The sequence below is a fragment of the Nitrospirillum goiasense genome, assembly GCF_034427435.1.
GTDB lineage: Bacteria > Pseudomonadota > Alphaproteobacteria > Azospirillales > Azospirillaceae > Nitrospirillum.
In genome coordinates, this window is record NZ_JAXQNP010000002.1 from 1,791,926 (window position 1) to 2,022,611 (window position 230,686).

At 67.6% G+C, this 230,686-nt stretch carries 197 protein-coding genes, 1 tRNA gene and 1 pseudogene (1 of these 199 only partly in view); 109 read left to right on the forward strand and 90 right to left on the reverse strand.

Going from position 1 to position 230,686, the window contains the following annotated elements:
* The 6 genes from rpsK to ULB03_RS10910 all read left to right on the forward strand — a co-directional run.
* Positions 1–193, forward strand: the end of a protein-coding gene (gene rpsK / locus ULB03_RS10885) for a 30S ribosomal protein S11 (protein WP_004273656.1). Its footprint begins 206 nt before the window's first position; 193 of the gene's 399 nt are visible here — the last part of the coding sequence; its start codon lies off the left edge, out of view; its stop codon occupies positions 191–193.
* A 231-nt stretch (positions 194–424) separates the two neighbouring features.
* Positions 425–1,441: a DNA-directed RNA polymerase subunit alpha gene (locus ULB03_RS10890; RefSeq protein ID WP_322483134.1), complete on the forward strand. Its 1,017-nt coding sequence runs from the start codon at positions 425–427 to the stop codon at positions 1,439–1,441.
* 180 nt (positions 1,442–1,621) lie between these two features.
* Entirely contained in the window at positions 1,622–2,044 is a 423-nt protein-coding gene (rplQ, locus tag ULB03_RS10895) for a 50S ribosomal protein L17 (RefSeq protein ID WP_040848395.1), read from the forward strand.
* A gap of 156 nt (positions 2,045–2,200) precedes the next feature.
* Positions 2,201–3,790 carry an intermembrane phospholipid transport YdbH family protein gene (locus ULB03_RS10900; protein ID WP_322483135.1) on the forward strand — a complete coding sequence of 530 codons (1,590 nt, stop codon included), beginning with the start codon at positions 2,201–2,203 and terminating at the stop codon, positions 3,788–3,790.
* 134 nt (positions 3,791–3,924) lie between these two features.
* Positions 3,925–4,191, forward strand: a complete 267-nt coding sequence (locus tag ULB03_RS10905) for a hypothetical protein (protein ID WP_322483136.1) — start codon at positions 3,925–3,927, stop codon at positions 4,189–4,191.
* Positions 4,192–4,246: 55 nt separating this feature from the next.
* The gene (locus tag ULB03_RS10910) at positions 4,247–5,671 is read left to right on the forward strand and encodes a DegQ family serine endoprotease (protein WP_322483137.1); all 1,425 of its coding nucleotides are present in this window, start codon (positions 4,247–4,249) and stop codon (positions 5,669–5,671) included.
* A 33-nt stretch (positions 5,672–5,704) separates the two neighbouring features.
* Here ULB03_RS10910 and ULB03_RS10915 read toward each other — a convergent pair whose 3' ends face one another.
* Entirely contained in the window at positions 5,705–6,361 is a 657-nt protein-coding gene (locus ULB03_RS10915; protein ID WP_322483138.1) for a TlpA family protein disulfide reductase, read from the reverse strand.
* A 192-nt stretch (positions 6,362–6,553) separates the two neighbouring features.
* Here ULB03_RS10915 and ULB03_RS10920 point away from each other — a divergent pair, with 192 nt between their 5' ends.
* Both ULB03_RS10920 and ULB03_RS10925 read left to right on the forward strand, forming a co-directional pair.
* Positions 6,554–7,879, forward strand: a complete 1,326-nt coding sequence (locus ULB03_RS10920; RefSeq protein ID WP_322483139.1) for a replication-associated recombination protein A — start codon at positions 6,554–6,556, stop codon at positions 7,877–7,879.
* Between the two features lie 109 nt (positions 7,880–7,988).
* A complete protein-coding gene (locus ULB03_RS10925) occupies positions 7,989–8,987 on the forward strand; it encodes a proline iminopeptidase-family hydrolase (RefSeq protein ID WP_322483140.1) in 999 nt (332 codons plus the stop codon).
* A 40-nt stretch (positions 8,988–9,027) separates the two neighbouring features.
* Here the strand turns inward: ULB03_RS10925 and ULB03_RS10930 are convergent, their stop codons facing one another.
* Positions 9,028–11,145 (reverse strand): FUSC family protein, encoded by a 2,118-nt coding sequence (locus ULB03_RS10930; RefSeq protein ID WP_322483141.1) that lies wholly within the window; start codon positions 11,143–11,145, stop codon positions 9,028–9,030.
* Positions 11,146–11,333: 188 nt separating this feature from the next.
* Here ULB03_RS10930 and ULB03_RS10935 point away from each other — a divergent pair, with 188 nt between their 5' ends.
* Positions 11,334–11,735, forward strand: coding sequence for a hypothetical protein (locus ULB03_RS10935; protein WP_322483142.1), 402 nt, complete (start codon positions 11,334–11,336; stop codon positions 11,733–11,735).
* Positions 11,736–11,746: 11 nt separating this feature from the next.
* Positions 11,747–12,337: a hypothetical protein gene (locus ULB03_RS10940; RefSeq protein ID WP_322483143.1), complete on the forward strand. Its 591-nt coding sequence runs from the start codon at positions 11,747–11,749 to the stop codon at positions 12,335–12,337.
* 9 nt (positions 12,338–12,346) lie between these two features.
* On the opposite strand, the gene ULB03_RS10945 is transcribed toward ULB03_RS10940, so the two are convergent.
* Entirely contained in the window at positions 12,347–14,137 is a 1,791-nt protein-coding gene (locus tag ULB03_RS10945) for a tetratricopeptide repeat protein (protein ID WP_322483144.1), read from the reverse strand.
* Positions 14,138–14,224: 87 nt separating this feature from the next.
* Positions 14,225–15,454, reverse strand: coding sequence for a hypothetical protein (locus ULB03_RS10950; protein ID WP_322483145.1), 1,230 nt, complete (start codon positions 15,452–15,454; stop codon positions 14,225–14,227).
* A 403-nt stretch (positions 15,455–15,857) separates the two neighbouring features.
* Between ULB03_RS10950 and ULB03_RS10955 the strand changes: the two genes are divergently transcribed.
* Together ULB03_RS10955 and ULB03_RS10960 are read left to right on the forward strand one after the other, a co-directional pair.
* The gene (locus ULB03_RS10955; protein ID WP_322483146.1) at positions 15,858–16,667 is read left to right on the forward strand and encodes an OmpA/MotB family protein; all 810 of its coding nucleotides are present in this window, start codon (positions 15,858–15,860) and stop codon (positions 16,665–16,667) included.
* 80 nt (positions 16,668–16,747) lie between these two features.
* The gene (locus ULB03_RS10960) at positions 16,748–17,239 is read left to right on the forward strand and encodes a heme-degrading domain-containing protein (protein WP_322483147.1); all 492 of its coding nucleotides are present in this window, start codon (positions 16,748–16,750) and stop codon (positions 17,237–17,239) included.
* A 48-nt stretch (positions 17,240–17,287) separates the two neighbouring features.
* On the opposite strand, the gene ULB03_RS10965 is transcribed toward ULB03_RS10960, so the two are convergent.
* Positions 17,288–17,749, reverse strand: a complete 462-nt coding sequence (locus tag ULB03_RS10965; RefSeq protein WP_322483148.1) for a hypothetical protein — start codon at positions 17,747–17,749, stop codon at positions 17,288–17,290.
* Between the two features lie 207 nt (positions 17,750–17,956).
* Here ULB03_RS10965 and ULB03_RS10970 point away from each other — a divergent pair, with 207 nt between their 5' ends.
* The 6 genes from ULB03_RS10970 to ULB03_RS10995 all read left to right on the forward strand — a co-directional run bounded on the left by ULB03_RS10970 (position 17,957) and on the right by ULB03_RS10995 (position 22,195).
* Positions 17,957–18,976, forward strand: coding sequence for a hypothetical protein (locus tag ULB03_RS10970; protein WP_322483149.1), 1,020 nt, complete (start codon positions 17,957–17,959; stop codon positions 18,974–18,976).
* Positions 18,973–19,353: a fluoride efflux transporter CrcB gene (gene crcB, locus ULB03_RS10975; RefSeq protein ID WP_322483150.1), complete on the forward strand. Its 381-nt coding sequence runs from the start codon at positions 18,973–18,975 to the stop codon at positions 19,351–19,353. Before ULB03_RS10970 ends, crcB begins: the two co-directional genes overlap by 4 nt.
* Complete coding sequence (locus tag ULB03_RS10980; protein WP_322483151.1) at positions 19,350–20,363, forward strand: RluA family pseudouridine synthase; 1,014 nt, start codon at positions 19,350–19,352, stop codon at positions 20,361–20,363. The genes crcB and ULB03_RS10980 overlap by 4 nt, the downstream gene beginning before the upstream one ends.
* Before the next feature lie 15 nt (positions 20,364–20,378).
* Positions 20,379–21,074: an HAD-IA family hydrolase gene (locus ULB03_RS10985; RefSeq protein WP_322483152.1), complete on the forward strand. Its 696-nt coding sequence runs from the start codon at positions 20,379–20,381 to the stop codon at positions 21,072–21,074.
* A gap of 16 nt (positions 21,075–21,090) precedes the next feature.
* Complete coding sequence (locus ULB03_RS10990; protein ID WP_322483153.1) at positions 21,091–21,798, forward strand: ATP12 family chaperone protein; 708 nt, start codon at positions 21,091–21,093, stop codon at positions 21,796–21,798.
* 97 nt (positions 21,799–21,895) lie between these two features.
* Complete coding sequence (locus ULB03_RS10995; RefSeq protein WP_145729983.1) at positions 21,896–22,195, forward strand: SCP2 sterol-binding domain-containing protein; 300 nt, start codon at positions 21,896–21,898, stop codon at positions 22,193–22,195.
* Between the two features lie 55 nt (positions 22,196–22,250).
* Here ULB03_RS10995 and ULB03_RS11000 read toward each other — a convergent pair whose 3' ends face one another.
* Both ULB03_RS11000 and ULB03_RS11005 read right to left on the reverse strand, forming a co-directional pair.
* Entirely contained in the window at positions 22,251–23,780 is a 1,530-nt protein-coding gene (locus tag ULB03_RS11000) for an FAD-binding oxidoreductase (protein ID WP_322483154.1), read from the reverse strand.
* Positions 23,781–23,879: 99 nt separating this feature from the next.
* Positions 23,880–24,578, reverse strand: coding sequence for an NUDIX hydrolase (locus ULB03_RS11005; RefSeq protein ID WP_322483155.1), 699 nt, complete (start codon positions 24,576–24,578; stop codon positions 23,880–23,882).
* Between the two features lie 134 nt (positions 24,579–24,712).
* Here ULB03_RS11005 and ULB03_RS11010 point away from each other — a divergent pair, with 134 nt between their 5' ends.
* Both ULB03_RS11010 and ULB03_RS11015 read left to right on the forward strand, forming a co-directional pair.
* Positions 24,713–25,732 (forward strand): SPFH domain-containing protein, encoded by a 1,020-nt coding sequence (locus ULB03_RS11010; protein WP_322483156.1) that lies wholly within the window; start codon positions 24,713–24,715, stop codon positions 25,730–25,732.
* A 3-nt stretch (positions 25,733–25,735) separates the two neighbouring features.
* Positions 25,736–26,689: a diacylglycerol kinase catalytic domain-containing protein gene (locus tag ULB03_RS11015; protein ID WP_322483157.1), complete on the forward strand. Its 954-nt coding sequence runs from the start codon at positions 25,736–25,738 to the stop codon at positions 26,687–26,689.
* 2 nt (positions 26,690–26,691) lie between these two features.
* Here the strand turns inward: ULB03_RS11015 and ULB03_RS11020 are convergent, their stop codons facing one another.
* Both ULB03_RS11020 and lepB read right to left on the reverse strand, forming a co-directional pair.
* Positions 26,692–28,056: a tetratricopeptide repeat protein gene (locus ULB03_RS11020; RefSeq protein WP_322483158.1), complete on the reverse strand. Its 1,365-nt coding sequence runs from the start codon at positions 28,054–28,056 to the stop codon at positions 26,692–26,694.
* 40 nt (positions 28,057–28,096) lie between these two features.
* Entirely contained in the window at positions 28,097–28,852 is a 756-nt protein-coding gene (gene lepB / locus ULB03_RS11025) for a signal peptidase I (protein WP_322483159.1), read from the reverse strand.
* Positions 28,853–29,057: 205 nt separating this feature from the next.
* Between lepB and ULB03_RS11030 the strand changes: the two genes are divergently transcribed.
* Positions 29,058–29,375, forward strand: a complete 318-nt coding sequence (locus ULB03_RS11030; protein ID WP_322483160.1) for an acylphosphatase — start codon at positions 29,058–29,060, stop codon at positions 29,373–29,375.
* A gap of 178 nt (positions 29,376–29,553) precedes the next feature.
* On the opposite strand, the gene ctrA is transcribed toward ULB03_RS11030, so the two are convergent.
* Entirely contained in the window at positions 29,554–30,258 is a 705-nt protein-coding gene (ctrA, locus tag ULB03_RS11035) for a response regulator transcription factor CtrA (protein ID WP_145729990.1), read from the reverse strand.
* Between the two features lie 211 nt (positions 30,259–30,469).
* On the opposite strand from ctrA, the gene fliI reads away from it, so the two are divergent.
* From fliI to ULB03_RS11050, 3 genes are all read left to right on the forward strand, one after another.
* Positions 30,470–31,807, forward strand: a complete 1,338-nt coding sequence (gene fliI, locus ULB03_RS11040; RefSeq protein ID WP_322483161.1) for a flagellar protein export ATPase FliI — start codon at positions 30,470–30,472, stop codon at positions 31,805–31,807.
* Between the two features lie 16 nt (positions 31,808–31,823).
* Positions 31,824–32,261: a flagellar FliJ family protein gene (locus ULB03_RS11045; protein WP_322483162.1), complete on the forward strand. Its 438-nt coding sequence runs from the start codon at positions 31,824–31,826 to the stop codon at positions 32,259–32,261.
* Between the two features lie 125 nt (positions 32,262–32,386).
* Entirely contained in the window at positions 32,387–32,569 is a 183-nt protein-coding gene (locus ULB03_RS11050; protein WP_322483163.1) for a hypothetical protein, read from the forward strand.
* A 3-nt stretch (positions 32,570–32,572) separates the two neighbouring features.
* On the opposite strand, the gene ULB03_RS11055 is transcribed toward ULB03_RS11050, so the two are convergent.
* The 10 genes from ULB03_RS11055 to fliF all read right to left on the reverse strand — a co-directional run bounded on the left by ULB03_RS11055 (position 32,573) and on the right by fliF (position 46,056).
* On the reverse strand, positions 32,573–33,334 hold the full coding sequence (locus ULB03_RS11055) for an aldo/keto reductase (RefSeq protein ID WP_416211119.1): 762 nt from the start codon (positions 33,332–33,334) through the stop codon (positions 32,573–32,575).
* A gap of 155 nt (positions 33,335–33,489) precedes the next feature.
* Positions 33,490–36,270 (reverse strand): hypothetical protein, encoded by a 2,781-nt coding sequence (locus ULB03_RS11060; RefSeq protein ID WP_322483164.1) that lies wholly within the window; start codon positions 36,268–36,270, stop codon positions 33,490–33,492.
* A gap of 71 nt (positions 36,271–36,341) precedes the next feature.
* A complete protein-coding gene (locus ULB03_RS11065) occupies positions 36,342–37,157 on the reverse strand; it encodes a MinD/ParA family protein (protein WP_322483165.1) in 816 nt (271 codons plus the stop codon).
* Entirely contained in the window at positions 37,154–38,146 is a 993-nt protein-coding gene (locus ULB03_RS11070; protein ID WP_322483166.1) for a flagellar biosynthesis protein FlhF, read from the reverse strand. The genes ULB03_RS11065 and ULB03_RS11070 overlap by 4 nt, the downstream gene beginning before the upstream one ends.
* 470 nt (positions 38,147–38,616) lie before the next feature.
* Positions 38,617–40,773, reverse strand: coding sequence for a flagellar biosynthesis protein FlhA (flhA, locus tag ULB03_RS11075; RefSeq protein ID WP_322483167.1), 2,157 nt, complete (start codon positions 40,771–40,773; stop codon positions 38,617–38,619).
* Positions 40,774–40,811: 38 nt separating this feature from the next.
* A complete protein-coding gene (flbD, locus tag ULB03_RS11080) occupies positions 40,812–42,242 on the reverse strand; it encodes a sigma-54-dependent transcriptional regulator FlbD (RefSeq protein WP_322483168.1) in 1,431 nt (476 codons plus the stop codon).
* Between the two features lie 58 nt (positions 42,243–42,300).
* On the reverse strand, positions 42,301–43,236 hold the full coding sequence (locus ULB03_RS11085; protein WP_322483169.1) for a motility protein A: 936 nt from the start codon (positions 43,234–43,236) through the stop codon (positions 42,301–42,303).
* A gap of 29 nt (positions 43,237–43,265) precedes the next feature.
* Entirely contained in the window at positions 43,266–43,568 is a 303-nt protein-coding gene (gene fliN, locus ULB03_RS11090) for a flagellar motor switch protein FliN (RefSeq protein WP_004273939.1), read from the reverse strand.
* Between the two features lie 99 nt (positions 43,569–43,667).
* The gene (locus ULB03_RS11095; RefSeq protein WP_322483170.1) at positions 43,668–44,378 is read right to left on the reverse strand and encodes a FliH/SctL family protein; all 711 of its coding nucleotides are present in this window, start codon (positions 44,376–44,378) and stop codon (positions 43,668–43,670) included.
* Positions 44,379–44,394: 16 nt separating this feature from the next.
* Positions 44,395–46,056, reverse strand: coding sequence for a flagellar basal-body MS-ring/collar protein FliF (gene fliF / locus ULB03_RS11100; protein ID WP_322483171.1), 1,662 nt, complete (start codon positions 46,054–46,056; stop codon positions 44,395–44,397).
* A gap of 298 nt (positions 46,057–46,354) precedes the next feature.
* Here fliF and ULB03_RS11105 point away from each other — a divergent pair, with 298 nt between their 5' ends.
* Together ULB03_RS11105 and ULB03_RS11110 are read left to right on the forward strand one after the other, a co-directional pair.
* Positions 46,355–46,663, forward strand: coding sequence for an autorepressor SdpR family transcription factor (locus ULB03_RS11105; RefSeq protein ID WP_322483172.1), 309 nt, complete (start codon positions 46,355–46,357; stop codon positions 46,661–46,663).
* A gap of 19 nt (positions 46,664–46,682) precedes the next feature.
* A complete protein-coding gene (locus ULB03_RS11110; RefSeq protein ID WP_322483173.1) occupies positions 46,683–47,345 on the forward strand; it encodes an SdpI family protein in 663 nt (220 codons plus the stop codon).
* A gap of 3 nt (positions 47,346–47,348) precedes the next feature.
* Here the strand turns inward: ULB03_RS11110 and ULB03_RS11115 are convergent, their stop codons facing one another.
* Positions 47,349–47,780 carry an MAPEG family protein gene (locus ULB03_RS11115; RefSeq protein WP_322483174.1) on the reverse strand — a complete coding sequence of 144 codons (432 nt, stop codon included), beginning with the start codon at positions 47,778–47,780 and terminating at the stop codon, positions 47,349–47,351.
* Positions 47,781–48,077: 297 nt separating this feature from the next.
* Between ULB03_RS11115 and ULB03_RS27415 the strand changes: the two genes are divergently transcribed.
* On the forward strand, positions 48,078–48,383 hold the full coding sequence (locus ULB03_RS27415; protein ID WP_416211121.1) for a type II toxin-antitoxin system RelE/ParE family toxin: 306 nt from the start codon (positions 48,078–48,080) through the stop codon (positions 48,381–48,383).
* A 56-nt stretch (positions 48,384–48,439) separates the two neighbouring features.
* Here ULB03_RS27415 and ULB03_RS11120 read toward each other — a convergent pair whose 3' ends face one another.
* The gene (locus tag ULB03_RS11120) at positions 48,440–50,719 is read right to left on the reverse strand and encodes a TonB-dependent receptor (protein WP_322483175.1); all 2,280 of its coding nucleotides are present in this window, start codon (positions 50,717–50,719) and stop codon (positions 48,440–48,442) included.
* Positions 50,720–51,216: 497 nt separating this feature from the next.
* Between ULB03_RS11120 and ULB03_RS11125 the strand changes: the two genes are divergently transcribed.
* A complete protein-coding gene (locus ULB03_RS11125) occupies positions 51,217–52,380 on the forward strand; it encodes an efflux RND transporter periplasmic adaptor subunit (RefSeq protein ID WP_322483176.1) in 1,164 nt (387 codons plus the stop codon).
* The gene (locus tag ULB03_RS11130; RefSeq protein WP_322483177.1) at positions 52,377–55,520 is read left to right on the forward strand and encodes an efflux RND transporter permease subunit; all 3,144 of its coding nucleotides are present in this window, start codon (positions 52,377–52,379) and stop codon (positions 55,518–55,520) included. Before ULB03_RS11125 ends, ULB03_RS11130 begins: the two co-directional genes overlap by 4 nt.
* Before the next feature lie 30 nt (positions 55,521–55,550).
* Here the strand turns inward: ULB03_RS11130 and ULB03_RS11135 are convergent, their stop codons facing one another.
* Both ULB03_RS11135 and ULB03_RS11140 read right to left on the reverse strand, forming a co-directional pair.
* Positions 55,551–57,170, reverse strand: a complete 1,620-nt coding sequence (locus ULB03_RS11135; protein ID WP_322483178.1) for a methyl-accepting chemotaxis protein — start codon at positions 57,168–57,170, stop codon at positions 55,551–55,553.
* Positions 57,171–57,414: 244 nt separating this feature from the next.
* Positions 57,415–57,753, reverse strand: a complete 339-nt coding sequence (locus ULB03_RS11140) for a DUF1491 family protein (protein WP_322483179.1) — start codon at positions 57,751–57,753, stop codon at positions 57,415–57,417.
* A gap of 140 nt (positions 57,754–57,893) precedes the next feature.
* On the opposite strand from ULB03_RS11140, the gene surE reads away from it, so the two are divergent.
* Together surE and ULB03_RS11150 are read left to right on the forward strand one after the other, a co-directional pair.
* Entirely contained in the window at positions 57,894–58,661 is a 768-nt protein-coding gene (gene surE, locus ULB03_RS11145; RefSeq protein WP_322483180.1) for a 5'/3'-nucleotidase SurE, read from the forward strand.
* A 122-nt stretch (positions 58,662–58,783) separates the two neighbouring features.
* A complete protein-coding gene (locus ULB03_RS11150; RefSeq protein WP_322483181.1) occupies positions 58,784–58,978 on the forward strand; it encodes a hypothetical protein in 195 nt (64 codons plus the stop codon).
* Positions 58,979–59,007: 29 nt separating this feature from the next.
* Here ULB03_RS11150 and ULB03_RS11155 read toward each other — a convergent pair whose 3' ends face one another.
* Positions 59,008–60,642: a diguanylate cyclase gene (locus tag ULB03_RS11155; RefSeq protein ID WP_322483182.1), complete on the reverse strand. Its 1,635-nt coding sequence runs from the start codon at positions 60,640–60,642 to the stop codon at positions 59,008–59,010.
* The gene (locus ULB03_RS11160; protein WP_322483183.1) at positions 60,639–61,067 is read right to left on the reverse strand and encodes a response regulator; all 429 of its coding nucleotides are present in this window, start codon (positions 61,065–61,067) and stop codon (positions 60,639–60,641) included. The genes ULB03_RS11155 and ULB03_RS11160 overlap by 4 nt, the downstream gene beginning before the upstream one ends.
* 344 nt (positions 61,068–61,411) lie before the next feature.
* On the opposite strand from ULB03_RS11160, the gene fusA reads away from it, so the two are divergent.
* Positions 61,412–63,553 carry an elongation factor G gene (gene fusA / locus ULB03_RS11165; protein ID WP_322483184.1) on the forward strand — a complete coding sequence of 714 codons (2,142 nt, stop codon included), beginning with the start codon at positions 61,412–61,414 and terminating at the stop codon, positions 63,551–63,553.
* A 293-nt stretch (positions 63,554–63,846) separates the two neighbouring features.
* A pseudogene (locus tag ULB03_RS11170) lies at positions 63,847–64,559 on the forward strand (IS5 family transposase).
* A 13-nt stretch (positions 64,560–64,572) separates the two neighbouring features.
* On the opposite strand, the gene ULB03_RS11175 reads toward ULB03_RS11170, so the two are convergent.
* Entirely contained in the window at positions 64,573–72,807 is an 8,235-nt protein-coding gene (locus ULB03_RS11175; RefSeq protein ID WP_322483185.1) for a beta strand repeat-containing protein, read from the reverse strand.
* A gap of 518 nt (positions 72,808–73,325) precedes the next feature.
* Between ULB03_RS11175 and ULB03_RS11180 the strand changes: the two genes are divergently transcribed.
* The 4 genes from ULB03_RS11180 (at position 73,326) to ULB03_RS11195 (ending at position 77,365) form a co-directional block, all read left to right on the forward strand.
* Positions 73,326–75,059: a methyl-accepting chemotaxis protein gene (locus tag ULB03_RS11180; RefSeq protein ID WP_322483186.1), complete on the forward strand. Its 1,734-nt coding sequence runs from the start codon at positions 73,326–73,328 to the stop codon at positions 75,057–75,059.
* A 175-nt stretch (positions 75,060–75,234) separates the two neighbouring features.
* The gene (gene argC / locus ULB03_RS11185) at positions 75,235–76,293 is read left to right on the forward strand and encodes an N-acetyl-gamma-glutamyl-phosphate reductase (RefSeq protein ID WP_322483187.1); all 1,059 of its coding nucleotides are present in this window, start codon (positions 75,235–75,237) and stop codon (positions 76,291–76,293) included.
* Positions 76,294–76,411: 118 nt separating this feature from the next.
* Complete coding sequence (locus ULB03_RS11190) at positions 76,412–76,963, forward strand: gamma carbonic anhydrase family protein (RefSeq protein ID WP_322483188.1); 552 nt, start codon at positions 76,412–76,414, stop codon at positions 76,961–76,963.
* A gap of 159 nt (positions 76,964–77,122) precedes the next feature.
* Positions 77,123–77,365, forward strand: coding sequence for a hypothetical protein (locus ULB03_RS11195; protein ID WP_322483189.1), 243 nt, complete (start codon positions 77,123–77,125; stop codon positions 77,363–77,365).
* Positions 77,366–77,413: 48 nt separating this feature from the next.
* Here the strand turns inward: ULB03_RS11195 and ULB03_RS11200 are convergent, their stop codons facing one another.
* The 4 genes from ULB03_RS11200 to ULB03_RS11215 all read right to left on the reverse strand — a co-directional run bounded on the left by ULB03_RS11200 (position 77,414) and on the right by ULB03_RS11215 (position 81,980).
* Entirely contained in the window at positions 77,414–78,184 is a 771-nt protein-coding gene (locus ULB03_RS11200) for an Hpt domain-containing protein (protein ID WP_322483190.1), read from the reverse strand.
* Positions 78,185–78,328: 144 nt separating this feature from the next.
* A complete protein-coding gene (hemA, locus tag ULB03_RS11205) occupies positions 78,329–79,546 on the reverse strand; it encodes a 5-aminolevulinate synthase (RefSeq protein ID WP_322483191.1) in 1,218 nt (405 codons plus the stop codon).
* 394 nt (positions 79,547–79,940) lie between these two features.
* Positions 79,941–81,479, reverse strand: a complete 1,539-nt coding sequence (gene pdxR, locus ULB03_RS11210) for a MocR-like pyridoxine biosynthesis transcription factor PdxR (RefSeq protein ID WP_322483192.1) — start codon at positions 81,477–81,479, stop codon at positions 79,941–79,943.
* 234 nt (positions 81,480–81,713) lie between these two features.
* Positions 81,714–81,980, reverse strand: a complete 267-nt coding sequence (locus ULB03_RS11215; RefSeq protein ID WP_322483193.1) for a hypothetical protein — start codon at positions 81,978–81,980, stop codon at positions 81,714–81,716.
* Between the two features lie 329 nt (positions 81,981–82,309).
* Between ULB03_RS11215 and ULB03_RS11220 the strand changes: the two genes are divergently transcribed.
* From ULB03_RS11220 to ULB03_RS11235, 4 genes are all read left to right on the forward strand, one after another.
* Entirely contained in the window at positions 82,310–83,026 is a 717-nt protein-coding gene (locus ULB03_RS11220; RefSeq protein ID WP_322483194.1) for a response regulator, read from the forward strand.
* On the forward strand, positions 83,023–84,342 hold the full coding sequence (locus tag ULB03_RS11225) for an ATP-binding protein (RefSeq protein ID WP_322483195.1): 1,320 nt from the start codon (positions 83,023–83,025) through the stop codon (positions 84,340–84,342). Before ULB03_RS11220 ends, ULB03_RS11225 begins: the two co-directional genes overlap by 4 nt.
* 164 nt (positions 84,343–84,506) lie before the next feature.
* Positions 84,507–85,685 carry a M20 aminoacylase family protein gene (locus ULB03_RS11230; protein ID WP_322483196.1) on the forward strand — a complete coding sequence of 393 codons (1,179 nt, stop codon included), beginning with the start codon at positions 84,507–84,509 and terminating at the stop codon, positions 85,683–85,685.
* A 134-nt stretch (positions 85,686–85,819) separates the two neighbouring features.
* Positions 85,820–86,287 (forward strand): hypothetical protein, encoded by a 468-nt coding sequence (locus ULB03_RS11235; RefSeq protein ID WP_322483197.1) that lies wholly within the window; start codon positions 85,820–85,822, stop codon positions 86,285–86,287.
* Between the two features lie 113 nt (positions 86,288–86,400).
* On the opposite strand, the gene ULB03_RS11240 is transcribed toward ULB03_RS11235, so the two are convergent.
* Together ULB03_RS11240 and ULB03_RS11245 are read right to left on the reverse strand one after the other, a co-directional pair.
* Positions 86,401–88,377 (reverse strand): polysaccharide biosynthesis protein, encoded by a 1,977-nt coding sequence (locus tag ULB03_RS11240; RefSeq protein WP_416211123.1) that lies wholly within the window; start codon positions 88,375–88,377, stop codon positions 86,401–86,403.
* A gap of 374 nt (positions 88,378–88,751) precedes the next feature.
* The gene (locus ULB03_RS11245; RefSeq protein WP_322483199.1) at positions 88,752–89,105 is read right to left on the reverse strand and encodes a hypothetical protein; all 354 of its coding nucleotides are present in this window, start codon (positions 89,103–89,105) and stop codon (positions 88,752–88,754) included.
* Positions 89,106–89,432: 327 nt separating this feature from the next.
* Between ULB03_RS11245 and ULB03_RS11250 the strand changes: the two genes are divergently transcribed.
* Complete coding sequence (locus tag ULB03_RS11250) at positions 89,433–90,236, forward strand: BglII/BstYI family type II restriction endonuclease (RefSeq protein WP_322483200.1); 804 nt, start codon at positions 89,433–89,435, stop codon at positions 90,234–90,236.
* A 12-nt stretch (positions 90,237–90,248) separates the two neighbouring features.
* Here ULB03_RS11250 and ULB03_RS11255 read toward each other — a convergent pair whose 3' ends face one another.
* Positions 90,249–91,532 (reverse strand): NAD(P)/FAD-dependent oxidoreductase, encoded by a 1,284-nt coding sequence (locus ULB03_RS11255; RefSeq protein ID WP_322483201.1) that lies wholly within the window; start codon positions 91,530–91,532, stop codon positions 90,249–90,251.
* Position 91,533: 1 nt separating this feature from the next.
* Entirely contained in the window at positions 91,534–92,277 is a 744-nt protein-coding gene (locus ULB03_RS11260; protein WP_322483202.1) for a phosphatase PAP2 family protein, read from the reverse strand.
* A gap of 239 nt (positions 92,278–92,516) precedes the next feature.
* On the opposite strand from ULB03_RS11260, the gene ULB03_RS11265 reads away from it, so the two are divergent.
* Positions 92,517–93,857, forward strand: coding sequence for a glutamine synthetase family protein (locus ULB03_RS11265; RefSeq protein WP_322483203.1), 1,341 nt, complete (start codon positions 92,517–92,519; stop codon positions 93,855–93,857).
* Positions 93,858–93,875: 18 nt separating this feature from the next.
* Here ULB03_RS11265 and ULB03_RS11270 read toward each other — a convergent pair whose 3' ends face one another.
* Together ULB03_RS11270 and ULB03_RS11275 are read right to left on the reverse strand one after the other, a co-directional pair.
* Positions 93,876–95,561 carry a methyl-accepting chemotaxis protein gene (locus tag ULB03_RS11270; protein ID WP_322483204.1) on the reverse strand — a complete coding sequence of 562 codons (1,686 nt, stop codon included), beginning with the start codon at positions 95,559–95,561 and terminating at the stop codon, positions 93,876–93,878.
* A gap of 131 nt (positions 95,562–95,692) precedes the next feature.
* Entirely contained in the window at positions 95,693–96,178 is a 486-nt protein-coding gene (locus tag ULB03_RS11275; protein ID WP_322483205.1) for a GNAT family N-acetyltransferase, read from the reverse strand.
* A 293-nt stretch (positions 96,179–96,471) separates the two neighbouring features.
* Here ULB03_RS11275 and ULB03_RS11280 point away from each other — a divergent pair, with 293 nt between their 5' ends.
* From ULB03_RS11280 to ULB03_RS11315, 8 genes are all read left to right on the forward strand, one after another.
* The gene (locus ULB03_RS11280) at positions 96,472–96,753 is read left to right on the forward strand and encodes a hypothetical protein (protein WP_322483206.1); all 282 of its coding nucleotides are present in this window, start codon (positions 96,472–96,474) and stop codon (positions 96,751–96,753) included.
* A gap of 12 nt (positions 96,754–96,765) precedes the next feature.
* Positions 96,766–97,953: a glutathionylspermidine synthase family protein gene (locus ULB03_RS11285; protein ID WP_322483207.1), complete on the forward strand. Its 1,188-nt coding sequence runs from the start codon at positions 96,766–96,768 to the stop codon at positions 97,951–97,953.
* A gap of 168 nt (positions 97,954–98,121) precedes the next feature.
* The gene (locus ULB03_RS11290) at positions 98,122–99,945 is read left to right on the forward strand and encodes a monovalent cation:proton antiporter-2 (CPA2) family protein (RefSeq protein ID WP_322483208.1); all 1,824 of its coding nucleotides are present in this window, start codon (positions 98,122–98,124) and stop codon (positions 99,943–99,945) included.
* Positions 99,946–100,134: 189 nt separating this feature from the next.
* Complete coding sequence (locus ULB03_RS11295) at positions 100,135–101,217, forward strand: polyamine ABC transporter substrate-binding protein (RefSeq protein ID WP_322483209.1); 1,083 nt, start codon at positions 100,135–100,137, stop codon at positions 101,215–101,217.
* A 379-nt stretch (positions 101,218–101,596) separates the two neighbouring features.
* Entirely contained in the window at positions 101,597–102,724 is a 1,128-nt protein-coding gene (locus tag ULB03_RS11300; RefSeq protein WP_322483210.1) for an ABC transporter ATP-binding protein, read from the forward strand.
* A gap of 16 nt (positions 102,725–102,740) precedes the next feature.
* The gene (locus ULB03_RS11305; protein ID WP_322483211.1) at positions 102,741–103,742 is read left to right on the forward strand and encodes an ABC transporter permease subunit; all 1,002 of its coding nucleotides are present in this window, start codon (positions 102,741–102,743) and stop codon (positions 103,740–103,742) included.
* Positions 103,742–104,572 (forward strand): ABC transporter permease subunit, encoded by an 831-nt coding sequence (locus ULB03_RS11310; protein ID WP_322483212.1) that lies wholly within the window; start codon positions 103,742–103,744, stop codon positions 104,570–104,572. The genes ULB03_RS11305 and ULB03_RS11310 overlap by 1 nt, the downstream gene beginning before the upstream one ends.
* 194 nt (positions 104,573–104,766) lie before the next feature.
* Entirely contained in the window at positions 104,767–105,795 is a 1,029-nt protein-coding gene (locus ULB03_RS11315) for an agmatine deiminase family protein (protein ID WP_322483213.1), read from the forward strand.
* Between the two features lie 105 nt (positions 105,796–105,900).
* On the opposite strand, the gene ULB03_RS11320 is transcribed toward ULB03_RS11315, so the two are convergent.
* The gene (locus tag ULB03_RS11320; protein ID WP_322483214.1) at positions 105,901–107,553 is read right to left on the reverse strand and encodes a tyrosinase family protein; all 1,653 of its coding nucleotides are present in this window, start codon (positions 107,551–107,553) and stop codon (positions 105,901–105,903) included.
* Positions 107,554–107,888: 335 nt separating this feature from the next.
* Positions 107,889–108,224: a hypothetical protein gene (locus tag ULB03_RS11325; protein WP_322483215.1), complete on the reverse strand. Its 336-nt coding sequence runs from the start codon at positions 108,222–108,224 to the stop codon at positions 107,889–107,891.
* Between the two features lie 331 nt (positions 108,225–108,555).
* Here ULB03_RS11325 and ULB03_RS11330 point away from each other — a divergent pair, with 331 nt between their 5' ends.
* Positions 108,556–109,488 carry a bestrophin family protein gene (locus ULB03_RS11330; RefSeq protein ID WP_322483216.1) on the forward strand — a complete coding sequence of 311 codons (933 nt, stop codon included), beginning with the start codon at positions 108,556–108,558 and terminating at the stop codon, positions 109,486–109,488.
* A gap of 56 nt (positions 109,489–109,544) precedes the next feature.
* Here the strand turns inward: ULB03_RS11330 and ULB03_RS11335 are convergent, their stop codons facing one another.
* The 10 genes from ULB03_RS11335 to ULB03_RS11380 form a co-directional block, all read right to left on the reverse strand.
* On the reverse strand, positions 109,545–109,904 hold the full coding sequence (locus tag ULB03_RS11335; RefSeq protein WP_322483217.1) for a hypothetical protein: 360 nt from the start codon (positions 109,902–109,904) through the stop codon (positions 109,545–109,547).
* 145 nt (positions 109,905–110,049) lie between these two features.
* Positions 110,050–110,508: an SRPBCC family protein gene (locus ULB03_RS11340; RefSeq protein WP_322483218.1), complete on the reverse strand. Its 459-nt coding sequence runs from the start codon at positions 110,506–110,508 to the stop codon at positions 110,050–110,052.
* Positions 110,509–110,583: 75 nt separating this feature from the next.
* Positions 110,584–111,396, reverse strand: coding sequence for an anti-sigma factor family protein (locus ULB03_RS11345; protein WP_322483219.1), 813 nt, complete (start codon positions 111,394–111,396; stop codon positions 110,584–110,586).
* Complete coding sequence (locus ULB03_RS11350) at positions 111,393–111,974, reverse strand: sigma-70 family RNA polymerase sigma factor (RefSeq protein WP_322483220.1); 582 nt, start codon at positions 111,972–111,974, stop codon at positions 111,393–111,395. The genes ULB03_RS11345 and ULB03_RS11350 overlap by 4 nt, the downstream gene beginning before the upstream one ends.
* A gap of 32 nt (positions 111,975–112,006) precedes the next feature.
* Positions 112,007–112,546 (reverse strand): cytochrome b, encoded by a 540-nt coding sequence (locus ULB03_RS11355; protein WP_322483221.1) that lies wholly within the window; start codon positions 112,544–112,546, stop codon positions 112,007–112,009.
* Entirely contained in the window at positions 112,543–113,673 is a 1,131-nt protein-coding gene (locus ULB03_RS11360; protein ID WP_322483222.1) for a catalase family peroxidase, read from the reverse strand. The genes ULB03_RS11355 and ULB03_RS11360 overlap by 4 nt, the downstream gene beginning before the upstream one ends.
* A gap of 113 nt (positions 113,674–113,786) precedes the next feature.
* Entirely contained in the window at positions 113,787–115,766 is a 1,980-nt protein-coding gene (locus ULB03_RS11365) for a methyl-accepting chemotaxis protein (protein ID WP_322483223.1), read from the reverse strand.
* A gap of 315 nt (positions 115,767–116,081) precedes the next feature.
* Entirely contained in the window at positions 116,082–117,278 is a 1,197-nt protein-coding gene (locus ULB03_RS11370) for an MFS transporter (RefSeq protein ID WP_322483224.1), read from the reverse strand.
* Positions 117,279–117,468: 190 nt separating this feature from the next.
* A complete protein-coding gene (locus tag ULB03_RS11375) occupies positions 117,469–120,438 on the reverse strand; it encodes a TonB-dependent receptor (RefSeq protein ID WP_322483225.1) in 2,970 nt (989 codons plus the stop codon).
* 459 nt (positions 120,439–120,897) lie between these two features.
* Positions 120,898–121,533, reverse strand: coding sequence for an ATP-dependent Clp protease proteolytic subunit (locus ULB03_RS11380; protein ID WP_416211127.1), 636 nt, complete (start codon positions 121,531–121,533; stop codon positions 120,898–120,900).
* 256 nt (positions 121,534–121,789) lie between these two features.
* On the opposite strand from ULB03_RS11380, the gene ULB03_RS11385 reads away from it, so the two are divergent.
* Both ULB03_RS11385 and ULB03_RS11390 read left to right on the forward strand, forming a co-directional pair.
* On the forward strand, positions 121,790–122,596 hold the full coding sequence (locus tag ULB03_RS11385; protein ID WP_322483226.1) for an ABC transporter ATP-binding protein: 807 nt from the start codon (positions 121,790–121,792) through the stop codon (positions 122,594–122,596).
* On the forward strand, positions 122,593–123,372 hold the full coding sequence (locus ULB03_RS11390) for an ABC transporter permease (protein ID WP_322483227.1): 780 nt from the start codon (positions 122,593–122,595) through the stop codon (positions 123,370–123,372). The genes ULB03_RS11385 and ULB03_RS11390 overlap by 4 nt, the downstream gene beginning before the upstream one ends.
* Positions 123,373–123,451: 79 nt before the next feature.
* On the opposite strand, the gene ULB03_RS11395 is transcribed toward ULB03_RS11390, so the two are convergent.
* Positions 123,452–123,967: an adenine phosphoribosyltransferase gene (locus tag ULB03_RS11395; RefSeq protein WP_322483228.1), complete on the reverse strand. Its 516-nt coding sequence runs from the start codon at positions 123,965–123,967 to the stop codon at positions 123,452–123,454.
* 255 nt (positions 123,968–124,222) lie between these two features.
* Between ULB03_RS11395 and ULB03_RS11400 the strand changes: the two genes are divergently transcribed.
* The 7 genes from ULB03_RS11400 (at position 124,223) to bla (ending at position 130,999) form a co-directional block, all read left to right on the forward strand.
* Positions 124,223–125,362 carry an MlaE family lipid ABC transporter permease subunit gene (locus ULB03_RS11400; RefSeq protein ID WP_322483229.1) on the forward strand — a complete coding sequence of 380 codons (1,140 nt, stop codon included), beginning with the start codon at positions 124,223–124,225 and terminating at the stop codon, positions 125,360–125,362.
* 8 nt (positions 125,363–125,370) lie between these two features.
* Positions 125,371–126,168 carry an ABC transporter ATP-binding protein gene (locus tag ULB03_RS11405; protein WP_322483230.1) on the forward strand — a complete coding sequence of 266 codons (798 nt, stop codon included), beginning with the start codon at positions 125,371–125,373 and terminating at the stop codon, positions 126,166–126,168.
* A 20-nt stretch (positions 126,169–126,188) separates the two neighbouring features.
* The gene (locus tag ULB03_RS11410) at positions 126,189–127,157 is read left to right on the forward strand and encodes an MlaD family protein (protein WP_322483231.1); all 969 of its coding nucleotides are present in this window, start codon (positions 126,189–126,191) and stop codon (positions 127,155–127,157) included.
* Positions 127,154–127,837 carry an ABC-type transport auxiliary lipoprotein family protein gene (locus ULB03_RS11415; protein ID WP_322483232.1) on the forward strand — a complete coding sequence of 228 codons (684 nt, stop codon included), beginning with the start codon at positions 127,154–127,156 and terminating at the stop codon, positions 127,835–127,837. The genes ULB03_RS11410 and ULB03_RS11415 overlap by 4 nt, the downstream gene beginning before the upstream one ends.
* A 20-nt stretch (positions 127,838–127,857) precedes the next feature.
* On the forward strand, positions 127,858–128,637 hold the full coding sequence (locus ULB03_RS11420; protein ID WP_322483233.1) for a DUF6969 family protein: 780 nt from the start codon (positions 127,858–127,860) through the stop codon (positions 128,635–128,637).
* Between the two features lie 243 nt (positions 128,638–128,880).
* Positions 128,881–129,987, forward strand: a complete 1,107-nt coding sequence (spbR, locus tag ULB03_RS11425; RefSeq protein WP_322483234.1) for a SpbR family protein — start codon at positions 128,881–128,883, stop codon at positions 129,985–129,987.
* Positions 129,988–129,991: 4 nt separating this feature from the next.
* Complete coding sequence (gene bla / locus ULB03_RS11430; protein ID WP_322483235.1) at positions 129,992–130,999, forward strand: class A beta-lactamase; 1,008 nt, start codon at positions 129,992–129,994, stop codon at positions 130,997–130,999.
* A 70-nt stretch (positions 131,000–131,069) separates the two neighbouring features.
* Here bla and ULB03_RS11435 read toward each other — a convergent pair whose 3' ends face one another.
* Positions 131,070–131,723, reverse strand: coding sequence for a response regulator transcription factor (locus ULB03_RS11435; RefSeq protein WP_322483236.1), 654 nt, complete (start codon positions 131,721–131,723; stop codon positions 131,070–131,072).
* Complete coding sequence (locus tag ULB03_RS11440; RefSeq protein WP_322483237.1) at positions 131,720–132,826, reverse strand: sensor histidine kinase; 1,107 nt, start codon at positions 132,824–132,826, stop codon at positions 131,720–131,722. The genes ULB03_RS11435 and ULB03_RS11440 overlap by 4 nt, the downstream gene beginning before the upstream one ends.
* Positions 132,827–133,885: 1,059 nt before the next feature.
* Here ULB03_RS11440 and ULB03_RS11445 point away from each other — a divergent pair.
* Both ULB03_RS11445 and ULB03_RS11450 read left to right on the forward strand, forming a co-directional pair.
* Positions 133,886–136,069 (forward strand): NRAMP family divalent metal transporter, encoded by a 2,184-nt coding sequence (locus ULB03_RS11445; RefSeq protein WP_322483238.1) that lies wholly within the window; start codon positions 133,886–133,888, stop codon positions 136,067–136,069.
* Positions 136,056–138,419 carry a TonB-dependent receptor gene (locus ULB03_RS11450; protein WP_322483239.1) on the forward strand — a complete coding sequence of 788 codons (2,364 nt, stop codon included), beginning with the start codon at positions 136,056–136,058 and terminating at the stop codon, positions 138,417–138,419. Before ULB03_RS11445 ends, ULB03_RS11450 begins: the two co-directional genes overlap by 14 nt.
* 13 nt (positions 138,420–138,432) lie before the next feature.
* On the opposite strand, the gene hrpB is transcribed toward ULB03_RS11450, so the two are convergent.
* On the reverse strand, positions 138,433–140,940 hold the full coding sequence (hrpB, locus tag ULB03_RS11455; RefSeq protein WP_322483240.1) for an ATP-dependent helicase HrpB: 2,508 nt from the start codon (positions 140,938–140,940) through the stop codon (positions 138,433–138,435).
* Positions 140,941–140,996: 56 nt separating this feature from the next.
* On the reverse strand, positions 140,997–141,419 hold the full coding sequence (locus ULB03_RS11460; RefSeq protein WP_322483241.1) for a response regulator: 423 nt from the start codon (positions 141,417–141,419) through the stop codon (positions 140,997–140,999).
* A 333-nt stretch (positions 141,420–141,752) separates the two neighbouring features.
* Between ULB03_RS11460 and ULB03_RS11465 the strand changes: the two genes are divergently transcribed.
* Together ULB03_RS11465 and pssA are read left to right on the forward strand one after the other, a co-directional pair.
* The gene (locus ULB03_RS11465; protein WP_145730068.1) at positions 141,753–142,445 is read left to right on the forward strand and encodes a phosphatidylserine decarboxylase; all 693 of its coding nucleotides are present in this window, start codon (positions 141,753–141,755) and stop codon (positions 142,443–142,445) included.
* Complete coding sequence (gene pssA, locus ULB03_RS11470; protein WP_322483242.1) at positions 142,445–143,335, forward strand: CDP-diacylglycerol--serine O-phosphatidyltransferase; 891 nt, start codon at positions 142,445–142,447, stop codon at positions 143,333–143,335. Before ULB03_RS11465 ends, pssA begins: the two co-directional genes overlap by 1 nt.
* On the opposite strand, the gene ULB03_RS11475 is transcribed toward pssA, so the two are convergent.
* From ULB03_RS11475 to ULB03_RS11485, 3 genes are all read right to left on the reverse strand, one after another.
* Positions 143,336–144,157 (reverse strand): class I SAM-dependent methyltransferase, encoded by an 822-nt coding sequence (locus ULB03_RS11475; protein ID WP_322483243.1) that lies wholly within the window; start codon positions 144,155–144,157, stop codon positions 143,336–143,338. It lies immediately after the preceding gene.
* 11 nt (positions 144,158–144,168) lie between these two features.
* A complete protein-coding gene (locus ULB03_RS11480) occupies positions 144,169–144,486 on the reverse strand; it encodes a hypothetical protein (protein ID WP_322483244.1) in 318 nt (105 codons plus the stop codon).
* A 112-nt stretch (positions 144,487–144,598) separates the two neighbouring features.
* Positions 144,599–144,937, reverse strand: a complete 339-nt coding sequence (locus ULB03_RS11485; protein WP_145730072.1) for a hypothetical protein — start codon at positions 144,935–144,937, stop codon at positions 144,599–144,601.
* Positions 144,938–145,262: 325 nt separating this feature from the next.
* Here ULB03_RS11485 and ULB03_RS11490 point away from each other — a divergent pair, with 325 nt between their 5' ends.
* Both ULB03_RS11490 and ULB03_RS11495 read left to right on the forward strand, forming a co-directional pair.
* Entirely contained in the window at positions 145,263–145,865 is a 603-nt protein-coding gene (locus ULB03_RS11490; RefSeq protein ID WP_322483245.1) for a response regulator, read from the forward strand.
* A gap of 64 nt (positions 145,866–145,929) precedes the next feature.
* Positions 145,930–146,475: a hypothetical protein gene (locus ULB03_RS11495; RefSeq protein WP_322483246.1), complete on the forward strand. Its 546-nt coding sequence runs from the start codon at positions 145,930–145,932 to the stop codon at positions 146,473–146,475.
* A 70-nt stretch (positions 146,476–146,545) separates the two neighbouring features.
* On the opposite strand, the gene ULB03_RS11500 is transcribed toward ULB03_RS11495, so the two are convergent.
* Positions 146,546–148,978, reverse strand: a complete 2,433-nt coding sequence (locus ULB03_RS11500; protein ID WP_322483247.1) for a Tex family protein — start codon at positions 148,976–148,978, stop codon at positions 146,546–146,548.
* Positions 148,979–149,511: 533 nt separating this feature from the next.
* On the opposite strand from ULB03_RS11500, the gene ULB03_RS11505 reads away from it, so the two are divergent.
* The 4 genes from ULB03_RS11505 to ULB03_RS11520 all read left to right on the forward strand — a co-directional run bounded on the left by ULB03_RS11505 (position 149,512) and on the right by ULB03_RS11520 (position 154,444).
* On the forward strand, positions 149,512–150,168 hold the full coding sequence (locus tag ULB03_RS11505; RefSeq protein WP_322483248.1) for a tetratricopeptide repeat protein: 657 nt from the start codon (positions 149,512–149,514) through the stop codon (positions 150,166–150,168).
* The gene (locus ULB03_RS11510) at positions 150,165–151,592 is read left to right on the forward strand and encodes an outer membrane protein assembly factor BamB family protein (RefSeq protein WP_322483249.1); all 1,428 of its coding nucleotides are present in this window, start codon (positions 150,165–150,167) and stop codon (positions 151,590–151,592) included. Before ULB03_RS11505 ends, ULB03_RS11510 begins: the two co-directional genes overlap by 4 nt.
* Positions 151,593–151,604: 12 nt before the next feature.
* Positions 151,605–152,993 (forward strand): ribosome biogenesis GTPase Der, encoded by a 1,389-nt coding sequence (gene der, locus ULB03_RS11515; protein WP_322483250.1) that lies wholly within the window; start codon positions 151,605–151,607, stop codon positions 152,991–152,993.
* A 242-nt stretch (positions 152,994–153,235) separates the two neighbouring features.
* Entirely contained in the window at positions 153,236–154,444 is a 1,209-nt protein-coding gene (locus ULB03_RS11520) for a hypothetical protein (RefSeq protein WP_322483251.1), read from the forward strand.
* A 24-nt stretch (positions 154,445–154,468) separates the two neighbouring features.
* Here the strand turns inward: ULB03_RS11520 and sciP are convergent, their stop codons facing one another.
* The 6 genes from sciP to ULB03_RS11550 form a co-directional block, all read right to left on the reverse strand.
* On the reverse strand, positions 154,469–154,861 hold the full coding sequence (sciP, locus tag ULB03_RS11525) for a CtrA inhibitor SciP (RefSeq protein ID WP_463605631.1): 393 nt from the start codon (positions 154,859–154,861) through the stop codon (positions 154,469–154,471).
* Between the two features lie 118 nt (positions 154,862–154,979).
* Positions 154,980–155,693 (reverse strand): flagellar hook assembly protein FlgD, encoded by a 714-nt coding sequence (locus ULB03_RS11530; RefSeq protein WP_322483252.1) that lies wholly within the window; start codon positions 155,691–155,693, stop codon positions 154,980–154,982.
* 25 nt (positions 155,694–155,718) lie between these two features.
* Positions 155,719–157,821 carry a flagellar hook-length control protein FliK gene (locus tag ULB03_RS11535; protein ID WP_322483253.1) on the reverse strand — a complete coding sequence of 701 codons (2,103 nt, stop codon included), beginning with the start codon at positions 157,819–157,821 and terminating at the stop codon, positions 155,719–155,721.
* Between the two features lie 303 nt (positions 157,822–158,124).
* Entirely contained in the window at positions 158,125–158,622 is a 498-nt protein-coding gene (locus ULB03_RS11540; protein ID WP_322483254.1) for a hypothetical protein, read from the reverse strand.
* The gene (locus ULB03_RS11545) at positions 158,619–159,098 is read right to left on the reverse strand and encodes a rod-binding protein (protein ID WP_322483255.1); all 480 of its coding nucleotides are present in this window, start codon (positions 159,096–159,098) and stop codon (positions 158,619–158,621) included. Before ULB03_RS11545 ends, ULB03_RS11540 begins: the two co-directional genes overlap by 4 nt.
* On the reverse strand, positions 159,098–160,189 hold the full coding sequence (locus ULB03_RS11550) for a flagellar basal body P-ring protein FlgI (RefSeq protein WP_322483818.1): 1,092 nt from the start codon (positions 160,187–160,189) through the stop codon (positions 159,098–159,100). Before ULB03_RS11550 ends, ULB03_RS11545 begins: the two co-directional genes overlap by 1 nt.
* Before the next feature lie 432 nt (positions 160,190–160,621).
* On the opposite strand from ULB03_RS11550, the gene ULB03_RS11555 reads away from it, so the two are divergent.
* Together ULB03_RS11555 and dksA are read left to right on the forward strand one after the other, a co-directional pair.
* A complete protein-coding gene (locus ULB03_RS11555) occupies positions 160,622–161,044 on the forward strand; it encodes a flagellar assembly protein FliX (protein ID WP_322483256.1) in 423 nt (140 codons plus the stop codon).
* 277 nt (positions 161,045–161,321) lie between these two features.
* Positions 161,322–161,741, forward strand: coding sequence for an RNA polymerase-binding protein DksA (dksA, locus tag ULB03_RS11560; RefSeq protein WP_322483257.1), 420 nt, complete (start codon positions 161,322–161,324; stop codon positions 161,739–161,741).
* 39 nt (positions 161,742–161,780) lie between these two features.
* Here the strand turns inward: dksA and ULB03_RS11565 are convergent, their stop codons facing one another.
* Positions 161,781–162,776 (reverse strand): AraC family transcriptional regulator, encoded by a 996-nt coding sequence (locus ULB03_RS11565; protein WP_322483258.1) that lies wholly within the window; start codon positions 162,774–162,776, stop codon positions 161,781–161,783.
* A gap of 325 nt (positions 162,777–163,101) precedes the next feature.
* On the opposite strand from ULB03_RS11565, the gene ULB03_RS11570 reads away from it, so the two are divergent.
* Complete coding sequence (locus ULB03_RS11570; protein ID WP_322483259.1) at positions 163,102–163,539, forward strand: PAS domain-containing protein; 438 nt, start codon at positions 163,102–163,104, stop codon at positions 163,537–163,539.
* Positions 163,536–164,666, forward strand: coding sequence for a methyl-accepting chemotaxis protein (locus ULB03_RS11575; RefSeq protein ID WP_322483260.1), 1,131 nt, complete (start codon positions 163,536–163,538; stop codon positions 164,664–164,666). Before ULB03_RS11570 ends, ULB03_RS11575 begins: the two co-directional genes overlap by 4 nt.
* Positions 164,667–164,901: 235 nt before the next feature.
* Here the strand turns inward: ULB03_RS11575 and flgH are convergent, their stop codons facing one another.
* The 5 genes from flgH to ULB03_RS11600 form a co-directional block, all read right to left on the reverse strand.
* Entirely contained in the window at positions 164,902–165,657 is a 756-nt protein-coding gene (flgH, locus tag ULB03_RS11580) for a flagellar basal body L-ring protein FlgH (protein ID WP_044559264.1), read from the reverse strand.
* Positions 165,658–165,668: 11 nt separating this feature from the next.
* Positions 165,669–166,658 (reverse strand): flagellar basal body P-ring formation chaperone FlgA, encoded by a 990-nt coding sequence (flgA, locus tag ULB03_RS11585; RefSeq protein ID WP_322483261.1) that lies wholly within the window; start codon positions 166,656–166,658, stop codon positions 165,669–165,671.
* Between the two features lie 25 nt (positions 166,659–166,683).
* The gene (gene flgG, locus ULB03_RS11590; RefSeq protein WP_322483262.1) at positions 166,684–167,469 is read right to left on the reverse strand and encodes a flagellar basal-body rod protein FlgG; all 786 of its coding nucleotides are present in this window, start codon (positions 167,467–167,469) and stop codon (positions 166,684–166,686) included.
* A 37-nt stretch (positions 167,470–167,506) separates the two neighbouring features.
* Positions 167,507–168,226, reverse strand: coding sequence for a flagellar basal-body rod protein FlgF (gene flgF, locus ULB03_RS11595; RefSeq protein WP_322483263.1), 720 nt, complete (start codon positions 168,224–168,226; stop codon positions 167,507–167,509).
* A gap of 281 nt (positions 168,227–168,507) precedes the next feature.
* Complete coding sequence (locus ULB03_RS11600) at positions 168,508–168,984, reverse strand: peptidylprolyl isomerase (RefSeq protein ID WP_322483264.1); 477 nt, start codon at positions 168,982–168,984, stop codon at positions 168,508–168,510.
* A gap of 423 nt (positions 168,985–169,407) precedes the next feature.
* On the opposite strand from ULB03_RS11600, the gene ULB03_RS11605 reads away from it, so the two are divergent.
* On the forward strand, positions 169,408–170,739 hold the full coding sequence (locus ULB03_RS11605; protein WP_322483265.1) for a hypothetical protein: 1,332 nt from the start codon (positions 169,408–169,410) through the stop codon (positions 170,737–170,739).
* Between the two features lie 41 nt (positions 170,740–170,780).
* Entirely contained in the window at positions 170,781–171,893 is a 1,113-nt protein-coding gene (locus ULB03_RS11610) for an intermembrane phospholipid transport protein YdbH family protein (protein ID WP_322483266.1), read from the forward strand.
* A gap of 9 nt (positions 171,894–171,902) precedes the next feature.
* Here ULB03_RS11610 and ULB03_RS11615 read toward each other — a convergent pair whose 3' ends face one another.
* The 5 genes from ULB03_RS11615 to ULB03_RS11635 all read right to left on the reverse strand — a co-directional run bounded on the left by ULB03_RS11615 (position 171,903) and on the right by ULB03_RS11635 (position 177,928).
* On the reverse strand, positions 171,903–172,667 hold the full coding sequence (locus ULB03_RS11615) for a hypothetical protein (RefSeq protein ID WP_145730094.1): 765 nt from the start codon (positions 172,665–172,667) through the stop codon (positions 171,903–171,905).
* Positions 172,668–172,807: 140 nt separating this feature from the next.
* Positions 172,808–173,425 carry a glutathione peroxidase gene (locus ULB03_RS11620; RefSeq protein ID WP_322483267.1) on the reverse strand — a complete coding sequence of 206 codons (618 nt, stop codon included), beginning with the start codon at positions 173,423–173,425 and terminating at the stop codon, positions 172,808–172,810.
* 92 nt (positions 173,426–173,517) lie between these two features.
* Positions 173,518–175,821: an LPS-assembly protein LptD gene (locus tag ULB03_RS11625; protein WP_322483268.1), complete on the reverse strand. Its 2,304-nt coding sequence runs from the start codon at positions 175,819–175,821 to the stop codon at positions 173,518–173,520.
* Positions 175,822–176,048: 227 nt separating this feature from the next.
* Positions 176,049–176,291, reverse strand: coding sequence for an Lrp/AsnC ligand binding domain-containing protein (locus ULB03_RS11630; protein ID WP_322483269.1), 243 nt, complete (start codon positions 176,289–176,291; stop codon positions 176,049–176,051).
* 32 nt (positions 176,292–176,323) lie between these two features.
* On the reverse strand, positions 176,324–177,928 hold the full coding sequence (locus tag ULB03_RS11635; protein ID WP_322483270.1) for a DEAD/DEAH box helicase: 1,605 nt from the start codon (positions 177,926–177,928) through the stop codon (positions 176,324–176,326).
* Positions 177,929–178,471: 543 nt separating this feature from the next.
* Between ULB03_RS11635 and ULB03_RS11640 the strand changes: the two genes are divergently transcribed.
* Positions 178,472–178,627, forward strand: coding sequence for a hypothetical protein (locus ULB03_RS11640; protein ID WP_322483271.1), 156 nt, complete (start codon positions 178,472–178,474; stop codon positions 178,625–178,627).
* Between the two features lie 436 nt (positions 178,628–179,063).
* A complete protein-coding gene (locus ULB03_RS11645) occupies positions 179,064–181,139 on the forward strand; it encodes a beta strand repeat-containing protein (RefSeq protein ID WP_322483272.1) in 2,076 nt (691 codons plus the stop codon).
* 47 nt (positions 181,140–181,186) lie between these two features.
* Here the strand turns inward: ULB03_RS11645 and parE are convergent, their stop codons facing one another.
* Positions 181,187–183,175, reverse strand: a complete 1,989-nt coding sequence (gene parE, locus ULB03_RS11650; protein ID WP_322483273.1) for a DNA topoisomerase IV subunit B — start codon at positions 183,173–183,175, stop codon at positions 181,187–181,189.
* A 148-nt stretch (positions 183,176–183,323) separates the two neighbouring features.
* Between parE and ULB03_RS11655 the strand changes: the two genes are divergently transcribed.
* The gene (locus ULB03_RS11655) at positions 183,324–183,719 is read left to right on the forward strand and encodes an acyl-CoA thioesterase (RefSeq protein ID WP_322483274.1); all 396 of its coding nucleotides are present in this window, start codon (positions 183,324–183,326) and stop codon (positions 183,717–183,719) included.
* Positions 183,720–183,929: 210 nt separating this feature from the next.
* Here ULB03_RS11655 and ULB03_RS11660 read toward each other — a convergent pair whose 3' ends face one another.
* From ULB03_RS11660 to ULB03_RS11670, 3 genes are all read right to left on the reverse strand, one after another.
* On the reverse strand, positions 183,930–184,181 hold the full coding sequence (locus ULB03_RS11660) for a hypothetical protein (protein WP_145730101.1): 252 nt from the start codon (positions 184,179–184,181) through the stop codon (positions 183,930–183,932).
* Positions 184,182–184,457: 276 nt separating this feature from the next.
* Positions 184,458–184,886, reverse strand: a complete 429-nt coding sequence (locus ULB03_RS11665) for a response regulator (RefSeq protein WP_322483275.1) — start codon at positions 184,884–184,886, stop codon at positions 184,458–184,460.
* A gap of 234 nt (positions 184,887–185,120) precedes the next feature.
* Positions 185,121–187,853, reverse strand: coding sequence for a M1 family metallopeptidase (locus ULB03_RS11670; RefSeq protein WP_322483276.1), 2,733 nt, complete (start codon positions 187,851–187,853; stop codon positions 185,121–185,123).
* Between the two features lie 195 nt (positions 187,854–188,048).
* Between ULB03_RS11670 and ULB03_RS11675 the strand changes: the two genes are divergently transcribed.
* Together ULB03_RS11675 and ULB03_RS11680 are read left to right on the forward strand one after the other, a co-directional pair.
* Complete coding sequence (locus ULB03_RS11675) at positions 188,049–189,299, forward strand: YdcF family protein (RefSeq protein WP_322483277.1); 1,251 nt, start codon at positions 188,049–188,051, stop codon at positions 189,297–189,299.
* Positions 189,300–189,415: 116 nt separating this feature from the next.
* Positions 189,416–189,808, forward strand: a complete 393-nt coding sequence (locus ULB03_RS11680; protein WP_145751578.1) for a RidA family protein — start codon at positions 189,416–189,418, stop codon at positions 189,806–189,808.
* Positions 189,809–189,850: 42 nt separating this feature from the next.
* Here ULB03_RS11680 and ULB03_RS11685 read toward each other — a convergent pair whose 3' ends face one another.
* Both ULB03_RS11685 and ULB03_RS11690 read right to left on the reverse strand, forming a co-directional pair.
* Positions 189,851–190,126, reverse strand: coding sequence for a type II toxin-antitoxin system RelE/ParE family toxin (locus tag ULB03_RS11685; RefSeq protein ID WP_322483278.1), 276 nt, complete (start codon positions 190,124–190,126; stop codon positions 189,851–189,853).
* Positions 190,123–190,314 (reverse strand): hypothetical protein, encoded by a 192-nt coding sequence (locus ULB03_RS11690; protein WP_145751580.1) that lies wholly within the window; start codon positions 190,312–190,314, stop codon positions 190,123–190,125. Before ULB03_RS11690 ends, ULB03_RS11685 begins: the two co-directional genes overlap by 4 nt.
* Before the next feature lie 132 nt (positions 190,315–190,446).
* Between ULB03_RS11690 and ULB03_RS11695 the strand changes: the two genes are divergently transcribed.
* Positions 190,447–192,690 carry a molybdopterin-dependent oxidoreductase gene (locus ULB03_RS11695; protein ID WP_322483279.1) on the forward strand — a complete coding sequence of 748 codons (2,244 nt, stop codon included), beginning with the start codon at positions 190,447–190,449 and terminating at the stop codon, positions 192,688–192,690.
* Positions 192,691–192,723: 33 nt separating this feature from the next.
* Here ULB03_RS11695 and ULB03_RS11700 read toward each other — a convergent pair whose 3' ends face one another.
* Both ULB03_RS11700 and ULB03_RS11705 read right to left on the reverse strand, forming a co-directional pair.
* Positions 192,724–193,677, reverse strand: a complete 954-nt coding sequence (locus tag ULB03_RS11700; protein WP_322483280.1) for a hypothetical protein — start codon at positions 193,675–193,677, stop codon at positions 192,724–192,726.
* A gap of 18 nt (positions 193,678–193,695) precedes the next feature.
* Positions 193,696–194,079, reverse strand: a complete 384-nt coding sequence (locus ULB03_RS11705) for a thiol-disulfide oxidoreductase DCC family protein (protein WP_322483281.1) — start codon at positions 194,077–194,079, stop codon at positions 193,696–193,698.
* A gap of 143 nt (positions 194,080–194,222) precedes the next feature.
* Between ULB03_RS11705 and ULB03_RS11710 the strand changes: the two genes are divergently transcribed.
* The 5 genes from ULB03_RS11710 (at position 194,223) to ULB03_RS11730 (ending at position 199,282) form a co-directional block, all read left to right on the forward strand.
* Positions 194,223–194,849 carry a LysE family translocator gene (locus ULB03_RS11710; protein ID WP_322483282.1) on the forward strand — a complete coding sequence of 209 codons (627 nt, stop codon included), beginning with the start codon at positions 194,223–194,225 and terminating at the stop codon, positions 194,847–194,849.
* Positions 194,850–194,877: 28 nt separating this feature from the next.
* Positions 194,878–195,477, forward strand: a complete 600-nt coding sequence (locus ULB03_RS11715) for a hypothetical protein (protein ID WP_322483283.1) — start codon at positions 194,878–194,880, stop codon at positions 195,475–195,477.
* A gap of 191 nt (positions 195,478–195,668) precedes the next feature.
* Positions 195,669–197,810: a peptidyl-dipeptidase Dcp gene (gene dcp / locus ULB03_RS11720; protein WP_322483284.1), complete on the forward strand. Its 2,142-nt coding sequence runs from the start codon at positions 195,669–195,671 to the stop codon at positions 197,808–197,810.
* Positions 197,811–197,966: 156 nt separating this feature from the next.
* Positions 197,967–198,314 carry an ArsR/SmtB family transcription factor gene (locus ULB03_RS11725; protein ID WP_322483285.1) on the forward strand — a complete coding sequence of 116 codons (348 nt, stop codon included), beginning with the start codon at positions 197,967–197,969 and terminating at the stop codon, positions 198,312–198,314.
* Positions 198,311–199,282, forward strand: a complete 972-nt coding sequence (locus ULB03_RS11730) for an SRPBCC family protein (RefSeq protein ID WP_322483286.1) — start codon at positions 198,311–198,313, stop codon at positions 199,280–199,282. Before ULB03_RS11725 ends, ULB03_RS11730 begins: the two co-directional genes overlap by 4 nt.
* A gap of 15 nt (positions 199,283–199,297) precedes the next feature.
* Here the strand turns inward: ULB03_RS11730 and ULB03_RS11735 are convergent, their stop codons facing one another.
* Together ULB03_RS11735 and ULB03_RS11740 are read right to left on the reverse strand one after the other, a co-directional pair.
* On the reverse strand, positions 199,298–201,058 hold the full coding sequence (locus tag ULB03_RS11735; RefSeq protein ID WP_322483287.1) for a J domain-containing protein: 1,761 nt from the start codon (positions 201,056–201,058) through the stop codon (positions 199,298–199,300).
* A gap of 8 nt (positions 201,059–201,066) precedes the next feature.
* Complete coding sequence (locus ULB03_RS11740) at positions 201,067–202,767, reverse strand: Hsp70 family protein (RefSeq protein WP_322483288.1); 1,701 nt, start codon at positions 202,765–202,767, stop codon at positions 201,067–201,069.
* Positions 202,768–202,988: 221 nt separating this feature from the next.
* On the opposite strand from ULB03_RS11740, the gene glsA reads away from it, so the two are divergent.
* The 3 genes from glsA to ULB03_RS11755 all read left to right on the forward strand — a co-directional run bounded on the left by glsA (position 202,989) and on the right by ULB03_RS11755 (position 205,574).
* Positions 202,989–204,044, forward strand: coding sequence for a glutaminase A (gene glsA / locus ULB03_RS11745; protein WP_322483289.1), 1,056 nt, complete (start codon positions 202,989–202,991; stop codon positions 204,042–204,044).
* 112 nt (positions 204,045–204,156) lie between these two features.
* On the forward strand, positions 204,157–205,080 hold the full coding sequence (locus ULB03_RS11750; protein ID WP_322483290.1) for a hypothetical protein: 924 nt from the start codon (positions 204,157–204,159) through the stop codon (positions 205,078–205,080).
* On the forward strand, positions 205,077–205,574 hold the full coding sequence (locus ULB03_RS11755; RefSeq protein WP_322483291.1) for a hypothetical protein: 498 nt from the start codon (positions 205,077–205,079) through the stop codon (positions 205,572–205,574). The genes ULB03_RS11750 and ULB03_RS11755 overlap by 4 nt, the downstream gene beginning before the upstream one ends.
* Positions 205,575–205,657: 83 nt before the next feature.
* On the opposite strand, the gene ULB03_RS11760 is transcribed toward ULB03_RS11755, so the two are convergent.
* Complete coding sequence (locus ULB03_RS11760) at positions 205,658–207,508, reverse strand: DUF885 domain-containing protein (protein WP_322483292.1); 1,851 nt, start codon at positions 207,506–207,508, stop codon at positions 205,658–205,660.
* 296 nt (positions 207,509–207,804) lie between these two features.
* On the opposite strand from ULB03_RS11760, the gene ULB03_RS11765 reads away from it, so the two are divergent.
* A tRNA-Ser gene (locus ULB03_RS11765) sits at positions 207,805–207,894 on the forward strand.
* 16 nt (positions 207,895–207,910) lie between these two features.
* Here ULB03_RS11765 and ULB03_RS11770 read toward each other — a convergent pair.
* Positions 207,911–208,735, reverse strand: coding sequence for a helix-turn-helix transcriptional regulator (locus ULB03_RS11770; RefSeq protein ID WP_322483293.1), 825 nt, complete (start codon positions 208,733–208,735; stop codon positions 207,911–207,913).
* A 153-nt stretch (positions 208,736–208,888) separates the two neighbouring features.
* On the opposite strand from ULB03_RS11770, the gene ULB03_RS11775 reads away from it, so the two are divergent.
* Both ULB03_RS11775 and ULB03_RS11780 read left to right on the forward strand, forming a co-directional pair.
* Positions 208,889–209,785, forward strand: a complete 897-nt coding sequence (locus ULB03_RS11775) for an SDR family oxidoreductase (RefSeq protein ID WP_322483294.1) — start codon at positions 208,889–208,891, stop codon at positions 209,783–209,785.
* A gap of 163 nt (positions 209,786–209,948) precedes the next feature.
* A complete protein-coding gene (locus ULB03_RS11780) occupies positions 209,949–211,364 on the forward strand; it encodes a sensor histidine kinase (RefSeq protein ID WP_322483295.1) in 1,416 nt (471 codons plus the stop codon).
* Between the two features lie 34 nt (positions 211,365–211,398).
* On the opposite strand, the gene ULB03_RS11785 is transcribed toward ULB03_RS11780, so the two are convergent.
* Both ULB03_RS11785 and ULB03_RS11790 read right to left on the reverse strand, forming a co-directional pair.
* Positions 211,399–213,288 (reverse strand): hypothetical protein, encoded by a 1,890-nt coding sequence (locus tag ULB03_RS11785; protein WP_322483296.1) that lies wholly within the window; start codon positions 213,286–213,288, stop codon positions 211,399–211,401.
* Positions 213,289–213,402: 114 nt separating this feature from the next.
* On the reverse strand, positions 213,403–214,044 hold the full coding sequence (locus ULB03_RS11790; RefSeq protein WP_322483297.1) for a hypothetical protein: 642 nt from the start codon (positions 214,042–214,044) through the stop codon (positions 213,403–213,405).
* 297 nt (positions 214,045–214,341) lie between these two features.
* Between ULB03_RS11790 and rpsB the strand changes: the two genes are divergently transcribed.
* From rpsB to lpxB, 15 genes are all read left to right on the forward strand, one after another.
* Positions 214,342–215,121, forward strand: a complete 780-nt coding sequence (rpsB, locus tag ULB03_RS11795) for a 30S ribosomal protein S2 (protein ID WP_040843524.1) — start codon at positions 214,342–214,344, stop codon at positions 215,119–215,121.
* 322 nt (positions 215,122–215,443) lie between these two features.
* Positions 215,444–216,361: a translation elongation factor Ts gene (tsf, locus tag ULB03_RS11800; RefSeq protein WP_322483298.1), complete on the forward strand. Its 918-nt coding sequence runs from the start codon at positions 215,444–215,446 to the stop codon at positions 216,359–216,361.
* Between the two features lie 377 nt (positions 216,362–216,738).
* Positions 216,739–217,461 carry a UMP kinase gene (gene pyrH, locus ULB03_RS11805; RefSeq protein ID WP_322483299.1) on the forward strand — a complete coding sequence of 241 codons (723 nt, stop codon included), beginning with the start codon at positions 216,739–216,741 and terminating at the stop codon, positions 217,459–217,461.
* A 17-nt stretch (positions 217,462–217,478) separates the two neighbouring features.
* On the forward strand, positions 217,479–218,021 hold the full coding sequence (frr, locus tag ULB03_RS11810) for a ribosome recycling factor (protein WP_145730452.1): 543 nt from the start codon (positions 217,479–217,481) through the stop codon (positions 218,019–218,021).
* 55 nt (positions 218,022–218,076) lie between these two features.
* On the forward strand, positions 218,077–218,814 hold the full coding sequence (locus tag ULB03_RS11815; RefSeq protein WP_322483300.1) for an isoprenyl transferase: 738 nt from the start codon (positions 218,077–218,079) through the stop codon (positions 218,812–218,814).
* The gene (locus ULB03_RS11820) at positions 218,801–219,685 is read left to right on the forward strand and encodes a phosphatidate cytidylyltransferase (protein WP_322483301.1); all 885 of its coding nucleotides are present in this window, start codon (positions 218,801–218,803) and stop codon (positions 219,683–219,685) included. The genes ULB03_RS11815 and ULB03_RS11820 overlap by 14 nt, the downstream gene beginning before the upstream one ends.
* A complete protein-coding gene (locus ULB03_RS11825) occupies positions 219,676–220,905 on the forward strand; it encodes a 1-deoxy-D-xylulose-5-phosphate reductoisomerase (protein WP_322483302.1) in 1,230 nt (409 codons plus the stop codon). Before ULB03_RS11820 ends, ULB03_RS11825 begins: the two co-directional genes overlap by 10 nt.
* A gap of 204 nt (positions 220,906–221,109) precedes the next feature.
* Complete coding sequence (rseP, locus tag ULB03_RS11830) at positions 221,110–222,252, forward strand: RIP metalloprotease RseP (protein WP_322483303.1); 1,143 nt, start codon at positions 221,110–221,112, stop codon at positions 222,250–222,252.
* Positions 222,253–222,265: 13 nt separating this feature from the next.
* Complete coding sequence (gene bamA / locus ULB03_RS11835) at positions 222,266–224,596, forward strand: outer membrane protein assembly factor BamA (RefSeq protein WP_322483304.1); 2,331 nt, start codon at positions 222,266–222,268, stop codon at positions 224,594–224,596.
* Positions 224,597–224,613: 17 nt separating this feature from the next.
* The gene (locus ULB03_RS11840; protein WP_322483305.1) at positions 224,614–225,255 is read left to right on the forward strand and encodes an OmpH/Skp family outer membrane protein; all 642 of its coding nucleotides are present in this window, start codon (positions 224,614–224,616) and stop codon (positions 225,253–225,255) included.
* 73 nt (positions 225,256–225,328) lie between these two features.
* Complete coding sequence (gene lpxD, locus ULB03_RS11845) at positions 225,329–226,372, forward strand: UDP-3-O-(3-hydroxymyristoyl)glucosamine N-acyltransferase (RefSeq protein WP_322483306.1); 1,044 nt, start codon at positions 225,329–225,331, stop codon at positions 226,370–226,372.
* Complete coding sequence (fabZ, locus tag ULB03_RS11850; RefSeq protein WP_322483307.1) at positions 226,356–226,838, forward strand: 3-hydroxyacyl-ACP dehydratase FabZ; 483 nt, start codon at positions 226,356–226,358, stop codon at positions 226,836–226,838. The genes lpxD and fabZ overlap by 17 nt, the downstream gene beginning before the upstream one ends.
* Before the next feature lie 12 nt (positions 226,839–226,850).
* The gene (gene lpxA, locus ULB03_RS11855; RefSeq protein WP_322483308.1) at positions 226,851–227,651 is read left to right on the forward strand and encodes an acyl-ACP--UDP-N-acetylglucosamine O-acyltransferase; all 801 of its coding nucleotides are present in this window, start codon (positions 226,851–226,853) and stop codon (positions 227,649–227,651) included.
* Positions 227,636–228,481 (forward strand): LpxI family protein, encoded by an 846-nt coding sequence (locus ULB03_RS11860; protein WP_322483309.1) that lies wholly within the window; start codon positions 227,636–227,638, stop codon positions 228,479–228,481. The genes lpxA and ULB03_RS11860 overlap by 16 nt, the downstream gene beginning before the upstream one ends.
* Complete coding sequence (gene lpxB, locus ULB03_RS11865; RefSeq protein WP_322483310.1) at positions 228,478–229,671, forward strand: lipid-A-disaccharide synthase; 1,194 nt, start codon at positions 228,478–228,480, stop codon at positions 229,669–229,671. Before ULB03_RS11860 ends, lpxB begins: the two co-directional genes overlap by 4 nt.
* 30 nt (positions 229,672–229,701) lie before the next feature.
* On the opposite strand, the gene ULB03_RS11870 is transcribed toward lpxB, so the two are convergent.
* A complete protein-coding gene (locus ULB03_RS11870; RefSeq protein ID WP_322483311.1) occupies positions 229,702–230,625 on the reverse strand; it encodes a DMT family transporter in 924 nt (307 codons plus the stop codon).
* Positions 230,626–230,686 lie beyond the last annotated feature (61 nt).

The window sequence follows — 230,686 nt, forward strand, 5'->3', positions numbered from 1 at the left end:
TGCCGAAGACGCGGGCCGCAAGGCCCAGGAACACGGCATGCGCACCCTGGAAGTGGAAGTGAAGGGTCCGGGTTCGGGCCGTGAGTCCGCCCTGCGCGCCCTGCAGTCGGTCGGCTTCCAGATCACGTCCATCCGCGACGTGACGCCGATCCCGCACAACGGCGTTCGCCCGCCGAAGAAGCGCCGCGTCTGATCGTTCTACCGATTACGGAGGCGGCCCTTGCGGCCGCCTCCGGTCCAAACGCTTCCGCGTTTCCCCGCCGCCCCGGGACCGGTGTTCGCATGCCATCGCGATCGCCCATGCATGGGGGAGGTGGTCAGGTTCAGGACGGGGCGCCGGTCGCAAGGCCGGCGCCCTGATCCGCACCCGACAGCGGTGAAACCGGGTGTCGTGTCCTCCTGATGGCATTAGAGGCAACTACCCGTGATTCAGAAGAACTGGCAGACCCTGGAAAAGCCCAGCAAGCTCGACGTGAACGTCGGTGCCGATCCGCGCCGTGAGGCCACGATCATCGCCGGCCCGCTGGAGCGTGGCTTTGGCCTGACCCTGGGCAACGCCCTGCGCCGCGTCCTGCTGTCGTCCCTGCAGGGGGCGGCGGTCACCGCCATCCAGATCGATGGCGTCCTGCACGAATTCTCCTCCATCCCCGGCGTCCGCGAGGACGTGACCGACATCGTTCTGAACATCAAGAACATGGGTCTGAAGATGGAGGGCGAGGGCCCGAAGCGGCTGCGCCTGCGCGCCGAAGGCCCCAAGGAAGTCACCGCCGGCATGATCGAGGTGACGGGCGACATCGAAGTGATGGACCCGGACCTGGTGATCTGCACCCTGGACGCCGGCGCCCGCCTGAACATGGAACTGACGGTCGAGAAGGGCAAGGGCTACGTCCCCGCCAGCCAGAACCGTCCGGAAGACGCCCCCATCGGCCTGATCCCGATCGACGCCCTGTACAGCCCCATCCGCAAGGTGGCGTACAAGGTGGAGAACACCCGTCTGGGTCAGCGCACCGACTATGACAAGCTGTCGCTCTCGATCGAGACCAACGGCGCCGTGACGCCCGAGGATGCCGTGGCCATCGCCGCCCGCATCCTGCAGGACCAGCTGCAGCTGTTCATCAACTTCGAGGAGCCGCAGGCTGTCACCGCGTCGGAGAAGTCCGATGAGGTGCCGTTCAACAAGAACCTGCTGCGCAAGGTGGACGAGCTGGAACTGTCGGTCCGTTCGGCCAACTGCCTGAAGAACGACAACATCGTCTACATCGGCGACCTGGTGCAGAAGACGGAAGCGGAAATGCTCCGCACCCCGAACTTCGGCCGCAAGTCGCTGAACGAGATCAAGGAAGTGCTGTCCCAGATGGGGCTGCACCTCGGCATGGAAATCCCGAATTGGCCGCCCGAGAACATCGAGGACCTGGCCAAGCGTCTGGAAGAGCCGTACTGAGCTTGATTTGAGGTTCTCCGCATCCGGTTTCGGCCGGGTGCGGAGCACAGGGCATAGGGCCCACCCCCGTCGTACCGGCCGGCACCTCCAGGATGCGAATCCAAAGGGGGGCAAGGCGGGCGGTTCGGGGATCGTCATAGGTGTCGGCATCCGACACCCGGACATGAAAGGAGAAGCACCATGCGTCACGGCGTTTCCGGGCGTAAGTTCAGCAAGACCTCTACCCACCGTCTGGCCATGTTCTCCAACATGGCCAATGCCCTGATTAAGCACGAGCAGATCAAGACGACCCTGCCGAAGGCCAAGGACCTGCGGCCGATCGTCGAAAAGCTGATCACGCTGGGCAAGAAGGGCGGCCTCGCCAACCGTCGCCTGGCGTTCGCGGAACTGCGCGACAACGCCATGGTCGACAAGCTGTTCACCACCATCGCCGAGCGTTACAAGGACCGTCAGGGTGGCTACACCCGCGTCCTGAAGGCCGGCTTCCGCTACGGTGACATGGCCGCCATGGCCGTCATCGAGCTGGTGGACCGCGATGTCTCCGCCAAGGGCCAGGACAGCGGTCCGGTCCAGGTGACGGAGACCGAGGAAGAGGCGGCCTGAGGTCAGGCTGTTCGACTTCCGGACAAGTAGGGAAGGGGCGGATCCGCAAGGGTCCGCCTTTTTCTTTGGGCGGGCACGATCCCGCTGGCGCATGCCTCACGCTTTTGCAACCATGCCGCGGTTTCAAACAGGCATGGGGCGAGGCGGGCGATGCGGATGGGGAAGGTTCTGGGCGTTGCGGCGGGGGTCGCGATCCTGGCGGGGGCCGGCTACTGGGGTGCCGGTTATTACATGGGGCAGAAGGTCGTTCGCGAGCTGGATGCCGCCTTGGCCCAGATTCCGGAGGGGGTGAAGGTCACCCACGGGCCCGCCACCTTCTCGCTGGCCACCCAGACCCTGCATGTGGAAAACCTGGTCGTCGCCGGTGCCGCCCTGCGGGGTGAGGCGGCGGCCCTGGACATCCAGGGCCTGTCGATGCGTGCCCTGGCATCGGGCTTTCGCGCCGATGACGCGACCGCGACCGAACAGGATGTGGTATCGGTCGCTGACCACATCGCCATTCGCGACATGAAGGTGAGTGGCGAGGGCGTGGAGCAAACCATCGCCCTGTCGGAGATCGACCACGTCGGTTTCCGCCCGTGGGCCCTGCATCAGCCGGGCACCCCGACCTTGGACCAGGTGAAGGCCGCCTTTGCCGCGGTGTCCGACCGTCTGGCGACGGCCCCTCAAGCGCCGTTGTTGCCGTCGGAGATGAGCGGCCCGTTTCAAATCCTGGCGCAGGCCATGGCGGTCGGCCTGCTGGTGGTCGATTATGGCGACATCACGCAGACCGGAACCAGCGCCCGGATGAAGATGCCCGTTGTCGGGGCCGCCGGGGCTGTGGCCGGCCTTGAGCAGGTGGTGGCCGGCTATGATCGGGTGGTGTGGAAGGGCTTCCATGCCGGTGTGTATGGGCCCATGGAGGTGACCGGCCTGACGGAAACCTTTCCACAGGGCGAGGTCAAGGTGGCCAAGTCCACCTGGGCGGGCATGGACCTGCGCGCGCCGGCCCATGCCTTGCTGCGTGGTGAACCGCTGAGCGAGGCGATGTTCAACGGCGTTTCCGTGGGGGCCTTCTCCATGAACGGCCTGTCGGGCCAGGGCCCCAACGGCCATCCCCTCCAACTGGACAGCATGACGCTGGACCCCATGGTGGTGGCGGACGGCCACATTCCCGCCGGCGGCCTGGCGGTGCAGGGCCTGGTGATCGATACCGCCGGCCTGGGCGATCCGCAGGCGGCAGCGGTGACCAAGGCCATGGGCCTGACCAAGCTGACCGTGGGCATGGCGCTGCATTACAAATGGGACGTCAAGGGCAGCGCCATCACCCTCGAGCGCACCAGCGTCAAGGTGGATGAACTGGGGGAGCTGACCCTGGACGCCCAGTTCCACGGAACGGCGAGCAACCAGGACCTCGCGACCTTGCTTCAGTCGGCCCAACTGGACCAGGCGCGGCTGAGCTACGCCGACCATACGCTGGTCGACCGTCTGCTGCGGTTAAACGCCAGCCGGCAGGGCAAGACCGTCGACGCGACGCGCGACCAGGTGGTGGCGACCGTGCAGGCCAACGGCGCCGTGCTGGCCGCGTCCCCGCGAGGGGCGGCCCTGGTGAAGGCGGTGATCGCCCTGGTGCGCCAGTCGGGCACGCTGACCCTTAACGCCAAGCCGGCGGCGCCGGTAGCCCTGGTGCCGTTTTTCACCAGCGCCATGCCCGCGCCGTCGGTCGTTATCGACACGCTGGGCCTGGACGCGACCACGGCGCCCTGAGGAAGCCGTATAAGGGGAAAGCGCTGCGTCAGCGGCGCTTTTCCGCTCTCGACGGGCGGGGCCCGATCGCGCATCCTGCGGCCCGTCCGGACTCCGCGCGACGGGCGCGTGGAGGTGTCGGACAGGAGGAGGACGTGGTGCGTACTTTTGGGATCAAGGCGGCGGCCGGGGTGTTGGCGGGCGGCCTGGTTTTGCTGGGACTGTCGGGTTGCATGGCCCTGCCGTCACAGCGTGAAGGCAAGCTGGATAGCCACGCGGCGTGCGTCGCCCGCTGCAACCGCGACAATCAAGTGTGCGGCGACACCAAGGCCGGGCAGAGCGACCATACGCCCGAGCTGAACAACGGCATGTGCCAGCGCGATCTTAAATCGTGCCTGAACCGTTGCGGCGACCCGGGCTGAACCCTATTTCAGCGCAGAGCCACTTCGTTTCGACCAGACGTGAGAGTTTTTCCCCGTGACGCTTGAAACGCCGTTCCGTCGCCTGTCCTCCCGCTGCGCCCTGATCGCCGTCGCCGCCGGCTTGGCCCTGACGCCGCCGGCCCTGGCCCAGCAGGTGCCGCAAAGCCGGGAGCAGATCACGCTCAGCTACGCGCCGCTGGTGAAGCGGGCGGCGCCCGCGGTGGTCAACATCTACAGCCGCCGTGTGATCAAGCAGCGCGTCTCCCCCTTCATGGAAGACCCGTTCTTCCGCCAGTTCTTCGGCGACGCCTTTCGCGGCGTCCCGCGGGAGCGGGTGGAATCCTCCCTGGGGTCCGGCGTCATCGTCCGGCCCGACGGACTGATCGTCACCAACGACCACGTCATCAAGGACGCCGACCAGATCACCGTGGTGCTGGCCGACCGGCGGGAATTTCCCGCCAAGGTCATGAGCGCGGATGAGAAGGTGGACCTGGCGGTCCTGCGCATCGACACCAAGGGCGAGAAGCTGCCCACCCTGGAATTGGGCGACAGCGACAGCATCCAGGTGGGTGACCTGGTGCTGGCCATCGGTAACCCCTTCGGCGTCGGCCAGACGGTCACCAGCGGCATCGTCTCCGCCCTTGCCCGCACGGGTGTGGGCGTGTCGGACTTCAATTTCTTCATCCAGACCGATGCTGCCATCAACCCCGGCAACTCCGGTGGCGCGCTGATCACCATGGACGGCAAGCTGGCCGGCATCAATTCCGCCATCTATTCGCGCAGCGGCGGCTCCGTCGGCATCGGCTTCGCCATCCCGGCGGACATGGTGCGGTCCGTCGTCACGGCGGTGGAAAGCGGCGGCAAGCTGGTGCGGCCGTGGATGGGCGCCAGCGGCCAGCCGGTGACGCAGGAACTGGCCACCAACCTGGGCCTGCCCCGGCCCCAGGGTGTGCTGATCAACCAACTGAACCCCAAGGGCCCGCTGGAGCAGGCGGGGGTGAAGGTGGGCGACGTGGTCACGGCGGTGAACGGGCATCTGGTCGATGATCCGGAAAGCCTGCGCTATCGCATCGCGTTGCTGCCCGTCGGCGGCGATGCCACCCTAACCATTATCCGCAAGGGCGCCGAGACCAAGCTGCCGGTCAAGCTGATCGGCCCGCCGGAGGACCCGCCCCGCGACGAGACGGCGCTGGACGGCCGGCAGCCCTTCGCCGGCACCACCGTGGCCAACATCAACCCGGCGCTCGCCGAGGAGGTCGGCTACGCTGGCAGCTCCGATGGCGTCATCGTCCTAAAGGTGCAGCCGGGCACCACCGCCCAGGCCCTGGGCTTCCAGCCGGGCGACGTGGTGGTGAAGGTGAATGGCCAGCCCATCACCCGCGTGGCCGACCTGAAGCGCGTGGTGAACCAGCCCCAGCGCCGCTGGGACCTGGCTGTTCGCCGGGGTGACCAGGTGCTGACGCTCAGCGTCGGGGGCTGAGGGCCGTGGCGGCTGACGTGGTTTCCCGCCGCGTCAGCTCTGGCCGGCCCATTGCGTTAAGGTTCTGACCAGCAGGTCCACGTCATGCTGGTTTTGCGGCTCACCCGCTGGGGTCACCGGAACGGGATGGCGGTCGAAGCGTAAGCCCTCGCCATCCCTCCCCAGGAAGGTGCTCATGGGGAAGGCGGTGCCGATGGCCGGTTGTTCCGGCGGATTCATCGAGACGTCGGCATACAGCGCCTTTGAGGTGCCGGGGGGCAGGTCCAGCACCACCTGCCGCCAGGGCAGGTCATGCTCCTTCACATAGGCTTGGTCCTTCTCCCAGTCCCGTAGCCGGGAGACCAGGACGATCTCCAGCTTGTCGGCGCCCACCAGCTCCTGCACCTGACGCATCACGCGGAACTCCGCGACGCAGGGTGCGCACCAGTGGGCCCATTGGTTCACCCACACCACCTTGCCCTTCAGGCTATCGAAATGGAACGGCTGCCCGGCCGTGTCCTTGAAGGGGGCGGCGTGCAGGGCGGCGACATGGCGGGCCAACTCCGCCGGGTTGTCCGTACGCATGACCCGTTGAACCGCCGGCGGTGTGGGCGCCGTGGGGGCGCCGTCGCCGGCCATGGCCGCCCAGGGTAGGCAGGTGACCAATGCCAGGACCGTGCCCAGGATCAGCCGCATCGGCGTGTGGTTCATCGATCCGCCCCTGTCCATTGGGTCGGCTGGCAACCAGCCACCGACTTTGGTTTGTACGGGGAACGCTTATACAACCTGGCGCGGGTGCCACGGGAGTCCCTCTGTGAAATGGACGATGCCAAGGCGGGTCCCACTCTGGCATGGTGTTCTAGGGCCGGTGTTCCGGGTTTGTATCCTTGTGAGTAAGGCGTCATGGTGAAGAGCGGATCGGGTTCCCTGTTCGAGGCGGAGGCGCCGCGCCCGCTGGCCGACCGGCTGCGGCCGACCGCGCTGGACCAGGTGGTGGGGCAGGAGCATCTGCTGGGCCCCAAGGGCCCCATCGGCCGCATGGTGGCGGCCCATCGCTTGAGTTCCATGGTGCTGTGGGGGCCGCCGGGCTGTGGCAAGACCACCATCGCCCGCCTGCTGGCCCAGGCCACCACCCTGGCGTTCGAGCCCTTGTCCGCCGTCTTCTCCGGCGTGGCCGACCTGCGCAAGGTGTTCGAGGCGGCCAAGCAGCGCCGCCAGGCGGGCCAGGGCACCCTGTTGTTCATCGACGAAATCCATCGCTTCAACCGCTCGCAGCAGGACGGCTTTCTGCCCTATGTCGAGGATGGCACCGTCACCCTGGTGGGCGCCACGACGGAGAACCCGTCGTTCGAACTGAACGCCGCCTTGCTCTCCCGCGCCCAGGTCTTCGTCCTGAACCGGCTGGGGGAGGAGGCGCTGGAGAAGCTGATCGGCCGGGCGGAGGTGGAGGAGGGCCGCGCCCTGCCGCTGACCGAGGACGCCCGCGCCGCCCTGAAGGCCATGGCCGATGGCGACGGCCGCTATTTCCTGAACCTGGTGGAGGAAATCTACGCCGTGGTGCGCCCGGGTGAGGACCCGCTGGACACCAACGCCCTGACCGTGGCGGTGCAGCGGCGCATGCCCCTCTATGACAAGGCGCAAGAGGGGCACTACAACCTCATCAGCGCCCTGCATAAATCCCTGCGGGGGTCGGACACGGATGCCGCCCTCTACTGGTATTCCCGCATGCTGGCGGGGGGCGAGGACCCGCGCTACATCGCCCGCCGCCTGGTGCGCTTCGCCAGCGAGGATATCGGCATGGCCGACCCCCAGGCCCTGACCATCGCCCTGGCCGCCTGGGACGCGTATGAGCGCCTGGGCAGCCCTGAGGGGGAGTTGGCCATCGCCCAGTGCGTCATCTACCTGGGCACGGCGCCCAAATCCAACGCCGCCTACATGGCCATCAAGCAGGCGCAACGGGCCGCCAAGGAGACGGGCAGCCTGATGCCGCCCATGCACATCCTGAACGCGCCCACCCGCCTGATGAAGGATTTGGGTTACGGCAAGGGCTACAACTACGACCACGACACCGCCGATGGCTTCTCCGGCCAGAACTATTTTCCCGACGGCATGGCACGGCGGGAGTTCTATCAGCCGGTGGAGCGGGGCTTTGAGCGCGAGATCAAGAAGCGGCAGGACTACTGGGCCAAGCTGCGCCAGCGGGCCAGCGAGAGCGGCGGGGAAGGCTGAAACGTCCCCGGAGAGGTATTGCCCGGCATCGATCTTTTCTCGGCCGCAAACGCAAAACAGCTTGCGATAGGGTCCCGCCCTCCGTTTCAGTTCCCTTGACGAGGATTCCATGGATCGCAGGCAGTTTCTTTCCACCGCCGCCGTTCTCGCCGCGACGCCCGCCCTGACGCCGGCCCCAGCCGCCGCCGCGCCGGCGATGCCGCCGGCCGATCCCCTGAACCCGCCGGGCATCCGCGTGGCCGGCATCCGCATGATTCCGGTGGCGGGCGGCAAGTACAAGGTATGGACCAAGAAGATCGGCAGCGGCGCCGTTAAGGTGCTGTTGCTGCACGGCGGCCCCGGCTTCACCCATGAATACCTGGAGGCGATGGAGTCCTTCCTGCCCGGGGCCGGGATCGAGATGTATTATTATGACCAACTGGGGTCGAACAATTCCGACCAGCCCGATGACACCAGCCTCTGGACCCTGCCGCGCTTCGTGGAGGAGGTGGAGGAGGTCCGGCGGGGACTGGGCCTGGACCAGTTCGTGCTCTACGGCCATTCGTGGGGCGGCATCCTGGCCATCGACTACGCCCTGAAGTACCAGCAGCACCTGAAGGGCCTGGTCATTTCCAACATGGCGGCCGGCATCCAATCCTACCTGAAGCGCGTCAACGCCTTGCGCGGCCTCATGAAGCCCGAATCCCAGAAGCTGATCCGCGAGCTGGAGGCGAAGCAGGCCTACGACGACCCCGCCTACGAGAAGATCATGATGGAGGAGCTGTATCCCCAGATGATCTGCCGCCTGGACCCCTGGCCGGAGCCTGTCACCCGCGCCTTCCGCCACGCCAACCTCACCATCTACAACCAGATGCAGGGCAAGAGTGAGCTGGAGGTGACGGGCAACCTGAAGGATTGGGAGCGCTGGGATCAACTACCCCAGATCAAGGTCAAGACCCTGACCATCGGCGCCACGCATGACGAGATGGATCCGGAGGACATGAGGCGCATGGCCACGCTGATGCCCAACGCCCGGTCCGTCATCTGCCCCCAAGGCAGCCATCTGTGCATGTGGGATGACCAGGACTTCTACTTCAAGAACCTGATTCCCTTCCTCAAGAGCGTGTGACCGCTGTGGGCGGCCACCCTGCCAACAAGGGGGAAGGGGCTCAGGCCCGCGCCTTGGCGTCCGCCGCCATGGCGTGGGCGTAGGTCTTGGCCGCCTGCACCACATGCGTGACGGCGCGGGCGATGTCGTCCGGCGGCTCGCCCTCCCGCGCCAGGGCGCTGTCATCCGTGGTCACACCCCGCACCAGGGCACCCAGGCGGGCCGTGGCCGCCTCGCAATAGCCGATGCGGCGCGCGTCGGGCGGGCCGGGGATGGTGCGTTCGTCCAGCCAGGCGACGGTGGCGGCCCCGGCCAGGCGGCGCAGCGTCTCCAGCAGGGCGGCAGCCTCGTCCAGGTGGGCTTTGCGCCGGCGGCCCTCCAGCACCATGCGCTGGCGCGTCACCTCGGCGGCGGTGCTGGCCAGGCCGGCGGCCCGGCGGGCGGCGTCGATCTCGGCATAGGGCGTGTGGCCCGCCCACACCACCAGGGTGGCATAGCGCATGTTGGCCTCCACCGCCGCCGCCAGCTTGTGCGGGAAGCCCTTGGGCTCCCGCTCCGGCCACAGGATCAGGCAGCCCGCCAGGCCGATCAGGCTGCCCAGTGTGTTGTTGAAGGCGCGGGCCAGGGCGATGCCCTCGCCATGGGCGTTCAGGCCGGGGTGCAGCAGGTCCGCCACCAGCACGAACAGCGGCGTCAGGAAGGTGACGAACAGGCTGTAGCTGACCGACCGCAGGGCGATGGTGGCGGCGGCCAGGGGGAAGATGGCGGCCAGCAGCCACAGGGGCGTGGGCAGGGCCACGGCCAGGAAGGCCGCCGCCGCACCGCCGATGACGCTGCCGACCACGCGCTCCAGGGTGCGGGGCCAGGTGGTGGCCGCCTGCGGCTGCATCACCACCACCGCCGCCATGGTGGCCCAATAGGCGTAGGCGACGTCAAGATAGGCGGTGACGGCGTAGGTGGCGGTCACCACCAGGGCCACGCGCACGGCATGCCGCGCGATGGGGGAGGAGGGGGCCAGAGCCAGGCGCAGGGCGCGGGCCGGCGTCAGGCGGCGACGCGGTACCTCGTCATTTTCCGGCACGGTGGCCAGCGCGCCGTCATCCACCGGGGGCGCCCAGGCGCGGGTGAGGTCGGCCAGGGCCTGGGCGCAGACCTGCGCCACCCGGCCCACCAGGTCGTACGCCGGCCGGGCGACACGGTCCAGCACCTCCGCCTCATAGGCCACCAGGGTGCCGTCGGGGGCGGAGCGCAGGATCTGCCGGCCGGTGCGGATCAGCGCGGCGCGTAACTGGCGCAGGGGCAGGGTGTCGGCGTCGGTGGGCGCGCCTGCGGCGTGCGGCTCCAGGTCGTAGCCCAGCGCGATCAGGCCGGCGAAGATGCGTTCCCCCGCCTCGATGGCGGACAGCAAGGCGCGGCGGATGTCGCGCCCGGCCCCGCGCCCGGCGGAGAAACGGCCCACGGCGGCGCGCGCCCGCTCGATGGTATCGCGCACCGCGCGGCGATGCTCGGCGGCATGCGCCTTCCAGCGCGCATCCTGGGTGGCGCCGCTGCTGTGCAGGGCCAGCAGCTCGGCCGTCATGTCGCCCAGCTCGGTATAGATGGCGGCCACGGCGCGGCGGGCGGGGGCATAGGGGTGTATGGGCCACAGCACCAGGCACAGCGCCACGGCCCAGCCGCTGCCCAGCAGGAACACGCCCGACAGGCGCAGGGCATCCGCCGGCGGCATGGGATAGCCCACCGCCACCACGGCGACGCAGCAGGCCAGCACCCCCACCTGGGTGGCGGCCGGGCCATAGACGCGGCTGAGGCAGCAGATGGAGAGGGCGGCGAACAGGACGGCCGCCGCCCAGCCATGCCCCAGGGCCGCCACGGCGCTGATCGCCCCCGCCAACACCGTGCCGATCAGGGCGAAGCCGCCCATGGCCCGCAACCGCACGCCGAAGGGCCCACCGGGATCGGCCAGGCAGGCCCAGAAGGCGGCGAAGGCGGCCCACGACAGGATGGGCTGGTCCAGGTACAGCGCCAGCGTGACCATCAGCGCCACCGCCGTGGCGGCGCGCAGGCCCTCGGTGATGCCGATCTGCTCCGGCGTCAGCGCGAACGACCGCGCCTGCAGCCAGCGTGCAAGCCGGCCCAGCGGGGAGGAGCGGTCAGTGGGCACCGTGTGGGCGTGGGACATGGAAACTCAAATAGGCGAACGAAGGGTCCGGACAACGGTAGCCAAAGTCGTTCGCAGATGCAGCATTGGTGTGTGCAATGCGGTATTGCCATGCGGGCAGGTTGGCGCCCCAGGCGCCCGAAAAGTCTTGCGGGTCGATGGAACGGCGCCAGAATGAGCATCAACGGAACGAACGCTTGGGGGCGGGTGTGACCATTTGGAACCAGCGCGCGGTCAGGGCCGGCATCGCCCTGCTGTCCTATTTCATGGCCACCTTTTTCACCTTCCTGCCGGATGGTAATGGTGAGCATGGTTTGCAAAACCTGTTCTGGGGCTTGGTCTACGGTTTCGGCTGGCACGTGGCGGGAACGTTGACGCACTTCAGCCATGGCGCCGACATTTTTGGGTTCGTCATCTGGCCGCTCATCATTTGGGTGGTCGTATTCCTGACGACGGGCATTGGTTTCAACGCCTCACGCCCGCTGCGGCGTCGCGTGGTCTGGGCGGTGCTGGCGCTGTCGCTGTGCGTCGTCCTGCCCGGGAAAATGGCGTTTGCGCTTGGCTTCCAACGCCTGCCGACGTTCAACAACTTGGTGGCAGCGGCGTACTGATGGGCAGGCGCATGCTGCGTTGGCTGGTGCGTATCGCGGTGTGGCTGGGCCTGTCGCTGACCACCGCCGTCGTCATGTTGGTGCTGCTGTGGAAGGCGGCGGACCTGGACTACATCGCGGATGCTGATGACCACCTGCCGGAAAACGAGGCCCTGGTGGAAGGGTTGGCCGACGCTCTTGGGCATTTCGGTCGTGAGGGGCCAACTTACCTTTCTTATTATGGACGCATTTTTCCAGACGATCTCCTGGCGGCGTTGCGCAAACGGCGGCCGGAGGTGACTCTCCTGTCTTGTCCCCCAACGTCGAAGCGGGACCGGACATGTGCCATTGGATATCGCAATGCTTCGGACGACGGTGGGGGCCATATGGCGCTCATCGACGTAACGCGGGTGGAGATACCTCTCTGGCACCTCGCACAGATTCGCTATTCCTCCTACAACAGCGGAGGCGAACGGCTACTGCTCAAAGCTTTCAACAAATGGAGGATCATCCACCGCTGGGACATCCATGTGCTGGTGACGAGAATCTTGGATGAGGACGACGGCGAATCCTCTCCTGATGAGGCGCCGAAGCAGCTAAAGGTGCCAGGGAGCGGCCCCTAAGCCACCCGGTCAGCGGGCCGTTACCCTCTCCGCCAACGCCGCCTTGACCGCCGCCACCGGCGCCGACCAATCGCCCAGGCGGGTTTGCCGGAACAGGCGCAGGCTGGGATACCACGGGCTGCTGTCGCCGGTATCATGCCAGCGCCAGTCGGTGGTGGGGGACAGCAGCAGGAAGGCCGGCACGTTGAGCGCGCCGGCCAGGTGGATGCAGGCGCTGTCGGAGCCGATGACCAGGTCCAGCCCGGCCACCAGGGCGGCGGTGTCGGCCCAGTCGCGGATGGAGGCGGCGGCGTCGCGGATGCGGCCGGGCGGGATGGCCGGATCGGTCAGGGCGGCCTTGGCGGGCCCCATCTGCAGGCTGATGAACTCCACGTCCGGTACGTCCAGCAGGGGCAACAGGGGGGGCAGGCCGGGGGAGCGCCAGCGGTCGTCCGGGAATTCCGGATTGCCCTGCCAGAACAGGCCGACGCGCAGGCGGCCCCGTTTGGCGCCCAGCATTTGACCCCAGCGCAGCTTCCGGCCAGGGTCGGCCTTGATATAGGGCCCCGTCCAGGGCACGGCGGCGGGATCGGGGCAGAAGCGGCCGGGCAGGTCCATCATGGGCACCTGCGCATCCCACGGCGGCGGTGCAAGGGGGGCCGTGCCCGGCACGGAGGTCTGCGCATCCACCACCACGGCGCCATATCCCTGAGCCGCCACCAGCGGGGCCAGGCCGGCCGGCACCTCGATGGTCAGCCGGGCGCCGGCACTGGCCAGCAGGGGCAGGAAGCGCAGGCACATCAGCGTATCGCCCACCCCCTGTTCATGCCAAACCAGCAGGCGCAGCCCCGCCGGGGTTGCGCCGGCCCAGGCGGGCAGCTCCTGATGCCGGGGCGGCTTGGCGGCCGATGGCCAGCGCCAGTGATAGGACTCGAAGCCCTCGCGATACCGGCCCAGGCGCAGCAGGCACAGGGCCGCGCCGAAATTGACCACCGGGTCCTTGGGCGCCAGGCCCACCGCCGCCTGGAAGGCCTCCAGCGCCTCCTCCGTCCGGCCCAGCAGCCGCAACAGCACGCCCAGGTCGCGGTGGGGCAGCAGGACGTCCGGCCGCCGCCGCACCGCCTCCACCAATTGGGCCTCCGCTTCCTCGAAACGGGACAGGCTGGTCAGGGTGTTGGCCAGGGCGCAGCGGGGCAGGGGCGCGTCCGGTGCCACGCCCACGGCGCGGGTCAGCAGGCTGACCGCCTCCGCCGTGTCGCCGCCACGTCGCCGCAGCTCGCCCAAATTGTTCAGCGCCAGGATGTCGAAGGGATCGCGCGCCAGGATGTGCCGATACCAGGACTCCGCCTCGCCGGCGCGGCCCAGCCGCTCGCACAGGCGGGCCAGTTCCGTTACCAGGGGCAGGTCGTCCGGCGTCCGTTCCACGCAGGCGCGCAGGGCGTCGGCGGCGGCGGACAGGCGTTCCAGCCGGGCCAGCAGGCGGGCCATGTTGCGCAGCGCGTCAGGATGGTTGGGATTCAGGCGCAGGGCCTGGGTGTAGGCCGTCAGGGCCTCGTCCGCGCGGCCCAGCGTGTCCAGCACCTGGGCGTGGTTGGCGTGGTAATCCGCCACGCCCGGCTGCCGCGCGATGGCCCGCGCGATCAGCGCTTCAGCTTCCGCCGGCCGTCCCGCCTGGGCGGTGGCGACACCCATCAGGTGCAGGGCGTCCGGCTGCTCCGGCTCCTGCGCCAACAGCGAGGCGTACAGGGCGCTGGCATCCGCCAGGCGGCCCGCCCGGTGATGATCCAGCGCCACCGTCAGGACCTCCCCGACGGTGCGCATGCCTTTGGTCCTGGGTGCCTCGGGTGCCATGCCGCAGTGATACCCCCAAGGAAGGGGTTAGGCTAGCGCGGGCCTTGGTCCCGAAGGTCAGATCCGGGTCGGGCCGTCTCCCAGCAGTCCCCTTTCCATCCCTGCGTCAACCCCACCGCGGGTGAGGTGCAGCCAGCCCAGCATCCGGCCCCAGGGGCTGAGGCCGGAGGACGGCGTTTCCGATTCCGCCGCCGCCGCGTCATCCCCCGCCGGTCCGTCCTCCGGCGTTCCGGCCTTGGCCTCCGACGTCGCGGCGGGGGTGATCTGGGCCCGCATCTCCGCGAAGTCGGCGACGGCCTGCCCCTGCAGCATGCGCACGCCGGCCTCCAGCGCGCTGTGCACCACGGCCAGGCTGTCGCAATGGGTGAGGATGCAGCGCTCCGCCCCCAGCACGCGCAACGCATGGCGCAGGGCGGCCGCGGTGGGCACGTCGTGGGCGCGCAGCGGCGCGGCGGTTCCGTCCGGACCATTGGGCAGCGCCGGCATCAGGCGCAACAGCACGTCCTTGGGCAAGGGCAAGTCCGCCGCGCGATCCAGGGGCACATGGTCCAGCACCATCAGGCATTGCCGCAGGCGGCCGATTCGCAGCGCTTCCCCCACCGCGTCCGGCGCCACCAGCCACTCGGCGTAGGGCAGTTCGATGGCCAGGCGGGCGTGCCAATGGGCGGGCAACTCGTCCAGCAGCGCGGCGAAGGTTCCGTTGCGCACAGTGCCGGCATGAAGCTTCACGGCGATGGGCAGGCGGGAGGACGCGTCCTCATGCAACAGATGCCGCAGCATCCGCTGGTCCAGCACTTCGGTCACGCGGGCGTGCATCCACGGAACCCCGACGACGGTGACCTGGAACAGACGTTCCAAGGCCGCCAGATCCACCGTTTGCTCCAGCATGATCGGTTCCAGCGAGGCGGCGTCATCGCTGACGCGGTAGATGGGGTGGCGCCGCACCAGCGAGGATAAATCCGTGCCATGCAGCCCCCGTTCGATGCGTAACAGGGCCGCCAACTCATCGGTCGCGGGGGCGGGCGACAGCAACGAGCCCTCCCCCGTCAGGGTGCGCAGGCAGGCGACCAGGGCCTTCGCCTCCCGGGGGAGGTCGAACCAGTGGACGTCGACCTTCCCCTGGTGGGCGTCGGCGAAGACCGAGCGCACCCGGTCGACGGCGGCCAGCAGGGTCCCGGCGCTGCGTGTATCGCCGACAAGAAGCCAGCCGTAGGGGCCTATCCTATAAGTATTAATCCTAACGGCGTGGCCGGCCGGGATTGTGACAGCCTTTAGTTCGCTGTCCATGATCCTGTGAATAACGGGTTCACAGGCATCCGCGATGCCGGAAAGATCAAGCAGGGCGGCCCGGCGGGGCGCGCTGTTCTGTATAATACTGCCAATATCGTCTAGTATATTTGCTATTTTTCTGGCCATGACGGGCCTTCCCTGCGACAAGAATGGTGTCTGATTCTCATATTTGCGCCAGCGTTATTATATAATGCTTAAAATTCTCCTGGTTATGATTTGAATCAATCCGGATTTTTGAGAGATCATTAGCCTTGTGGGACTGACATCACCCTGACTGATCTTCCTGTCGGGATGTTGGCTCTTGATCGGGCGCCGGTTCAGGGGCGCCGGGCAGGTGCCTGAAATTCCCAGTAACCTGGTCCCACAGACAAGAATGACAGACTTTTGGCAGACCCAAGGGATGGCGGGCCCCAAGGCCGGCATGGCGCCGGCCGGTGCCCCCGCCAAACGTCCCGACCCCGCGAAGTTCACCACCTTGCCGCCCCCCGTCGAGGAGTCGGAGGAGTGGATCATCAGCTACATGGACATGGTCACCCTGCTGATGGTCGTGTTCCTGGGCATGGTGGCCATCCTGGGCGTCAAGAACCGGGCGCCCGATGCCGCCGCCCAGGTGGCCGCCACCAACGGGGCCACCAATCGGGCCACGGGGGGCGCCGCCCTGGCGCAAGGCCCCTCGCTGGACGGGGGGCCGATCGCCGCCCTTCCCACCATAGCGGTCACCGGGCTGCCGGTGCCGTCCGCGCCGGCACCGGCCGACGGGGAGGAGGAGGGGAACGGGGAGGTCTTGTCGCCGGCGGCGCGGGACCTGCTGAACCAGTTGGAGGCCGCCGGCCGCCCGGCGGGCCTGGATGTCATCCTCTCGGATCGCAAGCTGACCATCGCCATCAAGGACCGCATCCTTTTCGCCTCCGGCAAGGCCGATCTGGCGGCGCCGGGCCGCCAATTGCTGGGGGCGGTCGCCCACAGCCTGCGGGCCATGACCGGGGAGGTCACGGTCGAGGGACACACGGACGACGTGGCCATCTCCACGGCCCGATTCCCCACCAATTGGGAACTGTCCTCCGCACGGGCCACCGCCGTGGTGCGGGAATTGATCGCCGATGGGGTAGAGCCCGGACGGCTGCGTGCCGTGGGGTACGCCGACACCAAGCCGCTGGACCCGCACGACCGCGCCGCCAACCGCCGGGTCACCATCGTGGTGGAGCGCTGACGCGTCGCCGCCGCGCTGGGCCTCCCCCATCGAAGGCGCTACCGTGCGTCCCGACGACACCCGCACCGGAGAGCCCGCCCATGTCCCCCGACGACGATCTGCGCCTCATCGCCTTGCAGGAAGAACGCCTGGTGTTCACCCAGTTCGGGCAGGAAGAGGCGTGGGCCCTGGGCACGTGGTTGCGCCAAGCGGGGCTGGCGCGTGACGGGGTGCTGGTGGTGGATGTTTCGCTGCATCGTCAGCAGATGCTGCGCCTCACGGTGGGACCGGCCACGCCGGACCACGATGATTGGGTCCGGCGCAAGCGCAACACCGCGCTGCACTTCGCCCGCAGTTCCTACGCCATCGGCCTTGCCCTGGCGCAGCAGGGAACGACGCTGGAAGCCAAGAGCGGATTGCCCCACCGCGACTACGCCACCCATGGCGGGGCGGTGCCCCTGGTGGTCCAAGGGGCGGGGTGCATCGGCGCCTTGACCGTTTCGGGCCTGCCGCAGCGCGAGGACCACGCCCTGGCGATGGCGGCCCTGGCCCATGCCCAAGGGCGCGACATCAGCGACATCGCCCTGCCGTAAGGCACGGCCGCCCTAGGACGCGACGGGGGCCCCGCGCCTGACCTTGACTTAGCGGTCCAGGGTGATGGGGCCGTCGCGGGTGGTGCCGGTATTGGTTTCCGGTGACTTGGTCAAGTTGTCGCCCCGGCTGCGCTTTTCCTCGTGCTTGCCGTAGATTTTGTCCAGGCGCTCGAACTCCGCCTTATGGAAGGCCTCGACCTCGTCGCGGTTGCCGAACTGGGGCGCCGTGATGATGATGTCGTCGATGGGGCCGTCGGTGCGGGGCGGTTCCACCGCCTCCGGGTCCTTGGGCGGCGCCGCCACCTTGACCACCGAGGTCGGCAGGCCATTCTTGTCCAGGCCCGGCTTCGGGGCGTCCGGCTGCTGTGCGGCCGGCTGCCCCGCTGTGGCGGGTTGGGCGCTGGTCTGGGCCGACACGGCGGGGGCGGCGAGAACCGTCAGCGCAAGGGCGGCCGGGCCGAAGAGGGCATGCAGCGGGCGAATGGGGGAAGGCCAGGTACGGGCGAGCACGGGAAGAACTCCGCAGCGACGGTCATATAGCTTACCACGTGGGACCGTCCTGCCAACTGTTGCCTGACCGCTTCCCATGCGCGCATCCGTTGCAATCCGGACAGAGGTAGGCGCGACAGGGGGCTGGACAGGTGGGCCCCACGATGCGCGGCACGCCGTTGCCGGTGTATAATAGTAAGGCTGGTCAGGGGTTTGAGGGGAAAGACGGTGCCCGTCTTCGATGAATATATCGGTATCGATTGGACGGGGGCCTTACCCGCCCGGGGTATCGCCATCGCCTGGGTGCGCCCGGACGATGGCGTCGTGCGCCTGGTGCCTTCCCCCGGTCGGCACTGGACCCGGCGGGCCGCCATGGACTGGGTCGGCGACCGGCTGCTGCGACATCGCCAGATGGGCACCCGGGCCTTGGTGGGCATCGATTGTGGCTTCGCCCTGCCGTATGTCCCGGGCACGGGCTATCTCGATGGTCGCGCCGCTGGCGTTGATGACCTTTTCGCCCTCTGGGATTTGGTGGACATGGCCGCCGGGGCCGGCCCCGGCGCGGACGATTTCTGTGGCACCCCGGCGCTGGCCGATCCGCGCCTGGGTCCCAGCTTCTGGGTGGCGGGGCGCCGTCCCCCGCATTGGACCGACGCCGAGGGCGGTGGCAAGCGCCGGCTGGTGGAGTTGGTGGCCGCGCGCACCGGGATGGGCACGCCCGTTTCCGTCTTCAACCTGGCCTCCGCGTCCAAGCAGGTGGGCAAGGCCTCCCTGGCTGGCATGCGCGCCCTGCGCTATCTGAAGGATCGGATGGGGAAGGGGCTGGCGGTGTGGCCGGCCCAGGCCCCGTTGGCCACCGATGGTGGGGCGGCGTCGGTGGTGACGGAGATTTATCCCACCCTGTTCCGCCGCCGCGCCCATGGCCTGGCCAAGATCCGTGACTGGTCCGCCATGGCGGCGGCGCTGGCCCGGCTGGAGTGTGGCCTGGCGAGCCAGGATGGAACGGAGCAGGATGGGGGCAGCCATGCGGGCACGGCGGCACCACCAACCTTTGACGACCACGCGGGCGATGCCATGATCGCCGCCGCCGGCATGATGCGTTGGGCGGTGCGGGACGATGTCTGGGCGCCCAAGGGGCTGGACACCGGAACGGCGCGGCGTGAAGGATGGATTTTTGGCGTCACCGGCGATATGTCCGGCGATGTCGAGGCCGTCTTGCGCGATGGTCCCGCCGGGGGTGGAACATGATCCAGGTTATGGCCGTCGCCGTGGGCGGTGCCTTGGGCTCGGTCCTGCGGTATCTGTCGCAGATCTGGCTGGGGCGCCTGCTGGGGCTGGATTTCCCCTGGGGCACCCTGTTCGTGAACGTGCTGGGCTCGCTGGTCATGGGCGTGCTGGCGGAGTTGACGGCGCGGGTGTGGAGCCCGACGCCGGAACTGCGCACCTTCCTGGTGGTCGGGGTGCTGGGTGGCTTCACCACCTTCTCGTCCTTCTCGCTGGACATCGGCATGCTGGTGTCGCGGGACGACTGGATGGTGGCGATGTTGTATTTTATGGCGACGCTGGTGGTCGGCGTCGGTGGACTTTTCGTGGGCATGGCCCTGGTACGTGCGGTGGTGACATGAGTGAAGAGGGTGGCCGTAAGGTCGAGACGCGGACCGTGACCGCCGATGAGGCGGAGATGCGTCTGGATCGCTGGTTCAAGCGGCATTACCCGGCGCTGAGCCATATCCAGTTGGAAAAGCTGTTGCGCACCGGCCAGGTGCGGGTGGATGGCGGCCGTGTCAAGGGCGCCACCCGGCTGGAGGCCGGGCAGACCGTGCGCATTCCCCCCATGCCCGAGTTGGCGCCCCTGGCGCCGGGCGCCGTGACGCGCAAGGAGCGGCCGCTGCTGTCGGACAAGGAGGTGAAGGCGCTGCGCGACGCGGTGCTGTACCGCGACAGCGACGTCATCGTGCTGAACAAGCCCGCCGGCCTGGCGGTGCAGGGCGGCACCGGCCAGAACAAGCACCTGGACGCCATGCTGGACGTGCTGACCTTCGACGGGAAGGAACGGCCCAAGCTGGTCCACCGCCTGGACAAGGACACCAGCGGCTGCCTGGTGCTGGCGCGCAGCAGCTTCGCCGCCACCCGGCTGGCCGGCTATTTCCGCGGCAAGGACGCGCGCAAATATTACTGGGCCGTCACCGTGGGCGTTCCCAAGCAGCACCAGGGCAAGATCGACGCCGCCCTGGCCAAGGAGGCCGGCACGCGTGGCGAGCGCATGGCGGTGGATGAGGATGAGGGCGCCCGCGCCGTCACCCTGTACCAGGTCATCGAGAACGCGCACCGCCACGCCGCGTTCGTGGCCCTGTGGCCGCTGACGGGCCGCACCCACCAGCTGCGCGCCCACATGATGGCCATCGGCACGCCTATCCTGGGCGACGGCAAATATGCGGGGCAGGAGGCTTTCCTGCCCGGTGGCGCCGCCCTGTCGCGCCAACTGCACCTGCATGCCCGCCGCATTATCATTCCCAACCCGCGGGGCGGCAAACCCATCGACGTGTCGGCCCCCCTGCCGCCGCATATGGCGCAGACCTGGGATTATTTCGGTTTCGATATGAACGATGGCGACCCGTTCGCCAGCTACGCGTGATGCCGGGGCTGTCCCATGTCCGGTTTCAACCGCTTGGCCCTGTTCGATTGTGACGGCACGCTGGTGGACAGCCAGCATGCCATCATCGCCGCCATGGCCGCCGGCTTCGCCGCGCAGGGGCTGGCCCCGCCGCAGGACGAGGCGGTGCGCCGGCAAGTCGGACTGTCCCTGGACGTGGCCATCCTGGGCCTGCTGCCCGAGGGGGTGGGGCCGGGCGCCGTGGCCGGCATCGCCGCCGCCTACAAGGCCGCGTTCTTCGAGAACCGGGAGCGGGGCGGCGCGGTGGAACCGTTGTATCCCGGCCTGGTGCCGGCCCTGGACGCGCTGGAGGCGGCGGGCTTCCTGCTGGGCATCGCCACCGGCAAGTCCCATCGCGGCCTGGTGGCGACCCTGGAGCAGCACGGGCTGAGCGGGCGCTTCCTCACCTTGCAGACGGCGGATCGCGCCGCGGGCAAGCCGGCGCCGGACATGGCGCTGCGGGCCATGGCGGAGGCCGGCGCCGACCCCGCCACCACCGTGGTCATCGGCGACACCAGCTATGACATGATGATGGCGCGCGCCGCCGGCGCCGCCGCCCTGGGCGTGGCCTGGGGCTATCACGCCCCGAAAATCTGCTGGCGGCCGGTGCCGCCCGCGTTTGCCATGACTATGCCGAGGTTCCGGCGGCGGTGGCCGCGCTGGTCACGGTGTGAAGTTCTGGACGCGGTATGAAAATGGACCTGAACGAATGAAGCGCATTTACAAGACCGTGGCCGTGGTTCCGGCGGCGGCGGAGGGCAAGACCGGTTGGCAGGTGCGGCTGGACGCCCATCTCCTGAAGTCGCCGGCCAAGGCCGACCTGGTATTGCCGACGCAGGCGTTGGCGCAGGCCGTGGCCGCCGAATGGGATGCCCAGGGCGAAACGGTGGTGCCGGCCGGCATGCCCATGATGCAGCTGGCCTCCACCTGCGTAGACCGGGTGGGGCCGCAGCGCGCCACCATCCTGGACGGTGCCGCGGACTACGGCGGCACGGACCTGCTGTGCTATCGCGCGGCGGAGCCGGCCAAGCTGGCGGAACGGCAGGCCAAGGCCTGGCAGCCGCTGCTGGATTGGGCGGCGTTGCGCTATGACGCCCTGCTGCAGGTCACCACCGGCATCATGCACCGCGCCCAGGACCCGGCGGCCCTGAACGCCTTGAAGCGCGCGCTGGAGGACTTGGACGACTGGCAGTTGACCGGCGTGCAGAACGCCGTGGCCCTGACCGGGTCCCTGGTCCTGGGGCTGGCCCTGTTCGAGGGGCGCATCGACGCCGACCAGGCGTTCGACCTGGCGGAACTCGACGAGTCGTTCCAAATCGAGCTGTGGGGCGAGGATGATGAGGCCAAGGACCGGCGCCAGTCGTTGAAGGCCGACTTGGTTGCCAGTTTACGTTACCTGGACTTGCTGAAGGGCTGAGCGGCGCGGGGCGGAAAAAAGTGGAATTGGCCGGCCAACGGCCCCTTATATGCGGTGCAACACCCGTTCAGCACCGTATGCCAAGGAACCTGCCCCCATGACCTTCGATCAGCTTGAAGCCAAGATGCGCGCCTCGCTTTCCCAGTTCACCGGCCTGGGGGCCAAGGTGAAGTTCGACTTCGGCGCCGATGGGGCCCTGTTCCTGGACGCGACCAAGGTGCCCACCGTGTCGCGCGACCCGGTGGATGTGAACACCACGCTGAAGATCTCCCTGTCCGACTTCGTGAAGCTCAGCGAAGGCAAGCTCAGCCCCACCCTGGCCTTCACCTTCGGCAAGCTAAAGGTCCAGGGCGACATGGGTGTCGCCCTGAAGCTGGCCGGCATGCTGGACGACTGAGCGTACCTGTTTTTTCAGGCGGCGGCGCCCCTGTCGCCGCCGCCTGGTTTGCCGATCAGGCCGGTGTGATCGCCTGGGCGTAGGTGAACAGGCTCTTGGGATCGACGGCCTTCTTCACCTTTTGCAGACGCGCGTAGTTCTGCTGATAATAGGCTTGCTTCCAGTCCCCCAAGGATGGGTCGGGGAAGTTCTGGTAGGCGCCCAGCGCCTGGGTGCGCTTCAGCACGGTGGCATAGAACCCGTCCTGCCACGCCAGGGCCTCCTTGATCAGGGACTCCGGATCCGTGGGCTCCCACCAATTGACTTCGCTGGAGAACAGCCAGTCGAAGCCGCGATGCACGAAGGCAGTCGCCTCCGGCGCCGTGTCATTTATTGCCCCGCCGACCTGGAAGAACTTGAAGGCCGAGGCCATGCTGGTCCGGGGCATGGCGCGGGCGGATTCGATCATCGCCGTCAGCGTGTCCTCGGTCAGGGATCCCTGTTTCACGAATGTCGACTTTTCCCGGTAATAGTAGGGGAAGGTCGTCTCCGACAGGAAGTCCTGCGCCTGCCAATAGGGTTGATTGGCCTCAACCTTACGCTCGCTCGCCGATTGCCAAAGGTCGCCGAACAGCTTTTCCACCGCGGCTTGGTCAAAGTGGGCCTGGCCCAGCACGGAAACGGTCATCCCGTCGCCGGGGCCGGAGCAATTGGCGCCACGCGCGGGGACGGTCACGGAAATCTTGCTGCCAAAGCCTTTCGGGGCGTCCTGTAGGTTTTCCAGCAGGCTGTGAAGAACCGTTGCCAGGTTTGTATTCCAGGTCAGTTTGAACACCGTCACCGGCGTTTCGATCTTGAAGGTCTTCAGCGTGAAGCTGGTATTGATGCCGAAATTGCCGCCGCCGCCGCCCTGGCAGGCCCACAGCAGGTCGTCGCCCCCTTGGGCGGTGACTGTCCTTCCATCGGCGAGGATGAGATCGGTGCTTTCCAGCAGGTCCGAGCCGATGCCGTAAAGACGCATGTTGAAGCCGATGCCGCCGCCCAGCAGGAAGCCCGCGGCACCAACCCCGTCGCAGCGGCCGTGGGTGATGGTGCGGCCCAGCCGCTCCAAGCCCTTGTAGACCATGGAGTTGATGGAGCCGCCGGAAATCGTGACCAAGCCGGTTTTTTCGTCGACCTTGGTGATTCCGGTCAGGCGGGACAGGTCGATCAGCAAGCCCGTGGTGTTGGAATAGCCGGCATAATTGTGCCCGCCGGACCGTACGGCGAACGGCGTGCCCGTCTTTCGCGCCCAGCTCACGCAGGCGGCCACGTCATCGACCGAGTCACACCGGGCGATGCCCGACGGGCGTTTGATGAAGCGTAGGTTGTTCGGGCGGTAATAGTCGCCGAAGAACGGATCGCCCGGCATGACCAGAGCCCCCTTCAGCGCCCTGGCCAAGTCGGACCAGGCGCCTTTGGATGGACAATGCAGTTGCGCGTGCAGTTCCTCCCCTGGGGCGGCCAGCAATTGCTGCGCCTTGGCCGGTAGGCTGGCACCCACCGCCAATGCCCCGAACCCCTTCAGAATGGACCGCCGCGCCGTCGCCGTCTCGAATGCCCCCACCGCGCATCTCCCTTTAGCCGAGTGTTGTATGCCAACTGACTCCACTAAATGGGATGGTGGTGCAAGGGGGAATTTTTACCACCTTATGCGTACGGCCCGTCACAAGACGCGATCGAAAAAGGCGGTGGAGCGCGCTTCCTTCAACCGGTAAATCTGGGCCGGCCGGTTGCTGCCCCGGCGCATCTCGCCCGGCACCGGTTCCACGAAATCCACCTCCGCCATGCGCTTGCGGAAAGCGGACTTGTCCAGCCGCCGGCCCAGCACCCGCTCGTACACCGATTGCAGGTCGCTCAGGGTGAAGCGCTCCGGCAGCAGGTGCACGGGCAGGGTGGAGTATTCCACCTTGCGACGCACCCGTGCCAAGGCGTGGCCCAGCAACGCGCCGTGATCGAAGGCCAAATCCCCGGCTTCCGCCAGCACCGCCTCCACCGGCCGCCACGCCGCGTCGGCGGCGTTCCCGCCCCGGACGGCCGGCGCCTGGCCGGGGCCGATGAGGGCGACATAGGCGACGCTGAGGCTCCACCCCCGCGGGTCGCGGGTGGCGTTTCCCACCGTCTGCAACTGCTCGATATAGGGCGTCGCCACGCCGGTCTTCTCCCGCAGGATGCGGTGCGCGGCCGCGTCCAGGTCGGCGTCCTCATCCGTGTGGATCCAGCCGCCGGGCAGGGCCCAGGCGTCCAGGAAAGGGGCAGCCCCCCGGCGTATCAGCAACACCTCCAATCCCGTTTCGCCCAGGGCGAAGAGGATGAGGTCGACGGTGGCGATGGCGGGCGCGGCGGCGGTGTCCAGGATCTTCATGGCGGGATATTACCCTCTCCGCCACTTAGTGTCGATATCCAACTAACTTAGTTGACAATCGACACTAAGTGGCGCTTGCTATGGTCATCCGCGGCCGGCAGGGGCTGGCCGCACCGGCAGCAAGGACCGAGCCCATGTTTGGTTTCCGCTACATCAAGAGCGAACCCACCCAATACGTGATGCAGATGCGCGACGGCCGCGTGCGGCGTGAGGGGGCGGGGCTGGCCTTTTGGTATTTCGCGCCCTCCAGCTCGATCATGCTGGTGCCCACCGCCAGCGTGAACGAACCCTTCATCTTCCCCGAGGTCACCGCTGACTTTCAGGAGGTGACGGTGCAGGGCCAGATCACCTACCGCGTGGCGGAACCCAAGCGCACCGCGGCTTTGCTCAATTTCACCCTGAATCCGAAGGGCGTTTACGCCTCCGAGGACCCGCAGAAGCTGTCGCAGCGGCTGATCGACCAGGTGCAGGTGGCCATGCGCGCCGAGGTGCAGGCCCTGACCCTGACGGAGGTGCTGGCCGCCAGCGACGCGCTGGTTGCCAGCGTGGCCGCCTTGCTGCGCGCCAATGCCGCGTTGGAGGCTTTGGGCCTGGAAATCCTGGGCCTGTCGCTGCTGGCCGTGCGCCCCAAGCCGGAAACGGCCAAGGCGCTGGAGGCGGAGGCGCGCGAGGCCCTGCTGCGCCGCGCGGACGAGGCGATCTACAGCCGCCGCAACGCCGCCGTGGAACAGGAACGCCGCATCAAGGAAAACGAACTGTCGACCGAGATCGCGGTGGAGAACAAAAAGCGCGAAGTGCGCGAGGCGGAGATGGAGGCGCAGCGGGCCGTGCAGGAACGCCGCCTGCAAATCCAGCGGGAGGAGATGGCGGGCAAGATCGGCCTTGAACAGCAGAACCAGGATCTGGTGGCGCTGGCCACGGCCAATGCCAAGGCGGAGGCCGACGCCCGGGCCTACGGCCTGTCGGCCATGATGAACGCCTTCGGCGACGCCGACCCCAAGGTGCTACAGGCCTTGGCCTCGGTCGGGATGAAGCCTGGCCAACTGATGGCCCTGGCCTTCCGTGATCTGGCCGACAACGCCGCCAAGATCGGGCAGTTGAACGTCTCGCCCGACCTGCTGCGGGAAATGCTGCAACCGGCGGCGCGGGGGTGAGCCATGGCCGCTTCGGAAAGCCACAAGGCGGAGGATCGCAAGATCATCCTGGTGGTGCGCGACACCCGGCTGGATGAATTGATCGCCCGCTTCAACACCCTGCAACAGGCGCAGTTCTATATTGAGCATCTGGGGGCCGATTTCGGCGACTACCTGGCGGAGCGGGAGCAGTACCGCGCCGCCACGCGGCAGGTGGAGGAGGCGTTGCGCCGCTTCGGCCGGGTGCAGCGGCTGGATCGCCGCTATCTCAGCACCTTCCTGTTCGGCGCGGACGATGTGGTGGTGGTGCTGGGCCAGGACGGACTGGTGGCCAACACGCTGAAATACCTGGATGGCCAGCGCGTCGTCGGCGTGAACCCGGATGCCCGGCGCTGGGACGGGGTGTTGCTGCCCTTCCAGCCCAACGATCTACCCCGTGTGATGGGGGAGGAGATGCGGGCCGGCCGGCCGGTGAGGCATGTCACCATGGCCAAGGCGCAGTTGAACACCGGTGTCGCCCTCTATGCCGTCAACGACCTGTTCATCGGCCCGCGCAGCCACGCGTCGGCCCGCTATACCCTGACGGTGGGGCAGGCGACGGAGCGGCAGTCGTCCAGTGGCATCATCGTTTCCACCGGCATGGGGTCCACCGGATGGCTGAAAAGCCTGTACGCCGGCTGGGCTGGGGCGGCGGCGGCCCTGGGCGTGGCGCCGCCGGCAGGCGCGCTCAATGCCGCCTTCCCCTGGGACGCCGAACGCCTGCACTACTTCGTGCGAGAGCCGTTTCCCAGCCGCACCACGGGCGCCAGCCTGGTGGCGGGCCCCGTATCGGCGCAGGTGCCGCTGCAGGTGGTGTCGGAGATGGCGGACAACGGCGTCATCTTCAGCGACGGCATCGAGGCCGACTTCCTGGAATTCAACGCCGGCACCCACGCCACCATCGGCATTGCCGAGCGGCGCGGGCACCTGGTGGTCTAGATTTAGCGCTTCAGGCTCAGCCAGACATTGTGGCCGTCGTGGAAGACGTCGATGTCGACCGTTTCGCCGGCCATCAGATCCACGGGCCGGCGCGGCAGGTAGAGGCCCGGCTGCCAGCCCGAAGATTCGGTGGGGGACAGCGGGCTGTTCTCGAACTCCACCCCGTCCCATAGCTTCAGCCAGATCCATTGCAGCAGGCCGACGCACCGGCCATCCGCGGTCACCGGCAGCGACAGGTGCCCCCGCCAGTTCTGCCCTGGCTGCGGATCGGCCAGATCCACGGTCAGTGCCTGGAAGGGGTCGGACAGCGCCTTGAACGGTACCACGCGCTCCAGCCGGACGGAGCGGGGCGCCAGGCGGTTGAAGGCGTCAAGGTCGAAGCCGCACGCCTCCTCCACGAAGAAGGTGCGTTCCATCACCCGGCTTTCCGCCAGCAGGGCGCGCACCCCACCGCCCTGGGGGATGATACGGGCGCCGGGCGCCAGCAGCCGGTCCTTGGCGTCGCGCACCGCCGGCAGCACGCGCTCCGACAGCAGGTCGCTGGACAGGATTTCCGACACCAGCAGGTCGGCCGGGCGCGGCAGGTCGGTGCCCAGCGTCACGGCGGTGGAGGGCTTGGCGATGACGGTGACGCGGTCGGCATAGCCGTTGTTGGCGATGATGGTGCGCGCGGTCTCCGCGATCACCGGGTCGGCCTCGCAGGTGTAGACATGGGCGGCGCCGGCGCGGGCGGCCATCATGGCCAGCAGGCCGGAACCAGTGCCGATTTCCAGGACGATGTCGCCGGGGCGCACGGCGGCGGTGATGGCCGCCTCATAGGCCGCGTTGCGCTCGATATCGTTCATCATCGGCACATGCCAGCGCGGCGTCAGGGCGGTGCGCAGCTTGTTGAGCTGCAATTCCGCCTCGATGAAGTCCGGCTTCAGCTCCAGCGCCATCTCGCTGTGCGTCACCGCCTCGGCAAGGCGGCCCAGGTCGCGCAAGGCCGCCGCCAGATTGAAGCGGTTGATGGGGTCGTCCGGCTCCGCCGCCACCGCGCGGGCGAAACTCTCCGCCGCCTCGGTCGCGTGCCCCAGCTTTTGATGGCATAGGCCGATGTTGAAGTCCCGGCCCCGCCAGGTGGGGTCCAGGCTGACGGCCTTGCGGAAGGACTCCAACGCCTCCTTCCAAAGGCCCAGATGCTTGCGCACCGTGCCCAGGTTCCAATGCACGGCCGATGCCCGCGGCAGCAGGCGCGCCACCTCGCGGTACGCGGCCTCCGCCTCCGCCCAGCGACCCTGGTTCTGGTGCTCCACCCCCTGGGCGAACAGGTCTTCAGCGGGAACGGCGGGGGCTTTGGGGGCGGACGGCTTGGGGGGCTTGGCCATGGGGCAGGCAGTTCTTTCAGAGGGGGAGGGTAAAGACCGGTCAGGGCCGCAGGCTGCGGACGAAGCGGCTGGACCAGTCGCCGCCGGGGCAGGTCAGGGCGCTCTCGGCCTTGCAGAAATGGTTGGTGTAGGCGGTGAACTGGGCACGGGCAATGACCCGGTCCAGCGGCACGAAGCCCAGGTCGGGATAGGGGAAACGGCTGTCCTGGCTGTTGTCGCGGTTGTCGCCCATGAGGAAGACGCGGCCGGCGGGCACGGTGTACACCCCGGTGTTGTCGGCCGGGCCGTCGTCACCGCGCTGAAGGATGGCGTGACGGGCAAGCTGTCCATCGGTGGCCGGCAGGTCCTCCACATATTCCGTGACATGGACGACGTGGCCGTGATCGTCACGGTAGTCGTAGGCGCCGCTTTCATGACGGTCGACCATCTGGCCATTCAGCACCAGCCGGCCGTGCACCAGTTGCACCGTGTCCCCCGGCAGGCCGATGACCCGCTTCACCAGCGCGTCGGGCGCGCCTTCCGGCTTCAGCACCACGATGTCACCCCGCTGCGGCAGTTGGCCCAGCACGCGGCCGTCGGTGGTGGGGATGAAGCCCTCCGGCAGGGTGACATCAGGGGAATGGCGGCTGTAGCCGTAGGCATACTTGGCGGCGACGAAATGGTCGCCCACCGCCAGCGTCGGCAGCATGCTTTCGGAGGGGACGTAATAATTGCCGAAGGCGAACGCCCGGAAGGACAGGACGCAGACAGCCCAGATGAGGATGAACCGGCCCCAATCCAGTATCGCGCGCTGCATCGCTTCATTCCCTTCGGTTGAACCGCTTGGCCCGTCCCCTGGGGCCTTTCGCCGGCGATGATGCCGAAGGGCGGCGGGCCTTGTCCATGACGCCGTGTTCCATGGCGCCTGTGTCCAGACCGGGCCACGCCTGAAAGCGATTTCGCCTCGGGCTGATCTGCTCTATATCGCCGTCAGCGCTGTCACGCGCTGACGGAACCCGTCCATGGAACCCGCTATGGCCCAACCCAGCACCCCGCCCGCCGATCGCGTCGCCACCCATGTCATCCTGCACGGCCGGGTGCAGGGGGTGTTCTACCGCAATTGGACGGTGGAGCAGGCGCTGGAGCTTGGCCTGGATGGATGGGTTCGCAACCGGAACGATGGCACGGTGGAGGCGCTGTTCGCCGGCCCGTCGGCTGCCGTGGCGGATATGGTGTCCCGATGCCGCCAGGGACCAACCCACGCCGTGGTGACGGATGTCGTGACCACGCCGGGCACCGACCCCGGCGCCACCGGCTTCCACAAGCTGCCGACGGTTTAGAGCGGAACGCGATCAGGTGTAGTCACCTGATCGTGTAAATCCGCTCTATCATGAACAGGTTAAGAGCGAGATGCGATCAGACATGATCGCATCTCGCTCTAGGGCGCCCATAAACAAAAGGCCGCGCGTCCCCACGGGAACGCGCGGCCTTGATCGGTTCGATGCTTGTGACCGCCGTTCAGCTGGCGGCCTGCTGTTGCCGCGCCTCATTGGGGTCGCGCAGGACATAGCCGCGGCCCCAGACGGTTTCGATGTAGTTGCTGCCGTCCGTCGCCTGCGCCAGTTTTTTGCGCAGCTTGCAGACGAAGACGTCGATGATCTTCAGTTCCGGCTCATCCATGCCGCCGTAGAGATGGTTCAGGAACATCTCCTTGGTCAGCGTCGTGCCCTTGCGCAGGGACAGCAGCTCCAGGATGCCGTATTCCTTGCCCGTCAGGTGCAGGGGCTGACCCGCGACCTCGACCGAGCGAGTGTCGAGGTTCACGGTCAGCGCGCCGGTGCGGATGACGCTTTCCGAATGGCCCTTGCTGCGGCGGACGATGGCCTGCATACGGGCCAGCAGTTCGCGCTTGTCGAAGGGCTTGGTCAGATAGTCATCGGCGCCGAAGCCCAGGCCTTTCAGCTTGGCGTCCAGTTCCGTCAGGCCCGACAGGATCAGGATGGGCGTGGTCACGCGGGCCGAGCGGAGGCGCCGCAGCACCTCATACCCGTCGATGTCCGGCAGCATCAGATCCAGAATGATGATGTCGTAGTCATACAGCTTGCCGATCTCCAGGCCGTCTTCGCCAAGATCGGTTATGTCGACGATGAACCCTTCTGATTTGAGCATCAGTTGGATGCTCTTGGCCATCGACGGATCGTCTTCTACGACCAGCACTCTCATAGGCTTCTTCCTTGAAAGGGGTGTAGTCTCAAGGGAGCGGAAACATCCACTGCCGACTAGGTTAACAGATGCTGCGACATTATGCTACGCGAGTAAGCCTATCCTTTAGCTAACTCATCCGTTGTGAACGCAACCGGCGGATGTGCCCGCCCGTGCGGCCCAAGTATGCGGCTAAAGTGTTGTCTTTAAAGGGTTCAAGGGCTCGATGGCCATGATCTATGATCCCAGCGTCCTGATTCCGGAGATCGAGGCGCTGCCCCCCTTCAAGATTTTCGGGCGCGTCAGCTCGGTTCTGGGCATGCTGGTGGAGGTCGGCGGGGTGGAGCGCCGGCTGTCCATCGGCGGGCGGTGCCGAGTCATCTCCCGCGGCGGCCGCCCCGTGCCCTGCGAGGTGGTGGGCTTCCGCAACGGCAAGGCCCTGCTGCTGCCCTATGGCACGCTGGAGGACATCGGCCTGGGCTGCAGGGCGGAGGTGACGGAGGGCCAGCCCGAGATCCACCCCACCCCCGCCTGGCTGGGCCGGGTGATCAACGCCCTGGGCGAGCCGCTGGACGGCAAGGGCCCCCTGCCCATGGGGCCCGTGGGCAACCCCATCAAGGCGGCGCCCCCCCAGGCCAGCACGCGCAAGCGGGTGGGGGCGAAGATCGATTTGGGCGTGCGCTCCATCAACACCTTCCTGTCCTGCTGCCGGGGCCAGCGCATGGGCATCTTCGCCGGTTCCGGCGTGGGCAAGTCGGTGCTGATGTCCATGCTGGCGCGCTACACCGCGGCGTCCGTCACCGTCATCGGACTGATCGGCGAACGTGGCCGCGAGGTGCAGGAGTTCATCGAGGACGACCTGGGGGAGGAGGGCCTGGCCCGTAGCGTTGTGGTGGTGGCCACCAGCGACGAGCCGCCGCTGATGCGCCGCCAGGCGGCCTATATGACCTTCGCGGTGGCGGAGCATTTCCGCGACCAGGGCCAGGACGTGCTGTGCATGATGGACAGCGTCACCCGCTTCGCCATGGCCCAGCGCGAGATCGGCCTGTCCGCGGGTGAGCCGCCGACCACCAAGGGCTATCCCCCCACCGTGTTCGCCGAGCTGCCGCGCCTGCTGGAACGGGCGGGGCCGGGGGCCGGCGACGGCACCATCACCGGCCTGTTCACCGTGCTGGTGGACGGCGACGACCATAACGAACCCATCGCCGACGCGGTGCGCGGCATCCTGGACGGCCACATCGTCATGGAGCGCCGTATCGGCGAGCGCGGGCGCTATCCCGCCATCAACATCCTGCGCAGCGTGTCGCGCACCATGCCCGACTGCAACACGGATGAGGAGAACGCGCTGGTCACCGCCGCGCGCCGCCTGATGTCGTCCTACAGCGATATGGAGGAGATGATCCGCCTGGGCGCCTATCGCCGGGGCAGCGACCCCCAGGTGGACCGCGCCATCGAGCTGAACCCCCATATCGAGGGCTTCCTGCGCCAGGGCCGGCATGAGCGCAGCGACCTTGCCACCGGCTACGCCCAGTTGCAGGCCATCCTCAACGGCGCCCCGTGGCCGGTGTGAGACCGGCGGTTAAGCCATGAAAAGCCTGAAGACCCTGATCCGGTTGCACAAGAACGAGGTGGACGAGAAGCGTCGCCACCTGACCCAGCTGCGCGAACACGATGACCAACTCACCCTGCGCCGCCAGCAGTTCGAGGCGCAGGTGGAGATGGAGCGCCAACTGTCCGGCACCTCCGTCGACATGGCGGTGGCCTTCGCCAACTTCCTTCCCCAGATCAAGCTGCAGCGCAACGCCCTGGAACAGGCGCGCCAGCAATTGGCGATCGCCATCCACCGGGCGGAGGAGGACCTGGCCCAGGCCTTCCAGGAGCTGAAACGCTTCGAACTGGCGGAGGAGGAGCGCATCCGCAAGGAGAAGGCGGAACTGGCCCGTAAGGAGGCCATGATGCTGGACGAGATCGCCGCGCAGCGCCACCTGCGCCAGCAGGAAGAGGGCGGGACGGGGGAGGAGTAGGACGGCATGCGTACTCTCCGCGCGCTATTACTTCTGCCGCTGGCGCTGGCAGGCGCCGCCCAGGCCAAGCCCACCTCCACCTCAGCGACAAGGCCGCCACCCGCTGGTTCGCCAAGGCCAAGGAGGTGACCGAGCGTGCGTGGTGGGAGGAGCTGGACTGGACGCAATGCTTCGCCACAGGCGCGCTGACCACGGCGGATGGCAAGACTTACGTTTGGGACCTGGACCGCTCCGGCCGGGGGCAGGTCAAGATCTCCGACACCGTCTCGGTCTACCTGTCGGGGCCGGAGCTGCCCTTCGCCAAGTAGATCTCAATTGAAATCGTCGGGGTGGGGGCCCAGGCGGCCGCGCGGGTCGTCCAGGCCGGCGATGCGGGCCCTGTCGGCCTCATCCAGGCGGAAGTCGAACACGGCGATGTTCTCGCGGATGCGATGCGGGGTGGCCGATTTCGGGATGACGCCCAATCCAAGATCCAGGTGCCAGCGGATGATGATCTGGGCCACCGTCCGGTCATGCTTGCGCGCGATCTCCGTCAGCACGGGATGGTCCAGCAGCGTGCCTTGGCCCAGGGGGCTCCAGGACTGGGTGACGATGCCATGCGTCTCATGGAAGGCGCGCAGTTCGCGTTGCTGGAACCGGGGGTGCAATTCGATCTGGTTCACCGCGGGCACCACGCCCGTGTCGTCGATCAGCCGGGCCAACTGAGGGGCGGTGAAGTTCGACACGCCGATGGACCGGGCCTTGCCCGTCTTCCGCAAGGCGATCAGCGCCCGCCAGGTTTCGACGTAGCGACCCCGCGCCGGTGTCGGCCAGTGGATCAGGAATAGGTCCACGGCCGGCAGGCCCAGCCGTCCCAGGCTGTGGTCCAACGACAGCGCGGGCGCATCGCTGCCATGGCTGTCGTTCCACAGCTTGGTGGTGATGAAAATCCGGCTGATGGGGATGCCGGTGCTGCGCAATCCCCGGCCCACGCCGCCCTCGTTCCGGTAGATGGAGGCCGTGTCCACCAAGCGGTATCCCGCCTCCACCGCGTCGCCACCACCGGTGTGGCCTGGCTGTCCATCGTTTGCCATACGCCCAGGCCCAGTTGGGGCATGACGCGACCGTCGTTCAGGGTAAGGGTGGGCTGCTCGGCCATGGCGGGTTCCGCTTGCTGCACGCGCACGCTGATGCCAACCAAGATGGGACGCTGCGGGCCGCTGGCAAGGGTGGCCAGATCCGGGCCGTGTCAGATACGGGTGACGGGTTTGGCGCCGCTGGTGGGGGCCGCCTGGTCGACCCAACCGTGGGCGCCAGTCTGGAAGGCCAGTGCGCCGCTGTAGCCCACGGCCGCCAGGCTGTTGCTGTAGATGCCGTGCAGTTCCCGCGTCAGGCTGGTGGGCAGCAACTGGCGGGTGCGGATCACCAGGTCGAAGCGGCCGGTCCAGATCAGGCCGTCCAATTGCATGGGCCCCAGGCGCGACAGGGTCAGGTCGATCAGGAAGCGGCGCAGCGGCCGGTTGCGTTGGGCCCGGGCGGGCCCTTCCGCCTCTTCGCCCTCATCCTCGTTGATGGCGCGGACATGGACTTGCAGGCGGCCGACCTCGTCGCCGAAGGGCACGGCATAGGTGCGCCAGCCATCCTTGTTCGGTTCCGCCGCCTGGGTCGCGATGCTGTTGAAATCGTCGGACAGGCGGGCGGACAGGCGGGCGCGTCCGGCCTTGCCCAGGGTCGAGAGGGCCTCCGATCCCAGCCAGCCGCTGGCATCGCCGCCGCGCAGGGCCGCCAGGAAGACCACCAGCGTCTTGGTCAACTGCGGCGTGGGCCGGGGCAGCACGCTATCGATCAGGTGGTGCGCCAGGGCGGGGTCCGTGGCGGCGATGACGGCCAGCGCCTCGCGCAGGGCCGGCCAGTCGCGGCCCCGGGCCGGGTCGATGGCGGGAGGCACCGGGTCCAGTTCCGGCGCGGGCAGGGTGGCGGGGGCCAACTGCACCTTGGTGCCCACCGGCAGGTCCGACCGCGCCTGCAACAGAAGGGTGCCGCGCGGCGTCTCCACCACCGGCTGGCCGGCGCGCGTCAGGCCCACCACGGTCCCCGGGATGGCCGGGGCGACGCCCGGACGCGCCAGGGCGGGATCAAGCGGCGCCTCATCCATCACGGTTGCTGGCGCCAGGTCCGCCGTCCCGCCGGGCATTCCTTCCACCGCCATGCCCGGCCGCTGGATGGAGAGCAGGGTCAGGCTGATCGTCTGACCGGGATTGGCGGTGGTGGACGCCTGCACGGGCGCGGTATAGGCGCCGGCACCCAAGGGTGGGGTGGCTGGCAGAGGGGGTGCTGCCGCCTCCTGCGGGGACAGGGCGCCTGCCGGCAGGCTCATGGCCGGCGTCATGCCGCCGAGCCGCGCCGGGCCGGCTAATGGCGACGCGGTCATGCCGTCTACCACCGGAACGAGAGACGGCGTGAATTGGCCCGGTGATCCCACCAGGGGTCGCGTGCCGGACGGTTGGGGGCTGGGGACGCCGGTCCGATCCGGAGCAGCCGTCCCCAAGGGTGCCGGGGGACCGGGAACGGGTTGCCCTTGTCCCGGTAGGGGGGTGGCCGGAAGGGGGGAGAACGGGGTGGCGGTGCCGGAGGGTAGGCCGGTGCGCACGAAGCTGGGGCGGCTGCTCAGGAACACCCCGCCGCTGACGAACGGTGTCCCGCCGTCGGCCGGCGGGACCAGGGCGCCGGTTGGTGACGGCTGTGGGCTGGCCGCCTGGGGCCTGGACGATGGCTCCGGGCCGGAGGCGGGGGCGTCAAGATCGGGCAGGAAGCCCGGGGTTGCCAACGCCGCCAGCAGCGGGGATGCGGGCAGGCCACGCGGCGGCGGGCTGGGGAGCGCGTTGGGTGCCGTAGCCGTCGTGGCGTGGTCTTGGGTGGCGGGGCCTTGGGTAGCGGGGCCCTGGGGCGCTGGCATGACAGGCGCCGGCGCCGCGTCGCTGGCGGGTGCCCCTGAGGTCGGTGACGCGGTTGCCGGTGGCGGGACCAAGGGCGCCGCCGACGCCGCCGCCGATGATGGGCTCCCCAGCGCTGTCTCGGGTATTGATGCCGCGGGACTTGGCGGTGGGGCGGCGGGGGACGGCGGTGGCGCGATGTCAGGCAGCAGGTCGCCCAGCGACGGCGGATCGGCGGTGGCGGCCGGTGTGGCGGTAGGCGCGCCGCCGGTGGCCCGCGCGAACAGCAAATCCGCCAGGCTGCCCACCGTCCAGGGCGCGGGCAGAGGTCCACTGGTGGTCGTCGGCGCGTTTGGGGTGCCAGGGCTGTTGGCGGTCTGGGGCGTCGCGCCCGGCGGGCCGGCCTGTCCCGTCGTGTCACCGTCGGCCGTCGCCTGGGCGCCAGCCCCGGCCTGTGGCGTGGTGGGGCGGCCCTGGGGGGGCGCGGCTGGGCTGGGCTGCTGCTGTGACGGCGAATCGTCGGTGAGGTCGGGCTGGTCCCCCGTGTCGCCCTGGGCGCGCACGATCAGGCCCAACCCTTGCCCTTGGTTGATGTCGGAGGAGGGCGCCGGAACGCTGGAGGGGGCGGTGCCGCTGGTGGCCGGTGCCGGATTGAGCAGGACGGCGGCCAAGGTGGCCCCCACCTGCAACGGGGGCAGGGGGGAGGCTGCCAGGGTCGGGGCCGCTTGCGGCTGAGCCTGCGCGGACGTGCTGGCCGGGCTGGCGCCCTGAGCCGACTGGGCTGCCGACGGGGCCACCACCGTGGCGGTCGTGGCGGCGCCGGCGGTCTGGGCGGGAATTTGCAGGGTGACCGGTCGGTCGGTGGGCAGCGGCGCCTCGGTGCGGACCTGGATGTCGCCGGCGGCGGTGCGGACTGTCGCCTGATCGCCCTGCTGCTCCGTCACCATGCCGCTGACGGCCAGGGCGCGCGCGATACCCGTCAGCTTGTCCGGCAACTGGGTCACCGTCACCTGGCCCAGGACCGTGGCCGCGGCCCCGCCGCCGGTTCCGGCGGCCAGCGTCTGGGTCAGGACGGATGGAGTCTGGACGCCGCTCATGACGAGAGCCTCCGCCGCACGGGGCGTGTTCCCTGCCTGGACTGCCCCGTCCCGCCGCGGCCCACGCCGGGTCAGCCCCCCAGGTTCAGGCGGTTGGCCACCATCTCGATGTCGTGGGCGGCATCGGAGGTGGGGAAGCGCATGAACAGGGGCGACTGGTTGCGGATGGCCTCACGCACCTTGGCGTCGCGCCGGACGATGCCGCCCAGCTTGGGCGACATCTTCAGGTAGCGCTGGCAGACGGTCAGCAGCTTTTCATAGGTCCGTTCGCCCAGCGCCTTGCTGTCGGCCATGTTGATGACCACGCGCAGGTCGGCCATGGGGTTGGCCTGGTAGCTGAGCTTCAGGAAGGCGTAGGCGTCGGTGATGGAGGTGGGCTCGTCCGTCGTCACCACCAGGGTGGTGCCGGCGGGGCCGGAGAAGGTGCGGACCATGCGGTCGACACCGGCGCCCAGGTCGATGACCACCCAGTCATAGCTCTTGGCCACGTCCGCCAGCTCGGTGCGCAGCTGGGTCAGCCGCGCCGGCGGCAGGTTGGCCAAGCTGCCCGAGCCGGAGCGGCCGGCGATGATGTCGAAGCCGCCCTCGGGAAAGCGCTGGGCCGCCCCTTGCAGGGTCACCATGCCGTCGATCACCTGGCCCAGGTCGCGCTTGGGCATCAGGCCAAGCTGGATGTCCACGTTGGCCAGGCCCAAGTCGCCGTCGAACAGCAGGGTGCGCTTGCCGCTGCGCGCCAGGGCGTGGGCCAGGGTGACGGAGAAGAAGGTCTTGCCCACGCCGCCTTTGCCGCTGGCCACGGCCAGGATGTTCTGGCGCCGCAGGGGCATGACATTGTCGGCGGTGGCGAGGCCGGCCGGAGCGCCGGTCGGGGAGAGGAGGTCGTTCATGCGTGGGTCCCCGTTTGCTTGGCGCGGCGTTCGCTGGTTTCAGAGCCGGGCATCATCAGGCGGGCGAGCGATGTGGGTGAAAGGGGTGTCAGGCCTTCGGCCGCGCGCGGGCTGGCGCTGGCGTCGCAGAGGGCGAGGCCAGCCTCGTGCGCCGCGGTCAGCATGCTGCCCAGGCGGCGCGCCATGTCCAGGCGCGTGGTCAAGAGCCGGCGGGCGCCCAACGCGCGGAAGGCGCGGGCCATTTCCGCCGCCTCCACGGCGTCCATGCCGGCCGGCAGCACCAGCACGGGCTCGATGTCGGCGGCCACCAGGAAATCGCGCAGATCGTTCAGGTCGGCCTGGTTGTAGGGGTTGCGGCCGGCGCTATCGACCAGCACCTGCTCGGCCCCCCGCTGCACATCCAGCGCGTCGGCCAGGGCCAGGGGGTCCTCCACCGTCATCAGCCGCAGCTTCAGCACGCGGGTGAAGGCCGCCAGCTGGTCGATGCCGCCGGCGCGCACCGTGTCGGTGGAGATGACGCCCACCGGCCGGCCCTTCAGCGCGGCGCGGGCGCACAGCTTGGCGACGGTCAGCGTCTTGCCCGCACCCGGCGGGCCCACCAGCATCAGGGGCTTGGGGAAACGGCCCTCGGGCAGGGGCTGGAAGGTGAAGACGGACTCCAGGGCGGCGGCCAGCAGGGTCTGGGCGTCCTTGGCGTCGAAATCGGCGATGCTGTCCATCAGCCGCTGGTTCAGGTCGGCGGGCAGGCCATGGCGGAACAGGATGTCCGTCACCTGGTCGGCGGGATCAGGCGCCAGCGGGTTGGGATAGCGGTCGTTGATGGCGGGCATGCCGGGGCCGGGGATGGATTCCTCCACCGCCGCCGTCACCCGGACGCCGACACCCTCTTCCTCGCGCGTGGCGACGATGATGGCGTCATCCCCCAGCACCTCCCGCACGAGGCGCATCGCCTCGCCCATGGTCGGGGCGTGAAAGGACTTCAGCCGCATGATTGTCCTGCCCTAGGGGCCATATCCACTCCACCTCCCCACAGGGGCCCACCCCCGCGGGACCCTGCCACCGGAACCGCCGTGGCTGCACCCGCCGCCTGCGGCATCTGAAACCCCAACCTCAACCCGGCACCAACAGGGCCGAACGCTTCCCGGTTCGGCCATCCTGGCACGGCACCCCATCAGGGGCGCTGCGCCAGGTCATTTGCGCGTATGCGGGCATTAACCCGGCTTGTCTGCCGTCAAAAGGACAAATACGTCAAGGACCCAAGGATGGCATTTTATTCGGACCGTTGCATCAGCGATAAGGGCGTGCGGGCGCAGCTTCCGGCCCGCCGTGTCATTTACACCGCGCTTGCTTAATTTTGCGTTAGCCATGTTCGGCGACGCCCCCGCATCATCCGGGCGGAAGGCCGCTTCGTCCTACCGCCGCCCCGCTATTTCTACACCCCCAGCCGCCCCTGCGGCTCTTACACTTGTCCCAAGGTCTTGATCTTGGCCTTGGGGTGGATTTCGTTCTGCGACATGACGGCGGTGGCCGGGCGGAAGCGTTCGATGATGGACCGCACGAAGGGCCGGATGCCCGGGCTGGTCAGCATCACCGGCGATTCCCCCATCATGGCGTGGCGGTCATAGGTCTGGCGCACAGCGGTGATGAACTGCTGCAGGCGTGACGGCGCCATGGCCAAGTTGCGCTCATCCCCCTCGCCGACGACGGATTCGGCGAAGGCCTGCTCCCACTCCGGCGACAGGGTGATGAGGGGGATGTAGCCCTGGTCGTTGGTATGGCTGTCGGAAATCTGCCGCGCCAGGCGGGCGCGCACATGCTCGGTGATCTGGGTGATGTTGCGGGTGTAGCCCGTCGCCTCGGAAACGCCTTCCAGGATGGCCGGCAGGTCGCGGATGGAGATGCGCTCGCCCAGCAGGTTCTGCAGCACCCGCTGCAAGGCGCCGATGCCGATCTGCCCCGGGATGACGTCGGCCACCAGCTTCTGCTGTTCCTTGTTCAGCTCGTCCAGCAGCTTCTGGGTCTCGGCGTAGGACAGCAGGTCCGCCATGTTGTCGCGCACCACCTCTGTCAGGTGGGTGGTCAGCACCGTGGGCGGGTCCACCACCGTGAAGCCCTTGAACAGCGCCTCCTCGCGGTAGGCGGGTTCTATCCACATGGCGGGCAGGCCGAAGGTCGGCTCCGTCGTCACCTCGCCCGGCAACTGGATGGGTTCCCCGCGCGGGTCCATGCACAGCAGCATGTTGGGGCGCACGTCGCCCCGGCCGGCCTCGATCTCCTTGATGCGGATGACGTAGCTGTTGGGCGGCAGCTGCAAATTGTCCTGGATGCGCACGGCGGGCATGATGATGCCGATCTCGCTGGCCAATTGGCGGCGCAAGCCCTTGATCTGGTCGGTCAGGCGGTGGCCGGCGTCGGTGTTGATCAGCGATAGCAGGCCGTAGCCCAATTCCAGCCGAATGAGGTCGATGGCCAGGGCGGAGGAGATGGGCTCCTCCGGTGCCGGGGCGGGGGGACCGCCGGGGCCGCCCGGGGCGCCGGGCGCGCCGCCGGCCATGGCTTCCCCGCCGCCCATCTGATCGCCCCGCGCCTTGCGCAGCCGCGGCAGGTAATAGGCGCCGGCGAACAGGGCGATGGCCAGCGAGATGAAGGGCAGGAAGGGCAGGCCCGGCAGCAGGGCCAGGGCGCAGAGCAGGAAGGCGCTGAGGCCCATGGCCGAGGGGTAGAAGCTGAGCTGCCCGAACAACGCCTTGTCGGCCGAGCCCGACTGGCCTGACTTAGACACCATCAGGCCGGCGGCCAGCGAGACGATCAGCGCCGGGATCTGGCTGACCAGGCCGTCGCCGATGGTCAGCTGGGTGTAGGTGGCGCCGGCCTTCAGGAACGACATGTTCTTCTGGCCGACGCCGATGATCATGCCGACAACGACGTTGATGAAGGTGATGACCATGCCGGCCACGGCGTCGCCGCGCACGAACTTGGACGCACCGTCCATGGCGCCGAAGAACTGGCTTTCCTCTTCCAGCTCGCGGCGGCGCTTCTTGGCCTCGGCCTCGTCGATCAGGCCGGCCGACAGGTCGGCGTCGATGGCCATCTGCTTGCCGGGCATGCCGTCCAGGGTGAAGCGCGCCGCCACTTCGGCGATACGGCCGGAACCCTTGGTGATGACGGTGAAGTTCACCATCACCAGGATGGCGAACACCGTCACGCCGATGATGAAGTTGCCGCCCATGATGAAGCCGCCGAACGCCTGGATGACGTGGCCGGCGGCCTGGGTGCCTTCATGACCGTGCCCCAGGATCAGGCGGGTGGACGCCATGTTCAGCGCCAGGCGCAACATGGTGGACACCAGCAGGATGGTGGGGAAGGAGCTCATCTCCAGCGGCTTCTGGATGCTGAGCACCGTCATCAGGATCAGGACGGAGAAGGTGAAGGACACGGCCAGGCCGAAGTCCAGCAGGAAGGTGGGCAGCGGGATGACCAGCATGACCAGGATGGTCACGATGCCCAGCGCGAACAGAATCTCCGTCCGTTTCAGCAGCGCGGGACCGGCCGTCCGCGCGTTGCCGAACAGGGATTGCAGCATGTTGCCGCCGGAGGCCGCGGTCTGGTCAGCCATGGTCTCTCTTTCCGGTGTCCGTCAGGTCCCCGATCCCCTTAAATCGCCGCGCGGTCCAACTCACCGCCCGCCGGCGGCGGCACGGCCACGCCCTCGTCGCTGTACTGCTTCAGCTTGTTGCGCAGGGTGCGGATGGAAATGCCCAGGATGTTGGCGGCATGCGTGCGGTTGCCCAGGCAATGGCTGAGCGTGTCGATGATCAGGTCTCGCTCCACATCCGCCACGCTGCGGCCCACCAGCCCGGCGGTGCCGGACGCGCCGGGCTCCCCGGTGGGGCCGCCGGGCGCCGTATAGGCGGGTGTCGCCGCCGCCGTGGCGCGGGCGGCCACCGGGGCCACCGCGCCATAGCCCGGGCTGGCCGCCGCCGGCTCGGCGCCGGTCAGCAGGATGGCGTCGGGCCCGATTTCTGTGCCGCGCGACAGCAGCACGGCGCGGTGCATGGTGTTCTCCAGCTCACGCACGTTGCCGCGGAAGCGGTGGGCCTGCAGCATGGCCATGGCTTCCGGCCCCACGGTGCGCTCCGGCAGGCCGTTGGCCTCCGAATATTTGGAGGCGAAGTGCTGCGACAGGATGGCGATGTCGGCCGGGCGTTCGCGCAAGGGAGGCAGGATCAGGTTCACCACGTTCAGGCGGAAGAACAAATCCTCACGGAAGCGGCCGGCCCGCACCTCTTCCTCCAGCAGGCGGTTGGAGGTCGCCAGCACGCGGATGTCCACTTTCACCGGCTGGGTTCCGCCCACCCGGTCGATCTCCCGCTCCTGGATGGCGCGCAGCAGCTTGGCCTGCAGCCGGATGTCCATTTCCGAGATTTCGTCCAGCAGCAGCGTGCCGCCGTTGGCCTCCTCGAACTTGCCGACGCGCCGGGCCACGGCGCCGGTGAAGGCGCCCTTCTCATGGCCGAACAGCTCGGACTCCAGCAGGTTTTCCGGGATGGCGGCGCAGTTGACCGAGACGAACACGGCGTTGGCCCGGCGGCTCTTGCGGTGGATGTAGCGGGCCATCAGCTCCTTGCCGGTGCCGGACTCGCCGGTGATCAGCACGGAGGCGTCGCTGGGGGCGATCTGGTCTGCCAGGCGCAGCACGCTGCCCATGGACGGGTCGCGGCTGACGATGGCGTGGCTTTCCTCCGCCACCGCTTCCAGCACGGCGGCGATCAACTGCGCGTCCGGGGGCAGCGGGATGTATTCCTTGGCGCCGGCGCGGATGGCCTTGACCGCCGCTTGCGCGTCGGTCGCGACCCCGCAGGCCACCACCGGCACGGTGATGCGCTCGGTCTTCAGCGCCTCGATCAGCATGCCGACGTCCAGCTTGACGTCGATCATCACCAGATCGGCGCCCTGGCCGCTGCGCAGGGCGGTGAGCGCGCCGCCTATGCTGTCGGTGTGGGCGACCTTCGCGCCCTTCTGGAGCGCGATCTTGCCCGCCGCTGTGATGTAGCCTTCCAGCGTTCCTACGATCAGCAACCGCATCGCTCAAAACCCTTTCAAACCAGGACGCCCCGTCACGGGCGCGTCCGTCGTCCAACCGTCAGTCATAATGGCTCAGCCGCAGTTCGGGCGGCAGAACCGTGTTCATCATCATCTCCAGCCGGCGGGGGTTTTCCTGCCGCGCGATGGAGATGGCGCCCAGCATGAACAGCGTGTCCACGATGGTCTGGGCGTCGGTGTTCCGTTCCAGCTTTCCCGCCAGGGGCGCCAGGGCCATGTTGCCCACCAGCGCGCCGTAAAAGGTGGTCAGCAGCGATATCGCCATGGCCGGGCCGATGGCGGTGGGGTCCTGAAGGTTGCCCAGCATCTGCACCAGGCCCACCAGGGTGCCGATCAGGCCCATGGCCGGCGCCACTTCCGAGGCGCGGCGCAGCACGGCGGCGCCATGGCGGGAGCGGGCCTGCTGCGCCTCGATCTCCGTGCGCAGGATGCGCTCCACATCTTCCGCCGCGACACCGTCCACCACCAGCTCGATGGCGCGGGCCTGCAACGGCTCCACGCCCTTGTCCTTCAGCAGCGGCTGCAAGGTCAGCGGGCCGTTGCGGCGCGCCGCCTCCGCCATCTGCAGCACATAGCCGGAAACGTCGGCGATGTCCGCCACCGGCCGCATCAGCGCCCGGCCCAGTTGGCGGCGGCAAGCCCCCAGATCTTCGCGCGCGAAGGAGACGATGGTGACGGCGATGGTGCCGCCCACCACGATCATCAGCGACGGCACGTTAATGAAGGCGCGCGCGTGGCCGCCGAAGGCCAGGGCCGAGAACACCAGGGCGAAGCCCGCCACCAGCCCCAGCACCGTGGTGAGGTCCAGCCCATGGCGCACCCGCACCGGTTCCGGCAGGGGGGCCGCCGGTGCTTGGCCGCCGCTTCCCTTGGACGCCTCGTTCGCGGCCTCCGGCACGGGCGCGGCCGCGCGGGCGCCGGTTCCGGCGGTGGGGCCGGCGGCGCGCAAGGTCGGGGAAGGGGGACGGGTGCTCAAGGGGGACTCTCGCGTCTCGACTTAAATGATCAGGTGCGTTCGGACTTGATGATTTCCGTCATGGTCACGCCCAGGCGGTCTTCCACCACGACCACCTCGCCACGCGCCACCAGGCGGTTGTTGACATAGATGTCGATGGCCTCGCCCACCTTGCGGTCCAGTTCCACCACGGCGCCGCGACCCAGCTTCAGGAGCTGGCTCACCTGCATGGTGCACTTGCCCAACACGGCGGAGATCTGAACCGGGATGTCATAGACGGCCTCCAGGTCCTTCACGATCGGGGCGCCATCGGCGTCCATGCCCGCTTGGCCGTCGAAATCGTCCAGGCTCATCGCTTCCCTCGTTTCTCAGCGCCGGGGCGGGGCCCCAGTTGTGCATCCGATAACATGTCGCGCATCCCATAACATGTTGGCCTATCAGGGCCTATACGCTCATTCGGCCGCGTCGCGGCCATCCTCCAGCGGCCGGCCCAGATGGCCGGCGATGCGGTCGATCTCGGCCCACAGGGCGCTGACGTCGCGCTCGGCGCCGCCGTCCCCCCAGTCCGCCTTGCAGTCCAGTTCCCCGGCGCGGGGGTCGGCCACCACGGCGACGGAGCCGGCGAAGCCCTGGCGCGCGGCCATGTCCTCGATCTTCTCCTTGATCGGCGCCAGCCAGTTCTCATGCACCCGCACCAGCAGGCGCGGCTCATCCGACAACTCGGCCAGGAAGGCGCTCACCGTCGCCTCCACCTCCACCAGCCCCTGGCGCTTGACCATGGCGGGGAACAGCTTGCGCACGATGGCCAGCGCCATGCGCAGGGCGTTCTGCGAGCGCAAGGCCCGCCCCGCCGTTTCCGCCTGGATCAACTGGGCGACGCTGCCCTGCAACTGCGCCAGCACGTTGGCTAGCGCCAGCGCGGACTGGTCGGCGCCCGCCTGCATGCCCTCGGCATGGCCCTGGGCGTAGGCGGCCTCGCGCGCCATGCGCACCTGCTGCTGCAGGTCGGCCAGGCTGAAGGTCGGCTCCGGCGGCGGGGGCGGTGGCGGCGGGGGTTCCGGCGGCAGCTCCGGCTCGGGCGGCAGCTGTTCCTCCGGCACCTCGACGCGGCGGCCCTCGGGGTCGAAGGAGTTGTCGAACAGGAACCTGCGGATGTTGGTCATAAGCTCACGTCCGCGCTCAATTTTCCTGGTACAGCCAATTGCGGATGATGGACACGGCCTCTTCCGGATGCTTCTCGACGATCTCGCCCACCTTGCGCAGCGACGACGCGCGCACGCGGCCGTCGACGCGGTTGATGTCGATCATCTGTTCCAACTCCTCGTTGGCCTGTGCCGCCTCCAGCGCCAGCTCGCGGGCCAGGGCGCCGCCGCCGGGGCCGGCCAACTGCGGCACCCCGCCACTGTCGGACAGCAGGTCCGGCTCCTCATCCAGTTGCGGCGTGCGGTCCAGGGCACGGGCCACCAGCGGCCGGATGACCAGCAGGATGACCAGGATGGCGACGATGGCCAGCACGATGGTTTCGGCGATGCGGAACACATCCTGCTTGGGCAGGCCGAACAGCGTCTCTTCCTTGGCGTCCAGCTCGCCCTCGGGCGTGGCGAACTTCATGCTGACCACGTCCACCGTGTCCCCGCGCGAGCCGTCGTAGCCGATGGAGGAGCGCACCAGCGCCGCCAGCTTCTGCAGCTCGTCGTCGGTGCGCGGCTGGTACTGGGCCACACCCTTGTCGTCGGGCACGTAATTGCCGTCGACCAGCACGGCGACCGACAGGCGGCGCACCTGGCCGGCCTCGCGCTCGTGGACCTTCACGGTCTTGCTGATCTCGTAATTGATGCGCTCGCTGCTTTTGGTGGATTTGGAGCTGGAGGCGCCGTTGCTGGCGTTCTCCGCGTTGGCGGAGGGCAGGTTGTTGGCCACCGTGACCGGGTCCTGCCCCTCCTTGTTGATGTCTTCCGAGTTCTCGTTGTCGGTCTGGGTGGAGCGCACGACCTGGCTGTCGGGGTCGAAGGTTTCGCTGTTGGTGGTGATGCGGTCGAAATCCATGTCGACCGTCACCTCCGCCCGCACCTTGCCCATGCCCACGGTGCGGCCCACGATCTCCTCGACCTTGTCGGTCAGGCGCTGCTGATAGGCGAGGCGCTTTTCCTCCGCCGTCGCCATCATGGCTTCCTTGCTGTCGGAGCCCATGCCCCGGGCCAGCAGGTTGCCCTTGTCATCCACCACCGACACCATGTCGGGCTGCAGCCCCGGCACCGACGCGGCGATCAGGTGCTGGATGCTGGCGACCTGTTCCTTCTTCAACTGCTGGCCGGGGCGCAGGCGCAGGACGACGCTGGCCGTGGCCTTCTGCGTCTCGCGGCTGAACAGCTCACGCTTGGGCAGCACCAGATGGATGCGCGACTGCTGCACCGGGGCCAGGGTGTTCACCGTGCGCGACAGCTCCCCCTCCAGCGCGCGCAACTGCTGCACGGACTGCATGAAGCTGGTGGTGCCCAGGCTTTCGGCCTGGTTGAAGATTTCATAGCCGACGTTGCCGCCGGTGGGCAGGCCCTGCTGCGCCATCAGCATGCGGATGCGGCCCACCTGGTCGGCCGGCACCTCGATGCGCGTGCTGTCGGGGCTGACCTGATAGGGCACCTTCGGCTGCATCTGGTCCAACTGCTGCACGATGGCGCCGCCGTCGCTGGGCGACAGGTCGCTGTACAGCAGGGCCATGTTGGGCGACGAGCCGTTGAACAGCAGGAAGCCGAACAGGGCGATGATCAGCAAGGCGACGCCACCGATGGCGCCCAGCCGTACCGGCCCCAGATTACGCAGGGTCTGCAACAGGTTTTCCAAGGTCCGCTCCCGGCCGGCGGTCACCGAAAAGTCACAGCGGAGTCTATAGCGTCGACTCCACGTTTGCCAGGATTCTGGGAATGTTCAGGGGTTGAAATAGGGGGTGCTGGGCAAAAATTTCCTACATCCCCTAAAGTGTGTCATTTGCGTCACGCATTTTGCGATGAGGTCAGGTGTTGCACTTAACAAGAGCTACCTCCTTCGACGATTTTGCAAAATGCAATGACGGTAGGGTGGCTGCGGCGCGGGCGACATAAGGTGCTTGTGGCTATTTCGGTTATTTGCTAAATACCGATTCATGAATCGCGTCTTCAAAGCCCTCGCCGATCCCAGCCGCCGCCGCATCCTTCAGTTGCTGAGGGAAGGGCCGCTGTCGGCCGGCGACATCGCCCGCCATTTCGACCTGGCCAAGCCCACCCTGTCCGGCCATTTCGCCGTGCTGCGCGAGGCGGACCTGGTGGACCAGGAGCGCCAGGGCACCACCATCTATTACCGCCTGAACCTGTCGGTGCTGGAGGAGGCGCTGTCCGGTCTCATGGACAGCCTGGGTATCGGGCAGGGGGACGGGGCGGTCCGCGATATCCAGTTGGCCAAGCCGGGGAAATAGCGCCCGGGGGAGCAGCGTCATGTCCGCACGTTTCTATTGGATGGCGACGATTCAGATCCTGGTCGTCATGGCCCTGGCCAGCGTCTACGTACTGATCCGGGTGGGCCCCGACGCCCTCTTGCCGGTGCATTGGGGATCGGACGGCCAGGCCAACGGTTACGCCAAGTCGCCCTGGGCGCTGGCCCTGTCGCCGCTGCTGACCCTGGTCTTCGCGGTGGGGCTGCCGGCCTTGGCGCGCTTTACCCCGCGGGCCGCGAACCTGGAACGCTCCGGCACCGCCTGGCGCACCGCGCGCCTGTCGCTGACCGGCATGTTGGCGCTGACTCATTTCGTCATGGTGGGCCGCACTCTGGGCTATCCGGTGGATTTCACCCGGACCCAGCCGCTGATCTTCGGCGTCTTCATGATCCTGATGGGCAATGTGCTGGGCAAGCTCCGCCAGAACGATCTTCTCGGCATCCGCACCTGGTGGACGCGCGATGACGAATGGGTATGGGACCAGACGCACCGCTTTGGCGGCCGGCTGTTCGTGGCGGGTGGCTTCCTGCTGCTGGCCCTGGCCTTGTGGTTGCCGCCCTTCCATATGCGGGGCCCGGGGCTGACCATGGCGGTGCTGTTGCCCGTGGCCTTGGCGTCCGTCGTCCGTTCCTATTTCTACTGGCGGGTCCGTCCCAGCCGCTGAGCGTCAGGTGGGGAAGGCCAGCAGCGTCAGCCCCAGCCGCACCCACAGCGCCGTCAGCACGGCCATGGAGGCCATATAGACCGCCGCCCGGTGCAGGACGTTGTTGTAGCTCAGGTGGATCAGGCCTTGGACCACGCGCAGGGCGACATAGGCCCAGGCCAGCGCCTCATAAAGGTGGTCACCCTGGCGCAGCACCATCAACACCACGCAGATCACGTAGAACAGCGCCGGCACCTCCAGCAGGTTGCCATAGGCGCGCTGGGCCGTGGCGCACCCTTCGGTTTGCGTGCCGGCGGTGAAATTGCGGAAGTAGGAGAGGCGGACATTGCCGCGCTTCACCGCCCGCACCCGCACGATGAACAGCCGCAGCCCCACCAGCACCGTGAACAGGAACAGGGCGAGCATGGGGAAGAACAGGGCGATGCTGCTTGTCATGGCGTCCGTCATGGTTGGGAAGCGTCACGAAACAACTTAAGATATTTTACAGCGGGGAGAAGGGGCGCGGGGTGATGCCTGGATTTTCCCCCGTTGGGGGCTTATCCTTTCCCGTATGAATACCCCGCCCCGCCAGCACCCCGAAGAATGGGAACGCGACCTCGCCATTAGCGAGGAGGAGATCGCGCGCGGCGAAGGTGTGGCGCTTTCGGACGTCTTGCGGGATTTGCGCGAGAGTGCTGCCCGGATCCGCGCTAAGCAAGAACGCCCCAGTCATCGCTCGGTCGCGCGACGCTTGTGATCCGGTTATCGCCGCGCGCGGTGCGGCATATCACCAATCTTCGTGATCATTACGAGGCCTTGGGCCGTGATGCGGCCATTTTAAACTTGGCGAACGTATTGGAGGAAGCGGCCGCGCGCATCCAGGCGAATCCCGCCGATGGTTTGCCGGCTCCCCGACCATATCCGTTGCTGGCGAAGCACGGCCGATTGTGGCTCCGCGTCAAGGATTATTGGATCGTCTATACTACAGCCGCGCCTAGCTCCATCGTGGGTGTATTCTATGAGACGGCCAACATTCCTCAGCACCTCAGAGCGCCATGAAAAAGGGCCACCCGGTTTCCCGGATGGCCCGTTTTCACAACGTCTCGGTGGTCGGCTTAGAACCGCACCTTCACCGTGCCCAGGATTTGGCGCGGCGGCTGGGGGAAGGCGCCCAGCGGGCCGTTGTCGTCGGCTTCGATCAGGTTCACCTTGCGGTCGAACAGGTTGCGCACCGTCAGGCCCAGGTCCACCGTGTCCTGATGGGGCGGCGTCCACGTCCAGGTGGTGTTCCACAGGGCGTAGCCGCCGCTGATGCGGCTGTTCTGGCTGTCATAGGCGTAGTCGCCGAACATCTCCACCCACAGCTTGGCCGACAGCCCCCAGGCTGGGATGCCCTGGTTCAGGGCGATGCTGCCGGTGTGCCGGGGGATGCCCTGCACCCGCTTGCCGGTGAAGTCGCGCTGGATCAGGGTGTCGCTTTCCACGAAGCGGTCCTGCAGCCAGTAGGACTCGGTGTAGCCATAGGTGACGTCGGCCGACAGGTGGGGCACCAGCGCGTCCAGCCGGGCGCTGCCCGCCAGTTCAACACCCTGGGACAGCTGTTCGCCGGTGTTGAAGGTCTGGGGCACACCGTTGACCTCCACCACCTGTAGCAGGTCGTGGCGCTGCAGGCGATACACGGTGACGCTGCCCGACAGCAGGCCGCCGAAGGCGTCGCCCTTCACGCCGGCCTCCACATTGTCCGCCAGTTCCGGGTTCAGGCCGGTCTGGCGGGTGCGGAAGGACCACAGCGGCCCGAAGGCGGCCGAGAAGCCCTGGCCATAGGCGACGTAGGCGCTGACCTCCGGCGTCACCTTCCAGGTGACCGACGCCTTGGGGCTGAAATGCGCGTTGTCGTCATAGGCGGTGCCGCCCGGCGTGATGGTGCCGTTGGGGCCGCCGCTGGTGGTGTCGCCATAGACGACGTGCCGCTCGAAATAGTCGTAGCGCCCGCCCACGTCCAGGGTGACGGGCCCGAAGGTCCGGTCCACCTGCAGGTAGGCGGCGTAGGCGCGCTCGCGGCCATAGGCGTTCAGCTGGGTATCCGTCACCCATTCATCGGTGTCGATGTTCTGGCCGGTCAGGATGCTGCGCTGTTCACCGTAGTAGTAGGTGTTGTCCAGCTGGCCGGTCCAATGCTCGGTATGGTGGGCGCGCACCTGTTCCGCGCTGACGCCGCCCAGCACCTGCCAGGGCCCATGGGTCCAGGACAGTTGCTGCTCCCCGTACCCCGTGACCGTGTTGCCGTCGACGCGGAAACCGGTGAAGGTGACCGAGCCGGCGGTGGGGTCGTACTCGGTGGCGAAGCCTTGCAGGGCCGAGGTCAGGGCTTGGCGGATGTGCAGCTTGGTGGTGGCCACCAGGCCATCGGCCAGGTCCCGCTCATACGTCGCCGTGGCCGTGGCCATGCGCTTGTAGAAGCCGGCGTTGTCCTCGTTCCAGTTGGCCTCGCGGCCGCCCGGCAGGTTGATCAGCTCACCCCGGCTGTCCACCGGCAGTTCGCCGGCCAGCTGCTGGCGGGTGTCCACCCAGGTGGCGGTGACGGTCAGCCGGCCGGCATCGCCCATGTCCAGCTGGTGCTTCAGGAACAGGTTGGTCTCGTTGCGGCCGGTACGGTCGCGCCAGCCGTCGCCCCGCTCATGCCCCACGTCCAGCAGCAAGGCGCCACCCTTCACGGTCGGCGTCTGCAGCAGGGCGTCGCCGTGCAGCCAGCCGTCGCTGCCGGCCTGCAAGGTAACCTCACCCTTGGTCTCGTCGGTGACCTCGCGGGTCAGGTAGTTGATGGTGCCGCTGATGGCGCCCCGGCCGTAAAGGGCCGACATCGGGCCGCGCACCACGTCCACCCGGCCCACAGCACTGTAGGGCAGCTGTTCCAGGTCGACCTCGTCATCCCCGGTGACGTAGGGGATGCCGTCCATCATCACGACCAGCGTGTCGTTGTGCACCTTGCTGGGCACGCCGCGCAGGGTGATCGAGGTGTAGGTGCCCATGTCGTTCTTGGACACCAGCACGCCCGGCAGGTCCGTGATCTCGTCACCGATGAACAGCACACCCTTCTGTTCGAAGTCTTCGCGCGACACGGTGGACACGCTGGCGGGCACGTCGCGCAGGGTTTCGGCCCGGCGGGTGGCGGTGACGATGATCTGGTCCAGCGGGGACTGTGCGTCGTCCGTCGCCTGGGGGGCAGCCTGCGCCGCGGCGGGGGTCGACCCGCCGGTGGTATGTGGGTCGTCTGTATGTGGGCCGGTGGTATGGTCGGCGGTATAGGAGGACGAAACGTCTGCAGCCAGGGCGGCCGAAGCCGAGAGGACGGGCGAACCCGCCAGGATGGTGGACAGCAGCAACAGACGGCGCATCGTTTCAGAAGCCTCCTCAGGTCTTTGACAGTGGCAATGTTGAAAACGGCGCCGGTGTACCTTATTCGCCCCGGCCTGCGAAGGGACGAACGTGCGGCGGATGGAGATGGGCGGTATGCCGCGCCGCCGCCGGCCCCAACGGCAAGGTTTGGGGCCGCTGATCATGGGGAAACGGCCGCCGCTCTCACTTTAAGGGTAGTGCCAGGGAAGCGTGTATATCCTATAAGACTGCAAATTCGGTGATCTGCGGCATTATGCGCTCTTGGGCCCCCCTCCCATGATGCCGCGCCCCGTCGTGCTCGGCGCCATCCGCCCGTGTTCGGAGTTGTCCTTATGAATCGTCGCCTGGCGGTCGCCGCGGTTTCCCTGATCCTGGCCCTCGGCTATGGCGGCTATCGCCTGTGGGCCGTCAGGGCCGATGGCGCCGGGGGCGCGACGGCGTCCTCGAAGGCGACCGGCACCGTCTCGAAGAGTGCCCCCGGGGCGGTGACGCCCCGATGCCGGTGGCGACGGCGCGGGTGGTGCGGGGCCCCATGCCCGTGGATGTCCCGGCGGTGGGCACGGTGCAGCCTATCGCCACCGTCCAGGTGCGCGCCCGCATCGACAGCCAACTGATGGCCGCCAAGGTGGAGGAGGGGCAGGAGGTCAAGGCCGGCGACCTGTTGTTCCTGCTGGACCAGCGTCCGCCTAAGGCGGCCCTGATGCAGGCGGAGGCGAACTTGGCTCGCGACCAGGCCAACCTGGCCCAGGCGCGGTCGGACGCCCAGCGCACCGCCGGCCTATTCGCGCGGGGTGCCGTCTCGCTGCAACAGAACGAGCAGACCCAGGCCACGGCCAAGGCGCTGGAGGCGACGGTGCTGGCCGACCAGGCGGCGGTCGACCAGGCGCGCCTCACCCTGTCCTTCACCGAAATCCGCTCCCCCATCGACGGGGTGGTGGGCGCCATCCAGCTGCGTCCCGGCAATCTGGTGAAGGGCAGCGACAGCGGGTCCACCCTGACCACCCTGGTGCAGGTGGCGCCCATCAATGTCACCTTCACCGTGCCGGAACGGCATGTCACGGCGGTGCGCCAGGCCCTGCGCGGTGCCCGCCCATCCCCGGTTTCGGCTCCCTTGGTGTCCGCCCGGACCACCGATGGCCTGGTCAACGCCACCGGCCGGCTGGTCTTCGTTGACAACAGCGTGGACGCGCAGTCCGGCACCATCCAGCTCAAGGCCCTGTACGACAACAAGGACCGCGCCCTGTGGCCGGGCCAGTTCGTGGACGTGACCCTGCACCTGGGCATGGAGGCCGACGTGCTGTCCGTGCCGGCGGTGGCGGTTCAGCGCGGCCAGGCGGGCCCCTATGTCTTCGTCGTCAAGCCCGACGACACCGTGGAGATGCGCGCGGTGACCGTGGCCCGCTTCGCCCAGCAGGGGGCCGAGCAGGGGGCCGTGATCGCGTCCGGCGTCGACGCGGGTGAGCGGGTGGTGACCGAGGGGCAACTGCGCCTGGTTCCCGGCGCCAGAATCACGGAGCGGCCAGTCCAAGGGGGCGGTGTCCAAGGGGGCGGTGCTGAAGGCGGCGGGGTGGAGGCGGACGGCGCCAAGTCCAGCGCCGCCAGCCCCAGTGTCACCATCGGCGCCGGGGCCGCGCAAGTCAGCGGAAAGGCGCGGACGTGACTCTCTCCGAGCTTTGCATCCGCCGGCCGGTGATGACCGTCCTGCTGACGGCGGCCCTGATCTTCGGCGGACTGCTGGCGTATCGCTACCTGCCGGTGGCGGCCTTGCCGCGGGTGGATTTCCCCGTCATCAGCGTGTCGGCCAGCCTGCCGGGGGCCAGCCCCGATACCATGGCGTCATCGGTCGCCATCCAGCTGGAGCGTGAGTTCTCCACCATCGCCGGCATCGACAGCATCACCTCGACCAGCGTGCAGGGCAGCACCACCGTCACCATCCAGTTCGCGCTGGACCGCGATATCGACAGCGCCGCGCTGGACGTGCAGGCGGCCCTGTCGCGGGTGCAGCGCCGGCTACCCATCGAGATGACGACCCCGCCCAGCTACCGCAAGGTGAACCCGGCCGACCAGCCGGTGCTGCTGCTGGCCTTGAGCAGCTCGACCCTGCCCTTGAGCCGGGTGGACGAATACGCCGAAACCCTGCTGAGCCCGGCCCTGTCGACGTTGAGCGGCGTGGCGCAGGTGCAGGTCTGGGGGGCGCAGAAATTCGCGGTGCGCATCCGCCTGAACCCGGAGGCGCTGGCCGCCCGGGGCATCGGGGTGGATGAGGTGCAGAACGCCATCGCCGCCGCCAATTCCAGTTCGCCCGTGGGGGTGGTCGCTGGGGCCGCTCAGCAACTGATCCTGGAAACCAACACCCAGCTGTTCGACGCGCAAAGCTTTTCCCAACTGGTCATCGCCACCCGCAACGGCGCGCCGGTGCGCCTGGGCGATGTGGCCAGCGTCATCGATGGGGTGGAGAACGACAGGACCGCCAGTTGGTTCAACGGCACCCGCACCATCGTGCTGGCCATCCAGCGCCAGCCCGACGCCAACACGGTGGAGGTGGTGGACGCCGTGAAGCGGGTCATCCCCACCTTCAAGGCCAGCCTGCCGCCCTCCATCGCCATCAACGTGCTGATCGACCGCTCGCTGTCCATCCGGGCGGCGGTGGAGGATGTGCAGTTCACGCTGTTCCTGACCATCGGCCTGGTGGTCATGGTCATCTTCCTGTTCCTGCGCAAGGTCAGCGCCACGCTGATCCCCGGCATCGCCGTGCCCATCTCCCTCATCGGCGCCGCCGGCGCCATGAAGGCCTTCGGCTTTTCCATCGACAACATCTCGCTGTTGGCGCTGACCCTGTCGGTGGGCCTGGTGGTGGACGACGCCATCGTGATGCTGGAGAACATCGTCCGCTATATCGAGCAGGGGATGACCCCGTTCGAGGCGGCGCTGAAGGGCAGCCGGGAGATCGGCTTCACCATCGTCTCCATAACCCTGTCGCTGGTGGCGGTGTTCATTCCCATCTTCATGATGGGCGGCGTGGTCGGCCGGCTGTTCCATGAGTTCGCGGTGACGGTGACCCTGGCCATCGCGGCCTCGGCCATCACGTCGCTGACACTGACGCCGATGCTGTGCAGCCGCTTCATCAACCATGACCACCACGCCCCGCCCAACCGGTTCGAGCGGGTGACGGAAGCGGGGTTCCAGGCCTGGCTGCGGGGATATGATCGCACCCTGACCTGGTGCTTGGCCCACCGCCGCGTGGTGGTGGCGGTGTTCTTCGCCACCCTGGTGGGGACGGTCGTGCTGTTCCAGCAGGTGCAGAAGGGCTTTTTTCCCACCGAGGACAACGGCCAGATTTTCGCACAGACGGAAGGGCGGCAGGACATTTCCTTCGACGCCATGATCGCCCTGCAACAGCAGGCGGCGGCCGCGGTGGCCAAGAACCCCTATGTCGAGACCTTCATTTCCTCGGTCGGCGGCGGGGGCGGCGGCAACGCCACCAACACCGGCCGCATCTTCATGTCGCTGAAGGACCGCGCCCACCGTCCCGACATGGAGACGGTGATCCAGAGCCTGCGCCGCGACGTGGCCGGCATCGCCGGCATCAACGTCTTCTTCCAGCCGGTGCAGAACCTGAACGTCTCGGGCCGCCAGTCCAAGAGCCAGTACCAGTACACGCTGCAGGGCCTGGACCAGCCGCAGCTTTACCTGTGGTCGGACCGGCTGCTGCGGCGGATGGCGCAGATGCCCCAGTTGCAGGACGTGACCAGTGACTTGCAGCTATCCGGCCAGAACGCCTCCATCCATGTGGACCTGGACAAGGCCTACATGCTGGGCCTGACGGCGGAAAACCTGCGCTCCAGCCTCTACAGCGCCTTCGGCACGCGGCAGATCTCCACCATCTACACGCCGACCAACGATTATGAGGTGATCCTGGAACTGTCGCCGGAGGCGCAGAAGTCGGCCGACGTGCTGAACCGCGTCTATATCCGGTCGGACAGCGGCAAGCTGATCCCGCTGGGGGCCGTCGCCCGCGTCGACCGCACCTCGGGCCCGATCAGCGTGAACCACCAGGGCCAGTTGCCGGCCGTCACCCTGTCCTTCAACCTGGCGCCGGGCGTCTCGCTGGGCGCGGCCGTGACGGCCATCGAGGGCGTGCAGCGCGACATCGGCATGCCGGACAGCATCACCGGCAGCTTCCAGGGCACGGCGCAGGTGTTCCAGCAGGCGCTGGCCAACCAGGGCCTGCTGCTGCTGGCGGCGGTGGCGGTGATCTACATCGTGCTGGGCGTGCTGTATGAAAGCTTCATCCACCCGCTGACCATCCTGTCCGGCCTGCCCTCGGCGGCGGTGGGGGCGGTGGGGTCGCTCATGCTGTTCGGTTTCGACCTCAGCGTCATCGCCATCATCGGCGTGCTGATGCTGATCGGCATTGTGAAGAAGAACGCCATCATGATGATCGACTTCGCGCTGGAGGCCCGGCGCGACGGGGCGGCGCCGCGGGACGCCATTTACCGCGCCTGCCTGCTGCGCTTCCGCCCCATCATGATGACCACCATGGCGGCCCTCATGGGCACGCTGCCCATCGCGCTGGCCTCCGGCGCCAGCGCCGAACTGCGCCAACCCCTGGGCGTGGCCGTGGTGGGCGGCCTGGTGGTGTCACAGTTGCTGACGCTCTACATCACGCCGGTGCTGTACCTCTACATGGAGGATTTCAGCCGCTGGATCGACCGCCAGCTGCACCGCGGCAAGGCCCGCCGCGCCGCCCGCCGGCTGGTCCCGGCCAACACCGATGGGCAGGCCAGCGCGGCGGAGTAGCTGAGTCCGCCGCGCTGGCTCCCTGGCGGGTCAGGCGGCGCGAATGCCGCGCAGGAAGTTGTCCACGTCGCCGCGCATCCGCTCGGCATTCCGGGCGAGGTCGCTTGAGGCGGAGAGCAGCTTCTGCGCCACCGACCCCGTGGTCGCCGCCGCCTCGGTCAGGCCGCCGATGTTGGCGCTCATCTCCTGGGTCTCGCTGGCCGCCTCGGTGACGTTGCGGGCGATTTCCCGGGTGGCGGCGCCCTGTTCCTCGACCGCCGCCGCGATGCCGGACGAAATGGTGCGGATCTGGTCGATGACGCCGCTGACCGTGCGGATGGCGGCGACGGCCTGTGCCGTTTCCTGCTGGACGTCGGCGACCTGGGCGGTGATCTCCTCCGTGGCGCGGCCCGTCTGGGTGGCCAAGGTCTTCACCTCGCTGGCGACCACGGCGAAGCCCTTGCCGGCCTCGCCGGCGCGCGCCGCCTCGATGGTGGCGTTCAGGGCCAGGAGGTTGGTCTGGCTGGCGATCCCGGCCACCAGCTGAACCACTTCGCCGATCCGGCCCGCCGATTGCGACAGGCTCAGCATCATGGTGTTGATCTTGCCCGTCTGGTCCGCCGCCTCGACCGCGATGCGGGCGGCGTCCGCCACCTGGCGGCTGATCTCGCTGATGGACGCGTACAATTCCTCCGACGCGGCGGCCACCGTCTGCACGTTGGTGCTGGCCTGGCCGGCGGCGCTGGCGGCGTCACGGGCCTGGATGCTGGCCCGGTCGGCCACGTCGCTCATCGTCTCCGTCGTGTGGTGGATTTCGTTGGCCGCCTCCGCGCTGCGCTGGATCAGGCCCATCACGCTCTGCTGGAAGGTGTTGGCGATGGCCTCGCGCTCCGCCTTCAGCGCCTCGGCGGCGCGGCCGGCCGCCTCCCGCCGTTCCTGCTCCTTGCGGTCCAGTTCCATCAGGCTGTCGCGGAACACGGTCAGGGCCCGTGCCAGCTTGCCGATCTCGTCCCCGCGCGCGGCGTGGGTGATGGTGATGTTCCGGTCGCCGTCGGTCAGGCGCACCATGGCGTCGGTGATGGCCTCCAGCGGGTGCGTGATGGTGCGCACCAGGTAGAGCGACAGTCCCAGGATGGCCAGGCTCACCACCGCCAGGGCGATGCCGTAGGTCATCAGGCGGTGATGGAACACCGTGTCAATGTCGTCGATGTAGACCCCGGCGCCCACCAGCAGCTTCCACGGGGCGAAGGGGCGGATGGAGGCCAGCTTGGCCACGGGCGGGTCGCCCTGCTTGCGGGGAAAGGCGTAGGCCACGTCCCCGCCGCCGGCCCGCGCCGCCTCGGTGAACAACCGGATGAACGGGACGCCATTCGGGTCCTTGAGGTCGATCAGGTCCTTGCCTTCCATCTGCGGCTGGGGGCCGACGACCTGGGCGACGCCGGTATCGGTGTAGACGAAGATGTAATTGCCGTTGGCGAAACGGATGGCGCGGATGTCGGTCTTGGCGCGCTCCAACGCCTCCGCCTCGCTCAGTTTCCCGCTGGTCGACTGGTCGTGATAATAGGCCAGGAGGCTGGTTGCCGACTCGACCTGCCGCAGCATCTGCTCCTTGCGGCCTTCCAGCATCAGGGTGCGCTCATGGAAGGTGCTCAGGATGGCGATGATGATCATCGCGGCGACCGGTAATAGGACGGCCGCCAGGATTTTAACCCTGACGCTCACTGATCTTGGCATACCCCTCTCCCTTATGGATTGTTTTATAAAGGAGATTAGAGCCGCTTAGAGACCTTGTTCAAGGTTGTTGGATCAATATTTAAATAATAATATAAATATACGGGGCAGGAATACTGTCGGGATTTGTCTGGCCAGGGCAGGGCGGCCAAGCCCTATGCCTGTCCTCTTGGGCGCTATGGGGTCAGATCACCTTGCCCTCGAACGGATGGCCGCCGTCGCGGCTCTCCACCTCGATTACCCACAGGTCGGGGTCGCGCCGCGTGGCGCGCTCGATGAAGGCGTCGGCCTCGGATTCCGGCACCTGGGCGCCGCTCAGGCCGGGGAACCAGCCCAGCTTGCCGTCCATGTCGCGGCTCTGGGTGTAGACCTTGGCGCCCTGGAAGGGGATGACCACCTTCAGCAGGATCAGGCCGCTTTCCGCCTCGCCCTTGCGTAGGACATAGACGGGGATGCTGTCGGCGGCGCAGCGGCGCAGGTGCAGCTGGACCCAGAGGGCGGTGGACAGCCGGTCTTCGGGCATGGCCTTCAAGCTCCTGAAAAATCGAACGGAAAAAGCGTTCAAGCGGGCGGTGCGAACGACATTGCGGCTTGCCATCCACGCCCAGGCCCCGGAAGCTGCGCCGGTATCTATAGGGTCCCACCGTCCTTGAGGCCAGTCCCATGCCGCTTTCCTCCGCTTCGCCCCGCCGCCTGGGCCGCGTCCTGCTGACCAACGATGACGGCATCAACGCGCCGGGCCTGGCCCTGCTGGCCGAACTGGTGGCCGAGGTGGCGGACGAGGTCTGGGTGGTGGCGCCGGAAAAGGACCAGAGCGGCATGTCGCGCGCCGTCACCCTGACCGCCCCCTTGCGGGTGGAGGAGCGGGGCGCCCGCCGCTACGCCCTGACGGGCACGCCCAGCGACTGCGCCATCTTCGGCCTGCGCCACCTGTTGAAGGACGCCCCGCCGGACATCGTGCTGTCCGGCATCAACCGGGGCGCCAACGTGGGGGATGAGGTGCCGTATTCCGGCACCGTGGCGGCGGCGTTGACCGCGCGCCTGCTGGGCGTGCCCGCCATGGCCTTCAGCCTGGCCCTGACCAACAGGGCGCATGTGCGGTGGGATACGGCGCGGGCCCTGCTGCCCCGGGTGCTGGACCATGCGCTGGGCTTGCGGGTGGCCGCCAACGCCGTCCTGAACATCAATTTCCCCGACCTGGACGTGTCCGATGTCGGCGATATCGTGGTGACGCGGCAAAGCCGGGGCACGTTGGACCGCATCGATGTCGAGGCCCGTGCCGACCTGCGTGGCGGCACCTACCACTGGATGGCCTTCCGCCGGCACATGCCCATCCTGGGGCCGGATACCGACGCCGGGGCCCTGAAGCATGGCCTGGTGTCGATCACGCCCCTCGGCTTCGACATGACCGCCCCTGACGGCATAGCCTGATTGAGACCAGCCTGGCCCGCCCTTTGCTTTCGTATAAAGCGAGGGGGTCGGCGACCGGCCCCCAGGTTTCCCACCCGTCGTCGCGGACGGCCGGGAACCCAGGGCAACAAAGGGGTTTCGCCATGGCGGGCATGTCGCTGTTTCAGGGTAAGATTTGCCGGGTAGGCAGCCGCATGCTGCTGCTGGGCCTGGCGCTGGGCGGGTTGGCCGGCTGCGTGGTGGTGGATGCTGCCGGCACCGCCGTGGGCACGGCGGCCGACGTGGCCGGCACCGCGGTCAGCACCACGGCCAAGGTCGTGACGGCACCGGTGCGGTAAACAGCGGCCCGAACGCCGCGCCTGCCGTGTTATCCCAGTTCGATACGGTTCCGGCCGGCGTTCTTCGCCCGGTACAGGGCGGCGTCGGCCATCTGGTTCAGCGCCTTGGCGTCCCGCCCATCCTGAAAGCCGGCCACCCCGCCGGAGAATGTCACCTGGAACTGCGTGTCCCCATGAACATAGGGGATGTCGCTGAACTGCTGGCGTAGATAGTTCAGCCGCGCCACCGCGTCCTCGGGGGCCGTGTGGGGCATGATGACGGCGAACTCCTCGCCACCATAGCGGCCGATCATGTCGGTGCGGCGCAGCCGCTGGTGCAGCAGTCGTGACAACCCCTTGATGACGCGGTCGCCGGCGCCGTGGCCATGCCGGTCGTTCACCTTCTTGAAGTGATCGATATCCAGCATCGCGAACGACAGCGCCGTCCCGTCGCGCCGGGCGCGCGCCACCTCCGACGCCAGCAGATCCTGGATCATCAGGTGGTTGTACGCGCCGGTCAGGCCGTCGCGCACCATCAGCGCCTTCAACTGCCGGGCCCGCCGCGCGCGGGCCCGCACGGTTTCCGCCAGGTCGCCCAGGTCCACGGGCTTGGTCATGTAGGCGTCGATGCCGGTACGCACGGCGGAACGATAGGTCTCCGCGTCCAGGTCCGCCGTCAGGAACACGATGGGCAGGGCCAGCAGCCCGTCATATTGCCGCAAGACCGCCGCCAGCTCGAAGCCGGTGCATTGCGGCATGATCAGGTCGGTGACCACCAGGTCGGCGTTGTGATCGTAGATCGCCTCCATGGCTTGCATCGGGTCCGTCACCAGCCGGGTCTGCATGCCGGTCGACTGCAGGGCCATTTCGTAATAGGCGCCCAAGGTGACGTCGTCGTCCACGATCACGATGCGCAGGGGCTGGTCCGGATCGCGCTCCGTTAGGCGGTCCAGATGATCCACCAGCGCGTTGGCGTCGGGCGGCTTCACCACATAGGCGTCGCAGCCGGCCCGGGCTGCCGCCAGGCGGGCGGCGAAGCCTGTGGTTGACGACAACGCCACCGTCGGGATCTTGCGCCCCTTGGCATCCGCCATGAGGGCGGCGCCGGGGGGCAGGTCGTAGGGGTTCAGATCCAGAATCACTGCCTCCGGCGCCTCCGTGGCGGCGGCCAGGGCCTGGGCATCCGGGAAGACGGTCAAGGCATAACCGTAGGCGGCCAGGACATCGGCCAAGTCATCGCCGGACGCGCCCTCGGGCCGCACCATATGGACCGGACGCAAGGGGCTTTGGGTTGGAAGGTCTGGTGCCGCGGGCAGGGGGGTGGCGGGGGCGGCGGGTGTCGCGACCGTGGCCGCGTATTCTAGCCCCTGGAGGGCATCCCGCAGGGCGGTCGGGGGGATGGCTCCAGGCTCATTCAGCAATCGCTCCAGCGCGCGGGCGGCCACGCTCAGGTCCGGCAGGCCGAAGGTGGCGCCAGACCCGGCCAAGGAATGGCTGTGGCGCGCCAAGTCCGCGCGGGCGACGGCGTCCCCCGTCTCAACCCAGGTTTGCGCCGCCTGGTGGATCAACGCCAGGCGGTCCGGCAGGCCCGCCATGAAGTCCTGCCGGATTTTCTGCAACCGGGCGAGCAAGTCTTCGGGCATGGCCGGGGCGGGCGAGGCGTCGGGGCGGCTGTCCATGGTCATGGGTGGATCGTGGCGCCCCAAACGTCACGGACCCTGCCAGGCAGGGCCAGGGGATCGAACGGCTTGGCGATGACCCCCACGGCACCCAGCGCCTTGAACGCCGCCACCTCGGAGTCTTGCGTCATGGCGGTGACGAAGGCGACCGGCACCCCATCCAGGGTGGGCCGCGCCCGAATGGCGGCCAGGGTGGCCGGCCCGTCCATGCCCGGCATCACCGCGTCCAGCAGGATCAGTTGCGGCGTCCAGCCCTCCAGGCGGGCCTCCAGGATTTCCAGGGCTTGGCCGCCGGACTCGGCCAGCCGCACGTCGAGGCCGCCGACATGGCGCAAACTGAGTTCGACGATCGCCCGGATGTCAGGCTCATCATCGACATAAAGGACGCGGTTCAGTGTCTCGGCCATGGCGGGGTCCAAAGCATCGGTCAAGGGTAGTTCCCCCGCCGCACTAACGTGTTCACACCGTACCCGCAGGAACCTGCGCGTGCAAATGGAGTCCCGGGCCATTGGGGTGGTGCCAGCCGCCGTTGCGTGGTGGCGTGCCGGGGCCATGCGCCTGAATCTCCCCTGCTCACGGGTGACATGCCGCATGAGCCCTTGGAAAAGGTGGCGGAACGCGCTAGATATCCGCCCGCCCGGGAGGTAATGCGGCGTGCCGTCGGACCCCCCGGCTTTTTTCATGCGGGTCCTTGTCAGGGCCCGCGCTCGTTTTTGAACTTCCCCCGCGCCGGCTTCATTCTTTTGCACCGGACGTTGGACGACGGAGCCCTCTAATGCCCCGCAGCACACCGCTGGACGACATTCGCAACATCGGCATCATCGCCCACGTCGATGCCGGCAAGACGACGACCACTGAGCGCATCCTGTACTACACGGGTCGCAAGCACACGATCGTCGACATTCATGACACCAAGGACCTGAAGTCGTCGACCACGACCGACTATCTGGAACAGGAACAGAAGCGCGGCATCACCATTCAGTCCGCTGCCGTGTCCTGCTTCTGGAAGGACAAGAAGATCAACCTGATCGACACCCCAGGCCACGTGGACTTCACCATCGAGGTGAACCGCTCCCTGCGCGTGCTCGACGGCGCCGTGGTGGTGTTCGACGGCGTGGCCGGTGTGGAGCCCCAGACCGAGACCAACTGGCGCCTGGCGGACAACTACAACGTTCCGCGTATGTGCTACATCAACAAGATGGACCGTTCGGGCGCCAGCTTCAGCCGCTGCGTGGACATGATCCGCAAGCGCCTGGGCGCCACCCCGGCCGTCATCCAGCTGCCGCTGGGCTCGGAAGACAACTTCCAGGGCATGATCGACCTCGTCGAGATGAAGGCTTATGTCTGGTTCTCCGAGGAAAAGGACAGCCAGTGGGAAATCTGGGACATCACCGACGACCTGGCCGACAAGCTGAAGATCACCAACGCCTATGACCGTGAGCTGCTGAGCAAGGTCGCCGAGTACCGCGCCGAGCTGATCGACACCTGCCTGATGCAGGATGACGCGGCCATGGAGCAGTACCTGGAGTCCGGTGAAGAGCCGGCCCCCTCCGTGCTGAAGGAATGCCTGCGTCTCGGCACCCTGAAGGGCGACTTCACCCCCGTCCTGTGCGGTTCTTCGTACAAGAACAAGGGCGTGCAGCAGCTGCTGGACGCGGTCGTCGCCTTCCTGCCGTCGCCGACGGACGTCGAGGCCATCAAGACCGTGGACCCGGACGGCAACCCGAACGGCGAGCGCAAGTCGTCGGACGATGAGCCCTTCTCCGGCCTGGCCTTCAAGGTCATCAACGACAAGTACGGCTCGCTGACCTTCGTGCGCGTCTACTCGGGCGTCGTCGCCAAGGGCACTTCCCTGCTGAACACCACCCGCGGCAAGCGTGAGCGCATCGGCCGTATCGTGGAAATGTTCGCCAAGGAAGCGAACGACCTGGAAGAAGCCCGCGCGGGCGACATCGTGGCCTTCGTCTCGCTGGCCGAGACGGATACCGGTGACACCCTGTGCGACGCCACCGCCCCGGTGGTGCTGGAGCGCATGCGCTTCCCCGACCCCGTCATCAGCGTGTCGGTGGAGCCGAAGAACCGGGCCGACCAGGACAAGTTCGGCGCCGCCATCGGCAAGATGGTTCGCGCGGATCCGTCGCTGCGTCTGGAAACGGACCGCGACACCGGCCAGACCCTGCTGCGCGGCATGGGCGAGCTGCACCTGGAAGTGACGCTCGACCGTATGCGCACCGAGTTCGGCGTGGAAGGTGTGATGGGCCGTCCGCAGGTGGCCTATCGTGAGACGATCACCAAGACCATCGAATACACCTACACCCACAAGAAGCAGACCGGTGGTTCGGGCCAGTTCGCCGAAGTGAAGATCCGCTTCGAGCCGAAGGAACGCGGCGCCGGCTTCAGCTTCGTCGACAAGGTCGTCGGCGGCACCGTGCCGCGCGAATACATCCCGTCGGTGGGCAAGGGCCTGGAAGTCCAGAAGGAAGACGGCGTCTTGGCCGGCTACCCGACCGTGGACTTCGAAGCCACCCTGATCGACGGTAAGTACCACGAAGTGGACTCGAACGCCCTGACGTTCGAAATCGCCGCCAAGGCCTGCTTCCGCGAAGGCATCCGGACCGCCGGTCCGATCCTGCTGGAGCCGGTGATGAAGGTCGAAGTGGTGGTTCCGGACGACTACCTGGGTGACGTGATCGGCGACATCAACCGTCGTCGCGGCACGGTGCTGGGCCAGCTGGAGCGTGGCCACAACATCGCTGTCGAATCCCATGTGCCGCTGTCCGAAATGTTCGGTTACATCGGTCAGCTGCGTGGCATGACCTCGGGCCGTGGCTCCTACACCATGGAGTTCTCGCACTACGACCCGGTGCCGAAGAACGTGGCCGACGAAATCATCGCCAAGAGCGGCAAGGCCGCCTAAGCCTGATTTCAAAGGTACTTCAGTACAAGAGCGGCCGTCCCATCCGGGGCGGCCGTTTCTTTTTGGGGGTGGGCGTGGTGCCAGAATATGGCTCAGCCGCACCGCCAGCTCGGCCGCCCAGCCTCATATCGGAATCGAAATAATACCGGTCGGCCCCGGATTCAGCGCCCGATACCTGGCCTGGCGATGATGGCGCTTTAGGGCTTGTTGAGATTTATCTTCCATCCGTTGCTTGGTCGTGATTCAAGCTTCGGATGGAACGCTTTGTACTGACCGATGCCCAATGGGCGAAGATGGAACCGCATTGCCTTGGGAAGCCGAGTGATCCAGGGCGGAGCGGTAGCGACAATCGCCTTTTCATTGAGGCGGTGCTTTGGATAGCGCGGACGAGCAGCCCCTGGCGAGACCTTCCCGCCTCGTTCGGCAAGTGGAACACGATCTTCAAACGTTACCGTGACTGGGTCAAAGCTGATGTTTTCATTCGGCTTTTCGAGGCGTGCTCGGACGAGCCCGACATGGAATACGCCATGGTTGACGCCACCATCGTCAAAGTCCACCGGCATGGTCAGGGCGCAAAAGGGGGACTCAGAGCCAGGCCATAGGTCGCTCCAAGGGCGGCATGACCACCAAGATCCTGGCTCTTACGGATGCGCTCGGAAACCTGGTGCGTTTCGTCCTCCTGCCAGGCCATCGGTTTGACACTGTTGGTGTCGCCCCTTTGATCCAGGATTTGGAGTTCGGCGGATTGATCGGTGACAAAGCCTATGACTCTGCCACCATCATCGCCGATCTGGACGAGCGTGGCGCCAAGGTCGTCATCTCCCAGCATCCTCGCCGGGCAAGTCCACGCAAGATTGACGCCGAGATATATAAGTGGCGTCACCTCATCGAGAATTTCTTCTGCAAACTCAAAGAGTTCAAACGCATCGCCATGCGCTGCGACAAAACAGATCAGAGCTTCTCAGCCATGATCTATCTCGTCGCAGCCGTCATTCACTCCAGATGATTCTCAACAAGCCCTAGCTTGAGGCGCTCAGGACGCTTGCCAGCCAGGCGTTCATCTGGTCGGTCGTGAAGGCGGCGGCCTGGGCGCTGGTGACGGCCAGGGCCAGAGGCCGCCCCATGGTGGACAGTTGATCGGTGGTCAGCGCCTTGGCTTGGGCGGTGGTCAGCGCCGCCATCTGCGCCGTGGTGAATTCCCGAATGTCGTCGGTGGTCAGGGCGCTCACCTGGCTGGTGGTCAGGGCCTGCACTTGGCTGGACGACAGGCGCGCCACCTGGGCGCTGGTCAGCGCCGACAGGTTGTCGGTGGTCAGGCCCGCCAACTGGCTGGTGCTGAGCGCCGCCACCTGGTTGGTCCCCAGGCGCTGGACGGTATCGGTCGACAGGCCATCCAGCTGAGCCGTGCCCAGCGCTTGCACCTGCGCCGTGGTCAGGGCGCGCACGTCCACGGGAGGCAGGGCATTCAGCTGGTCGGAGGTGAGCGCCTGCACCTGGACGGTGGTCAACCTGGACACCTGGGCGCTGGTCAGGGTCGCCACGCTGTCGCTGTTCAACGCCGACAATTGCGCGGTGGTCAGGGCCGTTATCTGGGCGCTGCTCAGAATGCGCACGTCGGCGGTTGACAGGGCGTTCAACTGGGCCGTCGTCAGGGTTTGGATCTGGCTGGTGCTGAGGCCCGTGACTTGGGTCGTGGTCAAGGCACCCAGCTGATCGGTGGTCAGCGCGTTCAACTGGTCGCTGGTCAAGCCCACGAGCTGGCCGGTGGTGAAGGCCGCCAGGTTGGCCGTCCCCAGGTTGGCCAGCTGATCGGTGCCCAGGGCCCCGATTTGGGCCGATGTCAGGCTGCGGATGTCGGCGGTGGGCAGGGCCACCAGCTGATCGCTGGTCAGGGCCTGGATCTGAGCCGTACCCAGGGTGGAGACCTGGGCGCTGGTCAACGCCGCCACGCGGGCCGTGTCAAGCGCCGCCACCTGGGCGGTGGACAGGCTGGCCAACTGCGTCGTCGACAGGGCGCGGACGGCGGCCGTGGTGAGGGCGTTCAGCTGGTCGCTGCCCAACACCCCGACCTGATCGGTGGTGAGGCGCGCCACCTGGGCGGTGGTCAGGGCCGCCAGGCCATCGCTGCCCAGCCCGGCCACCTGGGCGGTGCGCAGCGCCGTGATCTGCGCCGTGGTCAGCGCGCGAACGTCCACCGTGGTCAGGGCGTTCAACTGATCGGTGGACAGCGCCTGGACCTGGCTGGTGGTCAGGCGGGTGACCTGGGCACTGGTGAGGGCGGCGACGTTGGCGGTGCCGACGCTTGCCACCTGGTCCGTTGACAGCGCCGTCACCTGGGCGCTGCTCAGGGCACGTACCGCCGTCGTCGTCAGCGCGTTCAGCTGGTCGCTGCCCAAGGCGCGCACCTGCGCGGTGCTGAGGCCCGCGGCCTGGTTCGTGGCCAGGGCACCCACGGCGTCGGTGGTGAGGGCGGCCACCTCATCGGTGCTGAACGTCGCCAGCTGGGCGGTGGACAGGGCGCGGATGTCGGCCGTCGAGAGCGCGTTCAGCTGACCACTGGTCAGCGCCTGGATTTGGGCGGTGCCCAGCTTAGACACCTGCAGCGTGCTGAGGCCCGGGATCTGGTCGGTGGTCAGGGCCGCCGCCTGGTTCGTCGTCAGGCCGGCCAACTGCGTGGTGGTCAGGGCGGCCACAGCGTCGGTGATCAGGGCGGCCACTTGGGCCGTGCTCAGCGCCCCCAACTGGGCGGAGGTGAATTCCCGGATATCAGCCGTGGTCAGGCTGTTCAACTGGTCGGTGGTTAGCGCCCTCAACTGGTCGCTGGACAGCTTCGAAACCTGGATGCTGCTCAGGGCCGATAGGTTGTCGGAGCCCAGCGTGGACAGTTGCGCGGTGGTCAGCGCCGCCACCTGCGCCGTGGTCAGCGCCCGAACGTCGACCGTCGACAGGGCGTTAAGCTGATCGCTGCCCAGCGCCTGGACTTGGTCGGTGCCCAGGCGGGCCACCTGGGCGCTGCTGAGCGCCCCGATGCTGTCGCTGCCCAGGCTGGAAAGCTGACTGGTGCTAAGCGCCTGCAACTGAGCGCTGGTCAGCGCCCGGATGTCCAGCGTGGTCAGGGCGTTCAACTGGTCGGTGCCCAGGACGCGAATCTGGTCGGTCGACAGCCTGGCGACCTGGCTGCTGCTCAGCGCCGCCACCGTGTCCGTACCCAGGCTGGCGACCTGGCTGGTGCCCAGCGCCAGCAACTGCGCCGACGTCAGGGCGCGCACGTCCGCGCTGTTCAGCGTGTTCAGCTGATCGGTGGTCAATGCCCGGGCCTGGTCGGTGCTGAGCTTGGACACCTGCAGCGTGCTGAGGGCTGACGTCTGGTCGGTGGTCAGGGTCGAAATCTGCGCCGTGGTCAGGCCGGCGATCTGCACGCTGGTGAGGGCCGCGACGTTGTCGGTGCTGAGGGCGGACAATCGGTCGGTGGTTAGCGCCGATAGCTGGGCGGAGGTGAACTCCCGCATATCCGCGGTGGTCAGGCCGTTCAGCTGGTCACTGGTCAGCGACACCACCTGGTCGGTGGACAGCTTGTTGATCTGGGCGCTGGTCAGGGCGGACAGGGTGGCGGCCGTCAGCGCCGACAACTGGTCGGTGCTCAGCGTCGCCACCTGGGCGGAGGTCAGGGCCCGCACGTCGACCGAGCCCAGCGCGTTCAACTGGTCGCTGCCCAGGGCCGCGACCTGCGCGGTGGTGAGCTTGGTGATCTGCACACTGGACAGGGCGGCGACGGTGTCACTGCTGAGGGTGGCCACCTGGGCGGTGGTCAGCGCCGCCAGTTGGGTGCTGGACAGGGCGCGGACGTCGGCCGTGGACAGCGCGCCCAACTGGTCGCTGTTGAGCGCCTGGATCTGGGTGGTGCTGAGCTTGGACACCTGCAGCGTGCTCAACACCGCCACCTGATCGGTGGTCAGGGCGGACGCCTGGCCCGTGGTCAGGCCGGCCAGCTGCGCGGTCGACAGGGCGGCGACGTTGGCCGTGCTCAAGCCCGACAGCTGGTCGGTGGTCAGCGCCGCCAGTTGGGTTGAGGTGAATTCCCGGATGTCGGCGGTGGTCAGCGCGTTCAACTGGTCGCTGCCGATCGCCTGTATCTGGGCGCTGGTCAGGCCGGCCACCTGGCCGCTGGTGAACGCCGACAGGTTATCGGACGTCAGGTTGGCCAACTGGTCGGTGGTCAGCGCCGATAGCTGGGCGGATGTGAACTCCCGCATATCGGCGGTGGTCAGGCTGTCCAGCTGGTCGGTGGTCAGGGCCTGGACCTGGCCGCTGGACAGCTTGGACACCTGGACGCTGCCGAGGGCCGACAGGTTGGTCGATCCCAATGTCGATACCTGCGCGGTGGTCAGCGCTGTGACCTGCGCCGTGGTCAGGGCGCGGATATCGGCGGTGCTGAGCGCGTTCAGTTGGTCGCTGCTCAGCGCCTGCACCTGATCGGTGGACAGGCGGCCCACCTGGGCGGTGCTGAGCGCCGCCACGGTGTCGCTGCCCAACGCGGCGACCTGGCCCGTGCTGAGCGCCGCCACCTGCGCGGTGGTGAGCGCCCGGATGTCGGTGCTGGTCAACGCGTTCAGCTGGTCGCTGCCCAGGGCCCGGATCTGATCGGTGGATAGCTTCGACACTTGCAGCGTTGTCAGGCTGGCCACCTGGTCGCTGGTCAGGGCCGTCAGTTGGGCCGAGGTCAGGCCGGCCAGTTCCGTCGTCGTCAGCGCGGAAACCGCGGCGGTGCTGAGGCCCGCGATCTGGTCTGTGGTCAGGGCTTGCACCTGGGTGGAGCTGAACTCCCGCATGTCGGCGGAGGTCAGCGCCCCCAACTGGTCCGTGGTCAGCACCCGCATCTGGGTGCTGGTCAGGCCGGCGACCTGGCCGCTGGTCAGCGCCGACAGGTTGTCGGACCCCAGGTTGGTCAACTGGTCCGTGGTCAGCGTCGCCAGCTGGGCGGAAGTGAACTCCCGCATGTCGGCGGTGGTCAGGGTGTTCAGCTGGTCCGACGTCAGGGCCTGGACCTGGGTGCCGGACAGCTTGCTGACCTGGGCGCTGGTCAGCGCCGACAGGGTGTTCGACGCCAGGGCCGACAATTGATCCGTCGTCAACGCCGCCACCTGGGTGGTGGTCAGGGCGCGGATGTCGGCGCTGCCCACCGCGTTCAACTGGTCGCTGGTCAGGGACCGCACCTGGTTGGTCGACAGGCGCGACACCTGTGCCGTGCTCAGGGCCGCGGTGTTGTCCGTGCTGAGCGTGGACAGTTGGTCCGTGGTCAGGGCCGCCACCTGGGCGCTGGTCAGGGCGCGGATATCAGCGGTGTTCAGGGCGTTCAGCTGGTCGCTGGTCAGCGCGGTCAACATGCCCGCCGACAGGCTGGCCACCTGGGCGGTGCTGAACGCCGCGATGGTGTCGCTGCTGAAGGAGGACAGCTGGCTGCTGGTCAGGACGGCCATCTGCGCCGTGGTCAGCACCCGGATGTCGGCGCTGGTGAGGGCGTTCAACTGATCGGTGCTGAGCGCCCGGAACTGGGCGGTGGACAGCCGGGCCACCTGCAAGGTGTTGAGCGCCCCCACCTGATCGGTGGTCAGCGCCGCCACCTGGGCGGTTCCCAGGCCCGCCACCTGCGCGGTCGTCAGGGCGGCGACGGCCTGGGTGCCCAGGCTGGAAACCTGGTCGGTGGTCAGCGCGGCCAACTGCGAGGAACTGAACTCGCGGATATCGGCGCTGCCCAGCGCGTTCAACTGGTCGCTGGTCAAGGACCGCAGTTGGGCAGTGCCCAGCCCGGCCACCTGGGCGCTGCTGAGGGCCGCCAGGTTGTCCGACCCCAGCGCGGACAGCTGGTCGGTGGTCAGCAGGGCGATCTGGGCCGAGGAGAACTCCCGCATGTCGGCGGTGGACAAGGCGTTCAGCTGGTCCGTGGTCAGGGACCGCAGTTGCCCGCTGGACAGGGCCAGGACCTGCGTGCTGCCCAGGGCCGACAGGTTGTCGCTGCTGAGGGTGGACAGCTGGTCGGTGGTCAGGGCCGCGACCTGCGCGGTGCTGAGCGCCCGCACATCGGCGGTGGAGAGGGCGCCCAACTGGTCGCTGTTCAGGGCACGCAGTTGGGCGCTGGTCAGGCGCGCCACCTGCGCCGTGGACAGGGCGCCCAAGGCGTCGGTGCCCAAGGTGGACACCTGCGCGGCGCCCAAGGCCGCGATTTGCGCGGTGGTCAGGGCACGGACATCGGCGGTGGACAGGGCGTTCAATTGGTCGCTGTTCAGGGCCCGCACCTGGGCGGTGGTGAGGGCCGCCACCTGGCTGGTGGCCAGGCCCGCGACCTGGTCGCTGGTGAGGGCCGTCACCTGAGCGGTGGACAGCCCCAGCAGCTGCGAGGTCGCCAGCGCGGACAGGCTGGCGGTGGTCAGGCCCGACAGCTGGTCGGTGGTCAGCTGGGCGATCTGGGTGGAGGTGAATTCACGCAGGTCCGCGCTACCCAAGGCGTTCAGCTGGTCGGTGGTCAGGGATTGCAGTTGACCGGCCGAGAGGCGGTTCACCTGGGTGCTGCTCAGGGCGGACAGGGCGCCGCTGGCCAGGGTAGACATCTGGTCCGTGGTCAGGACCGCCACCTGCGCCGTGGTCAGCGCGCGGATGTCGGTCGTGGACAGGGCGTTCAACTGGTCGCTGGACAGGGCGCGCACCTGGGCGCTGGTCAGGGCGGCCACCTGGGCGGTGCTGAACGCCGCCAGGCTGTCGGAGTCCAGCGCCGCCACCTGAGTGGTGGACAGGGCGGCGGTCAGCGCGGTCGCCAGCACGCGGACGTCGGCAGTGTTGAAGGCGTTGATCTGGTCGCTGGACAGGGCGCGCAGTTGTCCGCTGGAGAGGCCCAGCACCTGGCTGGTGGCCAGGGCGGCGACCTGGTCCGTGCCCAGCGCGCCCAGCTGGTCCGCCGTCAGGTTGGCGATTTGGGCCGAGGTCAGCGCCGCCAGGTTGGCGCTGCTGAGGCCGGTGATCTGGTCGGTGGTCAGCACCTTCACCTGGGCGGTGGTCAGGGCCCGGGCATCGCTCGTATCAAAGGCGTTGATCTGATCGCTGGACAGCGCCTTCAGCTGGCTGCTGGTCAGGCGGGAAACCTGGCTGCTGGTCAGGGCCGCCACGTTCGTGGTGGTCAGGTTGGATAGCTGATCCGTGCTCAACGCCGCCAGCTGTGTGGTGGTCAGCGCCGCGATGTCGGCGGTGGTGAACGCGTTCAGCTGGTCGCTGGTCAGGCCGCGAACCTGGGATGAGGCGAAGCCCGCCACCTGCTGGGTCGTCAGGCCGGCCATCTGGTCGGTGGTCAGCGCCGCCAGCTGGTTCGAGGTGAAGCCGTTCAGCTGCGTGGTGGTGAAGCCGGCGATGGCGTTGCCGCTCAGCGCCGACAGCTGGTCCGTGGTCAGCGCCCGCAATTGGGCGGAGGTGAGGGCGCGCACATCGGCGGAGGGCAGGGCGCCCAACTGGTCGGTGGTCAGGACCTTGATCTGCGCCGTCGTCAGCTGCGCCACCTGGGCCGAGGACAGGGCCGCCACGCTGGCCGTGGCCAGGTTGCCCACTTGGCCTGTGGTGAGGCCGGCGACCTGCGCGGTGGTCAGGGCCGCGATGTCGGCGGTGGCCAGCGCATTCAGCTGGTCGCTGGTCAATCCCCGGACCTGGGCGACCGCCAATTGCGCCACCTGGCTGGTGGTCAGCGCCGCCAGGCTGGCCGTGGCCAGATTGCCCAGCTGCGCCGTGGTCAGGACTTGCAGCTGGGCGACCGTCAGAGCCTGGACGTCCGCCGTGGTCAGGGCGTTGACCTGATCGGTGCTGAGCGCCCGAATCTGGGCGGAGGTGAGGCGCGACACTTGGGCCGTGGTCAGGGCGGCCAGGGCGTCCGTGTTCAGCGCCCGGATCTGCCCGGTTCCCAGGGACGTCAGCTGGGCGGTGGACAAGACCTGGACCTGGCTTGCGCCCAAGGCGCCAGCCTGTGCCGTGGACAGCTGCGACACCTGCGAGACGCTCAACGCCGACAGGCTGGCGGTGGCCAGGCCGGCCATCTGGTCAGTGGTCAGCGCGCCCAGTTGCGTTCCGGTCAGCAGGCGCAGATCGGCCGTGGACAGCGCGTTCACCTGGTCCGTGCCCAACACGCGGATCTGGGCCGCGGTCAGCAGCAGGGTTTGATTGGGGGTCATCGCCGCCACGGCGGCGGTGCCGAGCCCGCTGATCTGGTCGGTGGTCAGCTGTTGGACCTGCGTCGGGGCAAGTTCCTGAATGTCGGCGCTGGTCAGCCCGTTCAGCTGCGCCGTGGTCAGGGCCCGGATCTGGCCGCTGGTCAATCGCGTCACCTGGGCACTGGTCAGGGCCGACAGGTTGGCGACGCTCAGGCTGGCCACCTGGGCCGTCGACAGGCCGGCGATCTGCGCCGTGCCCAGCGCCCCGATGTCGGTGGTGCCCAGCGCGTTCAACTGCGCGCTGTCCAGCCCCCGCAACTGCACGACGGTCAGCGCGCCGACCTGGGACGGTGTCAGGCTGGCCACCTGACCGGTGGTCAAGGCGCTGATCTGCGCGGATGTCAGGCCGCTGACCTGTGACGGCAACAGCGACGACAAGTTGCGGGTGCTTAGCCCCGCCACCTGGTCGGTGGTGAGGGCCCCCAACTGCGTCGCGGAGAATTCGCGCATATCGGCGGTCGTCAGCGCGTTCAACTGGTCGGTGGTCAACGCCCGGACCTGGGCGGTGGTCAGCTGCGCCACCTGGTTGCTGCTGAGCGCCGACAGGTTGGCGGTGCTGAGGGCTGATAGTTGGGCTGCCGTCAGGCCACCCAGTTGGGCGGTGCTGACCGCCTGGATCTGGGTGGTCGACAGCGCGTTCAACTGGGCGGTGGTGAGATAGCCCACCTGGGCGCGGCTGAATTCGCGGATGGACGCGGTGGACAGGCCCGCCAGCTGGCCACTGGTGATGGCGTCCACCTGGTCGGCGGACAGCGCCTGGACCTGGTTGGATTTCAGCGCTTCGATATCCGCGGGGCTGAAGGCCGCGATGTCATCATCGCTGAAGGCCTGCAACTGCTGGGCGCTGAACACCATCTGGCTGACGGTGAAGGCTGCCACCTGGGTGGTGGAAAGGACAGCGATCTGGGCGGTGGTGAGGGCCGCGACGTCCTGGGTGGTTAGCGACTGGATATTCGCTGTCGTATAGGCCGCGATTTGCGACGGTGGGACAGAACCAATGGACGAAGCCATCACCTTCTCCGATCACATCTCTTTGAGATGCTTCATACTCGGCACCGCGACGCCTCTTTTAGGCGTGCCCGCAGCCACGCGGGCCGTTCATCCCCTGGCGTGGCCCTTATGGCGACGACAGAGGTACCTGAAGCGGGGCGTGGCCGCCCTCTTCTAAGGCGGCGGGAACCCCAGGGGTGTGCCAGTATTGGTCCGAAGCCGACTTACCCGATGTGCATACACAAAGCCACTTTAATTTGGATAAAAGCCAACCTCAAGGATCGTCTCGCAGACTTTCCTCAAGAACAGCGCTTTCGGTGATTTGGCTGTCCTGGTGACCATCGGTGTCAGGGCGTAATTCAAGTCTGGTTAATGCTGCGGCGCATTGCGCGTGGCGCATTGGGTCGTTGGTGACAATTTATTGGCGGGGTGGCTGCGGCCTAAACTTAAGTGTGGCGGCTGGCGGTTGAAGAAGCCCAGGTCCCGCGTATATAGCTGGCGTTCTATTACATACGGATAATTCAAGATGGGGCGCGGCGATGGCTTGGTTTGGTGACAGAACAATTAACCAGCGTCTTGGTGTTCTTGTAGCGGTTGCCATTCTGGCGGCCTTGAGCTTCATCATTATTGGCGCGGCGCAACAGCGGGCCCATCTATTTGAGGGGCGCCGCGACATGGTGCGGCATGCGGTCGGCGCCGTCCAAACCATCGTCGACGCCTATATCCAGCAGGAAAAGCAGGGCACCCTATCCCGCGCGGACGCCCAGGCCGCGGCGCTGGTGGCGCTGAAGGCCGTCCGGTTCGCCGGCGAGTATGTGTTCGTTACCGACACCAAGGGCGTCATGGTCATGCACCCGACCCAGCCGTCCCTGGACGGCAAGGACATGATCGATTTCAAGGATCCCGGCGGAACCTATCTTTTCCGGGACTTCGTGGCCATGGCCACCGGGCCGCAGGGGCGCGGCTTCGTCCCCTACAAATGGCCCCGCCCCGGCCAGACGGAACCGGTGGACAAGCTGTCGTATGTCAGCCTGGTGCCCGCCTGGGGCTGGGTCGTCGGCTCGGGCGTCTATCTCGACGATATCCAGGCGCAAGGCCGCGCTCTGGTCGTGCAGGGGGCCATCGAGGGCGGCGCGGCCCTGCTGGTCGTTGGGGCGCTGTCCTTGTTCATCGCCCGGGGGCTGTCGCGCGGGCTGGGCGATATGACGCGCACGATGCGCCAACTGGCCGAGGGGGACTTGACGGTCAGCGTCACGGGCACTGAGGCGCCTAACGAACTGGGTGAGATGGCCCGGGCGCTGCGGGTGTTCCGCGACAACGCCCAGGCCAACCGCCGGATGGAGGAAGAGCGCGCCGCGGCCCAGGAGGCCCGGCAACGTCGGCATGAGGCGCTGGAGGTTCTGGTGCGCGACTTCAAAGCCATGGTGTCCGGCAAGCTGCGCTCCGTCGCCGCCGCGGCGACGGAGTTGGAGGCGACCTCCGGCGGCCTGCGCCAACAGGCGGAAACCACCAGCGGCTTGGCGGTGACGGTGGCCAGCGGGGCCACCGCCGCCAACCAGAACGCCCAGACGGTGGCCGCCGCGACGGAGGAGCTGACCGTTTCCAGCGCGGAGATTGGTCGCCAGGTCGAACTCACGGCGTCTACCACAGCGCGGGCCGTGACGGAGGCGCGCAAGGCTGGCACCGTCATGGCGGAGCTTTCGGATGTCGCGGCAGGGGTGCAGACGGTGGTGCAACTCATCAACGACATCGCCGGCCAGACTAATCTGCTGGCGCTGAACGCCACCATCGAGGCCGCCCGCGCCGGCGAGGCGGGCAAGGGCTTCGCCGTGGTGGCGCATGAGGTGAAGTCGCTGGCTGGGCAGACGGCCAAGGCGACGGAGGATATCGCCAGCCGGGCCAGCGCGGTGCAGGCCGCCGCCGCCGATGCCGTCTCCATCATCACCTACATCACCGATGTCATCGAACAGATGGGCGGCAACGCCGCCACCATCGCGTCGGCCGTGACGCAGCAGGGGGCGGCCACCACGGAGATCAGCCGCAACGTGCAGGAGGCCGCGGCGCGCACGGCCGAGGTGGCGGCCAACATGGATACCGTGGGGGAAAGCGCCGACTTCACGCTCAGCGCCTCCAGCCAGTTGCTGTCCGCCGCGGGGGAATTGTCCGTCCAGGCGGAACAGCTGCAGACCGAGGTGGAGGAGTTCCTGACGGCGATGGAACATGCGGGGGAAAAGGGCGCGTCGACGCCCGCTCCTGTCTCGCGCTCCGCTTGACGGGGCGTCCCGGCGCGGGGGCGTGACGCTTTGACGTCAGGCGGGCGGACAATAACGCATGGCTGAGGGGACGATGTGTCCTTGGCCATCCGTGCCCCTTGGTTGCAGTATCGGCCGCGATTGATTATCTGGCCCTTATCCGGCACCCCCTTCCGCCTTTAGGAGAACGCATCCCATGTCCACCGCCCTGCGCGTCGCCATCCTCGGTGCATCCGGCTACACCGGCGCCGAACTGGTCCGCCTGCTGGTCCGTCACCCCGACGTCCGCCTGGTGGCCCTGACGGCGGAGCGACAGGCGGGCAAGCCCCTGGCCGAGGTCTTCCCCCACCTGGGCGGCCCCCTGGCGAATGGGTATGACCTGCCGGACCTGGTGAAGATCGACCAGGTGGATTGGGACGGTGTCGATTTCGTCTTCTGCGCCCTGCCGCACGGCACCACGCAGGACGTCATCGCCGGCCTGCCGTCGCGGCTGAAGGTGGTGGACCTGTCCGCCGACTTCCGCCTGCATGATGTGGAGACCTACGCCACCTGGTACGGCCACGCCCACAAGGCGCCGGACTTGCAGACGGAGGCGGTCTACGGCCTGGTGGAGGCCAACCGCGCCGCCGTGAAGGGCGCCCGCCTGGTGGCCAACCCCGGCTGCTACCCCACCGCCTCGCAGTTGCCGCTGCTGCCGCTGCTGCGCCAGGGCCTGATCCTGGCGGAGGACATCATCATCGACGCCAAGTCGGGCGTGTCCGGCGCCGGCCGCGACGCCAAGCAGGCCAACCTGTATGGCGAGGTGGCGGAGGGCGTGCATGCCTACGGCGTCGGCAGCCATCGCCATGCGCCGGAGATCGAGCAGGGCGTCAGCGAGGCCGCCGGCAAGCCGGTGGTGCTGAACTTCACCCCCCATCTGATGCCCATGAGCCGCGGCATCCATTCCAGCATCTACGTGAAGCTGGCGCCGGGCAAGACGCCCGACGATCTGCGCGCCGCCCTGGTGGACGCCTACAAGGGCGAGACCTTCGTGCGCGTGCTGCCCGCCGGCGTGGCGCCGCAGACCCGCCATGTGAAGGGCAGCAACCATTGCCTGATCGGCGTCTTCCCGGATCGTGTGCCTGGCCGCGCCATCCTGCTGTCGGTGATCGACAATCTGGTGAAAGGCGCCTCCGGCCAGGCCGTCCAGAACATGAACCTGATGATGGGCTATCCCGAGGATCGCGGCCTGGAACAGGCGCCGCTGTTCCCGTGATTTGGGGCCCGTGATCGGGTTCCCGTAAGCGGGCGACAGCCTTATGGTTAAAGGGCCTGGGTGTTAAGCGCTCGGGCCCTTTTTCATTCCGCTTTTCATTCTGCGCGTGGAGATGACCATGACCAATGTCAGCGAGGCCCTCACGACCGTGCGGCCCACGGTGCTGCCCTACAAGGGCGTGCTGCCCCGCATCCACGCCAGCGCCTTCCTGGCCAACGCCGTCGTCATCGGCGATGTGGAGATCGGGGAGGAGGCCAGCCTGTGGTACAATGTCGTGGTGCGCGGCGATGTGAACCAGATCCGCATCGGCAAGCGCACCAACATCCAGGACGGCACCACCGTCCACTGCACCCACCAGCGCTTCGCCACCGTGATCGGCGATGACGTGACGGTGGGCCACATGGCCCTGCTGCACGGCTGCGTCATTGAGGACGGCGCCTTCATCGGCATGAAGGCCTGCGTCATGGACGGCGCCGTGGTGGAAAGCGGCGCCATGGTGGCGGCCGGCGCGCTGGTCACGCCGGGCAAGCGGGTCAAGGCCGGGGAACTGTGGGGCGGCAGCCCGGCGCGCCTGCTGCGCCCGCTGACCGACCAGGACAAAGCCACGCTGCCCCTGACCGTCCCCCATTACGTCCGCCTCTCCCGGCAATACCTCGATGAGATCGGCTGAGTCGCGATGGGTTGCCGGAGGGGCTGATTTGAGTCATGGTCACGGGGATCACGCGTAGCATAATGGGAGGCACGCGGGCCATTCCGCGACGCGGGGCGCCTGTATCAAGGCTGAAATGATCCCGCAAGTGCGTCCATGTGACCTGGTGGAGGATACTCCATGACCAAGCCGTCACTTCGAACCATGCGTCGTTATCGCCTTTCCGCCGCCCGGCGGGCATCTGGTCTTTTGTCCAGGCTGCGCCGCTTGTCCCCGATGGAGGCCAGCGAACAGATCTTCCGTGCAGCCAGCGCCCTGGCTTTGGCGGAAGCGGTCTTCGGGGACAGGGGCAGGGCCCTGGCATGGCTGCGCCACACGGGTTACGCCTTGCGTGGCGTTCCCGAACGCCAGACGCGGCAGTAAGCCCTGATCACCTGGCAGCGGCCGGTATCCGGCGATCAGCCCCAGCGATCAGCCCAGGTTGAAGCGGGTGATGGCGGAGGCGATGTCGTCGCCGAAGCTGGGGCCCAGGCGCACCATGGCCACCTCGTCGGGCACGCCCTTCAGGCTGGTGGCGTCCAGGCTGGTCAGCAGGGCCATGGGCACCGTCTCGGTCAGCGAGATGGCCTTTAGCGCGCGGATCAGATCGACGCCACCCAGCCCGTCCATGACGGCGGAGGCGATGATCATGTCCGGGGGGACCCGCACCGCCACGGCCAGCGCCTCGATGGGGTCGACCAGGGTATTGACCTTGAAGCCGCAAGCGGCCAGTTCCGCCGCCACCCGGCGGGCCACGATCTTGTTGGGGCTGACCAGCATGATGTCGACATCGTGGATTTCCACGTCGGCGATGTCGAATTCGTACCGCGATGGCAAGGCGCGGATGACGGCGTTGGTGGCCGCCAAGTCGGGCGTGTCGTCGCGGTCGGCCGCCTCGGCGATGCGGTCGGCGAAGGTGTGAAGGTCGACGATCTGATTTTCCGTCAGATCCTTCAGGTTGGTCAGATAGGCTTCCAGGCGCTGGGCGATCAGGCTGACCAGCGGGAACCCGAAGGAGCTGCCCGCGCCGCGCAGGCTGTGGGAGTCGCGGCGGATGGCCAGCAGCCCGTCGGTGGAGGACATGCGGCCGAGCGAGACGGCCTTCAGCGTTTCGTACAGGGCTCCCAGGCGGTCGTGGACATCGTCCCGGAACTCGACCTTGAGCTGCTCCACAAGATCATCGAAATCAGTCTGCTCAACCATGGTGTCCCTCGAACCCGACACCAGGATCTCAGCCTGGGGCCGCGTCGAAGCGCAAGACGCGTCCCGTCGCGGCGCTTCGGTGCATTGGTATCGGTTGAATGAAAAAGGCCGCCCGGGCGGGCGGCCTTTGATCAGTGGGCGGCGTCACGCCGCTTTGCGCAGTTCCAGCCGGCTCCACACATCCAGCAGAGCGTCCACCAAGCGGGCCATGTGGTGGTCGTCATGGAAGGGCGTGGGCGTGATGCGCAACCGCTCCGTCCCGCGGGGAACGGTGGGGTAGTTGATGGGCTGGACGTAGATGTCGTGCTTGGTCAGCAGGTCATCGCTGGCCTGCTTGCACAGGCGCGGGTCGCCCACCAGCACCGGGACGATGTGGCTGACCGACGGCATGACCGGCAGCCCCGCCTCGCGCAGCAGGCGCTTCAGGGTGGCCGCCCGCTCCTGGTGCAGCGCGCGCAGTTCGTCATGCTCCTTCAGGTAGCGGACGGAGGCGGCGGCACCGGCGGCGATCACCGGGGCAATGGAGGTGGTGAAGATGAAGCTGGAGGCGAAGCTACGCACGCAGTCGACCAGGGCGGCCGAACCGGTGATGTAGCCGCCCATCAGGCCGAAGGCCTTGCCCAGCGTGCCCTCAATGACCGTCAGCCGGTCCAGCACGCCGTCACGCTCCGCCACGCCGGCGCCGCGGCGACCGTACATGCCCACGGCATGGACTTCGTCCAGGTAGGTCATGGCGCCATGCTTGTCGGCCACATCGCAGATTTCCGCGATGGGGGCGATGTCGCCATCCATGGAATAGACGCTCTCGAACGCGATCAGCTTGGGCCGGTCGGCCGGATAGCGGCTCAGCAACTGGTCCAGATGCTCCGGGTCGTTGTGCCGGAAGATGTGCTTGTCCGCGCCGCTGTGCCGGATGCCCTCGATCATGGAGGCATGGTTCAGCGCGTCGGAGAAGACGACGCAGTTGGGCAGCAGCTTGGGCAGCGTCGACAGCGACGCCTCGTTGGAGATGTAGCCCGAGGTGAACAGCAGCGCCGCCTCTTTGCGGTGCAGATCGGCCAGCTCCCGCTCCAGCAGCACGTGGTAGTGGTTCGTGCCGGAGATGTTGCGCGTGCCGCCGGCGCCGGCGCCGGACTTGGCCAGCGCCTCGCGCATGGCCGCCAGCACCACCGGGTTCTGGCCCTGGCCCAGATAGTCGTTGCTGCACCACACGGTCACGTCGCGCGGCGGCTCATCCGGGGAAGGGTAGTAGGAGGCTGTCGGGAACTCACCCACGCGGCGTTCCAGATCGGCGAAAACGCGGTAGCGGCCCTCACGGCGAAGGCCATCGATCTGGGAGCGGAAAAAGGCTTCGTAATCCATCTGTCCGATGGCTCCTTCGTGGAGCGGTCCTCTAATCCTAGAAGACCAGCGGCAAGCTACCGGTCGACACACAACCACCACCGACCGAGGGCATGACTGCCATAGTGGGCAGTAAAACCACCGCTGGCAAGTGCCGGCAGGCCGCGACCGAGCAGATGTACCATGCCAGTGGACCGAGGCCATCAGCTTTGATGTTGATCAATTCGGCGGGCAAATGGACCTTAACCCCGAAACCCTGGGGCTGAAAAGCCCGCATGCGCTGGACAAATTGCCCAAGCCATCCGTCTTTGGTGCAATGGCCGCATTGGGGCGGCAGGCCCGGGCCGGTCTGTGCGTGCCGGTGACCGCGCAACGATATTTCCCGCACGGGGCGGCGCCGCGTAATCAACGGGCGTCAATAGGCACAGGCGGCGCCCGCATGCGCGTCCAGCGTCTCCGCCAGGCGTTGGGCCGCCTTGAGGATCAGGGGGGGCGAAAAGGCGGCGTAGCCCAGCACCAGGCCCTGGGGGCAGTCGCGGCCGGCGTGGAAGCCGCTGAGCGGCGTCACATCGATGGACCGGGCACGGGCGGCGTCGCGTAGGGCCATGTCGGGCGCCAGCGCCATGGTGGGCGCCAGGGACGGGGTAACCAGGCGGGACGCGCCCGGCGCCGGCTTCAGCGCCAAGCCGTCCGCCAGGCGGGCGGCCATCTGCAGGCCGGCCGCCGCCGGCGTCAGGGTCAAGGCGCCCGCCCACAGGCGGCGGGCGGCATCGATCAGCGTCTCCCGCCGTTCCTGGTAAGTCAGCCGCGCCCGCCGCAGGTGGGAGGCCAGGTGCCCCTCGTCGATGAATTCCGCCAGCGCGCTCTGCTCCACCACGGGGGCGTGCAACTCGAACAGCGCACGCATCTCCAGCGCCCGGTCCAGCAGGTCCTCTGGCACGACCAGATAGGCGATGCGCAGCCCGGGATAGAGGATGCGCTCGAACCCGCCGACATGCAGGACGCGGCCGCCCCGGCCGGGGGCCCGGTCCAAGCTCATCAGCGTCGCCGGCGGACGGGTGTCGAAGGTGAAGCCACCGTCGCCGTCATCCTCGATGATGCGCGCGTCCACCCGGGCGGCCCAGTCCAGCAGCGCATGGCGGCGCTCCAGGCTCATCACCGTGCCCAGGGGCATCTGGCAATTGGCGGTGACCACGGCCAGCCGGGCGTCCGGCGCCAGGGCCGCGCCCTTGGCCGGATCCAGCCCGTCGGCGTCGGCGGGCACGGGCACGGGCGTCATGCCCAGGCGCCGCACCAGCGCCCGTGTCAACGGGCAACCCGGGTCTTCGGTCCACACCCGGTCGCCCGGGGCGGCGGCCAGGCCGACGGCCAGGTCCAGGGCGGCGGCACGGCCGGGTAGGATCAGAATCTGGTCGGGATGGCAGCGCAGGCCGCGGCTGGCCTCCAGAAAGCCGGCCAGGGCCACGCGCAGGGGGCGCCAGCCCGGGGCGCTGTCACGCTCCAGCGCGCGGGCCGACAGGGTGCGCCAGGACCGGCCCAGCACCCGCCGCCAGGCCTCGATGTCCAATTGGTCGCCGGCGGCGATGCCGGGGCGGAAGGGCAGGGTCGGCGAGGGCAGTGCCGCCTCCGTCGCCGTCGCCCCTTGGGGGCGTGGCGCCGGCGCGCGGCTCTCGGCCGGGGCGTAGTCGGGCGGCAGGTTTTCCACGACGAAGGTGCCGGAGCCGACACGGGATTCCAGGTAACCCTCGGCCGTCAGGCGCTCGATGGCGGCGACGGCGGTGTTGCGCGACAGGCCCATGTCCCGCGCCAGGGTGCGGGTGGAGGGCAGGCGCTCGCCCGGGGCGACGATGCCGGTGGCGATGGCGTGGCGCAGGCGTTCAAACAGGCGCTGTTGCAGGGAGCCGCCTTCACCGCCATCCGTCAGCGTGAGCAGGGGCCCGCGTCGGCTTTTCATGATGAGGCGTCTCCGAAGGTGGGAGGGCTGGGACGGCCGGGAAGGTGGGGCGAGGGTGAAACCGGCGGACGGTGCTTACGGGTCACCGTCCGCCGGGTGCGATCAGGGATGGCCACACGACCATCTGGCCATCCCGTTTCGAACCGGCATTGGGGAAGGGGCGCCACCGCCGCCGGTCTCGCATCGGTGCGGATTGCGCCAGGCGGCGCATCCGCGAACGCTGTTCATTCGGGCTTAGCGATCCATGACCTTGCCGCTGGCGGCATCGACGCGGAACGAGGTCACGGGGATGCCTTCGGCGGTGGCGACGGACACGGCGTAGTACGTGTCCTTGCGGGTGGCGTTGCCGACCCGCAGGTTGGCCTTGTCGTGGGCCTGCAGGTAGGACTGGACGGCCTTGCGGGCGTCGGAGCTGCTGACCGTGGCGTCGTCGGCGAAGGCCGGGGCCGCGGCACCCATCATCAGGGCGGTGGCGGTCAGGAAGGCGGCGAAGCGGTTCATGGTGGTTCTCCTCAAGGACGGTTTGGCGTGTGGGACGGGGTCTGCGTTGGGTGAAGATCAGCCCGCGCTTGGGCTCCCCAGCCCCAGGCTTCCTGTTGTTCGTTGACGGTCCCATCCCACCATGGGCCTGTTTCGCCGTGATTTCCGGCGGTGCCGCCGAATGAAACAGTGCGTAACCGCCCTTGCGGGCATTTACAGTGTCGTTACAACATCACCATCGGTCGCGACGGGGATTGCCGGTACAGTTGTCCATGCTTGGACAGGCCCCCCGGCGTCGCCGCGATTGCCATCGCCGGGGGCGGGTCCAGGGCCCGCATATGGGACGAGAGATGTCTGAGAACATTCATTTGCTGGTGGTCGACGACGACCGGGAAATCCGCGATCTGCTGACCCGTTACCTGACCCGCCACGGCTATCGCGTCACCGCCGCCCGCGACGGGCAGGAGATGCGCAAGTTCCTGGCCGACCGGAACATCGACCTGATCGTCCTGGACCTGATGCTGCCGGGCGAGGATGGGCTGGCCCTGTGCCGCGCCATCCGCGCCGAATCCGGCCCGCCGGTGGTCATGCTGTCCGCGATGGGGGAGGATGCCGACCGCATCCTGGGCCTGGAGATCGGTGCCGACGATTACCTGCCCAAGCCCTTCAATCCCCGCGAACTGGTGGCGCGCATCAAGGCCGTGCTGCGCCGGTCCCAAGGGGCGGCACCCGGCGGCGGTCCGGCCGCGGGGGCGTTCAGCTTCGCCGGCTACATGCTGGACCCGGCCCAGCGGCGTCTCAGCGCAGCCTCGGGGGAGGAGATCGCGCTGACCGCCGGTGAATATGAACTGCTGCTGGCCCTGGTGCAGAGGCCGCGCCGGGTGCTGTCGCGCGACGACCTGCTGGAAATCACGCGGGGCCGGGCCGCCGGACCTTTCGACCGGTCCATCGATGTGCAGATCAGCCGCCTGCGCCGCAAGATCGAAACCGATCCGGCCGATCCCGCCATCATCAAGACGGTGCGATCGGGCGGCTATATCTTCTCCGCCGAGGTGGGCACGCCATGAGGGCCCTGACCGACCGCATGTCGTATTCCATCTTCGCCGTGCTGGTCGGCGGCATCCTGTTGAGCCAGGCCATCGCCCTGGGCCTGTACCGGACGGACAGGGCGGAGGCGGTGGCCGCCGCCCAGAGCGGGCAATTGGCCGGATGCTTGGCCAGCATCGCCGGCGTGGTGGACCACCAGCCGGCGGACATCCGCGACAAGATGCTGGCCGGCCTGCGCGACGGCAATTTCAAGGTCAACGTCGGCGGCACCACGCAGGAGGTGTCGCTGGACGTCTATGAGAAGCCCAACGTCAGCTCCCCGGGCCCCCATCATACCGACATGATCGCCCTGCCGCCCTTCGGCACCATCACCACCCCCCCGCCGGAGCCGAAATACGTCATGGCCAGCCACCAGTTGGCCGACGGCAGCTGGCTGAACGTTCACATTCCGATGGCAGGGGCCGACGCCCTGTCGGAACCGGGTTTCCTGGCCTCCCTGGCCGGCAGCGCCGCCGTGGCCATTCTGCTGTCCGCCTGGGTGCTGGGCTTCACCACGCGGCCGCTGCGCCGCTTCGCCGCCGCGGCTGACCGGCTGGGCGTGGACATGAACGCCCCGTCCCTGGACGAAACCGGCCCGCGCGAGGTGCGGCTGGCCGCCGCGGCCTTCAACAAGATGCAACGCCGCCTGCGCGCCTTCGTGGAGGATCGCACGCGTATGCTGGCCGCCGTGTCGCATGACCTGCGCACGCCGCTGACCCGCATGCGCCTGCGGGCGGAGTTCGTGGACGATGATGGCGTGCGGGAGAAGATGCTGGAAGACCTGGGCGAGATGGAGTCGATGATCGGCGCCACCCTGGCCTTCGCCCGCGATGAAGCGGCGCAGGAGACGCTGGAGCCCCTGGACCTCAATCTGCTGCTGGCCCGCGCGGCGGAGGACTACCGCGACGCGGGCAAGCCCGTCGGCTTCAGCCCCGCGCCCGGGCCGGTGCGGGTGGTCGGCCGCCGCACCGCCCTGAAACGCGCCTTCACCAATGTGGTGGAGAACGCCCTCAAGTACGGCGTCAGCGCGGACGTGGCCGTGGCCGTGCAAGGGGAAACGGTGGCGGTTTTCGTCACCGATGAGGGGCCGGGAATTCCGGAGGAGGAGTGGGATAACGTCTTCCGCCCCTTCTACCGGCTGGAGGCGTCGCGCTCCCGCGACACCGGCGGCACCGGCCTGGGCCTTTCGGTCGCCAATGACGTGGTGCGGGCCCATGGCGGCGAAATCCGGCTTGAGAACAGGGAGGAAGGCGGGCTTCGGGTGATCCTGCACCTGCCGCTGGAAACTGCGTCGTAAGGCCCCGCCCAGCCTGCCCGGTGGGGAACCCCCTGGCGGGGACCCCCGTGCCGTGGCTATGATACGTTAATCAAGCCCGCGCGATCGACACCGCCCTGGTCTGGGGCGGTGTCGGCGCGTTTTCGTCCTTCGCTTCGCCTCGCGTGCGTCCCGGGAACCCGGTCATGGCCATTCAGAACCGCATCGCCGACTTCCATGCCGATATGACGGCCTGGCGGCACCACATCCACGAACATCCCGAAGTCGCGTTCGAAGAGACGCGGACCGCCGCTTTCGTGGCGGAGAAACTGACCGGCTTCGGGATCGAGGTTCACCAGGGCCTGGCCGGCACCGGCGTGGTGGGCGTGCTGAAGGGGGAGGGGCGCGACACCGGCAAGACCATCGGCCTGCGCGCCGACATGGACGCCCTGCCCATGCAGGAGGAGAACACCTTCGCCCACGCCTCCAAGGTGGCGGGCAAGATGCACGCCTGCGGCCATGACGGGCACACCACCATGCTGCTGGGGGCCGCGCGCTACCTGGCGGAAACCCGCAATTTCTCCGGCACCGTGAACTTCATCTTCCAGCCGGCGGAGGAGGGGGCCGGCGGCGGCAAGCGCATGGTGGAGGAGGGGCTGTTCGACCGCTTCCCCTGCGACCTGGTCTTCGGCATGCACAATTGGCCGGAACTGCCGCCGGGCAAGATGGGCGTGCGCCCGGGGCCGGTTATGGCCGGCGCCGACCGCTTCGAGATCACCATCCAGGGGCGCGGCGGCCATGCCGCCCAGCCGCACCTGGGCGTGGACCCCGTGGTGGTGGCGGCCCAACTGGTGGTGGCGGCGCAGACTTTGGTCAGCCGCACCATCTCCCCCGTCGAGTGCGGCGTGGTCAGCATCACCCGCATCCATGCCGGTACCGCCTACAACATCATTCCCAACGAGGTGAAGCTGGCCGGCACCGTGCGCGCCCTGACGCCTGAGATACGGCAGCAGTTGGAGGATGGCTTGCGCAACCTGGTGACCACTCTGCCGCCCGTCTTCGGCGCCACCGGTGAGCTGGTCTATCACCTGGGGTATCCACCGACCATCAACCATGCCGAGCCTTCGGCCATCGCGGCGGCCGTGGCGGCCAAGGTGGCGGGGCCGGAGAATGTGCTGAGCGACATGGGGCCCAGCATGGGGGCGGAGGACTTCGCCTACATGCTGAACGCCCGCCCCGGTTCCTATGTCTGGCTGGGCCAGGGCGGCAGCGCGCTGGGCTGCGCCCTGCACAATCCCCGTTACGACTTCAACGACGATGTTCTGCCGATGGGTGCCAGTTACTGGGCGACCCTGGTGGAAACCGTCCTGCCCCGGGTGGCATGATCCGCCCCCGGTTCATCCGCCGGGAGGGTTCCCGGAGCCAAACCTGCGCCCGATGCGACAGCCGGGCGGGGGTGACGCATCGTCATGGGCGGGCGCCTCTGCGCCGCCTTGCGGCCTTGGGGCTTGCCGTTGGGATGGGGATGGTCCTGAGCGGCTGCTCCAGCAGCATGGCCTGGTTGGGCGGGGAACCGCCGCCCAACGACAACCCCCTGCCAGCGGCCGTCTCACCCAGCCTGGTTGGCCGGGGGGAATGGCACGGCACCCTCAGCCGGGCGCAGAGCACGACCTATCTGGTGGCGCGCAACCAGGCTGAATGGCAGTCGCTGTGGGATCTGGTGGGGATGCGCGCACCCGGCACCCTTCCGGACCGCCTGATGGCCCTGGGGGTATTCGTCGGGTCCCGCAATTCTTCCGGGGCCGGGGTCGAGGTGGTCAACACCCGGGTGGAACACCGCGACGGCATGCGCGACCGGCTGGTGGTGGAGTATCACGAGTTCGACCAGTCCTCCCGCAACAGCGCCACCGGCAGCCTGACCAGCCCCTATGCCATCGTCCTGGTGGACTGGTCCGACGCGCCCGTGCGCTTCGCCCGAGTGCCGTAAGCAGCCGCGCGGGTTCCCGGCTCGCCCGCTCCAGCGGATGCGGCGCAAAGTAAAAGGCCCGGAACGGGATGTTCCGGGCCTTCGTCTTTCAGGCCTTCGTCTTTCAGGGCGTATCACGCCTGGTTAGGCAGCACGGTTTCCGAGGGCAGGGGAACCGGCTCCAGCTGGCTGTAGTCCGGAACGATATGGTGCAGCAAGGCCTGCAGGCGGACGGCGTCGGCGGTGGCGCAGGCGGCGTCCAGCTCGTCCAGCGAGCGGCGCAGGATGGCCAAGTCCACCGCACGCGGGGAAGCCACCAGCACGCCCTCGGCGGAGGTCTGCTCCGGCGGCTCGGCGGCGGCGAACATTTCCTCGTACAGCTTTTCGCCGGGACGCAGGCCGGTGAAGGTGATCTTGATGTCCTTGTCCGGACGCAGGCCGGCCAAGCGGATCATCTGGCGCGCCAGGTCCACGATCTTCACCGGCTGGCCCATGTCCAGCACGAAGATGCGGCCCCGGTCATCCCGGCCGGCGTTCATGCCGTAAGCGGAGGCCTGCAGCACCAGTTCCACCGCTTCGCGCACCGTCATGAAATACCGGCACACTTCCGGATGGGTCACGGTCAGCGGTCCGCCGGCGCGCAGCTGGCGGCTGAACAGCGGCACCACCGATCCGGTGGAGCCCAGCACGTTGCCGAAGCGCACGGTCATGAACCGGGTTTGCCAGCCCTTGCCCGCGCCGCTGGACGCGACGATGTCCAGGGCCTGGCAGTAGCACTCCGCGATGCGCTTCGTGGCGCCCATCACGTTGGTGGAGCGCACGGCCTTGTCGGTGGAGATCAGCACCATGGCGGCGGCCCCGGCGGCGATGGCCGCGTCGGCCACGTTGCGGGTGCCCATCACGTTGGTCAGCACGCCTTCAACCGGGTTCAGCTCCACCATCGGCACATGCTTCAGCGCGGCGGCGTGGAACACCAGTTCCGGCTTCTCCTCATGGAACACTTCCAGGATGCGGCTGCGGTCGCGCACATTGCCCAGCACGGCGCGGCAGTCCAGATCCGGGCAATTCTCCCGCATCTCCATCTCGATGGAGTAGAGGTTGAACTCGCTGTGATCCAGCAGGATCAGCCGGCGGGGCTTCAACTGGGCGATCTGGCGCGTCAGTTCCGAGCCGATGGTGCCACCGGCCCCCGTGACCAGCACGGTGCGGCCGGCCACCAGGCCGTCGATGGCGCCCTTGTCCAGCGCCACCTGCGGGCGGCCCAGCAGATCCTCGATGACGATGGGGCGCACGGTCATGGGCCCATCGTTCACGGCGTCACGGAAATCGGTCAGGTCGGGCAGGCGGGCCAGCACCAGGTTCAGCGCCTCGCACTTCTCCACCAGCGCGCCCAGGCGGGTGCCCGACAGGCGGGCGCGGGGACGGGTCAGGATCAGGCGGCGCGGGCACTGGCCGCCAGCGGCGAGGTCACCCACGACGGACGACAGCTCGGCCAGCCGGCCCAGCACCTTCACGCCATGGATTTCACGGCCGATGCGCCCGCCCTTGTCATCCAGGATGCCGACGACGCGATAGGCCGCGTCCCGGTCGGTGGCCATGGCGCGGATGAAAATCTCCGCCTCGTCACCGGCGCCGACCAGCAGCACCGGGATGCGGTCGCGGGCGTTGCTCTCAAGGATACCGGCCAGACGACGGTCCTTGGCCAAGCGGTAGAGCAGGCGCGGGCCCCCGAGCAGGACGACCAGCACGAACCAGTTGATGAGCGGGACGGAGCGCGGGAGGTCATCCAGACGCGTCACCAGGAACATCAGCAACAGGAACACGAGGATGCTGGTGGTGACGGCCCGGGCAATGGCCATGAGGTCGCGCAACGAAGCGTAGCGCCAGACCCCTGAATTCATGCCGAACAGTCGATAGGCCGCTGCGGCAATGACCGTGAACAGAATGACGCCCGGAACCAGTGCTTGGGTATAATGGACAATCCCATCCCCAACCCGCAGGTACAGCGAAACAATAAACGAAACCCCGGCAACCAAAATGTCATGAAAGTACGCAAGGAAGCGACGATCCAAAATAAGCGACGGCCCGAGGGTTTCTTTTAATTTGCGCATGGCTCCAGCCTGCGGTTGATTGTTTATGGGCGATTAACAGTAAGGGGCACGCCCCTGAAATCGCTAACCATGGAGTATATTTCTAAACGTCTGGCACGATCCTGACACCATCCGATATTCTGCTGCAAGTGCGAAAAAGGATTGGCCGGGCATAGACCTACTCCATTAGGCAGCCAATTCTTCACAGCGCGGGTGGGGCGGAACGGCACCTATATGGGCCGGCCCCCTCCCTTTTGCCGACGAGAGATGCAAGAACTTAAGGGGCAAAGTTGGCAAAATAATGAATTCATTAGGAATCTAAAGTGGCCAGGGGCGGGGAAAATAGGTCTTTCCGATTAGAAGGGAAGCGATAATCACAAGGGGCAGCCGCGCCATCATGAGCGTAGCCACGCAAAAAGCCCCTTGCTCCTCGGCTTTGCCGGCAGGGCTGCCTTTCCGCCAGCCCGCCGGGGGGCGGCCGCGGCCGTGGCGGTCTTGATGCCGGCATAGTCACGCTTGAACCGCTCCAGATCTTCCCGCAGGCCGAAACGAAAGGAGACATGCAAGACTTGGGACCGGCGGTTCAGGCCAGGATCCAGTTTTTCTTCCATGCCCAGGAACTCCACGGCCCAGCGTCCGCGAATATTGGCACGGATCCAATCCTCGGCCTTGTCCATGTCGCCGGCGGATTTCAATTGCAGTGTTGTCGTGAAATCCTGCTGTCCGGTCACGGTCGCCTCTTGGATCATTTCCTGTTCAACGGATCGGCGCGATCACAGTCGGGTCGTTTCGGCCGAATTTTGCAGCGCTGTCCGCGGCTGCCGAGTCGGCGGCGCACAGCCCCCACGGCCCGGACCTTAGTCGACCAGCCCGTCGGTCGACTACGCATCTCCCGGACAGCCGGCCGCCCTAAGCGGTATGATCAAAGGTGATAAATGCCTACAGGCGTACCCGCCGCGTCGATCGGCAGCGGCCTTTGGGCGCGGCGTCGCCACGGGTGTTCGATCCGGTATCGACAGGGGCCCGGGATCGGGTAGGGTCGCGCCCTCGATATCGCCAGCGGACGTTTCTTCCCAATGTTTCCGACCTTGCTAGAGCGCGGCTTCCAGGTGGAGTTCCTTTCCCACGCGCGGGCCATCCTGGGTGTCGATTTCCCCGACGCCATGGCCGAGCTGGACGCCGTCATCGGCGCGCTCTCCATCCCCGTCACCGAAATCGTGGGCTCTGGCGGTGGCGAGGCCAAGATCACCCAACGCCTAAGGCGGTCATTGGCTGAGCACGGCTGGGAAAAGGCGCACTTCACCATCGAGAAGCGGGTGAACGGCAAGCGCCGTGAATCCATCAGCCATGAGGTCGATCATGTGCGGGACGTTCCCGGCGTGGGCGTCATCGCGCTGGAGATCGAATGGAACAACAAGGACCCGTTCTTCGACCGCGACCTGGAGAACTTCAAGCGCCTGCATGCGGAGGGCGTCATTTCCGTCGGCGTCATCGTCACGCGCGGGCGCAGCCTGCAGGATGAGATGGTGCCCCTGGTGCGGCGCTTCGCCCAAAGCCGCGGCCTGACCTGTGACGCCGACGTGCTGGCCCTGGGCCTGCGGCCGACCACCCGCCAGCAGGACGACGTGGCCCGCCGCATGGCCGGCGGCGCGCCGTCCTTCGCCGAGGCCTGGGCCGCGTCCTTCTGCCAGGACAAGTACGGCGCCGCCACCACCCATTGGCGCAAGCTGGAGGACCGGGTGCATCGGGGCGTGGGCAACCCGTGCCCCCTGCTGCTGATCGGCATTCCGGCCAGCGTCGTCACCTTCGACGTGCCCCTGTCGGAAATGCCCAAGGCCCCGGTGCAGGAGCCGGTCGAGGCGGAACTGCCCTTTTTTTAAAGAGCGACAGTCTCAAACCATATCCCGCAGGCGATACCATAGACTGGCCAGCCGCAGCAGGGGCACGCGCCACGGCGGCCCCACGAAGGTCCGCTGCGGCAGCCGGGCGAAGACGTCATAGCGCTCGGCCTGGCCCATGATGGCCTCCGCCAGCACGCGGCCGCAGATGCCGGTCAGCGCCACGCCATGGCCGCTGTAGCCATGGGCGAAATAGGCGGTGGGTGACAGGCGGCCCAACTGGGGCAGGCGGCTGACCGTCATGCCCACGCTGCCATGCCAGAAATGGTCGATGCCCACCCCGGCCAATTGGGGAAAGCACTGTCGCAGGGCCCGTGCCAGCTTGGCTTGGGCGTCCGCCGTCGCGCGGTTGGCGAAATTGACGCCGCCGCCGAACAGCAGGCGATGGTCGGCGCTGCGGCGGAAATAGTGCAGCCCGACATGGGTGTCCGACACGGCGTGGTCGCCGGGCAGCAGGGCGGCCGCCCGTTCAGCCCCCAGGGGTTCCGTCGCCAGCATGTAGGTGACGATGGGCACCAGGGTGCGGGTCAAGGCCGGCGCCAAGGCGCCCAGATAGGCGTTGCCGGCCAGTGCCAGGAAGCGCGCCCGCACCCGGCCGCGCGGAGTGGTCAGCACAGGGGCGGCATCGGTGGTGATCGCCAGGGCGGGCGTGTTCTCATAGATCCGCGCGCCGGCCGCGCGCGCGGCGCGGGCCAGGCCCTGGGCGTAGGCCAGGGGGTGCAGATGGCCGCTGCCGCTGTCCTCAAGCCCGCTGTCATAGCGGGGGCTGGCCACCAGGGCGCGCAGGTCGTCACCCTCCACCAGGCGCAGGCGGCCATAGCCCACGTCCTGCGCGTCGCGCAGCTGCGCCAACAATCCGGCGCGATGGCGGGAGCGGGCGGCGGCGTTGATGTAGCCCCAGCGCAGGTCGCAGGCGATGGCGTGGCGCTCCACCCGCTGGACCAGCAGGGTCTTGGCCTCTTCCGCCAGATCCCAAAGGCGGCGCGCGTCCTCGGCGCCGCTGAGCCGGGCCACGGCGCTGATGGATTTGTTGTAGCCGCTGATGAGCTGTCCGCCGTTGCGGCCCGATGCCCCCCAGCCCACCCGTTCCGCCTCGACCACCGCCACGTCATAGCCGCGCTCCGCCAGGGTCAGCGCGGCGGAGAGGCCGGTGTAGCCGGCCCCGATGACACAGACGTCGCAGGCGGTGTCGCCGTCCAGCGCCGGCGCGGCGGGCCCCGGCGGGGAGGAGTGGACGTACCAGCTGTCGGGCCAGCTATCGGTTGGGGAAGGCATCATGTCAGCCGGGCAGCCAGCGGCACCACAGCCCCAGGGTGGTCCGGCGTCCGTAAAGGACGGCGTGCAGCAGCGCGCTGGTCAGCACCGCCAGCAGGCCGGCATACAGCACGTCGCTGAAGAAATGGCCGCCCATGCCGATGCGCAGCAGGCCGACGCCGGCCCCGACGCCCAAGCCGCCATAGAGCCACAGGCGCTGCCGCCGCCGGGCGGTGTAGGCGAAGCTGTGCAGGAAGAAGGCCAGCACCGCGTCCCCCGACACGAAGGAGCAGTTGCGCCCGCAATTGGCCTTGGGCGCCGGCAGCACCGGCGGGGTGTAGGGGGCCGCCCCGCCGAACTCCTCCACCTGGACGGGACGGGCGCGGTGCCAATGGTCCTTCAGCACCGCGTTGCCGATGAGCCCCGGCCCGATGGCCAGCGACAGCAGCAGGAAGCCCCAGGCGCGCACGTCGGCGCCCAGGAGTGTGGCGCGCCGGGGGGAGCGGCCCTGGGGCGATCGGCTGTGCCAGGCCGTCCAGGCGGTGCCCAGCACCAGGACGCCGGCCAGGACGCGGGCGCCAACCTGCACCGCCTCATGCAGCACGTTGGCGACCGGGTCCGTCCGCCAGGCGAAGCCGCCTTCCGGCGTCCAGAACCAGCCGGCGATGGTCAGGTCCGGCAGGGGGGAGATGGTCGCGTACGCCAGGAGCGCGGCCAGCAGGGCGAGCGCCAGGAAGCTGAGCGCCCGGAGGCCGGAAAAACGGATCATGGCGACGGGAGGTCCGGTTCGTTGAGGGGGCGTTGCCCTTGGCACATATCACCGGCGCGGGGGCGATGTCACCCCGGCATAGGCCGCAAGCGCTAGGGATGCGGCCCGCTTTGGCCGCTGCCGCGCCGCATTCCCGCCCCGATATCATGGGACCGTCCCCGCCGATTCCGTCCGGCCCGGGCCCGGTCCACCCCTCGTGGTTCCTCCCTGGCCGGCCCCATCATCGAGGTGCATGACCCATGGCTGTCCTGGAAGAATTCATCCGCGGCAATCGCATCACCGAAGTGGAATGCCTGGTCCCCGACCTGTCCGGCATCGCCCGGGGCAAGATCGTCCCGGCGGAGAAGTTCCTGCGCATCCTGCGCGACCGGGGCCTGCGCCTGCCCGAAAGCGTGTTCATCCAGACCGTGACGGGCGACACCCCGCCCAACAGCGTCACCAACCCGGAAAACTCCGACGTCTACATGCTGCCCGACCCGGGCAGCGTGCGTCTGGTCCCCTGGTACGAGGCGCCCACCGCCGCCGTCATCTGCGACTGCGTCTATGCCGATGGCGGCAGCGTGGACATCAGCCCGCGCTGGGTGCTGAAGCGCGTGCTGGAGCTTTATGCGGAACGGGGCTGGAAGCCCTTGGTGGCGCCGGAGCTGGAGTTCTTCCTGGTGGCGGTCAACAAGGACCCCGACTATCCGCTGATCCCGCCCGTCGGCCGCTCGGGCCGGCAGGAAAGCGGGCGCCAGGCCTTCGGCATCGACGCGGTCAACGAGTTCGACCCCATCTTCGAAGCGGTCTACGACTACTGCGAGAAGCAGGACATCGACGTCGACACCATGAGCCATGAGGCCGGCGCCGCCCAGATCGAGATCAACTTCAACCATGGCGACGCGCTGAGCCTGGCGGACCAGGTCTTCCTGTTCAAGCGCACGGTGCGGGAGGCCGCCATCCGCCACGGCATCTATGCCACCTTCATGGCCAAGCCCATGCAGAACGAACCGGGCAGCGCCATGCACATCCACCAGTCGCTGGTCGACGCCCAAACCGGGCGCAACCTGTTCGGCCGGCCCGATGGCGCCGACACGCCGCTGTTCATGAGCCACATCGCCGGCCTGCAGAAATACCTGCCCAGCGCCATGCCCCTGCTGGCGCCCAATGTGAACAGCTATCGCCGCCTGGTGCAGGGGTCGGACGCGCCCATCAACGTGCATTGGGGCCGGGACAACCGCACCACCGGCTTCCGCGTGCCACTGAGCCCGCCGGAGGCGCGGCGGGTGGAGAACCGCGTGGCCGGCGCCGACGCCAATCCCTATCTGGCCATCGCCGCCAGCCTGGCCTGCGGCTATCTGGGCATGGTGCAGGAACTGGAACCGACGGAGCCGGTAAAGGGCACGGCCCACCGCCTGGCCTTCACCTTGCCCCGCCACCAGGGCGACGCCCTGGCCAAGCTGAACGCCAGCCGCCCCTTGCGCGAGCTGTTCGGCGAACGCTTCGTTGCCTGCGTCACCGCCGTGAAGCAGGCTGAGGACGCCGCCTACCAGCAGGTGATCTCCAGCTGGGAGCGGGAGAACCTGCTGCTGAACGTGTGACGGCGTAGTTGGAGGGCCTCAGCGAATGTTGGCCAGGAAGGCGTGCACCTGGCCGCGCAGCCGCTCCGCCTCCGTTGACAACTCACCGGCAGCGTGGCGCACGGTGTGGGCGACCTCGCCGGTTTCGCTGACCGCCCGGCGGGCGGCGGCGACGTTGCCGGAAACCTGCTGCGTGCCGGTCGCGGCCTGCTGGACGTTACCGGCGATTTCCGCCGTGGCGGCGCCCTGTTCCTCCACCGCCGCCGCGACGGCGGCCGTGATCTCGTTCATGCGGTTCACGGTCTGGCCGATGCCGGCGATGGCGTCCACCGCCGTATCGGTCATGCCCTGGATTTCCGCGACCTTGGCCTGGATTTCCTCCGTCGCCTTGGCGGTCTGGGTCGCCAGGTTCTTCACCTCGCTGGCGACGACGGCGAAGCCCTTGCCGGCCTCGCCCGCCCGGGCGGCCTCGATGGTGGCGTTCAGGGCCAGCAGGTTGGTCTGGCCCGCGATGCCGGTGATCAGCGCCACGATGTCGCCCACCCGCGCGGCGGAGGCCGCCAGGTCGCTCATGGCGGTGCTGGTGCGGCCCACTTCCTCCACCGCGTCGGCGGCGATGGCCGACGATTGGCTGATCTGGCGCGCGATCTCGCTGATGGAGGCGCTCAACTGATCCGTGGCGGCGGCCACCGTGGCGACGTTGGCGCTGGTCTGCTCCGCGGCGGCGGCGGCCGACGTCGTCTGGCTTTCGGCCTGGGCGGCGGCCGTGGCCGCGGCGGTGGCGCCCGTGGCCATCTCCGTCGTGGCGGTGGCGATGCCGTTGACCACCTGCATCACGCTGCCTTCGAAGTCCTGGGCCAGGCGGGACAGCGCGGCCTTGCGCTCCCGCTCCGCCTCTTCCTTCATGCCTTCCTGCCGCTGGCGCAGGTGCACGGCGTCGGCGGAACGGTCGCGCAGCACCAGGATGGCCTGGGCCAGCGTCCCGATCTCATCCTTCAGGTCCACGGCCGGGACGGGGGTGGCCAGATCGCCATCGGCCATGCGGTTGGTGGCGTTGGCCAGACGGAACAACGGCCCGGTGATGCTGCGGCTCAGCCACAGCGCCAGGCCCAGGGTCAGCAGCGCCAGTGTCGCCACCAGGCCTGCCGTACGCTCCGTGCTGCTCCGGGCCGCCGCCTCCACATCGTCCAGGTAGATGCCCGACGACACCACCCACTGCCAGCGGGCCGTGCCCTTGGAGTAAGTCACCTTGCGGGCCGGCGGCGCGCCCACCTTGGGTGGCCAGACATAATAATTGAAGCCGCCGCCGGCCTTGGCGCGATCCAGCATTTCCTGGGCGTAATGGACGCCGTTGGCGTCGGTGGCGTCCAGGTTGCGCTTGCCCTCCGTCGCGGGGCCCTGGCCGTTCGCCAGGGTCATGCCGGTCAGGTCATGGATGATGGCGTAGTGGTTGCCGTCATAGCGGAAGCCCCGTACCACGTCGATAGCCAGGGCCTGGGCCTTGTCCTCGGCGATTTCCCCGGCCTGGGCCTTCTTTTCCAGCACCTCGATCATGCTCACCACCCCCTCGGTGGCGATGCGGGCGCGGGCCTGGCGTTCCTCCAGGATGGTGCGATTGGAATTGATCACCATGTACCCGCCCAGGGCCGCCAGCGTGAAGAAGGCCAGGGCGGGGACGACCAGGATGCGGCCGCTGATGCCGCGCAGCGATTTCAGGAAAGGCATGAAGCAAACCACCAGCCGGTAAGGGGTGCGGCAGGATGCCGCGCCGTTCTCGCGGGCAGGCTATACCCTGACTTTCGGCTGAGCGTGATCTGCTATATCGGCATCGCCGTTATTACTTAAGATGGAACAATTTAAAGTAATTTGACCATATAGACGGCGTCCTCGCCATAGCTGGACACGTCAACGGACGTTTCTTGTATGGCCGCAAAACCTTTCCGCGACCAGAACGCCGTGGAATTGTTGACCGACAGCAGGCGCATTTCGGTGAAGCCAGCGCCGCGGGCGTGCTCGGTCAGTATCGCCACCGCTGCATCCGCATGGCCTTGGCCGCGGGCGGCGGCGTCGATGGCGACATCGTGGAGGTAATAGATGTCAGCGTCCGCCGGCAGTCCGCCCAGCATGTGGTTCAGCTTGGGCACCCGGCCCCGGGCGTACGGATGGCTGAGGACATAGCCGCCGATGCCGCCGTCGGCCCGCGCCAGGGTCAGGCATCCGGTGGGATAGGCCGCCAGCTTGTCGGCCATGACCTCGAACGCTTCGAAGAAGTCGACATGGATGGCGCAGGCCAGGGTGAAGACGGACGGCAGGTCGGCCACCGTCATGGGACGCCAGAACATGGGGAACGGCACCATGGGCAGAGAGGGATGGGCCGGATGTGCCGCCACCGGGGCCGGGCCGTCAAGGGCGCAGCGTTCCCTCCCGGGTCGCGGGCATAACCTGTGTCTCGCACAATTATGCATGGACAGACATGTTATGGCGCCATTGGTGCAAAGATGCGGGCCGGCGCACCCTTCATCGCGCGGGGTTGCCCCGGCCGACTGGTTTCGGGCCAACGGGGTTTCGAACAGACGTTTTGACGTGAGCCGGCTGATGGGGGCACCCCGGTGCCAACCCTTTGGGAACCAAATCCATGAAACGCAGTCACCACATCACGTTGGCGGCCCTGGCCGCCGCGACGACGCTGTCGTTGGGCGGGTGTGATTCAAAGCATGATCAGGATTGCAAGGCGAACCAGAACCAGCAGCAGGCCGACTGCCGCTCCGGCGGCGGTGGCGGCGGCCATGGCACAAGCTACCTCTCCAGCTCCAAGTCCGGCGGCGTTGAAACCGGCGGCTTCGGGGAAAGCGCCGCCGCCCATGGCGGGGGCGGCGAGGGCGGGGGTGGACATGGCGGCGGCGGGGGTGGCGAGTAAGGGAGACCCATCATGGACCGTGTTTCCTGCACGCCCCGCCCCGATTGGACCCGGCGCATCGAAGCCCAGGGCCTGACCTACCATTCGCTGGGCTTGCCGCCCGGCGGCGGGGAGGAGGGGCTGTGGTGGGACGAGAGCGCCGCCTATGCCTTCACCGCGGCGGAGATCGACCATCTGGAGGCGGCCACCAACACCCTGCACCAGCTATGCCTCGAGGCGGTGGCGGCCATCGTGGCGACGCCCGCCCTGATGGATCGCTTCGGCCTCAGCCCCGCCTACCGCGCCTATGTCATCGACAGTTGGCGGCGGGGTGATCCCTCGCTTTACGGCCGCTTCGACCTGGCCTTCAACCCGGAGCGGGAGGAAGTGGCCCAGCCCAAGATGCTGGAATACAACGCCGACACGCCCACCACCCTCATCGAATCGGCGGTGGTGCAGTGGTTCTGGCTGCGCGACGTGACGCCCGACGCCGACCAGTTCAACTCCATCCATGAGCGGTTGATCGCGCGCTGGCGGGAAATCGGCCGGCGCCAGCCGCCCGGCGCCCTGGTCCACCTGTCGTCCTACGCCGACTATGAGGAGGAGTTGCGGACGGTGGAGTATCTGGTGGACACGGCGCGCCAGGCCGGCCTGAACGCCACCCATCTGCCCATCACCCAGGTGGGTTGGGACAAGGGCAAGAGGCGCTTCGTCGATGAGCAGCGCCGGCCGCTGCGCCTGTGGTTCAAGCTCTACCCCTGGGAATGGCTGGCGGTGGAGCGCTTCGGCGCCCACCTGCCGACAGCCGGTATGACGGTGGGGGGGCTGACGGTGGTGGAGCCGCCGTGGAAGATGCTGCTGTCGCACAAGGCCATCCTGACCGTGCTCTGGGACCTGTTCCCCGGCCATCCCAACCTGCTGCCCGCCGGCTTCTCCGCCGCGGCCGTGGGGCCGGACTGGATCGCCAAGCCCATGCAGGCGCGCGAGGGCGCCAACATCCGGCTGGTCCGCGACGGGCGGGAGGTGGCGCACACATCCGGTGGCTACGGGCAGGGGCCGCTGGTCTACCAGCGCGCCGTGGACCTGGCTCGCGACGATGGCCGGCATGTCGTGCTGGGCGCCTGGGTGGTGGGGGATGAGGCCGCCGGCCTGTGCGTGCGCGAGGATGCGGGCCCGATCATCACCGGCGCCTCACGCTTCCTGCCGCATTATTTCCGCTAGGGCATTCCCGCTGAGACATTCCCGCTGGGGCATTTCCCCTGGACAGCCGCGGGTGGGGCAACGGTGCCCGCCTTGCCCCGCCCGCGGCATCCTTGTTAGGGTCCGCCTCGGTATGGGGGCCAGCCGTTCGGGGTGGCATCCCCTTGGTGATATCTGGGGGGAACCCGCGTGACCGACACGTCGTCCGGCGTCGACCTGGTGCAGATCGTGGCGGTGCTGGGCGCCGGCGTGGTGGCGGCGCCACTGTTCAAGCGACTGGGCTTCGGCTCCATCCTGGGCTATCTGGCGGCGGGCCTCGCCATCGGTCCCTTCGGCTTCGGCGTCCTGGCCGATCCGGCCGCGGTGCTGCACTTCGCCGAACTGGGCGTCGTCATGTTCCTGTTTCTGATCGGGCTGGAGATGCGGCCAGCCAAGCTGTGGACCTTGCGGCGCCAGATCTTCGGCCTGGGCGTGGCTCAGGCGGCCGTCTGCGGTGCCCTCATGACCATCGCCGGCGTGGTCGCGGGCTTCCCGCCCGCGGTGGCCTTCGTCGCCGCCATGGGTTTCGCCCAATCCTCCACCGCCGCCATCATCCAGACGCTGGAGGAGAAGGGGGAGATATCGACCCCCTTTGGCCAACGCGCCATGTCCATCCTGCTGCTGGAGGATTTGTCGGTGGTGCCCCTGCTGGCCGTCGTGGCGCTGCTGGCGCCGGAGGCCAGCCACGATTTGCGCGGCAGCTGGGTGGGCGTGGCGGCGGCGGCCGCCGCCCTGGCCGTGGTCGTCGTGGCCGGACGCTGGGTGTTGAACCCGCTGTTCGGCCTGCTGGCCGGGTCGCGGGTGCGGGAGGCGATGACAGCGGCGGCGCTGGCCGTGGTGCTGGGCACGGCGCTGCTCATGGAAAGCTCGGGCCTGTCCATGGCCATGGGCGCCTTCCTGGCGGGCGTGCTGCTGTCCGGGTCCGGCTTCCGCCACCAGCTTGAGGCGGATATCGAGCCTTTCCGTGGCCTGCTGCTGGGCCTGTTCTTCATGGCTGTGGGCATGTCGCTGGATCTGTCGGTGGTTGTCGCGGAATGGCGCCTGGTGCTGCTGGTGCTGGCGGGCTGTGTCATCACCAAGGCGGCGGCCATCTATGCCGTGGCGCGGGTGTCCGGCGCCGATGGCCGGGAATCGCTTCAGCGCACCACCCTGTTCGCGCAAGGGGGCGAGTTCGCTTTCGTGCTCTACGGCGCCGGTGCCGCCGTGGGGGTGCTGGACGGGCAGGTCAACGCCGTCATGACCGCCACCGTCATCCTGTCCATGGTGCTGACGCCCATGACCGTGCGCGTGGTGTGGAGCCTGCTGCCCGAACCGGCGCCGGATACGGAGGGCTTGGCGCGGCCCGACGGGCTCAACGGCGCGGTACTGGTCATCGGCTTCGGCCGTTTCGGCCAGGTGGTCAGCCAGACGCTGCTGGCGCGCGGCCTGGACGTCACCATCATCGACACGGATGTGGAGATGATCCAGGCGGCCGCCGGCTTCGGCTTCCAGATCTATTACGGCGACGGCACCAATCTGGACGTGCTCCACGCTTCGGGCGCCGGCCGGGCGCGGGCGGTGGCGGTGTGCGTGGACGGCAAGGACGCCGCCAACAAGATCGTGGACCTGGTGAAGTCCAGCTTTCCCCACGCCGGCCTGCTGGTGCGCGCCTACGACCGCCGGCACACCCTGCACCTGATCGCGGCCGGCGTGGATCTGCAGGTGCGCGAAACCCTGGAATCGGCGCTGGCCTTCGGCCAGGGCGCGCTGGAGTTCCTGGGCTTGTCGGAGGAGGAGGCGCACGAGACGGTGGAGGAGGTGCGCCGGCGCGACCAGGAGCGCGTGGCCCTGGAACAGGCCAGCGGCAAGCTGAGCGGCTTCAACCAGTTCCGGCCCAAGGAGCCCAAGCCCACCCCCCTGTTCCAGGCCGGCAAGGAGGCGCGGCCGCTCACGCCTGAAACGCGCGAGATCGCGGCGCGCGGCACGCCGACCTGATGCCGGGGGCGTGTCGAAAGGTGCTTGTGTTTTCCGGGGCTTGCCCAAAGGGGCGGGCGGCGCGTGGCATGTAGTACAAATGGGCGACAGGCCACCCCCTCCGCTTGACAGGGCCGGCGCCATGGGGTGCAAATGCCCCCCGACCTGGGGTCTTATGGCCCGGCCGATTTTCCAAGAACGGGGAAGTGGATGAAAAAGAAGCTGGTGCCGCTGCTGGCGGGATTGGTGGCGGTGGTCGCAGGCGCCGCCTGGGCGCAGAGCAAGACGGTTCATGTCTATAACTGGACCGACTATATCGGCGAGACCACGCTGGCCGACTTCACCAAGGCCACCGGCATCCAGACCAAGTATGATGTCTACACCGACCTGGAAACCCTGGAAGCGAAGCTGCTGACGGGCAATTCCGGCTATGACGTCATCGTCCCCACGGCCCAGCCCACCCTGCGCAAGTTCATCCAGGCGCAGGCGGTGCAGAAGCTGGACAAGTCCAAGATTCCCAACCTGAAGAATCTGGACCCCGTCCTGATGTCCCGCCTGGCGGAGGTGGACCCGGGCAACGAATACGCCGCCATCTACCAGTGGGGCACCGTCGGCATCGGTTACAACCCGGACAAGGTGAAGGCCGCCCTGGGCACGGCCACCATCGACAGCTGGAAGCAGGTGTTCGATCCGGAGAACGCCAAGAAGCTGGCCAGTTGCGGCATCGTCGTGCTGGACAGCCCGGCCGATATCCTGCCGTCCGTCCTGAATTACCTGGGCCTGCCGCCCAGCAGTGAGAAGTCGGACGACGTGAAGAAGGCGGGGGAGCTGATGTCCAGCATCCGCCCCTACATCAAGACCTTCGTGCCCTCCGTCATTGATCCGCTGGCCAGCGGCGACGCCTGTGTCGCCATCGGCTATTCCGGCGACGTCCTGCAGGCGCAGGCCCGCTCCGGCGGCAAGGTCAAGATCGACTACGCCATTCCCAAGGAAGGCGCCCAGCTGTGGTTCGACACCCTGGCCATTCCGGCGGGGGCGCCGAACGTGGCCGAGGCCTACGCCTACATCAACTACATGCTGGACCCCAAGGTGATGGCCGGCATCAGCAACGCCGTCTCCTACGCCAATGCCGTGCCGGCCTCGCTGCCCTTGCTGAAGCCGGAAATCAAAGACAACCCGCGCATCTATCCGCCGAAGGAGGTGATGGACAAGCTGTTCACCATCAAGCAACTGGCGCAGCGCGCGGAGCAGGAACGCAACCGCACCTGGACCCGCATCAAGACCGGCCGCTAAACGGGTTTTTCCGGCACCGGGAGAGGAGGGGCGCCGCCTGCGGGCTGGCGCCCCTTTTCATGCCGGCGCCCCGGCCGGCGGCCCCCTCATTTAGGGGCAAATTTGCAGTTGCGAAAAAACGCGCGGCCCCGGGTCGCGGCCCCCATAGTTCCTGTGGACAGCGGGGGCGCACCCTGGCATTCAGCAAGTTCGGAACGCTTTTCCGGGCAAGCGGTTCCCAACCAGGAAGCGCCCATCGGACGTCCGCATCCGGCCCACTTCCAGCTTCGTGATCCGCCGCCTCATGTCCGACGCCCCCGACCCACGTCCCCGGCCGGCCGCTTCCGGTCCCGCCGCTTCTGGTCCCGTTGGCAAGCCCCCGGCCGCCAAAGGCCCCGCCATGAAGTTCGAGCCCTGGCACGATCCGGCGGCCAAGCCCTACATCCAGATCGAAAAGGTGACGAAGCGCTTCGGCGATTTCACCGCCGTGGACAATGTCAGCCTGTCGATCTACCGGGGGGAGTTCTTCTCGCTGCTGGGCGGGTCGGGGTCGGGCAAGACGACGCTGCTGCGCATGCTGGCCGGGTTCGAGCAGCCGACCGAGGGCCGCATCTTCATCGATGGCGTCGACATGGCGGGCATCCCGCCTTACGACCGCCCGGTCAACATGATGTTCCAGTCCTATGCCCTGTTCCCCCACATGACGGTGGAGAACAACGTGGCCTTCGGCCTGCGCCAGGACGGCGTGCCCAAAGATGAGATCCGCACCCGCGTGGCGGAGATGCTGGAACTGGTGAAGCTGACCCCCTTCGCCAAGCGCAAGCCGCACCAGCTGTCCGGCGGCCAGCGGCAGCGCGTGGCGCTCGCCCGCTCCCTGGTCAAGAAACCCAAGCTGCTGCTGCTGGACGAACCGCTGGGTGCCCTGGACAAGCGCCTGCGCGAACAGACGCAGTTCGAGCTGGTTAACATCCAGGAAAAGCTGGGCGTCACCTTCGTGGTCGTGACCCATGACCAGGAGGAGGCCATGACCATGTCCTCGCGCATCGCGGTCATGGACCACGGCCACATCGCCCAGGTCGGCACGCCCACCGAGATCTACGAATACCCCAACAGCCGCTTCACGGCGGAGTTCATCGGATCGGTGAACGTGTTCGAGGGCAACATCGTGGAGTCGGAGCCCGACCACTCCCTCATCCGCTCGGCGGAGGCCGGCTGCGACCTGTACGTCACCCATGCCGCCCACCTGGCGGCCGGCAGCCATTGCTGGGTCGCCATCCGGCCGGAGAAGGTCAGCATCACCAAGGACCGGCCGGCGGACGCCGACACGGGGCGCAACGTGACCCGCGGCGTGGTGCGCGAGATCGCCTATCTGGGCGACATCTCCATCTATCAGATCGACCTACCGTCCGGGAAACGCGTGCGGGCGACGGCGCCCAACGTCACCCGGCGGACCGAACTGCCCATCACCTGGGACGATGAGGTCTGGTTGTGCTGGCGTCCGTTCGCCGGCGTCGTCCTGACGGACTGAGGGAAGGGGAGCCGCCATGCCCGCGCAAGACCCGTCCCAGTCCTCCCCGGTTCCGGCCGGCACTTCCGCCGGCCTGCCCCCCGTGGCGCCGCGCACCCTCAAGGACCGCGTCCTGGGCGTCACCCGCCGCCTGGGCCTGACGGGCCGGGGCGGCGTCATCCTGGGCCCTTATGCCTGGCTGGTGCTGTTCTTCTTCATCCCCTTCCTGATCGTGCTCAAGATCAGCGTGGCGGAGCCGGCGGTGGGCATCCCGCCCTTCACCAAGCTGGTCGAATGGGTGGACGGCGGTCTGGACCTGCATATCCGTTTCAGCGGCTTCCAGGCGCTGTTCGATGACGACCTGTACCTGCTGGCCTACCTGAACTCGCTGAAGATCGCGTTCGTCTCCACGCTGTGCTGCCTGGTCATCGGCTATCCCATGGCCTATGCCATCGCCACCGCGCCGGAGAAGCGGCGCGGGCCGTTGCTGATGCTGATCATCCTGCCGTTCTGGACCAGCTTCCTCATCCGCGTGTACGCCTGGATGAGCATCCTCAAGGACGAGGGACTGCTGAACAACCTGCTGATGGGCCTGGGCATCATCCACGAGCCGCTGAAGATCCTGTACAGCGACCTCGCGGTTTACATCGGCATCACCTATTCCTACCTGCCCTTCATGATCCTGCCGCTGTACGCGACGCTGGAGAAGATGGACCTCACCCTGCTGGAGGCGGCGGCCGACCTGGGCGCCCGGCCGTGGAAGTCCTTCCTGACCATCACCCTGCCGCTGTCGCTGCCGGGCATCGTCGCCGGGTCGCTGCTGGTGTTCATCCCGGCGGTGGGTGAATTCGTCATCCCCTCGCTGCTGGGCGGGTCCGACACGCTGATGATCGGGCGGGAGCTGTGGAACCTGTTCTTCAACAGCCGTGACTGGCCGTCCGCCTCGGCGGTGGCCATCGCCCTGCTGGCCTTCCTGGTGGGCCCCATCATGATCTTCCAGCACTTCCAGGGCCGCGACCAGGACAAGGGGGCCGCGTGATGAAAAAGTCCCGTTTGCCGATGGTCCTGCTGGGCGTTGGGCTGGCCTTCCTGTACCTGCCCATCGTGCTGCTGGTGGTCTATTCCTTCAACGACAACCGCTCGCTCACCGTTTGGACGGGCTTTTCCCTGCGCTGGTATCATGAGCTGTTGGCCGACAGCCAGATGCTGGAGGCGGCGTGGCTGTCCTTGCGCATCGCTTTCGCCACCGCCTGCGGCGCCGTCGTGCTGGGCACCCTGGCGGGGCTGATGCTGGCGCGGTTCGGCGCGTTCCGCGGCCGGGCCCTGTTCGCCGGCATGATCTCCGCCCCCCTGGTCATGCCCGAGGTCATCATGGGCCTGGCCCTGCTGCTGCTGTTCGTCAGCGCGGAACAGCTGATCGGCTGGCCGGCGGGGCGCGGCGTGCTGACCATCGTCCTGGCCCACATCACCTTCACCATGTCCTTCGTGGCCGTGGTCATCCAGTCGCGCCTGGTCAGCATGGACGTCTCGCTGGAGGAGGCGGCGATGGATCTCGGCGCCCGCCCGGCCAAGGTGTTCTTCGTCATCACCCTGCCCATCATCGCGCCCGCCATCGTCTCCGGCTGGCTGCTGGCCTTCACCCTGTCGCTGGACGATCTGGTCATCACCAGCTTCGTCTCCGGCCCCGGCTCCACCACCTTGCCGATGATCGTGTTCTCGTCCATCCGCCTGGGGCTGAAGCCGGAAATCAACGCGCTGGCCACCATCGTGGTGGCGGTGGTGGCCACGGGCATCGCCCTGGCCGGCTTCCTGGAGGCCCGCCGCGCCCGCATCCGCGAGCGCGAGGAAAGCCAGGCGGGGCGGGTCTAGCCCCTAGAGCGGATCGCCCGAAGGTGGAATCCCCTTTGGGCGTGAAGCTGCTGGTGATCAGGCTCAGCGAGAGCCGTCTGCGTTCGATTTAACGCAGACGGCTTTAGCGCCGATTGCCAGCCCGCCATCCAGGCGGAATACTCTTCTTTCCTGACAGGCCGCCCCGCTCCGGGGCGGTGGCGGAGCGGAAGCCCATGACCTTCACCCCCGGTTCCCCCGCTGCGGCGGGTTTCGTCATGCCCGGCGAGTGGCATCCCCACGACCGTTGCTGGATGGCTTGGCCCAACCGGGCGGAGACCTTCCCCAACGGCCTGGATGCGGCGCGCCAGGCCTATGCCGCCGTGGCCAAGGCCATCGCGCAGTTCGAGCCGGTGACCATCGTGGCGCCCCCAGGGGAGGTGGCCGACGCCTCCATCCTGTGTTCCGGCGCGCCGGTCAGTGTCATCCCGGTGCCTCTGTCGGACAGCTGGCTGCGCGACAACGGCCCCAGCTTCGTCATCGACGGCAAGGGCGGCATCGGCGGCGTGGACTGGGACTTCAACGCCTGGGGCCGCAACTATGAGGATTTCCAGGCTGACACCCAGGTGGCGGCGGAAATCCTGAAGGGCTTGGGACTTCCCCGTTTCAAGGCGCCGCTGATCATGGAGGGCGGCTCCTTCCATGTGGATGGCGAGGGCACCCTGATCACCACCGAGGAATGCCTACTGAACCCCAACCGCAATCCCGGCCTGACGCGGGGCGAGATCGAGGGTCACCTGCGCGACTTCCTGGGCGTGCGCCAGATCATCTGGCTGGGCCGGGGCTATGAGCAGGATGAGACCGACGGCCATATCGATGAGATCGCCTGTTTCATCCGCCCCGGCTTGGTGCTGGCCATGACCACGGACGACCCGGACGATCCCAACTTCGATACCTTCCAGGACAATATCGAGCGGCTGTCCATGGCCACCGACGCCATGGGCCGTGAGCTGGACATCGTCACCCTGCGTACGCCGGCGCGCCAGGAACAGGATGGCGTGCGCCTAACCCTGTCCTACACCAACTTTTACCTGGCCAACGGCGGCGTGGTCCTGCCCGCCTTCGAGGACCCCATGGACGCGGAAGCCGCCAAGCTGTTCAGCCGCCTCTACCCCGATCGCCAGATCGTCCAGGTCCCGGCGCTGGACATCGTGCGCGGCGGCGGCGGCATCCACTGCATCACCCAGCAGCAGCCCAAGCCCTGAGTATCCGCAGCTTGGAGCAGGCATTGCTGCGAGTTGTTAAACGCCCCCCCAGCCGCTGTCCTGGCCGGGGGGCACACGCAACCCTGTTGGTGGTCAGGGTTGTGATCAGGATAGAAGCTGAACTGCGCTGATGGTCAGCAACGGCAGATCGTCTCCGTCCGGGGCGGCGCCGGCGGGAAGAATTGAGATGGTGATCTTCTCACCCGTCCATATTTTCTTGTTCTGCTGTTCGACCAGAATATCGAGAATGCTATAGGTGAAATCGGTGCTGCCGCCATGGCCGTCGTGATCATGGGCGCCGGTCTTCGGTGTGCCAACGATGCGGCTGCCGGCCTTGAACAGACTAATGGGGCCGACAAAGTAGGGGCCGACCACATCTGCCTGGTCCACTGAAGGAAGATTGATAAAGACATAGAGTGGCCCGTCCGGTCGGCGTTGCACTGTGACGCCCTTCAGGAGCAGGTTCGCCGGCAGCGCCTTACCCTTGGTGTCCGGAAGTTCGATGTAGGCGCCGGCGGCCGGCACAGCAACGTTGGCCGCTTCGCTAAGCAATACCTTGGTCTTGCCCCCTTCCACACTCTGCTCCTGCCGAGCAAGTCCAGGACCGGCGATGGGCGGTATTGGAGCCAGCTTGTCATAGGAATAGTATTTCTGGTAATCCAGCGCGCTCTGCGGGCCCACTGTAACCAACTTGCCATCGCCGCCGACAAAGCTGAACTGCTTCTGCAACCACTGTGCCTCATCGGGCCAGTTTTTTGTGCCCTTTCCCGGCGACGCGAAGTTGATCTTCTGTTGCCCGGCAGCCCCGTTCTGCCAGCTCGCCCACAAATGATCGATTTGACAATGATGGGCATAGAAGATGGGGTCTTGGGCGGCGGTCGGCACGTTGCCCATCAGCCCGCCCACGCCATCATGAACATTATCGTGAGGCTGGGTTTCCGTGCGCCCAGTATATCCGTAATCGTACCATTCGATCGCGGGCGGGAAGTGTAGCTGGCTGCCGGTGTCGGCCGGGTAATAACGCGGCGCGGTCAGGGAGGGGTTATAGTCCACCTGGGACCAGGCCATGTAGCCGCCCTCGTTCATCGGCTGGGTCTGTTGCTTAACCTTGGTTTCATTTGGATTGTGGAAACCCATGCCGCGGAGGCATTCGAACAGCGGGCTGTGCGAATGGCGAAATTCTTCCGGCAATTGCAGCGAGTTTCCATCGTTGCTTGCATAATCCCAGTAGGGGAGGGCAAAGCTGGAATCTTGCAGTACAGTCTGAATGATCTGCTCGAAATAATACATGTACCAACGATGCCAGGGCAGGAACCAGGGGCTGCCATGTGGGCACGTCGACCAGCAAGCCAGCGCTTGCTCCCGCCACTTTTTATGTTCCGGATTCTTGGGGTCGGAGCCGTAGAAGCTATTCACCCGGTCGATGAATTCTGGGGAACCGTTGGTCAGGCCGGGGGACTGGTCATCCAATCCGTTTATCGGGCAGGAATGGATATAGGCCTGGAAAGTCCAACTGGTGGGGGCTGGTGGGTAATTGTACTTCGGATCTTTCATGATCTTGACGGCGTGGGCATACTTCCGCAGCGCTTCTTTGCCTTCCTCCGAATAGACACTGTACCGCTTCAGCATCTGGCGAGGGTTTTCGGCAGCCCTGGAAGCGCCAAGGGTCGCAGTGCCCAGGGCAGCGGCGCCCAAGGCGGCGGCGCCGGTTTTCAAGACGAAGCGACGGCTGGTGGCGGGTAACAATGGATACGACATGGAGCAACTCCCGGATGAAAGACGTCCGGTGGTATGGTGCTTTAAATTGATCGGAAAGGCATCAGATCAAATCTGATTAGCAATATCTTGGAAAAAGCACCGATAAAGAGTAATCAACCTACGGTTATACGACCTTTAAGTGTTAATTCTTGTTAACCTTATCATGCCTGTCGTCCCCTGGGGCGCTATGTCGAAGGATCAGATCCTCCGCTCCCCCCCAGCGTCTGCTACGACTATTGGCGGTTGAGCGGCGCCGGTATCCACTGTATCCCCCAGCAGCCCCGCGCCCCTGATGATGGGGCGCGGTACCGTCCGGTCGGCTTGGGCGCCGCGGCTCAGTTGCTGCTGAGCTGGGCCTGGGCCAGGGCGCCGTTGAGGTTGGCGACGCAGCGGTCGAAGGCGGGGGAGCCTTCGGTCAGGCCGGCCTCGCTGCAGGCGGTCTGGCAGCGCTCCGCGTGCATCTTCTTGGTGGCGCTCAGGGTGTCTTTCAGGCTGGCGACGCAGGCGGCGTAGAGGCTGTCGTTGGGGCCGACGTGCAGGGCGTCCTGGCAGGCGCGGTCGATGGAGGGGTGGACGGTGACCGTTTGCACGGCGTCGGCGGCCAGGGCCGGCTGCGCGCCCAGGGTAAGCAGGGCGCACAGGGAGAGGAGGGCGGCGGATGATTTCAACATATCATGATCTCCTTGAAGGTCCGGTAAGGGGTTCATGCGCGGATATCGGCGGCGCACGCGGTCTGTGCACCCTTTGTATGGGTGGCGGCCTCGGCGGGATTGGACAGTCCTGCTGTTTCTTGAAAATTCACTGATGTTATTTCTGTGATTATTTGAATGGTCTTGCAGTATTTTCATATTCTTGTTGTCGCCAGGCCAGGCGGCGTCCTGACGGATGCCAGCCGCCTGTTTTTGCGTTTGGATTTGGCGGCGCCCCGGGCGCATGGTCCACAACGCCGCCGGCCCCTTTCAACCCACAAGGCCGATGGCCTTTGTTGAGGGAAGTGGCGCCATGATCGTCCGGGACCGGCCCGGCCTGCTGCGGCTGTTCTTCATCCTGCGCGGCTCCATCATCCTGCGCATCCTGCCGCAGGTGCTGGTGATCCTGGCGCTGTCCATGCTGGTGGTCTGGGTGCGGGGCAGCCATCCCGGCTGGGCGCCCGCCTTCAATGGCGCGCCCTTCGCCCTGCTGGGCATCGCGCTGTCGGTCTTCCTCGGCTTCCGCAACAACGCCTGCTATGACCGCTGGTGGGAGGCACGCAAGGATTGGGGGCAACTGCTCACCACCGTGCGCGACCTGGGCCGCCAGACCCTGATCCTGGAGAGGGACGGCCAAGGGGAGAGGGAGCCCCGGGCCGCGCGGCGCCAATTGCTGCGCCTGGCCATGGCCTTCGGCCATGCCTGCGTCTGCCATCTGCGGCCGGGCGGCGACCTGACCAAGCCCCGCCGCTTCCTGTCGGCCAGCCAGTTGGCGGGGTTCGAGGCGTCCCGCAATCGGCCGGATTATCTGCTGCGTCAGATGGGCCAGGTGCTGGCGGACCTGCTGGCGGGCGGGCACCTCAGCGACATCCAGTACGGAGTGCTGGATGGCACACTGGGCCGCCTGTCGGCCGTCCTGGCGGCGTGCGAGCGCATCCGCAACACGCCGGTGCCCTTCGCCTACACCCTGCTGTTGCACCGCACGGCCTACCTGTTCTGTTTCCTGCTGCCCTTCGGTTTCGCCGACGTGCTGCACTGGGGCACGCCGGTCATCACCGCCCTGGTGGCCTATACCTTCTTCGGCCTCGATGCCCTGGGGGATGAGTTGGAGGACCCGTTCGGGACCCAGGCCAACGCCCTGCCCATCGAGGCGCTGGCCGACACCATCGAGATCAACCTGCGCGAGGCGCTGGGGGAGACCGATCTGCCACCCCTGCCACAACCCAATCGGCATGTGCTGATGTGAGCATCGGCCCGCGCCCCGTCTTGGCGCGGGCCGATGGTGGCTTGGGCTCACCACCGTCAGTTGGGGGCCAGCCGGGCTTGGTCCAAGGCGCCCTCCAGCGAGGCGACGCACCGCGCGAAGTCGGCGCTGCCCGGTGCCGTTCCGACCTCGGCGCAGGCGCGGCCCGCGGGCATCGGGGACAGGTCGTGGAACGGCGCGGCGGTCGCGGCCTGGGTCAGGGTGGTGACGCAGGCGGCGTAATCGGTGTCATTGACCGTCAGGCCCAGGGTCTGCTGGCAGGCGTGCCGGACGGCGGTGCCGGCCAGGGTGGCCGCGATGGCCGGCGGTGCCGCGAAAGCCGACGGGGCCAGGGACAGGGTGCCTATCACGAGGGTGGCGGCGACTTTGCGCAACAGGGACAGATTCCGGATGATCATGGTCTGAGCTCCTTTATTTCGGCATTGGGGGAAGAATTTCTCGTCCCCGACTGGGGATGCCGATAAGACGCCAGCCATTGGGATTTATTCCCGTCATCTGATCTTTTTTTGGGGGCTTTGTGAAAGTTGTGGAAAGGGGGCCGCCTCAGTCCTGCGTGGGGCCGTCGACGTGGGCGCGAATATTATACGCCTGCACCGTCCACCCGCCCTCATTCATGCGCAGCGCTTCCACACGCCGGTTGTCGGGCAGGGTGTCGAAGCCGCTTTCCGTGATGGTCAGCAGGGTGCCGCCGTTCCGCTCCTCCAGCGTGAATTCCACCAGGGTCGGCGTCTCGCCGGAATAATCCTTTTCCGGATCCACGGCGTAGGGATGCCAGGTGAAGGAGAACAGGCGCGGTTCTTCCATCCGGACGACGGTGGCCCGCCACCGTACATGCTCATAGCCCGGACGGGTGATGAGGCCCGTGGCCTCCTGGCCGGGTACGAAGGGGCCGTCCAGCTTCACCCGGAACCAGGCGCCGAATTCCTCAGGATCGGTCAGCGCCCGCCAGACGCGGTCCACCGGCGCCTTCAGTTCGATGTGCTTGCGGATGTGATCGGTCATTTGGGGGGCGACCTCCTGGCCCAGCCCCTATAAGACTTGAGGCGGTGTTTGGTTCGCCGCCATGCCCGCGAAATCTCAAATCTTGGCGCGCAACTGCCGTCGGGCTTCGTCCGCCAGGGGGTGCAGCGCTTGCGGCGGAGCGTCGGCCACCAGGCTGTAACCCAGGCCGCTGTTGGCCCAGGTCACGCCGCCCACGGCGTCCTTCCGGTGCTCGGTCATGGGGGCGTCGCCGTCCAGCTTCATGGGACGGACCAGCATGGCGATGCGGTTGCCGGCGCTGTCGTCGTAAAAGAACATGGCGCCGGGCCCGTGCGGCGTGGCGACCAGCCGCCCGCCCATGAAGCGGTAGCCGGCGGCCGACAGGTCGGGCACGGCCACCTTGCGGTCCAGGCGCTGCGACACCCAGCGCAGCAACTGCTCCTGCTCGCTGGCGGTCATCTCCACCGGCCGCGCCGTGTCGGCGGCATAGACGCGATAATTGTCCATCGCCTCCTGCGTCAGCATGGCCACCGGGGTCATGGGCGCCTTGCCGGCGGTCATGCCGTGCATGGACCAGCCGCCAACCCCACCCACCAGCACCAGGGCGAGGGCGGCGGCCATGCTGCGCCAGGGGCCCGCCCCGGCAGCGGGAAGCCAGGACCGCGCCCGTTCATGCCGCCGCGCCTCGATGAGGTGGGCGAGGTTCAGCCGGTCCGGCACCGGTTCCTCCGCGATGGGCGCCAAGGCGGCGCGCAGGGCGGCGCGCTGGCCCGCGTACGCGGCCACCCGGTGGGCGGCCTCGGCGTGGGTGGACAGGTACGCCTCCACCTCCGCCTGCCGCCGCGCGTCCAGGGCGCCGTCGACGTAGGCGTGCAGATCCTCCTCGGTGATGGGGCGGCCGGCGGTCATTTCACTCTCCTGAAAAATCCAGCGCCCAACCGGGGGGCGCCAAATGGGGGGCGATGAATGGTGGCGCCGCTTTTCGTCGTCTCGGGGGTGGGCGTCCCCTCCATCTTCTGCGACAGCTTCTCCCGGGCGCGGGCCAGGCGGGACATGACGGTGCCGATGGGAATGTCCAGCACCCGCGCCGCCTCGGCATAAGTCAGATCCTCGACCGACACCAGCAACAGCACGCTGCGCTGCTCTTCCGGCAAGGTGTGGAGCGCCCGCATCACGTCGGCATGGTGCAGGGCGTCCTCCTGCGTCGCGGGACTAGCGATCATGGCCTCGTCGATCCCGTCCTCCAGCGTGACGTGGCTGCCCCGCCGGCGGTTCTGGCGCATATGGCTGACGGCCAGATTGTGCAGGATGCTGAACAGCCAGGTGCGGGCGTCGCCGTCCGCCCGGCGCTGGTGCCAGCGGCTCACGGCCCGTTCCAGGCAGTCCTGCACCAGGTCGTCCGCCGTGGCGTGGTTCTTCACCAGCGCCCGTGCATACCGGCGCAACGCCGGTATCAGCGGCTCGACCAGCAGCATCATGTCCTTCATGGCCATCGCCCTCGGAGTCCAGGTTCCCGCTGTCAGCGCCGGGTGCGCCAGGCCGCCATGCTCTGGAACACGCCGTCCTTGAACAGCAGGCCATGCATCAAGGCGGCGGACAAGTGGGCGATCACCGTGAGGAACAAGGTGTACGCCAGATAGGTGTGCAGGTGGCGCAAGGTGGCGTACAGCGCCCGGTCAGGCGACAGCAGCGGCGGCAGGTGCAGCGTTCCCCAGACGGTGATGGGATACCCGCCGGCCGACAGCATGGACCAACCCACCAGCGGCAGGGCGATCATCAGGGCGTACAGCAGCAGGTGCGACAGATGGGCGATGGCCTTCTGCGGGCCGGGCATGTCCGCTGGCAGCGGCGGGGGCCGGTGGGTGGCGCGCACGGCCAGGCGGACCAGCACCAGCACCAGCAGCGTGGCGCCCACGGATTTGTGCAGCGGCACCAGCCAGTTGTGGCTGGTCCCCACGGTGGCGACCATGGCCACGCCGATGAACAGCATGGCGACGATCAGGGCGGCCATGATCCAGTGCAGCAGGCGGGCGGGCCCGCTGAAGGTGGTCGACGTCATTGCGCGGACTCCTTGGGGGCGGACTGGCCGGGGGTGGGGGCGGGAAAAGCCGTGTCGTTGGCCAGGGCGCTGGGGGCCGCCGGCTCACCCGTGCGGCGGGTGTAGCCCACGGCATAGACGGAAGAGCGCGCGGCCAGCAGCGGGTCGTCGGAGGGTGCCACCCCAGCCGGCAGGATGGTGGGGTCGAAGTTCACGTCGCGGCAGGGGCCGTCATCCTCCGTCACCGCACGGTCGATGGTCAGGGTGCCGACCTCCACCCGCTGACGGTCGTCCGGCCAGGCCTTGGTGGCGTCATCGGTGGGGTCGCCGGGGTTGGGCAGGAGGATGGACAGGTGCCAGACCAGCGGCCCGTGCGCCAGCCGCCCCGCCACCTCGTCGAACAGGAAGTCGCGCGGCAGGCTGGCCAGCGTCGTCTTGTCCAGCTCCCCGAACGGCGCCTCGGGCGTGAAAATCCAGCGCACCGGCCGGGTTTGGCCTTGGCCGTTGGTGAAGCGGAAGGCGTTGACGCTGTTGTAGCTGGCGTTGGCGAAGCTGTTGGGCAGGGGCGCTTTGGCCATGTAGTCGGCGAAGGCCTTGGTTTCCGGATGCTTGGCCATATAGGACTGCACCTTTGCGGGATCGGGCTTGCCGGTGGCGGGGTCGGGCGTGGTCGCCAACTGGAAATCCAGGAAGGACTGGGGGGTGGCGACGGGGAAGACCGGCACATGGTTCAGCGCCATACGCCATTGCTCCCCGCCCGGCAGGTCGAACTTCAGCGCCAGGCTGTGGAAGGTGACCCGGCCGTCCCCCGCGTTGGGCACGCCGCCGGCCAGGGAGAAGCGGCCGATGACCGGCGTGGTCGCCTGGCGGAACAGGCTGGCCTTGCTCAAGGCCAGCCCCTGGCCGTTGCCGTCGAAATGGCCCACCACGCACAGGCCCTTGGCATGGGCGCGGCGAAAGCCCTCATGCCGGCCGTCATGCGCCTCCAGGGCGTTGACGATCTGCGCCGGGTGCAACTGGCCGGGCGTCAGCCAGCCGCCGGCATAGGCGAAGGCGGCGGTGGCGCCGCCGGCCACGGCGCCGATGGCCAGCAGCGGCAGCAACCCGCCGCGGCGGAGGATGTCCTTGATCGTGTATGAGGCTGGCATGGGCCGGCGTCCCTCTGATCCATTGGGGGCCCGGTGGTGGACCCTTCCCGAGGTGGACGCCGGCGCCGCCGGATTATTCCGGCGGCCGGACAATTTTTTTCAGACGTATGGTTTCAGGCCGCTTTCACCGCGTCGAGGAAGCGGCTGACCACGGCGCGCAGCGTGTCGGCCTCCTTGCCCAGCAGGTCGGAGGAGGCGATGACGCTGCCGGTCGCGGCACCGGTGCCATCCGCCGCCTCGCGCACGCCCACGATGTTGGCGGAGACGGCGCGGGTGCCGATGGACGCCTCCTGCACGTTGCGGGCGATTTCCCGTGTCGCGGCCCCTTGCTCCTCCACCGCCGATGACACGCCGGTGGTGATCTCGTTCATGCGGGCGATGGTGGCGGCGATGCCCTCGATGGCGGCCACGGCCTGGGCCGTTTCCCCCTGGATCGCATCCACCTGCGACTGGATCTCCTCGGTCGCCTTGCCCGTCTGCCCGGCCAGCGCCTTGACCTCGCCCGCCACCACCGCGAAGCCCTTGCCCGCGTCACCGGCGCGGGCGGCCTCGATGGTGGCGTTGAGCGCCAGCAGGTTGGTCTGGCTGGCGATGGCCTGGATGAGGTCCAGCACCTGCCCGATACGCTGCGCGGCGGTGGCCAACCCGTCGATGGAGCGCTTGGTGACGGAGGCCTCGTGGACCGCCGTATTGGCGGTATTGGCGGCATCGCTCATTTGCCGGGAGATCTCGGTGATGGACTGGCTCAACTGCTCGGCCGCCGCGGCCACCGTCTGCACATTGGCGGAGGTTTCCTCGGCGGCACCGGCCACGTTGTTGGACAAGGCCATGGTGTCGTCGGCGGAGACGGTGAGGGTGTCGGCGGCCTGGCGCAGGGACTGTTCGGCGCCGGAGAAGCCCCGCACCACCTTGTCGATGGACTCCGCGAACTCCCGCGTGGCCGCTTCCAGGCGCTGGCGCCGGGCCTCCTTGGCCCTTTCTTCGGCCAGTTGCTGGGCGGCCAGCGTGTCGGCGGCCATGGCGTTGGTGCGCAGGATGGCGACCGCGCCGGCGATCTCGCCCACCTCGTCGGCGCGGTCGCAGAACGGAACCTCCACGGCGTAATCCTTGGTGGCAAGCCGGGCGATGACTTGGCGCAGGGTATCCAGGGGGCGCAGCAACTGCCGCGCCACCACCCACAAGGTGACCAGTACGACGAGGACGCACACGCCGGCCAGGCCCAGGCTGACCATCAGGTTCAGCCAAGCCGCCCGCCCGAACGCCTGGATGTGGCTCCGCGCCAGCTCCTCGACGGCATGCCGGGCCGTGACGGCCTTGCCGATGGCCTCCGTCGCCGAGGCGAACCAGCTTTTGCTGTCGACGGGGTATGCGGTTCCTTGGTTGGATGCCGCGACGATGCGGCCGATCGTGTCGTTGATGCCCTTGAGCGCGTCTTCGGTGGCGGCGGTCGCCGCCACGAAGTCCGCGCCGTGCCGTGCCGCCCGTCCGCTGACGGAGGCGGCACTTTGCGCCGCGGCGCCTTCCGCGCGGCCCAGGCTTTCCATCTGCGAGGGGGACAAGGGCTTGCCGGCCGCCAGCACCCCCGCCAGCAGGCCCCGTTCGCGCCCGATCTGCTCGCTGAGCTGTGCCAGATCGGCAGCCAGCGCCAAGGTGTCGACCAGGCGGGTGTCGGCCGAGGCGGGCAGGGCGTCGCCGATGCGGTCCTTGAACGCCAGCATGGCATCGACGGCCCGGGTGGCCGCCCCGAACCAAGCGGCCGCGTCGCGGGGACCGGCCTGATCCACCGCTTGCCAGGCCGACTGACGCGCCATGTCCAGCGCCTGCCAGGCGGTGCGGGCCGCACCGGCGTCCAGTCCCGCAGCCTCCGCCTGGGCCAGGGCGGATTGCCCCTCCCGCACGGCGGCGTCGCGGGCGTCGGCGGCTGCCTTGCGTGCCCCCGGGTCCACGGTGGCCGATGACAGCAGGACATTGGTCAGCCCGCGTTCCACCGCCATCCGCGTGGCCGCCTCCAGCACCGCCGATGCCGCCCCCTCCGCCACCGAAACACGACGGGCCGCCGCCAGGTTGTCAATCGCCTGAACGGCGCGCTGCACGGCAAGTAAACACGTTAACAATGCCAGTAAACCAACCATGCCAAGCAATTTCTGACGAATGGTCATGCCCATATCTCGCTTCTGGAAAGGGGGTTTACTGGATTGATGAGTTTCCTGTGCATGTATAATGAAAGGGGCGGAATGGGTAAAAGAAGAGTTAACGCTTTCGGTGGTCCGCCCATGATCAGGGCGCGCCGCGCCAAGTTTGATCTGGCGCAAGCGTGGGCAGCGGAATTTGGCTAAAGGGGCCCCGTCTTCGCAAATGGGGCCACAATCAAAGGGTGGGCGAGGAGGGGTAAGAGGACGCGCCGCGTGTCAATGGGCGTAGCCGGCGCACGCCTGCTCCCCGTCGTCGCCAGTCTGGGGCTGGCCCCGGTCGGTCGCGGCGGCGATGGCGGTCAGGGTCAGCGCGCAAACGGCCAGGCCCGCCCCCAGCCAGGGCAGGTGCACATAGCTCACGCCATGGTCGATGGCGATGCCGCCGAACCACGCGCCCAGGGCGTTGCCCATGTTGAACGCCCCCTGGTTCAGGGTGGAGGCCAGGTTGGGCGCCCCGCGCGCCTGGTCCACCACCCGCATCTGCAGTGGCGACCCGACGCAGAAGGCGGCGATGCCCCACAGCACCAGGGTCGGGACCGCGCCGACGGGCGTGGCGCTGGTCCACACCAGGGCCACCAGGATCAGGGCGATGATGCCGAAGGTCGTCATCACCATGGGCATCATCTTCCAGTCGGCCAGGCGGCCCCCCAGAAGGTTGCCCACCGTCAGCCCCACGCCGAACAGCAACAGGACGTAGGTCACCTGGTCGGGCGAGAAACCCGTGACATGCTCCAGCAGCGGGGTGATGTAGGTCAGCACGCTGAACAGGCTGGCGGAGGAGATGACGCTGATCATCATGGCCATGGCCACCTGGGGGCGGCCCAGCACGCGGAACTCGCCCAGCAGGCTGCCCCCGCTGCTTCCTGGCAGACCGCGGGGAAGCCACAGGGCCAAGGCCGAGGCGGCGATGATGCCGATGGCCACCACCGCCCAGAAGGTGGCGCGCCAGCCCAACTCATGCCCCAGGGCCGTGCCCAGCGGCACGCCCAGCACGTTGGCCAGCGTCAGGCCGGAAAACATCAGCGAAATGGCCTGGCCGCGCTTGTGCCGTGGCACCAGGCCGGCGGCCACCACGGCGCCGATGCCGAAGAAGGTGCCGTGCGACAGGGCGGTGACGATGCGGGCCGCCATCAGCAGGCCATAGCTGGGGGCCAGTGCGCAGAACAGGTTGCCCAGGATGAAGATGCCCATGAGGCCGATCAGCGCGCTCTTGCGCGGCAGGCGGGCCGTCACCACCGCCAGCACGGGCGCGCCCACCACCACGCTGAGGGCATAGGCGGTGACCAGCATGCCGGCCTGGGGGATGCTGACGCTCAAATCCTGCGCCAGGTCCGGCAACATGCCCATGATCACGAACTCGGTCGTGCCGATGCCGAAGGAGGCGATGGCGAGGGCGAGCAGGGGCAAGGGCACGGGGAGGTACTCCAGGAAAACAACAGCGGCTGAACGATGCGCCCCTAGCATCGCCGAAAATGGGTAAGCGTTGTCATGCTGCATTGCAGCGTGAGCCATGCGGCCGATGCCGGCCCCGAAATGATGCCCCTGAAATGAGGAAATGGCGCGCAGGCTGGGCCCGCGCGCCATGCGTCAATGACGGCTGGTATCAGTAGGTGTAGGTCGCGTTGAACATGTAGCTGCGGCCCGGTTCCACGATTTCCGGGATGGCGTCGGCGGTGCGCCCGATGGTGCGATAGTAGCTGTAGTCGTCCAGCAGGTTCTGCACGGCGAAGCCCACCTGCAGGCCATTGGCGAAGGTGTAGCCGGTCGACAAGTCCAGCCGCTGCGTGGCGCGCAGCCATTCGTTCAGGGCGTTGCCGCCGAAAGTACCGAAGCGATAGCGGACCAGGCTGTCGCCGCTGTAGCGGTAGGACAGGGTGGTGTCGAAGCCCCCCCGGTCGTAGGACAGCGAGGCGTTGAACAGCACGTTGGGCGTGCCCTGCATGGGCGAGGTGTCCTCGATGCCGCTGCTGTTCAGGTGAACGGCGGCCTGCTGAAGCGTCAGGTTGCCCCCCAGGCTGAAGCCGTCCAGGGCGCCGGGGGCCAGGGTGCGCAGTTCCTGGTTCGCCGTCAGCTCGATGCCATAGACATGGCCGCTGCCGCCGTTCACCGGCTGGGAGATGCTGGACACCCCCGTCTGCGCCACGGCCGATGCGTGGTAGTCGGTGCCGCGGTCATAGAGGTAATGCGACAGCGCCTTGTAGAAGGCGCCGGCCATCAGGTGGGTGCCGGTATCCAGGACCCATTCGCCCGACAGGTCGTAATTGACCGATTCCGTCGGCTTCAGGTTGGGGTTGCCCTGGGTGATGCTGATGCTGCCATCGGAATTGAGCGAGGTCTGCGACCCGCCGCCCAACTGGTACAGGGCGGGCCGCATGTAGCTGGTCCAGATGGCGGCGCGATAGACGCCGCCATCGTCCGGGCGGTAGTTGACGTGCAGGCTGGGCAGCGCCTCGTTGTACACGGTGCTGTTGGACTGCCAGGACGACACCTGGCCATCACCCGACGCCGTGTTCCAATAGGTATTGTTGATGCGCGTGTGTTCGAAGCGCAGGCCGGGGATGACCTCCCACCCGTCACGCTTGATGCCGGCCATGATGTAGGCGGCGTAGACCGCCTCGCCCCCCCGCAGGGTGTTGCCGTTGTAGTCGTCGGCCGACAGCGTCCGCTGGTAGGCCAGCTTCTTCAGCGCGGCGGACAGCCCGTCGCCATCGCCCAGGGGCACGGTGTAATCGTAGATGCCGGGGATGATGGAGGAGAGCTGGCCGTCCTGGATGTAGGGATTGCTGGCCAGGCTGGAGCCGGCCGGGTAGGGCTGCAGGTCGCTGTAATCGCGGGAATAGGCGAAGCGATGGCTGTCCACCATCTTGGCGCCGGCCTTGATGTAGTCCAGCAGCCCGTCGCCCATCTGGTAGGTGGCGTCCAGGTGGGCCCCCAGCTTGCGCTGTTCGCTGTAGGACTCGGTGAATTCCCCACTGCCGTCGATGGCCGTGTAGTTGGCGGTGTTGTTGAAATAGGCCCGCTGGGCGGCCGTCAGCACGGGGATGGGATATCCCGCGCTGTTGTAAGTCAGCAGGAAGGGGCTGCCCAGGCCGCCCGTCTGATAGGCGAATTCGGCGTGGTCCGGCGCGGAATTCTGCCCCCAGCTGTAGAACACGTCGTAGTCCAGCGTCAGATGGTCCAGGCGGGTGGTGCCGCCCAGCTGGCTGGTCATCAGTTCCGATACTTCCGGCGCCGTTTCGAACCAGTAATGTTCGTCGGCGTCGCTTTCGGCGTTTATATACAGCCCGTTGGACAGCTGCGTGGCCGCCGAGTAGCCGTCGGCCTGCAGGCCCTTCTGATAGACCTCCTGGCGGATGTCGGATTTGGCGTAGGTGGTGCGCAGGTGCAGGCTGGTGGCGTCGCCCTGCCAATCCAGCGAGAGGTTGCCGCCATAGCGTTCCTGGGTGCCCCGCGTGAACTGGGCGTTCAGGCTGGTCAGCAGCAGGTTGTTGGCCTTGTCCACGCCGGGCGCGCTGGCGCCCTGTTCCGAGGTGGTCTGCAGGAATTCCCACTGGCCGACCTGGTAGTCCTGCATGCTGCTGACGAAGTTGCGCTTGCCGTAGTAGGCGGTGACATAGGCGCCGAAGCGCTTGTCGGGACCGAAGCGGTCCGCCACCTCCACCTGGCCGATGCCACCGCCGGCGTCCAGGCCGTAATCCAGCGCCCGGCCGCTCAAGGTGCCTTGGGCGTAGACCTGCAGCAGTGGCGCGTCGAAATCGAAGGCGGAGTGGGTGCGGAAGTCGAAGGTGCCGCCCACCGCGTCACCGTCCATGTCGGGGGTGGAGGTCTTGGACACCACCACCTTGTCCATGCCGAAGGGCGGCAGCAGGCTCAGTTCCACCTGCCGGCCATAGGGCATGCCCTCGGCCACGTTGGCGCCGTTGATCAGGTTGACGTTGTATTCCGGGTCCATGCCCCGCAGGGACACGAACTCACCCTGGCCGCGCCCGGCCGCGTCGACGCCGTTGTGGTTGCCCTGGCTGGGGGAGCCGGAGGTGGCGTTGGTGGCGACCGCGACACCGGGCAGGCGGGCCAGCGCCTCGGCCACGTTGGTGTCGGGGTTGCGCTTCATGGCCTCCGCGGTCAGGACGCTGACGGTGCCGGTGGCGGCCATCTGGTCCACGATGGAGCGGTCACGCTCCTTCTGGCCGGTGACGACCACTTCGCCGACGCCGCTCGCCGCCACGCCGGCCAGCACGACGTCGCTGCGCGCGTCGCCTTGGGCCGGGATTTCGACCGGCTGGCGCACCGGCGCGCCATCCCCCACCCGAACCGACAGGTCGTACGTGCCCGCGGGCAGGTCGGGAAAGGCGTAGCGCCCGTCCCGGCCGCTGACCACGGTGTGGCCGCCCAGGGATAGGACCGCACCGCCGACAGCCGCGCCACTGGCCCGGTCAGTGACTTGGCCGGACACCACACCCGCCTGCGCCTGGTTTTGGGCGGACAACGCCGCCAGCATCAGGACGGGCAACAAAACGGCGCTTCCGCTCAAGGCGGAGCACGCCAGCAAAAGGCTCTTAGCCTTCTTGTGCATCGCGAGGATCCCAATTGCCATGATTTGTGTCGCGCCGACCGCTTCGGCGGGCGCGGGTGGCCTCTGTCGGGCCGAATATTAATGAAAATTAAATTATCTTATGTGAATGACGGGCCGATGACGGTGTCATGAAGGAATGACAACATCCTAAGTCATTGCAATATTGTGTGTATTGGGCGCGCCCTAGAGGGCCCCGGCAGCCTCGTCGGTGGAAAGGGGGACCACCGGCAGGCGAGGGCGCGCGGGCACAGGGGTATCAAACAGCCGGCCGCTCACCAGGGTGGCCATGTCCCACCGCTTTCTCCCTTGGCGGGCTGTTGGGTGGGGATGGACAGGGGACCATCATAGCGGGCCCGGTCATGGGGTGGTTTTTCAGTGCGGGAGAACGGCCATGAAAAAAGCCGCCGACGCCGGTGAGGGCGAGGGCGGCTTTGATCGTCGTCTCAAGGCATGGCGATCTTACTTCAGATCGTCGGCCTTGCTGATGATGTGGGTGACGATGCCGTAGTCCTTGGCCTCTTCCGCCGACATCCAGAAATTACGGTCGGTATCCTGCTCGATCTTTTCCAGCGGCTGACCGGTTTCGCGGGCGATGATGGTGTTCAGACGCTTGCGCATCTTCACGATCTCACGCGCCTCGATGGCGATGTCGGTGGCCTGGCCGCCGGTCCCGCCCATGGGCTGATGGATCAGGAAACGGGTGTTGGGCAGGCAGTAACGGTTTTCCTTGGCCGCCCCGAGGAAGATGTGGGCGCCGGCGCTGGCCACCCAGCCGGTGCCCAGGACCAGGACGCGCGGGCGGATGAACTGCAGCACGTCGTGGATGCTGTCGCCGCTTTCGACATGGCCGCCCTGGGAGTTGATCACCAGGCGGATGGGGTCGTCGCTCTCGGCCGCCATGGCGAACAGCTGGGCGACCGTGCTTTCCGCGATCTTCTGGTTGATCTCACCGAAAAGCAGGATGGTGCGGCTCTTGAACAGGCTCTGCGCCACGGGTGAGAAGGGCGCGCCCTTGCCCTTTTCCTCCTTGCCGCCTTCCGGCGCGGTCTCGGGGCTATCGGGTTCTTCGTCGTCGAAGCGGATCGGCAGGGTCACCAGGATCTCCTTGGGAACGAACAAGACGGGGGCCAAACCGGCGGCCCAACCGCCCACCCTTATCAGGTAGCGGGATTCGGCGCCCCGTTCAACCCGTGCGTCGCACGGGAAACCCCGCCATGATCGGTTACCCCGCCCGGTGAGGCAAGCCCAGTCTGGCAAAAGGGGGGCGTCCACCACTGGCGCCCGGGCCCGTCCCTCGGGTAAAGGTTAAGGCCGGTATCTTTCCGGTATTTCAATGACGCGAGGTCGCGCGATGGGGCAGGGCCCGGCACCCTCTCTGGAAACGCCATTCCTGGAATTGCGGGGCATCAGCAAGCGCTATCCCAACGGGACGCTGGCGCTGACCGACATCTCGATGACCGTGGGCGAAGGGGAGTTCCTGGCCATCGTCGGCGCCAGCGGCTGCGGCAAGAGCACCATCCTGCGCCATGTCGCCGGCCTGGTGACCCCCTCGGCCGGCGACATCCGATGGTCGCGGGCGCCGGCCGCCGGCGGGATCGGCATGGTGTTCCAGGAGCCGACGCTGATGCCCTGGGCCCGCATCCAGGACAATGTCCGCCTGCCGCTGGACCTGGCCAAGGTGCCGCGCGCCGCGGCCGACGCCCGCGTCACCGCCCTGCTGGCCCAGGTGGGCCTGGCCGATTTCGCCCAGGCCTATCCGCGTGAGCTGTCGGGCGGCATGAAGATGCGCGCCTCCATCGCCCGCGCGCTCGTCACCCGTCCGCGCCTGCTGCTGATGGATGAGCCGTTCGCCGCGCTCGATGAGATCACGCGTCAGAAGCTGAACGACGACCTGCTGGCCCTGTGGGGGGAGCAGCGCTTCACCGTTCTGTTCGTCACCCACAGCGTCTATGAGGGGGTGTATCTGGCCAGCCGCGCCATCGTCATGGCCCCGCGGCCGGGCCGCATCCATGCCGACATCCCGCTGGACCTGCCCTATCCCCGGGATGAGGCTTTGCGCACCGACGCCCGCTACGCCGCCGCCTGCCGCCAAGTTTCCCTGGCCTTGGCCGATGCCATGCGTTCGCCGAGCCATCCATCGGGGGAGACTGCGGCATGAGCGCGCTGCGTCGCCTGGCGCCCATGATTCTAGGCGTCATCGTCCTGGCCGCGTGGGAGGGGGGCGTGCGCCTGCTGGCCATTCCCGCCTTCGTCCTGCCGCCGCCCAGCGCCGTGGTGGCGGCGTTGCTGGCCGATCCTGACACGCTGGGCCTGTCGCTGTGGTTCACGCTCACCGTGACCTTGCAAGCCTTCGCCCTGGCGGTGGCGGGCGGGGTGGCGCTGGCCATCCTGTTCACCCGGTCGCCGCTGCTCGCCTCCGCCCTGTATCCCTATGCCGTCATCCTGCAGGTGACGCCGGTGATGGCCATCGCCCCGCTGCTGCTGGTCTGGGTGGGGTATGAGCGGGTGGATTTGGCGCAGCTCATCCTGGCTTGGATCGTCGCCTTCTTCCCTATCCTGGGCAACACCACCCTGGGCCTGCGCTCCGCCGACGCGGGCCTGCGCGACCTGTTCCGCCTCTATGGCGCCAGCAAGTGGCAGGTGCTGTGGCGGCTGGAGCTGCCGTCGGCCTTGCCCTACCTGTTGGCGGGCATGAAGATCTCGGGCGGCCTGGCGCTCATCGGCGCGGTGGTGGCGGAGTTCGTGGCGGGGTCGGGCACGGGCAGCGGCCTGGCCTGGCGCATCGTGGACGCCAGCAACCGCCTGAACACCCCGCGTATGTTCGCCGCCCTGGCGCTGCTGTCCCTGCTGGGCATCGCCCTTTTCGCCGTACTGTCCCTGGTGCAGCGCCTGGCGCTTCGGCGCTGGCACGACAGCGAGGCGGGGCATCCTTGAGACGCCCCAAGGGCATGAGGAGCCTCATGCCCTTGGTGAACCCCGACCGGGGGCGCCGAAGTTTTAGGAACCCGCTGAATTACTTGTCGTAATTCAGCAAAGACAAAACCGGCACATCCAGCTTCTTGCGGCCTTCCAGGAAGTCCAACTCGATCAGGAAGGCGGCGGCGCGCACGTCGGCGCCGACGTCGCGCAGCAGTTTGATGGCGGCGTTCATGGTGCCGCCGGTGGCCAGCAGGTCGTCCACCACCACCACGCGCTGGCCGGGCTTCACCAGGTCGGCCTGGATTTCCACGGTGTCGCTGCCGTATTCCAGGTCATAGGAATGGCGCACCACGTCGCCTGGCAGCTTGCCCTTCTTGCGTACCATGGCGAAGCCCAGGCCCAGTTTCAGCGCCAGGGGGGCGGCCATCAGGAAGCCCCGGGACTCGATGCCCACGATGAAATCGACGCCGGTGTCCTGGATCAGGCGGGCCATGCGGCCCATGGCGACGGCCCAGGCGTCGGCGTGCGCCAGCAGCGGCGAGATGTCGTAGAACAGGATGCCGGGCTTGGGATAGTCCGGGACGCCGCGGATGTGGCTTTTGAGATCCATGGGGAAAGGCCTCGGGGGAAACGGAGACGCCCCGGTCCCGGGGCGCGAAATCATAGGGGAGGCTGGTCTGGCATGCCAGCGCCAAGCCGTGCCGCCGCCGTCCGGATGATCCGGATGGCCACCTCGCGGCCGCTGCTGTTGACCCGCGACGGGCCTTTCTGTCAAGTGAAGGACGAGCAAGGCCGCCCGGCGCCCCCGACAGGATGGGGGCGGGGGCCGCCGGAAAGCCACCCCGCGGGGGCGGCAAGGGGTAAGATGGCGGCGGCAGGCATCGGCGTAATCAGGACGGCATGGGACGGCGACCACTGGCTGCTCGCGGCCCAGGGCCGCTGGGACCTGGCGGCGGCGGAACAGCTGGACACGGCGCTGACCCGCCTGAAGCCGGAACGCAAGCCGGGCCAGGTCCTACTGGACCTGTCGGGCTTGTCGGGCATGGACACCGCCGGCGCCCTGGTGCTGGACCGCCTGATCGAGCGCCTGCGGGCGGAGGGCGAGACGGTGGCCGTGGTGGGGGCCACCTCCGCCCAGTGCACCCTGCTGCGTGACGTTCGCCGCGCCGTGGTGCGCCACCCCGATGTCAGCACGCCCTTCCATCCCTTCCATGATTTGCTGGAGCGGGTGGGTAAGGGCGCCTTCAGCCTGGCGCAGGACGCGTATCAGCTGTTGAGCTTCTTCGGGCTGGTTTTCCTCACCATCGCCCGGGTGGCGCGCGATCCGCGCCGCTTCCGCTGGACGGCCTTCTTTTTCCACCTGGAACAGGTGGGCCTGAACGCCCTGCCCATCATCGGCCTGCTGACTTTCCTGATCGGCGTGGTGCTGGCCTACCAAAGCGCCGATCAGCTGCGGCGATTCGGCGCGGAGATCTTCGTCGTCAACCTGTTGGGCATCGGTATCCTGCGCGAGCTGGGGGTCCTGATCACCTCCATCATCGTGGCCGGCCGCTCCGGCTCCGCCTTTACGGCGCAGATCGGCACCATGAAGGTGAACCAGGAGGTGGACGCCATGCAGGTGCTGGGGCTGGACCCCATCGAGATGCTGGTGCTGCCCCGGCTGGCGGCCCTGTTCGTGGCCCTGCCGCTGGTCAGCTTCTACGCCGATGTGGTGGGCCTGTTCGGCGGCGCCGTCATGTCCTATGCCACGCTGGACATCACGCTGGGCCAGTTCCTGCGGCAATTGCAGGTGGCCGTCAACCCGACCACCCTGCTGGTGGGCCTGATCAAGGCGCCGGTCTTCGCCATGGTGATTTCGCTGGTCGGCTGTTTCGAAGGCCTGAACGTGACCGGCAGCGCCGAAAGCGTGGGTAAGCTGACCACCCGCTCGGTGGTCGAGTCCATCTTCCTGGTGATTGTGCTCGACGCGCTGTTCTCCATCCTCTTTTCCTACCTCAAGATATGAGGGCGGCGATGATCCAGGACGCTCCGACGGACATGGCGGTGGGGAACAATGCCGAGCCCGTCATCCGGGTGCACGGCCTGGTCACGCGCTTCGGCCGCCAGACGGTGCATGATGGCGTGGACCTGGAGGTGCGGCGGGGCGAGGTCATGGGCGTCGTCGGCGGCTCCGGCACCGGCAAGTCGGTGCTGCTGAAGGAGATCATCGGCCTGCTGCGTCCCACCGCCGGCCGGGTGGAGGTGCTGGGCACCAATATGTGGACGGCCGACAGCGCCGCCCGACGCCGCATCCAGAGCCGCTGGGGCGTCCTGTTCCAGGACGGCGCGCTGTTCAGCTCCATGACCGTGGCGGAAAACGTCATGGTGGCGCTGAAGGAACACACCCACCTGGACGCCGGCCTGATCCAGGAACTGGCCCGCATCAAGATTTCCATGGTGGGCCTGCCGCCGGACAGCTGCTCCAAATACCCGTCCCAGCTTTCGGGTGGTATGCGCAAGCGCGCCGGCCTAGCCCGCGCCCTGGCGCTGGACCCGGAAATCCTGTTCCTGGATGAACCGACGGCGGGTCTGGACCCCATCGGCGCCGCCGCCTTCGACGAGCTGATCGGTACCCTGCAACGCAGCCTGGGGCTGACCGTCGTCATGGTAACCCACGATCTTGACAGCCTTTATGCCATTTGTGATCGCATTGCGGTGCTGGTCGACCGTAAGATGACGGTGGGAACCATTGACATGTTGCTGGCGGACACGCATCCCTGGATCCATGACTACTTCCATGGCCCACGCGGACGCGCGGCCGTGAAACGCTGAGCAGTTGGGGACTGAAACTCATGGAAACGCGCGCCAGCTACGCGCTCGTCGGCGGCTTCATCCTGGCACTGACGGCGGCCCTGTTCATCGCCATCGTCTGGCTGGCGAAAGTCCAGTTCGACAAGGCGTCGACACCGTATCGCATCTATTTCTCCGGCTCGGTCACCGGGCTGGTGGCGGGCAGCCCCGTGCGCTATCGCGGCGTGGCGGTGGGGCGGGTCACCGACATCCGCATCGACCCCGGCAATGTGGAGCGCATCGAGGTGAAGGTGGAGGTGCCCAAGGACACCCCCATCAAGTCCGACGCCGTGGCCTCGCTGGAGCCGGTGGGCGTCACCGGCGGCGTCTATGTCGAGATCGCCGGCGGCAGCCAGGAGGCGCCGCTGCTGCGCGAGACGCAGAACAACGTGGACGTCCCGGTCATCCCCTCGCGCCCCAGCAACATCGCCTCCCTGTTGCAGGAGGCGCCGCACCTGCTGGAAAACCTGATCAAGCTGTCGGACAGCCTGGCGGGCTTCATGACGCCCGACAACCAGAAGGCCTTCGCCTCCATGCTGGCCAACCTGGCCTCCACCGCCGGTGCCGCCAACGGCACGGTGCAGGACGCCGGCCACCTGGTGAATGAGCTGCGGGGCAGCGTGCGCCAGATCAGTCAGCAGACTGAGGCGCTGCTGACTGATACCCGCGCCACCGTGAACACGGTGGGCAGCGACGCCAAGCGCATCAGCGGCAACCTGAACCAGTCGGCGGAGGACGTGAAGGTCCTAACCCGCAACCTGAACCAGACGGTGGAACAGCTGCGCGGCATGGTGGAGGAGAATCGTGGTCCCATCCGCGACTTCACCTCCAGCGGTCTGTACGACTTGACCCAGCTCATCGGCGACCTGCGCACGCTCAGCAATAATCTGTCGCGGGTGACCAACCGCATTGAGAACGATCCGTCCGGCTTCCTCTTCGGTGGCCGGCAGCGTGGCGTGGAGGTGAAATGAGGGGGGCCGGTAAGGGGGCGTTGACGGGCGCGCGCGGGGCGTTGACGCGCCGCCGCCTGCTGTCGCGCGGCATGGGGCTGGTGGGCGGTGGCCTGGCGCTGGGGGCGCTGCCGGCCTGCTCCATCTTCGAAAGCCCGCCGCATGTGGTGCGCCTGACGGCGGCGCGGGAGTTCTCGCCCGCCCCGCCGGTGGGGTGGCAGTTGCTCGTGGGCGTGCCGGTCACCACCTCCGTCCTCAACACCAGCCGGGTCCCGCTGCGGCAGATGGAGGCCGGCTTCGGCTATTTCGACGCCGAGTGGCAGGACCCGCTGCCGGAAATGCTGCAGGGCCTGCTGATCGAGTCCTTCGAATATTCCGGCCGGATCACGGGGGTCGCGCGCGAGGGCTCGGGCCTGCGCGCCGATTATGTGCTGCTGACCGACATCCGCGACTTCCAGGCCGAATATCCCCACTCGACCGTGGAGGACGTGCCGACCGTCCATGTCCGGGTGGAGTGCAAGATGGTGACCTTGCCCCGCCGCACCATCCAGGAAAGCCAGGGCTTCGAGATCAGGGTGCCGGCCAAGGGCACGGGCTTCACCGCCGTGCTGGCCGCGTATGATGAGGCCTTCCACATGCTGGCCCGCCAGGTGGCCGAATGGGCCTTGCAGCCCGGACGGCGCGCCGGCGGCGGCGTCTGACGCGGGAAGGGACCAGCCCCATGCCCTTCCTTCGTGGGGCCGACAGCGGCGCTTCCATCATCGACGGCCTCCCCTCCGATACCTTGGCGCGCCTGGTCGAGGCGGCGCGCGAGGTGGCGCTGTGCGCCCGGGTGTTGGCCAAGACCGGCGACACGGTGCTGAGCGAGGCGATGCAGGACGCCGTGCCGCCGTTCGTTCCGTGGCAGCACCATCCGCCCGGCGACGTTTACGACAGCGAATACCACGCGCAATACTACTTCCACGCCCACCCGGAGTCGGAGCTGGTTGGGGAGGAGGTCGGGCACTTTCACACCTTCATGCGGCCGTTGGGCATGCCCGACGGCGTGGTGCCCGCCCCCCTGCCGGATCTGCAGCCGGACACCGACGGCAATGGCGCCCTCAGCCATCTCGTGGGCATTTCCGTCGATGGCATGGGCCGGGTGACGCGGCTGTTCACCACCAACCGGTGGGTGACGGGGGAAACCTGGTATGCCGCCGATGACGTCGTGCGCATGCTGGAGGGGTTCCAGATCGACCACGCGCGGCCATCCTGGCCGCTCAACCGTTGGATCACGGCGCTGGTCAGCCTGTACCGCGATGAAATCGCTGAACTTTTGCGGGAGCGGGACGCGACGGTCGCCCGTTGGCAGGCGGACCACCCGGGCAGTTACGTCTATGACGACCGCGGCTTGGAGGTGACCTCCGAGCGTCTGGTCGACGTGGAGGCGCGCATCCAGGACCTGGAGCGTGCGCTGCGCCGCCGGAACCGGCGGCAGTCCGCCGCCACCGATCCGGCCTGACATACCCAAGGGGGGCGCCTGGGAGGAGGACACCCGGGACAAGGCGCAGAATATCACCCAAATGGCGTTGGCCAAGATGGGGAAGGCTGTATTATTAATGACAGTGGTGACCCGGTGCCCATCGGGGACACCTAATTGTGGCGAAACCTGGCGCCCTCCATTCCTGTCGCGCGATATCGTCGGCGGGAGGCGATGACAAGCCAGGTGGCCGGCCGGTAGCGAAGGGAGCGGGTTGCCCTGCCAATGTCCGAGACCTTGACGCATCAGGATGTGCAACGGCTTTTGGCCGATCCATCCGCCACGACACGGGCCGAAATGGCCACCAAGGTCGCCGCCCAGTTCGGCGCCGACCAGCTTTCCCCGTCCGAGCGGGCCTTGGCCGAGGACATCGTCCGCCTGATGGCCCGGGACGCCGCCGTGCGTGTCCGGTCCGCCCTGTCGGAAAGCCTGAAGACCTATCCCGCGATTCCCCGCGACGTGGCGCTGCAACTGGCGCGCGACGTGGAGGAGGTGTCGCTGCCCTTCATCGAGGTCTCGGCGGTCCTGACCGACGCCGATCTGATCGAGCTGATCAAGACCGGATCGGACGCGAAACAATCGGCCGTGGCCAAGCGGCCCGAGGTGTCCGAGGGCGTGGCCGACGTGCTGGTGGAAACGGGGGCGGAAACCGCCGTCGCCACCCTCATGGGCAACGAGGCCGCCCGGGTGACGGAGGCCGCGCTGACCCGCGTGCTGAACCGTTTCCCCAAGAGCGACGCCGTCCACGCCCCCCTGATCGAGCGGGGCAGCCTGCCGGTCACCATCGCCGAGCGGCTGGTGACCATGGTGTCGGAACAGCTGCGCGAACGGCTGGTGGAACGGCATGAGCTGCCGGCCGACGTGGCCAGCGACATCGTCCTGCAAGGCCGGGAGAAGGCGACCTACGGGCTGGTGGGTGTCGCCACCGACGCCCAGCTGGAAACGCTGGTGGAGCAGCTCTACCGCAACGGCCGTCTGTCGCCGTCACTGCTGCTGCGGTCGCTGTGCATGGGCGACGTCGCCTTTTTCGAGGTGGCGCTGGCGCAGTTGGCCCGCATCCCCACGCCCAACGCCCGCATGCTGATCCATGACGCCGGCAAGCTGGGCATGAAGGCGCTGTTCGACCGCACCGGCATGCCGCAGTCCATCTATCCGGCCATCAAGGTGGCGCTGGACGTCGCCAGCGAGACGGAATTCGATGGCGGGGAGCATGACCTGGAGCGCCATCGCCGCAAGATGCTGGAGCGCATCCTCACCCAGTTCGAGGAAATGGCCAGCGATGACCTGGATTACCTGCTGAGCAAGCTGACAGACCTGACCACCAAGGTCTGACGCGATGCGCAAACCGCTCCTGGGTGCGGCTTGCGCCGCGTTCTTCACCCTTGCGGTCACCCTGTCCTCGGCCGCCGCCGGAACGCTGGACATGCGCGGCCTTCAGGCCCGCCTGGACCGGCTCGCCCATGATTTCCCGGGACGGGCCGGTGTCGCGGTGCGTGATCCGGCCACGGGTGCCGTGGCCGGGATCAGGGCGGACCAGCGCTTCCCCGAGCAAAGCGTGTTCAAGCTGACCGTCGCCATCGCCCTCTTGGACCTGGTGGACAAGGGGGCCATGGACCTCGACCACAAGGTCACGCTCTACCCAGAGGATCGGTCCGTCTATTGGCAGCCCCTGGCCAAGAACATCACGCCCGCCGGTTGGACCACCACGCTGGGGGACCTTATGGTCCGCATGGTGGCGGACAGCGACAACATCGCCGCCGACACGGTGCTGCGCCTGATCGGCGGTCCGGCGACGGTGCAGGCGGCCCTGAATGCCCGGGGGCTGGACGGCATCCGTGTGGACCGGGACGAACGTCACCTGCAAAGCGACATCCTGGGCCTGACCTGGACGGACGCCTACCGGGAGCCGGCGGCGTTCCAGGCCGCCGCCGAGGCCGTGCCCACGGCCACCCGCATCGCCAAGCGGGACGCGTACCTGGGCGATCCCCGCGACACGGCCACGCCCGCGGGCATGGCCGTGCTGCTGGAACGGCTGAACAAGGGCGACCTGCTGAGCCCCGCCAGCACCCGTCGTTTGCTGGACATCCTGGACCAGACGACGACCCAGCCCCATCGCCTGAAGGCGGGCCTGGGTGCCGGCTGGGCGGTGGCGCACAAGCCGGGCGCCGGCCCCTCTGTCGAGGGCGTGACGCTGGCCAACAACGATGTGGGCCTGATGACGGCGCCCGACGGCCGCCGGTACGCCGTGGCCGTCTATGTCGCCAGCGTTCGCGGCCCACGGGAGACGGCGGACGCCTTCATCGCCGCCGTGGCGCGCGCCGTGGTCGAGTCCTGGCGGGCCTGAACTGGGCGGGCCTAAGCTGGGCGGGCCTGAGGGGGCGGAGACTAGAGCCGGGCGGGCTTCACGCGCCGGGTCATTCCTGGGGAGGCGGCTTGGCCACACCCTGGATCTTCTCCGCCATGCGGCCCAACTCCAGCAGGGATGTCGCCTCCATCTTGCGCATGAGTTGCGCGCGGCAGATCTTCACGGTGATTTCACTCAGGTTCAGCGTGGCCGCGATCTGCTTGGACAATTGTCCCTTCAGGATCATGTCCATGACCTGCCGCTGGCGCGGCGACAGGCTTTGGTAGCGGCCATACACGTCCGAAACCTTGGCCTTTTCCGCCCGGCGGGCCGCGCTTTTCGCCAAGCCCGCATAGATCGCGTCCAGCAAGTCCTGTTCCTTGAACGGCTTGGTCAGGAACTCGATGGCACCGGCCTTCATGGCGCGGACGGACATGGGGATGTCGCCATGGCCGGTGATGAACACCACCGGGATTTCCTCATGCGCCGGTGCGAAAGCCTCCTGGAAATCCAGGCCGTTCTGGCCGGGCATCCGGATGTCCAGCACCAGGCACAGCGGCATGCCGGGCAGGGGCCAATCCAGGAATTCCTGCGTCGAGGCGAAGGCGTGGACTGGCAGGTCGAGGGAGTTGAATAGGTTGGTCAGTGCCTTGCGCACGGAGGGATCGTCATCAACGACGATGATGGCGCCTTTGGCTTCGAGGGACGATTGAGGGGCGGTCATGGTGTCTTCTTCCTCTCGCCGGGCACGGTGAAATGGAAGGTCGCGCCGGCTGTTCTGTTGGGCGTCGCCCAGATGGCGCCGCCATGGCTTTCAATGATGGAGCGGCATATGGAAAGCCCTATGCCCATGCCGCCCTGCTTGGTTGATTTGAAGGCGTCGAACAGGGTGCCCATGCCGCCCGGGGCGATGCCGATCCCGTCGTCCTCGACCCTGACCAGGACATCGTCCTTGTCGCGCGTCGAGGACTCGATCCTGATTTCGCGCTTGCTCCCCGGGGCCGCGTTGATCGCGTCCACGGCATTCGTTAGCAGGTTGAGCACGACCTGTTGCAGTTGGACGTGATCGCCGAAGATGGGGGGCAGGTCCTCGGCCAGGTTGGTGCGCACCGTCACCTGGTCCTCCCGCAGGCGGGATTGCATCAGGGCCACCACATCCTGGATCACGTCGTTGATCCCTACCCGGGCCTTCTTCAGTTCCCCACGGGTGGCCAGCGCGCGGACGCGCCGGATGATGTCGCTGGCCCGTTCCGCGTCATCGACGATGCTTGCGATGGACTCGCCGATCTTCTCAAGATTGGGGGGCGTGGCGCGCAGCCAGCGGGTGCAGGCGTTGGCGTTGGTGATGATGGCCGCCAGGGGCTGGTTGACCTCGTGCGCGATGGACGCGGCCATTTCACCCAAGGTGGTCACGCGGGCCATGTGGGCGAGGTCGGCTTGCGCCCTCTCGGTCAACAGACGCGCCGTCTCGATCCGGATCGCCAGATAGGTCGTGGCCCCGATCGCCAACAGGCTGATCGACGTGTTGGCGATGCCGCTCCGGTAATTACCGTCGGGCGTCAAAATGAAACTGACCACTGTCAGTGTGGAGCAAATCGCCGACACCGACAAAACGCCGGTTGTCCTGCAGAAAATCGACGAGAGCAGGACCACCACCACATAAAATGTGGCCGCCGAAATCTCATAAGGGGTAATGGTGTCTATTATAAAGACGGCGGCCGTTATGATCACGGCGATGGCAGGGATGATGGCCGATCCCAGGATCTTGTTCTTCTTGGTATTCCAGAAGCCGCCCGATGAAGGGCGCTGTTCGTTGGGGATGGTCATTTGGGCCCGCATGCGCTCATCAACGATCTCTGCGATGATACTGCAGTCGGTCCCGCAGGTGGCGCGATTACATGCATGAGGGAAAGGCATTCCTCGTCCGCGACGGGCCGGTTGAAGGGGGCGGGCCAAGCAAGGCACCCACTAATCCATTCAAAAACAATGAGTTCGTCTGCCAAGCGACATCGGATCGGCGCGGCCGACATACCCGCGTATACTTGTAATATACGCGGTGAATTAATTATGACTGGGGTGCGCCGCGATGGTCATAGGGCCGCCGCCGCGTGCTCCCGCCTCTTCCAGGCTGGGGCCGTCCTGCACCGTAAGGGATCACATGAACCCGCGATCTAGCACCGACCCCCTGGAGGGCGATAGTAGGCGCACGCCTGCCGTCGGCACTTCACAGGGGTGGATCGTCCCGGGGATCGCCCTGTCACCGTAGCAGCGCCAGCGCCTCGACGCCGGCATTGTTGCGCCAGGCCGCCCCGGGTTCGAGCAACCGCTTGACCTCATGGAGGTGGCCATGGCCGCTTTTCTCGACTTCGACGCCCGCCGGGCGTCCACCGTGTCCGCTCGTCCGTTTGCGCCGCTGGCGCTGGCGCACTCCCTGGCCCCGACTGGCTTTCAGTGCCAGCGGCCGAAACTCTGCCTGCGTTGGAAAATGGGCCCGAATGGCCGCCCCGTCTCCGACTGGGGCGCCCAGGCTCAGGGCTGAGACATCACCGCGCGGCGCCCCACCGCGTGGCTGATGGCCGGGGCGGTGCCACCGCCGAGTGACCCCGCCCCGGCGCTTCCATACCCGAAATCCGCCTGATCAGAGGCCATCGCGACAGGCTCCGCCGTTGCTTGCCGACTCATGGGGTACATGCCCTTTGAGGCGTGTGGGCGCGCGCGCCGCTGGCCGCGTCCAGCCCCCCGCTGGGGGCGGTCCCAGGAATGAAATCATGAACTCATTGATCGTGTTGTTGTCGGCCGGCGCCGAAAAGCGGTGCCGCGCGACTATCGTTGGTCTGGCCGAGACGCAGGCCAGGCGGCCTTGCGTCGTTGGGGAGGTCTGAAACCATGAACCACCGTGTCCCCCGCCGCGACCACGGCCCTGCGGCGTCGGATTTTTCCGGCCATTCCCCCACCGCGCTGGAGCAGATCGAGCTGGCGTCAAGCGCGCCGGCGGTGCTGGATGCCGCCCACATCGGCGACATCCAGGGCGCGTTCGGCACGATCCGGCGCGGCGACACTGCCGTCCGCAAGACCTGGCGGGCCCGGTTGCTCACCCTGTTGGCCATCATCGGCCCGGGGCTGATCGTCATGGTCGGCGACAACGACGCCGGCGCCTTCGGCACCTATACCCAGGCGGGGCAGAATTATGGCCTCACCCTGTTGTGGACGCTGATCCTGCTGATCCCCGTGCTGTACGTGAACCAGGAGATGGTGGCGCGGCTGGGGGCGGTGACAGGTGTCGGCCATGCCCGGCTGATCTTCGACCGCTTCGGCAAATTCTGGGGGGCGTTCAGCATCATCGACCTGGTGTTGTTGAACGCGCTGACCATCGTCACCGAATTCATCGGCATCACCTTCGTGCTGCAGTATTTCGGCCTGCCGAAAGTCCCGGGCCTCATCGCCGCGTCCGTACTCATCATCGGCGCCGTCAGCACGGGCAGCTTCAAGCAGTTCGAGCGCTTTGCCCTGGTCCTGGTGGCCGGCAGCCTGCTTCTGCTGCCCGTGCTTTTCGCTGTGCATCCCCCCATTGGCGAGATCGCCCACGGCCTGTTCGTGCCGCAGTGGCCGGCGCATTCCGACATGGCGACGGTCATGCTGCTGATCATCGCCATTGTCGGCACGACCATCGCACCCTGGCAGCTGTTTTTCCAGCAAAGCTATATCATCGACAAGCGCATCACGCCGGCGTTCACCACCTATGCCAAGGTCGATCTCTGGATCGGGATCGGCCTGGTGATCATCGGCGCCGTCGCGATGATGGCGTTTTGCGCGGCCTTGTTCGCCGGCAAGCCCGAGTTCGGGCATTTCTCGGAGACGGGCGGCGTCCTCGTCGCGTTGCATGACTATGTCGGGCCCGTCCCGGCGGCGTTCTTCGCCATCGCCCTGCTGGATGCCTGCCTCATCGGCGCCGCCGCGGTTTCCCTGGCGTCCTCCTACGCCATCGCCGACGTCTTCCGGGTCCGCCACTCCCTGCACCGCAAGATCACCGACGCGACGGGCTTCTACGTGGCGTATGGCGCGCTCATCGCCATCGCCGCCGGGCTGGTGGCGTTCTCCAGCGATGCCTTCCTGGGCTTCCTGACCAACGCCGTCCAGGCCCTGGCGGGGGTCCTGCTTCCCAGCGCCACCGTGTTCCTGCTGTTGCTGTGCAACGACCGGGCGGTGCTGGGCCCCTGGTGCAACGGGACGTGGCGCAACCTCTTCACCGGCCTGGTGATCTGGGTCCTGGTGTTGCTGTCCATCATCCTGACGGTGGCCACCGTCTTCCCGGATATCGGTGCCGTCATCATCCTGAAAATCCTCGCCGGCGGCGTCATGCTGGGCTTGGTGGGCCTGGCTGCGCTGGCCCCCCATGTGCGGCGCCATGTCGGGCGGAACGGCCTGATGGGGCATGATGTCGACCGCCGTTTCCAGGCGATGGCGCCGGCCCGGCGCCGGACGTGGCGCATGCCGCCGCTGGACCAACTGCCGCCGCCCAAGATGACGGGCATGACCCGGCTGTGGATGGGGGTGCTGCGCGGCTACCTCTTCATCGCCGTCGCCCTGATCTTCCTGAAAATCCTGGAGGCGGCCATCGGGCTGGATGCGCCCATCCCGCAAATCGGGGCCCTGTGGCCGCGGACCGGGACGACGGCGTCCGTTGCATCGGACGGGCCGTCTGTTTCCCCGCGCCCGGCGAAAGTAAGGGAAGGGTACTCAAATGACCTGCCCCCACCCCCACCATGCCCTGCCGCTGCGGCTTCGCCTTCAACTCTGGGCGCTCTGGCAGATCGAGACCTTCCTCCTTGCCGTCCTGCCGAAAGGGCACCTCAAGCGGTTGGGCCTGGATTGGGTCGACCGCCGCTACCAGGCGATCCACGCATGGGTCGAACGGCAGGGAACCTGCAGGCGTTAGCCATAAACAATGCTGGGAACGCCCGGTATTTATCCCAACTTTTGAAAACAAAACAAACAGACGGAGCGCCCTTCGAATATTGGCGAAGGGCAGGTTTCCGCACGGCCAGATTGGAACATCATGACCCTCTGTGAACTTTTTCCCCGCTCCCGCGTGTCGCCGCCGGGTATGGCGGGCAGCCTGCGGGCGTCCGCGCTTGCCCTTATTCTTGGCGGCTTTTCTTCACCGGCGCTGGCCCAGGAACCGGCCACCGCGTCCGGGGACGCGCCGGTCGAGGAGATGGAGATCGTCGTCGTGGCGCGCCGGGGAAGTGCCACCGATGGGACCACCGCGCCGGTGGGGCCCAACCAGTTCGTGCTGAACAGCAACGACTGGGCCGACGCCATGGCCGGCACCAGCGCCCTGGCCCTGGTGAAGAACCTGCCCGGGGTGACCTTCACCTCGACCGACGCCTATGGCCTGGACCTTTCGGACGGTTTCCTATTGGTCCGGGGGTTCCGCCAGAACGAGCTGGCGATCACCTTCGAGGGCATTCCGCTCAATGACGGCAGCTATGGCAGCGTCACCGGGACGGCGCCGCTGAACATCGGCGTGACCGATGATATCGGCAGCATCAAGGTCGCCCCCGGGTCCGCCGGCGTGGACACGTTCTCGAACTCGGTGGATGGCGGCGAAATGCGCTATGCGCTGATCGATCCCGACACCAAGCCGTCGCTGAGCGTGACCCAGGGCTATGGCAGCAACAACACCCTGGTCACCAGCGTCACGGGGCAGACCGGGCGGATCGGCGACGACGGTCCCCGTGTCCTGCTGGGCGTCGAGCGGATTTCCAAGGACAAATACACGGATGCGGGCACGCAATACATGCTGCACGCCAACGCCAAGGTGGTTCAGGACGTGCCATGGGGCGATTTTACCGCGTTCTTCTCCTACTCCCGCGCGGAGATCTGGGGATACAACAATACGTCGTTCGATATGTTGTCCAAGCTTGGCTGGAACGGGACCGACATCCTCTACCCCAACTACGCACGGGCGGTCTTTGTGGCGTCACCCCAGAACGCCAACGCGTCGTGCGGGGCCTATACCTGCGGGGAATTGGCATCGCTGGTCCCCTATGACACCGGGCAGGCCACCGACGATTTCGTGGGCAACCTGACGCACAATTTCCGCCTGTCGGACGCGCTGTCAGGCAGCGTCATGGCCTATGGCGCCGTCAGCGACTCCAACATCGAAATCGCGGACGTCACCACTCCGTCGCAGACCGGCGCCCCGTTCTCTTCGCAGGTCTGGCGAACCCGCCCCCAGCGCTTCGGGGGCACAGCCAACCTGTCCTATGACTGGGGCGCCCACACCCTTTCCGCCGGCCTGTGGATCGAGCGGGGGACGTCCACCTCGCAATTCGCCTGGTATAACCAGCCGTTGCCGGGGCAGGGCGCCCCGCTGAAGGCCATCGGGCCGTACGATACCTACGGCCCGGCCTTCCAGACCGCGAACGACTCCCGCTGGAGCACCGATTCCCGGCAGATCTATGTGCAGGATGTCTACAAGCCGTCGGAGACGGTGACGATCAAGGGCGGCATCAAGGCCGTGGATTTCACGACCAGCGGCGGCGGCGTCGGCCCCGACCAGGCGCCGAACGGAACGTTGAGCGCGCGCGATTCCTTCCTGCCGCATCTGTCGGTCGACTGGCGTCCGGACCCCGACACCTCGATCTACGCCGATATGGGGGAAAGCATGATCGGTTACCGCGTGTCGTCGCGCGGCAACATCGGCCCTGTCTCCTCCGCCTGGGCGGCGGACAGCCAGGACATCTTCGACGCGGCGCGCGCCCTGCTGAAGCCGGAGCGGGACTGGAACTTCACCGTCGGCGCCTATCATGACTTCGGCGATCTCAGCCTGACCGTCGACGCCTACTACGGCATCGTCCTCGACCGTCTGCTGAACGGCACCAGCGGGCCGCAGTTCAACCCGGTGCGCACCGTGGGCATCGTGTCCCGGTCCAGCCTGGTGGGCGGGGACGCGACCGTCAGCGCCAAACCGGCGTCGTGGCTGACGCTGTCCCAGTCGGTGTCGGTCAGCAAGTTGCGCTATGAGTCCGACCTGACGATGCCGGACGGCACCAGTCCGCTGAAGGGCCATTATCAACCGGGCTATCCCGGCGTGTCCCTCATCACCCAGGTTACGGCGCGGTATGACGGGTTTGAAACCGGCGTCACCAGCACCGTCTATCTGGACAACCCGTTCACCTACACCAACGACATCTATGTGCCCGATTATTGGGAGATGAACGCCTATGTGGCCTATCATCTCCCCCAGGGGAACACCCTGCCGGACCTGACATTCCGCCTCAGCGTCAACAACCTGACGGACCGGCACAACATCGGGTCCGTGGGCATCGGCGGTTACGCCGTGTCTGGCGATTACCAGACGTTCATGCGGTCGGCGCCGCGGCAGTTCCTGTTCACCGTCACGACGAAGTACTGACCCGTGTGCCCCGTCACGTCCCGCGCCGCTTGGCCCGGGCCGTCGGTTCCGCCTCCAGCGGGTTGTCGGGCCAGTAATGGCGGGGGTAGCGCCCCGCCAGGTCCTTCTTCACGTCCCGATAGGTGTTGGCCCAGAAGGAGGCGAGGTCGCGGGTGACCTGGATGGGCCGGTGGGCCGGGGACAGCAGGTGCAGCAGCACGGGCACGCCGGCCACGCTCGGCGTCTGGGCCAGGCCGAACAGCTCCTGCAGGCGCACCGCCAGGGTGGGGATTTCGCCGGAATAGTCGATGGGCAGGCGCGACCCGCTGGGCACGTCTATATGAGTGGGCGCCTGGCGCTCCAGCTCCTGGCCCTGCGACCAGTCCAGCATGGCGGTCAGCGCACTGTGCAGGTCCAGGCGCTGCAGGTGGCCGGCGCGGCTGATGCCCGCCAGATAGGGGGCGAGCCAGCTGTCCAGGTTGGCCAGCAACGCCTCGTCCGACAGGTCGGGCCAGGTGTTCTGGCCGCCGGAGCGGTGCAGGAAGCGCACCCGTTCCCGCCATCCCTCCAGCGCTTTGGTCCAGGGCAGGGCGGCCAGGCCCATCTCGCGGATGCCGGCCATCATGGCGGCGGCCATGGCCTCGGGCGAGGGCTGGCTCAGCGCCTCGTCCTTCAGCACCAGGCCGAACAGCCGGCGGCGCCGGCGGGCCAGCACGGCCTGGTCGCGCCCGTCCCAGCTCACCAGCTCTTCCGTCACGATGCGGTCGGCATAGACCTCCTCGATCTCCTCCCGCGTGATGGGGGCCGCCAGGTAGATGCGGGCCTCGCGCGTGTCGCCGTCCAGGTCGCCGACCGCCAGCCAGTCCTGGCGCGACAGGGCGTCGGCGGTGTCCAGCACGGCGCCCTTGCCGTTGGCCAGGCGGTATTGCCCTTGGCCGCCGGGGCGCTTTTGCGCCAGCCGGTCGGGATAGGCCAGCGCCAGCAGGCGGCCGGCATCCTCGCCGGTGAAGCTGCGGTCGGTGATGCGCAGCTGGCGCATGGTTTGGCGCGCGCTTTCCCGGATCTGGCGCAGGGCGTTGCGGTCGGCCATGCCGCTGTCCTGGCCGGACAGCAGGTCCAACCGGCGGCGCAGGTCGGCGTCCCGGGAAATGCCGCGCAGGGGGTCGCGCTCCTCCAGCAGCGCCGCCAGATGGGCGGCGGCGGCGCCCATGCCCAAATCCATGCCCACCAGCACCATGTGGGCCAGGCGCGGATGCATGCCCAGCGCCGCCATGCGGCGGCCGTGGGGGGTGATCTTGCCGTCGGCGCCGAGGGCGCCCAGTTGGCCCAGCAGCGTGCGGGCCTGGGCCAGGGGGGCCGCCGGCGGCAGGTCCAGCCAGGGCAGGGCGGTCACGTCATCGACACCCCAGGCCGCCAACTCCAGCGCCAGGGGCGCCAGGTCGGCGCGCAGGATTTCGGGCGGGGCGTAGGGCGCCAGCGCGCGGTCCGCCTGCTCGCTCCACAGGCGATAGCAGACGCCCGGCTCCAGGCGGCCGGCGCGGCCCCGGCGCTGGTCGGCGGACGCGCGCGAGACGCGGGCGGTTTCCAGCCGGTTCATGCCGCTGCCGGGGTCGAAGCGGCCCAGGCGGGCCTGGCCGGCATCGACCACGATGCGGATACCGTCGATGGTCAGGCTGGTTTCGGCGATGGCCGTGGCCAGCACGACCTTGCGCTGGCCCACCGGCGCCGGGCGTATGGCGGCCTCCTGCTGGTCCAGCGCCAGGTCGCCGTACAGCGGGGCAATCACCACGTCGCGGGGCAGGCCGAGGTCGGCCAGGGCCTTTTCCGTGCGCCGGATTTCGCCCGTCCCCGGCAGGAAGACCAGGGCGCTGCCCGGCTCATCGGCCAGCGCCCGCTTGACCACGCGCGCCACCGCCGTCTCCAGCCGGTCGGTGGGCGCCGGCTCGACCCAGCGCGTCTCCACCGGGAAGGCGCGGCCTTCGCTGGACACCAGGGGGGCGGCGATCCTTTCCCCAGTGGCCAGCAGCGTGGCCACCGCGGCCCCGTCCAGGGTGGCGGACATGACCAGCAGGCGCACGTCCTCGCGCAGCAGGCCCTGGGCCTGCAGGCAGAAGGCCAGCGCCAGGTCGGCGTCCAGGCTGCGTTCATGGAATTCGTCGAACAGCACGGCGCCCACGCCGTCCAGCGACGGGTCGCCCTGCAGTTGGCGCAGAAACAGGCCTTCGGTCACCACCTCGATGCGGGTGCGGGGGCCCACGCGGGTGTCCAGGCGGACGCGATAGCCCACCGTCTCCCCCACCGCTTCGCCCAGGGTGTCGGCCATGCGCTTGGCGGCGGCGCGGGCGGCCAGGCGCCGGGGTTCCAGCATGATGATCTTCTGGCCGGCCAGCCAGGGCTGGTCCAGCAAGGCCAGGGGAACGCGCGTGGTCTTGCCGGCGCCGGGGGCGGCCTGCAGCACGGCGTTGGGCGTGTCCGCCAGCACCCGCAACAGGTCCGGCAGCACGGCATCGATGGGAAGGGCGGTCTGGTCGATGGGCGGCATGGCGCCGTCATACCGCGCGGCCGTTGGCTCTGCCAGCGTTACGGTTGGTCAGACCGTCAGGCGAGGCTCAAGGCGCCCAGGCTGCGCTGGAAATCCTCAGGACGATAGGGCTTGGTGATGAAGCCCAGGGAGACGGAAGGGGCGCGGCTGCGCAGGATGTTGGCGTCGACGGCGCTGGTGAACAGGCTGCGGATGCCGAAGCGCTTCCAGATGCGATCCGCCGCCTCCACGCCATCGCCGCCGCCGCGCAGCATGACGTCCATCAGCACCAGATCGGGGCGGTGGCGGTCCACGGCGTCGACCGCCTCATCCACCGACGACGCCACGGCGCAGACCTCGTGCCCCTGAAGCAGGAGGATTTGCTCAAGGCCGAGGGCGATGAGCGCCTCATCCTCCACCACCACGATGCGATACCGGGGGCGACGGGCCGTGGAGGACCGCTGCGTCAGTTCCCGATCGATTGTCTGTTCGGCACGCACGGTTTCAACCTGTCAACGTCGCGAAGTACCGGGGCGCGCCGTTGCCAGAGGCTGACCCAGAGTGACTACATTTTTCCTCAAAACGAACCGAAAGGGTATCCGCCCTTGCGGAAGAGCCTGGTAGGCAACCCGTTATAGTTCGCTGGGTGGGTCATGGGGCCATTGACCCTAACAAGGGGTAGCGCGAAAAACGGCCTTGAACAGGCCCGGTCCATTGCAGTCGACCCGAACGACATGGAATGGCACTTAAAATCCGGGGCGGGGGTGTCTACACTAGGGGATCGACCGTCCTCCTTGGGCCCTCCCGCGTGGGCCCGTCTTCGGAAAGTGCAAATGTCCGCTCTCAGCACCGTCATCGTGCCGATCAACCGTGCCGGCTGGCCGTTCATCCTGGCCTTCGCCGTGGCGACCCTCATCCTGTTCTGGCTGTCCACCTTCCTGGGCTGGATCGGGGTGATCCTGACGGCATGGTGCGCCTATTTCTTCCGCGACCCCGACCGCGTGGTGCCCACCCGCCCAGGCCTGATGGTCAGCCCGGCCGACGGTGTGGTGCAGATGATCACCCAGGCCGTGCCGCCGCCCGAACTGGGCATGGGCCCGGCGCCGATGACCCGCATCAGCATTTTCCTGAACGTGTTCAACGTGCACATCAACCGCACCCCGATCGAGGGCACGGTGACGCGGGCCGAATACCACCCGGGCAAGTTCCTGAATGCCGCCCTGGACAAGGCCAGCGACCTGAATGAGCGCATGAGCATCCGCCTGGCCATGCCCGATGGCCGCGAGATCGCCTTCGTCCAGATCGCCGGCCTGGTGGCCCGCCGCATCATCTCCACTCTGAAGCCGGGGCAGGTGGTGTCGACCGGTGAGCGCTATGGCCTCATCCGCTTCGGCAGCCGCACCGACATCTACCTGCCGGACGGGGTGCAGCCCCTGGTCGTCGTCGGGCAGAAGGCGCTGGGCGGCGAAACCATCCTGGCCGACTTGACCAGCGTCGAGCCGCAGCGCCAGGGCGTGGTGCGCTGATGGCGCAGCGTCCCCCGGCCCTGGGCGGGGGCACGCTGGGGCGGCGGCGCCGGGCCATCCGGCCGCCCCGCCTGGGCGGCCTCACCATCAACAAGCTTCTGCCCAACATGCTGACCGTGCTGGCGCTGTCGGCCGGCATGACGGGCATCCGCTTCGCCACCGACCAGCGCTGGGAACACGCGGTCGTCGCCATCGTGGTGGCCGCCGTCCTGGACGCGCTGGACGGCCGAATCGCCCGTTTGCTGAACGCCCAGAGCAAGTTCGGCGCAGAGCTGGACAGCCTTTCCGACGTGGTCAGCTTCGGCGTGGCGCCCGCCATGATCCTGTACATGTGGGGGCTGAACGAGGCGCGCAGCTTCGGCTGGATCGCCTGCCTGCTGTTCGGCGCCTGTGCCGCCCTGCGCCTGGCGCGGTTCAACACCGCCCTGGGCTCCGCCGCGCAAAAGCCGGTCTGGGCCTATAATTACTTCACTGGCGTGCCCGCCCCGGCCGGCGCCGGTTTGGCCCTGCTGCCCATCGTCGCCAGTTTCGAGCTGGGGCGCACGGTTGTGGGCCATCCGGTCTTCGTCGTGATCTGGACCGTGGGCATGGCGGCGCTGATGATCAGCGCCATCCCCACCTTTTCGCTCAAGGGCCTGCGCATCCACCCGCGCTATGTCGTCTTTGTCTTCCTGGGGCTGGTCCTGCTGGCGGCGGGCGTGGTCAGCGCCCCCTGGACCACCCTGCTGATCCTGGGTCTGGGGTATCTCGTCACCCTGCCGTTCAGCGTGCGCCAGTATCGGCGCCTGATGGACCAGGCCGAGTCCCTGGTTGGCGGGGAGATCGGTGGGGAGGATGCTCCCGCGGCCGAGGCGGCGGCGGAGGAGACGGCGGCACCGCCGCCCGCCTGATCAGGCTTTCCGCGCCACCACCAGCCGGGCATGGAGATGGACGGGCACCCGCCCGTCCTGATCCGCCTGCACTTGCACGCGGGCGGCGATGTGCCCCTCCAGCGCCGCGCGCTCTTCCCGCGCCAGTCGGGCCAGGGCGGGGGCGAACGCCATGTCCAGGGTGGGGCGCCAGAACGGCTTGGCGGCATCGGCCAGTGCCGTCTGCCGCACGGCCGTTTCCGATACGCTGTCGAAGCCGGCGTCCTGGAACAGCCGGGACAGGCTGCCGTCCTCCGCGAAGCGGAACAGCACCGCCAGCTCGGGCATTCCCCCCAGCGCGTCATCCACCAGCCGGAACAGGGTATTGTCGGCCTGCGGGCCCCAGCACAGCGCCGCCGCGATGCCGCCGGGGCGCAAGGTGCGATGCATCTCCGCCACCGCGCGCGGGGCCTCGGGCACGAACATCAAGCCAAAGCGGCAGCTGACCCGGTCCACGCTGGCGGCGCCCAGGGGCAGGGCGGTCATGTCGGCCGTCATGAAGGACAGGGAGCCGAGGCCGGCGCCGCGGCGCCGGGCGCCGGCCAGCATGGCGGGCACCAGGTCGCTTGCCAGCACCTGGCCGGCGGGGGACATGCCCTTGGCGGCGGTGATGGCCGGTTCGCCGGCGCCGCTGGCGAGGTCCAGCAGCAGGTGATGGGGATGAAGGTCCAGGGCCGCGAGCAGCGGCCCGTTCAGCCGCGCGGCGGGATCGGCCATGGCGTCGGCCCAGCGGTCCCAGGCCTGGCCGCTGTCATGCCAGCGGCGGATTTCATCTTCACGAACGGGGGCTATGCCGGCGGCCATGCCGCCGCCCCTCAATGCAGGACTCGGGGGTGATGGTCCTGGGCCTCATACCCGCCATCGGCCAGGCGGTGGCGCAGCATGTCCACCTCCTCCGCCAGGCGCTGGTTGAACTCACCCAGACGCTGCACCTGGCCCGCCAAATCGGTCAGGTCGCCTTGCAACCGCGTCAGATGGTCGGAGGCGGTGCGGGCCAGGTTGGACTGCCGCACGGCCAAGCGCCCCAGGCGCCGCCAGACATAACCGACGCTGAGGGCGGCGGCGGTCAGCACCGCGACGCAGGCGAAGACCAGGAACAGGGCGGGGTGGGCGTTGTCCAACTGCGACAGCATGTGCGTTCAACCATGGCGGCCGCGGATGGGATGGCGGCGGTTGACGGGGGCGGTGACCTTCTACAGATAAGCTTGGCACCGTCCGGTGAAAAGGCCGCGATTGCGGCCCGGGTCACGACAGGCTGGTTGTGGCCTCGGCGAAATGGTCGGGCGTCAATGCCGCCAACTTGTCGCCGAAGGCGCGCAGGACCGGCAGGAAACGGTCGATCTGCTCCCGCGTCACATGGGCGTCGGTGCGCAGGATGATGTCGGGGGCCGCCTGCAGCAGCTGTGTCATGCGGAAAGGGCCGATCTGGTCATCCAGGAACATGGACAGTCCCATCAGCATGCCCAGCGTCACGTCGTCGGGGGCGCTGGGCGTGTTCAGCACATCGTGCAACTGCTCCATCAGCGTGTAGGTCAGGACCGACGTGCGTTCGATGAGATTGTTATGAGGGATAGGCCGGGACATGGGACTGGCGCTCCTTTCAACACCTCCCCTGGGGAATGGGGCGCCGCAGGGGCGCTCCGTCCGGGGATGGGGAACCTTAAGGCGGCGCTTGTCACCAAACCGTTAACTGCGTGCGAACCCCTGGCGGCAATACGGCGGGGCGGGTGTGCAACGGGATAGGGTGGCGGTCGGCGTGGGGGTGGGGCCCGCTTTCACCGCTTTAACCCGCGCGTCCGTGGACAGAAGGGGCTACACTGGCGGGCATTGAGGGGGCCGGCTGGCATCAGGCGTTATGGCATCAGCAAAGTCCGGAAAATACTACCGCTTGGACGGATTGAGCGTTCTGGTGGCCGACGACAACCGCTTCGTGCGTACCATCCTGGTCGGGGTGCTGCGGGGCTTGGGCGTCGGCCGCGTGCTCCAAGCCGAAAGCGGGGAGGAGGCGACCGCCATCCTGGACGTGTCGACCCAGATGCAGGGTGCCAGCGACATCGACATCGTCTTCGCCGATCACCTCATGTCGCCTGTCGACGGGCTGGAATTGCTGCGGTGGGTGCGCGCCCATGAGCATGAAAAGCTGAAGTTCATCCCCTTCGTCATGATGAGCGGCGAGGCTGATGACAAGGCCGTGTTCATGGCGCGCGACAGCGGGGTGACCGAATACCTGGCCAAGCCCATGTCGGTGGCCAACGTCGCGTCACGGCTGCTGGCCATCGTGGACAAGCCCAGGCCCTTCATCCGCGCGCCGGGTTACATGGGGCCCGATCGCCGGCGCCAGACCTTGCCGTATAACGGCGAGGATCGCCGCGTCCTGGCCGGCCAGCGCGTCACCCTGGAAGAGTCGCGGGAGGAGGCGCTCCCGCCCGTGGGCCAGGCCGTGCCGGAAGCGGCCGCCGGGGAACCCGCCGCCATCGGCACGGCGGAAGGCCTGACGGAAACAGTGGATTAAGACCAATGATGAACCCGGCGGACGATGTGCTGGAAAGTTGTGATCCCTTAGAGGAGGGACGGGTATGACGGACAAGGCCGACAAGGAAACGCCAGGCAAGCCCCTGCCCGGCAAGGGCACGCGGGTGGTGGAGATCATTGAGCTGCCGAACAAGCTGCGCGCCAAGGTGGGCGGGACGGACGGCAAGCCCGGGCAGATCGATCCAGCAGCCATCGAGCGGGCCAACAACCATGTGGCCCGCATGGCGAAGGCGCACCAGGCCCAGACCCGCATCGACCTGACCAGCCTGCAAGCCGCGTTCGAACAGGCGAAGCGCGACCCGGACAACCGCGCCCGGCACCTGCGCAAGGTCTACAAGATTTCCGACGGCATCATGACCCTGGGCCGTACCTTCGGCTACAACCTGCTGTCGGATTTCGCCAATTCCATGAACCAGTTCCTGGTGGACCTGGACAATCCCACCGATGCCCTGCTGACGGTGGTGGGCCTGCATATCGACGCCATGCACGTCGTGGTGCGCGACGATATCAAGGGGGACGGTGGGGAACTGGGGCAGGCCTTGACCAAGTCCCTGGCCCTGGCCCGCGCCAAGATGATTCACAAGCGTTAAGGGGGCTGGGCGCCAGCCTCCGCTAGCGGCATGAGCGCCGGGCCCATGCCGCTGGATCACCGTTTCCGGCTTACTTGTCTTTTCGCGCGCGGGCGAAGGCGTCGGCCAGGGCGCCGCCGAAAGCGTTGCCGAAGCTGCCGCCACGCGACTCCTGGGGCTTGCCGCCGCCCGGCTTGCGATCCCCGGGCTTACGATCCCCTTGTGGGCGATCCCCCTGTGGGCGCCCCCCCTGGGGCCGCTGGCCGCCAGGGCCGCGGCCGTCACCACGGTTGCCGGGGCGGGCGTCGTCCTGGCGGGGGCCATTGCCGGCCGGCCGGGCGGCCTGCTCCTCCAGCCGCATGGTCAGGGCGACGCGGCGGCGCTTCAGGTCCACCTCCAGCACCTTGACCTTGACGATGTCACCGGCGGTGACGACGGCGTGCGGGTCCTTCACGAACTTGCCGGCCAACTGGCTGATGTGGACCAGGCCGTCCTGATGCACGCCCACGTCGACGAAGGCGCCGAAGGCGGTGACGTTGGTGACCACGCCCTCCAGCACCATGCCGGGCTGCAGGTCCTTCAGTTCCTCGACACCTTCCTTGAAGGCGGCGGTCTTGAACTCGGGCCGGGGGTCGCGGCCGGGCTTTTCCAGTTCCTTGAGGATGTCCTCGACCGTTGGGATGCCGAAACGATCATCGGCGTAATCCGCCGGGTCCAGCGACCGCAGGAAGGGCACGTCGCCGATCAAGGCCGACAGGGTGCGGCCGGTCTTGGCCATGATGCGTTCCACCACGGCGTAGGATTCGGGGTGCACCGCCGACCCGTCCAGGGCGTTGTCGCCGTCGCGGATGCGCAGGAAGCCGGCCGCCTGTTCGAAGGCCTTGGGGCCCAGGCGCGACACGTCCAGCAACTGGCGGCGGTTGCGGAAGGCGCCGTGCGTGTCGCGGTGCTCCACGATGTTGCGGGCGATGCTGTCGCTCAGGCCCGACACGCGGGCCAGCAGCGGCACCGAGGCGGTGTTGAGGTCCACGCCCACGCCGTTCACGCAATCTTCGACCACGGCGTCCAGGGTGCGGGCCAGCTTGGTCGGGCTGACGTCATGCTGGTACTGCCCCACGCCGATGGATTTGGGATCGATCTTCACCAGTTCGGCCAGCGGGTCCTGCAGACGGCGCGCGATGGAGACGGCGCCGCGCAGGCTGACGTCCAGGTTGGGGAACTCCTTGGCCGCCACCTCCGACGCCGAATAGACCGAGGCGCCGGCCTCCGACACCATGATCTTGGTCAGCTTCAGCTGCGGGAACTGGGCCATCATGTCGGCCGCCAGCTTGTCCGTCTCGCGCGAGGCGGTGCCGTTGCCGATGGCGATCAGGCCGACGTCATGGCGGCCGGCCAGGGCCGCCAGCGTGGCGATGGACCCGGTCCAGTCGCGGCGCGGCTCATGCGGATAGATGGTGGTGGTTTCCAGCAGCTTGCCGGTGGCGTCGACCACCGCCACCTTCACGCCGGTGCGGATGCCGGGGTCCAGGCCCAGGGTGGCGCGCTGGCCGGCGGGCGGGGCCAGCAACAGGCCCTTGAGGTTGCGGCCGAAGACGGCGATGGCCTCATCCTCCGCCCGGTCGCGCACCGTGCCCATGAGGTCCAGTTCCAGGTGCAGGGCGATCTTGGTGCGCCAGGCCCAGCGGCAGGTGTCCAGCAGCCAGCGGTCGGCCGGCCTGCCCCGGTCCTGGATGCCGAATTGGTTGGCGATGGCCGCCTCGCAGGGGTGCTGCTGGCCGGGCGCCGGATCCTCGCCCACCTTCATGGCCAGGTCCAGGATGCCGCCGGCGCGGCCCCGGAACAGGGCCAGGGCGCGGTGCGAGGGCAGGTTGGACAGGGGCTCCGCCTTGTCGAAATAGTCGGAGAACTTGGCGCCCTCCTCGGCCTTGCCCTCGACGACGGTGGAGACGAGCCGGCCGTGTTCCTGGCAATAGCCGCGCAGGAAGCCCAGCAGCTCCGCGTTTTCGCCCATGCGCTCCACCAGGATGGCGCGGGCGCCGTCCAGGGCGGCCTTGGTGTCGGCGACACCCTTCTCGGCATCGACGTAGGGGGCGGCGCTGGCCTCCGGCTCGTGGGTCGGGTCGTTCAGCAGCAGGTCGGCCAAGGGCTCCAGGCCCGCCTCCCGGGCGATCATCGCCTTGGTGCGCCGCTTGGGCTTATAGGGCAGGTACAGGTCTTCCAGCCGCGTCTTGGTGTCGGCGGTGGCGATCTGGGTCTGCAATTCGGGCGTCAGCTTGCCCTGTTCCTCGATGGACTTGAGGATGGTGGCCCGCCGTTCCTCCATCTCGCGCAGGTAGCGCAGCCGCTCATCCAGGGTGCGCAGCTGGGTGTCGTCCAGGCCGCCCGTCGCTTCCTTGCGGTAGCGGGCGATGAAAGGCACGGTCGAGCCTTCGTCCAGCAGGGCAACCGCCGCCGCCACCTGTTCGGGGCGGGCGGAAAGTTCGGTGGCGATGAGGCCGACGATGCGGCGCGCGGTGTCAGTCATGGCGGCTATGGATCACGCGTGGTGGCAAGGCAATGGCCCGGAATGGGGCCCTGGGTCATTACCGCGATGCGGCGGGGACCGCCAGTCTTTGCTGCGTCTACTCCCTTGGGGTGGGGTTATCCACCTTTCGGGCAGGGGAATCGGGGCCCGGGGCCCGGCACCATTCCTGGCCTTATCCGGTCGGGTGGCCCTATAGCTGGGGTGTGGGGCGGTCCCGGCTTTGTCTTTTGGACAGGGATGCAATGGTTTCCCCTGCCACGCTCCACAGACTTATCCACAGAGGCGGTTTATTTTGCGCGGCAAAAGCGACCGACCGATAGGAAATGGCCTCTCCGCCCGTGCCAAGGTCGGCTGATTTAATCTATGCTGCCCGCCCGGCCATGACTGGCGGGGCGATGTCGCCGTTTTCGGGGACGGCGGGCAGGGGGATTTGGGGGGCAACCGATCCGGACTTTCCTTGACCGTCACGCGCCCCTCTGGTATCGGCGCGGATTGCTGTTATGGTGCCGGCCTCGGTGTCGAAGAGTGAGCTGATGAGCGATATTTTCCGCGAGGTCGATGATGACCTTCGCCGCGAACGACTGGAAAAACTGTGGCGCCAGGTCGGGCCTTACCTGCTGGTGGGGGCTGTTGCCATCCTGGCCGGCACGGCCGGCTATGTGGCCTGGAACCAGCACCGCACCAAACAGGCGATCGAGCGCACCAGCGCCCTGATCTCCGCGACGGAGAAGGTGGCCCCCGCCCTTGATGGCGGCAACGTCAAGGACGCGCTGGCCGCGCTGGCGGCCGTGACGCCGCAGCTTGGTGGCGCGCCGGCCACGCTGGCCCGCCTGCAAGAGGCGGGGCTGAAGGCCGCCAGCGGCGACGCCGCCGGCGCCATCGCCATTTACGACCAGATCGCCGGCAGCGCCGACAACGATCCCCTGTTCCGCGACCTGGCCCAGATCCTGGCCGTGATGCAGCAGGTGGATACCGGCAACCCGGCGCAACTGCAGTCGCGCATCGCGGGCCTGACCAAGGGCCCCTGGCGTTACACCGCGCAGGAACTGTCCGGTTTGCTGTACCTGCGTGCCAACGACCTGGCCAAGGCCAGGGAGATTTTCCAGTCCCTGTCCGCCGACCCGGCCGCACCCCAGGGTGTCCGCGCCCGCGCCGCCGATCTCGCCGCCCTCTACGCCGAGCAGAAATGACCGACAAGAACGCCGTCACCGGCCTGATCTCCACCGTGGCCTCCGCCTCCGCCGCCGGGGGCCCTGCGGCGGCCCGGCCCATGCGCGTCCGCCGCGCCATTGGTCTCAGCACCGCGCTGGTGGCCTGCACGCTGCTGACCGGCTGCGGCATGTTCGATTGGCTGGGCTTGGGCGATGACAGCAAGCCCAAGGAAAAGCTGGCCGGCAACCGCATCTCGGTGCTGCAGCTCGACCAGCAGATCGAGCCGGACAGCCAGGCCCAGTCCAAGCAGGTCACGCTGCCCGACGCCGTGACCAACACCGACTGGACCCAGCCCGGTGGCAACGCCGCCCACAACCCTGGCCACGTCAGCCTGCCCAAGACCTTGAAGGAGGCTTGGAAGGCCAGCGTCGAGGGCTCGTCCAGCGACAACCGTCTGCTGGATGGTCCGGTGGTTTCCGACGGCAAGGTCTATCTGCTGGATACCGACTTCGTGCTGCACGCCTTCGACGAGGCCACCGGCAAGAAGATCTGGGAAAGCGAGATGAAGCGGCCGGATCAGGAAGGCTCCGCCATGGGTGGTGGCGTCGCGGTGGGCGACGGCGCGGTGTTCGTCACCACCGGCTATGGCGAGGCCATCAAGGTCGACCCCAAGGACGGCAAGGTTGCCTGGCGGCAGCGTATCGCCGCCCCCATCCGTTCCGGCCCCACGGTCGCCGGCGGCCGCGTGTTCGTGGTGACCATCGACAACCAGTGCATCGTCCTGGCATCCAACAACCGCGTGCTGCAATGGACGCACGCCGGTTTCCCGGAGCCGGCGGCCCTGCTGGGCGGCGCCAGCGCCGCAGTCGAGAACGACATCACCATCATCCCCTATTCCTCGGGTGAGCTGTACGCCCTGCGTGTGGACAACGGCCATCCGGCGTGGAGCGACAACCTCGCGTCCGCGCGCCGGGGCGCCAACCTGGCCAATCTGGCGGACATCAAGGGCCTGCCCGTGGTGGATCGCGGCCAGGTCTACGCCATCAGCTATTCCGGCCGCATGGTCGCCATCGACCAGCGCACCGGCCAGCACGTCTGGGAACAGGATGTGGGCGGCCAGAACCAGCCGGCCGTGGTCGGCGACTGGGTTTTCGTCGTGAACAACGAGGCCCAGCTGGTGGCGCTGACGCGTGACACCGGCCGTGTCCGCTGGATCAAGCAGCTGGAACGCTGGGAGAATCCGGAGAAGCGCAAGGATCCGATTAACTGGGTTGGTCCTATTGCAGCCGGTGGACGCTTGATTATGGCCAACAGCCTGGGGCAGGTTGTGGAAGCGTCGCCCGCCAACGGCGACATCCTCAACAAGATTGAGTTCGACGACCCCATCAGCGTTGCCCCGATCGCGGTCAACAACACCCTGTTTGTGCTGACGGACGCCGGCGACCTCTTCGCGTATCGATAAGGCGTTTTAGTTATGGCGAGTCCCCGCCGCTTGACGGTCGCTATCATCGGCCGGCCCAATGTCGGCAAGTCGACTCTGTTCAATCGACTTGCCGGTAAGAAGCTGGCCATTGTCGACGATACCCCCGGGGTCACCCGGGATTGGCGTTCCGCCGACGGCTATCTGGCCGGCATCGAGCTGACGGTGGTGGACACCGCCGGCCTGGAAGAGGCGTTTGACGACAGTCTGGAGGCGCGCATGCGCCGCCAGACGGAAAAGGCCATCGACCGGGCCGACGTCGGCCTGTTCATCGTGGACGCGCGGGCCGGCATCACCCCCCTGGACCGTCACTTCGCCGCCTGGCTGCGCAAGGGCAAGACCCCCATCATCCTGGTGGCCAACAAGTGCGAGGGCAACGCCGGCAAGCCGGGGCTCATGGAATGCTATGAGCTGGGCCTGGGCGATCCCGTGCCGCTGTCCGCCGAGCATGGCGAAGGCATGGCCGACCTGGTGGAGGCCCTGACCCCCTACCTGCCCCCGGACGAGCCGGAGGACGAGGAGGCGGAGGCCGAAGAACCGCTGGATGACGAGGCGGCCGAGGCCCGGGACAACGCCAAGCCCTTGCAATTGGCCATCGTTGGCCGCCCCAATGTGGGCAAGTCCACCCTGCTGAACAGCCTGCTGGGCGAGGAGCGGGTGCTGACCGGCCCCGAGGCTGGCATGACCCGCGACGCCATCGCGGCGGAGTGGAGCTGGCGCGACCGGCCGGTGAAGCTGGTCGACACCGCCGGCCTGCGTCGCCGCGCCCGCGTGGAAGACAAGCTGGAGAAGCTGGCGGTCGCCGACACCCTGCGTGTCGTGCGCATGGCCCACGTGGTGGTGCTGGTGCTGGACGCCGACGCCATCCTGGACAAGCAGGACCTGACCATCGCCCGCCAGGTGATCGAGGAAGGGCGCGGCCTGGTCATCGCCGTCAACAAATGGGACGCCGTGGCCAATCGCGCTGAGGCGTTACAGCAGTTGAGCGACCGGCTGGAAACGTCGCTGCCGCAGGCGCGGGGTATCCCCACCATCACCATCTCGGCGCTGAAGCAGCAGAAGCTGGACGTCCTGCTGGACGCGGCGTTCGAGGTATACCGCCTGTGGAACCGCCGCATCCCGACGGCCCAGCTGAACCGCTGGCTGCAGGGCATGCTGGAATCGCATCCGCCGCCCCTGGTGGATGGCCGCCGCCTGAAGATCCGCTACATGACCCAGGTGAAGGCCCGCCCGCCGACCTTCGCCTTGTTCAGCAGCCGTCCCGTCGAAATCCCGGAACACTACACCCGGTATCTGATCAACGGCCTGCGCGAGACCTTCAAGCTGCCGGCCGTGCCGCTGCGCTTCCTGTTGCGCAAGGGCAGCGACAATCCGTTCGATTGATTGAAGCCAGGGCCGGTTCCGGGTGGACCAGTTCTTGGGATGACTGTTCAGGAAAAAAGGGAAGTGGTCCGCCGCTTCCCTTTTTTTCTGACGGTCAGGCGCGGCCCTATTTTCTTCTGGGGCCGGGCCCAATCGCCTATAGTGCGGTTGGGAACCGATTCCGGGGGCGCCGGGTCGTGGCCAGGGGCTTGGGCGCGAGCCCGGGGGCTGGGGCAGGCTGAGGATATGGGCACGGTCGGGACATGGCTTTGAAATTCCGCAGCTGCAAGTTTGAGCTGCAGGGCCTGGAAGACGGGCGCTGGACCATTCTTTTCATCGGGGACACCGAGGAGATCGCGGTGACCGAGGCCAATCGCCGGCTGGCCCAGGGCAAGCTGAAGGCCGTCCGGGTGATGGCCGTGCGCACCGTCATGAACGCTTTTCCCAGCGGCACCCTGGTGTTCGAGAAGACCGCGCCGGAGGTGGTCAAGCCCTCTATCCTGCGCGAGGCGCCGGACGGCACGCCGCTCTGTTCCGCGCCCGAGGACTTGTACGGCCCGCAGTCCCGCCGCGCCATCGGCCTGATTTTGCGCGATTACCTCACCCGGCAGCAGATCAGCCCCACGGAACTGCTGCACGGCGCCACCCACGTGCGCCGTTTGCAGGATACCGGCGCCATGGTGCAGGCGGCCCTGCACAAGGCGGCGACGCTGCAATCCAAGATCACCGGCCAGAATACCCGCGCCCGCATCGCGGACCTGGACCGCTATGTCGATGTGGTGGCCCAGAAGGCGCGCGACTTCCAGGCGGCCAGCCGGAAATGGTCGGTCCCCCTGAATGGCGACGTCGCCGGACTGAGCGCGGCGGTGGAACGGCTGGTGGGCCCCGAGGGGCATGACCACGCCTTCAAAGGCCTCATGACCGTGCGGCTGGCCGGCATCCGCACCCTGGGCGGCAAGCTGGAAGAGGTGATGCGCCTGGCCACCCCGGAAACGCCCTGGCGGTTGCAGGAGATGCTGGGCGGTATCGCCGCCGACCTGCTGCGCTTTCCCGATGTCATCCAGGATCTGTTCGGCAACCAGCGTTCCCTTTCGGATTTCCTGGTCGCGCTGATCGACCTTTTGCGCGATCCGGCGGCCGTGGCCGCGCGCCTTGAGGCGGAAACCAAGGTGCCGACATCCATGGGCCTGCTGGCGCGGCTGCTGGCCGATGAGCGCCTGCCGGAAGGGCGGGAGGTGCTGGTGGAATGGTTGACCACCGAACTGGCCAGCGAGCATCCGCTGAACCGCCATGATCCCAAGGGAGAGGCGCAGGAGTTGGCCCGCGTGGCCGCGGCGCTGGGCGCGGGCGGCGGCATAGTCGGAGGCGAGGCGGTTGAACAGGCCCTGGCCGCCCGCCGGTTGATCCAGCGCCAGCAGACCCTGCGTGGACAGGGCCTGCATATGATCGCCGACAGCCTGAAGCCGGACTGACGCCCCACGCCGGGCGGCTTGGCGTTATCCCGGCGTTCCCGGGATGGACGCACCAAACCCATGCCGGGTTTGGGACTCTGTCTCTTCCGGGTGGTTGCCGGTGCGGCGATAATCCTGCAGGCGGGTGGTGCGCAGCGCGCGGGGGCCATGGGCTTCGATCAATCGCTGCCAGGACAGGAATTCCTCCTCTGACAGCGTGTAGCGCGCGCAGGCCTCATGCATGGTCAGCAGGCCGTTGCGTACGCCCTCCACCACTTGCGCCTTGCGGCGCATGACCCAGCGCTTCGTGTCCGGCGGCGGAAGGTCATCCAGCGTCAAGTCCTTCGAGCCACCGTTTCCGGCGGTTCTGGCCATACCGTGGACCGTTGCCCCGGTCAGCGGCGTGCGGGGGCCGCGCCCGGCTTCGTCTGCCGACATGCCTTACCTCATACAGTGCGTACAGCCCCCGGGTTGGACCAGGGACTGCATCACCATACGGGCGGGGCGTTAATAAGAGCTGAACGTGCCTATCACTTTCGGGCAGGTTTTGCCGGCTTTAGGAAGCCGACAGCACGGTGGTGACGTCGCTCATGTTCACGGTCATGTCGCCCATCTGCAGGGTGGGCGTGTCGCCGGACATGTCGACACCGGTGACTTTGCCGGCCACCTTCACCGTCGTGGCCACGGCCTTGCCGCTGCTGTCCGTGGCGCTCACCTTCACGCTGTAGGTGCCGTCGGGCAGGGTGTTGCCGGAGCTGTCCTTGCCGTTCCAGGAGAAGTTGTGGGTGCCGGCGGCGCCGGACACGTCGGTGGTGCTGACCAGCTTACCGGTGCTGTCGTAGACGTTCATGGTGGCGCTGGTCGCCGCGCTGGCATAGGTGACGGAAACGTTGGCCGTGCTGTTCTGCAGGGGGAACTGGTCGCCCTGCATCTCCACATACTTGCCCAGGTAGTTCAGCGCCTGGCTGGTCTGGCCGGAGGCCAGGGTGGACTGGATGGCCTTCAACTGGTTGTTGGCCTCGATCTGCTGTTCGACCGAGCTCATCTGCACCAGCTGCTGGGTCATCTGGTTGGTGTCCATGGGCGACGTCGGGTCCTGGTTCTTCAGCTGTGTCGTCAGCAGCGTCAGGAAGGTCGTGTAGTTGTTCGTCAGGTCGCTCAGCGGATTGCTGCCCGTGGGGCTGCCACTGGACGAGCCGGTGCCCGACGTGTTGTTGGTCGTATTGTTCGTGGTGGTGTTGTTGCTGGTGCCGCTGACGCCGCTGGTCATGATCCTACTCCCTGAAGCCTATTCCTCAGATCCGCACGTCGACGCGGCCGAGCGAGGGGATGATGATGTTTTCGGACGTGGCGTCCTCGGTGGTCGCCGTGTCGTCCATGGAGAATTGCGGGCCGCGTGAACCGCCGCGGCGTTCCTGCTGCTGCTGGGCCTCGCTGTCGTCCTTCAGGTTGAAGGAGAGGCTGTCGCCGTCGGTCTGCAATCCGGCGTCCTGAAGGGCGTTCTTCAGGTCGTCGGAATTGCGCTGCAGCAGGTCCAGCGTCTTGGCGTTGTCCGCCGTCACGCTGGCGTGAACCTTGCCATCCTTGTGGAAGTCCAGCTTCACATCGATGCTGCCCATGTCGTCCGGGGACAACTGGACGGTGATGCTGTCCATGCCGTTGCTGGCGGCCTTCTGGAAGCCCATGGTCACCTGCTGCAACACCGGCGGGTACTGCGGCGGGCGCGCCGCCTGGCTGGTGCCCGCCATTTGCGCGGCGAAGCCGGTGGCGAAGGTGTGCTGGCCGTCGACCATACCCATGAAGCCGCTGGCGTTCAGCGCCGCGTCGCTGGCCGAGGTGGAGGTGCCGGTCGTCTCCGCGGCAGCGGGCAGCAACCCATTCTCCGTCGTCGCCAGCAAGCCGTTGCTAGCCGTGTTGGTGCGGCCAGCCTGTTGCTGTTGCAGCAGCGTCTGCAGGGTGGCCTGGGCCGTCGCCGTAGCGGTTTGTGTCGCGGTCGCGGCGGTGTTGCCGCCGGCCCCGGTGGCCAGGGTCGCCATGGGGGCCGCCGCCGCCGCGGCATCGCCCACCTTGGTCAGGGGGGCCGCGGCCGCCGCGTGGGCATCGGCGTAGATCATGCCCTCGCCAGAGGTGTTGGCGAGAAGGCCATTGCTGCCATTGCCGTCCGTGGCGCTGTCGGCCGTCTGCTGGCGGGTCTGGTCCGCCGTATCGGCCGCGCCGACCTTCTGATCGGTGGCGCTGGCGGTGACGCTGACGCCCGGTAGCTTGACCGTGTCGCCCTTGGCGTTGGCCTTGCTGGGCGTGCCGCCCTTCAGGCCCGAGCCCGAAACGGCGACGCCATCGGCCTTGCCCGTCTTGACGTCCGCCGCGCCGGCGGCGACCGCGGCTGTCGTGGCGGCCAGCGCGGCGGCGTCGGTTTGCGTTTTCTGGGCTTGGGCCGTGGCGGCTGTCGGGACCGTTGGGCTGGGGACCGGCGGCGTGGCGCGGGCGCTGGTGGCGGGGGCGCCGGTCGCCAGCGCTGCGGCCTTCTGGTCAGCCACGGCGAGGGTGGTCGCGGCGGTGGCGGCCGCATTGCCCTTGGCCGGCGTGGTCGTCGCTTGGCCAGCCGCCAGGGCCGCGGCCGCCTGGGCGGCCAGCGTCGCGTCGGCGGCCGTGGGCTGCTCCACCGGCGTCATGCCCGCCAGGGCAACGGTGCCGTCGCCTTCAGTCTGCGCCTTGGTGCCGGGCTGGGCGGCCGTGGCGGCCGTCTGGGCCAGCGTGGCATCGACGCCCTTGGCATCGGCAAGCCCCGTGGCCTTGGTGGCATCCTGTGCCACTTGGCCGGTGGCCCCTGAGGCCGCCTGGGGGGCGGCCGCCGGCGTCGGAAGAGGCTGCTGCTGCTGCGTGCTTATGGCCGTGGCGAGGGCGGCCATCGTGGTATCCGTGGCCGTGCCGTCCTGGCTGGTGGCGGCATCCTTGCCGTCCCCGTCCGTGACGGCGTCCGTCGTGGCGGTGGCGGCCGACCAATGGGTCTGTGTCCAGCCGGTGCCCGCCTGCAAGGCGGAGGGGCTGTTTGCCGTGATCCCGGTCATGAGCGCTGTCACGGCGGTGCCCGTCGTGGTTCCCGCCGGGGCGATGCCGTTCTTGCCGGTCGCGCCCGCCTTGCCGGTGGCGAAGGGCACGGTGGAGGGCGTGAAGGGGGATGTCGTCGCGCTTGAGGCGCCCTGGCCCGTCCCGAGGAACGCGGTTCCCTGGCCGGTGGACTGGCTGCCGACACTGTCGGCCTCGACCATGCCGCTCAGCAATTGCGTGAACAAATCCGTGGCACCGTCACCGCCCGCCGCCGTTCCGCCGCCCAGGATGCCGGCCGCGGATGTCCCCTGGGTGGGGAACAGGCTCTGAACGGGCTGGAAACCGGTCATGTGTCGCTTCCTTGGGCCTAGGCAGGTTCCCGCCGGGATGGGAGGGAACGGTGACGGGCAAAAGTGCCCATCGCCCGAGGAAAGCAATCGACGTGCCACCAGCAGGTGCCGGCAAAACCCAGGTTTCCGGCGGATGTCGGCCGAAGCGGGTTCGGCGGCGGCGTGAAGAGCGGCGGTGGGGGAGGGAGCTTATTGCCGCAGGGGGCAGATTCTGCCGCCCTTGCGATGCGGTCCAGACGCCAAGGCCCGCCAACCGGCGCAGGGCCGGGGCGGGGTGATGGGCTCAGCTGTGCGAGCGTGCGCTCACAGGCACTGGTTCACGGCCAGGGGCGGAATGCCGGCGCGGCGATAGCCCGCCGGGCGGGCGGCGCCGTGCCTGGCGATGTAGCCCTGTTCCTGGTTGCGCTGCTTGTTGATGGTGTTGACCATGATGTTGACCACCGACTGCGCCACGGCGGCGGCGGCCCGCAGCGCGGTGGCGTTTTCCATGGACTCGCGGTGGAACACCTCGGCCAGGTCTTTCATCCGCGCCTTCAGGTCCGGATCCAGGGTGCGCAGTCCCGCCATATCCAGGCTCATGATGCGCACCGCATCCTCATAGCCCTTGGTCAGCAGGTGCTTGCGCTCCACCAGGGCCAGCATGGCCTTGATGTCGCGCTTCTTCAGCAGCGCCGTTTCCTCCTGGTACAGGGCCATCAGCCGCTCCATGGCGGAGATCAGCGATTGGGCGCGGGCCTCCGCCGCGCCGGGGCTGGCCGGGGGCGGGTTCAGGGGTGGGAAGGGGATGTCCGTAGGGGTCATGGCGTGTCATCCGATGCTGTGCCGGTGCCGGTGCCGGCCGGGGCGTCCGTCGCGGTGTCCAGCGGCATATGCTGGGCCAGGCTCGCCTGCGCCTGGGCGTAGGCGTTCCGTGGCCGGCGCAAGGGGTCGGTGGCGCCCGCCTTCTCCTGCATCCGCACCATTTCCTTCTTGATCTCGTCGGCGATGCCCAGGCCACCCCCCTTGGTGATGGCCTTGGCTTGTTCCTCGATCATCATGCCGCGGAACATTTCCTCGGCGTGGCCGCCACCGAAGTTGGGATCGACCTCCACGCCTTCCCACATGTGCTGCAGCATCTGGCTGATGAAGACGGATTCGAATTCCTTGGCCGCCTTCTCGACGGCCGCGTCGTCCTTGGTCCCATCGCCCGGGGCGCCGTGCGGCTTGGGCGTGCCCTTGGCGTCCATCAGGGCCTTGGCGTCGTAGCCGGGCGGCGACAGCCTCATCTCGTCGCTCATCACATCACCTTCAGTTCGGCTTGCAGGGCGCCAGCGGCCTTGATCGATTGCAGGATGGAGATCATGTCGCGGGGGCTCACGCCCAGGGCGTTCAGGCTTTGCACCAGGTCCTGCAGGGACACGCCCGAGGGCAGGATGGCCAGCTTCTTGCCCTGTCCGTCATCCACCTGGATGTTGGTGCGGGGAACGGTGGTGGTGGTGCCGTTGCTCAAGGGGCCGGGCTGGGAAACCTGGGGCGTCTCGGTGATCTTGATGGTCAGGTTGCCCTGGGCGATGGCGACCGTGTTGATGCGCACGTTCTCCCCCATCACGATCACGCCCGACGCCTCGTCGATGACCACGGTGGCCGGATTATCGGGGGCGACCCGCAACTGCTCGATATCGCGCATGAAGCCGACCAGGTCGGCCCTGCGGCCAGCCGGCACGTTGACCGTCACGTTGGACGGGTCCATGGCCAGGGCGGTGCCGGTGCCGATGGCGGCGTTGATGGCGTCGGCGACGCGCTTGGCCGTGGTGAAATCGGGGTTGTGCAAGGCCAGGTGCAAGGCCTGCATGTCGGACATCCGGAAGTCGACCGTGCGTTCCACCAGCGCGCCGGCGGCGATGCGGCCGGCGGTGGGGACGCCGCGCGTGACGCTGGCGGCCGCCCCTTGCGCCGTGAAGCCGGAAATGGCCACGGGGCCCTGGGCCACGGCGTAGACATCACCATCGGGCGCCAGCAGCGGCGTGCCCACCAGGATGCCGCCCTGCAGGCTCTTGGCGTCGCCCAGCGTGCCCACCTGCACGTCGATGCGGGTTCCTTGCGCCGCGAAGGGGGGCAGGGTGGCGGTCACCATCACCGCCGCCACGTTCTTGGTGGTCAGCGTCGTGCCGCGGATGTTGACGCCCAGGCGTTCCAGCATGCCGTACAGGCTTTGCTGCGTGAAGGGCGCGTTGTTGATGGTGTCGCCCGTGCCGTTCAGGCCGACGACCAGGCCGTACCCCACCAGCACGTTGTCGCGCACGCCCTCCACATCCACGATGTCCTTCAGGCGCGACTGCGCCTGGGCGGGCTGGGCGGTGCTCAGGGCCAGGAACAGGACGGCGGCCATCGCGGCGGCGGCGCGCTTGAGGGCTTGGCCCCAGGCGGTGGCGGCGGGCCGGGTGGGGACGGGGCCGGTGGGGACGGTGGTGGACACGGGCGGGATACTCCCTGAAACAGATGCCAGTCCCTTAAGCGAACTTCATGCCAACTTCAGCATGCGCCCAAATCCGGCCGATTCCCAGGCGTGGCGCGGGGAACGCGACGCGCCGCCCCGTGGGCGCTGGTGTTCCGCATGGCGAGATTGGGCCGGTGGTGGCGGTTTGTCCCCGGCAAAAATTGCCCTATGCGCCTCTTCCCTGCGGATGGTAACAATAAGACAGGCCGCAGGCCCGCCAAACCGGCGGAATTGCCCCTTTTCCCCGGTCCTTTAACCTGGGCTGGCGGGGGCATCGGTCCGGATGCGCCGGGCGGCCGGCCCTGATTGCGGTGGCGGCACGATATGAAGATCGAAGGTCCTGGTTCCTCCCTTCCCACCAGCCAGACGCGCAAAACGCAACGGGCTGGCGGCGACAGCTTTCGCACCCATGTGTCGGAAAGCGATGGTGATGAGGGCGCCAAGTCGGTGACCGGCGCCCAGACCGCCATGGCCATCACCCCCCTGCTGGCCCTGCAGGAGGTGGACGACGCCCTGAACGCCAAGCGCAAGGCGCGCCAGCGGGCGGAGACGCTGCTGGACAAGCTGGAGGAGTTGCGCCTGGGTTTGCTGGCCGGCACCTTCCCGCGTGAGCGGCTGCAGGACCTGGTGCGCATGGTGCAGAGCCGGCGCGACACCGTTTCCGACCCGCGCCTGCAAGAGGTCCTGGACGAGATCGACCTGCGTGCCCAGGTGGAACTGGCCAAGTTCGAATCGGCGCAGCGCTGAGGGGCGACGCGCCGCTTCGCCGGGGTGCCGGCGGGGCTGGCCCCGCCGGTGCAGCCACCCGGACACGGCCTTGGGCCGCCCACCCTATTCTCATATGCTTAATACCGATAATCCAAACGGCTGGCCGCGCTCCCGCTTTGGGTGGGCGCGGTGACAATCGTCATTGCTATCAATAGCTTAAACCTGGCCTTGTGGGGCTGCGGTCAGTATTGCGGGTTGCGTGCGCTCTCCCTATACTCCGCGCCGTCTCGATCACACTGGATTCGGACCAAAACATATGTCGTCTCCGATACTTCCCCCGGATTACCACCCGTCCGAGGATGAGCCGTACATGAGCCCCGTGATGACGGAGTATTTCCGTCAGAAGCTGCTGCAATGGCGCGCGGAGCTTTTGAAAGAGTCCACTGAAACCCTGGTCAACTTGCAGGACGGCGGCATCCAGGAACCGGACATCGCCGACCGCGCCTCCGCCGAGACCGACCGCTCCCTCGAGCTGCGCACCCGGGACCGGGAGCGCAAGCTGATCAGCAAGATCGACGAGGCCATCGAGCGAATCGAACTGGGCGAGTATGGGTATTGCGAAGAGACGGGGGAACCCATCGGCGTCCGCCGGCTGGAGGCCCGTCCCATCGCCACCCTGTCGGTGGAAGCCCAGGAACGGCACGAGCGGATGGAGCGCACGCAGCGCGACGACTGAGGTCATTGGCGGCGGTCTTCGGGCCGCCGCCTACCGCTCTCATGCACGATGCCGGCGCAGGATGGTCGACGGGGACTCGCCGAAAGCGGCCAGGAAGTCCTTGCTGAAACGGCTCAAGTCCGCGTAGCCGCAGGATAGTGCGATCTCGGTCACGGTAAGGGCGTTGGCGCCGCTTTCGGCTAATTGTCGTGCCCGGTGCAGCCGTGTCCGCTTCAGAAAATCCATGGGCGAGTAGCCGCGGTGTTGGGCGAAGGCCCGGAAGACGCTGCGCGCGCTGGCTCCTGTCGCCGCGACGATCTGCTCAATCGTCAGCGGGTCTTCGGCGTGGGCGGCCATGAAATCCTCCGCGCGGCGGACCTGCCAAGGAGCGATCCCACGGACGGGGCCGTCGAGAAGGTGCCGGTGATTGTGCATGCCCGTGACCAGCAGGGCCGTCACCAGCGCCTGTTCCACCTCCGTTAAGACCAGTCGGCTGCCCGGTCCGGACAGGCTATCGGCGGCATTGGCCAAGGTGATCAGGATTTCTTTCAGCGTTCGCCCCTGGGGAGACTGAAGGTCCAACGCCGCGTTGAACCGCAGCGGCCCTGTAATCGTCTCACCAGTCAGCGCGGCAAGCTTGCGTGTCAGGGTGGTGACGGGGACCCGCCAGGCGAACTGCTGAAAGTCTTGATGGAAGTCGATCGTCGCGTCGGCGGAAGAGATGCAGGCCATGGTCGGGGCCAAGGCGACGGTGCTGTTGGCCGTCGTCTTCACACCGTTCCCCGTGCAGGGCACTTGCAGGCGCACGTAGGCCCCCTCGGAAAACCGCAGGGTGACGGGAAAATCATAGGCGCAGAACCAAAGGTCGCTCTCGGTTAGAGGACAGTGGTTTGCCCGCATGTCGCAGGCCGGCGCGCCAACGGCGGCCTTCACGGCGGTCGCTGCCAAGCGGCTTTCAGCGAAAGCGATGGCTTCGTCCATCACCGATGTCTTGAACGAGGGGTGATTGGCCAGTGGCAGGGCTGCGCCGCCTTTGCGTGTCCGTTCAGCGGTCAATGGCCTGGCGTCCTCGCGTTCGGTATCCGGCCGCGCACAATCCCCATGAGCCTTATCATATCCAAGTCATCATTGCCACCGTGCGGACAAAATATAACCAACTGGACACTTTATTTGGCACTGGATGCCAAACTCTGGCGCTATCCGACAAGATGGAGGATTGAAAATCAGTATGATGGAGAAATTTTATCTAAGCAGTGAGTTGCAAATCGTTAAAAAGATTTAACCACAGGTGATTGAATCAATACTTTTGATTATATACTTAATAATAGTGATCCAATTTTCCCTATAAACCGGGCGTTAATCGCTTTAATGAGAAGGTCTGTTGTCGCAGCCGGTTGTCACGGTGTTTTGTCAATGCGACATGATGACGCGAAAAAAGTCGGCCGCAAAACCATTTCAAGGAGATTTCCTCATGTTCGGAACGCGCCGTACTCTGGAGATGAAGGGAAAGCTGGTGGCCTTGGACAAGTCCCAGGCTGTCATCGAATTTGCCCTCGATGGCACCATCCTGGCAGCGAACGCGAACTTCCTGAAGGTCATGGGCTACACGTGGGGAGAGATCCAAGGCCGGCATCACAGCATGTTCGTCGAGCCACAGTTCAAGGACAGCGCGGACTACGCCCGCTTCTGGGAAGCCCTGCGACGGGGCGAATTCCAGGCGGCGCAGTTCAAGCGCATCGGCAAAGGGGGAAGGAGGTCTGGATCGAGGCGACCTACAACCCGATTTGCGACGACAACGGCCGCCCGTTCAAGGTGGTGAAATTCGCCACGGATGTGACGGCGCAAAAGATGGATTACGTCAACATGCGGGGTCAGGTCGAGGCGATCAACAGGTCGCAGGCCGTTATCGAGTTCTCGATGGACGGCACCATCCTGACGGCCAACAGCAACTTCCTCGGCGCCGTTGGCTACACCTTGGACGAGATCAAGGGCCGTCATCACAGCATGTTCGTGGAGCCCGCGATGCGGGATAGCGCCGAGTACCAGGCGTTCTGGCGGGACCTGCGGCGGGGCGAATATCGCGCGGCGCAGTTCAAGCGTATCGGCAAAGGGGGCAAGGAAATCTGGATCGAGGCGTCCTACAACCCGATCTTCGACCTGAACGGCACGGCGTTCAAGGTGGTGAAGTACGCCACCGACATCACGGCCCAGGTCCAGATGATGGTCGACCTCAAGCAGTTGATCGACCAGAACTTTGGTGAAATCGATCAGGCCGTGGCCCAATCCAGCCACCAATCCGAGGATGCCGCCCACGCTGCGGGCGAAACATCGGGCGCCGTGCAGATGATGGCGTCCAGTGCCGAGGAATTGGCCGCCTCCATTCGTGAGATCGCGCAGAGCATGGCCCAGTCCCGGTCGGCCACGGACAGCACCGCCGAACTGGCCCAGCGCGCGGACGCCGCCACCCAGCGCCTGGCGGAGGTCGCCAAGTCCATGGAGGGGGTCGTGGATGTGATCCGATCCATCGCGGGGCAGATCAATCTGTTGGCCTTGAACGCCACCATTGAGGCGGCGCGGGCTGGCGATGCGGGCAAGGGGTTCGCGGTGGTGGCCACGGAGGTTAAGAATTTGGCCAACCAATCCGCGAGCGCCACTCAGAAAATTTCCGAGGAGATCGGGGGCATGCAGGCCGTCTCCGACGATGTCGTCAGCTCGTTGGAAGCCATTCGGCAATCCATCGGCGCGGTTCGGGAATTCGTGGCCTCAACCGCCAGCGCGGTTGAGGAGCAGAGCGCCGTGACCCGCGACATGTCGTCGAATATGCAGAAGACGGCGGGTGCCGTTGAAACCGTGACGCGCAGCCTCTCCAGCATATCGGCCGCCAACCAGCAGGTGGGCCAGGCCGTCGCCCGGACCAAGGAGGCCGCCAGGATTTTGGCCCGTTGAGCCCCACCTTTATTCTACCCTCATAAAAGAAGGGCCGGTGCATGCGACACCGGCCCTTTTTAGTTTGTTCGAGGTCAATAAAGGTCCACAGAGGCCCCGTGGACAGAGGGGACTAACAGGCGAAAATGGAAAGGAAAGCCGGCAAGGCCGGCGGCGGGACATGATCTGGTGTGAAGGGGAAACCCGGCGGCGGGGGCACCGCCGGATCGCTGGATATCGATGAGGTGAAGCCCGATCAGAAGGGCAGCAGCACATCCAGCAGCTGTTGGCCGTAGCGTTCCTGCTGCACGTCGGTGATCTGGCCGCGGCCGCCGTAGGAGATGCGGGCCTCTGCGATCTTCTCGTAGGAAATGGCGTTGGTGTTGTCGATGTCCTCGGGGCGGATGATGCCCTGGATGGTCAGTTCGCGCAGCTCGTAGTTCACGCGCACTTCCTGCTTGCCCTGAATGACCAGGTTGCCGTTGGGCAGCACTTGGGTGATCAGGGCGGCGATCTTCAGGTCGATCTGCTCGGAACGGGCGACGGTGCCCTTGCCGTCCGATGCCTTGGCGCTGGTGGTCGACACCAGGCTGGAGGCAGAGGTGGCGGAGTTCAGCACCTTGGGGATCTGGGCCTCCAGGCCAAAGAAGTTGGGCATGCCCATGCTGTCGGAATTGGCGCGCGACCGCTTGGTCTCATCCGACACGTTGGCGCTGTCGTTGATGGAGATCGAGATGGTCAGGATGTCGCCGGTCTGGCTGGCGCGCTGGTCCTTGAAGAAGGCGCGGGCGCCCGGGCGCCACAGCGAGTTGGCCTGACGCTCCAGCACCGGCGGGGTGGGCATGGGCATGCGCACCGGCTGATAGCCTTTCTGCGCCGTCGGGTCGGACAGGTTGCTCATGTCCGGCGCCTTGCCGATGTTGTTGATGCGGTCGACGGCGCCGCAGCCGCTGAGCGCCACGGTGGCGACGGTGGCGATGAGGAGAGCGCGGATGGTGGAAGGCACAGGCATGATGTCTCTCCTCAATTCAGGGCGGTACGGGTGGTGCGGGCGGCGGCGATAGGGGCCTGACCAACGGGGGCTTGAGCCGCCGGCTGCACCATGACCAGGTTGGGGCCGGCGACGCGGGCATCGATGGTCCGGTTGCTGGCGGTGTTGGTGACGCGGATGATCTCGTTGATGCCCCCTTCGGTCTGGGCGCGGCCCTGGACCGTCAGGATCATGTTGCCCGACTGCAGCATCATGGTGACCAGGGCGCCGCGGGTGACCACCACCGGCGCCCGCACCTCGTCGGTGCGCACCGGCTGGTAGGGGCTGGCGCCGTGGCGTACCGTCAGGCCGATCAGGTCGCGGGCCTCGGTGACCACGTCGCCGCTGATGCGGGTACGGGGGATCTTGGTCCATTCCACGTCGCTGGCGGCGATGGTTTCGCCCGGGGCGACGCGGCGGTTCAGCACCGGCAGGGTGACCATGACGGCGACCCGGGCGCCGAAGCTCTGGCGGATGACCGGCTCGCCCGTGGCGGGAATGACCAGGTCGCCGGTGGCGCGGCCGCGGGCGGCGTCATAGTTCACATTGGTGAAGCCGATGCTGCTGTCGCTGTTGGCCGGCAGGCGCAGGACGGTACCGGGATTGTCCAGCTGCACCTCCATGCCGGCCGGTGCGCCGGCATCGGCCAGGGCCTTGGTGAAGGCCGCCTGGATCTGGTCGGCGGTCACGTCCACCGAGGGCCGGCTGACGATCACGCGCTCATTGCCGGCGGGCTTCCAATCGACGCCGTTGGCGGCGGCGATGCGCTCCAGCACCGAGGCGTCGTAGGTGATGCGGTGGCCGGGGGCGGGGGCCTGGCCGATGACGATGGTGGCCTGGTTGGGGCCCAGCGCGTCGAACAGGTCGCCCAGGTGGATGGTGTCGGCGTTGACGTCCACATCGCCATGCAGGTCGGCGGCCGTGGCGGCGCCGGCGCTGAAGAGGATGCTGGTGCCCAGCAGGATGGTGGCCAAGGCTTTCATGACTGTTCTCCGCTATCCGCCGTCATCACTTCATGTTGGTGATGGACTGCAGCATCTGGTCCGTCGTGGTGACGACGCGCGAGTTCATCTCGTAGGCGCGCTGGGCCTGGATCAGGTTGGTGATCTCGGTCACGACGTTGACGTTCGAGGTTTCCAGCGCGTTCTGGGTGATGCGGCCGAAGCCGGTGGAGCCGGGCACGGCGGTGGCGGGCTGTCCCGATGCCGGGGTTTCCAGCAGCAGGTTGTCGCCGATGGCCTCCAGGCCCGCCGCGTTGGGGAAGTTGGCCAGGGTCAACTGGCCGACGATGGCCGGGTTCACCTGGCCGTCGATCTTGGCCTGCACCTGGCCCGAGGCGTCGACGGTGATGTCCACCGCGTTCTGCGGGATGGTCAGTCCGGGGTTCAGCAGATAGCCGTCAGAGGTGACGACCTGGCTGTTGGCGTTCAGCTGGAAGGAACCGGCGCGGGTGTAGGCGATCTGGCCATTGGGCAGCGTCACCTGGAAGAAGCCGTTGCCGTTGATGGCCAGGTCCAGGCTGTTGCCGGTGGTGTTGATGTTGCCCTGCTCGTTGATGCGGTAGACGGCGGCCGTCTTCACGCCGGCGCCGATCTGGATGCCGGTGGGGACGATGGTGCCGGCGTCGGACGAGTTGGAGCCGACGCGGCGCATGTTCTGGTAGAGCAGGTCCTGGAACTCGGCGCGCTGGCGCTTGAACCCGGTCGTCGTCATGTTCGCGATGTTGTTCGAGATGACTTCGACGTTGGTCTGCTGGGCCTGCATGCCCGTGGCGGCGATGGAGAGGCTGCGCATGATCTGTGTCTCCTAATTCTTCGACGGCACGGGTGCGTTATTGGGCTTTGGCCAGGTGGGTGATCGCGTTGCGGATGCGATCATGTTCCTCTTCCACCAGCTTCTGGGCGATCTGGTACTGGCGCAGCACGTCGATCATCATGGTGGATTCGACGATGGGCTGGACGTTGGAGGCTTCGATGGCCCCCTGCGTCACCTGCGGGTTGGCCGAGGGGCGCGGCGTCTGGGTGGTGGTCATCAGGCCGCCGCCCAGGGTCTGCATCTGCTGCTGATCGTCAAAGCTGACGATCTTCAGCTTGGCCAACTGGGCGCGGTCGGCCATGACGGTGCCGTCGCCCTGGATTTTGATGTCGGTGGCGCCATCCGGGATGGTGATGCGGTTGTCGTTGGTGTCCAGCACGGGCAGGCCGTTCTGGTCCACCAGTTCGCGGCGGTCGTTCAGCTGGAAATTGCCGGCGCGGGTGTAGCGGGGGCCGGACAGCGTCTCCAGCGTGAAGTAGCCTTCGCCCTTCAGCGCCAGGTCCAGGGTGTTGTTGGTCACCTGCAGGGCGCCGGCGCGGGTGTCGCGCATCAGGCCGTAGTCCTGGACGAAAGAAACCCGTTCGCCGCGGGCCGGCTTTTCCAGGTACTCCTGGAACAGCATGCGCTGCTGCTTGTATCCCGTCGTGTTCATGTTGGCGATGTTGTTCGCCACCACATCCAGCTGCCGGGACAGCGCTTCCTGTCGGGACAGCGCCACGTAAATCGGGTTTTCCATTTTCGCCTCGAACGCTGCTTCCGGTCGATGCCGGCCGCTTGTTAGTCGCCTCCCCATATGCAGGGGGTGTGCCAACATTCGAGATGTAGGAAAATCAATGGCTTGACTGGATGGCGGGTAGGCAGGACCGGCAGGGAGGGGGTGGTGCGGCAGTTTCTGCCGAACCTTGCCTTCCTCGACCGTCCCGGGCGGCCGATTTTACCCCGTCCCCAAAAGCAGACCGCCCGCCCCCTAAGGGGGGCGGGCGGTCGAACCTTGAACCGGGATGCGGACCGTTGGGGTCAGGCGGCGTCGGCCGCGACCTGCATCTTCACGATCCGGTCGGGGGCGGTGACGCTGCCGTTGTTAGTGCGGCTGCCCTTCTTCAGGGCGTCGACGAATTCCATGCCCTCGGTGACCTTGCCCCAGACGGTGTACTGGCGGTCCAGGAAGGTGGCGTCGTCGAAGCAGATGAAGAACTGGCTGTCGGCGCTGTCCGGGTTCATGGCGCGGGCCATGGAGCAGACGCCGCGCACATGCGGCTCGGCCGAGAATTCCGCCTTCAGCTTCTTGCCGGAACCGCCGGTGCCATCGCCGGTGGGGCAGCCGCCCTGGGCCATGAAGCCCTCGATGACGCGGTGAAAGCTCAGGCCGTCGTAGAAGCCGTCGCGGGCCAGTTCCTTGATGCGGGCGACGTGGTTGGGGGCCAGGTCGGGGCGGAGCGCGATGACGACGCGGCCGGCCGGCAGGTCGAGATACAGGGTGTTCTCAAGATCCATTTTGGGAAGCTCGTTTTTGTGGTGGGCGCGTCCGTATCCGGCTTTGCCGGTCGCCGGACCATAGCGCCCCCGCTCGCTTATTTGAACCGCCCTTGTGGCGGAGCCGCCCCCTGCCTGCGACAAGCCCCGTCCCAAGGCACCTTTTCTCCCGTGGCGGCTTGAAACGGCGGAGCGGCGGCAAGGGCCTTGCATAGGGGGTGGTTCGGCACCGCGCGACGGTCGGTTCATGCCGGGTGCAGGGGGCTGCGCCCCGGCTTGCCGTCCGTCGCCTGTCTTGCCACTCTCCACCAGGGCTCCGGGGGACCACCGGGGCCGGGAAGGGATCGGTACGCCCTCATGTCCATGCCACCTTTACGGCCGCCGGCCGGGATGCGGCCGCCCGACGTCCGGGCTTCCAAGCCGCCGAGACGCACGTCGCCGGGCTTGCGGTGGCCGCCATCGCTGGGCGGCCGGCTGCCGCCTTGGCGCAAGCGGTGGCTGTGGGCGCTGCCGCTGATCGGCGTCGTCATCGGCGGGGCCATTCTGGCCGGTCGGCTGTTTTTGCCGGCAACGGCGGAGCGGCGGTTGGCGGCGGCCTTGGTCGAGGTCGGCTTTCCCCAGGCGCAGGTCACGGTGCGGCATGCCGGCTGGGGTTGGCTGGAGGCGGGCGTGCGCCTGCAACCCGGGCTGGAGGCGGACACCGCGCTGGTGACCTTCACGGGCCTGCTACCCTGGGGTACGCCCGCGCGCTTGGCCCTGACGGGTGTCAGCGTGGATGCCGGACTGGTCGATGGCCAAGCTCTGGGCCGGCTGATGGACATGCCCATCGACCATGTCGAAATCGGCGCGGCCCAGGTGGTTCATGGCGATTGGTCCGTGCCGCTGGCGCTGAACGCCACCCTGGATCGGCAAGGAGGGGAGAGCGCCCCGGCCGGCTGGCAAGGTCAGGCGGTGCTGGAACCGGGGGACGGATGGCCGGCGTTCGCCCTGACCCTGCGCCTGTCCAAGACGCAGAATGGACCCGCGCTGACGGTGGACCCGGCGCCGGGGGCCGGACCGCAATTATCCGGCACCTTGGCGACCTCTGCCAACACGACGACCAAGGCCGACCTGACGGTGAAGGGCCTGCGGGTTCGCGACTGGCCCGGCCCGCTGGCTGGCCACCTGACGGGCCAGGTGGTGGGGTGGGGCGACAGCGCCCGCTGGACGATCAGCGCCACCGTCGACACGCCTGACGCCCATCTGGCGCTGGACGGCACCCGCCCGTGGGTGGGGGATTCACGCCCCGGGGGCTTGCCCGCCGCCCCGTGGGGCCTGGTGCTCAAGGCCCGGGGGGCTGGAAGCTGGGGCGGTGAGGGGCGGCTGACGCTGACCGGAACCGCCGAGACTGGAAACGGCGAGGGGCGCACGCTGGCCCTGGCCCTGTCGGCGGAGGGGGTGACGGCGCCGCAACTGCCCCTGATGGCATCCTTCCTGAGCCTCACCGCGACCGCGACCCCCCAGGGGGACGGGGCCTGGACGCTGGCCCTGACCGGCCCGGCGCAGGCCGGCGGGCGCTTGCGGGACGGACAGGGTACGCCCGTCAGCCTGGGCTGGGACCCTGGCGCTGATGGCCATCTGGCGGTGACATGGCGGGGTGGGCTGGGCAAGGAGCGGCGCGGCCATGCCGACATGCAGGGCGCGGTGGTGGGACGGCTGGGGCCGGCCAGCGCCCCCTGGTCGCCGGCGGCACCACGGACCTGCGCGCCGTCGCCGACTGGGACTCCGGTGGCCTGAACACCCTGGAGGCCACGGCCGCATCGCTGGCGGCGCCGGTGTTGCTCGACGCCCATCTGGACGGCGCGCACCTGTCCGCCGGCTTTGATCGCACCCATCGGGGCAGTCCCTGGCAGGTCACCCTGGAGGGGGGCCGCGTGCAGGGGACCGTGCTGCCGCCCCTGGCGCTGGCGGTCACGCTGTCGGGCGATCCCGGCGGCACGCTGTCGCTGGCCGGCCAGGCCCGGGGGCTGGGCACGCCGCTGGTCCTGGGGCTGAGCGGCCACTGGACGGCGGCGGATCAGCGGGGGGAGGCGGCGGCGGTGCTGGAACCGCTGGTCCTGTCGGCCGTGCCGGATCTGACCCAGTTGCTGCCGGGCGCCGGCCTGGCGGCACCCATGAGTGGGCAGGGCACGGTTGCCGGCGGCGCCCGGCTGTCCTGGGATCAGGGGCGCCTGACCGGCTCGGGCGAGCTGCGGGCCGACGGGGTCAGCCTGGCCGGGCCGCGTCTGTTCATCGATGGCCTTGAAGGCCATGTGACCCTGGACGGCCTGTTCCCGCTGCATAGCCCGCCGGCGCAGCGCCTCAAGGCCAAGGCGATCGGCGCCGCGCTGGCGATGGGCGATGTCGGGGTGGAGTTTCAATTGGCCGATGGCCGGATGCAACTGCAGGGCGGCGATTTGGCCTGGGCCGGTGGCCATGTCCACCTGGCCCCCGACGATGGCGGGGGATTCAGCGCCACCGTCAGCGGGGTGGACCTTGCCCAGGTGCTGCCGGGCTGGTCGGCGGCGGGCTACACCCTGCAGGGCACCCTGGGCGGACGCCTGCTGGGGCGCTTTGACGGCCTGACGCCGGTGCTGACCTATGGCGGGCTGGAGGCGGACGGGCCGGGCCACATCGGTTACACCGACATGTCCGGCGGCGCGGCCGGGATTCCCGTGGTCCTGAACCCGGACCACAATGGCAAGGTCGCCCTGGTTACCCGGGCATTGGCCGACTACGCCTACCAGGCCCTGACGGTGCAACCGACGGGACCCATCCTGACCGATCCGCGGGCGCGCCTGCTGCTCCGCGGCGTGAACCCGGAGTTCTACGGCGGCTATCCGGTCGACCTGGACCTGGAACTGGATGCCGGCGACCTGTCCGCCGTCGGCGCCCAGTACCGGAGACGGTAAAGGGGCGGATCAGGGGAAGGGGCAGTGATCGCCGACGACGTCGACGAAGGAGCGTGAGCCGGGGCTGATCTTGAAGCGGTATTCGGTGTCGTCGATGATCACCGAATGCTGCAGCGGCAGCATGCCCGTCGTCTGGGTTTCCTTGCCGTTCTTGTCCGTGAACTTCAAGGTCACGGGCTTGGCCGGGTCGAACCAGGATTGCGGCGCCCCGTCGGGGCTGCGCGAGGTGGCGCCTTCGCCCGAGACGGTGATGGCGCCATCGGCGAAGCCGGCCGAGGTGTTGGGCCCCTTGTACAAGGAGGTCGACAGCACGAAGCGCTTGGTTTCCGCCTTGCCGCAAGACCGCGGCGTGCCCGTCTGCTCGATGATCAGGGCCAGGCGGCCGGCGTCCACGCCCTCCACCATCTTCTTGGCCAGCAGGTCCTTCAGCCGGCCCAGGTCACCGGTCGGCACGTCGCGGTCATAGCGCACCTGCAGCTCGCTCACCCGCACTTCCGCCGTTTGCAGGGCCGCCTGCAACTGGGCGACCTTGCGCTCGGTCTCCTCTTTGGAGGCCTGCGCCTGGTTCAACTGCGTTTGAAGGTTCTGCTCCCGCCGGATCAGTTGTTCCTGGCCCACCTCGTAACTGAAGGCGCAGGCCACGCCGACAACGCCGGCCAGCAGCAGGAACTTGCCCAGCCGCCCCCAGAAACGGCGGCGGGCCCGGCGGCTGTAATCATAGAGGCCATAACTCATGGTGGCGCCAACACCCAGCAGATAGGTCAGGGAGAACAAGGAATTAGGAAGCCCGGGAAACGATGTCTCCCGGGCCTGACCCTAGCGGGGCCGCCCCGCAAACTCAAGCGGCTGTCGGCCTTATACCGTCGGCGGCGGCCATCGCCGCCGACACCAACCCTGACGGAATGGATTGGATATCAGCCGTTATGGGGCAGCGCCGCGTTGATGGCGGCCTTCAATTCCGGCGATTCCGGCTCCACCCGGCTGGGGAAGGCGGCGATCAGAGCACCCTCGGGGCTGATCAGGTACTTGTGGAAGTTCCACTTCGGCGCCCCCTTGGCGGCGCTGACCCATTTGTAGAAGGGGTGGGCCTTGTCGCCGGTCACCACTTCCTTTTCCGTCATGGGGAAGTCGATGGCGAAGGTGGATTCGCAGAAGTGTTTGATTTCCTTGTTGCTGCCCGGCTCCTGGTCCAGGAAGTCGTTGGCCGGCACGCCCAGCACCACCAGGCCCTTGTCCTTGTAGGCGGTGTAGAGCGCCTCCAGTCCCTTGTACTGCGGGGTGAAGCCGCAGAGCGAGGCGGTGTTCACCACCAGGATGGCCTTGCCCTTGAATTGGCTGAGGGGCAGCGGCTCGCCGTCGATGGAGGTGAACTTGTAATCATAGGCGGACCCGGCGGCCGAACTGGGCAGGGCGGCGGCGGCGGCGCCCCGTTGGGCGGTGACCAGGCCGGTGGCGGCCATGCCGGCGAGGGCCAGGGCGGCGATGGCCAGGCCCCGGATGAGGGAACGGCGGTTGGGCGGGGAAGCGGGCATCGGTTCTCTCCCTCGGGGTGGGCGGGCCCTGTCGGGAGCCCGCCGGATCGCGATACGGAACTACGGGCCCGATGCCCGCCGACGCCGATGCGTCAGTGCGCGGTGCCGGTGAAGGCCGGGCTGACGAACATGCCAAGCTTGTTGAAGATCATGCGGAAGTAAATGCGGTTACCCGACGCGATGCCGATGCGCTGGGAATAATCGCGTTCCATGATCAGCGAGAAGGTGTAGCAGTCGTCCTGATAGGTCGTGGTCAGGCTGGTGGACACGGGCCCGCCGCCCTCGGCCAGGTTGTAGCGGGAGGACAGCGCCACCGTGTAGTACTTCAGGAAGGACGAGCTGATGCCGCCGCTGACTTCCTGCAGGTTGGTGGTGGTGTCGGCGACCGTGCCGTTCTGCAGTTCCAGCTTGTTGATGTAGAGATAGCTGCCTGACACGCGGAAGACGGACGGGCCGAACGACCCGGTGAAGTCATGCATGCGCTGGGCGCCGGTGGTCGGATCCAGGCGGAAGCCGTAGCTGATGTCCATCCAGGGGCTGGGGGTCAGCTCCAGGCGGCCGACATAGTCCGACTGACGGCTGTACAGGCCGGAATTGACCGCGAAGTCGGTGTTGTGCTGCAGGCGGTAGCTCTGGCCGAAGAAAATCGTGCTGCTGCCGCCGCCATTGCCGTACACGCCGGCGCGGATACCGTAAGTGACGCGCTGGCCGCCATCGAGGAGATCCACGCCGGGATAGCGGCTGAGACGGAACAGGTTGGTGGAATCGAATTCGATATCCTCGCTGTCCTCGTTCGGCAGGTCGCGGCTGTTGTGATAGTTGGGCGCGGCGGTGAAGGCCACGATGGGCTCGATCATTTCCGAGACCGTGCCATCCTCGCGCACGAAGGGCAGGCGGGTCATGATCTGGCCCTGGGGGAAGATGCGGAAGCGGTTGAAGCTTTCGCGGTCCCCGGTGACGCTGTTCTCCTGATTGGCGATGGAATAGCCGTCGGTGCGCAGCAGGGCGTTCACCGTCGTCACCATGCCCAGGCCGTTGGTGTAGTCCCCCTGCCAGCCGGCGACCTGCGAGGCCCGGCGGGACCGGGTGCCCTGCTCGCGCCACAGGTCCAGGATCTGGGCGTCGTAGGACCAGCGGCCGCCCAACGTCTCACCCGGCTCGCCCAAGGCGCTGTAGGTGATCAGCGGCAGGGCCACCGGCTCTTCCAACGTGTTGGACGGGCGCAGGTCCTGGAAGCCGTAGATGCCAGCGTTGAAATAGTCGCGGCCGGCGAAGCGCTCGGTGTACAGGCGGCTGGTCAGCAGCTGTTCGGAGCTGTAGCTGTAACGCAGCAGGAAGTTGTCGTCCGTGACGCGGTTGAGGTCGAAGCCCCAACGCCAGGCGTCGTCGATGTCAAAGCGGCCGATGCCCTGAACATAGCCCCGCAGCTCCTTGGGGCTGATGGTGCCGGTGCTCGAGCTTTGGGTGTTCTCGGCGTAGGTCGCGGCGCCCTGCACCTCGAAATAGCCGTTGGTGAAGCGTTCCCGGTACTTGCCGCCGATCAGCAGGCCGTCATTGGCGCTGGGCGTCAGGTCGAACAGCAGGTCCTTGTCCGGCGAGATGTCGTAATAGTACTTCACCCGCGCGAACATGCCCAGGTTGCTGCTGTAGCCGATGGTGGGCGTCAGGAAGCCGCTGCGCCGGTCCACCGAGGGGTCGGGCATGGAGAAGGCGGGCAGGTAGGTGATGGGAACGCCCGCCACCTCGATGGTGGCGTCGCGGAAGTAGATGTCGTGCGAGGTGCTGTCGTGCGTCACCTGCTTGGCCCGGATTTGCCAGGTGGGCGGCTGCGTCGGGTCGTCCTCGCACAGCTTGCAGGGGCTGTAGGTGCCGCGGGTGACCCGGGTGTAGCGGCCGTCGATGCGCTCCGCCTGATATCCGGCCAGGCGGCTGTTGTCCTGCAACAGCATGCGGGACTGGTCGACGAAGGCCTGCTTCTGGTCCTCCGTCAGCTCCGCGTAGTCGCCGAACATGACTTCGCCGTCCGGCTGGATCATGACCACATGACCGCTGGCGGTGATGACGTTGGTCCGCTCGCTGTAGCTGATGGTGTCGGCCAGGACGACGTGGCCGCCTTGCGACAGCTGAACGTTGCCGGTGGCCGTGGTGATGCCCAGCTCGTTGTCCGTATCGACCTGATCAGCCTCCAGCAGGACGGGGGGCTGGTCCTTCTTGGGCGGCTGGGCGGCCGCCTGCGTTCCTGTGGCCGTGGGGGTGGCCGAGGGGGCAGGCGTGGCCGCTGCCGGCTGCTGTTGCGCCAGCGCCGTGGTCGACAAGAGGCCGACCATCAGGGCGCCCGCGATGGCGGTGTGCCGCCGCTTGGCCGAGGGACGTGCGATCAGGGGGCATGCGTTCAACGGGACACACTCCTCAACGGGTCGCCCAGGGGTTCGTCCAGGGGCCCGCCGATGGGGCTACCGCCGTTCCAGGCCATGTGGCCGATGTCCTTGCTCCGCTTCATGGATCACCTTCTTGCCCATGCCGTGGGCCAAGTCAACACGGCTGGCCCGTTCCACGGGCGCATCTCCCGATATCGTCGGCATCCGCCGCGCGATTCCGGTCCGCTGGCGGACCGGCGGGAGTATCAGGTGAACGCCTTGAAGGTGATGATGGTGAAGGTGTCCTTGACGCCCGGCAGGGTTTGCAGGCGCTGGGTGACGAAATGGCCGATATCGGCCCCGTCCGCCAGATAGCACTTCATCATCAGGTCATATTGACCGGAGATGGAGTAGACCTCGGACACCTCTTCCAGGCTCTCCACCGCCGAATCGGCCACGTCATAGGCCTTGCCCAGCTCGCACTTGATCTGCACGAAGATGGTCTGCATGGATTGCTTCCAAGCCTCCGGCGTTTCGGCCGTCACGCCTCGGGCGTGTCGGCGTCCTCGTAGTTTTCCGGCGCGGTGGCGCGGGCCACGGGGCGGGCGACGCGCAGCATGAAGGCGGGCACATCGTCGCCGAAACCGACCACGCTGGGGCCGTCATCCTCGTCACGCCAGCGGCGACGGGGCTCACCCCGGTCATCCTGGCGGGGCGGACGGGGCTCCGTCCGCGTGGCATCGCGCGGGGTATCGGTGCGGGTGTCACGGTTCCGGCCGCGATCACGGTCACGGCTGTTCCGCTCAGGACGCTCCGCGCGTTCGGGCCGTTCCGCGCGGTCGGGGCGGCGGGCTTCCGCCACCTCCTCGGCCTGCGGGGCGGCTTCGATGGCGGCCTGAGCCTCGCGGGGGGTGTCCGCACCGCCACGACGGCGGGGGCCTTTGGCCTCGCCGCGGGCGCTTGCGCCCCGCGCGGGGCGACGGCGGCGACCGCCCTCGCTCTCGCCTTCCGACATGTCCGGGGTTTCCAGGCCATCGATCATGATGCGCGGGATTTCGCGGCCGATCAGCTTCTCGATGGCGCCCAGGGTGCGGCCATCGTCCGGCGTGGCCAGCATGAAGGCGCGGCCGGTCTTGCCGGCGCGGCCGGTGCGGCCGATGCGGTGGACATAATCGTCGGCGTGGTGGGGCACGTCGAAATTGAACACATGGCTGACGCCGGCGATGTCGATGCCGCGCGCGGCCACGTCGCTGCAGCACAGCAAGGAGATCTCGCCCTGACGGAACTGCTCCAGCGTCTCGGTGCGCTTGGACTGCACCATGTCACCATGCAGGGCGCCGGCGTTGAAGCCGTGCTTGGTCAGCGACTGGTGCAGGATGGCGACATCGCGCTTGCGGTTGCAGAAGATGAAGGCGTTCTTCACGTCCTCCGTCCGCAGCAGGTGGCGCAGGGCCTCGCGCTTGTCCTCATTGCGCACCATGGCCACCGCCTGGGTGACGGTGGCGGCGGGGGAGGCCGGCGGGGCCACCGTGATCTCACGCGGGTTCATCAGGAAGGCGTCGGCCAGGCGCCGGATCTCCGGCGGCATGGTAGCCGAGAAGAACAGCGTTTGGCGCATCTTGGGCAGCAGGCCCACGATCCGCTCGATATCCGGGATGAAGCCCATGTCCAGCATGCGGTCGGCTTCGTCGATCACCAGGATCTTGATGTCCGACAGCAGGATGTTGCCGCGGTCGAACAGATCCATCATGCGGCCAGGGGTGGCGATCAGGACGTCGACGCCGCGCTCCAGCTTCTTGATCTGGTCGCCGAAGGACTCGCCGCCGATCAGCAGCGCCATGTTCAGCTTGTTGTACTTGCCGTAGACCTCGAAGTTCTCGGCCACCTGCGCCGCCAGCTCGCGCGTCGGTTCCAGGATGAGCGAGCGGGGCATACGGGCGCGGGCGCGGCCCGATGCCAGGATGTCGATCATGGGCAGGGTGAACGACGCCGTCTTGCCGGTGCCGGTCTGGGCGCAGCCCAGCACGTCGCGGCCCTGCAACACCCAGGGGATCGCCTTTTCCTGAATCGGGGTCGGCTGGCTATAGCCCGCGTCTTCAACCGCGCGAAGGACTTCCGGGCCTAGCCCAATTTCCGAGAAAAGCATGCGACCTATATCTGTATGGTGTGCGTCATTTAGGGGATGAGTTTGGCAGGATTGCCAACCCTCCTAAGGACAAAGCGCCAGGTTGACGGGGCCGCCATTCCCACGCCCAAACCCGTCTCAACGTAACTGGAGGCGGCCTCCAAGACCAGTAAAGACGGCCCGGCGCTGCCCACACTGGAGCCATGCGCGACTTGGCGGAAGGTCACGACATGGTCAAGGCTCGCGCGTTCGATATCAATTTCAGCCCGCAAGGGCAAGGATTTCCTTTAAAGTCAACTGCCGCGTCTCCTTCTTTCTTAGTGCCTGGGGTGTGGCCCCCCGAGTCGCCGGCGCATCCCTCCGCCTCATGCGGAGGGCGCGGCATCGCGGCGCGGGTCTGGAAAGGGGCGCGGTTGTCCGGCCGGCCCTTGTTTTCGCCGGCTGGCCCCCCATCATCTGAATAGATGACACGACATTGTCACCTGGCCGGTTGCATATCGCGCGAAAACTGTTCTAGGCTTCCCTTGTTGGCTCAACCGCCTTTCGCATTGAAGGATGACACCCATGGTCACCATCGGCATCGCTGCTTTCCTCGGCCTCAGCCTGCTCGCCGCGCTGTCCATCGCCGCCGTGAAGCCGGCCGAGGCCAGCAGCCATCATGGACACGGCGGCCATGGCCATGACGACCACGGCCACAGCCACGGCGGTCACGGCCACTGAGCCGTCCCCCCGCGTGATCGCAGAATTCGGGCGGCGCTGGGCCAGAAACCCAGCCCTTTAGCCCGCTCATTGGAAAAAGGCCGCGGCAACGCGGCCTTTTTTATTGCCGACAACGTTTGCAAAACGGTGACATAATCTTAAGCGTGGTGTGAGACGCTTGCGTCCATCGCCATAGTGCCTTGGCGTGTTTGTTGGGGAACGCACGAATGGCCACGATCACGGCGAATAATCATTCAACGCTGCTGAACAGCGGCGCGATCATCGTACAGGGGAACCGTGACACCATCGTCGGTTCCGGCAACACCATCACGCTGCAGCAGGCGGTGGTCAGTGGGCAAACCACCATCATCGGTAGCGGCAACGTCATCGTCGACAGCTTCGTGGGCAACACCATCGTCGTGGGCGGGGACAGATTACGGTATCGGCCACCGCCGACGTGGTCACCATCCTGGGCGGCGGCAACATCGTCCAGATCAATAACAACAACGCCGTCTTCGACGCCTATGCCGGCGACCAGGTGTCCTTCAGCGGCTTCGCCTCCAGCTTCACCGGTTCCCTGAACTATCTCACGGTCGCGAACCGGGGCGGCCTGACGGTCAATGGGACTGGCAATCAGGTCACCCTCAACGGGTCGGGCCGGCTTGACCTCACCAGCACGGGCAACACCGTCACCGACCTGGGCAGCAATTCCACCATCAGCTTCGCCGGGGTCAATCTGGCGCAGACGATCACCGGCACGGCCGACACCGTGTTCCTGAACAATATCAGCAACAGCCTGTCGGTGGGCGGCAGTGACATGGTGGTCCAGGCGGTGGGCAACATCGTCCGCGTCCTGGCCGGCGCCAGCAACATCACCGTCGCCAATACGGGCAAGGCGACGAACCGCATTTATGCCGGCGCCGGCACCATCACGACGCAATCCGACCTGGCGGTGAACGGTGCCGGCACGTCGCTGAACTTCCTGCGGGGCGGCAGCGCCACCTTGACCGCCGCCGCCAACAGCGCGCCCGTCACCATCCTGGGCAGCGGCACGCTGGCCGCCAACGGGGCAGGGGCGACCTTCATCCTGGCGGCCAGGGGACAGACCCTGACGGGGAATAGTCAAACCGTCACTGTCAGTGGCGCCAGCGGCGACATCGTCCTGGGCAACCTCAATACCGTCACCGTTGCCCAGGGCGCCAACGGGACGGTCAATGGCGCCAACAACACCGTGACCGTCAGCGATGGGGCCAAGGCCACCGTCCTGGGGGGCGGCAACACCGTGACGGCCTTGGGCGCCGCCAGCGTCGCCGCGACCGCTGGCGCCTCGGTCCTGGTGGGGGGCGGCACCGGGGCCACCCTCACAGGCTCCGCCGCCGCCACCATCCGCTATGACGCCAGCGGCATGACCATCGATCTGGTGGCCGGCCGCGCCTCGGCCGTGGGCGGCGGCAAGGTCGACACGCTGACCAACGTCGGCATCCTGCTGGCCACCGGCAACAACGACACTCTGATCGCCGGCAGCGGCGCGACCCTGTCGCTGACCGGCACCGGCGGCCAGGTGACCCTGACCGGTGGCCGCAACGTCGTCTTGGGCAGCGCCGCCAGCCGAGCCACGATCTCCATCACCGCCAGCAACAGCGTCGAAACCATCAACGCCACCGGCGATGTGATCCTGGTGCAGGGCGGCGGCGATACCCTGACCTTGGGCGGAACGGGGAACCAGGTGACCACCGCCGCCGGCGGCACCCTGGCCCTGACCGCCAACGCCAGCGCCAGCCTGGCCGGCACCGGCAACAGCGCGACCCTGGCCAGCGGCGCCAGGCTGACGGTCACGGACGGCGGCAACACCATCACCGGCACCACCGCGTTCCTGACGATTTCGGCGCCCGCCGGCGCCACGGAGACGGTCAGCGGCACCAACAACGCCATCACCATGACGGTGGCGGGGGACACGTTGGCGCTCAGCGGCACGGGCAATGGGGTGACGGCCTCAGGCGACACCGTCAATCTGGCCGCCAAGGCCAGTGCCACGGTCAATGGCGCGGGCAACACCATCACCGTCGGCGCCCAGGCCAGCCTGAAGGTGACGGGGGCCGGCAACACCATCGCCCTGAGCGGGGCAGGGGACACCCTCAACCTCACGGGCACCGGCAACACCATCGTCGCCCGCAGTACCGGCGCCACCCTGGCCCTGTCCAGCAATGGCGTGGGCCCCTCCGGCGAATTGGACCTGATCGTCACTCATGACAAGGTCTGGCTGCAGCGGTCGGGCAACGACCTGGTGGTGGAGCAACTGGGCGCCGGGCAGACGGCCCGCCTGACCAACTGGTTCGGCAGCACCAGCGCTGAGGTCGCCACCATCAAGGCCAGCGACGGCGTCCTGCTGACGCCCACGGACGTCGCCACCCTGCTGGGCAAGATGACCACCTTCAGCAACGGCCACGCGGGCTTCAACCCGCTGACCACATCGCAGGGCAGCACAAACAACAGCTATTACGCCGGCGCGCTGAACGGCGTCTGGCACAGCTGAGGCGGCGGAAAAGTGAAACGCCCGGACGGTGGCGTCCGGGCGTTTGGTCAGACGTCCAAGTCCTGCGCGAACTTGGCGTTTTCCTGGATGAATTTGAAGCGCAGCTCCGGCTTGCGGCCCATCAGGCTTTCCACCAGGCTGGCGGTGCTTTCCGCGTCGTCCTTCTGCTCGGGATCGCGGATGTCGGGCACCGTCACGCGCAGCAGCGTGCGGCGTGCCGGGTCCATGGTGGTTTCCTTCAACTGGCTGGGCTGCATCTCGCCCAGGCCCTTGAAGCGGCTGATCTCCACCTTCTGGTTGGCCTTGAACACGGTGGCCATCAGTTCGTCCTTGTGGGCGTCGTCGCGGGCGTAGCGGACGTTGCTGCCTTGGGACAGGCGGTACAGCGGGGGCAGGGCCAGGTAGAGGTTGCCGTTCTGGATCAGCGCCGGCATCTCGCGATAGAAGAAGGTCATCAGCAGCGAGGCGATGTGAGCGCCGTCGACGTCGGCGTCCGTCATGATGACGATGCGCTCATAACGCAGCCGGTCGGGGGAGAAGTCCTTGCCGGCGCCGCAGCCCAGGGCCTGCACCAGGTCGCTTAGTTCCTGGTTGCCGCGCAGCTTGTCCGTGCTGGCCGAGGCCACGTTCAGGATCTTGCCGCGCAGGGGCAGTATGGCCTGGGTCTCGCGGTTGCGCGCCTGCTTGGCGCTGCCGCCGGCGCTGTCGCCCTCGACGATGAATATCTCGGTGCCTTCGGAGCTTTGGCGCGAGCAGTCGGCCAGCTTGCCCGGCAGGCGCAGGCGCCGGGTGGGCGTCTTGCGCGCCATGTCCTTGGCGGCGCGGCGCCGCGCCCGCTCCTCCGCCTTCTCCACCAGGCGGTCCAGCAGCACCTTGGCGGCGTCGGGGGCGGCCGACAGCCAGTGGTCGAAATGGTCCTTGATGGCCGCCTCGGTCAGGCGCACAGCCTCCGCGCTCACCAGCTTTTCCTTGGTCTGGCCTTGGAACTGCGGGTCGCGGATGAAGACGGACAACAGGATGGTGGCGCCGTCCACCACGTCCTCGGCCGTGAGGGACGGGCCCTTGCGGTTGCCCACCAGCTCGCCATAGCCCTTCAGGCCGCGCGTCAGCGCCTGGCGCAGGCCCTGCTCATGGGTGCCGCCCTGGGGGGTGGGGATGGTGTTGCAGTAGGTGTGGCTGAAGCCCTCGTCATCCTCGGGCCAGGCCACGGCCCATTCCACGCGGCCGGCCTGGTTGGGGAAGTCGGCCTGGCCGGCGAAGGCGGTGGGGGTGACGGTGCGCCGGTCCTTCAGGGCCGACATCAGATAGTCCAGCAGCCCGTTGGGGAAGTGCAGGGTTTCCGCCGCCGGCACCGCGCTGTCGTCGCTCAGCAGCGAGGGATCGCAGCTCCAGCGGATTTCCACGCCCCGGAACAGATAGGCCTTGGACCGCGCCATGCGGTACAGACGCTCCGCCTTGAAGTGCGCGCCGTCGCCGAAGATCTGGGCGTCGGGGTGGAAGCGCACCAGGGTGCCGCGCCGGTTGTTCACCGGGCCGGCGTTCACCAGCGGCGTCAGGGGCACGCCGCGGCTGTAGCTTTGCGTGTAGAGCGTGCGGTCGCGGGCGACCTCCACCGTCAGCTGGTCGGTCAGGGCCGTGACGACGGACAGGCCCACGCCGTGCAGGCCGCCGGAGGTGGCGTAGACCTTGCCGCTGAACTTGCCGCCGGAATGCAGGGTGGTGAGGATCACCTCCAGCGCCGACTTGCCCGGGTATTTCGGGTGGTCGTCCACCGGGATGCCGCGGCCGTTGTCCCGGATGGAGACGGTGCCGTCGGCGGCCAATTCCAGGTCGATGCGGTTGGCGTGGCCGGCCACCGCCTCATCCATGGCGTTGTCGAGCACCTCCGCCACCAGATGGTGGAGGGCGCGTTCGTCCGTGCCGCCGATATACATGCCGGGACGGCGGCGGACAGGCTCCAGCCCCTCCAGGACCTCGATGTCCTGGGCGGAATAGCTGTCTTGCTTGCGGGCGGTGTTCTGGAAAAGGTCGCTCATACCCCATTATAGGAGTGGGCGCCGCCGCAGTTCAAGGACTGGGGCGGCGGGGCATCCCCGCCAACCACCACATTTTGTAAGAACGGACCCGCCAGCCTCCCACATCGGGGGTATGGGCGGCCTGTATCGCTTTCAGGAGTACGGATCGATGAACGACCAGCCGCCCACCCCCGACTTTTCCTCCGCGCCGGCGCTGCGCACCTTCGCCATGCCGGCGGACACCAACGCCAACGGCGACATCTTCGGCGGCTGGGTACTGTCCCAAATGGATCTGGCGGGTGCCGCCAAGGCCATACGCCGCGCCCGGGGCAGGGTGGCGACGGTGGGCATCGAGGCCATGAAGTTCTATCGCCCCGTGGCGGTGGGCGACGAATTGAATTGCTATACCGAGATCCTGGCCGTGGGGCGCACGTCCATCCGCGTCCGCATCGACACCTGGGTACGCCGCGGCGCCACCGGCGAGGCCGTGCAGGTGACCGAAGGCGTCTTCACCTACGTCGCCATCGGCGAAGACGGCCGTCCCCGCCCGGTCGAAGTGGAGTGACTTTACTCCCGAGCCAGCAAAAGCGCCCCTAGGCCGCGACTGCGGCCGCCGCAACGAGCACCGCCCAGGTAGTGTGTAGGGGGGGCGCAGTGAGGATAGCCAAGGGGCGGATGCCCCGCCGGCGCCTGAGGCAATCGCAAAAACGAAAACGGGCCCGTTCCGGTGAGGAACGGGCCCGTAAACGTTAGGCCAAAGCCCCGACGAAATGGCTTAGTTGCCCTTCGGGGGTTCGGTCGTGGAGGGCTCCGGCGTGGCCGGGGCCGGGGTGGCGTCGGACGGGGCCGGCGCCGGGGTGGCGGAGCTGTCAGCCGGGGCGGCCGGGGTGGCCGGCGTTTCAGCCGCAGGGGCCGCCGGGGCGGCGGCGGGGGCTTCGGTCTTCGCCGGGGCCGGGGCGTCGTGCTTGTCGCAAGCAGCCAGACCGACCAACAGAACCGGGGCGAGCATCAGGGCTTTAAAGCGCATATTCCTCTCCTTCTATGCGTCTTTACGCGCGGATTGGATTCCGCACGTCTTGACGTCGTGGCCCGAGGCTCACGGGACCACGACAATGATTTTGCAGCATCTTCCGGCGGAAATAAGGCAAAGCCGCCGAACGATGTGTGAAACTTTGACAGCGCGTTAACCAGGAATGCACCGCTATCGTCCTGATAACACGACAGATGGGCCGTCATTCCAAGCAAGAATTCGTCCTAGGCCTTTTTGAGCCCTGGCCGGCCGGCGCTCAACGGCGATTTCGCCCTAGTCCTTGGGTGCGGCAAGCCGCCGCAACGCCAAATCCAGGGCCGATTTCAGCTGGCCGGCGGAATAGGGCTTTTGCACGAAGCCCAAGGGATAGGTCTGGCTGGCCCGGGCCATCGTCTGCTCATCCGTATAGGCCGATAGGAAGACCGAGCGCAGGCTGAATTCGTTCCGCAGCCGCCGGGCCGTGTCGATTCCATCGACCGTGCCTTTCAGGCGGATGTCCATGAGCGCCAGATGGGGGTGGCTGCTGGCGGCCAGGGCGATGGCCTCCGGTTCCGACGCGGCGATGCCGCAGACCTCATACCCCAAATCCTCCACCGTCAGGCGGATACCCAAGGCCACCAACGCATCGTCCTCGACGATCATCAGGCGTATCGCCGCATGGTCGACCGGTTCGGCGTCCTGGTTGATTGCTACCTGACTCATGCGTCCCCTGAACTTGGTCATCCTCACCGCGACGCCCAGCCACCCCGATGACTAGTCCACCGTGATGCCTGGCGGAAGCCGCCCAAGCGCGCACCACTCCCGTGTGCGCTTGGACCCGCGTGCCCCGGCGTCGCCGCCCCCCACGGGGACACTGTCCATTTAGTTGGTACAGTAAGCCATTGGCTTAAACAATTCAGCCAGATGACCGAAACTTTCGGGAGTAAGCTCGAGGGATTATGGCCTTTGACCCGGTAAGGACGCGGGGTTGGGGGGCGCGGATTTGGCGGGCAATTGGGACAGCGTGCCGGCGCGTTGCGCCGCGCAGAGGTGGATGCGCTCCACCGCCTGGTCGATGGTGCGCCCGCCGCCTTCCAGCTCCCCGGCCAGGGGGCGGAAGAAGGCGTCGACCTGGTCCGCCGCCGGCGCGCTGCACAGGCCCTCCAGCGGCAGGGTCAGCGCCCCCATGGTGGTGGTGGAACCGCGCGCCCGGATATGGGCGACGTTGGCCTGCACCCAGGCCCAGTAGGCCGGCAAGTGGCTGGGTTCGCGTCCCTGGCCGCGAATCAGCATGTTGACCTCGTTCAGCTTCAGCCAGGGGGCGAAGACCAGGTCGCGGATTTGGCCCGCCAGGACGGGGTCGGTCACGCGGTTGAGGGCATCCAGCGCCATTTCCCGCCACTCCGCATCGGTGGACGTCTTCAACTGGTCGATCAGACCGTCGACGTAGGGGCGTCCCAGCTCCTGCGCCAGCACCGCCATGCCGGTCGCCCGCACCTCCGCCGGGGGCGGGGCGCTCGGGTCGCGCATCAGGGTCATCAGTTGGGCGCGCACGGTCTCGTCGCGCAGTTCCAGGGCCAGGAAGGCCACCAGGCGGTCCCGCAACAGGGCGGTGTTCTCCGGCGCCACCCGGTCCAGCTTGCCTGGCGTCAGGCCCACCCGGGCCATGACCGGACGCCAGGCCTGCAGCAGGAACAGGCGCAACGCCGCCCGGTCCCCGTCCGTCGTGGCCAGGTCCAGCAACTGCTTCAACCGGGGGAAGGGGGCCGAGGCCACGTCCCAGGCGGGCACCCCGGCCAGACCGACGGCGGCGGTCAGGTACAGCGACGGGGGCTGGTGGCCGGCCACCACCTCCCCCCACAGGCTTTCCAGCAGCGCCATCTGCTCCGCCGCCGGCAGGCGCGGCAACACGGTGATGAGCCGGCGCCAGTGCTCGGTCGTCAGCGACAGGCGGAAGTAGCCGGTGCCCGTGGCGTTGGGGACCAGTACGGCCGGGCAGGCGTACTGGCCCAGCGGAAAGGTTTGGCGCGCCGCCGTCACCATCATGCAGGACGTCGCACTGGTGGCATTGGGCCGGACGCACAGCGGCAGGGTCCAGTGCGCCGCCGTGCTGGCCTCGGAGCCCAAGGGGCGGTAGCGGCGCTGGGCCGTCAGGACTTGCAGCCCGGTGCGGGGGCAGGTCCATCCCAGGGACAGGCGGGGCACGCCCGGCAGGTTGATGTAGGAGCGCAGCGAGTCCACCAGCACCGGGTCGTGCATGGTGTCGGCCAGCGCGCCGAAGAAGTCCTGGGCGGTGGCCACGCCGTCGATATGGCGCCGCAGATGGGTGGTCACCGCCTTGCGGAAGGCGTCGGGGCCGACATAGGACTCCATCATCGCCAGGACGCCCGCACCCTTGCGGTAGGTGATGTTGTCGAAGGCGGTTTCGATGTCGCTGGTGGTGGTGATGGGCTGGCGGATGGCGCGGGTGGAGGCCAGGGAATCCAGATCCATGGCCTCCAGCGCCTCTTGCTCCACCATCCGCGCGGTCAGCATGCGCGGCTGCCAGGCGTCCACCGCTTTGGGCGCCAGCCAACTGGCGAAGGCCTCGTTCAGCCAGATGTCGTCCCACCCCGCCGGGGTCACCAGGTCGCCGAACCATTGGTGGGCGATCTCATGGGCATGCAGCACCAGGAAGCGCCGGCGGGCGTCCACCGTGTCGTCGGCCGCCACCAGCAACCGCTGCTCGCTGTAGAGGATGGTGCCCGCGTTCTCCATGCCCACGGCGTCGAAATCGGGGGCGGCGATCAGGTCCAGTTTGCCGTAGGCGTAGGGGATGCCGAAGTAGCGTTCCATCGTCAGGAACAGGCCCGGCGTGACCGACAGGGCATAGGCCAGGCGGGGCCCCTTGCCGTGCAGAGCCACGCCGCGCACGGGGATGGGTTTGCGCCGGGCGCCGTTGGGGGGAATGGTCGGGCCCTTCACGATGTCCAGCGGGCCCACGGCGAACGCCAGCAGATAGGTGGGCAGCGGCCGGGTCGGGGCGAAGGTCAGGCGCCGGCCGCCGCCGGGCAGGGCTTCCTGCCGGACCGGCAGGGTGTTGGTCACCGCCTCGTCCCCGGCCTTCACCGTGAGGGTGATGTCGTAGGGCGTCTTGAAGCGCGGTTCGTCAAAGCAGGGCCAGGCCTGGCGGGCGCTGATGGCCTCGAACTGGCTGAAGGCGTAGTTCAGCCCCTGCTCGCTGACCCGGTAGAGGCCGTCCAGGGAGGGGTCGAACGGCGCGCTGTAGGTGAAGCGCAGGGTCAGGGTCTGCGGCTGCAGCGGTTGGGCGAAGTCCACCCGCGCCACGCCGTCGGGTGTCACCTGCTCCCAGGTGGCAGGCACATGCTCCCCCGCCGCCGTCACCACCTCCACCGCCGCCATCTCCAGGTCGCGGCCATTCAGCCAGATATGGTCCGCCGCCTTGGCCAGCGCGACCTTGATGTCGACCTGCCCGGAATACTCGCTCTGATCCGGGTCGATGGTCAGGTTCAGGCGGTAGCGCAAAGGGCGCGCGGTATCGGGCAGGCGCACCGTGGGCACGGCCTCGGCCCCGTCGTCCACCTGCGCCTTGGCCGTCTTGGGGCGGGCGGCGCCCCAGGCCCCGCCCCCCGGGATGAGCAGGGGGACCAGGAACAGCAGCAGGAGCGCAAGGCGGGACAGGGCGGGCAAGGTGGTCGATGGTCCTGTTGGGCAATATTTAGGCGCCGCGCACTATGACGGCGAGTTTCCACGGCGCGCAACGTTCCGATACGTCTGGTCCGATGCAGGGCGGGCGCGCGACGTCATGCAAGCGACCCTGTTCCCGTGTAGGGTGTCCACCCTTTAACGGACCGAGGACGTGGAAATATGCGGTGCTGGGCACGCGTGGCTGTGATTGCCGTGATGGCCGGGATGGTGATGGCGGGGCCGGCGCTGTCCGCCCCGCCTTCGGTTCCCGCACCTCAGCCCCTGGTCTACAAGCAGCCGCTGCGTGACAAGCTGTTCTACGGCCTCAGCCTGCTGGCCCGCGACCCGCAGGCGCTGGCCGCCGTGGCCACGTCGCCGGACCTGAGCCGCCTGGCGGCGGAGCGCCGCGCCCGGGCGCGTGGGGCGGTGGAGACGTGCGGCGGCGACACCGGCTGTTACGTGCGGGGTTTCGATTGGTCGGACGCGGAAGTGACCGCCGCCGGCCAGGCCCTGGCCGCCGCGCTGAAGGCCCATCCCGATGCCACGCGGCGCCTGGTGGCGGCGCTGGACGCCAGCGGCCTTTACCCGTCGATGCCGGGCCAGGATGCCGACGTGGTCGTCCGCGCCTGGGCGCAGGCCGCCGCCACCGCCCACCATATCCTGGCGGTGTACGGCGGCGGCGAGAAGCCGCGCGGTCCCGCCATCGATGGCCCGGCCTATGACGTGGCCACACCCGCCTACGGCACGCTGGTGAAGAGTGCGGCCTCCGTCCTGGCGGATGGCTTGGCCGACGACAGCCTGTTCTTCGAGCCCACGGAGGCCTTCGCCCTGTTGCTGCTGGAGATCAACCGCCGGGACGAGGCCGCGCGGCTGGAGCCCTTGGAGGCCGGGGAGAACAAGGCGGCCGTGGCCCGCCTGAAGACCATCAAGTGGGCCAACTATCCCTATACGGCCCTGGTGGTGCCGGGCTATGGGCCGGAAACGGCGGGCGTGGCCCTGTCGGCCCCCAGCCTGTTGCGGGTGAAGCTGGCGGCCAAGCGCTTCCACGATGGCAAGGCGCCGGTCATCATCGTCAGCGGTGGCTACGTCCACCCCAACCAGACGCCCTATAACGAGGCGCTGGAGATGAAGAAGGCCCTGGTCCAGGACTACGGCGTGCCCGCCGCCGCCATCCTGGTGGAACCGCACGCCCGCCACACCACCACCAACCTGCGCAACGCCGACCGCCTGATCTATCGCTATGGCATGCCCATGGACCGTAAGGCCCTGGTGGTCACCGACTTGGGGCAGAGCGGCTATATCACCGAGGATCGCTTCGCCACCCGCAACCAGGAGGATCTGGGATATGTCCCCTTCACCGCGCTGGAGCGGGTGTCGCCCTTCGACGTGGCCTATCTGCCCACCCTGTCGGCGCTGACCCTGGACGCCGGTGACCCGCTGGACCCCTGAGCCCGCGTGTCAGCTTTGCTTTGGCAACGCTGGATAACAAACCGACGTTTGTTATGGTGCGGACGCAACTAAGATGCGCCGGGCCGCGTGTTCGGTGCTGGAAAAGGACTGAAAGCATGGGTAGGCAAAAGGTTGAAGTGGCGTCCGCCTGGGGGGAGGCCATTGGCTATTCGCGGGCGGTCAAGGCCGGCGACCTGATTTTTGTGTCCGGCACCACCGCCAGTGGCGGCCCGGACGGCAAGGCCTTCCACCCCGGCGATGCCGGCGGCCAGGCCAAGGTGATCCTGGAGCGCATCGTGGCCGCCCTGGCCGAGCTGGGCGCCGGGCCCGAGCACGTAGTGGAAACCCGCATCTACCTGACCGACATGAGCACCTGGCAGGATGTGGGCCGTGCCCATGGCGCCGTCTTCGGCGGGGCCAAGCCGGCCACCACCATCGTGCAGGTGGGGCCCCTGATCTCCCCCGACCTGCTGGTGGAGATCAGCGCCACGGCGTCGTTGGCGGAATGAGATCAGGAGACGCCCGGTTCCAGCGGACCGGGCGTTTTGCCGTTACAGGCGATCCTGGGCGCCGTGCCAGACGCGCAGGATATGCACGTCGCCCTCCGCATCGATTTCATAAACGATGATGTAGGGTCGATAGGCGACCAGTTCCCGGGTTCCTGCCACACGCCCAGGGCGTCCCCGGCGGGGAAAGTCCATCAGGCTTTCACCAGCGATGAATAAGGCGCGGGCGACTTGACCAGCGGCCACCGGATTGTCGTGGGCGATATAGGCGGTGATGCGGACGATGTCATCCCGGGCGTCTTCGCGCCAAATGACACTCACAAGTCACGGGCCGCCGGTGGCGGAGCGTCAAAGCGACCTTCGGCCAACGCGCGCAGCCAAACCCGCATTTCCTCATGCGGGACCCCGCGCTTGTTGGCGCGCGCCTTCTCGATCGCCGCCGTAAGTGCGGCGAGCTCAGCGGCGGCTTCGTCTTCGCCGTCGGGGAAGGTGGGGGCAAGGTTGCTCATGTCCCATAAGATGGGTTGTAACCGAATGGATGTCGAGGGTCTAAAGACGTCGAGCCCCGTGGACGCGAGGTCTGGACAGCTGCCCTGTCCACCCGCGATAGTTGGGCCACAATAAACCTGGGAGGCCCGCCCGTGACCGGTATCGAAACCGTCGCCCACCGCATCTGTCCCTTGTGCGAGGCCTGCTGCGGCCTGGAGGTCACGCTGGTGGACGGGGCCGTCACCCGCATCCAGGGGCATGACGCCGATGTCTTCAGCCACGGCTTCATTTGTCCCAAGGGGGTGGCGCTGAAGGATCTGCACGAGGATCCCGACCGGCTGCGCACGCCGCTGATCAAGCGCGACGGCCGCTTTGTCGAGGCGACGTACGACGAGGCGTTCGCGGAGATCGAGCGGCGGCTGGTCCCCCTGTTGGAAACCCACGGACGGGATGCGGCGGCGACCTATATCGGCAACCCTGCCGCCCATAAGATGGGCCTACTGCTGTATACGCCGGTGCTGGCGCGGGCGCTGGGCACGCGCAACATCTATTCCGCCTCCACCCTGGACCAGATGCCCAAGCAGCTGTCCAGTGGCCTGATGTTCGGCCATTGGCTGAGCATCCCTGTGCCGGATATCGAGCGCACCAAGTTGATGGTCGTCCTGGGCGGCAACCCCATGGCGTCCAACGGCAGCCTGTGGACGGTGCCGGACTTCCGCGGCAAGGCGCTGGATCTCAAGGCGCGCGGCGGCCGGCTGGTGGTGATCGACCCCAGGCGGACCGAGACGGCGGCCCTGGCCGATGAGCATCACTTCATCCGGCCGGGCAGCGACGTCTTCCTGCTGGCCGCCCTGGTGCACACCCTGTTCCAGGAGGGATTGGTACGCCTTGGCCGGCTGGCGGACCATGTGGCGGGCTTGGAGGAACTGCGGGCCGCCATCGCCCCGTTCACCCCGGAACGGGCCGCCGCCCACACGGCCATCCCCGCCGACACCATCCGCGCCCTGGCGCGGGACCTGGCGACGCAGGAGCCGGCGGTGCTGTACGGCCGCATCGGCACTTGCACCCAGGAATTCGGCACCCTGGCCAGTTGGCTGGTGGACGCCGTCAATGTGCTCACCGGCAATCTCGACAGGCCGGGCGGGGCGATGTTCCCCAAGGCCGCCGCCTTCGCCGCCAACACGGTGGGGGCGGGCGGCAAGGGGCGGGGGGTGCCCCTGGGCCGCCGCCGCTCTCGCGTGTCGAACGCGCCGGAGGTTTATGGCGAACTGCCCGTGGGCTGCTTGGCGGAGGAGATCGAGACGCCGGGCCAGGGCCAGGTGCGCGCCCTGGTCACGGTGGCCGGCAATCCCGTGCTCTCATCCCCCAACGGCGACCGCCTGGCCCGGGCGTTGGACCAACTGGATCTGATGGTCAGCGTCGACATCTACCTGAATGAGACGACGCGCCATGCCGACGTCATCCTGCCCGGCGTCTCCCCCTTCCAGGACAGCCACTACGACGTCGCCTTCCCGCAACTGTCCTACCGCAACCACGCCCGCTACAGCCCGGCGCTGCTGCCGCGGCCGGCGGGGGCCCTGCCGGAATGGCAGGTGCTGCTGAAGCTGGCCGCCATCGCCGAGGGCAAGGGGGCGGCCACCGATCCTGCCGTCCTGGACGACGCCATGGCGACGGCCGAGGTGAGCCGTTGGGCGGGGGACCACACGGGCGCCGTCCTGGCCGCCGTCTCCCGCTGGACGGGGCCGGAGCGCCTGCTGGACCTGGCGTTACGCGCGGGGCCCTATGGCGATGGCTTCGGCCGCAAGCCGGACGGCCTGACCCTCGCCAAGGTGAAAGACGGCGTCGGCGGCATCGACCTGGGCGCCTTGCAGCCCCGCATTCCGGAGGTGCTGCGCACCCCCAGCGGCCGTATCGAACTGGCGCCCGAGATGCTGGTGGCGGACTTGGCCCGCGCGCTGGCGGCGCTGGACCAGCCGGCGCCGGACCTGGTCATCATCGGCCGGCGCGACCTGCGCTCCAACAACAGTTGGATGCACAACCTGCCTATCCTGGCCAAGGGTCCGTTCCGCTGCACGGTGCTGGTGCATCCCGACGATGCCCGCCGCCACGGTGTCGTCCATGGCGGGCAGGCCCGCCTGTCCCGCGCCGGCCGTGCCATCGAGGCCCAGGTGGCCATCAGCGCCGACATGATGCCCGGTGTCATCAGCCTGCCCCACGGCTGGGGCCACGACGCCGACGGCGCCCGCCTGGGCCTCGCCAGCCAGCGCCCGGGCGCCAACCTCAACGCCCTGCTGGACGAAACCATGCGCGACCCCTTGTCCGGCAATGCCGTGCTGAGCGGCGTGGCCGTGACGTTGGAACCCATCCCGCTGCCGGCAGTGCAGGCGGCCGAGTAGGGGCCAACGGTTTTGGGAACCGTGGTGCTATCATCAGTCTTCGTCGCTGAAGATCTGCCTATTGTAGTGCCAGGCCAGAAAGCCGACCGCCAACGCGATCAGACCGCCCACGGTTACGGAGATTGGGGTGAGGCCCAGTCGTTCGAACCACTGAGTATACATGTGGATGACGGCGAAGGTGGCCACGGTGTTAACCAGGAAGTTGCGGCCCTTAGACGCCGCCCAGGCGCCGGCGGCCAGCAATGCCATGGCCCAGGCGATGGCGAAAGCCACGGGAGGGATGGCGGCTCCCGCGCTACTGAACATGCGGTCCGCTCCGGCTTGATCCCACAATCTGCCAGGGGTGTCCCCCCACAGTGATCCTATCCAGAATCCGAGATTGACCAGGACGACGCAGACGCGGGCGAAAACGATGGCCAGGGCCTGTGTTTTACCCGCGCATCTCAGCGCCATGTGCCAGGCCAGCCAGCCCAGCAGAGTAAAGAGGACGATGGTCAGCGACGGTTCCTGCACAGAGATTTCGTACACCGCATGCCAGTAGCCGGTGCTGCCGCCGATGGCGGCGGCAATGGCCAAGGGAACCAATCCGATCAGCAGCCGGCTGCCGGCATACCATCCCACCAGCAGCAAGATGGGTATGGGCACCAGCGATCCGGCCAGGGGGCGTTGGATGATGATGGCCAACGCCGCCGACAGGACCAAGGCGCCGACGACCATCCAAATCGCGCCCAACTTGCGCCACTGGATGGAGTGCCGGGAAAACCAACTGCCGCTGAGAATGAAAGCCGTGCCGAAGATGGCTGTCAGGCTTGGGCGCGGCAGCAAAGCATTGATGCCGGCGGCCGTGGCGACGACGCCCAGCGCTAGCAGGGCGTTGATGGCGGTGGTGCCGGTTCCCCTCACAGCGTGAGTTCGCAGCATGGCGGCGGTTTCGGGGGCCAAAAGTCCCGCTGTTTCAAGCGCGTCGACGTCGATCAGGATTTTCATGCGGTCATTCCGGATGGATCACCAATGCCCCTTACGCCGGTTCCAGGCGTACAGCACGTCGGCGAAGCGGTCGTAGGCGAGGCGGGTGAGGGGGCGCACCACGCGGTTGCCCAGCAGGGTGGCCAGCCAGGCGTCGCCGGGGGTGTGGCGCCAGATGGCGATGGCGCAGTCGGCGCCCACCAGCAGGCGGCCCTCGGCATCCAGGCCATGCAGGCGGCGGCGCACCGCCTCCACATCCGCGCCGAAGCGGGCCAGCGCCTCCGGCTCCCCATTGATGTCGCGGAAGGCGATGATACCGGCGCGGGCGGCCTGCACCAGGCGGTTGGTCTGCCAGTCGATGCCCGCGTTACAGACGGGGCATTTGGTATTGTACCAGACCGTCAGGCGGGGAGGGGCGGGCACGGCGTCTCTCTCTGCGGGTAAAGTCGGGGCAGTATAATCACCGGATGCGATAAGGACAGTGGCCGGAAGGACCAAAGTCTGGAAGGATCGGCGGTTGAAGAACGACCCGCAGACCTTTGAGACCCGCATCCATGAGTCCGCCCATGATCCCCGTGGAAACCCTGCTGGCCTTCCTCACCGCCGCCGTGGTGCTGGCCTTCGCGCCCGGGCCGGACAATCTGTTCGTGCTGACCCTGTCGGCGGCGCGGGGATGGCGGGCCGGGGTGGCGGTGACGCTGGGCCTGTGCACCGGCCTGGTGGTGCACACCACGGCGGTGGCGCTGGGCGTGGCCGTCATCTTCCAGCAGTCGCAACTGGCCTTCACCCTGCTGAAGGTCGCGGGCGCCGCCTACCTGCTGTACCTGGCCTACAAGGCCTTCCGCGCCCCGGCGGAGGCGCTGGGCGGGGCCAAGGCGGCGGCGGACGGCTACCCTGTCCTGTACCGCCGGGGCATCGTCATGAACGTGACCAATCCCAAGGTGGCCATCTTCTTCCTGGCCTTCCTGCCGCAGTTCGCGACACCCGGGCGCGGCAGCGTCACGGTGCAGATCTTCCTGCTGGGGGCGGTGTTCGCCGCCGTGGCGCTGGTCTGCTTTTCCACGATCGCCGTTTTGGCCGGCGGGCTGAACCGCTGGCTGGCCCGCTCCGCCCACGCGCAAACCATCCTGAACCGCATCGCCGGCGTGGTGTTCGTCGGCCTGGCCATCAAACTGGCGACCGCCCAGCGCTAAGGGCGTCGCCCGGGAATGGGGGCATGTCATGGGACTGGAGGCACTGTGTCATGCCACCTGGAACGGGGGCGCCGGTGAGGTCAAGGCGCTGCTGGAAAGTCGGGAGCTGATCCTGCGGGGCGAGGTGCGGCGGACCATCCCGGTCGCCGCCGTGGGCGCCGTGGCGGTCGAGGGCGACGCCTTGGTCATGGCCACGCCGGACGGACCGTTGAGCTTGGCATTGGGGGCCGATGCCGCCGCCCGCTGGGCCAAGAAGCTGACCACCCCGCCGCCCAGCCTGGCGCAAAAGCTGGGCGTGGGACCCGGCACGCCGGCCTGGGTCATCGGCACGGCGGACGACCCGGCCCTGGCGGAGGCGCTGGCGGGTGCCGTGGCCGCCACCCCGGCGGACGCCCGCCTGGCGCTGGCCGTGGCGCGGGACGCGGGCGACCTGGAGCGGGCGGTCGCCGCCCACGCCGCCTTGCCCGCCGGGGCGGCCCTCTGGATCGTCCACGGCAAGGGCCCAAAGGCGACGTTCGGCGAGGCGCCGGTGCGCGCCTGGATGCGCGCGGCCGGGTTCAAGGACACCAAGATCAGCGCCGTGTCCGGGACGCTGTCGGCCACGCGCTACAACGCCGCTTCCCGGTAAGAAGACGGCGCCGCTGAAATGCCGCATGTCTTGTCCCCGCCTCGGCGCGGAAGGTGCGACGATTCCTCGCCAGACGTGGTACAACCACCCCCCTTGGCGGGACCCTGCGGGGGGGACACCGCCGGATGCCCCGCGTATCGCCAAAGGGTGATGGGCGGGGGGATGAAACAAGAGACTGTCAGGGGATCCCGATGACACGTACCGTTCTGCTTGGAACCGTGGGCGCGCTGGCGCTTACGACGCTCGCCGCTGTTCCGGCGTTTGCGGCGAAGCCCGCCGCGGCTGGCGCCAATCCCTTCGCCGCCGCCAGCACCCTGCCGTTCGAGGCGCCCCGCTTCGATATCATCAAGGACACCGACTACCTGCCCGCCTTCAAGGAGGGCATGAAGATCCAGTTGGCCGAGATCAAGAAGATCGCCGACAACCCGGCGGCCCCCACCTTCGACAACACCCTGGTGGCGATGGAGAAGTCCGGCCGCATGCTGGACCGGGTCGGCCAGACCTTCTCCGGCGTGGTGCAGGCCAACACCAACGACGCCCTGGACGCGGTGCAGACCACGGTGTCGCCCCTGCTGGCCCAGCACAACGACGCCATCTACCTGAACGCCAAGCTGTTCCAGCGGGTCAAGGCGCTGTACGACAAGCGCGACGGCCTGAAGCTGAACCCGGAGCAGGCCCAGCTGCTGAAGGTCTACTACCAGCAGTTCATCCATGCCGGCGCCATGCTGAATGACACCGACAAGGCCACGCTGCGCGATCTCAACACCAAGCTGTCGTCGCTGGAAACCGCCTTCCAGCAGAAGCTGGTGGCGGCGGCCAAGGAAGGCGGCCTGGTGGTGGATGACAAGGCCAAGCTGGCCGGCATGGGCGATGGCGCCATCGCCGCCGCCGCCGAGGCCGCCAAGGGCCGCAAGCTGGAGGGCAAGTACCTGGTGCCGCTGCAGAACACCACGCAGCAGCCGGCGCTGTCCTCCCTGGACGACCGGGCCACGCGCCAGGCCCTGTTCGAGCGCAGCTGGGACCGCGCCGAGAAGGGCGACGCCAACGACACCCGCGCCACCATCTCCGACATCGCCAACCTGCGGGCGCAGAAGGCCAAGCTGCTGGGCTTCCCCAACTACGCGGCCTATGTCCTGGCCGACCAGATGGCGGTGACGCCGGAGGCGGCGGAAGGCTTCATGAAGCGCATGGTTCCCGCCCTGGCGGCGGAGCAGAAGCGCGAGGCGGCCGAGATCCAGGCGCAGATCAAGAAGGACGGCCAGGATTTCGCCCTGAAGCCCTGGGACTGGGACAAGTACGCCGAGCAGGTGCGCAAGGCCAAGTACGACCTGGATGAAGGCGCACTGAAGCCCTATTTCGAGCTGCACACCGTGCTGGAGGAGGGCGTGTTCTATGCCGCCAACCAGCTGTACGGCCTGACCTTCAAGCGCCGCACCGACATTCCGGTCTACCAGCCCGACGTGCTGGTCTATGAGGTCATCGACAAGGACGGCTCCGCACTGGGGCTGATGTACTTCGACTACTTCAAGCGCGACAACAAGTCGGGCGGGGCCTGGATGTCCAACTTCGTCCAGCAGTCCAAGCTGCTGGGCACCAAGCCCGTGGTCTACAACGTCTGCAATTTCACCAAGCCCGCCCCGGGCCAGCCGGCGCTGATCAGCTTCAGCGACGTCACCACCATGTTCCACGAATTCGGCCATGCCCTGCACGGCCTGTTCGCCAACCAGACCTATGAGACGCTGTCGGGCACCAACGTGGCGCGCGACTTCGTCGAGTTCCCGTCGCAGTTCAACGAGCACTGGGCGCTGGATCCCAAGGTCCTGGCCCATTACGCCAAGAACTACCAGACCGGCCAGACCATGCCGGCCGACCTGGTGGAGAAGATCAAGAAGGCCGCCACCTTCAACCAGGGCTATGCCCTGGGTGAGGTCGTCGCCGCCGCCATGCTGGACCTGGAATGGCACAGCCTGCCGGCCGACGCGCCCAAGCAGGACGTGGACACCTTCGAGAAGGAAGCCCTGGCCAAGACCGGCCTGGACGTGGACGACGTGCCCCCGCGCTACCGTTCCAGCTATTTCCTGCACATCTGGGGCAACGGCTACGCCGCCGGCTACTACGCCTATCTGTGGACGGAGATGCTGGACGACGACAGCTACGCCTGGTTCAAGGAGCATGGCGGTCTGACCCGGGAGAACGGCGAACGCTTCCGCCAGATGATCCTGTCCAAGGGCCATACCGAGGATTACGGCCCCATGTTCCGCGCCTTTTACGGCAAGGACCCGGAGATCGAGCCCATGCTGCAGAACCGCGGCCTGGCGCCGGAAGGCAAGTAAGCCTTCACCCGCGCGGGTTCGAGTGTGATGAAGGGCCGGTGGCGCATGCCGCCGGCCCTTTTTGCATTTCCGGCCCGCCACCGCTGACCCAACTCCAATCTCGCACCCGAACACTAAACTCCTTGCTTTAGTATCCGTGCCAAGATACTAAAGCATATGCTTAACCAACCATCCCCCCTCGACCTCACCTTCCAGGCGCTGGCCGATCCGACCCGCCGCGCCTTGGTGGAGCGGTTGGTGCGCGGGCCGGCGTCGGTCAGTGAGCTGGCGCGGCCCCTGGACATGTCCCTGCCGGCGGTCATGCAGCATTTGGCCGTGTTGGAGAGTTCCGGCCTGGTGCGGTCGGAGAAGGTGGGGCGGGTGCGGACCTGCCGCATCGATGCCGCGCAGTTGAGCCTGGCGGAGCAATGGATCAACCAGCGCCGCCTGGAATGGGCCAGCCGCCTGGATCGGCTGGGCGACTATCTCGAAACACTGAAAAACAACGACGGAGAGGAATCATGACCCAGGGTGGAACGGCCGGGGCTTTGCGCCCCGATCCCGTACGCATTTCCCGCACCATCCCGGCCCTGCGCGAGACAGTGTTCAGGGCGTGGAGCACGGCGGAGCATGTGAAGCACTGGTTCGCGCCGGAGCATTACACCGTGCCCGAGGCCACCGTGGACATGCGCGTGGGCGGCGCGTTCGAGGTGTGCATGCAGGCGCCGGACGGCACGCGGCATTGGACGCGCGGCAGCTTCGCCGAGGTCACCCCTATGGACCGCCTGGTGCTGGACCTGCGCGTGGACGGCGGCGACGGCACGGTGCTGTTCACCGCCTGGACGGAGGTTACCTTCGCCGACGCCGTGGGCGGCACCCGGCTGGACATCGTGCAGACCTACACCGTCTATGACCCCGCCATGCTGGCGGCCATCGGCGGCGCGCCGGAGGGCTGGTCGCAGACGCTGGACAAGCTGGGGGCCGAGGTGGCGCGCATGGAGCCCGGTGCCGTGCAGGCGCCGGCGGCGCGGTCCGTTGTCCACGCCCTTTTCAGCTTGGAGCGCACCTATGACGCCCCGCCAGCCCGGGTCTGGCGCGCCCTGTCGGACCTGGAGGCCAAGTCCAAATGGTTCGCTGGCGGGGACGATTGGGTGCCGTTGGAACGCAGCCTGGATTTCCGCGTGGGCGGCAGGGAACGGGCGCGCGGGCGCTGGCAGGGCGGCTCCCACGGCAACACCACCACAACCTTCGACGCACACTATCTGGACATCGTGCCCAACGAGCGCATCGTCTACAGCTATGAGATGCATATTGATCAGCGCAAGATTTCCATCTCCTTGGCGACCATGGAGCTGAAGCCGGCGGGGGATGGCCGCACCACGCTGAAGGTGACTGAGCAGGGGGCTTTCCTCGATGGCTACGAGGACAATGGGTCCCGCGAGCACGGCACCGGCTTCCTGCTGGATCAGCTGGGCACGTCATTGGCGGATTGAATGAAGGGGGCCGGATCAGGCGGCCCTGACCGGCCTCAACTGATGAATGGTCATCGTCAGCACGCTGGCCAACAGCATCAGCCCGCCGATCTGCAACACGTCGCGCGTGTCCACCGTCATGGTTCCAGTATGGGCGACGCGCAGCACCACGCCCAGCCCCCAGAGGACGTAATAGCGCATCTTGGCCAGCTTTGCCGGCAGGGCGAGCGAGGGCACGCGTTCCAGGATCTGCACCAGGGTGACCGCCGCTACGGCCCAGGGCAGAAGCTCGGCCGTGCTGTCGGCGATGGATAAGACGCCGAGGGCCGCGAACGCCGCGACCTGCAAGAGTCGCAGCCCCCGGCGGCGACGCGCGGGCCCGATCTCGGCATACCACCAGCGGCTCAACAGGCCGCCGCCGATGCTGGTGGCCAGCAGGGCTCCGGTCACGGCCACAGTGAAGGCCGGCATGGGCGCCGGTGGCAGCAGCGGGCCGATCCAGAACAGCCAGAACACCAGCGGAATGCTGTTGGCCAGCAGGATGCGCACGGCCTGGCTGTTGGTATCGTTGGCGTAGGTCCGCTGGAACAGTCCCGCCCACCACAGGGCCAGCGTGGCCGCCGCCGCCGTCACCGGGATGCCGATGGACGGCGGCAGCGCCAGCGACAGGGGGATCAGCGCCAGGCTGAACGGGGCCCATCCCAGCCGGGCCGCCGGCCCGGCATCGCGGGCCCAGCGCTGTCGCAGCCAGCGCGCCGGCATCTGGACGCCCAGCCGGTAGGCGAGGCCGCTGGCGGCCAGAAGGGGGCCCGCCAGCAAGAAGCCCGTGGGCCACTGCGCCAAGGTTGCCGTCGGCAGGCCGATGTGCAGGCCGACATACGCGAGCAGGAACAGCGGTGCCGTCACCAGCAGCCACGCCAGGGGGGCGGCCACCGGCTCCTCCCCCAGATAGCGGTCCCAGGCCGCCAGCACGTCCGCGTCGAAATTGGCCTGCAGGCTGGGATAGTCATGGCGGATCAGCGCGATCAGGCCGCGCACGTCCTTTGACAGGTCCGGCACGGTCAGGCGCAGGCGCGGGCTGAACCGCGCCGGGGGCGCCTGCAGCAGACGATAGGCCGTGGCGTAGGCGTGGCTCCGGTCCCGCAACTTGTCCAGGAAGGCCAGGTCGCGACCACGCTTGCGCACGGCCGCCAGCAGGGGCGTTTGCAGTCCGGCCTTGGTCTCGTCCCAGCGGAAATGGGCGATGGCCGGGATGACCAGCGCATCCGACCGGGGGGCTGTGGACAGCAGCAGCCGGGCCAGCCAATCCTCCGTCCGGTTCTGCACGTCGATATGGGCCAGTGCGGGGGAGGCCAGCACCGCCGCCAGGGCATCCTTCAAGGCGGCGGGGTCCGCGGGCTCCGGGGCGGCTCCCGGGGCGGACAGCAGGCCGCCCAGATGGTTGCACAGGGCGACATGGTGGGCGACGGCCGCGTCCAGGTCCGTTTGCGGGGGCGGCTCCGCCGACGGTTCCGGTTCCGGCTGGGCGGTCTTTTCCGTCGCCTCCGGCTCTGCTTTCTTTTCCGCCGCCTTCGGCTGGGGGGGCTTCGCCGCCGCCAACTCTTCATCCGGGGTCTGTCGCCGGGCAAGAAGCAGGGCTTCCTCGTAGGCCTGGCGCAGGGCCTGGAAGCCGTCCGGGTCGTCCTCCGGGTTGGTGACCTTCAGGCGCCGGGCATAGGCGCGGCGGATGGCCAGTTGGTCGCCTGTGGGCTCCAGCGCCAGGATGTCCCAGGGGCTGCCGGGCGCGGGTCCATTCACAGGTCCGCTCACAGGAAGGTCTCGCCTTCCAGCTGGTCGAGCGCGTCGCTCAGGGCCAGGCGGGCGGTCTCGATGGCGCGCGGCTCCTGCCGTTCCAGGATGCTCTCGAACTGCGCCATCAGGTGGGCGACATAGGCGCGCTTCTCGCCCAGGAAGTCCTCATAACAGCGGGCGGCGCGGGCCAGCACGGCGCGGTTGGCCTCGGTGTCGCGCGGGTGGACCTTCAGCGCGGCCAGCGCCTCGCGCCGGATGTCCAGGTCGTCCGGCTCCGCATCCCCGTCGGTGATGACCAGGGTGCGCTGCTCCCCGGTTTCCGGAACATGGACATCCACTTCCAGCAGGCCGTTGATGTCATAGGTGAAGCGGCAGTCCACCGTGACGCCGCCGGCCGGCCGGGGCGGGACGGGGATGCTGACCTCGCCCAGGGCGACGTTGTCCTGAACGTCGCGCGACTCCCCCTGATAGATGGTGAAGGTCACCGCCTTTTGGTTGGCCTGCAGGGTGTGGAAGCTGCTGACCCGGCTGGCGGGTATGACGGTGTTGCGTTCCAGGATGGGGGAGAAGATGCCGGTGCGCAGGCTGCCGTCGGGGTTGCGCTCCGCCACGTCCACGCCCAGGGAATAGGGGCAGACATCGGTGATGACCACCTCGTTCAGGGCGGCGTCCCGGCTTTTCAGGCCGGCCTGCACGGCCGCCCCCAGCGCCACGGCCTCATCCGGATGGACGGAATGGGCGGGAAAGCGGCCGAACATGCGGGTGACGGCGCGGCGCACCGCCGGCATGCGCGTGGCCCCGCCCACCAGCACGATCTCACGCAGCGACCGCGCCTCAAGCTGGCCATCGCGCAACGCGCGCAGCACCGGCTCGCGCAGGCGGTTCAGCAGGCCCTCGGCCCGGGCCTCGAACGCCTCCGCCGTCAGCTCGTACTCGTAGGTCTTGTCTTTCCAGACGACGCGCACCGGGGCGGCCGACTGCTCGCTCAAGGCGCGGCGGGCGCGCTCGGCGGCGGCGCGCAGGCGCTGGTACAGCGCGTCGCTCTCGCGCGCGTCGCGGCCCCAGTCGGCGGCGAAGCGCTGGCGCAGGTCGTCCACGATCAACTCGTTGAAGTCCTCGCCGCCCAGCCGGTTGTCGCCGGCGGTGGCCCGCACCTCGATCACGCCCTCGAAGATTTCCAGGATGGAGACGTCGAAGGTGCCGCCGCCCAGGTCGAACACCAGGAAGCGCGTTTCCGCCTCCAACTGGTGGATGCCGTAGGCCAGGGCCGCCGCCGTGGGCTCGTTCAGCAGCCGCTCCACCTTCAGGCCGGCCAGTTCACCCGCGCGGCGGGTGGCCTTGCGCTGCTTGTCGTTGAAGTAGGCGGGCACGGTGATGACGGCCTCGGTCACCGGCTCACCCAGATAGGCCTCGGCGTCGGCCTTCAGGGACTTCAGCACCAGGGCCGACAGCTCCTCCGGCAGGAAGTCGCGCTTGCCCAGGCGGGTGACACGCTGCGACCCCATCAGGCGCTTGAAGGCGGTGGCGGTCAGGGTGGGGTGGGTGGCCTGGCGTTCGCGCGCCGGCAGGCCCACCAGCACCGTGCCTTGCTCATCCAGGCTGACGGCGGACGGGGTCAGCCGGTGGCCCAGGCTGTTGGGGATCAGGTCCGCCTTGCCATCCCGAAAGATGGCCACTGCGGAATTGGTGGTGCCCAAATCGATACCGACGATCAACCCAACACTCCTCCTGAAACACCAGGCGCCCGCAACATCGACGTCAAGCCCGCATGATGCCCTTCCCGTTCTATCTCCCGGCGCGGCGCGGGGAAAGGGGCGGATGGTCACTGGAGGCAAGAGATAGGGCGTATGACCGCGCCGCCCACGCCGCTACAGTGATGGCAATCGCCGGCGCCGACATGCCGGCCAGTCTGAAATGCGAGGGGGATCATACGTCGATGACATCCGGTTTGAGCCGGCGGGCGTGCGCCTGGGGCGCCGCCGCCATACTCTCATTCGCCATGTTGGGGATTGGCGCCGCCGCCGCGCGCGAGGCCTTGCCGCCCGATGCCGCCATTCAGCAGGCTGTGGACCAGGCCTATGCCAAGTTCAAGGGCGTGATGGATGGGGAGAACGCCAGCTACATCCCCTACCTCGCCAAGGCCGATCCCAAGCTCTACGGAATCGCCGTGGTAACGGCGGATGGTCGGGTGTTCAAGGCGGGCGACGCGGGGCAGGAATTCCCCGTTGAGTTGATCGCCAAGGTCTTCACCCTGGCCCGGGTGCTGAAGGACCAGGGGCCGGACGCGGTGATGGCCAAGATCGGTGTGAACGCCACGGGCCAGCCCTTCAACTCCGTCCTGGCCATCGAGCTGAACAACGACAAGCTGACGGGTAGCCCCCCGGCCGGCAATCCTCTGGTCAACGCCGGGGCTATCGCCGCTGCCAGCCTGGTGCCGGGCGCCGACCTGACCGCCCGCTGGAAGACGGTCCTGGACACGGCCTCCGCCTTCGCCGGCCGGGCGCTGGCCCTGAACCAGGACGTCTATCAGTCGGAAATGGCCAGCAACCAGCACAACCAGGCCATCGCCCTGCTGCTGCAAAGCTATGACCATCTCTACGCCGACCCGGCGATGACGGTGGACCTCTACACCCGCGAATGCTCCTACAACGTCAGCGCGGTGGACCTGGCCACCATGGGCGCCACGCTGGCCAACGGCGGCACCAACCCGATGAGCCGCAAGGCGGTGGTCGATCCCGCCACCAGCGCCCGCGTGCTGGCCGTCATGGCCACCGCCGGCCTGTACAACACCACCGGCGAATGGCTGTTCAAGGTGGGCCTGCCGGGCAAGAGCGGTGTGGGCGGTGGCATCCTGGCGGTGGCGCCGGGCAAGCTGGCCATCGGCGTCTACTCCTCCCGCCTGGACGCCGCCGGCAATAGTGTGCGCGGCCAGTTGGCGGTGCAATCCATCGCCGAGGCGCTGGGCCTGAACCTGTTCGCGGCAAGCAAGTAGGCAACAGGGCGAGGGGGCGTCGGAGCGCGAGAACGGCTGCCCCCTTCACCTTTAAATTGACAAGAACAAAAATAGAACATACGGTGCTCTTCCAGCAACAGGGAGAGCGAGCATGGATGGTTGGCAGCGTCGGTACCGCCTGAGCAACGGCCCGGGTGGCCTGGGGATCAGTTGCACGGCCGAGGGCCTGGCCCTGGCCGGCGTGCCCCTGCTGGCCAAGGGCGTTGGTGGTTTCCACGTCCGTTCGGCGGCGGAGGTGGAAACCTTGCTGAAGCGCGCCTATGCCGGCGCGGAACCGGGTGCTGCCGTCTTGCCCGGTCTCACCAAGATCGCCGACGCGCTGAACCGGGGCGACCTGGCCCAGGCCATGATCCGCGCGGTTCATCTGCGCCTGCCGGAATTGGACTGGGATGCCGCCGTCCGCCTGGCGCGGGCCAACGACAATCTGGCGAAGTACAGCCCCGACCAGCCGCGCGATGAGGACGGGCGCTGGACCGACAGTGGTGGCGCGGCGAAGCCTCAGGCAGGTTTCGCGTTGCGGACCAACACTCAAGCACAAGCGGCGCCTCATGCCTGCGGTTTTTTGCGTGTTGAAGAAAAAGATTTGCTCCAACCGGTTAAGGCGCAGGAGCTTTTCAATAAAGAATATAAGAAATTACAGGACGAAGGGCTTTTGCCGACTCAGGGGTTCATGGCAGGAAAAATACTTCCTAATTTTGAATTCGTTCCACAGTTTGGCTCTCTACGGCCAGGGGATCGTGCCTTGCCATTTCCCACCCTGAAGGAAGCTCAAAAAGACGCGGATGAGCATAATGGGATAATCGTCGGCGGATACACCAAGGGCAATCATAGCCAAATTTTCCGAACGGCAGCCGCGCCTACTTACATTCCTGGATTCGGGAAATCCACACCTGAACAAACAATGAGATTCGCTATTTTACACGAATGGGGGCATCAACAACAGGGTGGACAATGTAAAGAGGATGAGTGCTGTGCGGACAGCTATGCCCTCAAATATATGGGAGGTAAAAAATGAGGATCATGAGGGTCATAAGCCTCATACCATTTTGTAAGATTATTTCACTTGTATCATGCTCGGCGCTACTTGGTTTATTTCTGATGTGGGAATTCCCGCCAATGACTGCTGAAGTCGGAGATTGGGAGCAGATCACGCTTAATACATTCTATGATTACATGGATCATGGTCCCCCAGGTGGCAATGAGTTTTATCTTTCTTTCGATGGCAGGGATCCGGGAAATGATGTTCTTGAGGAAATAAGGAAAAGATACCCGGGCATTATATTTCATCCAGATAGTGAGAACACAGAGTATGGACAATGCAGCACAGGAATTGTTGGGGATACATACAGGTGCAAATTGGGTGCGGTTGTTCATGCTGAGGCATTGAGCATATTGATGCGGTGGGTTGCCTTGGCACACGCGGGTTCTTGGCATTGCGGTGGCGACCACTGGCTCTTTAAATTCTTTGGCCGGTGGGTCGTGTTTTCCAGGCGCGTCGGCTGCGCGTGACCACGGCGGTGGTGTGCGAAAGGGGGGCGTGACCTGGATTGATACGGCGGCCGGAACCTTTCCCGGCCGCCGCCTGTCCAGCCTCAGGCTTTCATCGCCGCGATGTGCTGGTCGATGATCCGTTCCAGCAGGGTCAGGGGCACGTTGCCCGACAGCACCAGGGCGTCGTCGAAGCGCTTCAGGTCGAAGCGGGCGCCCAGGGCGCCCTCGGCCTTCCGGCGCAGCATGTTGATCTGGTTGTGCCCCATCTTGTAGCCGCAGGCCTGGGCCGGCATGGCGCAGTAACGGTTCAACTCGCTGCGCAGCTGGGCCACCGGCATGCCGGTGTTGGCATGGAACCAGTCCAGCGCCTGTTGGAAGCTCCAGCGCTTGGCGTGCATGCCGGTGTCCACCACCAGGCGGCAGGCGCGGAAGCCGATGGATTGCAGGTATCCCAGCCTGCCCAGCGGGTCGTCGTCATAGGCGCCCAGCTCGTTGCCCAGTTGCTCGGAGTACAGCGCCCAGCCCTCGGAATAGGCGTTGAAGGCCAGATGGGTGCGGATTAGCGGCAGCTTGTTGGCGTATTCGCCCTGCCAGATATGGCCGGGGATGCCCTCATGGTAGCACAGCGTGGGCAGCGAATAGCGCGGCCAGATGCTCGTGTCCTTGAGGTTGATGTAATAATAGCCGGGCACGCTGCCATCGATGCTGCCGGCCGAGGCGTAGCCGTTGGGGGCGCCGTCCTGGATGGCCGGCGGCACGCGGCGGATGACCAGGTTGCCCTTCACCAGGGTGGCGAAGGCGCGGGGCAGGCGGGTGCGGATGTCGGCGATGCGGCCGTTCAGGTATTCCAGCAGCTTGGCGCGCCCGGCATCGTCGTTGGCGAACAGCAGGTCCGGCCGCTTGCTCAGCGCCGTCATGCGCTCGCCCACCGTGCCCTGGGTCAGGCCCTGGGCCTTGAGCAGGGTGTCCATCTCCGCCTGGATCTGGGCGATCTGCTCGCGCCCCTGGGCGTGCATCTCGTCGGCCGTGCGGGTGGTGGTGGTGCCGGCCTTCAGCGCCCAGGTGTAGAAGTCCTCGCCTTGCGGGCGCTTCCAGATGCCGGGCTCCGCCACCGCAACGGCGCGCTGGGCCTTCAGCGCCGCGATCTGCCGGTCCAGCGCCGGCGCCACCTTGGCGGTGCACAGCGCCTCCACCTCCTGGGCGTAGCGGGCCGGCAGCTTGGCCTTGGCGGCGCGCTGGCGCAGGGACTCCACCAGGCCCCACTGGGCGATGGGCTCGGCGCGCGCCGGCACCATCTGGCCCAGCATGATGTCCAGCACGAAGTCGGGCGCCACCATGCCCAGGCCGCGCTCGTGGTCCAGGCGCTCCGCCTCCGCCGTCAACTGGCCGGCGTAAGCCTCCACCCGCGCCAGATAGGCGTCGGCATCGGCCGTGGTCTCCACCGTGTGCTGGGTGTCCAGGAAGGTGGGCTCGTCAACATAGGCGCCCCCCAACTGCGTCACGGAGTAGGGCATGTTGCGGAAGCTGTTCTGCCCGGACAGCGTGCCGACGTCGCCGAAGGGGAAGCGCCAGCCCTCCACCGCCGTGCGGAACGAGTCCTCGGTCACGTCCACGTTCAGGGCCTGGGCGGGCGACAGCCGGGCGCGATCCACCGCCTGCAAGGTCTTCAGCGTCTCCGCCGCCCAGGCGGCGCGCGCCCGGTCGGCGGCGGCGGAGCGGTCGGTGAGGCGGCCATGCAGGGCGGCGCGGGCGTCCTTGTCGATGCCCAGGGCCGTGGCGTTTTCCGGATATTCCACCAGCAGCCGCTCGGCGATGCCGGCCAGCAGCGTTTCCGCGGCGGCGTCGCCCGGTGCGGTGGCGGCCTCGGCGGCCCGCACCGTCAAGGGCAGGGCCAAACTGGTGGCCACGGCCGAGGCACCCGCCAATAAGGCGCGGCGGCTGATATCCGACATGTCTTGCTCCCTGTTTCACCACGAGGTCATGGCAACTGCCTGATGTTGCTTGTACCCGGCCTTGGGTGAGGGGCGCGAGGGGGAATTGCCGGGATGAGCGGCAGCCACTTCCATTCGTCCTGCCCATGGCGCCGGAATCGTGGGGGAGCCCTGCGCAACCGTATGGACGCGGGCGGGGCGGGAATGCTAGACGATGGGTCCGCCCGGCCTAAAGTGCCGGGACGTCGGTGGGAATCGGGTGGCCAAGCCTCTTGCCTTGGTCGAGAGATATCCGGTAAACCCCTGATGTATAAGACGGATGGGTGGCCGAGTGGTTTAAGGCTCTAGTCTTGAAAACTAGCGGACTCGCAAGGGTCCCGTGGGTTCGAATCCCACCCCATCCGCCACGGCCCCTAAATTCCCTCAAATCAGCGATTGAATCCGCCGGGCGTCCTCCTCCGTCGCCGGGTTGTAGACCACCAGGGTCAGGTCGGTTCGGCCGTCCACGGCGAACGTGGAGAACTCGAAAGATAGCGGGCCCAGGACGGGGTGGCGGATTTGTTTCACCCCCTCGTGCGGGGAACTCACCACGTCATTATCCCGCCACATCGCGGCGAATTCGGGGCTGAGCCGGCTCAGTTCCTCCACCAGGGGTTCCACCGCCGCCGTGGCGCCCGCGCGGGCCGCGTCGATGCGGAAGGCGCCCAGGACGAACCGGGCCACGCTGTCCCAATCGTATTGCACGGCACGGGCGCTGGGATCGAGGAACAGGGTGCGCAGGATGTTGCGCCGCTCCGGCGGCAGCGCCCCGTAGTCGGTCAGCATCACGGTCGCGGCCCGGTTCCAGGCCAGAACATCCCAGGTTGCCGTCCGGATGATGGCGGGGCAGGGGTTGAGCGCGTCCAGCACGCGCTGCAGCCGGGGGGTGATGCTGTCGTTCTGGCGATAGCGCGCCTCGGGCGGTCGGCCCAGGCCCAGCAGGAACAGATGCTCGCGCTCCGCCTCCGTGAGCATCAGGGCGCGGGCGATGCGGTCCAGCACATCGGCCGAGGGCGCACCACCCCGGCCCTGTTCCAGCCAAGTGTACCAGGTGGGGCTGATGTTGGCCCGCTGCGCCACTTCCTCCCGCCGCAGGCCCGGCGTGCGGCGGCGACCCGCAGGGAAGCCCAGGGCAGCCGGGTCCAGTTTCAGGCGCCGGTCGCGCAGGTAGGTGCCCAGGCCGGTGCTGGCGGTTGCGGCGTCGCTCATCCGGGTAACCACTTTAATAGGATAACGTCACTACTTTACCAGCATAGCGCCGCCGCCAAGACTTGTCGCCATGAAGCCGGGTACAGGGCACCGGCCTCCGTCGTTCGGCTTCTTTCAGCGAAAACACTGACATCTGGATAAGGGATTCGGATCATGCGCGTGTTCGTCACCGGCGCCACCGGCAACATCGGCTCGGCCGTGGTCAGGGAATTGATCGCGGCGGGGCATCAGGTGCTGGGCCTATGCCGCTCCCAGGGAAAGGCGGCCGCGTTGGCGGCGGCTGGGGCGGAGGTGCATCACGGCACCCTGGAGGATGAGGACAGCCTGCGCAGTGGGGCCACCCGCTGCGACGGCGTCATCCACCTGGCGTTCAACCATGATTTCTCCCGCTTCGTCGCCAACTGCGAGGATGATCGCCGGGTGATCCGGGCGCTGGGCTCGGCGCTTGCCGGCTCAAGCCGCCCCCTGCTCATCACCTCCGGCACGCCCATCGCCAACACCGTTCCGGGTGAGCCGGCGAGGGAGGGCAACGCCATCGTCGGTTCGACCGTCCATCCCCGCGCCGCGTCGGAGGAAGCGGCGGCCGCCGTGGCGGCGGAGGGGGGCAACGTGTCGGTGGTGCGCCTGCCGCAGGTCCATGACCCGGTGACGCAGGGCCTTATCACCCCGATCATCGCCTTGTACCGCGACAAGGGGGAGTGCGTGTACCTGGAGGAGGGGCGCAACCGCTGGCCCGCCGCCCATCTCGATGACGTGGCCCGCCTGTACCGGCTGGCGCTGGAGCGGGCGGAGCCGAACGCGAAGTACCATGCCGTCGCCGAGGAGGGCGTGCCGATGCGCGCCATCGCCGAAGCCATCGGCCGGCGGCTGGAATTGCCCGTGCGGTCCGTGCCGGCGGCGGAAGCTCCGCAGTATTTCGGTTGGATGGCGCGCTTCGCCGGCCTGGACATGCCGGCATCCAGTGCCCAGACGCGGCGGGTGCTGGGGTGGGAACCGGTCGGGCCGGGCCTCATCGCGGATCTGGAGCGGCTGCAGGTTCCGGGACGTTAAGGCCATGGGTCAGTGAGGCCAAGGGGAACCGTCGCGCCACCCGGGTCAAGGCGCGCCGGTTCCCCGTGACCGGGTAAGGACAGGCGGGGCTTTCCCTTCGTATCGCCCGTTGTCCGATATATGCTGGCGGCCTCTCCGGCTGCGCAGCGTCCATTTGCCGTCCATGCCCACCGTATTGATCGTGTTTTTTATTATGAAGATCCTGAACGCCGGGATTTCGGCGCTGATCTGGAATGCCTACCGGCATCTGAGCGGCGTCCGAATGATCGCGACGGGGTTTATTATCGGTGCCGCTGCCTCCATCACCGGCCTGCTTTACAAGCCGGGGGCCGATTTCCTGACCGGCATGACCGGCTTCACCACCGCAGTGTTGACCAACGCGGCGCAATCCACCTGCATAAACGGGGCGATCATTTTTCTGGGCCAGCCGTCCCGCAAATGGCTGGTGCCGTTCTGTATCCTCGCCACGGTTATTTACTGGCCGCTTCTCCTGTACATCAATCCAACGGACGGCGCTTTGCGTGCCTTCGCGGGCGCCACTATCACCACTATCGCCCATGGTGCGGCCATCCCGGTGCTGTGGCGTCAGAAGGGGCATTGGTCCTGGCTGCGCCTGACACTGCTGCCGTACATCTTCCTAAATCTGGCCATTCAGGATGGTTGGGCGCTTTACCGGATCGGGCGGAGTTTGGCGGGAATGGCTGATCCGACGATGTTCTATCCGTGGATGGTCATCGAGGCCGGCTTGGCCCATCACCTTTGGTTCGCCTGCTTTTTGGCCATGCTGGGGTCGCGCCTGCGCGCCGACGTCCTGCAGCGCAACCAGGAACTGGCGCTTGAAATCGACCGGCGGCGTCACCTGGAACAGCAATTGGCCGCGACCTTGGCGACGGAACGCGAAATGAATGCGGAGCATCAGCAACTGCTGGACGTCCTGGTGCATGAAATCCGCACGCCCTTGACCGGTATCGACCGGGCGACGGAAATGCTGGAAATCACGTTGTCCCCCTTGCCGGAGGCCGGCGAGAAAAGACTGACCAGCGTTCGTGACGGCGTGCGCCAGGTCGCCGCCCTGGTCGACCGGATCGTTACCGACAAACGGGAGCCGCGTTCGGCGCCGGTGGTCCAGGATCTGGAATGGACCGAGGTGTTGCGCACCGTGCTTGGGGGGCTGTCGCACATGGACGCGGAAAATCGTGTCCGCGCGCTGGTTTCCCAACCGCCCCTGGTCTTCAGGGCGGACCGTGACATGATCATCGCCGTCCTGCGCAATCTGCTGGAAAATGCCCTGAAGTACTCCCCGGCCAGCGAGGGCGTGACCCTAACCGCGGCAAGGGGCGCCGATGAGGTGCGTTTCCAGGTCATCGACCGGGGCATCGGGATTCCGGAAATGGAACGCGAATCCGTAGGTCGACGCTTCTATCGCGCGTCGAATGCCCAGGCGCAGCCGGGGATCGGGTTGGGGCTGTTCATCGTCCGCCGCATGCTATCCCAGGCCGGGGGCACGCTGCGCCACGGCCCCGGCCCCGCCAATATCGGCACGACCGCCACCGTGACGCTGCCACAGCAGCCCGCCTGAGCGAGGGGACGAGCCGCCAGCGCTTCCGCCGTCGTCATTTATCGGGGGGCGGTGGTTCCATGATCCGTGTTTCCACGGATTTGGAACCTTTGCAGGCGCCATCATCGGGATCAATGTGCAGCCGCACGCCCGCCACCAACAGGTCCGGGCGGTTCGGCGGCACGGGGGTGGCGTCGCCGCGCTGCAAGGCATCCCGCACGCGATCACACCATGTCAGATCCCGGATCGTGCCGGTCTGGTGCCAGGCGTTCTGGCCGTCCCGCTCGAACATCGGCACCGTGCCGTACCCATCCTCCATCAGCACCGCGACGGGGCCGCCCGTTTGCACGCTGATGAGATAGGCGTTGCAGGGGCCGTTTCCGGCGATGGCGCAGCCTCCCTCACCCTGCCGCTGCTTGAGGGCGCTGTAGGTCTGAAGGAAATCCTCAGGCAGGCTTTGCCCGGCGGGATAGACCTTGATCCGGCTGGCCAGGTCTTGGGCTGTCACCGGGTGTTTCAGGGCGCCTTCCAATTGATAGCGACTACCCTTGATCAGCGCGGTGCTGGCGTTGGCGTGCAGGGTGTCGGTCTGCGTCGCGCTCCATCGGCTGTCGGTCTCCTGGCGCAAGGCCATGAGCGCGTCGCGTCCCCACCGGGCGCCGTCGAAGCGCAGGGCAACCACGTCAAGGTCGGCGGGGCCGACCGCGCCCGATCGCAGGCGGGCCATCTGGCTGACGACCATCAGCCGCGCCGGATCGGCGAGGGGAGTGAGCAAGGCCAGCAACAAGACCAGCGCGACGTGTGCGGTCAGGTGGTTGGTGGTCTCCAGTCGGCGCAGCCAATGGGGACCGCTCGGGTGGGGCGCGCGCAGCACGGCGATGACATAGCCGGCGGCGTATGCGGAGATGCCCAGGGTGATGATCGCCGCATCCACCCGCTGGGGTGTCCAGCCGTACTGCCCCACACGCAGGCCCAGGGCCCAGGCGGCCAGCGCCACCAGCGGCGCCAGGGCCAGGGCGCCCACCGAACCGGCCCAGCGCTTGGCCAGGATGGTGGTGCGCTCCGCCGCGCCGTCCTGGTAGCAGCAGTTGATCAGGAAGATCAGCAAAGCCGCCGTCGCCAGCAACAGCCCGCACGAGAAATGGGTGTTCCACAAGGGCGCCAGCGACAGAAAGGGCAGGCTGCCCAGGAAGCCAACCACGATCACCACCAACAGCGGCAGCAGCCAGGAAAACAATGTCAGCGCCAGGGTGCGGGCTCCCCGGATCAGGGACGGCTGCACATCGGTAACATGGATGGCGGTGGCCATGGCCAGGGTGGTGGCGGGCAGGGCGAACCAGTCATGCTCGATCAGGCGCCGGAAGAACGTGATTTTCAGCAGTTCGAACAACCCGGCGCCCAGGTGCAGCGTAAGCCAGAAGACGGCGACGAAGACCCCGGTCAATGCCGCCTGGACCCCTTGCTTCCAGGCGGTGTCGAAGTGTCGGATGTAGCTGGGGCGCCAGCGCCCTTCGGTGACGGCGTCCACGACCAGGGTATGGGCGATGAACAGGCCGATGGCTAGGCGCAGCCACAGGCCGCCATAATTCCAAATCACCGCCGGGGGCGCATGCGGGTTGTCATCCATCGCGGGGAGTTCCGGCAGCCGCCATCCCGCATACCAGCCGAGGCCCGCGACCACCACCGTCGCCGCCAACAGCCAGAGCAACAGCGGCCGCCGGGATAACTGCCCCACCCCCAGCAGTGCCAATAGGGGAATCAGCGACCAGATCATGAGCAGGGGAATGAACAGGGTGGGAACCGTGGCGGGCCAGGCCGGCGGCGGGGCCGCGGCCTCGATCAGCAGATAGAGGCCCGCCGCCTGGACGAGCGCGATCATCAGCCGGGCGATGAATGTCCTGGAATTCCAGGGGGACTGATCCGGTGCGCTCGTGTCCGTCGTCATGCTCATCCCATCGCTTGGTGTTTTTTCCACCATAAGCGGGACGTTGTGCAGGAGCGATGCAGGATTTAGGGATTTTCAGCGCTGAAGAGCGAGGCTTCAGCCTTAGCCCCCGCGCTACTCCGGCAAAATCTCCACCACCCGCGCCACGGGGCGCTCGGCGCCGGGGGCGGTCAGGGCCAGGTGGGCCAACCGGCCGTAGAGCGTCTCCCCCTCCCGGCCGCCCAGCAGGCGGGCCAGCGGCGCATCCGCCGCGAGGTGGAAGAACAGCCGCGGCCGGCTGAGGAAGGGCAGGCCGGCATCGGCCAGCAGGGTGCCGAAGGGCGTCCTTTCCGCCAGCGCCTCCGCCGCCACGGCCGGCGGCAGGGCCAGCAGGTCCACGGCCAGCAGGCCCAGGGCCAGGGGGCCCCCATCCGTCTGCCTGGCCAGGATGACCCGGCGGCGCAGGCGATCGAGGCCCGGGCCCTGGTCCCGGACACGGGCCTGGACATTGACGCTGACCGGGCAGCCGGCATGCCGGGCCAGGGCGGCGGTCATGCCGTCGATGTGGTCCAGCCGCGGGCGTACCGCGTCCGGCAGGGCGGCTGCCGTAACGACGGTGAAGGCCGTTGGCTTCAGGTCCCGATCCGCGTGGCCCAAATCGGCGTGGCCCCAATTGGCGTGGCCCAAGTCGGTATAACTGAGGGCCAAGGCGGCGCGCACCTCCGCGATCGCGGAGGCCTCGTCGGATTGGGCCGGGGTTTCCAAGGGGGCGAACATGCCGGGCACCATAGGCGCGCGCCCCGGGGGCCGCAACCTCGGGAGCGACGCCTTAATCCCGCGTCTGCGACCGGGCCCGCGTGGGGCGCGGGGGACCCCTTTCGTTCCCGCAAGGCCGGGGACGTGCTTCGGGGTTGAAATCGCCGGGGCGGCGGAGTATCACACCGGCCATCGTCAATCCCACACGTGGGCTTGCGGGGCGCCCTTATTATCTGGGTGGTCCGCTTCCGGTGTCTCAAGGCCATGTGGCCGAGAGGCATTGCCCACGGAGGCCAAACCGGAGAAAGGTTCCGTTTCATGGCTATGCCTACCTTTACCATGCGCCAGCTGCTGGAAGCCGGCGTGCATTTCGGTCACCACACCCGTCGCTGGAACCCGAAGATGGCCCCGTACATCTTCGGTGTGCGCAATGGCGTGCACATCATCGACCTGGAGCAGTCGGTGCCCATGCTGCACCGCGCCATGCAGGCCGTGCGTGACGTGGTCGCCGGCGGTGGCCGCGTCCTGTTCGTCGGCACCAAGCGCCAGGCCCAGGAGAAGGTGGCCGAGGCTGCTGGTCGTTGCGGCCAGTACTACGTCAACCACCGTTGGCTCGGCGGCATGCTGACCAACTGGAAGACCATCTCCCAGTCCATTAAGCGCCTGCGCGAAATGGATGAGCTGCTGGGCGGCCAGATCGCCGGCCTGACCAAGAAGGAACTGCTGAACCGCACCCGTGACCGCGACAAGCTGGAGCGGGCGCTGGGCGGCATCAAGGAGATGGGCGGCCTGCCCGACATCCTGGTCATCATCGACACCAACAAGGAGTCGCTGGCCGTTCAGGAAGCCAACAAGCTGGGCATCCCCGTGGTGGCCGTGCTGGACAGCAACAGCAACCCCGATGGCGTGACCTTCCCGATCCCCGGCAACGACGACGCCCTGCGCGCCATCGAGCTGTACTGCGAGCTGATCTCCGGCGCCGTGCTGGATGGCCTGCACGCTGAGATGGCCGCCTCGGGCATCGACGTCGGCGCTTCGGAAGAGGCCCCGGTGGAAGAGATCCCGGCCGAGGAAGCCGAAGTCGCGGCCGAGGCCTGAGTTTAAGCGAACGGCCGGGCCGGGGCTTCCGTAACGGAGGTGCCGGTCCGGCCGCGTTGCTGTCCGGGGGCAGGGTGCCCCTGGAGTGCCTGGGCTCCATGGACTGTTTTCCCCATGGACCGTATTTCCAATGGAATGCCTTGACGGCATCCCATCCCAGGCCGACCAACCGCCCCGTTTCGGGGCGGCTGTCATATGGGTGGCGCCCCACCGGGGTGGCGACCCAGCGAAATTTCCCGGATGCGGACGGCGACGTCCCTCCGATCCCTGATCAAAATCCCTGCGGACGCCCGTCCGCCCTGACGCGATGAGAGAGGCGAAGATGGCTGAGATTACGGCTGCGCTCGTTAAGGAGCTGCGCGAGAAGACCGGCGCCGGCATGATGGACTGCAAGAAGGCCCTGAACGAGGTCGCCGGCGACATCGAGGGCGCCATCGACTGGCTGCGCAAGAAGGGCCTCGCTGCCGCCGCCAAGAAGGCCGGCCGCGTCGCCGCCGAGGGCCTGGTTGGTGTCGCCTCTCAGGGCACCGTCGGCGCCGCCGTCGAGATCAACGCCGAGACCGACTTCGTCGCCCGCAACGACCTGTTCCAGGCCCTGGTGTCCGGCGTGACCAAGCTGGCCCTGGCCGATGCCGACGTCGAGTCCCTGAAGGGCCAGGCTTTCGGCAACGGCCGCACCGTCGCTGAAGAGCTGACCCACCTGGTCGCCACCATCGGCGAGAACATGAACCTGCGCCGCGCCGCCCGCCTGTCGGTCACCGACGGCGTGGTCGCCACCTATGTCCACAACGCCCTGACCGGCGGCCTGGGCAAGATCGGCGTGCTGGTCGCCCTGGAGTCGACCGGCGACAAGGCCAAGCTGCAGGAGCTGGGCCGCCAGATCGCCATGCACATCGCTGCCGCCCGTCCGGAAGCCCTGGACATCGCCGACGTCGACACCGCCGCCCTGGACCGTGAGCGGAACGTGCTGGCCGACCAGGCCCGCGCCTCGGGCAAGGCCGAGGACATCATCGCCAAGATGGTGGAAGGCCGCCTGCGCAAGTACTACGAGGAAGTGGTGCTGCTGGAGCAGACCTACGTCATCGACCAGGAGACCAAGATCCGCAAGGTCGTCGAGAACGCCGCCAAGGACGTGGGCGCCCCGGTGAAGCTGACCGGCTTCGTGCGCTTCGTGCTGGGCGACGGCATCGAGAAGGAAGAAAGCGACTTCGCGGCCGAAGTGGCCTCGATGGCGCGCTGATCCGTCAGCCTTCCGAGCGTTGAGTAAAACCGGCGCGTCCAGCGATGGACGCGCCGGTTTCTTGGGTGCCTGCCCCCGGTGCGGGGTGGGCGTCCGCCCCTTCCGGCGGCACCTTTTCTGTGTCAGCGCGGGATGGCGATTTCATCGACATTTCCCTGTAGGTAGAGTGGTTGCTGGTGCCATTGCCGGCGCCGCTCCCTTCGTACGCCTCGATTTCGGCTCAATTCCGCGCTCCATTGCATGAGCCCCCTGCAACGCCAGGCTTGGCGGCGGGGGCCGGTTTGCAGTAGAGCTATGCCGGATCTGACCCCGGACACTCGTGGCTTCCCAACCCGGCTTGCCGCCGGGCCCACCCATTGGCGAGAGGACCTGACCCCGTGGCTGCCCGATACCAACGCGTACTTCTGAAAATCTCGGGCGAGGCGCTGATGGGGGACCGTGAATTCGGTCTCGACCAGAAGGTCGTCAATCGCGTCGCCGACGAGGTCAAGACCGTCATCGCGATGGGTGTCCAGGTTTGCCTGGTCATCGGCGGCGGCAACATCTTCCGCGGCGTCTCCGGCGCCGCGTCGGGCATGGAGCGCGCCACGGCCGACAACATGGGCATGCTGGCCACGGTGATGAACGCGTTGGCCATGCAGAGCGCGCTGGAGCGCATCGGCGTCCCCACGCGGGTTCAGTCCGCCATCCCCATGGCCAGCGTGTGCGAGCCCTTCATCCGCCGCCGCGCAGTGCGCCACATGGAAAAGGGCCGGGTGGTGATTTTCGCCGCCGGCACCGGCAACCCCTTCTTCACCACCGACACGGCCGCCGCCTTGCGCGCCTCGGAAATGGGCTGCGAGGCCCTGCTGAAGGGCACCAAGGTGGATGGCGTCTACACCGCCGACCCGAAGAAGGACCCCACGGCGGAGCGCCTGTCGTCGCTGAGCTACCTCCATGTCCTGTCGAACGACCTGCAGGTCATGGACGCGACGGCGATTTCGCTGGCGCGCGAGAACAACATTCCCATCCTCGTCTTTTCCATCCATGAGGAAGGCGCCTTCGCCGAGGTCATGGACGGACGGGGTCATTTCACGATCATTACGGAAGAAGAGGCTTGAACGTGGCCGCTCCCTCAATGGACGACATCACCCGGCGCATGGATGGCGCCGTCGAAAGCTTGCGCAAGGAATTCGCCGGCCTGCGCACCGGCCGCGCGTCGGCCAGCCTGCTGGAACCGGTGACGGTGGAGGCCTACGGCTCCCACATGCCTCTGACCCAGGTGGCCACCGTCAGCGTGCCGGAGCCGCGCCTGATCACCGTGCAGGTGTGGGACCGCACCATGGTCAAGGCGACCGAAAAGGCCATCCGCGAGGCCGGCCTGGGCCTGAACCCGCAGACGGATGGCCAGATCATCCGCGTGCCCATCCCCGACCTGAACCAGGAGCGCCGCCAGGAACTGGTGAAGGTGGCCAACAAGTACGCCGAGCAGGCCCGCGTGGCCGTGCGCAACGTGCGGCGCGACGGCATGGACATGCTGAAGAAGCTGCAGAAGGACGGCGACCTGTCCGAGGATGAGCACAAGACGTGGTCGGACAAGGTGCAGGCCCTGACCGACGCCCACATCAAGAAGATCGATGAGGCGTTCACCGCCAAGGAAAAGGACATCACCCAGATTTGATGTCCCGTTTCCCCGCCCGCGCCCTAGACCGTCCCAGTTCCTGTCCGAGAGTCCCATGTCCGGTGCCGCAGTGCCCCTGAACGTCCGTCCACCCGCCCATATCGCCATCATCATGGATGGCAATGGGCGCTGGGCGACGCGCCGCGGCCTGCCGCGCACCGCCGGCCACAAGAAGGGCGTGGAGGCGGTTCGGCGCGTGCTGGAGGCGGCGCGGGAAATGGGGGTCTCCTACCTCACGCTGTTCAGCTTTTCGTCCGAGAACTGGAGCCGGCCGGAGGGGGAGGTCAGCGAGCTGATGCACCTGCTGCGGTTCTATCTGCGGGGGGAGATCGCCAGCCTGCACAAGAACGGCGTGCGGCTGCGCATCATCGGCGACCGGTCGCGCCTGGCGCCGGACATCATCACGCTGATCCAGAACGCCGAATCCCTGACGGCGAACAATACCGGCCTGACCTTGGTGATGGCGCTCAGCTACGGCTCGCGCCAGGAAATCGCCAACGCCGCCCGCCATTTGGCGGAAGAGGTGCGGGCCGGCCGGTTGACGCCCGATCAGGTGACCGTGGACCGCTTGGGCGCATCCCTTTATACCCAGGACATCCCCGACCCGGATCTGTTGATCCGCACCAGCGGGGAAAAGCGCATCAGCAACTTCCTGCTGTGGCAGATGGCCTATGCGGAGCTGGTGTTCGTGGAAACGCTGTGGCCGGACTTTGGTCGCCAGGAATTGGATGACGCCATCCAGGAATTCCATCGGCGCGATCGCCGGTATGGGGCAACGGTTGGAACGCGCTGAAGGGCTGTTGGCCAAGCTGCCGGGTGATTTGAAGACCCGTATCCTTTCCGCCTTGGTCCTTGGCCCGCCGGTCTTGGCGGCCGTGTGGCTGGGCGGCCTTGTCTTCCAGGCGGTCCTGGTGGCGGTCGCCGTCATCGCCGGCCTGGAATGGCTGCGCCTGGTGGTGCCGGGCCGTCAGCCCTGGGCGACGGCCATGGGCCTGATGACCATCCTGGTGACGCTCAGCGGCGAGTTCGTGGCCGGTCCGCTGTACGGCCTGGTCCTGCTGACGGCGCAGACGGTGCTACTGTGGTGGGCCGCCGCCGGGGGGCGCCCCGGCGCTCCCCCGGCCGGTGACGCCGCGGCGGGGCAGGGCGGACGCCTTCCCGCGCCCCTGTTTTTCGCGCTGATCGTCCCCTATGTCGGTGGCGGTTGCCTGGCGCTGGATTGGATACGCAACCGCGCCGGGCCCGAGGCCATCTGGCTGTTCCTGTTCCTGCTGCTGGCCATCTGGGCCACGGACATCGGCGCCTATGTCGCCGGCCGCGCCATCGGCGGGCCCAAGCTGGCGCCCCGCATCAGCCCCAAGAAGACCTGGGCTGGCCTTTTGGGCGGCATGGCGGCCGCGGCTTTGGTAGGGTTGGCGCTGTCGCCGCTGGCGACCGTCTCGTCACCCGGAGCCGGCGCCCTGGTGGCGGCGGTGATCGCCGTGGTGGGACAGGCGGGCGACCTGTTCGAATCGTATATGAAGCGCCGGTGCGACGTGAAGGACAGCGGGGCGCTGATCCCCGGGCACGGCGGATTGTTGGATCGTATTGATGGGCTGGTCATGGCGGCGCCGGTGTTCGCGCTGTTCCACGCCCTGATTGGGGAGAATGGGTCATGGTGGTGAGTTCCCTGCAGGCCGTCGCGGCGGCCCAAGTGGCGGTATCCGAGGGGGCGGCCGCCCCCGCGCCGGCCACGCGCACGGTGACCATCCTGGGCTCCACCGGCTCGGTGGGCTGCAACACGGTCGAACTGGTCGCCGCCGATCCGGAGCGATACCAGGTCGAGGCGCTGGTGGCCCGCAAGAACGTGGACCTGCTGGCCCGCCAGGCCAAGGAACTGCGGGCCAAGGCCGCGGTGGTGGCCGATGAGGCCCACTACGCCGCCCTGAAGGACGCGCTGTCCGGCACCGGCATCGAGGTCGCGGCCGGCGCGCAGGCGGTGGTGGACGCCGCGGCGCGTCCGGCGGACTGGGTCATGGCCGCCATCGTGGGCGCCGCCGGCATGGAGCCGACGCTGGCCGCCGCGCGGCGTGGCGCCACCGTGGCCTTCGCCAACAAGGAGGTGCTGGTCTGCGCCGGCGCCCTGATGATGGCCGAGGTCAAGCGCCATGGCGCCACCCTGCTGCCCGTCGACAGCGAGCACAGCGCCATCTTCCAGGTCTTCGACTCCGAGCGGGTGGAGGGCGTCAGCCGCCTGATCCTGACCGCCTCGGGCGGGCCGTTCCGCAACAAGACGCGGGAAGACATGGCCCGCGCCACGGTCAAGGAAGCCGTGGCGCACCCCACCTGGGACATGGGCGCCAAGATCTCGGTCGACAGCGCCACCATGATGAACAAGGGCCTGGAGGTCATCGAGGCCCACCACCTGTTCGGCATGCCCGAGGACAAGATCGACGTCCTGCTCCATCCGCAGTCGGTGGTGCACAGCCTGGTGGAATATATCGACGGCTCCGTCCTGGCGCAGCTGGGCACGCCGGACATGCGCACCCCCATCGCCGTGGCCCTGGGCTGGCCGCGCCGCATCGCCACCCCGGGTGAGCGGCTGAACCTGGTGACGTCCGGTCACCTGGAGTTCTACGCCCCCGATCCGGAGAAGTTCCCGGCCCTGCGCCTGGCGCGCGAGGCCATGCGCGCCGGCGGTTGTGCCGCCTGCGTCATGAACGCCGCCAACGAGATCGCTGTCGCGGCCTTCCTCGACGGGCGCATCGGTTTCCTGGATATCGAACGCATTGTCGAGCACACGATGACGACTGTGCCGCATTCGCGCCTTAATTCACTGGACGATGTGCGCGAAGTCGATACCGTGGCGCGGCGGATTGCGTCTGAAGCGATTCAGGCGCGATAGGAAACGGGGGTCCCGGCCGTTCAAGGATGACCGGGGCCTGCCAGTCAGGTTGCGACGCCTCCGTCGGTGACGGTTTGTTCACCAAGGGGGCGCACCATCGCGACCAGGCGAATGGGCCCCTTCGTATGCGTGTCCCAGTTCCCCAGCCTTGCGGCGGGATGGCGGGAAGCCCGGAAGGAGGGGGTGTTATTGGAGTTTGGGACGATGCATCAGATCGTGAACTACGCCAGCACCTATGGTGGCACCTTCCTGGTGGTGTTGACCGTCCTCGTGTTCGTGCACGAGTTCGGCCACTACTACGTGGCCCGGCGCAACGGCGTCCGGGTTGAGGTGTTTTCCATCGGCTTCGGCCCGGAAATCTGGGGGTTCAACGACCGTGCCGGCACGCGCTGGAAGTTCAGCGTCATCCCGCTGGGCGGTTACGTGAAGATGTTCGGCGACGCCGATGCCGCCAGCCGGCCCGGCGCCGAAACCCGCGCCATGACGCCGGAAGAGCGCGCCGTGTCCTTCCACCACAAGCGGGTGGGCCAGCGCGCCGCCATCGTGGTGGCCGGGCCCATGGCCAACTTCCTGTTCGCCATCGTCGCCTTGTCCATGCTGTTCATGTTCTACGGCCAGCCCTACACGCCGGCCGTCGTGCAGCAGGTGGAACCGGACAGCGCCGCCGCGGCGGCCGGTTTGCAGGCTGGCGACCGTGTGCTGGAACTGGGCGGCCACAAGATTGAGCGCTTCGAGGACCTGCAGCAGATCATTGCCGTCAATCCGGGCGTGACGCTGGATGTGACGGTGCAGCGCGGTGACGCGCAACTGGGCCTGAAGGTCACGCCGCGCGCCGTGGAGTCGGAAGACCGCTTCGGCAACAAGAGCCGCATCGGGCGCCTGGGCGTCGTTCGCGGCCAGGATGAATACCACCGCCGTGATCCGCTGAACGCGGTGTGGGCGGCGGCCAAGGCGACCTGGGCGCTGGTCGTGGGCACGCTGGACGCGGTGGGCCAAATGATCGCAGGCACCCATGGCACGGAAGATTTGGGCGGGCCGCTGCGTATCGTGCAAATGTCCGGTGAGATGGCGCAACTGGGCCTGGTCCAGGTCATCTGGTTCATGACCGTGCTGTCCGTCAACTTGGGCCTGATCAATCTCTTTCCCGTCCCCATGCTGGACGGCGGGCATCTTATGTACTATGGCCTGGAGGCTTTACGGGGCCGTCCCCTGGGCGAGCGCGCTCAGGAATATGGTTTCCGGATCGGCCTGGCTTTGGTACTTAGTCTCATGATTTTCGCCACTTGGAACGATCTGATCCACTTCGGTGTGGGCAGCTTCGTTAAGTCTCTGATCTCCAAAGTTTGACCGGGGGAAATAATTGGGTTCGGTTTCGAGAGTAGCGGCGCTGTGCCTGGTTATCGCCGGCACCACCGCAACGTCAGCTGTCGCTCTTTCGTCCGGTGCCTGGGCTCAGGGGATCCTGTCCGGTGGCGTCATCAAGGACATTCGCGTCGAAGGCACCCAGCGTATCGAGCAGGCGACCGTCCGCTCCTACCTGGTGGTGTCGCAGGGCGACGCCTTCAATCCGGACAAGATCGATGAATCGCTGAAGGCCCTGTTCGCCACCCAGCTGTTCGCCGACGTGACCCTGCGTCGTGATGGCGACACCCTGGTGGTGTCCGTGGTCGAGAACCCGATCATCAACCGGGTGGTGTTCGAGGGCAACAAGCGCGTCAAGACGGAGGACCTGCAGTCCGAAGTCCAGCTGCGCTCGCGCTTGGTGTTCACCCGGTCCCGTGTGCAGCAGGACGTGCAGCGCATGCTGGACGTCTACCGCCGCAACGGCCGTTTCGCGGCCCGCATCGAGCCCAAGATCGTCCAGCTGGAACAGAACCGCGTCGATCTGGTGTTCGAGATTGATGAAGGCCCGCTGACCGGCGTGCAGCTGATCAGCTTCATCAACAACAACATCTATGACGACAGCGACCTGCGCGACGTCATGGTCACCAAGGAATCGCGTTGGTGGCGTTTCCTGTCCAGCGACGACACCTACGATCCCGACCGTCTGGCCTACGATAAGGAACAGATCCGCCGCTTCTACTTCCGCAACGGCTATCCCGATTTCCGGGTGATGTCGTCGGTCGCGGAGCTAACGCCGGACCGTGAGAAGTTCTTCATCACCATGTCCCTGGACGAGGGCAAGCGTTACAAGTTCGGCAAGATCGAACTGACCAGCGCCATCAAGGACATCGATCTCGCGCCGCTGCGCGAGGTGATCGAGACCAAGGAAGGCGACTGGTTCAACGCCGACAAGATCGAAAGCACGATCAACAAGCTGCAGGACAAGCTGGGTGACCAGCAGTACGCCTTCGTGCAGGTGGACCCCAATGAGGAGCGCCACCCCGACACGCAGACCGTCGACCTGCACTTCGAGATCAACCCCAGCCCGCGCGTGTTCGTCGAGCGCATCGACATCAACGGCAACCTCATCACCCTGGACAAGGTGGTGCGGCGTGAGCTGCTGCTGGCTGAAGGCGACCCCTTCAACGCCTCCAAGGTCAAGCGCTCCGAGCAGCGTGTGAAGGACCTGGGCTTCTTCGACGACGTCAAGATCAAGCCGAGCGAAGGCAGCACGCCCGACCAGGCGGTCCTGACCGTCGACCTCAGCGAGCAGTCCACCGGTGAAATCCAGGTGGGTCTGGGTTACTCCACCACCGAAGGCGCCCTGATCGACTTCTCGATCCGGCAGCGCAACTTCCTGGGTACGGGCCAAGACATCCGTTTCTCGACGATGTGGTCCTACTACTCCAAGGAATTCACCATCTCCTATACCGATCCCTACTTCATGAACCGGGATCTGGCGATGGGCGTGGACCTGTTCCGCACCGACCGCAACGCGAACACGACGGAAGAGTCCTACAGCTACGACATGTCCAGCACGGGCTTCGACATCCGTGCCGGCTTCCCCATCTCCGAACGCTTGCGCGAACTGGTGACCTATACGCTGTCCCACACCCGGATCAGCGACATCACCTATGAAACCACGCGCTTCGTGCAGGAGCAGGTGGGTGCGACGACGACCTCGTCCATCCAGTCGGCCCTGACCTTCGATGCCCGTGACAGCCGCCTTAAGCCCACCTCCGGCTATTACTTCACCGTCACCAACCAGGTGGCCGGCCTGGGCGGCAGCGTGCACTTCCTGCGCAACCGTCTGACCTCGGGCATCTACTTCCCTCTGTTCAGCAACGTCGTGCTGAAGATCGAGGGCGAGGTTGGCTACATCCTGGGCCTGGGTGGCGAGTTCGTGCGCATTCAGGACCGCTTCTTCCTGGGCGGCGACACCCTGCGCGGCTTCCAGGTGGCCGGTGTCGGCCCGCGCGCCTTCAGCAGCAACGGCGGCAACGACGCCCTGGGCGGCAAGCGGCTGGTGCGCGGCACGTCGGAAGTCACCTTCCCGCTGGGCCTGCCGGAGGAACTGGGCGTGGACTTCCACGTCTTCACGGATATCGGCGCCCTGGACCAGAGCGGCGAGTCGCCGTTGCCGGGCGACGATTTCCATGACGAGTTCGCGTTCCGCGCCTCCTCCGGTGTTGGCGTGTCCTGGAAGTCGCCGTTTGGCCCCATCCGCATCGACTTGGCCTATCCGTGGATGAAGAAGAGCTACGACCGCATTCAGCAGTTCCGCTTCAGCTTCGGGTCGCAGTTCTAAGGACGAAGGGACGGGACATGATGGCGTTCGTACGCCGCACCACTTCCCCGGCCGTTTACGTTTCCGGTGCGAGGGCCGCCTTGGCGGCCCTCGTTCTTGGTTTTGGGGCCATCGCCCATCCCGCGTTGGCGGCGCCGCCGGCCAAGGCCCAGCCCAAGCCGGCCGCCACCGAACCCCAGCAGAAGCCCGTTACCACCATCGCCGTTGTCGACGTGCAGTTCCTGCTGGAGAAATGCTCTGCCATGCAGAGCATGAAGCGGCAGGACAGCGAGCAGACCCAAAAATTCCAGGCGGAACAATCGCAGCAGGAACAACTGCTGCGGCAGGCGGAAAAGGAACTGGCCAACCAGCGCACCGTGCTGGGCCAGGAGGCCTTCGACGCCAAGCGCAAGGATTTCGAGCAACAGGTGGCGGAAGTGCAGCGGCGCCTGCAGGAGCGCAAGCGCCAACTGGACAACGCCTTTTCCGCCGCCAGCGCCCAGTTGCGCGACACCATGGTGCATGTGGTGGGTGAGGTGGCGCGGGAAAACGGGGCCACCTTGGTCATCCCCCGGTCCAGCATCATCTATATGGCGGACGACGCGCAGGACATCACCAACACCGTGCTGTTGCGTTTGAACGCCACTTTGCCGCAGATAACGGTCAACATTCCGAACTGATCGGTTCCCGGGCGCCCCCGTTTCGCAGGATGGGGCGCGCGGGCCCCGCCACCGTCCTCGAAAGGTCCGCTTCATGGCCGATCCCCGTTTCTTCAACCGGGCCGGGCCCTTCACCCTTGCCGACCTGGCGCAACGGTCTGGTGCCGAGATCGCGCCCGGCTGCGACCCCGGCCTGGTGCTGAGCGACGTCGCCGCCCTGGACGCCGCCGACCAAGGGCAACTGAGCTTCCTGGACAACAAGAAGTACGTGGCCGCCTTCAGCGCCACCAAGGCCGGCGCCGTGGTGGTGCATCCCGCGCTGGCGTCCAAGGCGCCGGCGGGTGTCGCCCTGCTGCTGTCGCGCAACCCCTACAAGGCCTACGCCCTGTGCGCCCAGGCCTTCTATCCCGCGACGGCGCCCACCGGGGCGATCAGCGCCGGTGCCCATGTCGATCCCACGGCCGAGGTGGGGCAGGGCACCGACATCGCCGCTGGCGCCGTGGTCGAGGCGGGGGCCGTGATCGGCGCCCGGTGCCGCATCGGCCCCAATGCCACCATCGGGGTCAACGTCCAACTGGGAGACGACACCGTCATCGGCGCCAACGCCTCGCTGACCCACTGCGTCGTGGGATCGCGCGTCACCATTTACCCCGGCGCCCGCATCGGCCAGGACGGTTTCGGTTTCGCCATGGATCTGGCGGGGCATGTGCGCGTGCCGCAGATGGGGCGTGTCCTGATCGAGGATGACGTGGAAATCGGGGCCAATGCCACCGTGGACCGGGGGGCGGGACCTGATACGATCATCGGCCGGGGCTGTATGATTGATAATTTAGTGCAAATCGGGCACAACGTGCACCTCGGTGCCGGCTGCGTCATCGTGGCCCAGGCGGGGATATCGGGCAGCACGCGGCTGGACCATCATGTCGTGCTGGCGGCGCAGGCCGGCGTGACGGGGCATTTGAAGATCGGTGCGGGCGCGCAGATCGCGGCACAAAGCGGTGTTATGCGGGATGTGGAGCCAGGGGAAAAGGTCGGCGGGTCGCCGGCCGTACCCATGCGCCAATGGCTGCGCCAGGTAGCGGCGCTGGGCCGTCTGGTGCGGGGTAGGAATGGACAAGGTGATGGACGTGACGACTGAAGAGCAGAAGGTTCCTGGCAAGGTTCCCGACCTGGACATCCTGCGGATCATGCAGATGATTCCGCACCGTTATCCCATGTTGATGATCGACAAGGTCGTCGACATCGTGCCGGGTGAAAGCTGCACGGGCATCAAGAACGTCACCATCAACGAGCCGTTCTTCACCGGCCATTTCCCGCAGAAGCCTGTCATGCCGGGTGTCCTGCTCGTGGAAGCCATGGCCCAGACCTCCGCCGTGCTGGTGATGCACACGCTGGGAGAGTCGTCCGAGGGCAAGCTGGTCTACTTCATGTCCATCGAGGAGGCGAAGTTCCGCCGCCCGGTGGTGCCGGGCGACCGCGTGGAGATCAAAGTCCAGAAGGTGCAGAGCCGCCGCAACGTGTGGAAGTTCAAGGGCGAGGGTTGGGTCGACGGCCAACTGTGCGCCGAGGCGACCTACGCCGCCATGATCGTGATGGACAGCTAGGCCTTATCCCAGATGAGCGCTTCCGCAGCCGAGACCGTGATCCATCCGACCGCCGTGGTCGACCCGGCCGCCCAGATCGGCGCCGGCGTCAAGATCGGCCCGTTCTGTGTGGTGGGGCCCCATGTTACGCTGGGCGATGGCGTGGACCTGAAAAGCCACGTGGTGGTCGAGGGCCGCACCCAGGTGGGGTCGGGCACCGTCATCTTTCCGTTCGCTTCCATTGGTCAGGTCCCCCAGGACCTGAAATACAAGGGTGAGCCGTCGGAGTTGATCATCGGTCGCAACAATCGCATCCGTGAGCATGTGACCATGAGCATCGGCACGGAGGGGGGCGGTATGGTCACCCGCGTGGGTGATGGCTGCCTGTTCATGGCCTCGACCCATGTTGGCCATGACTGCCAGGTGGGTAACAACGTCATCATGGCCAACAACGCCACCCTGGCCGGCCATGTCGAGGTGGGCGACAACGCCATTCTTGGCGGGTTGTCAGCCGTGCTGCAGTGGGTGCGCATCGGCGCCCATGCCATGATCGGCGGCATGTCGGGCGTGGAGAATGACGTCATCCCCTATGGTTTGGTGAAGGGGGATCGTGCCTTCCTGGCGGGCCTGAACCTGGTGGGATTGACCCGGCACGGCTTCGCCCGCGAGGACATCCAGTCTTTGCGCAGCGCGTTCGATGGTATTTTCGGGCAAGAGGGCACCTTGATGGACCGCATGGCCGCGGTCGAAAGCGCCCACCCGGCCCCGGTTGTGGGGGAAGTGCTGACCTTCATTCGCGGGCGTAATGGACGCCCCTTGTGCCAGCCGCGCTGATGCCCGAGGCCCCTGTAAAGCTGGGGATCTTGGCGGGCGGGGGCGACCTGCCCGGCCGGCTGGTCGATACCTGCCGCGCCCTGGGCCGTCCGGTGTTCGTTGTGACGCTGGAGGGGCAGGGCGCCACCCTGCCGCCCGACGTTCCCCAGGCCAGCTTCCGCATCGGCGCCGCCGGCGCCATCCTGGATCGCCTGCGCGCCGAAGGCGTGGGGGAGATTGTCCTGGCCGGCCGTGTGCGCCGTCCCAGCCTGGCGGAGATGCGGCCCGACTGGTTCGCCGCCAAGTTCTTCGCCCGCATCGGCGCCAGGGCCCTGGGCGACGATGGCATCCTGCGCGCCTTGGTGGCGACGCTGGAGGAGGAGGGGTTCGGCGTCGTGGCTGTGCAGGCGCTGGTGCAGGGCCTGCTGAGCCCTGTGGGCCCGATGGGCGCCCTGGCGCCCGACACGGACGCCGAGGCCGACATCCGGCATGGTGTGGCTGTGGCCCGCGCCCTGGGTCTGCTGGACGTGGGGCAGGCCGTGGTGGTGCAGCAGGGCCTGGTCCTGGGGGTCGAGGCCATCGAGGGCACCGACGCGCTGATTGAGCGCTGCGGCGGCCTGCGGCGGGAGGGGCCTGGCCCCATCCTGGTGAAAATGCGCAAACCCCAGCAGGACATCCGCCTGGATCTGCCCACCATCGGCGTTACAACGGTGCAAAAGGCGGCGGCCCACGGCTTCCGCGGCATCGCGGTGGAAGCGGGCGGTACCCTGACCCTGGGTCGGGAACAGGTGGCCCAGGCGGCGGATGGCGCCGGCCTGTTCGTCACCGGAATCGTTACGGAGGCGGTATGAACGAGGATGTGCCCCTGGTCTTCCTCGTCGCGGGGGAACCGTCGGGCGACGTGTTGGGCGGCCGGCTCATGCTGGCCCTGAAGCAGGAGACGTTCGGCGCCATCCGTTTCGCCGGCGTGGGGGGCGAGCGCATGAAGGCCCAGGGCCTGAAAAGCCTCTTCCCCATGGAGGAATTGGCCCTGTTCGGCCTGGCGGAGCTGCTGCCCAAGCTGCCCAGCCTCCTGCGCCGCATGAAGGAAACCGAACAGGCCATCCTGGAGATGAAGCCGGCCGCGGTGGTGACCATCGACGCGCCGGACTTCTGTTTCCGCGTGGCGCGGCGGGTCAAGAAGGCCAACCCGTCCATCCCGCTGATCCATTACGTGGCGCCCACGGTTTGGGCCTGGCGTCCCGGCCGGGCGGCCAAGATCGCCAAGTTCCTGGACCATTTGCTGGCCCTCTTGCCGTTTGAGCCCCCTTATTTCGAGAAGGTGGGCCTGGATACCAGCTTCGTCGGCCACCCCATCGTGGAAAGCGGCGCCGACGCCGGCGACGCTGATCGTTTCCGCGCCAAGCACGACCTTGGATCCGATACCCGTATCGTGACCATCCTGCCCGGCAGCCGGCGCAGCGAGGTGACCAAGCTGTTGCCTGACTTCAAGGGCGCGCTGGACATCCTGGCGCCCCGCCTGCCGCGCGTGGTGGCGGCCGTGCCCACGGTGCCCGCCACCAAGGCCCTGGTGGAGGAGGCGGTGAAAAGCTGGCCCCTGCCGGCCGTGGTGGTGGAGGGGGACCAGGACAAGTACGACGCCTTCGCCGCCAGCGAGGCCGCCTTGGCGGCGTCCGGCACGGTGGCGCTGGAATTGGCGCTGGCCCGGCTGCCCGCCGTCATCTCCTACCGCATCCATCCGTTGACCTACCGGCTCTATCGCGGGCTGATCAAGGTGCGCTTCGTCAATCTGGTCAACATCATGCTGAACCGCATGCTGGTGCCGGAGCTGTTGCAGGAGGAATGCCGGCCGTCCCGCCTGGCGGAGGCCCTGGGCCGCCTGCTGGACGACCCCGCCGCCCGCCAGGAGCAGATCGAGGGCGTGGCCGAGGTGGCGGCCTGGCTGGGCCAGGGCGACACACCGCCCAGCCGCCGTGCGGCCGAGGTGGTCATGCGCGTCATCCAGGCCCGCCAGCGCGAGGCGGAGCAGGCGGGCCTCTGATTATTTTTGGCCACGCCGGTGGTGGCCGCCCTACCCGCGGCGGGCGGCCCGCCGGGCGCCCGCGACGCAGAGGACCACCACCAGGGCCGTGCCCAGAATCTCCGGCCCCACCGGCTCGCCCAACAGCAAGGCCGCCAGGCCGAAGCTGCAGAAGGGCTGCAGCAGTTGGACCTGCCCCACCGCCGCCGTGCCGCCCAGGCTCAGGCCGTGGTACCAGAAGAAAAAGCCGATCAGCATGCTGAACAGGGTGATGTAGCCCAGCGCCGCCCAGGCCGATGGGGCGACCGCCTGCCAATGGACGGGGAAAGTGACCCAGGCCAGCGGCGCCGTCAGTGGCAGGAACAGCACCAGCGCCCAGCAAATGACGGGCCAGCCGCCGAGATGGCGCGACAGCCGCGCCCCCTCCGCATAGGCTAGGCCGCAGACGGCGACGGCCAGGATCATGAGCCCGTCGCCCGGTGCCAGTCGTACGCCGCCCTGTGACAGGGCGGGGGCCAAGGCGTAGGCGGCGATGGCGGCCGCCCCGGCGCAAGAGAACACCCAGAAGGACGCTCGCGGCCGGTCGCCGCCGCGCACGGCGCCGAAAACGGCAGTGGATATGGGCAGCAGGCCGCTGAAGACCACGGCATGCGTGCTGGGCATCCAGCGCAAGGCCAAGGCCGACAGCAGGGGAAACCCCACCACGGCGCCACCCGCGACGATGGCCAAGCCCGGCAGGTCGCGCACGCCGGGGCGACGGGGACGCAGCAGGGCCAGCAGGCCCAGGGCGATGATGCCGGCCAAGGCCGCCCGCGCGAGGCTGAGGAAATTGGCGTCCAATCCAGCGACGCCGATCTTGGTCGCCGGCAGGCTGCCGCTGAAAATGACGACACCGACCAGCCCGAATATCAGGCCGGCGGCGGCTTGGCGGGTTGGTGCCACGTTGATGTTGGTGGGGGCGGTGGTGTCCGTCATGGGGGTGCCCTGGTTGCGGATGCGCCGGATGCTGGCTTCCCCGGAGGGATGACGCAAGGTA

Bases quoted from the DNA above. Each gene is read 5' to 3' on its own strand.
- ULB03_RS11435 (WP_322483236.1), bottom strand. From the start codon at position 131,723: ATGACCGCCCCTCAATCGTCCCTCGAAGCCAAAGGCGCCATCATCGTC.
- hemA (WP_322483191.1), bottom strand. From the start codon at position 79,546: ATGGATTACGAAGCCTTTTTCCGCTCCCAGATCGATGGCCTTCGCCGT.
- ULB03_RS11600 (WP_322483264.1), bottom strand. From the start codon at position 168,984: ATGGATCTTGAGAACACCCTGTATCTCGACCTGCCGGCCGGCCGCGTC.
- ULB03_RS11010 (WP_322483156.1), top strand. From the start codon at position 24,713: ATGTTTGGTTTCCGCTACATCAAGAGCGAACCCACCCAATACGTGATG.
- ULB03_RS11220 (WP_322483194.1), top strand. From the start codon at position 82,310: ATGTCTGAGAACATTCATTTGCTGGTGGTCGACGACGACCGGGAAATC.
- ULB03_RS10950 (WP_322483145.1), bottom strand. From the start codon at position 15,454: ATGGACAGCGAACTAAAGGCTGTCACAATCCCGGCCGGCCACGCCGTT.
- ULB03_RS11480 (WP_322483244.1), bottom strand. From the start codon at position 144,486: ATGCTGTCGCAGTTGGACAACGCCCACCCCGCCCTGTTCCTGGTCTTC.
- ULB03_RS11395 (WP_322483228.1), bottom strand. From the start codon at position 123,967: ATGGATCTCAAAAGCCACATCCGCGGCGTCCCGGACTATCCCAAGCCC.
- ULB03_RS10925 (WP_322483140.1), top strand. From the start codon at position 7,989: ATGGATCGCAGGCAGTTTCTTTCCACCGCCGCCGTTCTCGCCGCGACG.
- ULB03_RS10920 (WP_322483139.1), top strand. From the start codon at position 6,554: ATGGTGAAGAGCGGATCGGGTTCCCTGTTCGAGGCGGAGGCGCCGCGC.
- ULB03_RS11195 (WP_322483189.1), top strand. From the start codon at position 77,123: ATGACCAAGCCGTCACTTCGAACCATGCGTCGTTATCGCCTTTCCGCC.
- spbR (WP_322483234.1), top strand. From the start codon at position 128,881: ATGTCCGAGACCTTGACGCATCAGGATGTGCAACGGCTTTTGGCCGAT.
- fliN (WP_004273939.1), bottom strand. From the start codon at position 43,568: ATGAGCCTGGACGATTTCGACGGCCAAGCGGGCATGGACGCCGATGGC.
- ULB03_RS11665 (WP_322483275.1), bottom strand. From the start codon at position 184,886: ATGAGTCAGGTAGCAATCAACCAGGACGCCGAACCGGTCGACCATGCG.
- ULB03_RS11530 (WP_322483252.1), bottom strand. From the start codon at position 155,693: ATGACCAGCGGCGTCAGCGGCACCAGCAACAACACCACCACGAACAAT.
- ULB03_RS11360 (WP_322483222.1), bottom strand. From the start codon at position 113,673: ATGCCAGCCTCATACACGATCAAGGACATCCTCCGCCGCGGCGGGTTG.
- ULB03_RS11680 (WP_145751578.1), top strand. From the start codon at position 189,416: ATGGGTAGGCAAAAGGTTGAAGTGGCGTCCGCCTGGGGGGAGGCCATT.
- ULB03_RS11485 (WP_145730072.1), bottom strand. From the start codon at position 144,937: ATGTCCCGGCCTATCCCTCATAACAATCTCATCGAACGCACGTCGGTC.
- ULB03_RS11005 (WP_322483155.1), bottom strand. From the start codon at position 24,578: ATGAAGATCCTGGACACCGCCGCCGCGCCCGCCATCGCCACCGTCGAC.
- crcB (WP_322483150.1), top strand. From the start codon at position 18,973: ATGATCCAGGTTATGGCCGTCGCCGTGGGCGGTGCCTTGGGCTCGGTC.
- ULB03_RS11390 (WP_322483227.1), top strand. From the start codon at position 122,593: ATGAGCGCGCTGCGTCGCCTGGCGCCCATGATTCTAGGCGTCATCGTC.
- rplQ (WP_040848395.1), top strand. From the start codon at position 1,622: ATGCGTCACGGCGTTTCCGGGCGTAAGTTCAGCAAGACCTCTACCCAC.
- ULB03_RS11725 (WP_322483285.1), top strand. From the start codon at position 197,967: ATGCTTAACCAACCATCCCCCCTCGACCTCACCTTCCAGGCGCTGGCC.
- glsA (WP_322483289.1), top strand. From the start codon at position 202,989: ATGACATCCGGTTTGAGCCGGCGGGCGTGCGCCTGGGGCGCCGCCGCC.
- ULB03_RS11235 (WP_322483197.1), top strand. From the start codon at position 85,820: ATGGGGATGGTCCTGAGCGGCTGCTCCAGCAGCATGGCCTGGTTGGGC.
- bla (WP_322483235.1), top strand. From the start codon at position 129,992: ATGCGCAAACCGCTCCTGGGTGCGGCTTGCGCCGCGTTCTTCACCCTT.
- ULB03_RS11150 (WP_322483181.1), top strand. From the start codon at position 58,784: ATGGCGGGCATGTCGCTGTTTCAGGGTAAGATTTGCCGGGTAGGCAGC.
- ULB03_RS10960 (WP_322483147.1), top strand. From the start codon at position 16,748: ATGTCCCCCGACGACGATCTGCGCCTCATCGCCTTGCAGGAAGAACGC.
- ULB03_RS10980 (WP_322483151.1), top strand. From the start codon at position 19,350: ATGAGTGAAGAGGGTGGCCGTAAGGTCGAGACGCGGACCGTGACCGCC.
- ULB03_RS11250 (WP_322483200.1), top strand. From the start codon at position 89,433: ATGTTTCCGACCTTGCTAGAGCGCGGCTTCCAGGTGGAGTTCCTTTCC.
- ULB03_RS11245 (WP_322483199.1), bottom strand. From the start codon at position 89,105: ATGATCCAAGAGGCGACCGTGACCGGACAGCAGGATTTCACGACAACA.
- ULB03_RS11540 (WP_322483254.1), bottom strand. From the start codon at position 158,622: ATGACCCCTACGGACATCCCCTTCCCACCCCTGAACCCGCCCCCGGCC.
- ULB03_RS11870 (WP_322483311.1), bottom strand. From the start codon at position 230,625: ATGACGGACACCACCGCCCCCACCAACATCAACGTGGCACCAACCCGC.
- ULB03_RS11405 (WP_322483230.1), top strand. From the start codon at position 125,371: ATGATCCAGGACGCTCCGACGGACATGGCGGTGGGGAACAATGCCGAG.
- ULB03_RS11215 (WP_322483193.1), bottom strand. From the start codon at position 81,980: ATGAACCGCTTCGCCGCCTTCCTGACCGCCACCGCCCTGATGATGGGT.
- ULB03_RS11295 (WP_322483209.1), top strand. From the start codon at position 100,135: ATGAAAAAGAAGCTGGTGCCGCTGCTGGCGGGATTGGTGGCGGTGGTC.
- ULB03_RS11095 (WP_322483170.1), bottom strand. From the start codon at position 44,378: ATGACCAACATCCGCAGGTTCCTGTTCGACAACTCCTTCGACCCCGAG.
- ULB03_RS10915 (WP_322483138.1), bottom strand. From the start codon at position 6,361: ATGAACCACACGCCGATGCGGCTGATCCTGGGCACGGTCCTGGCATTG.
- ULB03_RS11240 (WP_416211123.1), bottom strand. From the start codon at position 88,377: ATGCGCAAATTAAAAGAAACCCTCGGGCCGTCGCTTATTTTGGATCGT.
- ULB03_RS11345 (WP_322483219.1), bottom strand. From the start codon at position 111,396: ATGACCGCCGGCCGCCCCATCACCGAGGAGGATCTGCACGCCTACGTC.
- ULB03_RS11140 (WP_322483179.1), bottom strand. From the start codon at position 57,753: ATGCCCGAAGACCGGCTGTCCACCGCCCTCTGGGTCCAGCTGCACCTG.
- ULB03_RS11300 (WP_322483210.1), top strand. From the start codon at position 101,597: ATGAAGTTCGAGCCCTGGCACGATCCGGCGGCCAAGCCCTACATCCAG.
- ULB03_RS11320 (WP_322483214.1), bottom strand. From the start codon at position 107,553: ATGTCGTATCCATTGTTACCCGCCACCAGCCGTCGCTTCGTCTTGAAA.
- ULB03_RS11785 (WP_322483296.1), bottom strand. From the start codon at position 213,288: ATGACGACGGACACGAGCGCACCGGATCAGTCCCCCTGGAATTCCAGG.
- frr (WP_145730452.1), top strand. From the start codon at position 217,479: ATGGACGACATCACCCGGCGCATGGATGGCGCCGTCGAAAGCTTGCGC.
- ULB03_RS11440 (WP_322483237.1), bottom strand. From the start codon at position 132,826: ATGACCATCCCCAACGAACAGCGCCCTTCATCGGGCGGCTTCTGGAAT.
- ULB03_RS11710 (WP_322483282.1), top strand. From the start codon at position 194,223: ATGATCCCCGTGGAAACCCTGCTGGCCTTCCTCACCGCCGCCGTGGTG.
- ULB03_RS11265 (WP_322483203.1), top strand. From the start codon at position 92,517: ATGGCTGTCCTGGAAGAATTCATCCGCGGCAATCGCATCACCGAAGTG.
- ULB03_RS11350 (WP_322483220.1), bottom strand. From the start codon at position 111,974: ATGAAGGACATGATGCTGCTGGTCGAGCCGCTGATACCGGCGTTGCGC.
- flgH (WP_044559264.1), bottom strand. From the start codon at position 165,657: ATGCCTGTGCCTTCCACCATCCGCGCTCTCCTCATCGCCACCGTCGCC.
- ULB03_RS11840 (WP_322483305.1), top strand. From the start codon at position 224,614: ATGATGGCGTTCGTACGCCGCACCACTTCCCCGGCCGTTTACGTTTCC.
- ULB03_RS11230 (WP_322483196.1), top strand. From the start codon at position 84,507: ATGGCCATTCAGAACCGCATCGCCGACTTCCATGCCGATATGACGGCC.
- ULB03_RS11640 (WP_322483271.1), top strand. From the start codon at position 178,472: ATGGTCACCATCGGCATCGCTGCTTTCCTCGGCCTCAGCCTGCTCGCC.
- ULB03_RS11755 (WP_322483291.1), top strand. From the start codon at position 205,077: ATGAGGATCATGAGGGTCATAAGCCTCATACCATTTTGTAAGATTATT.
- flgG (WP_322483262.1), bottom strand. From the start codon at position 167,469: ATGCGCAGCCTCTCCATCGCCGCCACGGGCATGCAGGCCCAGCAGACC.
- ULB03_RS11020 (WP_322483158.1), bottom strand. From the start codon at position 28,056: ATGGCCAAGCCCCCCAAGCCGTCCGCCCCCAAAGCCCCCGCCGTTCCC.
- ULB03_RS10985 (WP_322483152.1), top strand. From the start codon at position 20,379: ATGTCCGGTTTCAACCGCTTGGCCCTGTTCGATTGTGACGGCACGCTG.
- lpxB (WP_322483310.1), top strand. From the start codon at position 228,478: ATGAACGAGGATGTGCCCCTGGTCTTCCTCGTCGCGGGGGAACCGTCG.
- rpsB (WP_040843524.1), top strand. From the start codon at position 214,342: ATGGCTATGCCTACCTTTACCATGCGCCAGCTGCTGGAAGCCGGCGTG.
- ULB03_RS11355 (WP_322483221.1), bottom strand. From the start codon at position 112,546: ATGACGTCGACCACCTTCAGCGGGCCCGCCCGCCTGCTGCACTGGATC.
- ULB03_RS11070 (WP_322483166.1), bottom strand. From the start codon at position 38,146: ATGCGGCTGAAGTCCTTTCACGCCCCGACCATGGGCGAGGCGATGCGC.
- ULB03_RS11420 (WP_322483233.1), top strand. From the start codon at position 127,858: ATGCCCTTCCTTCGTGGGGCCGACAGCGGCGCTTCCATCATCGACGGC.
- ULB03_RS10945 (WP_322483144.1), bottom strand. From the start codon at position 14,137: ATGCGCACCGTCGGGGAGGTCCTGACGGTGGCGCTGGATCATCACCGG.
- ULB03_RS11060 (WP_322483164.1), bottom strand. From the start codon at position 36,270: ATGAGCGGCGTCCAGACTCCATCCGTCCTGACCCAGACGCTGGCCGCC.
- ULB03_RS11415 (WP_322483232.1), top strand. From the start codon at position 127,154: ATGAGGGGGGCCGGTAAGGGGGCGTTGACGGGCGCGCGCGGGGCGTTG.
- lepB (WP_322483159.1), bottom strand. From the start codon at position 28,852: ATGCAGCGCGCGATACTGGATTGGGGCCGGTTCATCCTCATCTGGGCT.
- pdxR (WP_322483192.1), bottom strand. From the start codon at position 81,479: ATGAAAAGCCGACGCGGGCCCCTGCTCACGCTGACGGATGGCGGTGAA.
- ULB03_RS11660 (WP_145730101.1), bottom strand. From the start codon at position 184,181: ATGCGCTTTAAAGCCCTGATGCTCGCCCCGGTTCTGTTGGTCGGTCTG.
- ULB03_RS11270 (WP_322483204.1), bottom strand. From the start codon at position 95,561: ATGCCTTTCCTGAAATCGCTGCGCGGCATCAGCGGCCGCATCCTGGTC.
- ULB03_RS11500 (WP_322483247.1), bottom strand. From the start codon at position 148,978: ATGACTGACACCGCGCGCCGCATCGTCGGCCTCATCGCCACCGAACTT.
- ULB03_RS11135 (WP_322483178.1), bottom strand. From the start codon at position 57,170: ATGATCATCATCGCCATCCTGAGCACCTTCCATGAGCGCACCCTGATG.
- parE (WP_322483273.1), bottom strand. From the start codon at position 183,175: ATGAGCGACCTTTTCCAGAACACCGCCCGCAAGCAAGACAGCTATTCC.
- tsf (WP_322483298.1), top strand. From the start codon at position 215,444: ATGGCTGAGATTACGGCTGCGCTCGTTAAGGAGCTGCGCGAGAAGACC.
- ULB03_RS11285 (WP_322483207.1), top strand. From the start codon at position 96,766: ATGGACCGTGTTTCCTGCACGCCCCGCCCCGATTGGACCCGGCGCATC.
- der (WP_322483250.1), top strand. From the start codon at position 151,605: ATGGCGAGTCCCCGCCGCTTGACGGTCGCTATCATCGGCCGGCCCAAT.
- ULB03_RS11775 (WP_322483294.1), top strand. From the start codon at position 208,889: ATGCGCGTGTTCGTCACCGGCGCCACCGGCAACATCGGCTCGGCCGTG.
- fabZ (WP_322483307.1), top strand. From the start codon at position 226,356: ATGGACGTGACGACTGAAGAGCAGAAGGTTCCTGGCAAGGTTCCCGAC.
- ULB03_RS11700 (WP_322483280.1), bottom strand. From the start codon at position 193,677: ATGAAAATCCTGATCGACGTCGACGCGCTTGAAACAGCGGGACTTTTG.
- ULB03_RS11305 (WP_322483211.1), top strand. From the start codon at position 102,741: ATGCCCGCGCAAGACCCGTCCCAGTCCTCCCCGGTTCCGGCCGGCACT.
- ULB03_RS11030 (WP_322483160.1), top strand. From the start codon at position 29,058: ATGGAACCCGCTATGGCCCAACCCAGCACCCCGCCCGCCGATCGCGTC.
- fliI (WP_322483161.1), top strand. From the start codon at position 30,470: ATGATCTATGATCCCAGCGTCCTGATTCCGGAGATCGAGGCGCTGCCC.
- ULB03_RS11055 (WP_416211119.1), bottom strand. From the start codon at position 33,334: ATGGCAAACGATGGACAGCCAGGCCACACCGGTGGTGGCGACGCGGTG.
- ULB03_RS10900 (WP_322483135.1), top strand. From the start codon at position 2,201: ATGGGGAAGGTTCTGGGCGTTGCGGCGGGGGTCGCGATCCTGGCGGGG.
- ULB03_RS11375 (WP_322483225.1), bottom strand. From the start codon at position 120,438: ATGCACAAGAAGGCTAAGAGCCTTTTGCTGGCGTGCTCCGCCTTGAGC.
- ULB03_RS11445 (WP_322483238.1), top strand. From the start codon at position 133,886: ATGAACCACCGTGTCCCCCGCCGCGACCACGGCCCTGCGGCGTCGGAT.
- fusA (WP_322483184.1), top strand. From the start codon at position 61,412: ATGCCCCGCAGCACACCGCTGGACGACATTCGCAACATCGGCATCATC.
- flgF (WP_322483263.1), bottom strand. From the start codon at position 168,226: ATGGAAAACCCGATTTACGTGGCGCTGTCCCGACAGGAAGCGCTGTCC.
- ULB03_RS11125 (WP_322483176.1), top strand. From the start codon at position 51,217: ATGCCGGTGGCGACGGCGCGGGTGGTGCGGGGCCCCATGCCCGTGGAT.
- ULB03_RS11495 (WP_322483246.1), top strand. From the start codon at position 145,930: ATGACGGACAAGGCCGACAAGGAAACGCCAGGCAAGCCCCTGCCCGGC.
- ULB03_RS11325 (WP_322483215.1), bottom strand. From the start codon at position 108,224: ATGTTGAAATCATCCGCCGCCCTCCTCTCCCTGTGCGCCCTGCTTACC.
- ULB03_RS11260 (WP_322483202.1), bottom strand. From the start codon at position 92,277: ATGATCCGTTTTTCCGGCCTCCGGGCGCTCAGCTTCCTGGCGCTCGCC.
- ULB03_RS11015 (WP_322483157.1), top strand. From the start codon at position 25,736: ATGGCCGCTTCGGAAAGCCACAAGGCGGAGGATCGCAAGATCATCCTG.
- argC (WP_322483187.1), top strand. From the start codon at position 75,235: ATGTCCACCGCCCTGCGCGTCGCCATCCTCGGTGCATCCGGCTACACC.
- ULB03_RS11410 (WP_322483231.1), top strand. From the start codon at position 126,189: ATGGAAACGCGCGCCAGCTACGCGCTCGTCGGCGGCTTCATCCTGGCA.
- ULB03_RS11400 (WP_322483229.1), top strand. From the start codon at position 124,223: ATGGCGGCGGCAGGCATCGGCGTAATCAGGACGGCATGGGACGGCGAC.
- lpxA (WP_322483308.1), top strand. From the start codon at position 226,851: ATGAGCGCTTCCGCAGCCGAGACCGTGATCCATCCGACCGCCGTGGTC.
- pssA (WP_322483242.1), top strand. From the start codon at position 142,445: ATGGCGCAGCGTCCCCCGGCCCTGGGCGGGGGCACGCTGGGGCGGCGG.
- ULB03_RS11780 (WP_322483295.1), top strand. From the start codon at position 209,949: ATGCCCACCGTATTGATCGTGTTTTTTATTATGAAGATCCTGAACGCC.
- ULB03_RS11280 (WP_322483206.1), top strand. From the start codon at position 96,472: ATGAAACGCAGTCACCACATCACGTTGGCGGCCCTGGCCGCCGCGACG.
- ULB03_RS11715 (WP_322483283.1), top strand. From the start codon at position 194,878: ATGGGACTGGAGGCACTGTGTCATGCCACCTGGAACGGGGGCGCCGGT.
- ctrA (WP_145729990.1), bottom strand. From the start codon at position 30,258: ATGAGAGTGCTGGTCGTAGAAGACGATCCGTCGATGGCCAAGAGCATC.
- sciP (WP_463605631.1), bottom strand. From the start codon at position 154,861: ATGTCGGCAGACGAAGCCGGGCGCGGCCCCCGCACGCCGCTGACCGGG.
- ULB03_RS11330 (WP_322483216.1), top strand. From the start codon at position 108,556: ATGATCGTCCGGGACCGGCCCGGCCTGCTGCGGCTGTTCTTCATCCTG.
- flgA (WP_322483261.1), bottom strand. From the start codon at position 166,658: ATGAAAGCCTTGGCCACCATCCTGCTGGGCACCAGCATCCTCTTCAGC.
- flhA (WP_322483167.1), bottom strand. From the start codon at position 40,773: ATGGCTGACCAGACCGCGGCCTCCGGCGGCAACATGCTGCAATCCCTG.
- ULB03_RS11385 (WP_322483226.1), top strand. From the start codon at position 121,790: ATGGGGCAGGGCCCGGCACCCTCTCTGGAAACGCCATTCCTGGAATTG.
- ULB03_RS11770 (WP_322483293.1), bottom strand. From the start codon at position 208,735: ATGAGCGACGCCGCAACCGCCAGCACCGGCCTGGGCACCTACCTGCGC.
- ULB03_RS11620 (WP_322483267.1), bottom strand. From the start codon at position 173,425: ATGCCCGCTTCCCCGCCCAACCGCCGTTCCCTCATCCGGGGCCTGGCC.
- rseP (WP_322483303.1), top strand. From the start codon at position 221,110: ATGCATCAGATCGTGAACTACGCCAGCACCTATGGTGGCACCTTCCTG.
- ULB03_RS10990 (WP_322483153.1), top strand. From the start codon at position 21,091: ATGAAGCGCATTTACAAGACCGTGGCCGTGGTTCCGGCGGCGGCGGAG.
- ULB03_RS11550 (WP_322483818.1), bottom strand. From the start codon at position 160,189: ATGGCCGCCGTCCTGTTCCTGGCCCTGAGCACCGCCCAGCCCGCCCAG.
- ULB03_RS11065 (WP_322483165.1), bottom strand. From the start codon at position 37,157: ATGAACGACCTCCTCTCCCCGACCGGCGCTCCGGCCGGCCTCGCCACC.
- ULB03_RS11045 (WP_322483162.1), top strand. From the start codon at position 31,824: ATGAAAAGCCTGAAGACCCTGATCCGGTTGCACAAGAACGAGGTGGAC.
- ULB03_RS11655 (WP_322483274.1), top strand. From the start codon at position 183,324: ATGAACGACCAGCCGCCCACCCCCGACTTTTCCTCCGCGCCGGCGCTG.
- dcp (WP_322483284.1), top strand. From the start codon at position 195,669: ATGACACGTACCGTTCTGCTTGGAACCGTGGGCGCGCTGGCGCTTACG.
- ULB03_RS11630 (WP_322483269.1), bottom strand. From the start codon at position 176,291: ATGCAGACCATCTTCGTGCAGATCAAGTGCGAGCTGGGCAAGGCCTAT.
- ULB03_RS11760 (WP_322483292.1), bottom strand. From the start codon at position 207,508: ATGTCGGATATCAGCCGCCGCGCCTTATTGGCGGGTGCCTCGGCCGTG.
- ULB03_RS11225 (WP_322483195.1), top strand. From the start codon at position 83,023: ATGAGGGCCCTGACCGACCGCATGTCGTATTCCATCTTCGCCGTGCTG.
- ULB03_RS11255 (WP_322483201.1), bottom strand. From the start codon at position 91,532: ATGATGCCTTCCCCAACCGATAGCTGGCCCGACAGCTGGTACGTCCAC.
- ULB03_RS11690 (WP_145751580.1), bottom strand. From the start codon at position 190,314: ATGAGCAACCTTGCCCCCACCTTCCCCGACGGCGAAGACGAAGCCGCC.
- ULB03_RS11200 (WP_322483190.1), bottom strand. From the start codon at position 78,184: ATGGTTGAGCAGACTGATTTCGATGATCTTGTGGAGCAGCTCAAGGTC.
- ULB03_RS10940 (WP_322483143.1), top strand. From the start codon at position 11,747: ATGCTGCGTTGGCTGGTGCGTATCGCGGTGTGGCTGGGCCTGTCGCTG.
- ULB03_RS11450 (WP_322483239.1), top strand. From the start codon at position 136,056: ATGACCCTCTGTGAACTTTTTCCCCGCTCCCGCGTGTCGCCGCCGGGT.
- ULB03_RS10955 (WP_322483146.1), top strand. From the start codon at position 15,858: ATGGCGGGCCCCAAGGCCGGCATGGCGCCGGCCGGTGCCCCCGCCAAA.
- ULB03_RS11825 (WP_322483302.1), top strand. From the start codon at position 219,676: ATGGTGGTGAGTTCCCTGCAGGCCGTCGCGGCGGCCCAAGTGGCGGTA.
- ULB03_RS11110 (WP_322483173.1), top strand. From the start codon at position 46,683: ATGTCCGCACGTTTCTATTGGATGGCGACGATTCAGATCCTGGTCGTC.
- ULB03_RS11535 (WP_322483253.1), bottom strand. From the start codon at position 157,821: ATGACCGGTTTCCAGCCCGTTCAGAGCCTGTTCCCCACCCAGGGGACA.
- ULB03_RS11790 (WP_322483297.1), bottom strand. From the start codon at position 214,044: ATGTTCGCCCCCTTGGAAACCCCGGCCCAATCCGACGAGGCCTCCGCG.
- ULB03_RS11115 (WP_322483174.1), bottom strand. From the start codon at position 47,780: ATGACAAGCAGCATCGCCCTGTTCTTCCCCATGCTCGCCCTGTTCCTG.
- ULB03_RS11340 (WP_322483218.1), bottom strand. From the start codon at position 110,508: ATGACCGATCACATCCGCAAGCACATCGAACTGAAGGCGCCGGTGGAC.
- lpxD (WP_322483306.1), top strand. From the start codon at position 225,329: ATGGCCGATCCCCGTTTCTTCAACCGGGCCGGGCCCTTCACCCTTGCC.
- ULB03_RS11190 (WP_322483188.1), top strand. From the start codon at position 76,412: ATGACCAATGTCAGCGAGGCCCTCACGACCGTGCGGCCCACGGTGCTG.
- ULB03_RS10930 (WP_322483141.1), bottom strand. From the start codon at position 11,145: ATGTCCCACGCCCACACGGTGCCCACTGACCGCTCCTCCCCGCTGGGC.
- ULB03_RS10995 (WP_145729983.1), top strand. From the start codon at position 21,896: ATGACCTTCGATCAGCTTGAAGCCAAGATGCGCGCCTCGCTTTCCCAG.
- ULB03_RS11520 (WP_322483251.1), top strand. From the start codon at position 153,236: ATGGCTTTGAAATTCCGCAGCTGCAAGTTTGAGCTGCAGGGCCTGGAA.
- hrpB (WP_322483240.1), bottom strand. From the start codon at position 140,940: ATGCCGCCCATCGACCAGACCGCCCTTCCCATCGATGCCGTGCTGCCG.
- ULB03_RS11475 (WP_322483243.1), bottom strand. From the start codon at position 144,157: ATGGCCGCCGGCATAGCCCCCGTTCGTGAAGATGAAATCCGCCGCTGG.
- ULB03_RS11275 (WP_322483205.1), bottom strand. From the start codon at position 96,178: ATGTTCTGGCGTCCCATGACGGTGGCCGACCTGCCGTCCGTCTTCACC.
- ULB03_RS11750 (WP_322483290.1), top strand. From the start codon at position 204,157: ATGGATGGTTGGCAGCGTCGGTACCGCCTGAGCAACGGCCCGGGTGGC.
- ULB03_RS11120 (WP_322483175.1), bottom strand. From the start codon at position 50,719: ATGCGCCGTCTGTTGCTGCTGTCCACCATCCTGGCGGGTTCGCCCGTC.
- ULB03_RS11635 (WP_322483270.1), bottom strand. From the start codon at position 177,928: ATGCTTTTCTCGGAAATTGGGCTAGGCCCGGAAGTCCTTCGCGCGGTT.
- ULB03_RS11505 (WP_322483248.1), top strand. From the start codon at position 149,512: ATGAGCGATATTTTCCGCGAGGTCGATGATGACCTTCGCCGCGAACGA.
- ULB03_RS11730 (WP_322483286.1), top strand. From the start codon at position 198,311: ATGACCCAGGGTGGAACGGCCGGGGCTTTGCGCCCCGATCCCGTACGC.
- ULB03_RS11335 (WP_322483217.1), bottom strand. From the start codon at position 109,904: ATGATCATCCGGAATCTGTCCCTGTTGCGCAAAGTCGCCGCCACCCTC.
- ULB03_RS11510 (WP_322483249.1), top strand. From the start codon at position 150,165: ATGACCGACAAGAACGCCGTCACCGGCCTGATCTCCACCGTGGCCTCC.
- ULB03_RS11310 (WP_322483212.1), top strand. From the start codon at position 103,742: ATGAAAAAGTCCCGTTTGCCGATGGTCCTGCTGGGCGTTGGGCTGGCC.
- ULB03_RS11815 (WP_322483300.1), top strand. From the start codon at position 218,077: ATGTCCGGTGCCGCAGTGCCCCTGAACGTCCGTCCACCCGCCCATATC.
- ULB03_RS11465 (WP_145730068.1), top strand. From the start codon at position 141,753: ATGTCCGCTCTCAGCACCGTCATCGTGCCGATCAACCGTGCCGGCTGG.
- surE (WP_322483180.1), top strand. From the start codon at position 57,894: ATGCCGCTTTCCTCCGCTTCGCCCCGCCGCCTGGGCCGCGTCCTGCTG.
- ULB03_RS11175 (WP_322483185.1), bottom strand. From the start codon at position 72,807: ATGGCTTCGTCCATTGGTTCTGTCCCACCGTCGCAAATCGCGGCCTAT.
- dksA (WP_322483257.1), top strand. From the start codon at position 161,322: ATGTCGTCTCCGATACTTCCCCCGGATTACCACCCGTCCGAGGATGAG.
- ULB03_RS11155 (WP_322483182.1), bottom strand. From the start codon at position 60,642: ATGACCATGGACAGCCGCCCCGACGCCTCGCCCGCCCCGGCCATGCCC.
- ULB03_RS11555 (WP_322483256.1), top strand. From the start codon at position 160,622: ATGAAGATCGAAGGTCCTGGTTCCTCCCTTCCCACCAGCCAGACGCGC.
- ULB03_RS11180 (WP_322483186.1), top strand. From the start codon at position 73,326: ATGGCTTGGTTTGGTGACAGAACAATTAACCAGCGTCTTGGTGTTCTT.
- ULB03_RS11105 (WP_322483172.1), top strand. From the start codon at position 46,355: ATGAATCGCGTCTTCAAAGCCCTCGCCGATCCCAGCCGCCGCCGCATC.
- flbD (WP_322483168.1), bottom strand. From the start codon at position 42,242: ATGCGGTTGCTGATCGTAGGAACGCTGGAAGGCTACATCACAGCGGCG.
- ULB03_RS11545 (WP_322483255.1), bottom strand. From the start codon at position 159,098: ATGAGCGACGAGATGAGGCTGTCGCCGCCCGGCTACGACGCCAAGGCC.
- ULB03_RS11315 (WP_322483213.1), top strand. From the start codon at position 104,767: ATGACCTTCACCCCCGGTTCCCCCGCTGCGGCGGGTTTCGTCATGCCC.